Genomic DNA, 222346 nt, shown 5'->3' on the forward strand with positions numbered 1-222346 from the left:
CGCCTTCGGCGATGGTGTCGCACTTCATGATGCCGCCGAAGATGTTGACGAGGATGCCTTTCACCTCGGGGTTCTTCAGCATGATCTTGAAGGCCTCGGTGACCTTCTCGGCGCTCGCGCCGCCGCCGACGTCCAGGAAGTTCGCCGGCTCGCCGCCGAAGAGCTTGATGGTGTCCATCGTCGCCATCGCCAGGCCGGCGCCGTTGACCAGGCAGCCGATGTTGCCGTCCAGGCTGATGTAGCTGAGGTCGAACTTGCTGGCCTCGACCTCGGCCGGGTCCTCTTCGTCCAGATCCCGGTAGGCGACGATCTCCGGATGCCGGAATAGCGCGTTGGCGTCGAAGTTGAACTTGGCGTCCAGCGCCTTGATGCCGCCGTGGCCTTCGAGGATCAGCGGGTTGATCTCGGCGAGGCTGGCGTCGCTGGCCATGTAGCAGGCGTAGAGCTTCTGGAAGACGTCGACCGCTTGCGCCTGGCTGGCCTCGGGCACGCCGATGCCCACCGCCAGTTCACGCGCCTGGGCTTCCGTCAGGCCCACCAGCGGGTCGACGAAGACCTTGAGGATCTTCTCCGGCGTGGCGTGCGCCACTTCCTCGATGTCCATGCCGCCTTCGGAGGACGCCATCAGCGCCACCTTCTGCGTCGCGCGGTCGGTCAGCGCGGCGACGTAGTACTCCTTCCGGATGTCGGCGCCTTCCTCGACCAGCAGCCGGCGCACCTTCTGGCCTGCGGGGCCGGTCTGGTGGGTGACGAGCTGCATGCCCAGGATCTGCGAGGCCAGGGTCTCGACCTCGGCCAGCGAACGCGCGAGCTTGACGCCGCCACCCTTGCCGCGCCCGCCGGCGTGGATCTGGGCCTTGACCACCCACACCGAGCCGCCGAGCTTCTGCGCCGCCTCCAGCGCCTCCTGCGCCGTGAACGCCGCATAACCCCGCGGCACCGGCACCCCGTGCGCGCGCAGCAGTTCCTTGGCCTGGTATTCGTGGATCTTCATGCCTGGTGGTCCTCGTCGTGAAGTCTTGCCAGTGTGGGCCGCGCGTCTGACCCGAGCCTAACGGCGGTCAAGCCGCGGCCGCGAGCCCGTTGTCGAAGTGCGCGTGCATCAGCCGTCGCGCCGCCTCGCCGTCGCGGGCGAGGATCGCGTCGACCAGCGCACGGTGCTCGGCCAGCGACTCCTCGATGCGCCCGTGCTTGAACAGCGAGTGGTGACGGTTGAGTTTCATGACCTTGCGCAGGTCGGTCACCACCTGGGTCGCCCAGCGGTTTCCGGCCGCGTCGAGCAGCGCCATGTGGAACTCCTCGTTGGTCGCGAAGAAGACGTCGCGATCGCCGGTCTCGGTCTCCAGCCGCGCATGCAGGCGGCGCAGGCGCTCGCGGTGGGCCTCGTCGGCGCGGGTGGCCACGGTGGCCGCGGCGTCGCTCTCCAGCAGCGCGAGCAGGTGGTAGACCTGGGCGACGTCGGCGGTGGACATCTCGGTGACGTAGGCGCCGCGGCGCACCTTCATCGTCACCAGGCCTTCGGTGGCCAGCACCTTCAGCGCCTCGCGCAGCGGCGTGCGGCTGATGCCGAACTCGGCGCACAGCTTCAGTTCGTCGATCCAGCTGCCGGGTTCGAGCCGGCGGGAGAAAATCTGCTGGCGCAGCCGTTCCGCGACTTCCTCGTAGAGGGCGCGGGGTGACAGCGGGCGGGCATCGGGGCGGTGCGGGACGTCGGCCACAGGCGAGCGGGGCAGGGTGGTCGGCGGGGCCGAGGGTGGATCTGAATTCATAATTTTGCATCACGCATCGGATGTGCCAGGTGCCTTGGTTCTAGGGAAAACCCCAAAATCGCAGCTCCGGCGTGGTGCAAGTCGTCGCCTCGCCTTCGGGTGCCGGGCCGCGAGCCGGCTCCGTTCGGTTGGCGTCGGCGACGCGAGCGGCGATCGCCTGGGTGTCCCGCCTGCAGCGGGCGAGCGCGGGTGCTCACGAAGCCTGCGAAGGCCCGGGTGGGCGCCGAACCCGGTCTCGGGGGGGGCGCCGTTAACCGACGTGTCAGGATCGTGTCGGACGCAGGAATTTATAATTATTCATGACAGCGGGCCCGGCGGCTTGCACAGCAGGAGACATCTCGATGAGCAACAGCCCCGACCCGCGCGAGAGCGGCGAGTTCGCCCCGTCGTCCCTCGAACAATGGCACAAGGCTGCCGCCAAGTCCGCGCCGGGTGGTGACGTCGAGGCGCTGAACTGGCAGACGCCCGAGGGCCTGACCGTCAAGCCGCTGTACACCGCGGCCGACACCGCCGACCTGCCCTACGCCGACACGCTGCCGGGCTTCGAGCCCTTCATCCGCGGCCCGCAGGCAACGATGTACGCGGTGCGCCCGTGGACCATCCGCCAGTACGCCGGCTTCTCCACCGCCGAGGAGTCGAACGCCTTCTACCGCAAGGCGCTGGCCGCCGGCGGCCAGGGCGTGTCGGTGGCCTTCGACCTGGCCACGCACCGCGGTTACGACAGCGACCATCCGCGCGTCACCGGCGACGTCGGCAAGGCCGGCGTGGCGATCGACTCGGTCGAGGACATGAAGATCCTGTTCGACGGCATCCCGCTGGACAAGGTCAGCGTCTCGATGACGATGAACGGCGCGGTGCTGCCGGTGCTGGCCGGTTACGTCGTCGCCGCCGAGGAGCAGGGCGTCGCCCAGGACCAGCTGTCGGGGACCATCCAGAACGACATCCTCAAGGAGTTCATGGTCCGCAACACGTACATCTATCCGCCCGAGCCTTCGATGCGGATCGTCGCGGACATCATCGAGTACACGGCACGCCAGATGCCGAAGTTCAACTCGATCTCGATCTCCGGCTACCACATGCAGGAGGCGGGTGCGAACCAGGCGCTGGAGCTCGCCTTCACGCTGGCCGACGGCAAGGAGTACGTGAAGACCGCCATCGCGCGTGGCCTGGACGTCGACGAGTTCGCCGGCCGCCTGAGCTTCTTCTGGGCGATCGGGATGAACTTCTATCTCGAGATCGCCAAGATGCGCGCCGCGCGCCTGCTGTGGTGCCGGATCATGAAGGGCTTCAACGCGAAGAAGCCCAAGAGCCTGATGCTGCGCACGCACTGCCAGACCTCGGGCTGGAGCCTCACCGAGCAGGACCCGTACAACAACATCGTGCGCACGACGGTCGAGGCGATGGCCGCGGTCTTCGGCGGCACGCAGAGCCTGCACACCAACAGCTTCGACGAGGCGATCGCGCTGCCCACCGAGTTCAGCTCGCGCATCGCCCGCAACACCCAGCTGATCATCCAGGAAGAGACCCAGATCACGAAGGTCGTCGACCCGTGGGCCGGCAGCTACCTGATGGAGAAGCTGACCCAGGACATGGCCGACAAGGCCTGGGCGATCATCGAGGAAGTCGAGGCCATGGGCGGCATGACCCGCGCCGTCGACTCGGGCTGGGCCAAGCTGAAGATCGAGGCCAGCGCCGCCGAGAAGCAGGCGCGCATCGACTCCGGCCAGGACGTCATCGTCGGCGTCAACAAGTACCGCAACACCAAGCAGGACAAGGTCGAGATCCTCGAGGTCGACAACGTCAAGGTGCGCGACGCGCAGATCGCCCGCCTGGCGCAGGTGCGCGCCGCGCGCGACGGCGCCAAGGTGCAGGCCGCGCTGGAGGCGCTGACCGCCGCCGCGCACAGCGGCGAAGGCAACCTGCTCGGCCTCGCCATCGACGCGATGCGCGTGCGCGCCACCGTCGGCGAGGTCAGCGACGCGCTGGAGAAGGTCTACGGGCGCCACCGCGCCGACATCCAGAAGGTGACCGGGGTGTACGCAGCCGCCTACGACAGCGCCGAGGGCTGGGACAAGCTCAAGGCCGAGATCGACGAGTTCGCCGAACAGCAGGGCCGCCGCCCGCGCGTGATGATCGCCAAGCTGGGCCAGGACGGCCACGACCGCGGCGCCAAGGTCGTGGCCACGGCCTTCGCCGACCTGGGCTTCGACGTCGACATCGGCGCGCTGTTCCAGACGCCCGAGGAATGCGCGCGCCAGGCGATAGAGAACGACGTGCACGCGGTCGGCGTCAGCACGCTGGCCGCCGGCCACAAGACGCTGGTGCCGGCGATCATCAACGCGCTGAAGGCCCAGGGCGGCGACGACATCGTCGTCTTCGCCGGCGGCGTGATCCCGCAGCAGGACTACGACTTCCTCTTCGAGGCCGGCGTCAAGGGCATCTACGGCCCCGGCACGCCGATCCCGGCCAGCGCCAAGGACGTGCTCGAGCAGATCAAGAAGGCGCTGGGCTGAGCCCGTCGCCGCCGTCTCGAGAAGTCCATGCCTGACCCCGACCAGGCGCTGCTCGCGTCCTTGCTCGGCCCCGCGGGGCCGATGCAGCGGCGCGCGCTGGCCAAGACCATCACGCTGCTGGAGTCCACGCGCGCCGACCACCGCCTGCGCGCCGACGAACTCCTCAACGCTGTGCTGCCGCACACCGGGCGCGCCTTGCGCCTGGGCATCAGCGGCGTGCCGGGCGTGGGCAAGAGCACCTTCATCGAGGCGCTGGGCCTGCACCTGATCGGCCGCGGCCACCGCGTCGCGGTGCTCGCCGTCGACCCCTCGTCCAGCGTCTCCGGCGGCTCGATCCTCGGCGACAAGACGCGCATGGAGCGGCTGTCCTCCGACGAGCGCGCCTTCATCCGCCCCAGCCCGGCCGGCCGCACGCTGGGCGGCGTGGCCGAGAAGACGCGCGAGGCGATGCTGGTCTGCGAGGCCGCCGGCCACGACGTCGTCATCGTCGAGACCGTCGGCGTCGGCCAGAGCGAGACCGCGGTCGCCAACATGACCGACATGTTCGTGCTGCTGCAGCTGCCCAACGCCGGCGACGACCTGCAGGCGATCAAGAAGGGCGTGATGGAGCTGGCCGACCTGGTGGTCATCAACAAGGCCGACCTCGACCCCGACGCCGCGACGCGCGCCCGGGCCCAGATCACCAGCGCGCTGCGTTTCCTGGGGCCGCACGCCGCCGCCCCGGCGCAGGTGCTGCAGCTGAGCGCGCTGAAGGGCAGCGGGCTCGACGAATTCTGGGCCGCGGTCTCGGGCTTCAACGAGCGCCAGCTCGACAGCGGCCGGCTCGCCGCACGTCGCCGCGCCCAGGACGAAGCCTGGATGTGGGACCGCATCGAAGCCGGCCTGCGCCAGCGCTTCAAGCAACACCCGGCGGTGCGCGACGCGCTGCCGACGATCACCGACGACGTGCTCTCCGGGCGGCTGGCCGCCTCGGTGGCGGCGCGCCGTCTGCTCGACCTGATGGACTGAACGAGGAGACAGACTTCATGCACGACATCATCGAACAACTCGAGAAGAAGCGCGCCGCCGCCCGCCTGGGCGGGGGCCAGAAGCGCATCGACTCGCAGCATGCCAAGGGCAAGCTGACGGCACGCGAGCGCATCGAGCTGCTGCTCGACGAAGGCACGTTCGAGGAATGGGACATGTTCGTCGAACACCGCTGCACGGAGTTCGGCATGGCCGGCAAGACGATCCCGGGCGATGGCGTCGTCACCGGCTACGGCATGATCAACGGCCGCCTGGTGTTCGTCTTCAGCCAGGACTTCACCGTCTTCGGCGGCGCGCTGTCGGAAGCGCACGCCGAGAAGATCTGCAAGATCATGGACCAGGCGATGAAGGTCGGTGCCCCGGTCATCGGCCTGAACGACTCGGGCGGCGCACGCATCCAGGAAGGCGTGGCCTCGCTGGGCGGTTATGCCGAGGTCTTCCAGCGCAACGTGATGGCCTCCGGCGTCGTGCCGCAGATCAGCCTGATCATGGGCCCCTGCGCCGGCGGCGCCGTGTACTCGCCGGCGATGACCGACTTCATCTTCATGGTGAAGGACAGCTCGTACATGTTCGTCACCGGCCCGGACGTCGTGAAGACCGTGACGCACGAGGAAGTCACCGCCGAGGAGCTGGGCGGCGCGATCACCCACACGACCAAGAGCGGCGTCGCCGACCTCGCCTTCGACAACGACGTCGAGGCGATCCTGATGCTGCGCCGCTTCTTCAACTACATCCCGCTGAACAACCGCGAGCGCGCCCCGGTGCGCCCCAGCGGCGACCCGGCGGAGCGCATCGACGAGTCGCTGGACACGCTGGTTCCGGACAACCCGAACAAGCCCTACGACATGAAGGAGCTGATCACGAAGGTGGTCGACGACCGCGAGTTCTTCGAGATCCAGCCCGACAACGCCAAGAACATCGTCGTCGGCTTCGGCCGCATGAACGGCGAGGCCGTCGGCATCGTCGCCAACAACCCGATGGTCCTGGCCGGCTGCCTGGACATCAAGAGCAGCATCAAGGCGGCGCGCTTCGTGCGCTTCTGCGACGCCTTCAACATCCCGGTCGTGACCTTCGTCGACGTGCCCGGCTTCATGCCCGGCACCTCGCAGGAGTACGGCGGCATCATCAAGCACGGCGCCAAGCTGCTCTACGCGTATGCCGAGTGCACGGTGCCCAAAATCACCGTCATCACGCGCAAGGCCTACGGCGGCGCCTACGACGTGATGAGCTCCAAGCACCTGCGCGGCGACGTCAACTTCGCCTGGCCCAACGCCGAGATCGCGGTGATGGGCGCCAAGGGCGCGGTCGAGATCATCTTCCGCGAGGACAAGGCCGACCCGGCCAAGCTCGCCGCGCGCGAAGCCGAATACAAGGCGCGCTTCGCCAACCCCTTCGTGGCCGGCGCCCGCGGCTACATCGACGACGTCATCCAGCCGCACGAGACGCGCAAGCGCATCTGCCGCTCGCTGGCGATGCTCAAGGACAAGAAGCTGGAAAACCCGTGGCGCAAGCACGGGAACATCCCTCTTTGATGCATTCCTCCCTCTCCCGCGGCTGCGGGAGAGGGCAGGGGTGAGGGTGACCGCGTACCACGTCCCTCACCCCAACCCTCTCCCGCGAACGGGAGAGGGAGCCGAACCGAATTCCGGAGAGAACTTCATGTTCAAGAAGATCCTGATCGCCAACCGCGGCGAGATTGCCTGCCGCGTCATCAAGACGGCGAAGAAGCTGGGCATCGCGACGGTGGCCGTCTATTCCGACGCCGACCGCGACGCGCGTCACGTCGAGCTGGCCGACGAGGCCGTGCACATCGGCCCGGCGCCCAGCCGCGAGAGCTACCTGGTCGCCGACAAGATCATCGCCGCCGCCAAGCAGACCGGCGCCGAGGCCATCCACCCCGGTTACGGCTTCCTGTCCGAGAACGAGGACTTCGCCCGCCGTATCGAGGAGGAAGGCATCGTCTTCATCGGCCCGAAGCATTACAGCATCGCGGCGATGGGCGACAAGATCGCCTCCAAGAAGCTGGCCAACGAGGCCGGCGTCAGCACCATCCCGGGCTGGAACGAGGCCATCGAGTCGCCCGAGCAGGCCGTCGAGATCGCGCGCGGCATCGGCTACCCGGTGATGATCAAGGCCAGCGCCGGCGGCGGCGGCAAGGGCCTGCGCGTGGCCTTCAACGACAAGGAGGCGCACGAGGGCTTCGCCTCGTGCCGCAACGAGGCCAAGAACAGCTTCGGCGACGACCGCGTCTTCATCGAGAAGTTCGTCGAGGAGCCGCGCCACATCGAGATCCAGGTGCTCGGCGACGCCCACGGCAACGTCGTCTACCTGCACGAGCGCGAGTGCTCGATCCAGCGCCGCCACCAGAAGGTCATCGAGGAGGCGCCGTCGCCGTTCATCAGCGACGCCACGCGCAAGGCCATGGGCGAGCAGGCCGTCGCGTTGGCCAAGGCGGTGAAGTACCAGTCGGCCGGCACCGTCGAGTTCGTCGTCGGCAAGGACCAGAGCTTCTATTTCCTGGAGATGAACACGCGGCTGCAGGTGGAGCACCCGGTCACCGAGTGCATCACCGGCATCGACCTCGTCGAGCAGATGCTGCGTGTGGCCGCCGGCGAGCCGCTGCCGTTCAAGCAGGCCGACATCCCGCGCCGCGGCTGGGCCATCGAGTGCCGCATCAACGCCGAGGACCCGTTCCGCAACTTCCTGCCGTCCACCGGCCGCCTGGTGCGCTACATGCCGCCGGCGCAGACGATGGAAGCGGCGATGCCGGTGCCCGCCGGCGGCGGCGTGCGCGTGGACACCGGCGTCTACGAAGGCGGCGAGATCCCGATGCAGTACGACTCGATGATCGCCAAGCTCATCGTGCACGGGCTGGACCGCGACGACGCCATCGCCCGCATGCGCGAGGCGCTCAACGGCTTCGTCATCCGCGGCGTGTCGAGCAACATCCCGTTCCAGTCGGCGCTGCTGGCGCACCCGAAGTTCGTCGCCGGCCAGTTCAACACCGGCTTCATCGCCGAGCACTACGGCCGCGGCTTCCGCGCCGAGGACGTGCCGCACGACGACCCCGACTTCCTCGTCGCGCTGGTGGCCACCGTCTACCGCCGCTACCTCGGCCGCGCCGCCGGCATCAGCGGCCAGCTCGCGGGCCACAACCTGCGCATCGGCACCGACTTCGTCGTCGTCGTGCGCGGCGAGGCCGGCGAGCACACCCACGTGCCGGTGAAGATCGAGGTCGCGGGCAACACGACGACGGTCAGCGTCAACGGCCGCAGCTACGGCATCGTCAAGGAATGGCGCTTCGGCTCGATCCGCGCCACCGGCACCTGCAACGGCCGCCCGTTCACCGCCCAGGCCGAGCGCCACGGCGTCTGGTACAGCGTGGCGCACAACGGCCGCCGCATCGACGCGATGGTGATGCGCGCCCGCGCCGCCGAGCTGCTGCGCGTGATGCCGTTCAAGCCGCCGGCGGACATGAGCAAGTTCCTGCTGTCGCCGATGCCGGGCCTGCTGGTGCAGGTCGCGGTGAAGCCGGGGCAGACGGTCGTGGCCGGCGAACGTCTGGCGGTCATCGAAGCGATGAAAATGGAGAACATCCTCACGGCGTCCCAGGACGGGACCGTCGCCGAGGTGCTGGCCGAGCAGGGCGAGAGCCTGGCGGTCGACCAGCCCATCATCCGCTTCGCCTGAGTTCATGACCCTGATCGACGAGACCCTCCCGAAGACCCTTGCCCCCTGGACGCGCGAGCGGGTGCTCGCGCTGCTGGAGCTGCCGTTCATGGACCTCGTGCGGCGCGCCGCCGAGGTCCACGCACGGCACTGGCCCCAGGGCGACATCGAGCTGGCCTCGCTGCTGTCGATCAAGACCGGCGGCTGCCCCGAGGACTGCGGCTACTGCCCGCAGTCCTCGCGCCACGACACCGGCGTCGGCGCGGCGAAGATGCTCGACGTCGACGAGGTGCTGGCCAAGGCGCGTGCCGCCAAGGCCGCCGGCGCGACGCGTTTCTGCATGGGCGCCGCCTGGCGCTCGCCCAAGGACCGCGACGTCGAGAAGGTCGCGGCGCTGGTGCGCGAGGTGCACGCGCTCGGGCTGGAGACCTGCGCGACGCTGGGCATGCTCGAGCCCGAGCAGGCGCGCACGCTGCGCGAGGCCGGTCTCGACTACTACAACCACAACCTCGACACCGCGCCCGAGTTCTACGGCGAGGTCATCGGCACGCGCGTCTACGAGGACCGGCTGCAGACGCTGCGCCACGTGCGCGAGGCCGGGCTCAAGGTCTGCTGCGGCGGCATCGTCGGCATGGGCGAGACGCGCGCCCACCGTGCCGGGCTGATCGCCGAACTCGCGGCGCTGGACCCGGCGCCCGACTCGGTGCCGATCAACAGCCTGGTGCGGGTGCCCGGCACGCCGCTGGCCGACGCGCCGCCGGTCGACCCGTTCGAGCTGGTGCGTGTCGTCGCCGCGGCGCGCATCGTCATGCCGCACTCGCGCGTGCGGCTGTCGGCCGGGAGGCGCGAGCTCGGCGACGGCATCCAGGCGCTGTGTTTCCTGGCCGGCGCCAACTCGATCTTCTATTGCGACCAGCTGCTCGTCACCGGCAACGCCGACGCCGAGGACGACCGCCGGCTGCTGTCGCGCCTGAACCTGTCCCCGACGAAGAAGGAGGTGTCCGCATGACCCGTCCGTTCCGTGTGCTGGGCATCCAGCAGATCGCCATCGGCGGCCCCGACAAGCAGCGGCTGAAGTCGCTGTGGGTCGACATGTTCGGCCTGACCGTGAAGAGCACGTTCGTCAGCGAACGCGAGAACGTCGACGAGGACATCTGCGCGCTGGGCAGCGGCCCGCACGCCGTCGAGGTCGACCTGATGCAGCCGGTCGACCCGGAGAAGAAGCCGGCCGTGCACGCCACGCCGCTGAACCACGTCGGCCTGTGGATCGACGACCTGCCGACAGCCGTGCAGTGGCTGACGGCGCAGGGCGTGCGTTTCGCGCCCGGCGGCATCCGCAAGGGCGCGGCCGGCCACGACATCTGCTTCGTGCACCCGAAGTCCAACGACGAGTTCCCGTTCTCGGGCGAGGGTGTGCTGATCGAGCTGGTGCAGGCGCCGCCCGAGGTGATCTCGGCGCTGTCCTGAACCCGGCGCCGCCATCGGGGTCACAGGGGCTGCCCGCCGGGCGAGCGCCCCGCCCCCACTCCTGGACGACGACGTGACGATGCCTGCCTTGCGCCCGATGTTCTCCTTGCTGGCCGCCGCGCTGGCATTGGCCGCCGGCACCGGCGCCCAGGCCCAGCTCGCGGTGCCGATCGTCGTCGCGCCCGAGCACGGGGCTTCGCCGGCCGACGGCCGCTGGCGCGGCTCGGGCGGTGCCGCGGCGACGCTGAGCTCGGGCAACACCGACGGCGCCGCCGTCTCGCTGAACATCGACGCGGTGCGCGCGACACGGCGCGACCGCGTCACGCTCGGCGGCACGCTGAACTACGGCCGCAGCGAGGTCGACGGCGAGCGCGAGACCACCGCCGACCGCTGGAGCGCCAGCGGCCGCTACGACTACAACCTCGGCCCCCATGCCTTCGTCTACGGCCGGGCGCTGATCGAGAGCGACCGGGTCGTCGAGCTCGACCGCCGCGACAGCGTCGACGCCGGCCTGGGCTGGAAACTCGTCGACGACGAGGACACCAGCTTCAGCGTCTTCTCCGGCCTCGGCCGTGTCGTCGACCGCTACACCGAAGAGCAGAGCTTCGACGGCCGCCGTGGCTCGCGTTTCGCGCGCACCACGCTGGCGCTGGGCGAGGAGTCCAGCCACCGCCTGACGCCGACCGTCGAGCTGCGCCAGCGCCTGGACGTCGCGCCGTCGATCTCGGGCGACCGCACGACGCTGCTGCGCTTCTCCGGCACGCTGGCGGTGGCGCTGAACTCGACGCTGAGCCTGACGGTCACGCTGTCGGACCAGTTCAACAGCGAGCCGCCCGACGGCGTGCGCCGCAACGACCTGACGCTGTTCACCGGCCTGAACCTGAAGTTCGGCCCGTCGCCGGCTCCCTGAGCGGCGGCCGCGGCGCCGCCATCGCAGCCTGATGGCTTCGCTCGGCGCGAAGGCTTGCTTCGTATCATCGGCATGGTTTTGTGGTTTGCGAAGGGATAGACTGCGCAGCGGCCCATGCGCTTCGACCTCGTCACCCTCAACCTCGTGCTTGCGATCGCCGACACCCGCAGCATCACCGCCGGCGCCAAGCGTGAGCATCTCGCGCTGGCGGCGGCGAGCCGGCGGCTGTCGGACCTGGAGGCACGTTTCGGCGTCGCGCTGTTCGAGCGCCGGGCGCGCGGTGTCGAGCCCACCGAAGCCGGCCGTGCGCTGGTGCGCCACATCCGCGGCCTGCATGCCTCGCTGCATGCGCTGGAGAGCGAGGTCGCCGAGTTCTCCCGCGGCATCAAGGGTCACCTGCTGGTCGTCGCCAACGCCGGCGCGATCGCCGAGTGCCTGCCGCCGGACCTGGCGGCGTTCTCGCAGGCCCATCCGCAGATCCGCATCAGCCTCGAGGACCAGACCAGCTCCGAGGTCCAGGCCTCGGTGGCCGAAGGCCGCGCCGACGTCGGCATCTTCGTGCCGCCGCAACTGGACAACCGCCTCACCACCTGGCGCTATCGCGGCGGCTCGCTGGCCGCGATGGTGCCGCGCGGCCACGTGCTGGCCGCCGGCACGCGCGTGCGTTTCGAGGCCCTGCTGGATCACGACATCGTCGGCCTGCACGCCGGTGCCGCAGCGCAGGAGACGATGCGCGCCGAGGCCGAGGCGCGCGGCCGCACGCTGAAGGCGCGGCTGCAGGTGCGCGGCTTCGACGCCATCGCCCAGCTCGTCGAAGCCGGGCTCGGCGTCGCCGTGCTGCCGGCGGCCGTGGCCGAGCGCCTGGCGCAGGTGTTCGCGGTGCACGTGCTCGCGCTTGACGAGCCCTGGGCCGCACGCGAATACCGTCTGGCGGTGCGCACGCAGGACGTCCTGCCCGCCGTCGTGCAGCGTTTCGTCCAGACGCTGCGCACTTCAGAATCCTGACCGAGGAACTCCGATGACCGCTCGCACGCTCTACGACAAGCTCTGGGACGAGCACGTCGTGCACACCGAGGAAGACGGCACTGCCGTGCTCTACATCGACCGCCACCTCGTGCACGAGGTGACGAGCCCGCAGGCCTTCGAAGGGCTGCGGCTGGCCGGCCGCAAGGTCTGGCGCGTCAGCTCCATCGTCGCCACCGCCGACCACAACACGCCGACCACCGGCTGGGCCGAGGGCTACGACGGCATCCGCGACCCGATCTCCAAGCAGCAGATCACGACGCTGGACGCCAACATCCGCGCCTTCGGCGCCGCCGCCTACTTCCCGTTCCTGGACCAGCGCCAGGGCATCGTGCACGTCATCGGCCCGGAGAACGGCGCCACGCTGCCGGGCATGACGGTGGTCTGCGGCGACAGCCACACCAGCACCCACGGCGCCTTCGGCGCGCTGGCGCACGGCATCGGCACCAGCGAGGTCGAGCACGTGCTGGCGACGCAGACGCTGCTGGCCAAGAAGGCCAAGAACATGCTGGTGAAGGTCGAAGGCCGTCTGGGCCGCGGCGTCACCGCCAAGGACGTCGTGCTGGCGATCATCGGCCGCATCGGCACCGCCGGCGGCACCGGCTACACGATCGAGTTCGGCGGCTCGGCGATCCGTTCGCTGAGCATGGAAGGCCGGATGACGGTCTGCAACATGGCGATCGAGGCCGGCGCGCGCGCCGGGCTGGTGGCCGTCGACGACACGACGATCGAGTACGTGAAGGGCCGGCCGTTCGCACCGAGCGGGGTCGCCTGGGACCACGCCGTCGCCCACTGGCGCACGCTGCACAGCGACCCGGGTGCGCACTTCGACGCCGTCGTCGAGCTCGACGCGGCGCAGATCCTGCCGCAGGTCACCTGGGGCACCAGCCCGGAGATGGTGCTGCCGGTGGACGGCCGCGTGCCCGACCCGGACAAGGAGAAGGACGCCGTCAAGCGCGCCGCGATCGAGCGCGCGCTGGTCTACATGGGCCTGGAGCCGAACAAGGCGCTGACCGACATCGCGGTCGACCGCGTGTTCATCGGCTCGTGCACCAACAGCCGCATCGAGGACCTGCGCGCCGCCGCCGAGGTCGTGCGCCGCGTCGGCGGGCGCGTCGCGGCCAACGTCAAGCAGGCGCTGGTCGTGCCGGGCTCGGGCCGCGTCAAGGCCCAGGCCGAGGCCGAAGGCCTGCACGAGGTCTTCCGCGGCGCCGGTTTCGAGTGGCGCGAGCCGGGCTGCAGCATGTGCCTGGCGATGAACGCCGACCGCATCGAGCCGGGCGAGCGCTGTGCCTCGACCAGCAACCGCAACTTCGAAGGCCGCCAGGGCGCCGGCGGCCGCACCCACCTCGTGAGCCCGGCAATGGCCGCCGCGGCCGCGCTGGCGGGCCATTTCGTCGACGTGCGCCGCGTCGCCTGATCTCCCGAGGAGAAACGTCATGAAGCGTTCGTTCGCCGCACTGCTGGCCTGCCTCGCCGTCGTCGCGCTGGCCGGCTGCAACACCGTCAAGGGCGTCGGCCAGGACATTCAAAAAGCCGGCCAGGCCATCGAAGGCGCAGCCAAGAAGTGACCGCCATGCAAGCCTTCACCGTGCACCAGGGGCTCGTGGCCCCGATGGACCGCGCCAACGTCGACACCGACGCGATCATCCCGAAGCAGTTCCTGAAGTCGATCGCGCGCACCGGCTTCGGCCCCAACCTGTTCGACGAATGGCGCTACCTGGACCGCGGCGAGCCCGGCCAGGACCCGGCCGCCCGCAAGCCGAACCCGGACTTCGTGCTCAACCAGCCGCGCTACGCCGGCGCCTCCGTGCTGCTGGCGCGCGAGAACTTCGGCTGCGGCTCCAGCCGCGAGCACGCGCCCTGGGCGCTGCAGCAGTACGGCTTTCGCGCCATCCTCGCGCCGAGCTTCGCCGACATCTTCTTCAACAACTGCTTCAAGAACGGCCTGCTGCCGATCGTGCTGCCGGAGTCGCAGGTCGCGCGCCTGTTCGACGAGGTCGCGGCCTTCCCGGGCTACACGCTGACGGTGGACCTGCCGCGTCAGGTGATCGTCAAGCCCGACGGCAGCGAACTGCCCTTCGAGGTGCAGCCCTTCCGCAAGTACTGCCTCGTCAACGGCTTCGACGACATCGGCCTGACGCTGCGCCACGCCGACAAGATCCGCGCCTACGAGGCCGAGCGCCTGGCCAGGATGCCCTGGCTCGACCAGCGCCTCGTCGGCTGACAAGCCGCCAACACCCAAGGACAACCATGAAGATCGCCATCCTCCCGGGTGACGGCATCGGCACCGAGATCGTCGCCGAAGCCGTCAAGGTGCTGAACGTGCTGGAGCTGCCGTTCGAGACCGAGACCGCGCTCGTCGGCGGCGCCGCCTACGCCGCGCACGGCCATCCGCTGCCGGAATCGACGCTGGCGCTGGCCAAGGCCGCCGACGCGGTGCTGTTCGGCGCCGTCGGCGACTGGAAGTACGACACGCTGGAGCGTTCGCTGCGCCCCGAGCAGGCGATCCTCGGCCTGCGCAAGCACCTCGGCCTGTTCGCCAACCTGCGCCCGGCGCTGTGCTACGAGCAGCTGACGCATGCCTCGAGCCTGAAGCCCGAGCTGGTGGCGGGCCTGGACATCCTGATCATCCGCGAGCTGACCGGCGACATCTATTTCGGCCAGCCGCGCGGCCGCCGCATCGCCGTCGACGGCCACTTCCCGGGTGCGGAAGAAGCCTTCGACACGATGCGCTACAGCCGGCCGGAGATCGAGCGCATCGCCCACGTCGCGTTCCAGGCGGCGCGCAAGCGTCGCGGCAAGGTCACCAGCGTCGACAAGGCCAACGTGCTCGAGACCTTCCAGTTCTGGAAGGACGTCGTCACCGAGGTCCACGCCCAGTACCCGGACGTCGAGCTCGAGCACATGTACGTCGACAACGCCGCGATGCAGCTGGTCAAGGCGCCGAAGAAGTTCGACGTCGTCTTCACCGGCAACATGTTCGGCGACATCCTGTCCGACGAGGCGGCGATGCTCACCGGCTCGATCGGCATGCTGCCCAGCGCCTCGCTCGACCAGAACAACAAGGGCCTGTACGAGCCCAGCCACGGCAGCGCGCCGGACATCGCGGGGCAGGGCATCGCCAACCCGCTGGCTACAATCCTGTCGGCCGCCATGATGCTCCGCTACACCCTCGCCCAGCCCGAAGCCGCCGACCGCATCGAGTCGGCCGTGCGCGCCGTGCTGGCCGCCGGTCTGCGCACGGCCGACATCTGGTCCGAAGGCACGCAGCGCGTCGGCACCGCCCAGATGGGCGACGCCGTCGTCGCGGCGATCACCGGCAAAACGATTACCAAGAGCTGAAGCTCTCGGATCGTCTCGCCCCCACTCCAGGACCCCGGCGAAGCGAGCCGGGGCAGGGCAGAAGGGGTCCGGGACACGTCGAAAAGGTGGATACATGGCACTCGTAGGATTGGTCGGCTGGCGCGGGATGGTCGGTTCCGTGCTGATGGATCGCATGCGCGCCGAAGGTGACTTCGCGCTCATCGAACCGCTGTTCTTCAGCACCAGCAATGCCGGCGGCAACGCCCCGGCCGAGCTCGTGAAGAACGAGACGCGGCTGCAGAACGCGTACGACATCGACGCGCTCAAGCGCTGCGACATCGTGCTGACCTGCCAGGGCGGCGACTACACGACCGAGGTCTTCCCGAAGCTGCGCGCAGCGGGCTGGAACGGCCACTGGATCGACGCGGCGTCGACGCTGCGCATGAACCCCGACGCCGTCATCGTGCTCGACCCGGTCAACATGCCGGTGATCCGCGACGCGCTGGCCAACGGCGGGCGCAACTGGATCGGCGGCAACTGCACCGTCAGCTGCATGCTGATGGGCGTCGGCGCGCTGTACAAGGCCGGGCTCGTCGAGTGGATGAGCACCCAGACCTACCAGGCGGCCTCGGGCGGTGGCGCGCAGCACATGCGCGAGCTGCTGACGCAGTACGGCACGCTCAACGCCGAGGTCCGCAGCCTGCTCGACGACCCGAAGAGCGCGATCCTGGAGATCGACCGCAAGGTCATCGCCAAGCAGCGCGCGCTGACGCCCGAGGAAACGGCCAACTTCGGCGTGCCGCTGGGCGGCTCTCTGATCCCGTGGATCGACAAGGATCTCGGCAACGGCCAGTCCAAGGAAGAGTGGAAGGGCATGGCCGAGACGAACAAGATCCTCGGCCAGGGCGAAGGCTTCGGTTCGCCGGCGGTGCCGGTCGACGGCTTCTGCGTGCGTGTCGGCGCGATGCGCTGCCACTCGCAGGCGCTGACCTTCAAGCTGAAGCGCGAAGTGCCGGTGGCCGACATCGAGGCGATGATCGCTGCCGACAACGAGTGGGTGAAGGTCGTGCCCAACACCCGCGAAGCGACGCTGCGCGACCTGACGCCGGTGGCCGTCACCGGCACGATGTCGATCCCCGTCGGCCGCATCCGCCGCCTGGCGATGGGCCCGGAGTACATCGGCGCCTTCACGATCGGCGACCAGCTGCTTTGGGGCGCTGCCGAGCCGCTGCGCCGCATGCTGCGCATCCTGCTCGAACAGTGATCGGTGCCGCCGGCTGGCTCGTTGCCGGCCGGCAACAAGACGCGCCCGGCGCGGAATTGGGCGCACTTCGGTCCCGAATGTCAGGCTTTGGGTGAGCTTGCTTGCCTATATGCTTGACATCGTTGTGATTTCTGTCGCGAGCGCCGGACATAATCGGCCTTTTCCCGGTGACAGATATTGCGGCCACCCGCTCGGGTGCGCCGTCCGGGACGTGTTGTGGGAGACGCCTTGAATCACCGTTCGACGAACGCCGCGCGTTTCGCGCTGACCGGGGTGGCATTCGCTGCCGCCTGCCTGTGGGGCACGTCCGCCTGGGCGCTCGGTCTCGGCCGGCTCAACGTGCAGTCGGCACTGGGCGAGCCGCTTCGTGCCGAGATCGACGTCACCAGCCTGACGGCCGAGGAGGCCGGCACGCTGAAGCTGCGCATCGCGCCGCCCGACGCCTACCGCGCCGCCGGAGTCGAATACAACGCCGTGCTCGGCGATGCCCAGGTGACGCTGCTGCGCCGTCCCGACGGCCGCCAGGTGCTGCGCCTGAGCAGCGACCGCAGCATCGTCGAGCCCTTCGTCGACGTCATCCTCGAGGCCAGCTGGGCCACCGGCCGGCTGGTGCGCGAGTACACGATGCTGTTCGACCCGCCGACGACGCGGGCCGCGCAGGCGACGCCCGCACCGGTGGCCGCACCGTCGATCTCGCCGGCCCCGGCGCCCAGCCGTGCCCCGGCTGTCACCGCGCCGGTCCCGGCGCCTGCCCCGGCCGTCGCTCCGCCGGCGCCGGCCGTCGCCGCCCAGCCGCCGGCCCCGGCGCTGAAGCCGGCTGCACGGCCCGCGCCCGCCAAGCCGGCCGAGGCACCGCGTGCCGCGCGGGCCGCCGATGCCGATGACCAGGTCCGCGTGCGCCGCGGCGACACGCTGTTCGGCATCGCCTCGCGCACCCAGGCCGCCGGCGTCTCGCTGGACCAGATGCTCGTGGCGCTGTTCCGCGGCAACCCGCAGGCCTTCGTCGGCGACAACATGAACCGGCTGAAGTCCGGCGCCGTGCTGACCGTGCCGTCGTCCGACGACGCGGCCAAGCTCGCGCCGGCCGAGGCCCGCGAGATCATCGTCGCGCAGGCCGCCGACTTCGCCGCCTACCGCCAGCGTCTGGCCGGCAGCACCACGGCCGCCGCCGACGAGCCGGCGCGCCAGGCCAAGGGCAAGGTGCAGGCCAGCGTCGAAGACCGCCGCCAGGCCGCCGCGCCGACGCCCGACAAGCTCAAGCTGTCGCAGGGCGCCGTCACCGCCGCGCCGGAGGCCAAGCTGTCCAAGGAGGCCGAGCGCCGCGCCGCCGACCAGCGTCTGGCCGAGCTGGCGCGCAACGTCGACGAGCTGAAGAAGCTGCAGGGTGCGGCCTCCGCGCCGGCCCAGCCCGCCGCGCCCGCGGCGACGGCCTCGGCCGAGGCGCCCTCGACGCCGGCCCCGACGATCACCGCGGCAACGGTGCCGCCGGCGGCGTCCGCGCCCGAAGCCGCGTCGGCGGCCGAGCCCGCGTCGGCCGCCTCGGCGCCGGCCAAGAAGCCGCGCAAGGCGCCTCCGCCGCCGATGCCGGTGCAGGAGGAGCAGAGCTTCGTCGACTCGCTGCTCGAGAACCCGATGCTGATGCCCGCCGCCGGCCTGCTGGTCGCGATGCTCGGCGGCCTGCTGTTCTGGCGTCGCCGCCAGGGCGCGCAGAAGGGCGGCGGCGAGACCTCCTTCCTCGAGAGCCGCCTGCAGCCCGACTCGTTCTTCGGTGGCACCGGTGGCCAGCGTGTCGACACGCGCGAGGCCACGCCGTCGGGCGCGCCGTCGTCGATGAGCTACTCGCTGTCGCAGCTCGACGCGATCGGCGACGTCGACCCGGTCGCCGAGGCCGACGTCTACCTCGCCTACGGCCGCGACCTGCAGGCCGAGGAGATCCTCAAGGAGGCGATGCGCGCCAACCCGGACCGCATGGCGATCCGCGTCAAGCTGCTCGAGGTCTACGTCAAGCGCCGCGACATCAAGGGCTTCGAGCTGCTCGCCACCCAGGTCTACACGATGACCCAGGGCAGCGGCGAAGACTGGGAGAAGGCCCAGGAACTCGGCCGCCAGATCGACCCGGAGAATCCGCTGTACCAGCCGGGTGGCGCTCCGGCGCTGGAAGTGGGCCCCGGCGGCAAGGTCATCGAGCCGCTGGCCGCGACGACGCTGCCGCACGCCGCCAAGCCGGCGCCGTTCGCGCCCGAGGAGTCGTCGCTGCCGCCCGAGCCGGTGCCCGCGCCCGCCGACCTGGACCTGGATCTCGATCTCGACGCCCCGACGCCGGCTGCACCGTCGCCGCTGGCGATGGAGGCGACCCAGCCGATCCCGCGCGACGAAGGCCCGGTCTCGGACAACGCGCCGCTGGACTTCGAGCTGCCGCTGGTCGACACCCACCCGGCGCCGCTGGACGAGCCGATCCCGACGCCCGAGATGTCCTTCGGCGAACGTGCCGACGCCACGCCGCCGGCACCGATGGACGCACTGGACTTCGACCTCGGCGACCTGGCGCCGCCGGCCCCGGCCGCCGCGCCGTCGCGGCCGGCCGCGCTGGACACCAGCGAGCCGGCACTTGACTTCAGCGACTTCGGCCTGGGCCCGGATTCGCTGCCGCCGATCGGCGACGGCGACCCGCTGGCGCGCAAGCTGGAGCTGGCCGAGGAGTTCCGCCAGATCGGCGACCTCGAAGGCGCGCGCGACCTGCTCGACGAGGTCATCGCCAAGGCCGACGGCTCCTTGAAGGCCAAGGCCCAGGCCATGCTGTCCTCGCTTGGCTGAACACGACACCGGCGGCCCGGCCGTCGCGCCGGGCGGCCGCATCGCGCTGGGCATCGCCTACCGCGGCGCGCGTTATCACGGCTGGCAGTCGCAGCCCGACGGCCGCACCGTGCAGGACGTGCTCGAGCGCGCGCTGGGCCAGTTCGCCGCCACGCCCGTCTCGACGCTTTGCGCCGGCCGCACCGACGCCGGCGTGCACGCCTTCAACCAGGTCGTGCACTTCGACGCGCCGGTCGAGCGCGACGAGTTCTCCTGGGTGCGCGGCACCAACCGCTACCTGCCCGACGACGTCGCGGTGCAGTGGTGCCGGCGTGTCGACGCCCGTTTCCACGCCCGCAACAGCGCGCACGGGCGGCGCTACCGCTTCGTCATCCTCGAAGCGCCGGTGCGCCCGGCGATCGAGGCCGGCGCCTGCGGCTGGGTCTTCCGGCCGCTGGACGGCGACGCGATGCGTGCCGCCGCGGCGCACCTGATCGGCGAACACGACTTCAGTTCCTTCCGCGCCGCCGGCTGCCAGGCGCTGACGCCGGTGAAGACCATGCGTTCGATCGGCGTCGAGCGCCGCGGCGCCTACTGGCGCATCGAGTTCGACGCCAGCGCCTTCCTGCACCACATGGTGCGCAACATCGTCGGCTGCCTGGTCACCGTCGGCAGCGGCCGCCAGCGGCCGGAGTGGATGGCCGAGGTGCTGGCCGCACGCAGCCGCGACGCCGCCGCGCCGACCTTCCCGCCGGACGGGCTGTACTTCGTCGGCCCGTACTACGATCCGGCCTTCGCCATCCCCGAGCACACGCCGGCGATGCAATGGGGTCCGTGACTCCCCCCGAAGCGCCTTCGGCGCTCCCCCCAGGGGGCCCCTCCGGTGCCCCGGCCAAGCCGGGCCACGGCGGCCGCTTGGCGAGCCCGCGTCGTGCACCTGTCTTGGCATCACCATGAAGGAAAGGCCTTGAGCCGCACCCGGATCAAGATCTGCGGCCTGACGCGCGAGGCCGACGTCGACGACGCCGTCGAGGCCGGCGCCGACGCGCTGGGCTTCGTGCTCTACCCGAAGAGCCCGCGCGCGGTGACGCCCGAACGTGCCGCCGAACTGGCACGCCGGCTGCCGCCGTTCGTCACGCCGGTGCTGCTGTTCGTCAACGCCGCGCCGCAGGCCATCGCCCACGCCGTGCGCCTCGTGCCGCAGGCGCTGGTGCAGTTCCACGGCGACGAGACGCCCGAGCAGTGCGCCGCCGTCGGCCGCCCCTGGCTGCGGGCCGCGCGGATGGCGCCGGGAGTCGATTTGTTAGACTTCGCCCGGCGCCATCCCGGCGCGACGGGCCTGCTGCTCGACACGCATGTCGAGGCTTACGGCGGGAGCGGAAAGGTCTTCGATTGGTCACTGATACCACCAAGCGTGCCCGTTCCGGTCGTTTTGTCTGGTGGGTTGAATCCTGCCAACGTGACCGATGGGGTGCTTCGAGTCCGGCCCTGGGCCGTTGACGTCAGCTCCGGCGTCGAGCGCGACAAAGGCATCAAGGATGCCGCGCTGATGCGCCGGTTCTGCCAAGCGGTGCGCGAGGCCGATGCCCGCACCGCCTGAATCGAAGGACACCTCACCATGCTGAATTACGACCAGCCCGATGCCCGCGGGCACTTCGGGCCTTACGGCGGCAGTTTCGTCGCCGAGACGCTGACCCACGCGCTGCACGAGCTGCAGGACGCCTACGCGCGCTACCGCGACGACCCCGAGTTCGTCGCCGAGTACCGCGACGAACTCAAGCACTTCGTCGGCCGCCCGAGCCCGATCTACCACGCCGCGCGCACCAGCCGCGAACTCGGCGGCGCGCAGATCTACCTGAAGCGCGAAGACCTCAACCACACCGGCGCGCACAAGATCAACAACGTCATCGGCCAGGCCCTGCTCGCCAGGCGCATGGGCAAGCCGCGCGTCATCGCCGAGACCGGCGCCGGCCAGCACGGCGTCGCCACGGCGACGATCTGCGCGCGCTACGGCCTGGAGTGCGTGGTCTACATGGGCGCCGAGGACGTCAAGCGCCAGAGCCCGAACGTCTACCGCATGCATCTGCTGGGCGCCAAGGTGGTGCCGGTGGAGAGCGGCAGCAAGACGCTGAAGGACGCGCTCAACGAGGCGCTGCGCGACTGGGTCACCAACGTCGAGAACACCTTCTACATCATCGGCACCGTGGCCGGCCCGGCGCCGTACCCGGCGATGGTGCGCGACTTCCAGCGGGTCATCGGCGACGAGTGCCTGCAGCAGATGCCCGAACTCGCCGGCCGCCAGCCCGACGCCGTGATCGCCTGCGTCGGCGGCGGCAGCAACGCGATGGGCATCTTCTACCCGTACATCCGCCACGAAGGCACGCGGCTGATCGGCGTCGAGGCCGCGGGGCAGGGCCTGGACAGCGGCAAACACGCGGCGTCGCTGTCGGCCGGCTCGCCCGGCGTGCTGCACGGCAACCGCACCTACCTGCTGCAGGACGACAACGGCCAGATCATCGAGACGCACTCGGTCTCCGCCGGCCTGGACTACCCCGGCGTCGGCCCGGAGCACGCCTATCTGAAGGACATCGGCCGTGCCGAGTACGTCGGCATCACCGACGACGAGGCGCTGGAGGCCTTCCACCACCTCTGCCGCACCGAGGGCATCATCCCGGCGCTCGAGTCCAGCCACGCGCTGGCCCACGCGATGAAGATCGCGCCGACGATGCGCCCCGACCAGATCCTGCTGGTCAACCTGTCCGGCCGCGGCGACAAGGACATCGGCACCGTCGCCGACCTGTCGGGTGCCGACTTCTATTGCCGCCCCTCGTGCCGCGGGCGGAGCGTGAAGGGAGGTGCGCAATGAGCCGCATCGCCGCCACCTTCGAGGCCCTGGCCCGTGACGGCCGCCAGGCGCTGATTCCGTACATCACCACTGGCGACCCGTACGCCGACGCGACGCCCGAGATCATGGCCGCGCTGGCCGACGGCGGCGCCGACGTCATCGAGCTCGGCGTGCCGTTCTCCGACCCGATGGCCGACGGCCCGGTGATCCAGCAGGCCGGCGAACGCGCGCTGGCGCGCGGCATCGGCCTGGCCCAGGTCTTCGCCGCGGTGCGTGCCTTCCGCGAGCGCAACCAGCACACGCCGGTCGTGCTGATGGGCTACGCCAACCCGGTCGAGCGCTACGACGGCCGCCACGGCGACGGCGCCTTCATCCGCGACGCGGCGGCCGCCGGTGTCGACGGCGTGCTGATCGTCGACTACCCGCCCGAGGAGTGCGAGGACTTCGCCGCGCGCCTGAAGGCCGCCGGGCTGGACCTGATCTTCCTGCTGGCGCCGACCTCGACCGACGCGCGCATGCGCCTGGTCGGCCGGCTGGCCAGCGGGTATGTGTACTATGTCTCGCTGAAAGGCGTCACCGGCGCGGGTCACCTCGACACCGCGGCGGTGGCGGCGATGTTGCCGCGCATCCGCGCGCACGTGCAGACGCCGGTCGGCGTCGGCTTCGGCATCCGCGACGCCGCCACGGCGCGTGCGGTCGCCGAGGTCGCCGACGCGGTCGTCATCGGCTCGCGGCTGGTGCAGCTGCTCGCCGAGCAGCCGCGCGAGGCCGTGGCCGCCGCGGCGCGCGACTTCATCGCCGGCATCCGTGCCGCGCTGGACGCATAACTAGGAGTGAACCGATGAGCTGGTTGGAAAAGCTGCTGCCGCCGAAGATCCAACCCACCGACCCGAGCGAGCGCCGCACGGTGCCCGAAGGGTTGTGGATCAAGTGCCCGTCCTGCGAGACGGTGCTCTACAAGACGGACCTCGAGCAGAACGTCAACGTCTGCCCGAAGTGCGGCCACCACCACCGCATCGGTGCGCGCGAGCGCCTGGACCACTTCCTCGACGCCGAAGGGCGCTGGGAGATCGGCCAGGAGGTGCTGCCGGTCGACGCGCTGAAGTTCAAGGACAGCAAGAAGTACCCCGAGCGCCTGAAGTCGGCGCTCGAGACCACCGGCGAGACCGACGCGCTGATCGTCATGGGCGGCGCGGTGATGAGCGTGCCGCTCGTCGCCGCCTGCTTCGAGTTCGACTTCATGGGCGGCTCGATGGGCTCGGTGGTCGGCGAGCGTTTCGTGCGCGGCGTCGAGGCGGCGATCGAGCAGAAGGTGCCGTTCGTCAGCTTCGCCGGCACCGGCGGCGCGCGCATGCAGGAAGGCCTGCTGAGCCTGATGCAGATGGCCAAGACCAATGCCGCGCTGACGCGGCTGGCGCGCGCGAAGCTGCCGTACATCAGCGTGCTGACCGACCCGACGATGGGCGGCGTGTCGGCCAGCTTCGCCTTCGTCGGCGACGTCGTCATCGCCGAACCGAAGGCGCTGATCGGCTTCGCCGGCCCGCGGGTCATCGAGAACACGGTGCGCGAGAAGCTGCCCGAAGGCTTCCAGCGCAGCGAGTTCCTGCTGCAGAAGGGCGCGCTCGACATGATCTGCGACCGCCGCCAGATGCGCGCCACCGTCGCCCGCCTGCTCGCCAAGCTGCAGCGCCAGAGCGCCGACGCGGTCGCCTGACGCCGCTCCATCCGTCTCAACGGACACCGGGCCCTTCGTGGCCCGGTTTTGCTTCCATGACCGCCTTGCCCGCCACGCTCGACGACTGGCTCGCCCACTGCGAGCGCATGCACCCGATCTCGATGGACCTGTCGCTGGAGCGCACCGTCGAGGTCCGCCGCCGCCTGGGCCTCGCGTTCACGATGCCGCTGATCGTCGTCGCCGGCACCAACGGCAAGGGCTCGACCTGCGCGATGCTGGAATCGATCGCGATGCAGGCCGGCTATCGCGTGGGCCTGTACCAGAAGCCCGAGCTGGTGCATTTCACCGAACGCTGCCGCGTCGACGGCCGCCCGGTCGACGCCGACGCGCTGCTGCCGCACTTCGACGCCGTCGAGCAGGCGCGCGGCGACATCACGCTGACCAAGTTCGAGTTCACGACGCTGGCCATCGCCCGGCTGCTGTCGTTGGCGCCGCTGGACCTGGTGATCCTCGAGGTCGGCCTCGGCGGGCGCTACGACGCCGTCAACGCCTTCGACGCCGACTGCACGGTCATCACCAGCATCGACCTCGACCACACCGAGTTCCTCGGCCCCGACCGCGAGAGCATCGGCTTCGAGAAGGCCCACGTGATGCGCACCGGGCGCCCGGCGATCGTCGGCGACCCGCTGCCGCCGGCCAGCGTCGTCGACCACGCGCGCGAGATCGGCGCCGACCTCTGGCTGGCCGGGCGCGACTTCCGCCACGACGGCGACCGCCAGCAGTGGAACTGGGCCGGCCGCGGCCGGCGCTACAACGGCCTGGGCTACCCGGCGCTGCGCGGCGCCAACCAGCTGCTCAATGCCTCGGCGGCGCTGGCGGCCTTCGAGAGCCTGCGCGAGCGCCTGCCGATCACCGCCCAGGCGGTGCGCACCGGGCTGGCGCTGGTCGACCTGCCGGGCCGCTTCCAGGTCGTGCCGGGGCAGCCGGCGCTGGTGCTGGACGTCGCCCACAACCCGCAGTCGGTGGCCGCGCTGGCGCTGAACCTCGACGCGATGGGCTTCTACCCGCGCACCCGGGCGGTCTTCGGCGCGATGCGCGACAAGGACATCGCCGGCGCGCTGGCGAAGATCCGGCCGCTGATCGACGAATGGCACGTCTGCGCGCTGCCGACGGCGCGTGCCGCGACGGCCGACGAACTGGCCGCAGTCCTCGGCGACACGACGCCGGTGCATCGCCACGCCACGCCGAGCGAGGCCTTGCGCGCCGCGCTGGCCGCCTCCGACCCTGCCGATAGAATCGTCGTCTTCGGATCGTTCTACACCGTGGGCGGCGTTCTGCGCGACGGCCTGCCGCGGCTGTCGGCGCCGCATGCCGGCTGACACCCGATGCCTCTGCCTTCGTTCCTGAAGCGAAAACCCTCTCCCGCGCCTGAACGCCGTGGCGCGCCGCCCGCCGACGGCGCCGATGTCCAGGTCGCGCGCACGCGCGCCCGTCGCCGCCTGATCGGCGCCGCGGTGCTGCTGGTCGCCGGCGTCATCGGTTTCCCGGTCGTCTTCGACACCCAGCCGCGGCCGGTCTCGGTCGACGTGCCGATCGAGCTGCGCGGCAGCGCGGCGTCGGCGCCCGGCGTGTCGCTGCCGCCGCGCAGCGCACGATCCAGCGGTGTCGTGATCGCCGACAGCCCGGTCGACGAGGAGCCGGCGTCCGCGCCCGCGGCGCCAGCACCTGCACCGGCGGTCGAGCCCAAGGTCGAGCCTGCGCCGGCCGCAGCCGTTCCGGCCAAGCCGGCCTCGGCGCCGGCGGTCAAGCCCGACGCCGCCGCGACGATCGCCAAGCCGGCCTCGGCGGTCGCGCCCAAGCCGACGGCCGCGGCGCGCGCCGATGCCGAACGTGCCAAGGCGCTGCTCGACGGCGCCTCGGCGCCCAAGGAAGTGCGTTTCGTCGTCCAGATCGGCGCTTTCGCCGACACCGCGGCGCTGAACCAGGCGCGTTCGCGCGCCGACAAGAGCGGGCTCAAGACCTACACCCAGGTCGTCGACACCAGCGCCGGCAAGCGCACGCGGCTGCGTGTCGGCCCGTTCGACAGCCGCGAGGCCGCCGACCGCGCCGCCGCCAAGCTCAAGGCCGCGGGCCTGCCGGCGGCGGTGCTGACGCTGTGATGGCCGAGCTCGGCTGGGTCGACTGGACGCTGCTGGCCGTGCTCGCGGTGTCCACCGTCGTCGGCCTGGTGCGCGGTTTCGTCTTCGAGGCGATGTCGCTGGCCGGCTGGATCGTCGCCTGGTTCGCCGCGCAGTGGTTCGCCGCCGATCTGGCGCGCCACCTGCCGGTCGGCACGCCGGGCGGGCCGCTGAACCACGGCGCCGCCTTCGTGCTGACCTTTGTCGCCGCGCTCGTCGTGTGGTCGCTGCTGTCGCGCCTGGTGCGCCTGCTCGTGCACGCGACCCCGCTGTCACCGGCCGACCGCGCGCTCGGCGCCGGTTTCGGCCTGCTGCGCGGCGGCGTCCTGCTGCTGGCGCTGGCGACCGTCGTCGCGTTGACGCCGGCTTCTCAATCCGTCGCCTGGCGCCAGTCGCAGGGCGCGCTGTGGCTCAATACCGCCATGCAGGGGCTCAAGCCCGTGCTGCCGGTCGATCTGGCGCGGCATCTGCCGGCCTGAAAGGAACTCCCATGTGCGGCATCGTCGGCGTCATCGCGAAGACGCCCGTCAACCAGCTGATCTACGACGCGCTGCTGCTGCTGCAGCACCGCGGCCAGGACGCCGCCGGCATCGTCACGATGCAGGGCACGAAGTGCTTCATGCACAAGGCGCGCGGCATGGTGCGCGACGTCTTCCGCACCCGCAACATGCGCGCGCTGCCGGGCAACGTCGGCCTGGGTCAGGTGCGCTACCCGACCGCCGGCAACGCCTACAGCGAGGAAGAGGCGCAGCCCTTCTACGTCAACGCGCCGTTCGGCGTCGTGCTGGTGCACAACGGCAACCTGACCAACGCCCACGCGCTGAAGCAGGAGCTGTTCGACGTCGACCGCCGCCACATCAACACCGAGAGCGACACCGAGGTGCTGATCAACGTGCTGGCGCACGAGCTCGACAAGGCCGCCACCGGGCTGCCGCTGACGCCGCAGGAGATCTTCACCGCCGTCGCCGCGGTGCACAAGCGTGTGCGCGGCTCCTACGCCGTCATCGCGCTGGTCGCCGGCTACGGCCTGCTGGCCTTCCGCGACCCGCACGGCATCCGCCCGCTGTGCCTGGGTGTCGGCCCCGAAGGCGAGACGATGCTCGCCAGCGAGTCGGTGGCCATCGAAGGCAGCGGCTTCCGCTTCGTGCGCGACATCGCGCCGGGCGAGGCGGTGTTCATCGACCAGGACGGCGTCACCCACACCCGCCAGTGCGCCGAGGCGCCGCGGCTGAATCCCTGCATCTTCGAGTACGTCTACCTCGCGCGGCCCGACTCCGTGATGGACGGCATCTCGGTCTACCAGGCGCGGCTGAACCTCGGCGAGACGCTGGCCCAGCGCCTGATCTCGACGATGCCGCCCAGCGAGATCGACGTCGTGATCCCGATCCCCGAGTCGAGCCGCCCGAGCGCGATGCAGCTGGCGCACAAGATCGGCAAGCCGTACCGCGAAGGCTTCGTCAAGAACCGCTACGTCGGCCGCACCTTCATCATGCCGGGCCAGTCGGTGCGCAAGAAGAGCGTGCGCCAGAAGCTCAACGCGATCGGCGTCGAGTTCAAGGGCCGCAACGTGCTGCTGGTCGACGACTCCATCGTGCGCGGCACGACGAGCAAGGAGATCGTGCAGATGGCGCGCGAGGCCGGTGCCCGCCGCGTCTACATGGCCAGCGCCGCGCCGCCGGTGCGCTTCCCCAACGTCTACGGCATCGACATGCCGACGAAGGAAGAGCTGATCGCGCACGGCCGCAGCATCGAGCAGATCCGCGAGTTCATCGGCGCCGACGCGCTGATCTACCAGGACGTCGACGCGATGAAACGTGTCGTCGGCGCGCTCAACCCGAACGTGCAGGGCTTCGAGGCGAGTTGCTTCGACGGCGTCTACGTCACCGGCGACGTCAGTGCTGCCGACTTCCTGGCCATCGAGACGCAGCGCAAGCTGCAGTTCGACGAGGAGGACGGCCCGGCCCGCTCCCGTCTGGCCCTGCAGAGCGCCGAGGAATGATCCGATGATCCGCAAGACCGATCTGCCTGCCGACGCGCGCCGCGACACGCTGGCCGTGCGCGAGGGCCTGCCCTGCACCGAGTGGGGCGAGAACTCCGAGGCGCTGTTCATCACCAGCAGCTTCGTGCACCCCGACGCCGAGACCGCCGCGCGCCGTTTCGCGAACGAGGAGGAGGCCTTCGTCTACAGCCGCTTCTCCAACCCGACGGTGACGATGATGGAGCGCCGTCTGGCGGCGCTCGAAGGCACGACCGGCTGCATCGGCACCGCCAGCGGCATGTCGGCGATCCTGCTGCTGGTGCTGGGTCTGCTGAAGGGCGGCGACCACGTCGTCTGCTCGCGCAGCGTCTTCGGCTCGACGATCAAGCTGTTCCAGGACTTCGCCAAGTTCGGCATCGAGACGACGTTCGTCTCGCAGACCGACGTCGCCCAGTGGCGCGACGCGATGCGCCCGAACACCAAGCTGCTGTTCGCCGAGACGCCGAGCAACCCGCTGACCGAGACCTGCGACATCCGCGCGCTGGCCGAGATCGCGCACGCCGGCGGCGCCAGGCTGGCCGTCGACAACTGCTTCTGCACGCCGGCGCTGCAGCGCCCGGTGGAGTTCGGCGCCGACTTCGTCGTGCACTCGGGCACCAAGTTCCTCGACGGCCAGGGGCGTGTCGTCGCCGGCGCCGTCTGCGGCCCGGCCGAGCTGATCGACACCCAGCTGGTGCCGGTGATGCGCAGCGCCGGCATGGCGCTGTCGCCGTTCAACGCCTGGGTGGTGCTGAAGGGCCTGGAGACGCTGTCGATCCGGCTGAAGGCGCAGAGCGAACGGGCGCTGGCGCTGGCGCGCTGGCTCGAGGCGCACCCGGCCGTCGAACGGGTCTACCACCCGGGGCTCGAATCGCACCCGCAGCACGCGCTGGCGATGGCCCAGCAGGGCGGCTGCGGCGGCGCCGTCGTCTCCTTCATCGCACGCGGCGAACGTGCCGGCGCCTTCGCCGTCATCGACGCGACGCGCATCTGCTCGATCACCTCCAACCTCGGCGACACCAAGACGACGATCACGCACCCGGCGAGCACCTCGCACGGGCGGCTCAGCGAGGCCCAGCGTCTGTCCGCCGGCATCACCCAGGGCATGATCCGCGTGGCGGTCGGCCTCGAAGACATCGAAGACCTGAAGGCCGACCTCGCTCGCGGCCTCGACTCACTGGCTTGAGACTGGCATGAACGTCCGCACCCGCATTGCCCCGTCGCCGACGGGTTTCCTGCACCTGGGCACCGCGCGCACCGCGCTGTATTCCTGGGCCTATGCCCGCCACTTCGGCGGCCAGTTCGTGCTGCGCATCGAGGACACCGACGTCCAGCGCTCGACGCAGGAATCGGTCGACCAGATCCTCGACGCGATGAAGTGGCTGGGCCTGGAGTACGACGAAGGTCCGTTCTACCAGACGCAGCGCCTGGAGCGTTACCACGCCGTCATCGCGCAGATGCTCGCCGAAGGCACGGCCTACCAGTGCTATTGCACGCCCGAGGAACTGGACACGATGCGCGAGGAGCAGCGCGCCCGTGGCGAGAAGACGCGCTACGACGGCCGCTGGCGCCCCGAGCCGGGCAAGGTGCTGCCGCCGGTGCCCGAGGGCGTGAAGCCGGTGGTGCGCTTCCGCAATCCGCAGCAGGGCATGGTCGCCTGGGACGACCTGGTCAAGGGCCCGATCATGATCTCCAACACCGAGATCGACGACCTGATCATCCTGCGCCCGGACGGCATGCCGACCTACAACTTCGCCGTGGTCATCGACGACTGGGACATGAAGATCACCCACGTCTTCCGCGGCGACGAGCACATCAACAACACGCCCTGGCAGATCAACATCTTCCGCGCGCTGGGTGCGCCGCTGCCGCGTTTCGGCCACTGCCCGATCATCCTCGGCGACGACGGCCTGAAGCTGTCCAAGCGCCGCGGCGCGGTCAGCGTCACCGCCTACCAGGAAATGGGCTACCTGCCCGAGGCGATGCTGAACTACCTCGCGCGCCTGGGCTGGAGCCACGGTGACGAGGAGCTGTTCTCCAGCGAGCAGATGGTGCGCTGGTTCGACGGCAGCCACCTCGCCAAGAGCCCGGCGCAATGGGACCCGGCCAAGCTCGCCTGGGTCAACGCGCACTACATGAAGCAGGCCGACGACGCGCGCCTGGCGGGCCTGGTGCAGCAGCAACTGGCGACGCGCGGCGTGACGGCCGGCGACCTGGACCGGCTGACGCGTGCCGCGGCGCTGTTCAAGGACCGCTGCACGACGGTCGTCGAGCTCGCCGACTGGACGGAGATGCTCTACGTGCCGGTCACGCCGCGCGACGAGGACCTGCAGACCTACGTCACCGACGCCGTGAAACCGGCGATCCGCGCGCTGCGCGAGCGGCTCGCCGAGATCGATCTCGACAAGGCGACCATCGCCCAGGCGATGAAGCAGGTGCTGGCCGATCACCAGCTGAAGATGCCGCAGCTGGCCCCGGCGCTGCGTGTGCTGGTCTGCGGCCGGCCGCAGACGCCGTCGATCGACGCGGTGCTTGCGCTGTTCGAGCGAAAAATTTTGCTCGAGCGCTTGCAATCCATCTGAAACACGTTCTATACTCTTGGTCTCGCTTGAACGGCACCGCTAGTTCCAAGTCGAAGCAATTCGATGGGGGTATAGCTCAGCTGGGAGAGCGCTTGCATGGCATGCAAGAGGTCAGCGGTTCGATCCCGCTTACCTCCACCAAATCTCCCGCGAGGGAGTGACGGAATCAAGCCAGCGGCGCCGTTCAGGGCGCGAAGGTTTCAGTCCCCTTCGTCTAGAGGCCTAGGACACGACCCTTTCACGGTTGTAACAGGGGTTCGAATCCCCTAGGGGACGCCAAACAGCAGACGGCACCGCAAGGTGTCGTTTGTCTTTTCAAGGCCGGTTTTCCGCGTCGGGAGAATCGGGCTTTCGCACACGAGACGACGCAGATTCAAGGTCCCCTTCGTCTAGAGGCCTAGGACACGACCCTTTCACGGTTGTAACAGGGGTTCGAATCCCCTAGGGGACGCCATCAAGGCAGCACACGGCACCGCAAGGTGCCGTTTGTCTTTGTGCGCTGCGTCGGCGTGACGTTGCCGCCCGTTGCCGGCCGCGCGCGGGTTCAGGCGCCGTGCCGTCCGCGGTGCGCGAAGTTCAAAGCTGCGCCGCCGTCAGCGGGTCGGGGTGGCCGTCGTAGAAGCGTTCGAGCAGCAGTCGGAACACCGGCTCTTCCGGCGCGACCGCGGCGAACAGCGTCAGCGAAGAACGCAGCTTCAGATCGTCGGGGCTGCCGAGAACCTGCAGCGCCGACGCGTGGCCCGGCACGGCCAGCAGCTTCTCGCAGCACAGGCGCAGGCGCGGCCCGAGCACCGGGTGGCGCCAGTAGGCCAGGGCTTCGTCGCGCCCGTGCAGGCCGTACAGCCGCGCCATCGAGCTGCGCCCGAGGCTGGCGAGCTGCGGGAAGATGAACCACATCCAGTGCGTCGTCTTGCGGCCGGCGCCGATCTCGGCGAGCACCCGGTCGATGACCGGCTCCTGCGCGTCGACGAAACGTTGCAGGTCGTGGCGGTCTTCCATCGTCAGCCCCAAGCCAAGCGTTGAACCCGTCGTGGCGGCCGTCGGCCACCCCGCTTCCTGTCCACGAGGATGCCGCCTGCGGAGCTTGTCGAGTTGACTGCCGTCAAGTGGCGGCGGTGGTCGCCCATGGGGCCGTCGGCGGCCACGACCGCCGGCGGCCCGGCTTATGGGCGCTGGGCGGTGTTCGTCGCGGCGGCCTCGGCGCCCGGGCAGCCCTGGGCGCTGCGCCAGCCCTTGAGGAAGGCGCGCCGGGCGCCGCCGGCGATCACCGCCGCCGTCACCTCGCGCGAGTGGCGCTCGGCGCCGGTCAGCTTGCGGATCCAGCCGCGGAACGGGATCACGTCCTCGGCGGTGCGGCGCACGGCGCCAATGGCGGCGTCGCCGGCCGCGTCGGTGCCGCGTTCGAGCAGGCCGGCCTCGGCGCCGCGCGGCGCGTCGAGGTCGGGGCCGAGCGCGTCGTCCAGCGCGGCGACCTCCGTCGCGGTGCTCGCGCAACTGGTGTCGGCGTCCAGCCGGTACGGCGCCTTGCGTGCGGCGCGCAGCACCTCGGGGATGGCTTCACGCACGACGTTGAGATCCTTCAGCGGCGTGACCGCGGCGTCGCCGGCGCGGCCGACCTCCTTGGACGCGCAGGCGCCCAGCAGCAGCGTGGCGGCCAGCAGGGAGAGGGTGATGCGGGGGGAGAGGGTCATCGCCGGAGTATCCCCGCGACCGCGGGCGAACAGAACAATGGACGACTGACACGATCCGCGTCGGCGTCCGGCCCGCCTTCTGCGCCGACCCGGCTAACCGCCGCCTGGCCAACGTTCAGCGCGAGCATCCGGCCTCGACCCAGGCGGCGTAGTCGGCCCCGGCCAACACGACCGGCGTCGCCCAGATCGCCGGCAGCGCATAGGGGTGCAGCTCGCGGATCGCCGCCTCGACCTCGGGCCAGCGAGCCGCCAGCGTCTTCGCGAGCAGCCGCCACTCGCTGTCGTGCTGCAGCGCGCCCTGCCAGACGTAGGTGCTGCGCACCGCCTCGACCTGAACGCAGGCGGCGAGCCGGCGCGTGACCAGCGCATCGGCGATGTGCTGCGCGTCGGCCTCGGTGGCCACCGTCGTGCGGACCTCGATCAGCGGGCCGGTCATGACGGTCGGTGGATCACCGCCTCGACGTTGTGGCCGTCGGGGCCGATGACGAAGGCGGCGTAGTAGTTCGGGTGGTAGTGCGGCCGCAGCCCGGGGCCGCCGTTGTCGCGGGCCCCGGCGGCCAGCGCCGCGGCGTGGAAGGCGTCGACCTGGGCCCGGCTTTCGGCGACGAAGGCGATGTGCAGCGGCGCCGGGGCCGTGCCGCTTTCGTACAACCACAGCGAGGGTTTGCCGTCGCGGCCGAGGCCGACGCTGCCGTCCGGGCCGCGCATCACGAGCCCGACACGCAGCGGCGCCAGCGCCGCGAGAAAGAAGTCGGTGCTGGCCTGCAGGTCGCGCACGCCGAAGCCGAGGTGGTCGAACATGGTCTCTCCTGGTCGCGGCGAAGGCCGCTTTCGGCGTCGATGCTAGGCCCGCCGCGGTGCGATGCCGGCGCGGCCCTTCGGCTTCAGGCGGCGGGCGCCACGTCGGCCGGCGCGACCTCGTCCCCGGCCGCGCCCGACGGCGGCACCCAGTCGTGCCAGTCGGGGCCGAAGAACTCGACCGGATGCTGGGTGCGCTCGGAGCCGTTGCCGCAGACCAGCTGGTCGGCGGCGCAGTAGCGGTCGCAGCCCCAGCAGGTGCGCTCGGGATGCGGCGGGTTGATCGGGAAACGTTTCGGGGCCATGCGCGGGGGCGCCGGGCAGCAGCGCGGCGCCGGGCCAGTGTCGCCGCGCATTTCGCAGCGTGGTTTTGAGGTCCGTCAAGTGGAAGGGGCGCCGTCGCCCAGCGCCAGCCGCATCACCGGCCGCTGCGGCCGGCGCCGCGCCACCTCGGTGAAGCCGGCCTTGGTGTACATCGACACGGCGCCGTTCCACATCCAGTCGTCGGCCGACGGTTCCGCCTTGTCGATCGGGTAGGCCTCGAGCAGCGTCGCGCCGCGTGCCCGGGCGAAGTCGATCGCACCACGCAGCATCGCGCTGGCGACACCCCGGTGGCGTTCCGGCCCCGGCACGACGAAACAGACGACCGACCAGACCGGCTGATCGTCCACCGGACGCGCCACCGGCGAACGGCGCAGCCGCGGGTACTGCTCACGCGGTGCCAGCGCCACCCAGCCCACCGGCCGGCCGTCCTCGTAGCCGATCAGCCCCGGCGGCGGATCGGCCTCGGCCAGCGCCCGCAGCGCGTCGCGACGGTGCGTGCGGCGGCTGGCCTCGTCGCCGCTGCCGCTGCCCGACTCGCGGTAGTACATGCACCAGCAGCCGCGGGCCACCGAGCAGCCCTTGGCCGCGAACAGCGTCTCCAAGTCGTCCCAGCGTTCGGGCGACAGCGGGTGGATCTCGATCGGCATCGTGACGCTCTCCTCGGTCCAGGCGGCCAGCCTAGGCGTGGCACGCCGGCGCCCACAAGCCCCGTGTGGCGCAGGGGGCACGTTCAGGCCACGCCCAGCCAGCGCGGCAGCAGGTCTTCGGCCGGGCCGAGCCGCTCTTCGGCGAACGCCGGGTGGCGCGGGCGCATCGGCTCCAGGTTCAGGTAGACGGTGTGGGCGCCGGCCTGGCGTGCGCCGCGCACGAACTCGGCCGCCGGCGTCACCGTGCCCGAGGTGCCGACGGCGACGAAGAGGTCGCAGTCCCGCAGCGCCTGCTGCACCTGGTGCAACGCCGGCATCGGCAACATCTCGCCGAAGAGCACGATGTCCGGCCGCAGCGCTGCGCCGCACCGCGGGCAGCGCGGCACGGTGCCGGCGTGCGTCGTCGTGTCGGGGTAGGGCGCGAGCGTGCAGCCGTCGTGGCTGCAGCGTGTCGTGCTGACGTTGCCGTGCAACTCGACGACACGCCGGCTGCCGGCGCGCTGGTGCAGGCCGTCGATGTTCTGCGTGATCAGCAGGAACTCCTGATCGGGCCCGAGCGCGGCCTCGAAACGCGCCAGCGCGAGATGTGCGGCGTTGGGCCGGGCCGCCGCCACGGGTTCGCGCATGCCGCCGAACAGCGCCCAGGTGCGTTGCGGCTGGCTGTGCAGCGTGTACACATGGCTGCACTCGGCGACCTCGGCGTCGTCCCAGATGCCGCCCGGCCCGCGGTAGGTGCGCAGCCCCGATGCGGCCGAGATGCCGGCGCCGGTCAGGAAGACGATGCGGCGGTAGCGCGTCAGCCCGGGGTTCATCGTGCCGGCGTGTCTGCCACTTCGCGGCAGTCGATCGGCACGCGCCGTCCGATCTCCAACTGCAGCTCGCGGCCCTTGCCGCGCAGCCCGACGCGGCCGTTGGAATAGGCATAGCCCGAGCCGGTGCGCTGCTGCGGCAGCTCCAGCGTGCCGCCCTCCCAGGCCAGGCGTGCGACGTCACGCTCCGGCACGAAGACGACGTCCAGCGTGCGCCCGTCATCGCAGGCGAAGCGGGCGTGGATCTCCCCGGCCGTCGGCGCGGCGCAGGCGGTGGTGGCGACGGCAGCGAGCAGGGCCAGGCGTTTCATCACGGCTCCCGGGGTGGCGATGCCGCGATGGTGCCGCCGTCCGCCGCCTGGAGCCAGCGATCTGCCGCGGCGACTTCGGTCTCGACGAAGACGGCCAGACCGGCGGCCGCCAGCCGCTCGGCAGTGACGCCGCGCCCCGGCACCGTGGCGCCGGCGAAACGCCCGTCGTGCACGCAGGTGCTGCCGCACGACGGGCTGCCGTCCTTCAGCAGCGCGACGCTGGCGCCGGCCTCGTGCGCGGCGCGCAGCGCGGCTTCTGCACCGGCGACGAAGGCGGCGCTCACATCCCGGCCATCGCGTGCCAGCACACGCGCGCGCCCGGCCAGCACCGCTGCCGCGTCGGCACCCGGCTCGATCTCGGCCGGCGGCCGCGGTACCGGCAGGCCGCCGGCGCATTCGGGGCAGAAGCCGACGACCCGGCCTTCGGCCTGCCAGCGCCGCAGCACGGCGGTGTCCAGGCGTTGGTGGCCGCCGTCCCAGCGCACCGCGTCGCCGAGCAGGCAGGCGCTGACGAGAACGCGCGCCGGCGCCATCGCCTCAGTCGGCCGGGCGGGTGTAGACCAGCGTCGCGATGCCGTCGTCCTCGTCGCGACGCTCGACACACTGCATGCCGGCCTTCTCGATGACGCGCCGCGACGCCAGGTTGGGCTCGGCGACGGTGGCGATGACCGGCCCGATGCCGCGTGCGTCGGCCCAGGCCAGCAGGCCTTGCAGCGCCTCGCTGGCCAGGCCCTGGCCCCAGTGTTCGCGCGCGAAGGCGTACTTGGCCTCGGGCTCGACCTGGCCGCCCGGATGCACCAGGCCGCAGAAGCCGACGATGGGGCCGTCGCCGCGCCGCTCCAGCGTCGCCATGCCGTAGCCGCGGGTCGCGTCGTTGATCGCCGTGACACGCCGCCAGGCCTCGCATTCGGCCGGCGTGATGCCGCGGCCGTCGCCGGCCCAGCGCATCGCGTCGGCGTCGCCGTACACGCGCTGCAGCGCTTCGTGGTCTTCGGGACGCCAGCGCCGGCAGTGCAGGCGCTCGGTGTCGAACAGCGGCGCCGGGGCGACGGGCGCCAGCTCTCGCGTCATGTACAGCACCTCGAACGGCAGGTGCTCGAATCTCCGCGTGGCCCCGGCGACGAAACCCAGGCGCTCGTACCACTGCACCAGTTCGCCGTGCGCGGCGATGACGCCGATGCTGACGCGCTGGGCGCCCCAGCCGGCGGCGGCGGCCAGCACGGCCTCGCTCAGCGCGCGGCCGACACCGCGGCGGCGCCACGGCGGCAGCACCGACAGGCGGTTCAGGTAGACGGTGCCGGGCTCGGCCGGGAAATCCAGCGCAACGCAGCCGGCGGCCTCGCCGTCGACACGCGCCAGGATGTAGCGCTGGCCGCGGGCGTTCTCCTCGGCGATCCACGCCGGCGTGCAGAACGACGGGTGTTTCGGGCAGTTGGCCTCGGTGAGGCCGAACCGTGCGGCGACGTCGGCGTTGGCATGGGCGACGAGCGCCGCGATCAGCTCGCGGTCGTCGGCGGTGGCGGGCAGCAACTGCATCGGGGCTTTCAGTGGGGCGAGCGCATGCGCTCGCGGCGTTCGGCCGGGTCGATGACGACGCGGTCCAGCCAGATCAGGAAACGCCGCGTGCGCAGCGCCTGGGCCTGCGTCAGCTCGCGGCGCAGCGTGCGCGCCTCGATGCGTTCGACACCGCCGGCCTCGTCGCGGCGCAGCCCGCGCGGGTGGCGGTGGCGCAGCGACGCGAAGACCGGCAGCTCGGGCACGACGCGGCGCACGTGGTCCAGGCGCAGCCAGCGTTCGGCGCCGTCGCCTTCGACGATGTCGATCGGGATGTGGCGGAACTCGTGGTGCCGGCCTTCGAGGTCGCGCCAGGCCAGGGCCCGGATGCGGTCGAAGATCCACAGCAGCACCTCGAGGACGGCGCCGCCGAGGCGCTCGAACGGCGTGCGGATCACGGCAGCGTCGAGCCGGGCTGGTCGCGCGGCACCCGTTCGAGGTACTCGGCGACGGCGGCCTCGCCCAGGCACTTGAGCATCACCGTCGTCGTGCGTGTGCTGCCGTCGGCGGCTTCGATCGGCCGCGTGCGCAGCGCCTCGTAGCCGCAACGGCGCCAGAACCGTTCGGCGCGTTCGTTGCCGACGACGACCCCCAGCCGCAGCCAGCGTGCGCCCTGCGCCAGGGCCCAGGCTTCGAGCGCGGCGTGCAGCTCGGCGGCGGCGCCGGTGCCGCGCTGGCGCGGGTGCAGCAGGAACAGCGCCGTGTGCCAGCAGCCCGGCGTGCCGAGGTCGGCGATGACGAGCAGCACGCCGGCCAGCGTGCCGTCGGGCTCGTAGGCGCCGGCGCACCAGTGGCGCGTCCAGCTCAGGTGTTCGGGCGGGCGTTCGGCGAGCATCTCCGCTGCTTCGTCGGGCGCCGGCGGCAGGCCGCCGACCAGGACGTAGAAGTCGCTGCAGGCTTCCAGCAGTGCCTGCAGCTGCGGCAAGTCGCCGGCGGCGAGCTCGTGCACCGCCAGCCGCGGCGTCGTGAACAGCGCGGGCGTGTCCCTCATCGTGCCGCGGTCTCGAAACCTTCGAGCACGTTGACGACGTTGACGCCCATCGCCGCGACGGCGTAGCCGCCTTCGAGCGTGAAAACCGTCGGCAGCCCGGCGCCGGCGATGGCCGCGCCGACCGTCAGGTAGTCGGCGCTGGCCAGGCGGAAACGCGAGATCGGGTCGCCTTCGTAGGTGTCGACGCCGAGTGCCACGACCAGCGCGTCGGGCGCGAAGGCGGCGATGCGTGCCAGCGCCGCGTCGAGCGCCTGGCGCCAGCCGGCGAAGTCGGTGCCGGCCGGCAGCGGCAGGTTCAGGTTGCAGCCCAGGCCGTGCCCGGCCCCGGTCTCGTCGGCGTGGCCGAGGTAGAACGGGTACTCGGTGCGCGGGTCGCCGTGGATCGACACCGTCAGCACGTCGGAACGTTCGTAGAACAGGCTCTGCGTGCCGTTGCCGTGGTGGTAGTCGACATCGAGCACCGCGACGCGGCGCGCGCCGCCGTCACGCAGGGCCTGGGCGGCGACCGCGGCGTTGTTGACGAAGCAGTAGCCGCCGAAGAAGTCGTGGCCCGCGTGGTGGCCCGGCGGCCGCGTCAGCGCCAGCGCGGCGCGCGCGCCGCCCGTCACCGATGTGGCCGCCGCCGCGGCACAGGCCGCGCCGGCTTCGGCCGCGGCCCAGGTGCCGGCGGTCAGCGGCGTGCCGGCGTCGAAGGAGTACAGGCCCAGGCGGGCGGCGAAGTTGTCGGGCTCGACGTCGGCGCGGAAGCCGCGCACCGGCCAGACCGAGGGCAGCGCGTCGAGCGCAGCGTGGGCCGGGTCGAGCGCGACCCACTCGTCCCACGCGGTCTCGAGGAAACGCAGGTAACGCGGCGCGTGCACCGCTTCGAGCAGCGCGCGCGCCACCGGCGGCGGCGCCTGGATCTCGCCCAGCGGGCGGCGGCCGAGTTCGGCCAGCACGTGCTCCAGCCGCGCCGGCACCTCGTGGCAGGGCACGAGCTTGCCGCGGAACATCTCCTGGCGCCCGTCGTGGGCGGCGTGGCGGGGGTTGGCGTAGATCTGCATCGGGAGGCGGGTGGAGCGAAGCCTTCGATGCTACGCCGCGTCAGACGCCCGGCGGCCGCCAGCCCGAGGCGTGCACGCTGGCCGCCGGCGCGAACAGCGGTTGCGGCAGCGCGTCCCACGAGAACCAGCGCCATTCGGCGCAGCGCTCGGGCTCCATCGCCTGCGGTTCGCCGTCGGCTGCGGGCACGACGGTGATCAGCGTCACGTAGTGCCGGCCGACGTCGGGAAAGACGTTGTTCACCCAGGTCGCGGCCAGCACCTCGCGGGCGACGAGGCCGGTCTCTTCGTGCAGCTCGCGGCGCGCGCAGTCTTCCGGCGTCTCGCCGAACTCCAGGTGGCCGCCGGGCGGCGCCCAGGTGTCCCGGCCATGCGCGCCCAGGCGCCGGCCCAGCAGCACCCGGCCGTCGCGCACGACGATGACACCGACGCCGACCCGCGGCGTCTCGGCCTGCGGCGTGTTCAACGCGGCGCGAACGCCTGCTCGAAACGCTGGCGGTCGAGATGGCGCATGTAGCCCTGCAGCGACTTGGCCACCGCGGGGTTGGTCGTCAGCTCCATGAACGCGACCCGGCCCAGCACCTCGAAGGCCTTGCCCAGCGACTCGCCACCTTCGGCCTTCATCAGCGCACGCACCTCGTCGACGCAGCGTTCGGTGACGAGCTGGGTGACGATCTCGGCGACCCGGCGCTGCGACTCGTCGGCCGCCGCCATGCTGACCTGGCTCAGGTCCTCCAGGCTCGGATGCGAGGCCATCGCGATGAAGATCCAGCGCGTCAGGTCCTTGCGGTCCTTGCCGGAGGTGTTGTCGGTCATGCAGGTCGACACGGCGTCGACGGCGGGGCTGGCCAGCGCGGGGGCGCAGAGCGTGCCGGCCAGGGCCAGCGCAGCGGCCGCGCGGGCGGCGTTACGGAGCTTCATCGCGGTATGGGGTGTTGGCGGAGCGCCCGGCGCCGACCGTCGGCTCCGGCGGCGCGGGCCGCGGCGTGCAGGATAGCCCGTCGGCGGCGCCGCCCCGCCCGCGGCGCGGCCCTCAGCGCGGCACGTACTGCACGATCTCGCCGCCGTCGCGCTGCATGTAGAGCGCGTCGCCGACCATGCGCACCTCGTTGCAGGCCGGGGCGCGGCCCTGCAGCCCGCCGCAGAGCTTGCCGTCCTCGGCGCGCCAGGTGCCCGAGCTGCGGAAACCGCGGCTGGTGTCGATGAAGAAATAGCCGTTGGCCTTGTACTCCAGCCGCCACGACGTGCCGTCGGCCAGCGCGACCTGGAAGACGCGGCCTTCGAGGTGCCGGCTGAGCGCCGCGGCATCGGGGGCGCTGGCGTGCTCGGGGAAGGCCGACACGGCGGACGCGGCGGCCAGCAGCGCGCCGGCCAGAAGGGGGCGGATGGAGGGCATCGCGGGCTCCTCGGAAGTCGAACCGCGACTGTCGCGAGGGGCCCCGCCGGCCGTCCATCACGCGAAACGAGCTAGGGAGGCGCCATGCCGCCGGCAGGGGATTGGCCGTCGCCGTGCCAGCCGAACTCCGAATACGTCTCGCCGGCGGCGATGCAGGCCAGCGCGTGGCGCACGTAGGGCACCATCGCTGCGGGCAGCGCGTCCAGCGGGTACCAGTCGAGCTCGCTGCACTTGTGCGGCTCGCGGTTCTCGGGTTCGCCTTGCCAGCGCTCGGCAGCGAAGAACATCGACATCCGTTCGCTGTCGCTGCGGCGGTGGATCAGGTGCACGAGGCGCAGGTCCTCGGGGGCGATGACGAGGCCGGCTTCCTCCAGCGCCTCGCGCGCCATCGCGGCGCGCGCCGCTTCGCCGCCGTCGACGTGGCCGGCGACCAGGCTGTACAGCCCGTCGGCATAACCGGTGTTGGCGCGCTGCAGCAGCAGCACGCGGCCATCGTGCACGAGCACGAGGTGGACTTCGGGGATCAGGGAGAAGCGTGCCATGCGGCGACGCTAACCGATGCGCGGCGCCGCGGCGCGACGCCTTGCGCCATCGTGTCAGGTGAGGGCCAGCGAGATCCGCCAGCGCAGCCCCGGCGTGCTGCCGAACTGCGCCGGTTTCGTGAACCGCTCGAGCAGCACGCCCCCGTTGGCGACGATGACGCGTTGCGACGCCAGGTTGTCGGGGTCGGTCGTGAGGTCCACCCAGGGCAGGCCGACGGCGCGCGCCTCGGGCAGCATCTGCCGCAGCGCCGCGCTGGCGTGGCCGCGGCGGCGTTTCCAGGGCACGACCGAGTAGCCGATGTGGCCCAGGCAGTACGGCGGCAGCTCGGGCGTGCCGCGCTGCCAGCGCAGGCCGATGACGCCGGCAAACCCTTCTTCGTCCCAGATCCAGCGGCGCAAGCCCGGCAGCCGCGCGACCTGGCTGCCGTCGGGCAGTGTCACCGGCGCACCGCGGCCCTGGCGGTCTTCGAGCAGGTCGATGAAGACCGCCGGCGCACGCGCGATCGCGTCGAGCTCCTCGCGCGCCGCGTCGGCGCCGCGCACCGTGTCGGCCGACCAGCCGGTCTGCAGTGCGGCGACGTAGGCGGGCAGGTGTTCGAGCGTGGGGCGGACGAGGTGCATCGGCCGGATCAGCGCTCCGTCGTCGCCAGCCGCAGGCCCAGGCCGGCGAAGGTGGCGGCGAAACCGCGCCGCAGCCAGGCCTGCACTCGCGCCGAACCGATGACCCGGGCGCGCAAGGCATGTGCCAGCGCGCCGTAGAGCGCGAAGACGGCGAAGGTCATCACCATGAAGACGCCGGCCAGCGCCAGCAGCTGCAGCATCGGCCGCGCCGCCTGCGCGTCGACGAACTGCGGCAGGAAGGCGAGGAAGAAGATCGTCAGCTTGGGGTTCAGGATGTTGAGCAGGAAGGCCTTCAGCACCAGCCCCGAGGGCGGCGTGCGCGCCAGGCTGCCGTCGACCGCGAAGGCCGAGCTGTCGCGCCAGGTCGCCCAGGCGATGTAGAGCAGGTAGAGCACGCCGGCGAACTTCAGCGCCTGGAAGGCGAGCGCGCTGGCGTGCATCAGCGCCGCCAGCCCCAGCACCGTGGCTGCCAGGTGCGGCACGATGCCCAGCGTGCAGCCCAGCGCCGCGAACAAGGCCGCGCGCCGGCCCTGGGCCAGGCCCGTCGAGACCGTGTAGACGACACCGGTGCCGGGCACCAGCACGACGACGAGCGAGGTGAGCAGGAATTCGGGGCTGATCATCGATGGTCCTCCCGTGGGCGGGCGCAGCATACGCCGGTGGCGTGACGCCCGTCGGCCCCGGAATCGGCGGAGCCGCTACGTCGCCGCCTCGTCATCGTGCGGCGCGACGATCTCGACCTTGAGGCGGTCCGGGTCCTCGCAGTACATCGCGTAGTACCCGGGACCGCCGGCGAACGGGTAGCGGTCTTCGTAGAGCGGCGTGTGGCCGGCGTCGCGCACCCAGTCGCGCAGCGCATCGACCTGCGCGCGCGACGCCGCCTGGAACGCCAGGTGGTTCAGGCCGATGCGCTGGCGGTGATAACCGGCGGCGAGGTGTCTGGTCGGCGCCTGCAGGAAACACAGGTAGTGGTCGCGGTGCCGATAGTTCACGCCGCCGGACCAGGGCTGGACCTGCCAGCCCAGCGCCTGCAGCAGCGGTGTCCAGAAGGCGGTGGAGCGTTGCAGGTCGCCGACGTAGAGCTCGACGTGGTGCAGCATGCCGGTCCTCCTTCAGCGTTGTTCGCCCAGCCGCGCCAGCATCAGGCAGTAGCCGCGGCGTTCGCCGACGTCAACGAAGCCGCAACGTGTGTAGAGCCGGCGTGCCGGGTTCTCGGGGTGCACGGTGAGCGCCACCTGCGCGACGCCGGCGGCGCGTGCGGCGGCGAGCGCGCCGCGCATCAGCGCTTCGCCGAAGCCACGATGCTGGAACGCCGGCTCCAGCGCGATGCCGAGTTGCGGCGTGCGTTCGTCGACCCAGGCCAGACCCTGGCCGTCGGCCACCTGGCGCATCCAGCAGGCGCCGGCGTCGGCGCCGTCGACCCGCAGCACGACGCCGACGTCGCCCGGGCGACCCCAGTCTTCGGCGTAGAGGCGCACCGCCGGCAACTGCAGCACCTCGACCGGGCGCAGCGCGGCCGGCGGCGGGTCCCAGAGCGCGAGGTGCAGCCAGTGCCACAGGCGGGGCTGGTCGGCGGCGACCAGCGGGCGCAGGTCGATCTGCGGCGGGCGGTCATCGCTCATCGTGGGGTGGCTCGTTGTGGGGCTCGCAGCCAGGTGCGCGCCTCGCGCGGCGTGCGCAGCTCGTGCCAGCGCAGCCCGGCCCGGCGAGGGTCGGCGCGCATCTCGGCGTAGCGGGTGCGGTTCGTCGCGAAGGTCGACTTGCCGGCGCCGCTGGTGCCGACGACGAGGCAGCGCATCGCTTCAGTCTCCGTGCCGCGTCGTGGTGGCGATCGACAGCAGCGCCAGTTCGACCCGATCGACGGCCTGCTGGCGGCGCCAGAAGGCCAGCCCTTCGGCGTTGTCGGCGAAGACCATCAGATGGCATTTGTCGATGCCCTGGGCCTGCAGCGCCGCCAGCGCGGCGTCCAGCAGCGCACGCCCCAGGCCGCGGCGGCGCCTCGCCGGCGCGACCGCCAGGTGGTGGATCAGCCCGCGCCGGCCGTCGTGGCCGCAGAGGAGGGTGCCGACGAGTTCGCCGCCATCCAGCGCGACGAAGCTCAGCCCCGGGTTGCGGCGCAGGAAAGCGGCCAGCGCGGCCGGCTCGTCGGCCTTGCTGAGGCCGATGCCGGGGATCGAGCGCCACAGCGCCAGCGCGGCCGGCAAGTGGCGGCGCTCGAACGCGACGACGGTCGGTGTCGTGGCACCGAGCCCCGGCCGCACGGCGCGGCAGACCGCTTCGAGCCGGTGGCCTTCGGGGTCGACGACGAAAGCGGCGTAGTAGTCCTCGCCGTAGTCCGGCCGCCAGCCCGGCGTGCCGTTGTCGCGGCCGCCATGCGCCAGTGCCGCGGCGTGGAAGGCCTCGACCGCGGCATGCGTCGTGGCGCCGAAGGCAATGTGCTGCCCGGGGATGTCGCCGGCGGGCTGCGCGACCTGCTTCAGCGCCAGCACGTCGCCGCCGCCCGGCGGCCCGTAGCCGACGGCCTGGCCGGTCTCGCCGGGGCGCAGGTCGGTCCAGACGCGGGCGTGGCCCAGCGTGCCGAGCACGGCGTCGTAGAAGCGTGCGGCGCCTTCGATGTCGTGCACGCCGAGCGACAGGTGATGGATCACGCCGTGCCTCCGGCTGCACCGGGCAGGCCGGCCCGGTGGAACACCAGGTCGCCGGCGTCGTAGCTCTGCAGCACCGGGGCGACGGCCGCCGGCACCTCGACATAGCCTGCACGCCGCAGCAGTGCCTGGCAGCGCCGGTTGGCCGGCAGCGTGGTGGCCCAGAAGTCGACGTCGCCGGCTTCGCGCCGCAGCTCCTCGTGCAGCCAGGCCAGGCCTTCGCTGGCGTAGCCGTTGCCCCAGATGCCGGGCGCGAACAGGAAGGCGACTTCGGCGACGCGGCCGACGACGGTGGCCTCCAGCCGGCCGAGCACGGTGCGCGAGTCGGCGTGGCGCACGAGGTAGTTGAACCAGCGCTGGCCGCCGCCGGGCGGCGGGCCGACCAGCGCCCGTTCCAGCGCGAGGTGGAACTCGGCGGCCGACGGGACTTCGCCGCCGATGTGCTCGTAGACCGCCGGGTGGCGCAGCGCGGCGGCCAGTTCGTCCAGGTGCTGCGGTCGCAGCGGGGTGATGCGCAGACGCGAAGGCATCGGGCGATTCTGCCGCCCGGGCGTGTCAGCGCCTGGCCAGCCCCTTCAGGAACGGGACCACGGCCTCGGCCAGGCCGGGTGCCAGCGGCAGCGTCGGGTCGGCGTAGGAGGCGATCTGCCGTGCGCGGTCGGCCGGCACCGCCTTCAGCACGTGGTTCATGCCGGCGACGCGCGCCAGCCGGCAGGCCGGTTGCGCACTCTGCAGCGCCTGCGCGTCGGCCAGCGAGACCTGCAGGTCGGTGTCGCCCTGCACGATCAGGCAGGGCACACGCAGCGCCGCGACCGCGTCGGCCGGACGCTGGCGGAACCAGGACACCAGGTAGGGCTGCACGCTCGGCCGGTACAGGGCCGCCAGCGCCGGCGGCACCTCGTCGACGCGGCGGCCGGCTTCGAGTGCCGCCAGCAGCGCTTCGTTGCGTTCGGCCAAGTCGGGCGGCAACTTGCCGGCGAGCTGGCGCCGCAGCGTCGCCGCGGCCGGTTCGCCGGGGCCGGCGATCGCGACGACGCCGGCCGCCGGCGCCTTGGCCACGGCCAGTGCGGCGATCGTCGCGCCTTCGCTGTGGCCGACGATCGCCACCGCGGCGAAACGGCCGTCACGCGCGAGCTGTGCGGCCCAGGCCGCGGCGTCGTCGACGTAGTCGTCGAAACGCAGTCTCGACTCGTCGGCGCCGGCCGCGGCGCTGGCGGCGATGCCGCGTTTGTCGTAGCGCAGCGAGGCGATGCCGGCGTCGGCCAGCGCCTGGGCGACGAGCTTCAGCGCGTCGTTGTGGCCGGCCATCGGGTTGTTGCCGTCGCGGTCGGTCGGCCCGGAGCCGGCGACGATCAGTGCGACCAGCGGCTGCGGTGCGTCGTCGGGGCGCAGCAGCGTGCCGTGCAGGGCGCCGGTGGCGGTCTGGAGCTGCAGCATTTCCTCGGCGGCGAAACCGGGGTTGGCGAGCAGCGACAAGGCGGTGGCAACGGCGGCGAGGGCAGGGCGCATCGGTGTCGTTTCGGGCAGCGGGAAACCAGCCAGCCTACGCGAGCGGCCCGCGGCGGTCTTCGCCCTGCCGGCGGATGCCAGCTTCAGCCGCGCTGCCAGCCCCAGGCGATGACCGCCATGCCGGCCAGCGCGATCGCCGAGCCGGCGAGGTCGTAGGGCGAGGGCCGCACGCCGTCGACCAGCCAGAGCCAGACGACCGCGGTGGCGACGTAGACGCCGCCGTAGGCCGCGTAGACCCGGCCCGACGCGGCCGGATGCAGCGTCAGCAGCCAGACGAAGGCCGCCAGCGCCGCGGCCGCCGGCAGCAGCACCCAGGCGCCGGCGCGGCCCTGCAGCCACAGCGCGGGCAGGAAGCAGCCGGTGATCTCCATCAGCGCGGTGGCGACGAACAGGGCGGCGGTGGTGGCGAGGTTCACGGCGTGGGGCGGGGCGGCGGACGCCGCATGCTAGGGCCGGCCCGCCGCCGGCGCCGGCCTCAGGTCTCGGCGCCGCCGCGGGCCTCGAACTCCAGCCCGCCGACGACACGCGCCAGCCCGTTGTAGAGCAGGCAGGCGAGGGCCGTCATCGCGTAGTTCAGCAGCACGTAGAGCACGCCGGCGACGAGCAGCAGCGTCGGGTCGAGTGCCAGCGGCGCGCCGTAGGCGAGCGCGATCGCACCCGCCGGCAGCAGCGCGACCAGCGCCACGGCGGACACCAGCACGGCCAGCACCTTGGCGTTCTGGTGCGGGGACAGACGGGCAACCTGTTGTTTCATGAGGCCTCCGGGAGCGGCCGCGGGACATCCGCGATCGATGCCCTGCAGCCTAGGGCGGCGGCGGCGGTGCCGCGTCGCCCGGGTGCGGGAGCACACGGCCTGCCGGCGGGTGCCCCCACCGGGACGCCTCAGCGCGGGCGGGGGGCGGCGCGGCGCAGCCAGCCGAAGCCGATGGCCAGCCCCAGCAGCGCCGACCACGGGCCGGCCGGGATCAGCCAGGCCGATGGCGGCACGTAGGCACCGAGCTGGCGCGCCATCGAGGCGCCGAAGCCGCCGCCCGGTGCGTCCAGCGCCGTCGAGACGGCCGGGATCAGCAGCGGCAGCAGCACGCCCAGCACCAGGCCCGGCGCGTGGCGCCTGCCGTCGACGGCGAACAGCCGCGTCGCCGCCCAGCCCAGCACGACGGCCAGCAGCAGCTGCGGCAGCGCGAACGCGACGCTGCTCAGCAGCCCGGCCGCCATGTCCTGCCGCCCCGGGCCGAAGAAGGCGAACCAGCCGTCGGGCGCCGGCACACGCGCCAGCCAGCCGGCACTGAAGATCAGCAGCTGCATCGAGAGATAGCCGGCGACAACGGCGGCGAGGGCGGCGGGAATGCGCATGGCAGACGGGCGGGCGGTTGCGGTGGGCTCGACACTAGACGGTTCCGGCGGCGCATGCCCTCGACGGCGTCAGGCATGGCCAGGCCGCGCAGCGGGCCTGGGCGTCGAACCGCGTGTTGGCGGTGCAGTGGGCGCCCGTGGCGGCGAACCTAGCCCGCCTGACCCACCGTGCCGTCGCCGTGCGGCGCGGCGCGGAACTCGGGCAGCGCCTCGGCGGCCGCCGACAGCGCGGCGAGCTGCGGGTAGCGCTCGGCCGACAGCAGTTCGGCCACCGTCTGCTGCATGAAGTGCCAGCCGACGGCGGCGGTCACCGCCGCCTGGCGCAGCGCGTCGCGCGCGGCCGGCAGCGGCGCGCGTTCGAGTTCACGCTCCAGTTCGTCGCAGGCCGCCTGCATCTGGCCGGTGACACGTTCGATCCACGGCGCGTGCTGCTTCTCCGGCGGGCGCAGGCCGCGCTCGTAGACGATCTGCACGCTTTTCTCCATCGCCGCCAGCGCCAGGCCCAGCAGGCGCAGGTCGCGTGCGCGTGCCGCCGGGTCCGCGGGCATCAGGCTGCGCGGGCGGGCCAGCGTCTCGGCGTAGTCGAGGATCAGCGTCGAGTCCATCAGCACCGTGCCGTCGTCGGCGATCAGCGTCGGCGCCTTGACGACCGGGTTCAGCGCGCTGAACTCGTCGAACTGGCGGAACACCGACAACGAGCGGTGTTCGAACGGCAGCCCGAGCAGCTGCAGCGAGACGGCGACGCGGCGCACGTAGGGTGAGTCGAGCATGCCGATCAGCTTCATCGTGGTTCTCTCCGGTTGGGGCCTGCGACTCTACGGGGCCGGTGGCCGGCCGGCCATCGAAGAGCCTGCCAGCCGCGCCAGCATCAGCAGGTCGTGCGGCCGGCCGCTGTGGAGATGCCTCGCGTATGCATATTCCGAAATGAAATAAAGATGGTCTTGTATACGGTTTTACGATTATTAGGAGCCTCTCGTCTAGACAAGCCGTTGCGGGAGGTGCATCGCATCTGAGGAGAAGAACACATGAAATCGATCCGTCCGCAGGCCTTCGTGCTGGCCGCGCTCGCGCTGGCCGCCAGCGGTGCCTGGGCCGACCGCCTGGCCGACATCCAGAAGGCCGGCGTGCTGCGTGTCGCCGCCTTCGACGCCAACCCGCCGTTCGGTTATGTCGACGCGAAGACGAAGAAGATCGTCGGCCTGGACGTCGACTACGCCGAGGCCTTCGCCAGGAAGCTCGGCGTCAAGCTGCAGATCGTGCCGACCAACCCGGCCAACCGCGTGCCGCTGCTGGCCTCGAACAAGGTCGACCTGGTCTTCGCCAACTTCACGATCACCGAGGAACGCGCCAAGGTCGTCGGCTTCAGCATCCCGTACTTCGCCTCGGGCACGCAGTTCATCGCCAGGAAGGGCACGCTGAAGTCGCCCGAGCAGCTGAGCGGCCTGCGCATCGGCGTCGACAAGGGCACGACCAACGAGATCCAGCTGCGCGAGAAGTACCCGCAGGCGACGCTGGTGGCCTACGACGACACGCCGTTCGCCTTCACCGCGCTGCGCAACGGCAACGTGCAGGCGATCTCGCAGGACGGCCCCAAGCTGATCGGCCTGCTGGCCAACGTGCCCGACCGCGACAAGTACGAGATCCCGCCGTTCGCGATCTCGCAGGACTACATCGGTGTCGGCATCCCGAAGGGCGAGACGGCGCTGACCGAGTTCGTCAACAAGACGCTGCTCGAGCTGGAAGCCGACGGCCGGGCGCAGAAGATCTACGACGCCTGGTTCGGCCCGACGACGAAGACGCCGCTCAAGCGCATCTTCAAGATCGGCGACAAGACCTGATCCCGGGCGGCCGCGCCGCCCTTGAACACCGCCGGGCCCGCGTCGATCGCGCGCCCGGCTTCGGCATTTCCGGATGGACTGGATTCCCCCCGTGCTGCGCCAGGACCTGCTGGCGCCCAAATACCTCGGCTGGCTGCTCGACGGCTGGGTCATGACGCTGTGGACGACGGCGATCGTCGTCGCCGCGGCGACGCTGCTCGGCGCGCTGCTGGCCGCGGCGCGCGAGAGCGGCCGGCCGGCGCTGACACGCGCCACCGGCGTCTACCTCTCGCTGTTTCGCAACACGCCGCTGCTGGTGCAGCTCTTCTTCTGGTACTTCGGCCTGCCGGCGCTGCTGCCCGAGGACCTGCTGCCCTGGCTGAACACGCCGCACGAGCTCGCGGTAGGCGGGCTGGTGCTGCGCTGGCCCTCGTTCGAGTTCCTGGCCGCGGTCACCGGGCTGGTGTTCTATTCGGCCGCCTATGTCGGCGAGGACATCCGCTCCGGCCTGCGCGGCGTGCCGGCCGGCCAGCGCGAAGCGGCGATCGCGCTCGGCCTGACGCCCTGGCAGGCGCTGCGCCACGTCGTGCTGCCGCAGGCGCTGCGCATCGCGCTGCCGCCGCTGCTGGGCCAGTACATGAACATCCTGAAGAACACCTCGCTGGGCATGGCGATCGGGCTGCTGGAGCTGTCCTACCGCACGCGCCAGGCCGAGGCCGAGACCTGGAAGACCTTCCAGGTCTACGGCGTCGCGACGCTGCTCTACGTCGTCGCCATCGTCGCGCTGCAGCTGCTGGGCCAGGTGCTGCAGAGCCGGCGCCAGCGCCGCGTTTCGGCGGCAGGGGGCTGAGGCGATGGACTTCTCGTTCCTGCTGGACGACCTGGGCTATCTGCTGTGGGGCACCTTCCCCGACGGCCCGCCCGGCGGCGCGCTGCTGACGCTGCTGCTGTCGGCCGGTTCGGGCATCGCCTCGGCGCTGCTCGGCCTGGGGCTGGGCGTGGCGCTGGTGATGCTCGACGGCGCGGCGCTGGCGCTGCTCAGCGCCGTGCTCGGCCTGCTGCGCGCGATCCCGGTGCTGATGCTGATCTTCTGGACCTACTTCCTGCTGCCCATCGTCTTCGGCGTCGACGTGCCCGGCGTGCTGTCGGTGATGGCGGCGCTGTCGCTGGTCGGCGGCGCCTACCTCGCGCACGCGGTGGCCGCCGGCATCCGCGGCGTCGGCGCGGGGCAGTGGGCGGCGGGCCTGGCGCTGGGCTTCACGCGCTGGGGCGCGCTGCGCCACGTCGTGCTGCCGCAGGCGCTGCGCATGATGCTGCCGTCCTTCGTCAACCAGTGGGTCACGCTGATCAAGGACAGCTCGCTGGCCTACATCGTCGGCGTCGGCGAGCTGTCGTTCCTGGCGACCCAGGTCAACGCCCGGGTGATGGTGCACCCGACCGAGGTCTTCCTCTTCGTCGGCGCCGTCTACTGGCTGCTGTGCAGCGCGCTCGACTGGGCGGCCGGCGCCGCGGCGCGTGCCGCCGGCGGCAGGGTGGCCGCCGCCGGCTGATCAAGCGCCGCCAGAGCGCGAAACCCGCGCAAGGGGCTGAGCGCGAGCCTCAGTGCGGCCGCTTCAGCGTGATGCGCACCGTCTGCGTCGCCAGGTGCACCTCGCGCAGGAAGTAGGCCAGGCCGACCAGCAGCGCCAGCGTCGCCGCGGTGAACAGCAGGCCGACGACGCCGCGCAGGCTGACCTGCAGGTAGACCTCGACGAACAGCGCGGCGATGACGGTGCAGACCAGCAGCGCGGCGCCGGCGCAGGCGGTGATCGCGGCGCCGGCGAAGCGCCGGCGGCGTTCCAGCGTCTGCAGTTCCAGCGACAGGTAGGGCTCGGCCACCGGCGGCGGCTGGCTCTCGGTCAGCTTGCGCCCGCGGTCGATGATGCGCGCCAGCCGCGAGGCCATCACGTTGAGCATGCCGGCGATGCCGGTCAGCAGGAACACCGGCGCCAGCGCCAGCTGGATCGCACGCGGCACGTCGCCGAGGGCGGAGGAGGGGTCGATCATGGCGGCGAGTATCGGCCAGCCATGCGAGCGGCGGGGTGCTCGCGATGCTGTATAAAAGAACAGCATCACTCCGCACGGTGCCCGCGTGCCCACCGCCCTCCCGCCCTACGCCGAGCTGCACTGCCGCAGCAATTTCAGCTTCCTCGTCGGGGCCTCGCACCCGGAGGAGCTGGTGGCGCGTGCACACGTGCTGGGCTATGCGGCACTCGCCATCACCGACGAAGGTTCGCTGGCCGGCGTCGTGCGCGCGCATGCCGAGGCCGAACGCCTGGGCTTGAAGCTGATCGTCGGCGCCGAGATGCGGCTGGCGCCGCCGCCCGAGACGCCTGACGCCGACGAGCCGCGCCTCGTGCTGCTGGCGCAGACGCGCCGCGGCTACGGCAACCTGGCGCACTGGATCACCGTCGCGCGCCGGCGCGCGGCCAAGGGCGAGTACCTGGCCTGGCGCAGCGACCTCGAAGGCGCCGTGCCGACTGCGCCTTTTCTCGCCGGGCTGCCCGGCTGCATCGCGCTGCTGCTGCCCGATGCGGCGCAGCCGCTGGAGACGGTGTTCGCGCATGCGTCGTGGCTGAAGACCTGGTTCGGCCCGGAGCGCGCCGCCGTCGCGCTGGAGCTGCTGCACCACGCCGGCGATGCCGACCTCGTGGACACCGTCACGCGCGTGGCGGCGCAGGCCGGGCTGCCGGTGGTCGCCGCCGGCGGCGTGTTGATGCACGCGCGCTCGCGCAAGCCGCTGCTCGACGTGCTGGCCGCCACCCGGCTCAAACGCCCGGTGGCCGAATGCGGCTTTGATCTGGAACCCAACGCCGAGGCCCATCTGCGCCCGCGCGCGCGGCTGGCGGCGCTGTACCGGCCCGAGTGGCTGGCGGCGACGCTGGCCGTCGCCGAGCGCTGCAGCTTCACGCTCGCCGAGCTGAAGTACGAGTACCCGCGCGAGATCGTGCCCGCGGGCCACACGCCGACCTCCTGGCTGCGCGAGCTGACCGAGTCGGGCGCGCGCCGGCGTTTCCCGGCCGGTGTGCCCGCCGCGGTGCGTGCGCAGATCGAGCACGAGCTGGCGCTGATCGCGCGCCTGGGCTACGAGCCGTACTTCCTCACCGTCGCCGACATCGTGCACTGGGCACGCGACCAGAAGATCCTGTGCCAGGGCCGCGGCAGCGCCGCCAACTCGGCGGTCTGCTACTGCCTGGAGGTCACCGCGGTCGACCCGTCGAAGTCGACGCTGCTGTTCGAGCGTTTCATCAGCGAGGAGCGCAACGAGCCGCCGGACATCGACATCGACTTCGAGCACCAGCGCCGCGAGGAGGTCATCCAGTACGTCTACCAGAAGTACGGCCGCCACCGCGCCGCGCTGACGGCGGTGGTCATCAGCTACCGGCCGCGTTCGGCGCTGCGCGACGTCGGCCGTGCGCTCGGGCTGGACCTGGACCGCATCGAGTCGGTCGCGCGCGGCCAGCAGTGGTTCGACGGCCGCCGCATCGACCCCGAGCGCTTGCGCGAGCAGGGTCTGGACCCGGCGGCGCCGCTGTGCCGGCTGTGGGTCGAGCTGACCGAGCAGTTGATCGGTTTCCCGCGCCACCTGAGCCAGCACCCCGGCGGCTTCGTCATCGCACGCGACGAGCTGTCGCAGCTGGTGCCGGTGGAGAACGCGGCGATGGAAGACCGCAGCGTCGTGCAGTGGGACAAGGACGACCTCGACGCGCTCGGCCTGATGAAGGTCGACCTGCTGGCGCTCGGCATGCTGAGCGCGATCCGGCGTGCGCTGGACTTCGTCGGCGCCAAATGCGGCGCGCCGCTGGCGCTGCACCAGATCCCGCAGGACGAGAAGCCGGTCTACGACATGCTCTCGGCCGGCGACAGCATCGGCGTCTTCCAGGTCGAGAGCCGGGCGCAGATGAGCATGCTGCCAAGGCTCAGACCCGAGAAGTTCTACGACCTCGTCATCGAGGTTGCGATCGTGCGCCCGGGGCCGATCCAGGGCGGCATGGTGCACCCCTACCTGAAGCGGCGCTGCGGCGAGGAGCCGGTCGACTACCCCAGCGCCGAGGTCAAGCAGGCGCTGGAGCGCACGCTGGGCGTGCCGATCTTCCAGGAGCAGGTGATGCAGCTGGCGATCCTGGCGGCCGACTTCACGCCCGGCGAGGCCGACCGGCTGCGCCGCGCGATGGCGGCCTGGAAGCGCAAGGGCGGGCTGGGGCCGTTCCACGAGCGCCTCGTCGGGCGCATGGTCGCCAAGGGCTACACGGCCGAGTTCGCCGAACGCATCTTCAAGCAGATCGAGGGCTTCGGCGAATACGGCTTCCCGGAGAGCCACGCAGCGAGCTTCGCGCAGCTGGTCTATGCCAGCGCCTGGCTCAAGCGCCACCACCCCGACGCCTTTCTGGCCGCGCTGCTGAACAGCCAGCCGATGGGCTTCTACGCCCCGGCGCAGCTGGTGCGCGACGCACGCGAGCACGGTGTCGTCGTGCGCCCGGTCGACGTCTTCCGCAGCGACTGGGAGACGACGCTGGAAGACGAGGCCGCGGCGCCCGGCGCGCCGCCGGGGCTGCGTGCGGTGCGGCTGGGTTTCAGCCGTGTCACCGGTTTCCCGCAGGACGCGGCCGGGCGGCTGGTCGCCGCGCGCGCGGCCGGCGGCGCCTTCGCCTCGGCCGAAGACCTGGCGCGGCGCGCCCGGCTGGACCGGCGTGAACTGGCGCTGCTGGCCGACGCCGGTGCGCTGGCCGCGCTGGCCGGCCACCGCCACCAGGCGGCCTGGGCCGTGGCCGGCATCGACGCGCGTGCGACGCCGCTGCTGCGCGCCACGCGCACCGAGGAGGCCGCCATCGCGTTGCCGGCGCCCGGCGCCGCCGAATCGGTGCTGGCCGACTACCGCGCCACCGGGCTGAGCCTGGAGCGCCACCCGCTGGCGCTGCTGCGCGAGCAGCTCGCCGCCTGCCGCGTGCAGCCGGCGGCGGTGCTGCGCGACTACCCCTCGGGCCGGCTGGCGCGCGCCAGCGGCCTGGTCACGCACCGCCAGCGGCCCGGCACGGCCAAGGGCGTGGTCTTCGTCACGCTGGAAGACGAGACCGGCAGCGTCAACGTCATCGTCTGGCCGGCGGTCGCCGAGGCCCAGCGCAAGGCGCTGCTGGGCAGCACGCTGCTGACGGTCTACGGCATCTGGCAGCGAGAAGGCGAGGTGCGCCACCTCGTCGCGCGCCGGCTCGTCGACCACAGCGCGTTGCTGCAGGGCCTGCAGGCGCGCAGCCGCGACTTCCACTGACGGGTTTGCGCCCGGCGGCCGGCGGGGCCCGCCTCGAACGCGGACAATCGCCTCATGCATCTCGCGATCGAATCCCTGCCGGCCCAGGGCGAGCCTGAACAGCTGGTGCTGCTGCTGCACGGCGTGGGCTCCAGCGGCGCATCGATGGCCGCGCTGGTGCAGGCGCTGCGCACCGAGTTCCCGCAAGCCGCGCTGCTGGCGCCCGACGCGCCCGAGGCCTTCGACGGCGGCGGCGCCGGCCGCCAGTGGTTCTCGGTCGCCGGCATCGACGAGACCAACCGCCCCGAACGTGTCGCCGAGGCGCTGCCGGCGCTGTGGAGCTGGGTGCGCGCCGAGCAGCGCCGCCTGGGCGTGCCGGCGCCGGCCACGGCGATCGCCGGCTTCTCGCAAGGCGCGATCCTGGCGCTGGAGACGGCCGCGCAGTGCGACGGCCTGGCCGGGCGCGTGCTCGCGTTCTCGGGCCGTTTCGCCCGCCTGCCGGCGCAGGCGCCGCGGCTGACGACGCTGCACCTGTTCCACGGCGCCACCGACGCGGTGATCGACGCCGCGCACGCGCGCCGCGCCTTCGAGACGCTGGCCGGCCTGAACGGCGACGCGACGCTGGACATCGCCGAAGGCCTGGGCCACGTGCTGCACCCGGCGCTGGTGGACCGCGCGATCTTCCGCCTGCGCCATCACATCCCGGCGCGCACCTGGGCCGAGGCCCTGGGCTCGGCGCCGCCGGGCGCGCGCGCCGACGACGAACCGCTGCACTGACACCGCCCCGATGCTCTACCTGCTGTCTCCGGCCAAGCGCCTGGATTACGAAACCCCCGTGCCCGCCGCCGTCGCGCGCAAGGCGAGCGACCCGCTGTTCGTCGAACGCGCCGCCGAGCTGATCGAGGTGATGCGCACCAAGACGCCGGCCGAGGTGGCATCGCTGATGTCGCTGTCGGACCCGCTCGCCCAGCTCAACGTCGCGCGCTACGGTGCCTGGGAGCCGGAGGCGACGGCGGCCAACAGCAAGCCGGCGGTGCTGGCCTTCGCCGGCGACGTCTACGAAGGCCTGGACGCCGGCTCGCTGGCCACCGCCGATCTCACCTGGGCGCAGCAGCACCTCGTCATCCTCTCCGGCCTGTACGGCGTGCTGCGCCCGCTGGACCGGCTGCAGCCCTACCGCCTGGAGATGGGCACGGCCGTGGCCACCGCGCGCGGCAAGGACCTCTACGCCTTCTGGGGCGACACGCTGGCCGAACACCTGAACGAGCGCCAGGCCGACGAGGCTTCGCCGGTGATCGTCAACCTCGCGTCGCAGGAGTACTCGCGCGCCGCGCTGCGCCCGGCGCTGAAGGCGCGCATCGTCGACTGCGTGTTCGAGGAATGGAAGCAGGACCGCTGGCGCATCGTCAGCTTCCACGCCAAGCGGGCGCGCGGGCTGATGGCACGCTGGGCGATCCAGCAGCGCATCGGCACGCCATCGCGGCTGAAGGGCTTCGCCGCCGAGGGTTACGCCTTCGACGCCGACGCGTCGGCGCCCGACCGGCTGGTGTTCCGCCGCCGCCAGGGCGGCTGAGCGCGCCGCGGCGCGGGTTCCGCCGGCACGGCGGCGCCGGCAGAATCGCGCCATGAGCCCCCAGACCGTGACCGCCGAACTGCGCCGCTGGATCCTGTCCCAGGCCGCCGCGGGCTGCCGCGCCGAGGACCTGCTGGCGTCGATGAAACGCAGCGGCTGGGCCGAGGACGTGGCGCGGGCCGCGCTGGCGGCCACGCTGGCCGACGCCGCCGTCGCCCCGGCGCCCGCGGGCGCCGCGTCCGTGCCCGAGCCGGCGCTGGCCGGCGCCCCCGGCGTGCTGCGTGCCGGCGACCGCGAGGTGCACGTGCTGGCGACGATGGCGCTGCCGCGCGTCGTCGTCTTCGGCGGCCTGCTGTCGGAGCAGGAGTGCGACGAACTCGTCGCGCTGGCGCAACCGCGGCTGCTGCGTTCGGAGACGGTGGACAACTCGACCGGCGGCAGCGAGGTCAACGCCGCGCGCACCAGCGACGGCATGTTCTTCGAGCGCGGCGAGACGCCGCTGATCGAGCGCATCGAGCGCCGCATCGCCGAGCTGGTGCACTGGCCGGTGGAGCGCGGCGAGGGCCTGCAGGTGCTGCATTACCGCCCCGGCGCGCAGTACAAACCGCACCACGACTTCTTCGACCCGGCGCACCCGGGCACGGCGAACATCCTGCGCCGCGGCGGCCAGCGTGTCGGCACCGTCGTGATCTACCTGAACACGCCGGCCGGCGGCGGCGCCACGACCTTCCCCGAGGTCGGGCTGGAGGTCCAGCCGATCAAGGGCAACGCCGTCTTCTTCAGCTACGAGCGCCCGCTGGCCTCCACCCGCACGCTGCACGGCGGTGCACCGGTGCTCGACGGCGAGAAGTGGGTGGCGACGAAGTGGCTGCGCGAAGGCGTGTTCGTCTGATCAGGCGCCGGCCAGCCGGCTGACGCCCCACCACGCCGCCCAGGCCGCGCCGGTCGACGCCGCCAGCGAGCCGGCGATCGTGACGCCGAACTTCGGCCCGCCGGCGACGAAGGCGGTGATCGAGCGCGTCACCGAGTTCGTCGTGATCGCCACCAGCACGCCGTAAGCCGCGGCCTGCAGTTCCAGCCGGCCCTCGCCGGCCAGCGCGCCGAGCGCGGCGCAGGCGGCGTGTGCGTCGGCCACCGCGGTCAGTGCCGCGCCGGCCAGCACACCGGCATCGCCGAAGTGCCGCTGCGCCCAGCCGACGCCTAGCGACGCACCGGCCAGCAGCACGGCCACCAGCAGCGCCTCGCGCGGGCGCAGCGGCCCGGCCTTGGACGACTCGGGCGCCGTGCCGCGCGCGCCACGTGCGCGCCACAGCCCGCCGGCCCCGGCGACGGCGATGCCGACGACGGCCGGCACCACGAGCATCGCCGCCAGCGGCGGCGAGGTCGCCGTCAGGATGACCAGCCCCAGCACCCAGGTGGCGGCGGTGGACAGCACGGCGCCGGCTTCGCAGGCCCGCGCCAGCGCCGGCTCGGCGCGCACGCGTGTGCCCATCGACGCGATCGTCGCGGTGCTGGAGACGAAGCCCGACAGCAGCCCCGACAAGGCCATGCCGGCGGTGGCGCCGAACAGCCGCAGCGCGACGTGGCCGCCGGCCTGCAGCACCAGGATCAGCGTCGCCAGCAGCCCCAGCGTGCGCGGCTGCAGCCCGCCGAGCCAGGCCACCGGCGTGGCCGGCAGCAGCGGCAGCACGACCAGCACCAGCGCCGCCAGCAGCAGCGCGTCGTGCAGCTCGGCCTCGCTGAGCGCCCGCGTCGCGAAGCGGTGCAGCCGCGCCTGCGCCGCCAGCAGCACGGCGATGACGACCGCCGCGCCGCCGCCCACCGGCGGCTGCTGCATCGACAGCACGCCGACGAGGTAGGTCACGAACAGCGCCAGCTCGGTCGTCATGCCCGGGTCGGCGCTGCGCTGCACGATCTGGCTGCGCCAGTAGGCCACCGCCGCCAGCGCCAGCACCGCCAGGCCGCCGCAGGCCACCAGCAGCGGCTCGTCCAGCGCCTGGGCGATGGCGCCGGCCAGCGCGGCCAGCGTGAAGCTGCGGATGCCGGCGGGCTCGCGGTCGGGGCCGCTGCCCTTGCGGCGCTCGCGCTCCAGGCCGATCAGCAGCCCGCCGCCGAGCGCCGACAGCAGGCCCAGCGCGAGCGGCGCGGAGGCGGTGTCGAGGCCCATCGCCTAGACGCTGACCTGCTCGCCGTGCTGCGGCACACGCGCCGCCCAGCCCAGCTCGTCGCGGATGCGCACGCGCAGCGCGTCGGCGGCGTCGGGTTCGCCGTGCACGACGAAGGTCTGGCGCGGCGCCTTGGGTGTCGTGCGCAGCCAGTCCATCAGCTCGTCGCTGTCGGCGTGGCCGGAGAAGCCTTCGAGGTGGCTGACCTCGCAGCGCACCGGCACGTACTCGCCGTGGATCTTGACCTCGGTGGCGCCGGCCACGAGCCGCGCGCCGCGGCTGCCGCCGACCTGGAAGCCGGGGAACACGACGTGGTGCTGCGGCGACGGCGCCATCGCCTTCAGGTGGTGCAGCACGCGCCCGCCGGTGGCCATGCCGCTGGCTGACAGGATGACGCAGGGGAAGCGGTGCGAGGTGAGGCGCATCGACTGCTGCGGCGTCTCGACCATGCGCACGCCTTCGCAGGCGGCCTTCAGCTCGGCGGGTTTCACGCGCAGCACCTTGGCGAAACGGCGGTACAGCTCGGTGGCCTGCACCGCCATCGGGCTGTCGAGGAAGATCGGCAGGTCCTTGGGGATCTGGCCGGCGCGCTTGAGGCGGTGCAGCACGACCATCAGCGCCTGCGCGCGGCCGACGGCGAAGGTCGGCATCAGCACCGAGCCGCCGCGGCGCACCGTCTCGCGCACGATCTCGCCGAGCCGTGCGGCGACGTCTTCGCTCTCGTGGGCGCGGTTGCCGTAGGTCGACTCGACGAGCAGCACGTCGGCCTCGGGCAGCGGCTGCGGCGGCGGCATCAGCAGGTCGACGCTGCGGCCGACGTCGCCGGAGAAGACGAGGCGCTCGCCGCGGCAGTCCAGCGTCACCGCGCAGGCGCCGAGCAGGTGGCCGACCGGGGTCAGCGTCACCGCGACGCTGCCGACCTTGAACGCCGAGCCGGTGTCCACCGGCGTCAGGCGCTGGATGGCGCGCGCGGCGTCGGCACGCGTGTACAGCGGCAGCGCCTTCTCGTGGCGCGAGTAGCCGAACTTGTTGGCGCGCCGCGCGTCCTCCTCCTGCAGCTTGGCGCTGTCGAGCAGCAGCACCTCGGCCAGCGCGCAGGTCGCGGGCGAGGCGTAGATGCGGCCCTTCCAGCCGTGTTTGACGAGCGCCGGCAGGTAGCCGCTGTGGTCCATGTGGGCGTGGCTCAGCACCACGGCCTCGGCGTCGAGCAGGGCCTGCGGCGGCGTCTGCCAGTTGCGCTCGCGCAGCACCTTGAAGCCCTGGAACAGGCCGCAGTCGAGCAGCAGGCGCTGGCCGCCGAGGTCCACGCGGTGGCGCGAGCCGGTCACGCTGTCGGCGGCGCCGAGGAAGTGCAGGTCCATGTCGTCGTTCTTTCTCTTCAGCGGGGGACGGGACGGCCGGGCTGCAGCGCGGCCGATTCGAGACGATGCAGGCCCGGTGCCGGGGCCGCCATCGTGTGCAGCAGCGCCGCGGCGACGTCGGCCGCGGCCACCGGGCGCCAGCGCGCCGGGATCCACCCGGCCAGCGGCCGCGACAGGTGCTGCGCCAGCGCTTCGCCGGGGCGCGGCGGCTGGCCGAGCGTGCCGCGGTCGCCGAGCAGCAGCGAAGGGCGGGCGACGACCAGCGTCTCGAAGCCCAGCGCCTCGATCGCGGCCTCGGCTTCGCCCTTGGTGCGCAGGTACAGGTTGGACGAGGCGGCATCGGCGCCCAGCGCCGAGACGAGCGCGAAGCGGCGCACGCCGGCGACACGCGCGGCGCGCGCGAAGGCGAGCACGGCGTCGAGGTCGACGGCGCGGAAGGCGGTGTCGGAGCCGGCCGCGGCGCGCGTCGTGCCCAGCGCACAGAACGCGGCTTCGGCCGGCGGCAGCGCGGCGAAGGCGCCAGCGGCGAGGAAGTCGGGGACCAGGACGTCGATGCGCCCGGCACGCGCCGGCAGCGGCCGCCGTGTCAGGCGGACCAGCGGCCCGGGGCCGGCCCAGCGCCGGTCGATCTCGCGGCCGACGAGCCCGGTGGCGCCGGCCAGCCACGCGGCGGGCGCCGCGCTGCCGTGGGGGATGGTCACGAGCCCATGCTAGCCGCGAGGTCTGCCGCGTGGCGGCAAGACCTTTCGTCGCACGTCAAAACGGCGCCATTTCGGCGCCGTCGGATCAGCGGGCAGGGCGGCGGATCAAATCGCCTCGGTGCGCGCCTTCAGCCAGGCCAGCGCGGCACCCGAGAGCTTGGGCGCCAGGCGCTCGCGCACCGTCGCGTGGTAGCGGTTGAGCCAGTCGATCTCGTCGGCGCGCAGCAGGCTGCGCTCGATGCAGCGTGTGTCGATCGGGCACAGCGTCAGCGTCTCGAACTCGAGGAACTCGCCGAAGCGGCCGTCCTCGGCGGTGGCCGCGGGCACCGCGAGCACCAGGTTCTCGATGCGCACGCCCCACTGGCCGGGGCGGTAGATGCCGGGTTCGATCGAGGTGATCATGCCCGGCTCGATCGCCATCTGCGGCTCGACGACGGCCTTGCTGATGGTCTGCGGGCCTTCGTGCACCGCCAGGCAGTAGCCGACGCCGTGGCCGGTGCCGTGGCCGTATTCGATGCCCTCGGCCCACAGCGGCGCACGCGCCAGCGCGTCGAGCATCGGGCCCGGCGTGCCACGCGGGAAACGCACGCGCGACAGCGCGATCGTGCCCTTGAGCACCAGCGTGTAGTCGCGTTTCATCGCCGGCGTCAGCGTGCCGATCGGCCAGACGCGCGTGATGTCGGTCGTGCCGCCGAAGTACTGGCCGCCGCTGTCGATCAGCAGCAGCGTGCCTTCGCCGGGCTTGACCTCGACGACGGCGTGCGACTCCTCGGTGGCTCGGTAGTGCGGCATCGCGCCGTTGGGGCCGAAGCCGGCGATCGTGCCGAAGCTCGGGCCCATCGAGCCCGGCCGGCGCGAACGTGCGGCGGCCAGCTTCTCGTCGATCGTCAGCTCGGTGATGCGCTCGTCGCCCAGCGCGCCTTCGAACCAGGCGTAGAACTCGCACATCGCGGCGCCGTCCTCGGCCATCGCCTCGCGCGTGAACTGGGCTTCCTCGGCGGTCTTGCGGCTCTTGGCCAGCGTGCTCGGGTTGATCTTCTCGACGACCGCGCAGCGCGCGCGCTCGCGCAGGCCCAGCGTCACGCGCTTGGGGTCCAGCAGCAGCGTCTCGGTCTCGGCGAGCGCGGCCAGCGCGTCGCCGGCGCCGGCGTAGGGCGCCAGCGTGAAGCCGTCGGCGGCCAGACGCTCGGCCAGGTCCGGCGCGATCTTGGCGTCGCCGATGAACAGCGTCGCGCGCTCGGCCGAGACCAGCAGGTGCGCCAGGAACACCGGGTTGTAGGGCACGTCCTGGCCGCGCAGGTTGGTGATCCAGGCGATGTCGTCGACGGTGGAGACGAAGTGCTGCGTCGCGCCGGCGGCCGCCATCGCCTCGCGCAGCGTCGCCAGCTTGGCGCTGCGCGGCACGGCGGCATAGGGCTGCGGATGCTCGCCGACCGGCGCGGCCGGCAGCGCCGGGCGATCGGGCCAGATCTGCTCGAGCAGGTCGAGGTCGGTGCGCAGCGTCACGCCTTTGGGCTCGAGCGCGGCGCGCAGCGCCTTGGCCGCGGCCAGGCCCAGCACCTGGCCGTCGACGACGACGCTGGCGCCGGCCGGCACCTGCGCCGCCAGCCAGTCGACGTGCGCCGAGGCGTTGCCGGTGGGGATGCGCTCGAGGGCGATGCCGCTGCCCTGCAGCTCGGCTTCGGCCTGTTCCCAGTAACGGCTGTCGGCGAACAGCGCCGCACGGTCGACGGTGACGACCAGCGTGCCCATCGAGCCGGTGAAGCCGGACAGCCACTGGCGGCCCTGCCAGCGTTCGGGCAGGTACTCGGAGAGATGCGGGTCGGCCGACGGGACGAGCAGCGCGTGGGCGCCGACGTCGGCGAGCGCGTCGCGCGTCCGTTCGATCCGCAGGCGGACCGGGGAGGTGCGGGTGTCCATGGGGGGAGGTACTCCAGGAGGGATCGCGGCATTCTAGGAGCCGCCTCCCGCCGCTGCCGCCGCCCGCACGGACGGCCCTGCGCCGTTCAGCCGATGACCGGCTGGCCGCCGAGGCCGTCGGGGTCGGGCAGGTTCAGGCCGAGCAGGTCGTCGGTCTGCTGCGACTGCCGGACCTTGGTCGCCGCCTCGGCCGTGGCCTGCTGCTGCGCGGCCGCGGCCTCGGCATCGCGGCGCTCGTCGCGGGCCGGATCGTCGGTCTGGGTCTCGGCGCTGCTGCGGGGCTGCTGCACCTGGGCGGGTGACGGCGCGGCGGTCACCGCGTACTGCAGGTCGCCACCGGCACCCACCTCGACGAACTTCACCTGCGCGACGGTGGCGTAGTAGTTCAGCGCCTCGCGCACGCGCTGGCGGTCCGACGCGCTGCGCGACTGCTGCTGCTCGACGCTGGCCGACGCCGCCGGCACCTCGTTGAAGCTGTAGGTGACGGTGCGCATCACCGCCTGGCTGCTGGAGGCCAGCGCCTGGTCGACCGTCGCGTCGCCGGTCTGGCGGTGTTCGCGCAGCCGCACACGCACCGAGCCGCTGCCGGTGTCGACTTCCGAGACCGGCGTCACCGAACGCACCGACACGCCGGCGTCTTTCAACGTCGTCGTGCTCCGGTCGATCTGCGAAAGCGGTCCCATGTCGGGCCTATCGGCAGAAAAACGCGGTGCTTTAGGCTCTGTTTCGGCTTTAAGCCTAGGGAAAACCCTGATCCAGGCCGGATTTCGTGTCAGGTCACCGCTTGGCGCCGGTTGAACTCGGGCCGGCGCCACTCGCCACGCTCCAGCACCTCGGCCAGCTGCACCGCGGCGTCGAAGGCGTCGACGTGGCGCAGGTACAGCGGCGTGAAGCCGAAACGCAGGATGTCGGGCGCGCGGAAGTCGCCGATGACGCCGCGCGCGATCAGCGCCTGCACCGTGGCGTAGGCCAGCGCCGGCTCGTCGCGCGCCGCCAGGCAGACCTGGCTGCCGCGTTCGGCGTCGGCCTCGGGCGAGACCTGCACCAGCTGCGGGCAGCGCGCACGCACCTCGTCGGCGAACAGCCGCGTCAGCGCCAGCGACTTGGCACGCAGCGCCGCCATGCCGCCGAGGGGCTCGGCGGCGAGCACGGTGTCGACGCCGCACTCCAGCGCCGCCAGCGCCAGGATCGCCGGCGTGCCGCAGAGGTAGCGTGCGATGCCCGGCGCCGGGCGGTAGCCGGGCGTGAACTCGAACGGCGCCGCGTGTCCCATCCAGCCCGACAGCGGCTGGGCGAAGCGGCCGGCGTGGCGGCGGTGGGCCCAGACGAAGGCCGGCGCGCCGGGGCCGCCGTTGAGGAACTTGTAGCCGCAGCCCACGGCGAAGTCAGGAGACTTCGACGTCCTCCAGTCCACGAAGTCGGCCTCGCCGGCGTTCAGCTCCACCGGCACCGCGCCGGCACTGTGCGCCAGGTCCCAGACGGCCAGCGCGCCGGCGGCATGTGCGGCGCGGGTCAGCGCCGCCATGTCGTGCAAACGCCCGGTGCGGTAGTTCACGTGGGTCAGCATCAGCACGGCGCAGCGCTCGTCCAGCGCCGCCGGGATCGCCTCGGGCGTGTCGACCAGCACCAGCTCGAACCCACGCTCGGCGGCCAGCGACTCGGCGATGTAGAGGTCGGTCGGGAAGTTGCTGCGCTCGCTGACGATGCGCGTGCGCTGCGGCGCGTCGGCGCGCACGATGGCCAGCGCCGCAGCCAGCACCTTGTACAGGTTGACCGAGGTCGAGTCGGCGGCCACCAGCTCGCCCGGCGCGGCGCCTACCAGGCGCGCGATCTTGTCGCCGACACGCTGCGGCAGCGTGATCCAGCCGGCCTGGTTCCAGCTGCCGATGAGCCCGCTGCCCCATTCGCCGGTGACGACCTCGGCGACCCGCGCCGGCGTCGCCTTCGGCAGCACGCCCAGCGAGTTGCCGTCGAGGTAGATCGTGCCGGGCGGCAGCGCGAACAGCTCGCGCAGCGGGGCCAGCGGGTCGTGGGCGTCCAGCGCCAGGGCGTCGTCTCGGGTCATGGCAGTTCTCGGAGGATGGCGCGCACCGGCGAGGCGTCGGCGGCGACCAGTTTGAGGGGCAGGGCGATCAGCTCGTAGTCGCCTTCGGGCACGGCATCGAGCACGAGGTTCTCGAGCACGCGCAGGCCGCGCCGGCGCAGCACCTGGTGCGCGTCCAGCGTCTTGCTGTCGGCCGGGTCGACGCTGGCGCTGTCGATGCCGACCAGGCGCACGCCGAGGTCGGCCAGGCGCTCCAGCGCCTCGGGCTCGAAACCGGCGAGCGCCGGGTCCCAGGCGTCGGGCGCACGCGCGTAGGTGCGCACCAGCACGCGTGGCGGCAGCTTGTCGAGCGCGTGCTGCAGCTGCGCCCAGCGCACCACGGGTGCGGCGCCGATGGCGTGGATCACGCGGCAGCGGCCGAGGTAGGGCTCGAGGTCGAGCAGCCCGACCGGCGTGCCGGCGTCGTCGTAGTGCAGCGGCGCGTCGGCGTGTGCGCCGGTGTGCGGCGACAAGGTGATCGTCTGCAGGTTGACCGGGCAGCCCGGGCCGATGCGTGCCACCCACTCGGCGTGGAAGCGCGCGTCGCCGGGGAAGACGGGGCTGCCGGGTTGCAGCGGTGGCGAGAGGTCCCAGATCCGCGGTGCGTGCATCGTCTTCAGGGGTTCAGCGGCGCCAGCCCGTGGCGGCGGCGCGCGGCGTCGCAGGCGTCGTCACCGATGCCGAGGTTGGCGCGCGCGCCGAACTCGCGGCAGGGCGAGGGCCGCCATTCGTGGATCGCGCAGGAGGCCTGCACGCCGACGCTGCCGACCAGCGCCGCGCAGCGCGGCGGCGTGCGGTCGGTGCCGCGCATGCGGCACAGGCGCGAGGTGATCTCCTCGGCCAGCGTCTCGGGCACCATGCCGCCGGCACCGCCCCATTCGTCGCGGTCGAAGTCGACGCGCCAGCTCGCGCAGCAGGCGCCGCAGGTCAGGCAGGGGTTCAAACGCGCACCACCGTCACGGTGCAGTCGGCCCGCGCGACGACCTGCGAGCTGACGCTGCCCAGGTAGCGCCGCAGCGCGCCGGCGCCGCGCGCGCCCATCACGATGTGGTCGACCTGGTTGCGCTCGGCGAAATCGAGCAGCGCGGCGGCGGCGTCGGGCGCCTCGAGCACGTGGAAGGTCAGGCGGCCGTCGTCGAGCTCGACCTGGCGCGACAGCGGCCGCGCCCAGTGCTTCAGGCCGACGAGCTGCTTGACGTGGCGGCTCTGGCCGTCGGCGTCGACGAGGTCGTCCAGGCCGATGCGCGCGACACGCATCACGCCGACGCAGGCCAGGCGCGCGCCGGGTTCGGTGACGAGGATGCGGCGCACGGCGTCCTGCATCTTCTCCAGCAGCTCGGGCGTGGCGTGGTCGATGTCGACCGCGGCGACGACGATCGGGCTCTTGGCCACCTGGCTGGCCGCGCCGAGGCGCGCCGTCGGCCTGGACTCGGCACCGAGCGCGAAGAACCAGCGTTTGAAGACCTTGACCGCGCCGCTCTGGCGGCTGCGGGCGGCACGTGCGGTCAGCGTCACCTGGCCGGGGTTCTGCAGGTCCAGCGCGAGCTGCGCGGCACTCTGGTAGCGGCGTTCGGGGCGCACCTCCAGGCACTTCAGGATGACCTCCTGCAGCCAGGGCGGGCAGTCGGGGCGCAGCGCACGCGGCGGCACCGGGTCGACGTAGAGCCGCTTGCGCAGCCCGCGCACGCTCTCCGGCGAGCCGAACGGGCGCTGGCCGGTGGTGAAGTGGTAGAGCATGACGCCGAGCGCGAACAGGTCGCTGCGCGGGTCGCTGCGCACGAACTGCACCTGCTCGGGCGACATGTACGGCGCGGTGCCCATCGGCAGCGCGAACTCCTCTTCGAGCAGGTCGGGCAGCTTGTCGTGGCGCGACAGGCCGAAGTCCACGAGCACCGCGGTGCCGTCCGGGCGCAGCAGGATGTTGCTCGGCTTGACGTCCAGGTGCACCAGGTGCTGGCGGTGCAGGTCGTGCAGCGCGGTGGCGACACGCGAGCCGATCTCGATGATCTCGTCGACCGGCAGCGGCGCCTCGTCGAGCCGGGCGCGCAGCGAGGGCCCGTCGATGCGCTCCATCACCAGGTAGGCGGCGTGCGTGAAGTCGCCGCGCGCGACGTACTTCGGCACGTGAGGGCCGGCGAGCGCCGGCAGGATCATCTGCTCGACCTCGAAGCCGACGATCGACGCCGGGTCCTCGCCGCCCTTGATGCGCGGCACCTTCATGATCAGCGGCATCGTCTCGGCCACCGGCTCGCCGTTGGCGTCGACACGCACCACGCGCCACAGGTGCGCCATGCCGCCCTGGTGCAGGCGCTCCTCGAGGCGGAAGCCGTCGATGACCTGGCCGGCCGCGAGCGCCGCCGGTGCAACGCGCGCCGGCCTATTGCCCATCGGCCAGGCGGTCGGCGAGACGCTGCGGCAGCTCGGCGGCGCGGATCTTCGCGCCGGCGGTCTCGGTGTCGTAGGGCACGCGCCAGTAGGTCAGCTCGGCGCTGGCGTCGTCGAAGGTGGCGTAGCAGGCCGCCGGGTCGCCGTCGCGCGGCTGGCCGGCCGAGCCGGGGATGACCAGCCACTGGCGCGGCGGCAGCAGCGGGATCGGCATGCCGGCCGTCGGCGTGAAGTCGCCGGCCTTGCCGACCGTCGACAGGTGGTACAGCTGGGGCTCGTGCATGTGGCCGCAGAAGGTGATGCGTGCGGCCGTCGAGCCCATGCTGCGCACGGCCTCGCTGCGGCCCTGGATGTAGCCCCATTCGGCCGGTGCCCAGGCGTTGGCGTGCACGAACAGCAGCTCGCCTTCGCGGCGCTCCAGCGGCAGCGAGGCCAGGAAGTCGATCTGATCGACGCCCAGCTGCTGGCGGGTCCATTCGACGACATAGCGCGGGTCGGGCCGCATCGTCGGCGACGGGCCGCGCACCACCGCCTGGTCGTGGTTGCCCATCACCGCGACGGCGCCGGCGCGCACCAGCTCGCGCACCCGGTCGACGACCCAGGCCGGGTCGGCACCGTAGCCGACGAAGTCGCCGAGCAGCGCGTAGCGCTCGACGTCCTGGCCGGCGGCGTGCGCGAGCACGGCTTCCACCGCTTCGCGGTTGGCGTGCAGGTCGGTCAGGATCGCGTACTTCATCGGGCGGTGGCGGATCGTGCCCGCGCCGGCTGACAGCCGGCTGGCCGCGCGCGGGGACCGACGATCATCCCCTGCGGCGCGGCTCTTGCGCAACCGGGAAACGCCGCGGGCGGCACCCGCGGCCGAGGGTCAGGCGTCGACCAGCTCGGGGTTCCAGGCGTGCACGCTCTGCTGCTGCTCGCCGAGGCCGGCGACGCCCAGGCGCATCGTGTCGCCGGGCTGCAGGAAACGCGGCGGCTTCATGCCCATGCCGACGCCCGGCGGCGTGCCGGTGCTGATCAGGTCGCCGGGGTACAGCGTCATGATGCGGCTCAGGTAGGCGATCAGCTTCGCGACGCCGAAGACCATCGTGCGCGTGTTGCCGGCCTGCACACGCTGGCCGTTCAGGTCCAGCCAGAGGTCCAGCGCCTGCGGGTCGGCGATCTCGTCGGCGGTGACCAGCCAGGGGCCGACCGGGCCGAAGGTGTCGCAGCCCTTGCCCTTGTCCCAGGTGCCGCCGCGTTCGAGCTGCAGCGCACGTTCGGAGACGTCGTTGACGACGCAGTAGCCGGCGACGTGCGCCAGCGCGTCGGCCTCGTCGACGCAGCGCGCGGTGCTGCCGATGACGACACCGAGCTCGACTTCCCAGTCGCCCTTGGTGGCGTCGATCGGCAGCACGACCGGGTGCTCGGCGCCGACTGCGGCGCTGGTCGGCTTCATGAAGACCACCGGCTCGGCCGGGATCGGCATGCCCGCCTCGGCGGCGTGGTCGGCGTAGTTCAGGCCGATGCAGATGAACTTGCCCATGCCGGCCCAGGGCACGCCCAGGCGCTGCTGCGGCACCTCGGGCAGCGTGGCCAGGTCGATGCCGCGCAGCCGCTGCAGCGAGGCCGGCGTCAGCACGGCCGGCGTGATGTCGACGAGCAGGGAGGAGAGATCTCGCACCCGGCCGTCGGCATCCAGCGCGGCGGGGCGTTCATGGCCCTTGGGGCCGTGTCGCAGCAGTTTCATCGGAGGACGCGGATGCCACCACCGGCGAGGGGTGGCCGCCGGCAGCCGCACCCGATGGGGCGGTGATGCGGACGACTGTAGCGGTTTGGTCGAAAAGCGGGTTACGGCCCGGTTTCAGCCCCGCGCGTGCACTCAGCCTCGGCCGACGAACGGCATCTTGGTCGCCATCACGGTGCTGAACAGCACGTTGGCCGACAGCGGCAGGCGGGCCATCGCGATGAAGGTCTGGACCACCGCGTCCATCGCCATGCGCGGCTCGGCGCGCAGGCTGCCGTCGGCCTGCATCACGCCGCGCGCCATGCGCTCGGTCATGTCGGTCTCGACGTTGCCGATGTCGATCTGGCCGACGGCGATGTCGAAGGCGCGGCCGTCGAGTGCTGCGGCGCGTGTCAGCCCGGTGATGGCGTGTTTGGTCGCGGTGTAGGCGATCGAGCCCGGCCGCGGCGCGTGCGCCGAGATCGAGCCGTTGTTGATGATGCGCCCGCCCATCGGCTGCTGGCTGCGCATCAGCGCGAAGGCCGCGGCCAGGCAGTAGAAGGCGCCGTTGAGGTTGACGTCGACGGCCTGGCGCCAGGCGCCGGCGCCGAGCTCGTCGGGTGTCGCCGTCGGCGGGAACGCGCCGGCGTTGTTGAACAGCAGGTCCAGCCGGCCGTGGCGCGTGCGCACCGTGTCGAACAGCGCCGCGACCGAGGCTTCGTCGGCGACGTCGCAGGCCACGGCCTGGGCGCGTGCGGCGTGTTCGCCGGTCGCGGCGATCGCCGCTTCGAGGCGGTCGAGCCGGCGGCCGGCGTAGACGACCTGCCAGCCGTCGGCCAGCAGCGCCGCCGCGCAGGCCTGGCCGATGCCGCTGCCGGCGCCGGTGACGAGCGCGATGCGGTCCATGGGTAACCTCCTGTCGGGCTGGGGTGCCGGCGATTGTGGCGGCCGCGGGACCACAATGGGGCATGGCCATCTTCACGAAGACCGTTCTCTACACCGACACCGACGGCCGCGCGCGCTTTCGCGACGAGCCCGTCGAGCTGAGCGAAGGCACGCCCGCGGCGCGGCTGTCGCCGCTGCTGCCGGCTGCCGGCGTGCAGCTGCGCGAGAGTCCGGTGGGCTTTGCCAGCACGTTCCACTGCACGACGACGCCGCAATGGCTGGTCGTGCTGCGCGGGGCGATGGAGATCGGCCTGCAGGACGGCACGTCGCGGGTCTTCGGTCCCGGCGAGCACTTCTATTCGGCCGACGTGCTGCCCGAAGGCGCCACGTTCGACCCCGCGCTGCACGGTCACCGCAGCCGCCAGGTCGGCGACGAGCCGCTGGTGACGATGTTCGTGCGCGGCTAGCCGCCGCGCCCGAGACGCCGGCCGCCGCGCCGGCCAGACCCACGAGGAGAAAGACGCATGCAAGTCCAGGTCAACACCGACAACCACGTTCAGAACGACGACACGCTCACCGCCTGGGCCGAGCGCGAGATCAAGGCCAAGCTGGAGCGTTTCGGCGACATCGTCACGCGGGTCGAGGTGCACCTTGCCGACGTCAACGCCTCGCGCGCCGGCGACGCCGACAAGCGCTGCACGCTCGAGGCACGCCTGGCCGGCCGCCAGCCGGTGGCCGCCAGCCACGACGCGCAGCGGGTTGCCGACGCCTTCACCGGCGCGCTGGACAAGCTGCTGCGGGTCGTCGACTCGACGCTCGGCAAGGCGCGCGACCAGCACGCCCGCGACTCGATCCGCGGCGGCTGATTGAAGGGGTCAGGTCTTACGAGACCTGACCCCGGACCGGCGCGACCCCGCGCCCTGAGGCCTGATGGGGTCAGGTCTTGCGAGACCTGACCCCGGACCGGCGGCGTCTCAGCCGATCCGGCCGAGCAGAAGGTACTCCATCAGTGCCTTCTGCACGTGCATTCGATTCTCGGCTTCGTCCCAGACGACGGACTGCGGCCCGTCGATGACCTCGGCGCTGACCTCCTCGCCGCGGTGCGCCGGCAGGCAGTGCATGAACAGCGCGTCGGGCTGGGCGACGGCCATCATGCCGGCGTCGACGCACCAGTCGGCGAAGGCCGTGCGGCGGGCCTCGTTCTCGGCTTCGTAGCCCATGCTCGTCCAGACGTCGGTCGTCACCAGGTGCGCGCCGCGGCAGGCTTCGCGCGGGTCGGCGAAGACCTTGTAGCAGCCGCTGTCGCGGATGCCGGCCAGCGCCGGGTCGACCTCGTAGCCGCCGGGCGTGCTGACGTGCACCGTGAAGCCCAGGATCTCGGCCGCCTGCAGCCAGGTGTTGGCCATGTTGTTGCCGTCGCCGACCCAGGCCACGACCTTGCCTTCGATCGAGCCGCGGTGCTCGATGTAGGTGAAGAGGTCGGCCAGGATCTGGCACGGGTGGAACTCGTTGGTCAGCCCGTTGATGACCGGCACGCGCGAGTGCGCTGCGAAGCGCTCGATCTTGGCCTGCTCGAAGGTGCGGATCATCACGATGTCGACCATGCGGCTGATGACGCGCGCGCTGTCCTCGATCGGCTCGGCGCGGCCGAGCTGGCTGTCGCCGGTTGTCAGGTGCACGACCGAGCCGCCCATCTGGTACATGCCGGCCTCGAAGCTGACGCGGGTGCGCGTGCTGGCCTTCTCGAAGATCATCGCCAGCGTGCGGTCGACCAGCGGCTGGTACTTCTCGTAGTTCTTGAAGCGCGTCTTGATGATGCGCGCGCGCTCGAACAGGTAGGCGTACTCCTCGGCGCGGAGGTCCTTGAACTGGAGGTAGTGCTTCATCAGCGAGTAACCCGGTTTCATGCTTCGGACAGGAAGGCCTGGACCAGCGGGGCGAGGCGGGCGACGATCTCGTGCACCTCGTCGGCGGTGACGATCAGCGGCGGCAGCAGCCGGATCACGCGGTCGGCGGTGACGCTGATCAGCAGTCCGGCCTCCGCCGCGCGGCCGATCAGCACGCCGCACGGACGGTCGAGCTCGATGCCCAGCATCAGGCCCTGGCCGCGGAACTCGACGACGCCGGCGGTGCCCGCCAGCGCACGCTGGAGTTCGGCGCGCAGCAACTCGCCCATCGCGTGGGCGTTCGCCAGCAGGCCGTCCTCTTCCATGATGCGCAGCGTCTCGACGCCGGCGCGCATCGCCAGCGGGTTGCCGCCGAAGGTCGTGCCGTGGTTGCCCGGGCCCAGCACGGTGGCCGCACGCGGGCCGGCGACGACGGCGCCGATCGGCACGCCCGAGCCCAGGCCCTTGGCCAGCGGCATCACGTCGGGGCGGATGCCGGCCCACTGGTGCGCGAACCACCGGCCGGTGCGGCCGATGCCGCACTGCACCTCGTCGAGCATCAGCAGCCAGTCGCGTTCGTCGCAGATCCGGCGCAGGCCCTGCAGGTACTCGCTGCGCGCCGGGTTGATGCCGCCTTCGCCCTGGATGGTCTCGAGGAACACGGCGACGACGTTCGGGTTGGTGCGCGCGACCTCTTCGACGCCGGCCAGATCGTTCAGCGGCACGCGCACGAAACCGTCGACCAGCGGGCCGAAGCCGGCCTGCACCTTCGGGTTGCCGGTGGCTGACAGCGTGGCGATCGAGCGGCCGTGGAAGGCGCGCTCGTAGACGATGATCTCGGGCCGTTCGATGCCCTTGTCGTGGCCGAACTTGCGCGCGATCTTCAGCGCCGCCTCGTTGGCTTCCAGCCCCGAGTTGCAGAAGAACGCGACGTCCAGGCCCGACAGCTCGCACAGCTTCGCGGCCAGCGTCTCCTGCAGCGGCACCTGGTAGTAGTTGGACGTGTGGATCAGCCGGCCGACCTGCTCCTGCAGCGCCGATACCAGCAACGGGTGCGCATGGCCCAGCGTGTTGACGGCGATGCCGGCCAGCGCGTCGAGGTATTCGCGGCCCTCGGTGTCCCAGACTCGGCAGCCTCGCCCGTGCGACAGCGCGACGGGCAGTCGCCCGTAGGTGTTCATCACGTGCGGCATCGGCGCGGAGGGGGCAGGGGCAGCGGTCATCGAGGTTCCTTGTCGCTCCAGAAGGCGAAAACGAAGACCGGCGCCAGGACTTCGACGCAGTTGCGCGAGGTCGGGCGCCGGTCGGGCGTTCGATTCTAAGGGGCGCCCCGGGGTGCCGATTCCGGGGCTGGCGGCGTAAGCCGATCGCAAGAGTCGGCGAGCGAATGCGGGCACAATCTTGCGTTGCCGATGACGCAGATCCAAACGAAGACGCCGCGCAGGCTGTATATCCGGGGGCTCACGACCGCCGGTCGCACCTTCCGCCCGAGCGACTGGGCCGAACGACTGGCCGGCGCGATGTCCAGTTTCCGCCCGCGCGGCAGCGCGATCGGCGCCCACATCGGCTACTCCCCGTACTGCGTTCCGCGCCTCGTCGACGGCGTCAAGTGCGTCTTCGTCAGCGAGGCGCTGAAGGACATCGAGCCGATGGCCTGGGACTTCGTGATGAACTTCGCGCGCGACAACGAGCTGCAGGTCGTCGACTGCGAGCCGGGCGCGGCGGCGGGCTGAAGGCGTCGGCGCTGTTCTCGCCGCGCCAAAACAAAAGGGCCTGCTTGCGCAGGCCCTTCGTTCAACACCCGAGAAACCGTCTTAGGCGGCGAGCGCCAGCGCCTTGACCTTGGCGGCCAGGCGGCTCTTCAGGCGGGCAGCCTTGTTCTTGTGGAAGATGCCCTTGTCGGCGACCGAGTCGATGACGCTCTGCGCGGACTTGAAGGTGTCGGTGGCGACGGTCTTGTCACCGGCGACGACGGCCTTCTGCACGTTCTTCACGACGGTGCGAAAACGCGAACGCAGCGACGAGTTGTGCGCGTTGAGCTTGACGTCCTGACGGGCGCGCTTGCGGCCCGAAGCGAGGCGGACGGTCTTCTTCTTGGCTTTGGACGAGGTGGCCATGCGGTTCTTTGGCGGTTCGGGTGGTGCAAAGACCGTCGAGTATAGCACTCCTTCGGCCTGTCCGCCAGCCCGGTGCTTGCGCTGCCTATAATGCGGGCCGACCCGGCTTCGGGCCTTCGCGCCCCATCGTCGTCCCCCGTGAACCTTCTCCGGGCCGCCTCCACCGTCTCGCTGCTGACGCTCGCCTCGCGCGTCACCGGCCTCGTGCGCGACCAGCTGATCGCCGGCTTCTTCGGCGCCAGCGCCGCGACCGACGCGTTCAACGTCGCCTTCCGCATCCCCAACCTGTTCCGCCGGCTGTTCGCCGAAGGCGCGTTCTCGCAGGCCTTCGTGCCGCTGCTGGCGGCCACGCGGGAGAAGGAGGGCGACGCGGCGACGCACGCGCTGATCGACTCGGTGGCCACCGTGCTCGCCTGGGTGCTGCTGGCGACCTGCGTGCTGGGCGTCGCCGGCGCGCCGATCCTGGTCTGGCTCATGGCTTCGGGGCTCGAGCGCCTGGACCTCGCGGTGCTGATGACACGCTGGATGTTCCCCTACATCGGCTTCATGTCGATGGTGGCGCTGGCCGCCGGCATCCTGAACACCTGGAAGCGTTTCGCGGTGCCGGCGATGACGCCGGTGCTGCTGAACCTGTCGGTCATCGCCGCGGCGGCGCTGCTGGCGCCGCGCATGGCGGGCTGGGGCCTGGAGCCGGTGCTCGCGCTGGCTGGCGGCGTCGCGCTCGGCGGCGTGCTGCAGGCGGCGGTGCAGGTCCCGGCGCTGCGCCGGCTGGGGCTGATGCCGCGCATCGGGCTGACGCCGGCGCGGCTGCGTGCGGCCTGGCGCCACCCCGGCGTGCGCCGCGTGCTGACGCTGATGGGGCCGGCGCTGCTGGGCGTGTCGGTGGCGCAGATCTCGCTGGTCATCAACACCCAGATCGCCTCGCACGTCGGGGTCGGCGCGGTGTCCTGGCTGACCTACGCCGACCGGCTGATGGAGTTCCCGACGGCGCTGCTGGGCGTGGCGCTGGGCGTCGTGCTGCTACCGCAGCTGGCGGCGGCCAAGGGGCGCGAGGACGCCCAGGCCTATTCGGACATGCTCGACTGGGGTTTGCGGCTGGTGGTGATGCTGGCGCTGCCCTGCGCGATCGCGCTGATCGTCTTCCCGAAGGCGCTGGTCGCGGTGCTGTTCCACTACGGCGCCTTCGACGCGCGCGACGTGTCGCAGACCGTGCATGCGCTGATGGGCTACGGCGTCGGCCTGATGGGGCTGGTGGCCATCAAGGTGCTGGCGCCGGGCTTCTACGCCCGCCAGGACACGCGCACGCCGGTGAAGATCGCGGTGCTGGTGCTCGTCTGCACGCAGCTGATGAACGCGCTGTTCGTGCCGCTGATCGGCCACGCCGGGCTGGCGCTGTCGATCGGCCTGGGCGCGCTGCTCAACGCCGGGCTGCTGCTCTTCGGGCTGCTGAGGAAGGGCGTCTACACGCCGCGGCCGGGCTGGGGCGGCTTCGCGCTGCGCGTCGGCCTGGCCTGTGCCGCGCTCGGTGCGGCGCTGGTCTGGGCGGCGCGCACGATCGACTGGATCGGCCTGCAGTCGCACTACGGCCAGCGCGCCGGCTGGATGGCGCTGGTGCTGGCCTCGGTGGCCGCGGGCTACTTCGCGCTGCTGGCCGCTTCCGGGCTGAAGCTGCGGCAGTTCGTGCGCCGTGGCTGACCTACACTGGCGACCGATGGCTGGACCGCTGAATTTCGAGCCGCCGACGGCGCTGCAGTATTTCGCCGCTCTCGTGGCCGAGGATGCGAGCCTCTCGGTCGTCGAGGCGGCTGTCGCCGTGGCGCAGGACCTGGATCCCGAGCAGGACGCCCAGGCCGTGCTGGCGCAGATCGACGAGCTCGCCGATCGCCTGCGCCGCCGCCTGCCGGCCGACGCCGGCCCGGTGCACAAGCTGCGCATGCTCAACCGCTACTTCTTCGACGAGCTCGGCTTCGCCGGCAACGTCAACGACTACTACGACCCGCGCAACAGCTCGCTGGCCGAGGTGCTGCGCACGCGCCGGGGGATCCCGGTGACGCTGGCGCTGCTGTACCTCGAGCTGGCGGCGCAGCTCGGGCTGCCGGCGGCGGGGGTGTCCTTCCCGGGGCATTTCCTCGTCAAGCTGACGCTGCCGCGCGGCGAGGTCGTGCTCGACCCGTTCAGCGGCCGCTCGCTGTCGCGCGAGGAACTGGAGGAGCGGCTGCTGCCGTACCGCCAGCGTCACGGCCTCGTCGGCGACTTCGACGTGCCGCTGGGCCTGTTCCTGCAGACCGCCGCGCCGCGCGAGATCCTCGCCCGGCTGCTGCGCAACCTGAAGGAGATCCACCGCAGCGCCGGCGACCCCCTGCGCCTGCTCGCGGTGCTCGAGCGTCTGGTCATCCTGCTGCCCGAGGACTGGAGCGAGCGCCGCGACCGCGGCCTCGCGCACGCCGAGCTCGGCCACCACGAGCAGGCCGTGCGCGACCTGTCCGACTATCTCATCCACTGTCCCGACGCCGCCGACGCGCCTGCGCTGCGCGCGCGGCTCGCCCAACTGAACGGCCCTCGCCGGCCGACCCTGCACTGACATGACTTCCAGGATGAAGCAGATCCCGCTGGCGATCGGCTTCGACCCGCTCGCCACCTTCGAGAGCTTCCTGCCCGGCAGCGAAGCCAACCTGCGTGCGCTCGAACACCTGCGCCGCCTGCCGATGCCGACCGCGCCGGTCTACCTCTGGGGCCCTTCGGGCAGCGGCAAGACGCATCTGCTGCGCGGCCTGGCCCACGCCTGCCAGCAGGCCGGGCAGCGCGTCGGCTGGTTCGACCCGTCACGCCCCTGCCCGTGGGAACTGGCCGCCGACTGGTCGCTGGTGGTCATCGACCGCTGCGACGAGCTCGACGCCGCCGGCCAGCAGTCGGCCTTCACGCTGTTCGTCGAGGCCGCCACCGAAGGCGTGCAGATGGCCTGCGCCGGCCGCCTGCCGCCGGTGGACCTGCCGCTGCGCGACGACCTGCGCACGCGCCTGGGCTGGGGCCCGGTGTTCGCGATGCAGCCGCTGGGCGAGTCCGAGACCCGCGCCGCGCTGCGCCGCGAGAGCGACCGCCGCGGCATCCGCCTCACCGACGAGGTGATGGACCACCTGTTGACGCGCTTCCCGCGCGACCTGAAACACCTGATGGCCCTGCTCGACCGGCTCGACGAGTTTTCGCTGTCGCGTTCGCGCACGATCACCGTGCCGCTGGTGCGCGCGATGCTGGCCGAAGAAGGCGACCCGCTTTGAACCTGACGCTCTTCGACCTCGACGGCACGCTGCTGCCGACCGACTCCGACCACGCCTTCGGCGAGTTCCTGGTGCGCATCGGCTGGGCCGACGGCGGCGAGTTCAAGCGCCGCAACGACGAGTTCTACGCCCAGTACCTCGAAGGCCGGCTCGACATCGACGCCTACGTTCGTTTCTGCACCTCGCCCTGGCGCGACCGCGACCCGGCGGAGATCGCCGCCGCCCAGGCACGTTTCATCGACGAGTACGCCCGGCCCTCGCTGCATCCGGCGGCGGTGGATCTGGTGCGCCGCCACCTCGATGCCGGCGATCTGGTGGCCGTGGTCACCGCGACCAACGACTTCGTCACCCGGCCGATCGCCTCGCTGTTCGGTGTCGACACGCTGATCGCCACCGAACTCGAGCGCGACGCGGCCGGCCGCGCCACCGGCGCGATCCGCGGCGTGCCGTCGTTCCGCGATGGCAAGATCACGCGGGTGCGGCAGTGGCTGGCCGACGCCGGCCGCACGCTGGCCGACTTCGAGCGCAGCACCTTCTACAGCGATTCGACCAACGACCTGCCGCTGCTCGAACTCGTCAGCCACCCGGTGGCCACCAACCCCGGCGACGGGCTGCGGGCCGTGGCCCTGCAGCGCGGCTGGCCGATCCTGGACCTCTTCGCATGATCAAGAAATTCATCGACCGCCTGCTCGGCAAGTCGCCCGCGCCCGAGGCGCCGCCCGCACTGCCGGCGATCCCGCTCGGCCAGCGTGTCGAGATCCCCGCCGCGGAGCATCGCATCGACCCGCGGCTGCTCGACGACAACGCGGTGCGCGTCGTGCGCACGCTCAAGGATGCCGGCCACGAGGCCTACATCGTCGGCGGCGCGGTGCGCGACCTGCTCGTCGGCCTGCGGCCCAAGGACTTCGACGTCGCCACCGACGCCACGCCCGAGCAGGTGAAGGCGCTGTTCCGCCGCGCCTTCATCATCGGCCGGCGTTTCCGCCTGGTGCACGTGATCTTCGGCCGCGGCCGCGAGCACGAGGTCATCGAGGTCTCGACCTTCCGCGCCTACTTCGACGCTGCCGCGGCCGAGCAGGTCAAGGGCAACGAGAAGACGGCGCGCGGCGAGATCGCCGACCAGCGCGTCGTCGTCGACGCCAGCGGCCGCGTGCTGCGCGACAACGTCTGGGGCCCGCAGATCGAGGACGCGGCGCGCCGCGACTTCACGATCAACGCGATGTACTACGACCCGACGACGCAGGTCGTCGTCGACTACCACGGCGGCCTGGCCGACTCGCGCGCCCGCGTGCTGCGCATGATCGGCGACCCCGAGACGCGCTACCGCGAAGACCCGGTGCGCATCGTGCGCGTCGTGCGCATCGCCGCCAAGCTGGGTTTCGAGGTCGAGCCGGCGACGCGCGCGCCGATGCGCAAGATGGCCGCGCTGCTGAACAACGTGCCGCCGTCGCGCATGTTCGACGAGATGGTCAAGCTGCTGCAGACCGGCCATGCGCTCAAGAGCCTGGCCGAGCTGAAGAAGCAGGGCCTGGACCAGGGCGTGTTCCCGGTGCTCGACGCCGCCTTCCGCGCCGATGCCCGCCACCCCAAGCGCGACGAGTTCATCCGCTACGCGCTCGAGGACACCGACGCCCGCGTCAACGACGGCCGCGCCGTCGTGCCCAGCTTCATGCTCGCGGTGATGCTCTGGCACGACGTGCTCGACCGCTGGGCGGCGATCCAGGCCGGCGGCGAGGCGCCGTTCGCGGCGCTGCAGCAGGCCGTCGACGCGGTCTTCGACGCGCGCATCGGCGACATCTCCGGCCGCGGCAAGCTGGCCGCCGACATGCGCGAGATCTGGCTGATGCAGCCGCGTTTCGAGCGCCGCACGCCGGCCGCCGCGCGTTCGCTGGTCGCCCAGGCGCGTTTCCGCGCCGGCTACGACTTCCTGCGCCTGCGCGCCGATGTCGGCGAGATCGAGCCGGCGCTGGCCGAGTGGTGGGAGGACTTCCACCTCGGCGACGACGACGAGCGCGAGGCGATGCTGGCCGAGCTCAAGCCGGCGTCCAAGCGTGTGCACCGCGTGCCCGCCGGCAGCACCGTGGCCGCCGCCGCGGCGGCGACGCCTGCGCCTTCCGAGGCTGCCGAAGACGATGCCCCGGCCGACGCCGCGCCCGCCAAGAAACGCCGCCGGCGCCGCCGTCGCCCGGCCGGCGGCAGCGCGCCGGCGGCGCCCGCCGCCGGCGAATGAAGGTCTGGGTCGGCCTCGGCGCCAACCTGGGCGACGCCCGCGCCGCGCTGGCCGCCGCCTGCGCGGCGCTGGACGGGCTGCCCGGCACGCGCCTCGTGCGGCGTTCGTCGCTGTGGCGCAGCGCGCCGGTCGACGCCGCCGGCCCCGACTTCCACAACGCGGTGGCCGAACTGGACACCACGCTGGCCCCGGCCGGGCTGCTGGCCGCGCTGCACGCGATCGAGGCCGCGCACGGTCGCGAGCGCCCGTACCGCAACGCGCCGCGCACGCTGGACCTGGACCTGTTGTTCTACGGCGACGAGGTGATCGACACCGCGTCGCTGGTCGTGCCGCATCCACGCGCGCATCTGCGCGCCTTCGTGCTGCGGCCGTTGCTGGAGCTCGAGCCCGGCTTCGAGCACCCGCGCCTGGGGCCGCTGGTGCGCTGGTCGGCCGCCGCGGCCGACCAGGCGATCGAACGCCTCGACTGAAGGAGTACCGACGATGAACTCCCTGCCGGTGCCGGTGCAGACCTTCGCGCTGCTCGCGCTGTCCAACCTGTTCATGACGTTTGCCTGGTACGGGCACCTGAAGTCGCTGTCCGGCAAGCCGTGGATCGTCGCGGCGCTGATCAGCTGGGGCATCGCGCTGTTCGAGTACCTGCTGCAGGTGCCGGCCAACCGCATCGGCTACGCCGGCGGCATGAGCCTGGCGCAGCTGAAGATCGGCCAGGAAGTCATCACGCTGGCGATCTTCGTGCCCTTCGCGGTCTTCTACATGGACCAGCCGCTGAAGCTGGACTACCTCTGGGCCGGGCTGTGCCTGGTCGGAGCCGTCTACTTCATCTTCCGGTCATGAAACCGTCACCGTTCTAGAATCGCGGATTCACGATCCGGCCGGTGATCCCACCGGAGACCGCATGTTTTTTGGCAAGCTCCTTCCACGAGAAGGCAACTTCTTCGAACTGTTCAACCAGCACGGCGCTTTCGTCGTCGAGGGCGCCCGGGCGTTCATGCTGCTGGTCCAGCACTATTCGGACCCCCTCGAGCGCGAGAAGCACAGCGCCGACGTCATCGCCGCCGAACGTGCCGCCGACAAGGTGACCGCCGAGGTCAACCGCGCGCTGCACCGCACCTTCATCACGCCGCTGGACCGCGAGCAGATCCATGCGCTGATCAACTCGATGGACGACATCGTCGACCTGCTGCAGGACTCGTCGGAAGTGATGTCGCTGTACGACCTGCAGCACGTCAGCGAGGACGTGATCCGGCTGACCGAGATCTCGGTGCGCTGCTGCGAGCGTGTGCAGCACGTCGTCTCGCTGCTGCCGAACCTGCGCGACCAGGCCACGTCCGAGTCGGCGCTGAAGACCTGCGAGGAGATCGACCGCCTCGAGTCCGATGCCGACCGCGTGATGCGCTCGGCGATGTCGCGCCTGTTCCGCGAAGAAGTCGACACGCGCGAGCTGATCAAGCTGAAGGCCGTCTACGAGCACCTGGAGTCGATCTCCGACCGCTGCGAAGACGTCGCCAACCTGATCGAAGGCATCGTCCTCGAGAATTCCTGACCGGTCGGACGTCCCTCACATGGATGCACTTCCGGTCGGCTTCTGGGTCGTGGCGATGCTCGTCGTTCTGGCGCTCGTCTTCGACTTCATGAATGGTTTCCACGACGCGGCGAACTCCATCGCCACCGTCGTGTCCACGGGCGTTCTCAAGCCGCAGCAGGCGGTCGCGTTCGCCGCGTTCTTCAACGTGCTCGCCATCGCCGTGTTCCAGCTCAAGGTCGCGGCGACCGTGGGCAAGGGCATCGTCGAGCCCGGCATCGTCGACCAGCACGTCATCTTCGGCGCGCTGGTCGGGGCGATCGCCTGGAACGTGATCACCTGGTGGTACGGCATCCCGTCGTCGAGCTCGCATGCGCTCATCGGCGGCATCGTCGGCGCCACCATCGCCAAGGCCGGCGGCGGCCCGCTGGTGGCCTCGGGCCTGATCAAGACGGTGGCCTTCATCTTCATCTCGCCGGTGCTGGGCTTCCTGTTCGGCTCGCTGATCATGGTGGCCGTGGCCTGGATCTGTCGAAGGTCCTCGCCACTGAAGGTCGACAACACGTTCCGGCGGCTGCAGCTGGTCTCGGCCGGCATGTACTCGCTGGGCCACGGCGGCAACGACGCGCAGAAGACGATCGGCATCATCTGGCTGCTGCTGATCTCCTCGGGCTACGCGAGCGCCACCGACCACATGCCGCCGTCGTGGGTCATCTGGGCCTGCTACATCGCGATCGGCCTGGGCACGCTGTTCGGCGGCTGGCGCATCGTCAAGACCATGGGCCAGCGCATCACCAAGCTCAAGCCGGTCGGCGGCTTCTGCGCCGAGACCGGCGGGGCGGTGACGCTGTTCATGGCCACGGCGCTGGGCGTGCCGGTGTCGACGACGCACACCATCACCGGCGCGATCTACGGCGTCGGCTCGGTGCGCAGCGCGTCGGCGGTGCGCTGGGGTCTGGCCGGCAACATCGTGCTGGCGTGGATCTTCACGATCCCGGCGACGGCCTTCATCGCCGCCGTCTTCTACGCGCTCAGCAACTACCTGTTCTGAGCGGCGGGCACCGGCCGCGCCCGGGGCGCGTGCCGGTGTCGGCAGGCCGCGCCGGCGCGGCCTGCTTCGTCAGCCTCACTCGGGCGCGGTTTCCTCGCCGGCGCCCAGCGTGCGCTGCATCAGCGGCACGTCGAGCCAGCGGCCGTGCTTCCAGCCGGCCGCGCGCAGGATGCCGGCGGGCTCGAAACCCAGCGCCTGGTGCAGGCCGATCGAGCCGACGTTCTCCGAGTCGCCGATGACGGCGAGCATCTGGCGCGCGCCGGCGGCCTCGCAGCGTGCGATCAGCTCGGCCAGCAGCAGCCGGCCGAGGCCGCGACCGGTCGCTTCGTGGTGGACGTAGATCGAGTCCTCGACACAGAAGCGGTAGGCCGGGCGCGGGCGGAAGTGGTTGGCGTAGGCGTAGCCGACGACGCGCCCGCCCTCGTCGGCGACCAGCCAGGGCAGGCCCTTGGCGGTGACGTCGGCGCGGCGACGCGCCATCTCGGTCTCGGCCGGCGGTTCGGTCTCGAAGGTGCCGGTGCCGTGCAGCACGTGGTGGGCGTAGATGGCGGTGATGGCGCCGAGGTCGGCGTCGGTGCTGGGGCGGATGACGATGGTGCCGGTGCTCATTCGGGGGCGGGGATGTGGCGGCGGCGCGTGGCGTGAACGGTGCCCGGAAGATGGTCTGCGCCGCAGCTTGTCGCTTCCGGTGCGGTCGAGTTTATAATGCGCGGTTCCCGGCGCCGGCTTCGGGCAGTGTCATGGTTCATGAGACTGGCGGCGCGTATCTACGGGCCCGAAGACGTACTCGTTTGATTGCCCGCGGCTGGACGTGTCCTCAGCGGTGTGGCGGTCGCCTCACACATCAGGAATTCCGACATGGTCGTGATCCGTCTGGCCCGTGGCGGCGCAAAGAAGCGCCCGTTCTACAACATCGTCGTTGCCGACGCGCGCGAGCGCCGTGACGGCCGCTTCATCGAGCGCGTGGGTTTCTACAACCCGATGGCCTCGGGTGGCGCGGAAGGTCTGCGCGTCTCTCTGGACCGCGTGACCTACTGGGCCGGCGTCGGCGCGCAGCTGTCGCCGACCGTCGCCCGTCTGGTCGCCCAGGCCAAGAAGGCGGCCTGAGTCCGCGCGGCGTGGCCACCTCGACGTCACCGCTGACGGCGCCCGACGCGCCGCCCCGGCCGGCCGACGCCATCGAGGTGGGCCGCGTTCTCGGCGCCTGGGGCGTCAAGGGCGGGATCAAGGTCAAACCTTTCTCGTCCGACCCGCAGGCGCTGTTCTCCTCCAAGCGCTGGTTCCTGGAGCCGTCCGAGGCCAAGCCCGGGCACCAGGTGCCGCCGCTGCTGCGCGTGGCCTCCGCGCGCGAGCAGGGTGACGCCGTCGTCGCGACGATCCACGATCTGACCGACCGCGATCTCGCCCAGGCGCTGGCCGGTGCGCGCATCTTCATCGCGCGCTCCAGCTTCCCGACGCCCGACGAAGACGAGTTCTACTGGGTCGACCTGATCGGCCTGGACGCGCGCAACCGCGCCGATGTCGTGCTCGGCCGCGTCGTCGGCCTGGTCGAGACCGGCCTGCACTGCGTGCTGCGAGTCAAGCCCGCCGACGAGAAGGCCGAGGAGATCCTGATCCCCTTCGTCGCCGCCTACGTCGATCGCGTCGATCTCGCCGGCGCCACCGTCCACGTCGACTGGGAAGCCGACTACTGACGGCGAAGCCGATGCGCTTCGACGTCGTCACGCTGTTCCCCGAACTGTTCGCCCCGCACCTGGCGGTGGGCATCACGCGGCGCGCGTTCACCTCCGGCCTCGTCGACGTGCGGCTGTGGCAGCTGCGCGACTTCGCCGACGACGCCTACCGCCGCATCGACGACCGCCCCTACGGCGGCGGGCCCGGCATGGTGATGCTGGTCGAGCCGCTGTTGCGTGCGCTCGACGCGGTGCGCGCCGAACGCGGCGAGGTGCCGGTCGTGCACTTCACGCCGACCGGCCGCCGGCTCGACCAGGCCGTCGTGCAGGAGTTCGCCGCGGGCCCCGGCGCGGTGCTGCTGTGCGGCCGCTACGAAGGCATCGACCAGCGTTTCATCGACCGCCGCGTGACGCACGAGATCAGCCTCGGCGACTTCGTGCTCTCCGGCGGCGAGCTGCCGGCGCTGACGCTGCTCGACGCCGTCGCGCGGCTGCAGGACGGCGTCATCCCGGCGCCGTCGCACGAGCAGGACAGCTTCGGCGACGGCCTGCTCGAAGGCCCGTCGTACAGCCGCCCCGAACGCCTGGCGCTGGACGGCGACGAACTCGCGGTGCCGGCGGTGCTGCTGTCGGGCCACCACGGCGAGATCGCGCGCTGGCGGCGCGAGCGTTCGCTGGAGCGCACGGCGCAGCGGCGGCCCGACCTGATCGCCGCGGCGCGTGCCGCCGGGCGTCTTTCACGCGCCGACGAGCGTTTCCTCGCGTCCCTCGCGCTATAATCGAGGGCTTTTCGATCCTCTGCCGGGCAACCGGCGGGCCGGCCACGTGGCCCAGGCTTGCCGACATTCCGATCCACAACCCCCGCGCACGATCGCCATCGGAGAAAACCTTGAACCTCATCGAGACCCTCGAGCAGGAAGAGATCGCCCGCCTGGGCAAGACGATCCCGGCCTTCGCCCCCGGCGACACCGTCATCGTCAACGTCAACGTCGTCGAAGGCACCCGCAAGCGCGTGCAGGCCTACGAAGGCGTCGTGATTGCCAAGCGCAACCGCGGCATCAACAGCAGCTTCATCGTCCGCAAGATCTCCAGCGGCGAAGGCGTGGAACGCACGTTCCAGCTGTACAGCCCGCTGATCGCCTCGATCGAAGTCAAGCGCCGCGGCGACGTGCGCCGCGCCAAGCTGTACTACCTGCGCGAGCGCAGCGGCAAGAGCGCCCGCATCAAGGAAAAGCTGGCGTGATGCCTGGTCGTTCCGGCTGCGCCGGACGGCCCGATTGCCAGGAGGCGCCGCGTTGCGGCGCCTTTTTCGTTTCTGGAGCGCCGCGATGACGCCGCCGCGCATCCTGCACCCGCAGGCCATCCCCGTCGCCGGGATCGACGCCCATCTGCCGCCGGTGCCGGCCGCGCGCCTGACGCCGGCTGCGCTGCGCCGGCGTTTCGCCGCGCCGGGCACCTGGACACCCGAGTTCGCCGGCGACGGCCGGCCGACGGACGACCGGCCGTCGGCCGCCGCCGCGGTGCTGGTGGCCATCGTCGAGCGCGAAGCCGGCGCGACGGTGCTGCTGACGCGCCGCGCCGAGCATCTGCGCGACCATGCGGGCCAGATCAGCTTCCCGGGCGGCCGTGTCGAGCCGGGTGATGCCGACGCCGCGGCCACCGCGCTGCGCGAGGCCGAGGAGGAAGTCGGCCTGGCACGGGCCCGCGTCGACGTCATCGGCCACCTGCCGCCCTACACGACGGTGACGCATTTCGTCGTCACGCCGGTGGTGGCCATCGTCACGCCGCCGTTCGAGCTGCAGATCGACGCCTTCGAGGTCGCGGCCGCGTTCGAGGTGCCGCTGGCCTTCCTGATGGACCCGGCGAACCATCGCCGCCACGTCTTCGAGGCCGGCGGCGCGCGCCGCCAGTTCCTGTCGATGCCCTGGGGCGATCACTTCATCTGGGGCGCCACGGCGGCGATGCTGCGCAATCTCTACGGCTTCCTCGCCGAGGACTGAGGCGCACGCCCCTTATCATCGGCAGCCGATGAGTTTTTTCGCTGTCCTGTTCGCGCTGCTGATCGAGCAGCTCAAGCCGCTGCCGAAGGACAACGGCATCCATCACGCGCTGGTCGGATGGGTGCGCTGGGCCAGCCGCAACTTCGACGCCGGCCGGCCGCATCACACGGTCGTCGTCTGGTGTGTCGCGGTGCTCGGGCCGACGCTGGCAGTGGCTGTCGCCTACATGGCGATCTGGCACTTCAGCCTGGTGCTGGCGCTGGTGTTCGACATCGCGCTGCTGTACCTCACGCTGGGCTTCCGCCAGTTCAGCCACTACTTCACCGACATCCGAGACGCGCTGGACCGCGGCGACGAGAACTTCGCGCGCCAGCGCCTGGCCGAGTGGCGCCATCTCGACGCCAGCGAGTTGCCGCGCACCGAGGTGCTGCGCCACGTCATCGAACACGCGCTGCTGGCCGCGCACCGCCACGTCTTCGGCGTCTTCTTCTGGTTCATCCTGCTGTCGGCGCTGGGCCTGGGGCCGACCGGCGCGGTGCTGTACCGGATGGCCGAGTTCGCATCGCGCTACTGGGCCTACCGCCATCGCACGCTGGAGGCGCCGACCAGCGAGAGCCTGATGAACCTGTCGCGGCGCTGGTTCGAGCTGCTCGACCACGTGCCCGCGCGCATGACGGCCTTCGGCTTTGCCGTCGTCGGCAACTTCGAGGAAGCCGTCGGCGGCTGGCGCCGCGACGCGGCACTCTGGCTGCATCCCAACGAGGGCATCATCCTCGCCGCCGCGGCCGGCGCCGTCGGCGTGCAGCTCGGCGGCAGCGCTGCGCCGGGCGTCACGCCCGACCGCTCCAAGACCTTCGCCGCCGGCACCGAACCGGGCACCGTCGCCGCCGAAGGCTCGACGCCGGGCGCGCCGCCGCAGCTGGGGCACCTGCAAAGCGTCGTCGGCCTGGTCTGGCGCTCGGTCGTGCTGTGGATGCTGCTGCTGGCGCTGCTGACGCTGGCCAACGTCGTCGGCTGAGGCCGCGCACGCCACGGCCGAGGCCGTGGCACGAACTCGAGGGCCAAGGCGGCCCGCCGTCACCAGCGTTTGGCCGACAGCTCGTCGAACAGCTCTTCGTAGATGCGGTAGCGCGTCGGCGCGATCTCGCCGCGCGCCAGCGCCGCGCGCACGCCGCAGCCGGGTTCGTGGCGGTGGCTGCAGTTGTGGAAGCGGCACTCGCCCAGCGCGGCGGCGAAGTCGGGCATCAGCGTCGCCAGTTCGGTGGGGGCGATCTGGCGCAGGCCGAACTCCTGGAACCCCGGCGAGTCGATCAGCGCGCCGCGGCGCGTGTCGTCCAGCCAGTACCAGCTGGTCGTCGTCGTCGTGTGGCGGCCGGCCTTCAGCGCCTTGGAGATCTCGCCGACCTGGGCCGCGGCCTGCGGCACCAGCAGGTTGATCAGCGTGCTCTTGCCCATGCCGCTGGGGCCCAGCACCAGCGTCGTGCGGCCGTCCAGGCGCGGCGCCAGCGTCGCGCGCGCCGCGTCGGGCGCGGCCTTCAGTGCCAGCTCGACGACCTCGACGCCCATGCGGCGGTAGGGTTCGAGCCGCGCGCGTGCGTCGGCGGCGGCCGGCAGGTCGGTCTTGTTCAGCCCGATCCAGCACGGGATGCCGGCCTGACCGGCGGCGATCAGCGCGCGCGTGAGCTGCGACTCGCTGAACATCGGTTCGCCGGCGACCAGCACCAGCACCGCGTCGAGGTTGGCGGCGAACGACTTGGTGCGCCACTCGTCCTGGCGGAACAGCAGGTTGCGCCGCGCCTCCAGGTGCTCGACGACACCTTCGTCGCCGGCCGGCAGCCAGCGCACGCGGTCGCCGACGACGAGTTCGCTCTTCTTGCCGCGCGGGTGGCACAGCACGCGTTCGCCGTCGGGGGTCTCGACGACGACGTGACGGCCGTGGGCCGCCACGACCAGCCCCTGGTCCAAGGCCTCGAAGCTCAAGATGCGACCGGCTCCGGCAGGGCCGCCAGGCGTTCGCTGGCCGGCGGGTGCGAGTAATAGAAGCGCGCGTACAGCGGGTCCGGCGTCAGCGTCGACGCGTTGTCCTCGTGCAGCTTCAGCAGCGCGCTGGCGAGCGCGCGGCCATCGGCCTGCTCGCAGGCGTAGGCGTCGGCCTCGAACTCGTGCTTGCGCGACAGCGCCGCGCCCGGCGGCGAGACGAAGAAGGTGAAGGGCGGCAGCGCCAGCATGAACAGCAGGAGCGCCAGCGCGTCGTTCGGCGCGCCCAGGCTGGGGCGCACACCCAGGCCGAGGTAGAAGGCCGGCAACGACGCCAGCCAGCCCAGCAGCGCCAGCCCGGCCAGGCTGAGGCCGAAGACCCCGACCATGCGCTTGACGACGTGGCGGCGCTTGAAGTGGCCCAGTTCGTGCGCCAGCACCGCCTCGACCTCGGCCGGCGCCAGGCGTGACAGCAGCGTGTCGAAGAAGACCACGCGCTTGGACGCGCCCAGCCCGGTGAAATAGGCGTTGGCGTGTGCCGAGCGCCGGCTGCCGTCCATCACGAACAGGCCCTTGGCGGCGAAGCCGCAGCGCTGCATCAGCGCCTGCACGCGGTGCTTCAGCGCCTCGTCGGCCAGCGGCTCGAACTTGTTGAACAGCGGCGCGATCACCGTCGGATACAGCACCAGCAGCGTCAGGTTGAAGCCGACCCAGGCGACCCAGGCCCAGAGCCACCACAGCCCGCCGGTGGCGCCCATGATCCACAGGATCAGCGCCGCCAGCGGCAGGCCGATCAGCGCGCCGACCGCCAGCCCCTTGGCCTGGTCGGCCAGCCACAGCCCGGTGGTCATGCGGTTGAAGCCGAAACGCTGCTCGATGCGGAAGGTCGACCACCACTCGAACGGCGCGTCGAGCAGCGCGCCGATCAGCACGAAGGCCGCCAGCAGCGCCAGCTGGTAGGCCATCGGCCCCCAAGCAACGCCGACCGTGCCGAGCAGCGCGCCGTTGAGCGCGTCCAGGCCGCCCAGCAGCGTCCAGCCCAGCAGCACGGCGGCGGAGAAGGCCGTGCTCAGCAGGCCAAAGCGGCCCTTGGCCAGCGTGTAGTCGGCGGCCTTGCGGTGGGCTTCGGCGGTGACGGTGCCGATGAAGGGCGCCGGCACCGCGTCGCGGTGGCGTGCGACGTGGCGCGCCTGGCGTGTCGCGAGCCAGAACTTCAGGCCCAGCGAGGCCAGCAGCGCGGCCGCGAACGCGGCCGTGACGACGAGGGAATGCATGGGGCGCGAGTTTAGGCTTCGGCGAGAATCGCCGTTTCCCCTGAACACCCCCGACCATGAGCGACACCGTGCTGGCCCCGAGCGATCAGAACCTGATCTGGATCGACCTCGAGATGACGGGCCTGTATCCCGCCACCGACCGCATCATCGAGATTGCCGTCGTCGTCACCGATCCGCAGCTGACGGTGCGGGTCGAAGGCCCGGTGTTCGCGGTGCACCAGAGCGACGCCACGCTCGACGCGATGGACGCCTGGAACAAGGGCACGCACGGCCGCAGCGGCCTGATCGACCGCGTCAAGGCGTCCACGGTGGACGAGGCCGAGGCCGAGGCGCGCACGATCGAGTTCCTGCAGCGCTACGTGCCGCGCGGCAAGAGCCCGATGTGCGGCAACTCGATCTGCCAGGACCGGCGCTTCCTGGCGAACTACATGCCCAAGCTGGAAGCCTTCTTCCACTACCGCAACCTCGACGTCAGCACGCTGAAGGAGCTGGCGCGGCGCTGGAAGCCCGAGGTGCTCGACGGCTTCAAGAAGGCCCAGGCGCACACCGCGCTGGCCGACATCCACGAGTCGATCGACGAACTGCTGCACTACCGCCAGCACTTCCTCCAGGCCTGAACTCAGGCTTCGCGCGCGGTGCCGCCGCGTGCACGCCAGGCCGCCACCAGCGCCCGCGCCTCGGCGTCGGGCCGCGCGGGCAGCTTCCAGTACTCGCTGCAGTCGCTCTTGCGTGCCAGCAGGCGGTGGTTGACGAGTTCGCGGCGCAGCGTGACGTGGTCGCCGAAGGCGTTGGCCGTCATCAGGATCGTGTTGACCTCGCGCTCGGTGTAGCGGCGGCGGCCATCGAACAGCGTCCACAGCACCCACATCGCCAGGCGCTGCACGCTGAACTTGTGCGGCCAGCGCACGAGGCGGCCGCGGCTGTCGAATTGCATCAGTGCCTTGCGCGCGTTGGCCGTCAGCGGCAGCACCGGGCGGTCCTCGGCGGCCAATGGCGCCAGGGGCAGCGGCCGCTCGGTGGCGGCGCGCAAGGCCTGCACGTTGCGGTGGCCGGCAGCGCGTGCGATCAGGTTCAGCAGTTCGACGTGGCCGGGCGGTTCGGCCGCCGGGCGGGTCTTTAGAGCCTGACCGAGTGAACGGGCGAACGCGGACAGGTCGGGTGCCACGAAGGGCAGGGCTTCACGGGACATGAGAACTCCTCGCGAGCGTGGCGCCTTCCCCGAGGACGGGGTGCCGGGGGTCGCCGACTTGCCGGGCGGGCGCAGCTCGCGTGATGAAGCTGTCCTCGTCTGACGGTGATGAAGGGCAGGTTTAGCTCGCGGTGTGGGCCGCGCGGCGACGCCTGGGTGAACTGCCGACCACCCAGCAGTGTAGCGCGGCCGACCGTGAAGGTTCGAAATCCGCTACAATGCGGCTCCACGGCGTCCGTTGTGACGCCGTTCGTTCATCCCCTCTGACCTTTCGTCGAGCCGCGCCCTGCGGCCGCATCTCTCGGGTCGGCGGCGATGCCGTCGCCCCCTTGTTGGATGCGACTTCACCCTGGATGGTGAATCCCCTGGCCGCTGGCCCGGGGCGGCCGTCCTGTCTCTCGAAAGACGACGAATGAGTTTCGATACCCTGGGCTTGCCCGAAGCCCTGGCCCGTGCCGTGGCCGATGCCGGTTACACCACCCCGACCGAGGTGCAGTCGCGCGCCATTCCGCCGGCGCTGGGCGGCGCCGACCTGATGGTCTCCAGCAGCACCGGCAGCGGCAAGACCGCCAGCTTCGTGCTGCCCGCGCTGACGCGCATCCTCGCCGCCCGCGGCGACGGCAAGCGGCGCGAGAAGGGCGTCATCAGCGGCCCGCGCATCCTGGTGCTGGCGCCGACGCGCGAGCTGGCGATGCAGGTCGCCAAGGCCACCAACGACTACGGCCGCCACGTGCAGGGCCTGCGTGTGGCCACCGTCGTCGGCGGCGTACCCTACGGCGCGCAGCTGAAGGCGCTGCGCGGTCCGCTGGACGTGCTGATCGCCACCCCCGGCCGGCTGATGGACCACATGGCCAGCGGCCAGGCGGTGCTGGCCAACGTCGAGATGCTGGTGCTCGACGAAGCCGACCGCATGCTCGACATGGGCTTCATCGACGACATCCACCACATCGCCAGCGCGACGCCCGCCGCGCGCCAGACGGTGATGTACAGCGCCACCTTCGCCGGCCACGTCGGCCGCCTGGCCGAGGAACTGCTGCGCGAGCCGCAGCGCATCGAGATCGCCTCGCACACCGACGTGCACGCCGACATCGAGCAGCGCCTGCACTGGGCCGACAACTTCGCGCACAAGAACGCGCTGCTGGACCACATCCTGACCGAGCGCAGCGTCGAGCAGGCGGTGGTCTTCACCAGCACCCAGCGCGACGCCGACTGGCTGGCCGACCGCCTTGCCGAGATGGGCCACCACGTCGCCTCGCTGCACGGCGGCCATCCGCAGGGCCGGCGCAACCGCGTGCTGCAGGGCCTGCGTTCGCGCGACCTGAAGATCCTCGTCGCCACCGACGTCGCCGCGCGCGGCATCGACGTGCCGACGATCAGCCACGTCATCAACTTCGGCCTGCCGATGAAGGCCGAGGACTACGTGCACCGCATCGGCCGCACCGGCCGCGCCGGCCGCTCGGGCCTGGCGGTGACGCTGGCCGAGCGCGGCGACGCCGGCATGATCCACCGCATCCAGCGCTTCACGACGCAGCGCATCCCGGCGGCGACGATCGAGGGCCTGGAGCCCAAGATGCCCGAGCCGATGCGCGAGGCGCGTCCGCCGCGCGCCGGTTTCGGCGGCCGCCCGCAAGGCGGCAAGCCGTTCCACGGCGGTGGCAAGCCTTTCGGCGGCAAGCCGTTCGCCGGCAAGTCCTTCGGTGGCGGCGCTCCGGCGCGTGAACGCGACGGCGAACGTTCCTTCGCCCCGCGCGCCCCGCACGACGAGCGCTTCGCCCCGGCGCGCCCGCCGCGTGGCCCGTTCGACGGCCCGGCGCGTTCGTTCGGTGACCGCGCCGAGCGCGGCGCAGCGCCCGGCAAGCCTTTCGGCCATGGCGCCGGCAAGCCCTTCGGCAAGCCCTTCGCCAAGCCCGAAGGCAAGTTCGGCGGCAAGCCGGCCGGCAAGTTCGGTCCCAAGCCCGGCCCGCGCCGTCCGCGCGAAGCCTGAGCGTCCTGCTCCCATGAAAAAGGGCCGGCATCCGCCGGCCCTTTTTTTGGCGTGCGCCGAAGGCTCAAACGCCCAGCAGCTCGACCTCGAACACGAGGGTCGCGTTCGGCGGGATCACGCCGCCGGCGCCGCGCGCGCCGTAGCCCATCTCGGGCGGGATCGTCAGCACGCGCGTGCCGCCGACCTTCATGCCGGCCACGCCTTCGTCCCAGCCGCGGATCACGTGGCCGCGGCCCAGCGCGAAGGAGAAGGGCTCGCCGCGGTCCTTGCTGGAGTCGAACTTGCGGCCGCGGCCGTCGGCGGCCGCCGGGTCGTGCAGCCAGCCGGTGTAGTGCACCTTGACGTGCTGGCCGGCGCTGGCTTCGGCGCCGCTGCCGGCGACGGTGTCCTCGATCTTCAGGCTCATGGTCTCTTCCTCAGTCGTTCGTCGAAGGCCGCGATGATGCCAGCCCAGGCGGGCACCGCGGCGGCCAGCCAGTCCTGCACGTCCTCGGCGGCCAGCGGCGGCAGGCCGAGCACGGCGCCAGCGGCGCGCAGCGCGGCCAGCGGGTCGGCCAGGTCCAGCGCCTGGGCGCCGTTCTGCTTGGACAGCTTGTGGCCGTCTTCGCCCAGCACCAGCGGCGTGTGCAGGTAGCGCGGCCGCGGCAGGCCCAGCGCGTGCTGCAGCAGGATCTGGCGCGGCGTGTTGTCGGCCAGGTCCTCGCCGCGCACGACGTCGGTGATGCCTTGCGCGGCGTCGTCGACGACGACCGCGAGCTGATAGGCCCAGAGCCCGTCGGCACGCTTGAGCACGAAGTCGCCGACCTCGGCGCCGACATCCTGCACCGCCTCGCCCAGGCGCCGGTCGACCCAGCGCACGCGGCCGTCGGCGCGCAGCCGGCACGCGCGGGCCGGCTTGCCGTGCAAGCCGTCGCGGCAGGTGCCGGGGTAGACCCGTTCGGCAAAACGTTCGTGCACCACGCCCCGCGCGGCCAGCGCCTCGTCGATGTCGCGCCGTGTGCAGGCGCAGGGGTAGGCGCGGCCGGCGGCGACGAGCTGCTGCAGCGCGTCGGCATAGGCCTCGCCGCGTTCGGACTGGCGCCAGGGCGGCTCGTCGGGCTCCAGGCCGCAGGCGGCGAGCTGCTGCAGGATGATGCGCTCCGCGCCGGGCACGCAGCGCGGTGTGTCGACGTCCTCGATGCGCAGCAGCCAGATGCCGCCGTGCACGCGCGCGTCCAGCCAGCTGGCGAGCGCGGCCACCAGCGAGCCCGCGTGCAGCGGGCCCGTCGGCGACGGGGCGAAGCGGCCGCGGTACACGATCGACTAGCCGATGTGCCGGCCGACCGCCATGGCGGTGCCTGTGCGACGGCGCATCAAGCGGACGCCGTGGCCCGGCTTTGCCGGGTCACTGGCGGCGCCCCCTTGAGGGGGCTTCGGCGGGACGGGGACCGTCCGGCGGACGGTCCGCGCCAGCCGAAGGGCCGGGCCAAGGGCCCGGCGCGGCCTGCAAGGTGCGCCGAAGGCGCTTCGGGGGTGGGCCATCAGTCCAGCGGGCCGGCGTGGCGTTCCAGGAGCGCGCGGCGCGTCGTCGGGCTTTCCAGCTGGCCCAGCCACCACTGCAGCGCGCGGCCCAGGCCGAGCGCGCCGCGTTCGGCGCGCCAGGCGTAGTGCAGGCGTGCGGTGTGGCCGCCGCGCTGCGTCTGGCGCGCGACCAGGTGGCCGGCTTCGAGGTGGGCTCGCGCCATCGGCTCGGGCACGAAGCCGCAGCCCAGGCCACGCAGCAGCGCGTCGAGCTTGGTGCGCATCGTCGACACCGTCAGCACGTCCTGGCCGGGCAGCAGGTTGACGGTGACCGGCGCCATGCGCTGCGCGGTGTCGGCCACCGCGATGGCGCGCTGGTGCACCAGCTCGGCGTCGCTCAGCGGCTCCTCGCCGCGCGCCAGCGCGTGGTGCGGCGCGACGACGAAGACGAACTCCACCTCGCCCAGCGGCCGGATCTCGATGCCGCCCGGGTTGGCGTGGTCGCCGGCGATGCCGATCGCCAGGTCGACCTGTCCCGAGACCAGCGCCTCCCAGGTGCCGGCGAGCACGTCGTGGCGCAGCCGCAGCCGCGTCGCCGGGCCGCCGCGCGTGTTCTCGGGGCAGCCGTCGCGCACCTCGCAGAAGGCCTGCACGAGCTCGAACACCGTCGTCATCGACAGGATGTCCTCGACGCTGATCGCCAGCGTCGTCTCCCAGCCGCTGGCGACGCGGCGCACGCGGTTGGCGACGGCGTCGATCTCCTGCAGCAGGCGGCGGCCTTCGTGCAGCAGCTCGGTGCCGGCGGCGGTGAGCTGCGCCTGGCGCGAGCTGCGGTCGAACAGCAGCACGTCCAGCGAGTCCTCGAGCTGGCGCACGCTGTAGGTCAGGGCCGACGGCACCTTGCCCAGCTCGCGCGCGGCGGCGGCGAAGCTGCCGGTGCGCGCGATCGTGTCCATCATCTGCAGCGCCTCGGGGGTGAGGGCCTGACGTCGTTCTGCCATGGCTTCATCTTATTTGAACGGGACCTTCAAGCGCGCCCGCCCCGCCCCCGGGAGCCGGTGCCTACAGTGCATTCCATGATCACGCACCGCAAATCCTCCGACCGCGGCCACGCGGACCACGGCTGGCTCAAAAGCTGGCACAGCTTCTCCTTCGCCGACTACTACGACCCGGCGCACATGGGCGTCGGCAACCTGCGCGTCATCAACGACGACCGGGTGGCCCCGGGCACCGGTTTCGGCACCCACGGCCATCGCGACATGGAGATCGTCAGCTACGTGCTCGACGGCGAGCTGGCGCACCGCGACAGCCTGGGCGGCGAAGGTGGCGTCATCCGCCCCGGCGAAGTGCAGCGCATGAGCGCCGGCACCGGCGTGCGCCACAGCGAATACAACCACGCCGAGAGCACGACGCACTTCCTGCAGATCTGGCTGCTGCCGCGCACGACCGGCATCACCCCGGGCTACGAGCACAAACGTTTCGACGACGCCGACAAACGTGGCCGGCTGCGCCTGGTGGCCTCGGAAGACGGCCGCGAAGGCTCGGTGACGGTGCATGCCGACGCGGCGATCCGCGCCGGGCTGTTCGACGGCGACGAACGTGCCGAGCTCGAGCTCGACCCGCAGCGCCTGGCCTACGTGCACCTGGCGCGCGGCACGCTGCGTGCCAACGGCGTCGTGCTCGCCGCCGGCGACGCGCTGACGCTGGACGGCGAGACCCGCCTGGTGCTCGACGGCGGCAGCGCCGCCGAGGTGCTGGTCTTCGACCTGGCGCGCTGATCGGGGCGCCGCGGCGCGTGTCGCCGCGGCCCGGTACAGTCGGCCGCCGATGGATGTCCTGAACAAGCTGCTGCGCGAGATGCCGCCCGCCGACTGGGCGGCGCTGGCCTTCTACTTCGTCGCGTGGGTCGGTTATGCCGTCTTCGCCCGCCGCCGCGCCCGCCACCGGCCTTCGGTGCTGGGCGCGACGAACCGCGAACGCGCGCGCTGGATGACGCAGATGGCGCGGCGCGACAACCGCATCGTCGACGCCGGCGTCGTGCAGGCGCTGAGTTCCAGCCCCTCGTTCTTCGCGTCGACGACGATCCTGATCATCGGCGGCCTGTTCGCCGTGCTGTCCAGCGCCGAGCGTGTCAGCGACCTGGTGCACGAGATCCCGTTCGCCACCCACAGCACGGTGCTGATCTTCGACCTGAAGATCCTGCTGCTGCTGGCGACCTTCGTCTACGCCTTCTTCCGCTGCACCTGGAGCCTGCGCCAGTACGGCTTCGGCGCGATCCTGGTCGGCGCCGCGCCGCTGCCCGACCAGTTTGCCGACGACGCCGAACGCGAGGCCTACGCGCAACGCGCCGGCCGCGTGATGGGGCTGGCCGCCGAGTCGTTCAACGACGGCCTGCGCGCCTACTACATGAGCTTCGCGGCCTGCGCCTGGTTCCTGTCGCCGTGGGCGATGATCGTCGGCATGCTCGGTGTCGTGACCATCCTGTTCCGGCGCGAGTTCAAGTCCGAGGTGCTAGCCGAGCTCAACAAGCCGCCGCTGGGCCCTCGTGCCGGCTGAGCCCGTCGAGAAAGGCCTTGCAGCGCGCGAACTGCTCCAGCGTCGCACGCCCGGCGTGCGCAGGGGGCGGCGAGGGTCTCGACCAGCGCCAGGTTGGAGCGCTCGCTGACGGTGTCCAGTCGCACCGGACGCCGGGCCCGTTCGAGGCCTTCATCGGAAGGCGGCCGCAGGGGAGGGCGTCGGGCCACGGTACCCGCGTGCCGGCGCCGGGCGTGCGCCATGGCTAGCATCGGCGGATGCAGATTCCGACCCGAGACGACATCGCCGCCGCTGCGGCCCGCATCGCACCCGACGTGCGTCGTACGCCGCTGTGGCGCCTGCCGGGCGCCGCGCTGGGGCTGGACTGCGCCGAGGTCTGGCTGAAGCTGGAACAGCTGCAGCTGTCGGGCAGCTTCAAGGCACGCGGCATGTTCAACCGCCTGCGGTCGCGGCCGGTGCCCGAGGCCGGCGCGATCGTCGCGTCGGGTGGCAACGCCGGCATCGCGGTGGCCGCCGCGGCGCGGGCGCTGGGCGTGCGCTGCGAGGTCTTCGTGCCCGAGGTGAGCAGCGCCGCCAAACGCGCCGCGCTGACGGCGCTGGGCGCGCGGGTCGTCGTGCACGGCGCGGCCTATGCCGACGCCTACGCGGCCAGCGTCGAGCGCCAGCGCGAGACCGGCGCGCTGGTCATGCACGCCTACGACCAGCCCGAGGTCGTTGCCGGTGCCGGCACGCTGGCCGCCGAGATCGAGGCCGAGGCCGGCGTGCCCGACCGGCTGCTGGTCTCGGTCGGCGGCGGCGGGCTGGTGGCCGGCCTCGCCGCCTGGTTCGAGGGCCGCACGCGCATCGAGGCTTTGGAGCCGGCGCGGGCGCCGACGCTGCATGCGGCGCTGGCCGCCGGCGAGCCGGTGGACGTCGAGGTCGGTGGCGTGGCCGCCGATTCGCTGGGCGCGCGCCGGCTTGGTGCCATCGCCTGGCAGGTCGCCCGGCGCCATCCGGTCGTCTCGACGCTGCTCGACGACGAGGTGATCCACGCCGCGCAGCGGCGCCTGTGGCGCGAGCTGCGCCTGGCGGTCGAGCCGGCGGCCGCGCTGCCGCTGGCGGCGCTGTGGTCCGGCGCGGTGAAGCCGGCGGCGCACGAGCGTGTCGCGGTCGTCGTTTGCGGCGCCAACCTGGACCCGGCGACGCTGGCCTGATCAGCCCAGGCCGAGGAACTCCAGCACCGGCGCCACGGTCTGCGCCGGGTCTTCCTCGTGCGGCACGTGGCCGAGCGCGGGGAAGACGACGAGCCGGCTGCCCGGGATGCGGCGCGCGAAGTCCTCGCCGGCCGACGGCGGGATGATGGTGTCGCGGCCGCCCCAGAGGATCAGCGTCGGCAGGCGCAGCGTCGAGATCCGGTCGGCGTCCTCGCCCGAGCGCGCCGACCGAAGGCGTTCGACCAGCGCGCGGCGGTTGCCTTCGCGCAGCGTCAGCTCGAAGTAGCGGTCGACGAGTTCGGCCGTCACGCGCGACGGGTCGCCGTAGGCGCTGGCGACCCCCTGGCTGACGGCGGTGCGCGGCAGCACCCACTCGAACGCGCGCCCCAGGCCGGGCACGCGGGCGAACTGCCAGGCCAGCGGCATGCCGCCGGACGAGAACACGGTGCCGCTGGCATCGACGAGGATCAGGCGCTCGACGCGCTGTGGCGCCATCGCCGCCAGCCGCCAGGCGACCTCGCCGCCGAGCGAGTTGCCGCCGACCGCGAAACGCTGCACGCCCAGCCGGTCGAGCAGTTCGAGGACGAAGCGCGCCAGCGTCTCGCCGTCGTAGCGCTGGCCCGCGTAGCGCCCGGCCCAGGGGCCGGTGAGGCCGAAGCCGGGCAGGTCCAGCGTGATGACGCGGCGTCCCGGCGCGATCGAGCGCACCCAGCCTTCCCAGGTGTGCAGGCTGGACGAGGTGCCGTGCAGCAGCACCAGCGGCACCTGGCTGCGCGGCCCCTCGTCGCGCAGGTGCACGAGCTGGCCGCCCAGGTCGACGAAGTCCGACGGCGGCGGCGCCCAGTTGGCGACCAGCGACTCGACGCTGCGGTCGGGCGCACGCGACATCGCGAGCAGCGCCGCGGTGGCCATCAGCAGCAGGCCGAGGACACGGAACAGCAGGCGCATGGCAGCAGGGCGGGGACGCGGGAGCCGGGGTGCGCGGCATTGTAGGCAGCGCCCGTGGTCGGCCCGGCCGCGCCGACCCCCTCCCTACAATCCCCGCATGCCCTTCGTTCACCTGCGGACGCACACCGAATATTCCGTCGTTGACGGCACGCTGCGCATCGACGACGCGGCCGGCGCCGCCAAGGCCGACGGCCAGCCGGCGCTGGCCATCACCGACCTGTCCAACCTCTTCGGCGCGATCAAGTTCTACAAGGCCTGCCGCGGCGCGGGCGTCAAACCCATCGTCGGCGTCGACGTCTGGATGGACCCGCTGCCCGAAGCCGCCGAGCGCCAGCCCACGCGCCTGGCGCTGCTGGTGCAGGACCGCGGCGGCTACCTGAACCTGTGCGAGCTGCTGGCGCGCGCCTGGACGAAGAACGTGCAGCGCAACCAGGCCTGGGTGAAGTGGGAGTGGCTGCACGAGCTGTCGGGCGGGCTGATCGCGCTGTCCGGCGCCGACATGGGCGCGGTCGGCCAGGCGCTGCTGGCCGGTGACGAGCAGCGCGCCGCCGCCGCCGCGCGCGAGCTGGCCTCGATCTTCCCGGGCCGCTTCTACCTCGAACTGCAGCGTGCCGGTCTGCCGACCCACGAGGCCCATGTGCGTGCCGCGGTGCCGCTGGCCGCCCGGCTGGGGCTGCCCGTCGTGGCAACGCACCCGATCCAGTTTCTCGAGCCCGACGACTTCGAGGCCCACGAGGCGCGGGTCTGCATCGCCGAAGGCGAGACGCTGGCCAACCCCAAGCGCATCAAGCGATTCACGCGCGAGCAGCACTTCAAGACTGCGGCGCAGATGGAGTCGCTGTTCGCCGACGTGCCCAGCGCGATCGCCAACACCGTCGAGATCGCGCGCCGCTGCAGCCTGACGCTGGTGCTGGGCAAACCTCGCCTGCCCGACTTCCCGACGCCCGACGGCTCGCCGATCGACGTGTACTTCCGCAAGGCCTCGCACGAGGGCCTGGAGAAGCGCCTGGTGGCGCTGTTCCCGAAGGAGGAGGAGCGCGAGAAGCGCCGCCCCGAGTACGTCGAGCGCCTGGAGTTCGAGCTCGACACCATCCTGAAGATGGGTTTCCCGGGCTACTTCCTGATCGTCTCGGACTTCATCGTCTGGGCCAAGGCCAACGGCTGTCCGGTCGGCCCGGGGCGGGGTTCGGGCGCCGGCTCGCTGGTCGCCTACGCGCTGTTCATCACCGACCTCGACCCGCTGCAGTACAAGCTGCTGTTCGAACGCTTCCTGAACCCGGAACGCGTGTCGATGCCCGACTTCGACATCGACTTCTGCCAGGGCAACCGCGACCGCGTGATCCGGTACGTGAAGGAGAAGTACGGCCGCGACGCGGTCGGCCAGATCGCGACCTTCGGCACGATGGCCGCCAAGGCGGCGCTGCGCGACGTCGGCCGCGTGCTCGGCATGGGCTACGGCCACGTCGACAGCATCGCCAAGCTGATCCCGGCGCCGCCGGGCAAGACGGTGACGCTGGCCAAGGTGCCCGAGAAGCCCGACCCCGGCATCATCTACGCGCGCCAGGAAGAGCCCGAGATCGACCGCCGCGAGGCCGCCGAGGAGGAGGTGGCCGAGCTGCTGTCGCTGGCCACGCGTGTCGAAGGCATGGTGCGCAACATCGGCATGCACGCCGGCGGCGTGCTGATCGCGCCGGGCAAGATCACCGACTTCTGTCCGCTGTACCAGCAGCCCGGCAGCGACAGCGCGGTCAGCCAGTACGACAAGGACGACGTCGAGGCCATCGGCCTGGTGAAGTTCGACTTCCTGGGCCTGGCGACGCTGACGATCCTGGAGCTGGCGCGCCAGTTCATCGTCGCGCGGCGGCCGAACATGAAGGACTTCAGCTACGAGACGCTGCCGCTGGACGACCAGCGGGTCTACAAGCTGTTCTCCGACGGCCTGACCGAGGCGGTGTTCCAGTTCGAATCACGCGGCATGCAGGGCATGCTGCGCGAGGCCAAGCCCAGCCGGCTGGAGGACCTGATCGCGCTGAACGCGCTGTACCGCCCGGGCCCGATGGACCTGATCCCGACCTTCGTCGCGCGCAAGCACGGCAAGGAGACGGTGGAGTACCCGCACCCGCTGCTGGAGACCGTGCTCGGCGAGACCTACGGCGTCATGGTCTACCAGGAGCAGGTGATGCAGACGGCGCAGGTGCTGGGCGGTTATTCGCTCGGCGGCGCCGACCTGCTGCGCCGTGCGATGGGCAAGAAGAAGCCCGAGGAGATGGCCCAGCACCGCGTCATCTTCCGCGAGGGTGCGGCCAAGAAGGACATCCCCGAAGCGAAGGCCGACGAGGTCTTCGACTTGATGGAGAAGTTCGCCGGCTACGGCTTCAACAAGTCGCACGCGGCCGCGTACTCGCTGCTGGCCTATCACACGGCCTGGATCAAGGTGCACTGCACGGCCGAGTTCTTCGCGGCCAACATGACGATCGAAGCCGACAACACCGACAAGCTGAAGGCGCTGCTGGCCGACGCCAAACTCTTCGGCATCCGCTTCGATCCGCCCGACGTCAACACCGGCACGCTGCGTTTCGAGCCGATCGAGGACAAGCGCATCCGTTACGGCCTGGGCGCGGTCAAGGGCACCGGCGCCGGCGCGATCGAGGCCATCGTCGCGGCGCGCGAAGGCCGCGCCGGCGACGGCGGCGGCCCGTTCCGCAGCCTGTTCGACTTCTGCGCGCGGGTCGACCGCCAGCGTGTCAACAAGCGTGTCGTCGAGGCGCTGATCAAGGCCGGCGCCTTCGACTCGCTGCACCCCGACCGCGCCTCGACGCTGGCCAGCGTCGGCCTGGCGTTCGAGTGGGCCGACACGCAGGCCGCCAACAAGGACCAGGGCGGGCTGTTCGACTTCGGCGACGCGCACGGATCGAGCACGCAGGAACCGGCGCTGGTCGCGGTGGAACCGTGGTCGGTGCGCGAGCGGCTGATGCAGGAGAAGATCGCCATCGGCTTCTACCTGTCGGGCCATCTGTTCGATGCCTGCCGCGACGAGGTGCGCAAGTTCGTGCGCCGCGACATCGTCGAGCTGGTCGACTCGCGCGAGCCGCAGTCGGTGGCCGGCATCGTCTCCGAGCTGCGCGTCATCAACGGCCAGCGCGGGCGTGTCGCGATCTTCAAGCTCGACGACGGCAGCGAGGCCATCGAGGCGGTGGCCAACGAGGAGCTGCTGGACGCCAGCCGCGAGCTGCTGCGCGAGGACGAGCTGGTCATCGTCGTCGGCAAGCTGCAGCCCGACCGTTTCTCGGGCGGCCTGCGCCTGAACGCGCAGCAGGTCTGGGACCTGGCGACGGCGCGCGCCCGTTACGGCCGCTACCTGTCGGTCGAACTCAACGGCGGCCTGCCGCCGGTGGCCGACGTGCTGAAGCTCTGGCCGGCGCGCCGTGTCGAGACCGAGGAAGGCGAGACCCAGCAGGGCCTGGCGGTGCGGCTGAAGCTCAAGCGTGCGACGGCCGTCGGCGAGCTCGACCTCGGCAGCGACGCCCGCTTCTGGCCCTGCGACGAGGCGCTGGCGCGCTGGAAGACGATCGCCGACCAGGGACGCGCGGCCATCGTCTACGAATGAAAGGGTTTGTTTCGCGCGGCCTTGTCTGACATCCGCCGTGCGGCAGGCAGCGTTAGGTTCTCGTGAAACACTGTCTGGAGACCCGATGAGAAAGACGATCGCGAGCGCCTGCCTGAGCATCCTGGCGCTGGTGGGCGCACCCGCCCAAGCCACCAATGTCGGCGTGTCGGTCGAGATCAGCCAGCCGGGCATCTACGGCCGCGTGGACATCGGCCGCTATCCGCAGCCGGCGGTCATCGTCGCGCAGCCGGTGATCATCGGCCGGCCGGTCGCCGTGGCGCCGCAGCCGGTCTACATGTGGGTCCCGCCGGGCCACCGCAAGAACTGGCGCAAGCACTGCCGGGACTACGGTGCCTGCGGCGTGCCGGTGTACTTCGTTGACCACCGCTGGTATCGCAGCCATGTGATGCCGGCGCGCGAGGTGCGTTACGAGCGGCGCGACGACCGGCGCGATGACCGCTACGAGCGCCGCGACGATCGCCGTGACGACCGCTACGACCGCCGTGACGATCGCCGCGACGACCGCCATGACCGGCGCGACGACCGCCGCGGCCCGCCCGGGCCCCGCGACGGCCATCGCGGCCCGCAGGGCTGACGCGGGCGGCTCCGCCAGCGCGTGCGGGGCGGCACGCGCCGGCACTTCTTCACTTCGCCTTCGCCGGCTTGGTGTCCTTGGCTTCGCCGCCGCTCCAGCCGGCGCCGGCCACCGTCAGCCCGGCCTGCGAGAAGCGTGCGGCGTTGCCCGCGCCGATGCCGGGCACGCGGTCGACCATGTCGGCCCAGCTCTTGAACGCGCCGGCCTTGCGCGCCTCGAGGATCTTGGCCGACAGGCCCGGGCCGATGCCCTTGACGGTTTCGAGCTCGGCCTGACTGGCCTGGTTGGCGTCGACCGCGGCATGGGCGTTGAAGGCGAAGGCCGCGAACAGCAGTGCGGCGGCGGGACGCAGGAATCGCTTCATGGAGGGCTCCCTCGGCACCAGGTGCCGTCGTGGCCCGCCGGCCCCATGCCGACGGTGCACGGGGCGCATTCTTCGGAGCCCGCGGGGGGCGCGCATCCCTCCGCGGGGCGCCTCCGAGCGGTGCCCCGTGCAGGGCGATCGCTTGCGCCGCGGCACCCCGCCAGCCGGGGGTGGCCGGCTATAGTCTCCGCCGCCGCCGCGCACCGCGGCGCGAGACGGTGAACCTCCCGAGATGACTTCCCTTTTTGCCCACAACCTGGCCGAGCACCGGGCGCTGTTCGCTCGGCTCGACACGCTCGACGCCGAGGTCGAACGCGCCGGCGACACGATCGCGCGTGCGCTCGAGGCCGGCGGCAAGCTGCTGATCTGCGGCAACGGTGGCTCCGCCGCCGACAGCCAGCACATCGCCGCCGAGCTGACGGGCCGCTTCATCCACGACCGCCGGCCGCTGGCGGCGATCGCGTTGACGACCGACACCTCGGCGCTGACCAGCATTGCCAACGACTACGCCTTCGACGACGTGTTCGTGCGTCCGGTGCGCGCGCTGGGCCGTGCCGGCGACGTGCTGCTGGGCCTCTCGACCTCGGGCAACTCGGCCAACGTGCTGCGCGCCGTGGACGCCGCGCGTGAACTGGGCCTCACGACGATCGGCCTGCTGGGCCGCGACGGCGGCGCGCTGCGCACGCGCTGCGACCAGGCGATCGTCGTGCCGAGCACGACGACCGCGCGCATCCAGGAAGCGCACATCCTGATCGGCCACACGCTGTGCGGGCTGGTCGAACAGAAGCTGGGGCTGGCATGAGCCCTCAGGACTTGTCCGGGGCTCATTCCCGCTCGGCGGGACCGGCCGCCAGGCCGAAGGGTGCCCCAGTGAGCCCCTCCGTGAGCGTCACCGCCACCTGGCCTCGCCCGGCGCGCGAGGCGCTGGCGGCGTGCCGCGTGCTCGTCGTCGGCGACGTCATGCTCGACCGTTACTGGCACGGTGCCGTCGACCGCATCTCGCCGGAGGCGCCGGTGCCGGTGGTGCGTGTCAACCGCGAGGAGGAGCGCCTGGGCGGCGCGGCCAACGTCGCGCTGAACGTGCGTGCGCTCGGCGCGCAGGCGACGCTGCTGACCGTCGTCGGCGACGACGAGCCCGCGCGCCGGCTGCGCACGCTGCTCGAGGCCCAGGACGTTCGCGCCGTGCTCGGCGCCGACGCCCAACTGCGCACCATCGTCAAGCTGCGTGTCATCGGCCGCCAGCAGCAGCTGGTGCGCATCGACTTCGAGAACCAGCCGACGCACGAGGTGCTGGCGCAGCTGCTCGACGACTTCGAGCGCGAGCTGCCCGGCCACGACGCGGTGCTGTTCTCCGACTACGGCAAGGGCGGGCTGGCCCACGTCGGCCGCATGATCACGATGGCGCGCGAGGCCGGCAAGCCGGTGCTCGTCGACCCCAAGGGCAGCGACTTCTCGCGTTATGCCGGTGCCGACCTGATCACGCCGAACCGCGCCGAGCTGGCGCAGGTCGTCGGCCATTGGGCCAGCGAGGACGAGCTGCGCGAACGCGCCCGTGCGCTGCGCGAGCGCCTGGGGCTGGCGGCGCTGCTTCTGACGCGCTCCGAAGAAGGCATGACGCTGTACGACGCTCAGGGCGAGCGCCACGTCGACGCCGACGCCCGCGAGGTCTTCGACGTCACCGGCGCCGGCGACACCGTCATCGCGACGATGGCCGCGCTGATCGCCGCCGGCCTGCCGGCAAGCGACGCGATGCCCTGGGCCAACCGCGCCGGCGGCATCGTCGTCGGCCGTTTCGGCACGGCCAGCGTCGGTTACGACGAGCTGTTCGCATGAGCCCACAGGACTTGTCCGGGGCTCAGTCCCGCTTGGCGGACCGGCCGCAAGGCCGAAGGGTGCCCCGATGAGCTTCATGGACAAGCTCTGCGCCCGCGCCGACGCCCCGGCGCGGCTGGCGGCGCTGCCGCGGCCGTGGGTGTTCACCAACGGCGTCTTCGACGTGCTGCACCGCGGCCACGTCAGCTACCTGGAGCGTGCGCGCGCGCTCGGCGGCTCGCTGGTCGTCGGCGTCAACAGCGACGTCTCGGCGCGTGGTCTGGGCAAGGGCCCGGACCGGCCGCTGAACGGCGAGCAAGACCGCGCGCTGGTGCTGGCGGCACTGGAATCGGTGTCGCTCGTCACCTGGTTCGACGAACGCACGCCGGTGGCGCTGCTGGCCGAGCTGCGCCCCGACGTCTACGTCAAGGGCGGCGACTACGACATCGAGACGCTGGAAGAGACGCGGCTGGTGCGCGGCTGGGGCGGCACGGCGCTGGCGCTGCCCTTCGTCGACGGCTACTCGACGACGCGGCTCGTCGAACGCATCCGCGCCGGCACATGAGCCCGCAGGACTCGTTCGGGGCCCATTCCCGCCAGGCGGGACCGGCCGCCAGGCCGGACAGTGCCCCACAGCGCGCGCGCGCCGTCTTCCTCGACCGCGACGGCGTGGTCAACGTCGATCACGGCTACGTCGGGCGCTGGGAGGACTTCGAGTTCGTGCCCGGCGCCGTCGACGCGATGCGCCGGCTGCACCAGGCCGGCTGGCAACTCGTCGTCGTGACCAACCAGTCGGGCATCGCGCGGGGCTATTACACCGAGGCCGACTACGAGGCGCTGACGGCGCGGATGAAGGCCGAACTCGCCGCCGCCGGCGCGCCGCTGGCCGGCGTCTACCACTGCCCGCATCACCCGAAGGGCTCGGTCGCGGCCTACGCGCGCGACTGCGACTGCCGCAAGCCGGCGCCGGGGATGATTCTTCGGGCTGCGCAGGAGCTCGGAATCTCGCTCGCCGAGTCGGTGCTGGTCGGCGACAAGGCGAGCGACGCCCAGGCCGCGCGCGCGGCCGGTGTCGGCCGGGTCGTGCTCGTCGCCGAGGCGGGAACGCTGGCCGACGGTGCCGAACTCGCCGATGTTGTGGCCGCTTCGCTGTCGGTCGCGGCAGAGAAGGGCCTGATCGCCGTCGCGCCGGCGGTCAGCTAGCGGGCCGGCGCCGTCGCTGACCGCGATTTGCGCTGCGCCAGCCGGTCGATGATCTCGCCGCGGCGCTGCTGCCAGTCGCGCTCGAAGATCGCCAAGCGGTGCACGTCAACACGGCCGGTGTCGGTGGCGTAGTGCTCGCGGAAGATGCCCTCGACATCGAAGCCAAACTTGCGGTGCAGCCGCAGCACCGGCTGGTTGTACGCCAGGACCTCGCAGCACAGCTTGTGCAGCCTGAGCGGCCCGAAGGCGTGATCCAGTGCCAGCACCTCCATGCGGCTGCCGCTTCCCGGCGGCGCGTCGGGTGCGGAGTAGAACGCCCAGAACGCGTGTCCGTGCACCGGGTCGATGTGGCTGAAGCCGACGACGCCACAGGCTTTGCCATCGAGCATCGCGACGAAGTAACGGTGGGCGGGGCTGGCGCGGGTTCGCTCCCACCACGCGCGGTGCTCCGCCTCGCCGATCTCGTGCTGGGTGTACATGTTGGCCCGCACGCGAGGGTCGTTGCGCCACTGGCGCATCGTCTCCACGTCCTCGTCGGCCGCCGGCCTCAGATGATCGGCAGGGTTCATGTCGGCTCCTTCGGGCTTCGAAATGTCTGCGGCCTTGTCCCAAACGGTGCGATCGGCGTCTGCGCCGGTGTCACGAGATCGAATCGACAACAGGCCTGCCGCCAGCACCGAAGGCGTTCCGGCCCTCTCCGTCAGCCGTCTCCCAGCGCCTGCATCGCGCGGTACAGCCACTCGGCGCGCTCCCAGTCTTCGGGCGTGTCGATGTCCTGCACACGGTGGCGCGGCAGGCGCAGCGCGACCGCGTCGGGTCCGAAGACCGGGCGCCCGTCGCACCACGCCTGGGCGCGTCCCCAGTAGAACTGCCCGGCATCGTGGAAGGCCGGCACGAGATCCTGGGATCGCGTGGCGTAGTCCTGCGGCCGGATCATCGACACCTCGCCGTTCGGTCCCAGGTGCAGGGCTCGCTCGATCGGATAGCCGAAATCGGTGACGCTGAAGACGAAGTCGCAGCCACGCTGCTGCAGCAGCGCCAGGGCCTGCCGGATGTCCTGCGCCCGCAGAAACGGAGCGGTGGCGTACAGGCAGCAGGCGTACTCGATGCGGCCAGCGCCTGGCTGCAACTGTTCGATGGCGTGGCGGATCACGCCGGCCGTGCCTGCATGGTCGCCGGAGAGCTCGGCCGGGCGCCTGAACGGCACCTCGGCACCGCAGGCGCGTGCGATCGAGGCGATCTCGTCGTCGTCGGTGGAGACGACGATGCGATCGAAACAGCCACTGGCCGACGCTGCGGCAATCGAGTGGGCGATGATCGGGCGGCCGGCGAACTCTCGGATGTTCTTGCGCGGGATCCGTTTGCTGCCGCCGCGCGCCGGGATCACCGCGACCTTCATGCGAGCTGCCGCCGAAGCCGCTCGATGACGTAGTCCTGCTCGGCCTCGGCCAGGCGCGGAAACATCGGCAGCGAGATGGCGCCGTCGTAGTAGGCCTCGGCCACCGGGAACTGCCCGCGATCGAAGCCGCGGCGGCGGTAGAACGGCTGCAGGTGCACCGGGATGTAGTGCACGTTGACACCGATGCCGTCGGCGCGCAGCGCTTCGAACACCGCGCGGCGACGGGTCGCGTCGTGCAGCCGGACCGGATACAGATGGAGCGCCGAGCGGTTGTCCGCGCGGCGCTCCGCGATGTCCAGAGGCAAGCCACGCAAGGCGTCGTCGTAACGTCGAGCCAGCGCGTGGCGGCGTTCGACGTACGCCTGCAGCCGCGACATCTGCGAACGGCCGAGCGCCGCCTGAAGGTCGGTCATCCGGTAGTTGAAGCCGAGATCGACCTGCTCGTAGTACCAGGGACCATCGGCCGGGTTCTCCATGCGCGAGGTGTCGCGCGTGATGCCGTGGCTGCGCAGCAGTTCGAGGCGCCGCGCGAGCGCGGCGTCGCGGGTCGTCGCCATGCCGCCCTCGGCGGTGGTGACGATCTTCACCGGGTGGAAGCTGAAGACCGTGATGTCGCTGTAGCGGCAGTTCCCGATCGGCTCGTCCAGATAGCGCCCGCCGATGGCATGCGACGCGTCTTCGACGATGGCGAAACCGTAGCGTTCGCCCAGCGCACGGATCTCGCGCATCGCGCAGCTCTGCCCGGCGAAGTGCACTGCCGTGACGATGCGCGGCAGCTGTCCGCGCGCGGCTGCATCCTCCAGCCGCCTTTGGAGCGCCGAAACCGACAGGTTGAGCGTGCCGGGGTCGATGTCGACGAAGTCGACGTCGGCGCCGCAATAGAGCGCAGCGTTGGCGGTCGCGACGAAGGTGTTGGGGCTGGTCCAGACGATGTCGCCCGGGCCCAGGCCCAGTGCGAGGTAGGCGATATGCAGCGCTGCCGTGGCACTGTGCACGGCGACGGCGTGCGGCACCTGACAGGCCGAGGCGACTGCGGCCTCGAACGCCGGGATCTCGGGGCCTTGCGTCAGGAAGTCCGATCGAAGCACCGCGTCGACGGCGGCGATGTCCTCGGCAGTGACGTCCTGACGGCCGTAGGGAATGGGTTTCACAGCAGACCGATCTTTTCGCGGTTCTGGGCGATCCAGGACTGCAGCGCCTCGGCGCTCATCCAGTCACTGTTGGTGTGGCTGGAGTAGTCGAAGCCCTCGGGGACCTTGGCGCCGTCCTTGATGCGCTCCGCGCTGGCGTCCCAGTTGTGGATGGCCGGCAGGATCTTGTAGTGGTCGGCGTACTCGTAGGTGTAGAACGAGTCCTCCGGGCTGATCATCTGCTCGTGCAGTTTCTCGCCCGGCCGGATGCCCACGAACTCGATGCGTGCCTCCGGCGCCACCGCCCGGGCGAGGTCGACGATGCGCATCGACGGGATCTTGCGCACGTAGATCTCGCCACCGACCATGTCGTCGAAGGCGTGCCAGACCAGTTCGACACCTTGCTCCAGCGTGATCATGAAACGCGTCATGCGTTCGTCGGTGACCGGCAGCACGCCTCGGTCGCGGATCGACATGAAGAACGGGATCACCGAGCCGCGCGAGCCCATCACGTTGCCGTAGCGCACCACCGCGAAGCGGGTGCCGTGGGCGCCGGCGTAGGAGTTCCCGGCGACGAACAGCTTGTCCGAAGCGAGCTTGGTCGCGCCGTAGAGATTGACCGGGCTGCTCGCCTTGTCGGTGGACAGCGCGACGACGCGCTCGACACCCTTGTCGATGCAGGCGTCGATCAGGTTCATCGCGCCGATGACGTTGGTCTTGACGCACTCGAACGGGTTGTACTCCGCGGTCGGCACGATCTTCGTCGCCGCCGCATGCACCACGACGTCGATGCCGTCCAGCGCGCGATACAGGCGCTCGCGGTCGCGCACGTCACCGATGAAGAAACGCACCCGCGGATCGCCCTGGAACTTCTTGGCCATCTCCCACTGCTTCATTTCGTCGCGGGAGTAGATGACCAGCCGCCGCGGGTTGTAGCGGGCGAGTGTCATCGGCACGAAGGTGTTGCCGAAGGAGCCGGTGCCGCCGGTGATGAGGATGGACTTTTGCGTCAGCATGATGTCGAGTGGGGCCCGGCGCGGAAGCCGGAGTGCGATCTTGGCGCGCATTGTCCTGTGTTCGCAGGCCCAATGCGATGAGGAAGTCCAAAGCTCACCGTCTTCGGGTTCGTCGTCTGTCCGGCGGCCGGTCGATGCCGCTTGGTGCCTGCCCCGGCGTCCTCGCGCCGCTGCCGGCAGGCGGACTCGGTCCCGTCTTGAGCGGCACAGCGAGGAAAACGGTCCCGTGTGACCGAGAATGACGTCTTGCGCGTCGTTCTGGTGCGTGACGGGTCAGTCTTCACCTGATTCGTCACCGGATGCCAGTCCGACGCCCGAACGCTGTGGCGTTCTCCTGGTGTTCCTGGTAATCAACATGTTGATCTACAAGAGTGGTTGGCGTGCCGCCGGCTGCGGCGTCCGTCGCATCCCGGGCGTTGCTCCTATTCCCCTGAGTCCGCGGCGACCGACGAAGGGGCGGCCTTGAATCTCTGCGTCATTCCCGCACGAGGCGGCAGCAAGCGCATTCCGCGCAAGAACGCCAAACCGTTCTGCGGCCGGCCGATGATCGCCTGGTCGATCGAGGCGGCGCTGTCCAGCGCTTGCTTCGAACACGTCGTCGTGTCGACCGACGATGCCGAGATCGCGCAGCTGGCCCGCCGGTTCGGCGCCGAGACCCCGTTCACGCGCCCGGCCGAACTGTCGGACGACTTCACGCCGACCCGTCCGGTCGTGAACCACGCGATCCTCGATGCCCAGCAGCGTTGGGGTGCCGTCGACCGCGTCTGCTGCCTCTATGCCACGGCCCCGTTCGTGCGCGCGGCCGACCTTCGTGCCGGCCTCGCGACGCTGGAGTCCAGCGGCGCCGAGTTCGCCTTCACCGTCGCCAGCTTTCCGTACCCGATCCAGCGTGCCTTGCGCCGCACGGCGGATGGGCGGGTGCAGATGATCGACCCGTCGACACGGCTGACGCGTTCGCAGGACCTCGAACCCGCATTCCACGACGCCGGCCAGTTCTACTGGGGGCGCACGTCGGCCTTTCTGGACGGTCTCGAGACCTTTTCCGAGTGCTCGGTGCCCATCGTCCTGCCGCGCGAGCGCGTGCAGGACATCGACACCGAGGAAGACTGGCGCCGTGCCGAACTGCTGATGCGCTTGTTGGACGGCCAAGAGCCGGTGGCGCCGCGATGATCGTCGTCCGTTGCGACGCCGGCCCGGTGGTCGGCATGGGGCATCTCGCGCGTTGCCGGGCCCTCGCGTCGGCGATTCGCCGCCGCGGCTGCGCGGTCGCGCTCTTCGGGCCTGATCCGGCGTACCGGACTCGGGACGACGAAGCGTTGTTCGATGCCTGGCTGCCGGCCGGCGGCTGGCGCGGCGGCGAAGCCGATGCGCAGGCGCTGCTGGCCTTTGCGCGCACGCTGCGGGCGCGTGGCGCCGTGCTCGACGACTACCGCGTCGATCTCGCGTACCAGCAGCAGCTGCGCGCGGCCGGCCTGCCCTGGCTTCAGTTCCAGGCCCAGGCCGACATGCCCTTGCTGGCCGATCTGGTGCTGAACTACAGCCCCGCGACGCCCGAGGAGCCGTATCGCCGTGCGGCCGACCGAACCGACGCGCGCCTGCTGATCGGGCCGGCCTGGGCCATTCTTCGCGACGAGTTTGCTGGCCAGGCGCCGCGGGCGGCGGCCTCCGCGGTGAGCGAGGTGCTGCTGAGCTTCGGCGGCGGCGACGACCGCGGCGCGCTCGGTTTTGCGCTCGATGCACTGCTTCCCGTGGCTCCCGCGGGCCTGCGGTTCGTCGTCGTCAGCGGCCGGCACAACCCGGCCAATGCCGCTTACCTGCAACGCTACGCGGGCGACGCGCGCGTGCGCTGGCTGATCCAGCCCGGGGATGTCGCGGGCCTGATGCGGGCCGCCGGTCTTGCGGTGCTGGCCGCAGGGACGACCACTTTCGAGGCCGCCTGCTGTGGCCTGCCGATGCTGATGCTGGCCATCGCCGACAACCAGATCGAACAGGGCCGCGGCTGGCAGCAGATCGGCGCCGGAACCTACCTGGGCGAGCTGGGCCAGGTGAGGGCGCAGGAACTGGCCGACGCGTTCGTGGCGGCCTTGCCTGCCGCGCCCCGGCAGCGCATGGCCGAGGCCGGCCGCGCCGCCGTCGACGGTCAGGGGGGCGATCGGGTGGCCGCGGCCTTGCTCGAGGTCGTGGCCGCGGTGCGGGGGCAGCCATGAAGGCGGGCTTCGACCTCGTCTGCATCGGCGCCGGTGACGAGCAGGTCGCCGGCATCGCGGCTGCCCAGCGCCTGGGACTGCGCGTGTTCGCGCTCGACGGCAATGCCAGCGCTCCGGGGCTCGCCCTGGCCGACGCAGCCGAGGTCGTCGACCTGCGCGACGCCGATGCCGTCGTCGCCGTCGTGCGGCGGACCGGCGCGCGTGGCGTGGTCCCGGTGCCTCTGGGCGCCGTGCTGGCCACCGTGGGCGCGGTCAACGACGCGCTGTGCTTCCGTGGGATCTCCTCGCGCTCCGCGCGGTTGTGCACCGACAAGGCACTGATGCGAGCGGCTTTCGCCGCTGCCGGCCTGGCGCAGCCGATGTCGCTGCCGGCGGCCACCCGAGACGAGGTGCTGGCGGCGGCCCGGCGTGTCGGTTTCCCTCTGGTCGTCAAGCCCGCCAGCGGCAGTGGCAGCCGCGGTGTCGCGCTGTTGGCCGATGCAGCCGAACTCGACGACTTCCTCGAACGACACGGCGCCGACCTGCTGGAGCGCTTTGCCGGCGGCGCGCTGGTGGAGTCGGTCCTCCGCGGTCAGGAGTACGGCGTCGACGGAGTGGTCGCCGACGGTGTCTGCTCGGTGTTGTCGCTGCGCCGCAAGCTCATGTCGCCGCCGCCTGCGCGAGTGGCCTTGGCCTACACCGGCCCGGTGCGGCTCGCGCCGGACACGATGCAGCGCATCGACGCAGCCATGCGCCGTGCCACGGCCTGTATCGGGCTGCACGACTGCCTGTTCCACGCCGACGTGATGGTGTCCGACGCCGGCGAGGTGACGATCATCGAACTCTCGGGGCGGCCTTCGGGTTTCGGCCTCAGTTCGGTGCTGCTGCCGGCCTGCCTCGGCGTCGACGTCCAGGAACAGGCGATCCGCATGACGCTGGGCCTGTCGTATTCGTTCCAGCCGACGCGGCGGCGCATCGGACGGCTGGCCGGCGTCGTCGACCGGGCGGGCACCGTTCGTTCGCTGGGCTCACCGGAACGGGCCAGGGCCGTGCCGGGCGTTGTCTCGCTGCGGCTTGCGCTGAACGAGGGCGATGTGGTGCCGGACATGGCGTCGGGCGCCGACTGGTGGCATGCCGGCCACGCAATCGTCGTCGCCGACGACGAACCTGCGCTGGATGCCGCGTGGCGTGAGCTCTGCCGTGCGCTGGCGATCACGATCGAGTGAAGGAGATCACCATGGTTGCGACCGACTACCAGACGACGTCCCCGGGCCGGGTCTGGCGCGGGCAACTGGCGGCGAACCGGCTGCGCTATCCCAGCGAGCCCGTCGTGCGCTGGCTGGCGCGCATCCGTCCCTCGTTGCCCGCCGACGCTGCGGCCATAGAGATGGGTTTCGGTTCCGGACGCCACCTCCAGCTGCTGCTGGACCAGGGCCTGCAGGCCTGGGGCACCGAGCTGCTGGAGGATGCCATGGCCCTCGGGGACGAGATCCTGGGCGCCGGCTCGCGAGCGGGCCGGGTCGTGCTCGGCCCGCTCGACCATCCCGACCTGCCGAGATCGGCGTTCGACGTCTTCCTGACCTGGGGCACGCTGTTCCTGATGCCGCCCGACGCGATGAAGCGCACGCTCGGCGACGCCGCCCGCCTGCTCAAACCGGGCGGACACGCGCTCTTCAACCTGCGGACTCAGGACAACTGGTTCGCCGGGCTGGGTGCCGAGGGGCCGGCCGGCCACTGGTTGCTGGACGATCGCGCCGGCCCCTACGCCGGCAGCGCCTACACCTTCCTCGATCACGGCGCGATCGCCCCGCTGCTCGATGGCACCGGTCTTCGCGTGCACGGGGTCGAACGCATGGACTGGTGGCAGGGACCGCAGATGCAGCGACACTCCTGGTGGATCGTTCACGCGATCCGCGACTGAAACCTCTTGCCGCGCTCGCGCGCGGCCCACGGACATGAAGATCCTCGAACGTGACATCGGCCCCGACAGCCGGCCCTACGTGATCGCCGAGATGTCGGGCAACCACAACCGCTCGCTCGAGCGCGCGCTGGCGATCGTGGATGCCGCTGCTGACTGCGGCGCCGACGCGATCAAGTTGCAGACCTACACCGCCGACACGATGACGCTGGACGTCGCGGAAGGCGAGTTCACGATCCACGACCCGAAGTCGCTGTGGGCCGGCCGCGCGCTGCACGACCTCTACAACGAGGCCTACACGCCCTGGGAGTGGCACGCGCCGATCATGCAGCGCGCCCGCGAGCGCGGGCTGGCCTGCTTCAGTTCGCCTTTCGACGAGTCGGCGGTCGACTTCCTCGAGCAGTTGGATGCCCCGGCCTACAAGATCGCGTCGTTCGAGTGCGTGGACCTGCCCCTGATCCGGCGTGCGGCACGCACCGGCAAGCCGCTGATCATCTCCACCGGCATGGCCACCGTCGCCGAGATCGCGGAGGCGGTCGATGCCGCGCGTGCCGCCGGCTGTCGTGATCTCGTGCTCCTCAAGTGCACGAGCACCTATCCGGCCAGCCCCGAGAACACCAACCTCAGGACGATCGCGCACATGCGCGACGTCTTCGGCTGTGAAGTGGGCCTGTCCGACCACACGATGGGCATCGGTGCGGCCATCGCCTCGGTGGCCTGCGGTGCGACGGTCATCGAGAAGCACTTCACGCTGGCGCGCGCCGACGGTGGCGTCGATTCGGCGTTCTCGATCGAGCCCGCCGAGCTGCGCAGCCTGGTCGTCGAGTCGGAGCGTGCGTGGCTGGCGCTCGGCGCGGTCCGTTACGGCCCGACCGCGCCTGAGGAGAAGGCGCGGCTGCGCCGACGCTCGCTGTACGTCGGCGAAGACCTGAAGGCCGGCGACGTGCTGACGGTCCGCAACCTGCGCCGCATCCGTCCCGGCCACGGCCTGGAGCCGAAGTACTACGAGATGCTGCTCGGCCGGCGCGTCAATCGTGACCTGAGCAAAGGCACGCCGATGGCCTGGGAGTTTCTCGCCTGAGCAGCGCGGCCGGCTCAGCGGCGCTCGATGCCCAGCCGGTCCATCATCTCCCGCGACGCCTGGTGCTGCTGCGGGACCTGGGTGCGGATGCGGTCGGTGCCGAACGACACCACCGCGGTACTTGGCGCGCAGATCTGGCGCGCCAGGAACAGTGCCGTCGAGTTGACCCCGAGCACCGCCCGGTACGGGGTCTGCGAGAGATGCACCTCGAGCGGCACGTCGAGTTCGATCTTGCGCGCTCCGGCGGGTCTGAACTCGTCGCGGCCATCGCGCGGGTGGCCCTTGTAGACGATGTCGTCGATGCCGCGCTCGAGGCACCAGCGCGCGATCTCGTCGCGGGTCGCGTCGTGGTCCGCCTGGCTCATCACGCCCAGCGCCTGCAGCGGCTGGCCGATGACGATCGCGCTCGACCCGCTGTCGTCTGACCGGCGCTGCATCAGCGGGGCGAGCTCGACCGTGCGTCCGCGGGGGTAGTCGTGCGGGAATCCCGCCAGCGTGTAGATGCGGTCGACGAACGGCGCCTCGGCTGCGGTGCGATCGCCGCGGAAACACCAGTAGTCGAGTTCCGGCGCCGCCAGCCTGCGCAGCTTGCGCAGCCACTGGGCGGCCTCGCGCACCGGGCCCAGCGGGTGGCGGGCGATGTTCATCAGCCCGTCGGGCAGGATGCGGGCGTGCATCGTGCCGGCGCCGCAGCGCCGCGGCAGCGCACGCAGGTAGTAGTTCACCGCCTCGGTATCGAACACCGGGCTGTGCAGCCGGATCTCGGCGCAGGGCCCGACCGCTGCGGCGACCGTGGCGATGTTCTGCTTCAGGCGGCGCAGTCTCCCGAACGCACCCGGCAGCGGATCGAAGCGCGGCCAGGGTGCGTAGGCGACGGCATCCCAGTCGCTGGCGTCGATGAAGCGCCTCGCGTCCGGCCGGTAGGGCACGATGACACGGCGGCTGTTCGCCTCGTGGTCCAGTGCCACCCGGCGCGCGGCGAGATAGTGCAGCGGCGACGCGACGAAGAAGACCGCGACGACGTCCCGGCCCGCGTTCATCAGGCGATCTCCCGGTAGACCTGCAGGTTGCCGCGCACCATCGCCGCCACCGAGAAACGCGCGACGACGTGCTCGCGCCCGGCCGCGCCGTAGCGCGCGCGCAGCGCGGCGTCGCCCAGCAGCGTGTTCAGGTGGCGCGCCAGCGCGGCGGTGTCGCCCGGCTCGATCAGCTCGCCGTTGACGCCCGGCAGCACGATCTCGGGGATGCCGCCGGCGCGGCCGGCGACGATCGGCAGGCCGCAGGCCGCGGCCTGCAGCAGCGCGACGCCCAGGCCTTCCATCTCGGCCGGGTGCACCAGCAGGTCGAGGTTGGGCAGCACGCGCGGCAGGTCCTGGCGGAAGCCCGGGAACAGCACCCGGTCGACCAAGCCGGCGGCGCGCGCCTCGTTCTCGATCGCCTCGCGCAGCGGCCCTTGGCCGAAGATCAGGAAACGCGTGCGCGGGTGCGCCGCCAGCACCGCCGGCAGCGCCGCCAGCAGCGTGCGGTGGCCCTTGCGGGCGATGAACTGCGCGGCCATGCCGACCGCCAGCTCGTCCGGCGCGAGGCCGAACTCGGCCTCCAGCCAGGCGCGTTCGCCGCGGCCGGGCCGGTACTGCTCGACGTCGACCGAACTCGGCACGCAGCGCAGCTTGGTGCGCGGCACGCCCTCGGCCTCGAGCACGCGGAAGATGCCCTCGGAGATCGTCACGACGCGGTCGTAGAGCCGGTACTTGAGGCCGACCCAGGCGCGCGGCTCGGGGTTGTCGACACGCCGGCTCAGCACCACCGGCACGCCTTCCAGGCGCGCCGCCAGCCCGCCCCAGAGGTCGCTGCCGCGGCGGCTGTGCAGGTGCACGACGTCCGGGCGCTCGGCGCGGATCAGGCGGCGCAGGCGGCCGAGCATGCCGAGGTCGGCGTCGCCGCCCATCTCGATCTGCACGACGCGCGCGTGCGGCGCGGCCGCCTCGGCGACGGCGCTGCCCAGCGGCGCGGCGAGCACGTTGTCGACGCCCTCGGCACCGAGCCCGCGCACCAGGAACACGACCTGCAGCGCACCGCCGTACAGGTGCTTGCCGGCCTCGACGTGGAGAACCTTCATGAGACGGGGAGGATCGGGAGGGTCGGGGTGCCGTCGGCCAGCCGCGTCGCGGTGTCGAACACGCGCTGCACTTCCAGCGCGCGCATGCAGTCGAAGCGGCCGGCGCAGCTCGGGCGGCGGCGGCAGGGCGAACACGGCAGCGCGTCGTAGAGCACGACGGTGCGCGGCGTGGCCGCGTCGAGATAGGGCCGGGTCGAGCCGAACAGCGCGACGGTCGGCACGTCCAGCGCCGTGCCCATGTGCGTCAGGCCGGTGTCGACGCCGACCAGCAGCGCGGCCTCGGCCAGCGCGGCGACGGTCTCGTCGAGCTTGAGCCGGCCGGCGAGGTTGGCCGCCGCCGGCGCCAGGGCGGCGATGCGCGCCGCGGCCTCCACGTCGCCCGGGCCGCCGACGATCACCGGCTGCAGGCCGCGCGCCGCGAAGGCCTGGGCCAGTTCGGCCCAGCGGTCCTCGAACCAGTGCTTCTGCGGCCGCGTCGTGAACGGGCACAGCGCGACCCAGCGGCCGGCGACGCCGGCCTCGGCGAGCGCGGCGCGCGCGCGTTCGCGCGGGGCCGCGCCGACGGCGAGGTCCAGGCGGAAGTCGGACTCGGCAGCGCCGAGCGCGACGCCGAGCGCCCGGTACTCGCTGCCGATGCGGCGGTCGGCGCCGGCGGGTGGCGACACGCGGTGGTGCATCAGGTGCTGGCTGCCTTCGTGCGAACGCAGCCCGACACGCTGCGGCGCGCCGGTCAGCCAGGCGCAGAAGCCGCTCTTGAGCAGGCCCTGGGCGTCGAGCACGAGGTCGTAGCGCTCGGCACGCAGCCGGCGGCGCAGGGCCAGCACCTCGCCGGCCAGCGCGCCCAGGCGGCGCTCGCGCCAGAGCTGCTGCAGCACGGCGCGCGGCATCGTCTTGACGCCGTCCAGGCGCGGGTTGTGCGCCAGCAGCGGCGCCGCCGGCGGCTCGACGAGCCAGTGGATCGTCGCGTCGGGCCAGCGTGCACGCAGCGAACGGATCAGGCCCGAGGCCATGACGACGTCGCCGATCGCGCTCAGGCGCACGATCAGGATGCGCGGCGGGCGGCCGGCGGGCAGCTTCAGCGGAAGAACGGGGCGGGGGTTCACGGCTCGTTCCCGGCGGCGGGGCCGGAGGTGGTGCGCAGCGCCTCGTAGACCTGCAGGGTCTGGCGGGTCATCAGGTCGACGGTCAGCTCCGCGCTGTAGGTCTCCCGGCCTCGCTCGCCCATTCGCCGCGCCATCTCCGGATTGGCGGCCAGCTTGCCGAGGGCCTGCGCGAGCGCTCCGGCGTCGCCCGGTTCGACCAGCAGACCGTTGCGCCCGTCGATGACGATCTCCGGCACGCCTCCGACCCGGGTGGCCACGATCGGCAAGGCGGCGGACATGGCCTCGACGATGGCCAGCGGCAGGGCTTCGCGGCGTGACGACAGCACGTAGGCGTCGAACGCGCGCAGCAGATCGGCGGCGTCACGCCGATAACCGGCGAAGTGCAGCCGCTCCAGTCCGGCAGCGGTCTGGAGCACCTGGCGACCGTAGGCGGTGTCGGGGGCGCCGATCAGCACGACGTGGACCGAGGCCGGCAGATCGTGCATGGCCTGCACCAGCAGATCCTGCCCCTTGTCGGGGATGAACCGCCCCGCGTTGACGGCGACGAACGCGTCCTGCGGGATGCCGAGTTCGCGGCGCAGCGCCGCTCTGTCGGGCGTGCCGACCTCGGGGACGCCGTTGCGAACGACGGTCACGGTGTCGGCGGCGTAGCCGGCGGCGATCAGGTTGTCGCGCACCGCCGCCGAAACCGCGATGACGTGCCGGCAGCCGCCCATGTGCTTGCGCGCCGTCGTCGCGTGCGCCGTGCAGACGGCGACGCAGCCGCGGTGGCCGTGCTGCGCGCGCGCCGCGTAGGCCGCGCCGCGGATCAGGTGGCCGTGCACGATGTCCGGCGCCAGCCGCGCCACCAGCCGCCGCAGCCGCCAGTGAGAGACGAGGTCGTAGAGCCCGTGCATCGCGACGTGGTGCGCGGGGATGCCGGCCTCGGCGCAGGCGAGGCCGATCCAGGAATCCAGCGGCCCGGCGAACTCGACTTCGTGGCCGGCGGCGCGCTGGGCGCGCATCAGCATCAGGCAGTGGTTCTCGGCGCCGCCGTAACCGTGGCTGTGCAGGACGTGCAGGATGCGCATCGGGGCGGTGTTCAGTCGTGCTTGAAGTGCAGCTTCCAGGCGAAACCGAGCAGGTTGTCGCCCCAGGAAATCGCCTTGCGCGGAATGTCGAACGGCGAACGTGCGCCGTTGGCCTTGCCGCGGATACAGGTCAGGCCGGTGCGGTAGCCGGCCTCGCGCACGTAGTCGCGTGCGCGTTCGTCGTAGTCGCCGTAGGGATAGCAGAAGTCGGTGACCGCCTCGCCGAGCAGGTCCTCGAGCGCGGCCTTGCTGTCGAAGATCTCGGCGCGCATCTGCTCGGGGGCCAGGCGCGACAGGCGCGGGTGCGTCAGCGAGTGCGAGCCGAAATGCACGCCTTCGCGGCGCAGGCGGCGCAGCGTCGGCGCGTCCATCAGCGGCGGCTGCTCGGCAAAGCCCTGCAGCCACTCCGACTTGCGCCCGACCAGCGAGGTGACGATGAACACCGTCGCCGGCATGCCCTGCGCCTGCAGCGCCGGCCAGGCGTGGTCGGCGAAGTTCTGGTAGCCGTCGTCGACGGTCAGCACGACGCCGCGCCGCGGCAGCGCGGCGCCCTCGAACAGCGCTTGCCGCGCGGATTCCAGCGACATCACGTCGAAGCCCATGCGGCGCAGATAGGCCAGTTGCGAACCGAAGCGCGCGCTGTCGCAGAACTGCGCGCGATGCGCCTTCGGCCGGTCGAAGTGGCCGAACTGGTGGTACATCAGCACCGACAGCGGCGGCTCGGCCGGCGGCGTCTTCAGCGGGGCCGTGTTCATTCGGAGATCTCGCTCTGGCGGTGCTGCATCAGGTGCAGCTTGTGGTACAGCCCGCCGCGGGCGAGCAGTTCGTCGTGCGTGCCGACTTCGGCGACGCGGCCCTGGTCCATCACGATCACGCGGTCGGCGTTGGCGATCGTCGACAGCCGGTGCGCGATCGTCACCGTCGTGCGGCCGCGCTTGAGGTTGTCGATCGCCTGCTGGACGATGCGTTCGCTCTCGGTGTCCAGCGCCGAGGTGGCTTCGTCGAGCAGCAGGATCGGCGCGTCCTTCAGCAGCGCGCGTGCGATCGACAGGCGCTGGCGCTGGCCGCCAGACAGGCGGGCTCCGTTCTCGCCGATCTGGGTGTCCAGGCCCTGCGGCAACTCGCGGATGAATTCCATCGCATGCGCGGTCTCGGCGGCGCGTTCGATGTCCTCGCGGGTCGGCTCGCCGGGCGCGCCGTAGGCGATGTTGGCAGCGACCGTGTCGTTGAACAGCACGACGTGCTGCGTCACCAGCGCGATGTTGGCGCGCAGGTCTGCCAGCCGCACCTCGCGGGTGTCCACGCCGTCGAGCAGGATGCGGCCGCCGTCGGGCGCATAGAAGCGCGGGATCAGCGACATCAGCGTCGACTTGCCGCTGCCCGACGCGCCGACCAGCGCGACGGACTCCCCGGCGGCGATCTCCATCGTCACGCGGTCGATCGCGTTGCCTTCGGTGTTCGGGTAGCGGAAGACCACGTCCTCGAAGCGCAGGTGCCCGCTGACGCGGCCCAGCGTGCGCGTGCCCTCGTCGCGCTCGGGTTCGGCGTCGAGGACCTCGAACAGCGAAGCTGCCGCCGCGAGGCCGCGCTGCAGCGTCTCGTTGACGTTGGACAGCCGCTTCAGCGGCCCCAGCAGCAGCGCCATCGCGCCGAAGAACGAGACGAAGCCGCCGACCGTCAGGTCGTTGCTCTGCGAGGCCAGCGTCGCGTAGTAGATGATCCCGGCCAGCGCCAGCGAGGCGATCAGCTGCACCAGCGGACTGTTGGCCGCCGAGGTGCGCACCGACTTCATCGTGTAGCGGCGCAGCAGGCCGGCGACCTCCGCGAATCGCCGCTGTTCGTAGGCCTGGCCGCCGAAGACCTTGATCTCGCGCTGGGCGCCCAGCACCTCGTCGGCGACGTGCGACAGCGCCCCCACCGAGTCCTGCTGCGCGTGGCTGTAGCGGCGCAGCCGTCGCCCGACCGAGTGGATCACCCACCCGATCACCGGCAGCACGGTGAAGAACAGCAGCGACAGCTTCCAGTTCAGCCACAGCATGTAGCCGAGCAGGCCGACGACGGTCAGCGAGTCCTTGACGATCGTGATCAGCGAGATCGTGATGATCGGGTTGACCTGCTGCGCGTTGTGCGTCAGGCGCGCCATCAGCACGGCCGAGGGCTGGCGGTCGAAGAAGGCCAGTGGCAGGGTCAGCAGGCGCGCGAAGACCGCGTTGCGCAGATCGAGCACGACATGCGTGGCGACGCTGTTGAGCGCCACCGTGTGGGCATAGTCGGACAGGCCGCGCACCGCGAACAGCGCGACCAGCGCCAGCGGCATCACGTGCGCGAGCTTCGGGTCCTTCTCGACGAAGCTGCCGTCGATCAGCTGCTTCAACAGCGCCGGGACCGAAGCCTCGGCGGCGGCGTTGACGACCATCGCCAGCACGCCGAGCACGAAGACCTTCGTGTAGGGCCGCACGTACTGCAGCAGCCGCCGGTACAGCGCGAACGAGTTGTCTGGTTTCATCGGCTCAGCTCTCGTCGACCCGCCGCGGCGGGTAGCTGTCCCAGCTGAGGCAGCCCGGGCACTGCCAGAAGTACTGGTGGGCCTCGAAACCGCAGGCGGCGCAGCGGTAGCGTTGCAGCGGGCGCGCGGCGCGCGCCAGCGCCTGCTCGACGAGCTCCAGCGCGGCCGGGTCGCCGGCCGCTGGCTGGGGCGGCGTGGCGAGCAGCGCATGCGCCGCGGTCAGGCTCGGCTGCTGGCGCAGGCTGTCGGCCAGGCGGCGCGGCTGGCTCGCCGGGTCGAGCCGGCCCAGCGCCTGCAGCACGTCCAGGCTGGGGCTGCGCTCGAGCGCCTTGGCGAGCTGGTCGCGCACGTGCTCGAGCCGCCCGCAGGCCTCGCCGCTGGCGGCGTAGTCGGCGGCCACCAGCGCGAAGGCACCCGGCTGCACGCCGGCCAGTTCGTCCCAGAGCTCGACGGCCTCGCCGTGGCGGCCGGCGGCGCGCGCGCGCCGGCCGGCGATGACCCGCGGCCGGGCCGCGTGCGGCGCGGCCTCCAGCGCGCGCCTGAGGGCCGTGTCGGCGTCGGCGGCATTGCCGGCGGCGTCGGCTTCCTCGGCCAGCTCGCACCAGTAGTGGGCGATGCGCGGCGCGTACGAGCCGGTGCCGCCCTTGTCCAGGCGGGTGGCGATGTCGATCGCGGCGCGCCAACTGCGCGAACGTTCCTGCAGCGCCAGCAGCGCCAGCCAGGCCTCGGTCTCGAAGGCCGTGCCCTCGAGCGCGCGGTAGGCCTGCTCGGCGCGGTCGAAGAGACCGGCGCGCATGTAGTCCTGGGCCAACTCGTGCTGGGCGCGGTCGCGTTCGCCGGTCTTCAGGTCGGCGCGCGACAGCAGGTGTTCGTGCACGCGCACCGCGCGCTCGAACTCGCCGCGGCGGCGGAACAGGTTGCCCAGCGCGAAGTGCAGCTCGGTCGTGTCGGGGTCGTGCTGCACGGCCTCGATGAAGGCGTCGATGGCCTTGTCCTGCTGTTCGTTGAGCAGCAGGTTCAGGCCCTTGAAGTAGGCGCGCGGCGCGTCGCGGTTGTCGCGGCGCACCTGGCGCAGGTCGAAGCGCGACGCGAGCCAGCCCAGCGCGAAGGCCACCGGCAGGCCGATCAGCAGCCACTGGAAGTCGAAGTCCATCGGGCGTCGGGGTTCTCGGACGGGAAATCGGGCGGCCCGATCAGGCCGCAACGGTGCGCCGGGCGCTCACAGCCCCTCGCGCGGCGGGTGTTCCAGCGGCAGCTCGGAGGCCGGCGCCGGGGCGGGGGCCGGCGCCACCGGGGCGGGGGCCTGCAGCCGCGCCTTGCGGCGTTCGCGCCACCAGCTCGGCAGCATCGCCAGCACGCCGACGGCCGCGCCCGCGGCGAAGGCCGCGAGCACGACGATGACCATCGGGGCCTGCCACTCGGCGCCGAAGAACCAGCGCACGGTCGCGTTCTGCTGGTTGTTCAGCGCGAACGCGAACAGCGTGAAGAAGACGAAGGCCCGGAAGAGCCAGAGGAGAAGGCGCACGGCGCCGATTCTAGGAGCCGCCCGGTCAGGCGGCGTCGGTATCCCGGTCGGCTGGTTGGCGCGCGTCGACGGCTTCGCGCAGCGCCTTGCCGGGCTTGAAGTGCGGGACCAGCTTCTCCGGGATCACGACCTGTTCGCCACTGCGCGGGTTGCGGCCCATGCGCGGCGGACGGCGGTTGATCGAGAAGCTGCCGAACCCGCGGATCTCGATGCGGTGGCCGCGGGCCAGCGCGTCGGTCATCGCGTCGAGGATGGTCTTGACGGCGAACTCGGTGTCGCGCTGCGTCAGCTGCGAGAAGCGCTCGGCAAGACGGGCGACGAGGTCGGATCGGGTCATGGCAGGGACGGATCGCAAGCGGCTGGAAACGCGAAAAGGCCCGCGCGCCTGGAAGGGGCGCGCGGGCCGTGCAACGGCGAATTACTCGCGGTTGTCGAGCTTGGCGCGCAGCAGGGCGCCCAGGCTGGTCGTGCCGGCGTTCTCGCGCTCGTTGGTCTGGCGCAGGGCCTGCATCGACTGCTGCTCGTCGGCGTTGTCCTTGGCCTTGATCGACAGCTGGATCGAACGCAGCTTGCGGTCGACGTTGATGATCATGACCGAGACTTCGTCGCCTTCCTTCAGCACGTTGCGCGCGTCTTCGACGCGGTCGCGGCTGATCTCGGACGCACGCAGGTAGCCGGTGACGTCGTCGTTGAGCTGGATCTCGGCGCCGCGCGGGTCGACCGTCTTCACCTTGCCGGTGACGATGGCGCCGCGGTCGTTGAGCGTCGTGAAGCTGGTGAACGGATCGACGTCCAGCTGCTTGATGCCCAGGCTGATGCGCTCGCGCTCGACGTCGACGGCCAGCACGATGGCCTCGACTTCCTGGCCCTTCTTGTAGTTGCGCACGGCGGCTTCACCCGGCTCGTGCCACGACAGGTCGGAAAGGCGCACCAGGCCGTCGATGCCCGCGGACAGGCCGACGAAGACGCCGAAGTCGGTGATCGACTTGACCGGGCCCTTGACCTTGTCGCCGCGCTTGACGTTGGAAGCGAACTCTTCCCACGGGTTCGGCTTGCACTGCTTCATGCCCAGCGAGATGCGACGCTTGTCTTCGTCGATCTCCAGGACCATGACTTCGACTTCCTCGCCCAGCGAGACCACCTTGGACGGGGCGGCGTTCTTGTTCGTCCAGTCCATTTCGGAGACGTGCACCAGGCCTTCGATGCCCGGCTCGATCTCGACGAACGCGCCGTAGTCGGCGATGTTGGTGATCTTGCCGAACAGGCGCGTGCCGTTCGGGTAGCGGCGCGAGACGCCCAGCCACGGGTCGTCGCCCAGCTGCTTGATGCCCAGGCTGACGCGGTTCTTCTCGGCGTCGAACTTGAGGACCTTGGCCGACAGTTCCTGACCGACCTGCACCACCTCGCTCGGGTGACGCACGCGGCGCCACGCCATGTCGGTGATGTGCAGCAGGCCGTCGATGCCGCCGAGGTCGACGAACGCACCGTATTCGGTGATGTTCTTGACCACGCCGTGCACGATGGCGCCTTCGGTCAGCGTCTCGAGCAGCTTGGCGCGTTCTTCGCCCATCGAAGCCTCGACGACGGCGCGGCGCGACAACACGACGTTGTTGCGCTTGCGGTCGAGCTTGATGACCTTGAACTCCATGGTCTTGCCCTCGAACGGGCTCATGTCCTTGACCGGACGCGTGTCGAGCAGCGAACCCGGCAGGAAGGCGCGGATGCCGTTGACCAGCACCGTCAGGCCGCCCTTGACCTTGCCGCTGACCGTGCCGGTGACGAAGTCGCCCGACTCCAGCGCGTTCTCCAGCGCCATCCACGACGCCAGGCGCTTGGCCTTGTCGCGGCTGAGGATGGTGTCGCCGTAGCCGTTCTCGACGGCGTCGATCGCCACCGCGACGAAGTCGCCGACCTGGACCTCGAGCTCGCCCTGGTCGTTCTTGAACTCGTCGATGGGCACGTAGGACTCGCTCTTGAGCCCGGCGTTGACGACGACGTGGTTGAACTCGATGCGCACGACTTCGGCGGAGATCACCTCGCCGACACGCATGTCGGAGCTCTTCAGCGATTCCTCGAACAGGGCGGCGAAGGCATCAGCGCCGCTCTTGGCGATGACGGTAGTGGATACGGACATGTGGTTCCTGTGCCCGGAGGAGTTGAAGGCAGAGCCGGGCGGTGCTTGCAGCGGGGGCTGCAGGGTTCGTTGGACACACCCGCCGCGCCCGGTGGCCTGACGGCCGGAAGGGGAGCGCAGCGGAACCTGGGGAGAACGCGCGTCAGGCCGTGCGGCCGAACGGGCGGCGCTGTTGCCACCAAGCCAGCACCTGGGCCACCGAGGCTTCGATGGACAGTGCCGAGTTGTCGAGTTCCAGCGCGTCTTCGGCCGGCTTCAACGGCGAGACGCTGCGTGATCGGTCACGCAAGTCCCGCGCCTCGAGGTCCGCGCGAAGGTCGTCGATATTAGCAGAAATTCCCTTGGAAATCAGTTGCTTATGGCGCCGCTCGGCGCGCTGGGCGGCGCTGGCCGTGAGGAAGACCTTCAGCGGCGCGTCGGGGAAGATCACGGTGCCCATGTCGCGGCCGTCGGCCACCAGGCCCGGCGCGCGGCGGAACGACAGCTGCAGCTCGTGCAGCGCCGCGCGCACCGCCGGCCAGACCGAGACGCGCGAGGCCATCAGGCCCGTCGTTTCCAGGCGCAGCTCGTCGGTGATGTCGCGCCCGCGCAGCCAGGTGCGGCCGGCGTCGGCGCCGTCGCCGAAACGCAGGTCCAGACCGGCGGCCAGCGCCGCCAGCGCCGGCTCGTCCTCGGGCGAGACACCGTCCCACAGCGCGGCGATGCCGGTGGCGCGGTACAGCGCGCCCGAGTCCAGCAGCGCGTAGCCCAGCGCCGCGGCGACCTCGGCGGCCAGCGTGCCCTTGCCCGAGGCCGTCGGGCCGTCGATCGTGATCACCGGCACCTCGGCCGGCTCGGCGCGCGCCAGGCCGAACAAGGCCTCGAAGTAGTCGGGGAAGGTCTTGGCGACGCAGTGCGGCTCGAGGATGCGCACCGGCACGCGCGCGCCGACGGTCGGGTTGAACGCCGCCAGCGACAGGCACATCGCCATGCGGTGGTCGTCGTAGGTGCGGATCTCGGCCGGCTGCCAGGCCTGCGGCGCGCGGACCTCGATGAAGTCGGCGCCTTCGACGACCGTCGCGCCGACGCGGCGCAGCTCGGCGGCCATCGCGGCGATGCGGTCGGTCTCCTTGACGCGCCAGCTGGCGATGCCCTCGATGCGGGTCGGGCCTTCGGCGTACAGCGCCATCGCCGCCAGCGTCATCGCGGCGTCGGGGATGTGGTTGGCGTCCAGCGTGATGCCGGCCAGCGGCCAGCGCCCGCGGCGCACCTCCAGCCAGCCGGGGCCGGTGCGCACGTCGGCGCCCATCGCCTGGGCGGCCTCGACGAAGCGGATGTCGCCCTGGATCGAGTCGCTGCCGACACCTTCGATGCGCACCGCGTCGCCACCAGTGGCGGCGATCGCGCCCAGCGCGACGAAGTACGAGGCCGACGAGGCGTCGCCCTCGACGTGGATGTCGCCCGGCGAGCGGTAGCGGCTGCCCTGCGGGATCGTGAAGCGCTGCCAGCGGTCGCGGCGCACGGCGATGCCGAAGCGCGCCAGCAGGTTGACGGTGATCTCGACGTAGGGCTTGGAGATGAGTTCGCCGTCGACCTCGACGACGAGATCGCGTTCGCCGGCGGCCAGCGGCAGGGCCAGCAGCAGCGCGGTCAGGAACTGGCTGGAGACGTCGCCGCGCACGCGGATCGGCCGCTCCAGCGCCAGCCGGCCGCCGGCGCTGCCGCGCAGGCGCAGCGGCGGGTAGCCGGGCGTGCCGAGCTCGTCGATCGTGCAGCCGAGCGGGCGCAGCGCGTCGACCAGGTCGCCGATCGGGCGCTCGTGCATGCGCGGCACGCCGGAGAGCTCGAAGTCGCCTCCCTGCAGCGTCGCCAGCACGGCCAGCGCCGCGGCCAGCGGCCGCATCGCGGTGCCGGCGTTGCCGAGGAACAGCCTGGCCTCGTGCACCGCCAGCCGGCCGCCCAGGCCGGTGACGGCCAGCGTGCCGTCGGCGTCGTGGGTGATGCCGCAGCCCAGTGCACGCAGCGCGTCGAGCATGACGCGTGTGTCGTCGCTGGCCAGCAGGTCGTGCACGCGTGTCGTGCCGTCGGCCAGGCCGGCGAGCAGCAGCACGCGGTTGGAGATGCTCTTGGAGCCGGGCAGCCGGACGGTGCCGGCCGCGCCTGCCATCGGCGGCAGGTCGAGGAAGGGGGTGCGGAACATCGGGTCGGAAAACGTCAGCGCTGGGCCGATCGCGGCGCGCCCATCTGCCAGCCGGCACGGCCTTCGGCGGCGGCGCGGATCATCGTCTCCAGCGCGTCGGTGTTGCCGTTCAGCATCAGCTGCTCGAAGGCGTCGAGCGACTGGCGAAAGCGCTGCGACTGCTTGAGGATCTCTTCGCGGTTGGCGGTCAGCACGTCGCGCCACATCTCGGGGTTGCTGGCGGCGATGCGCGTGAAGTCGCGGAAGCCGGGGCCGGCGAGCGACAGGAAGTCGCGCCCGGCGGGCTGGCCGACCACCGCCGAGAAATAGGCGAAGGCCAGCAAATGCGGCAGGTGGCTGACGGCGGCGAAGGCGGCGTCGTGGTTCTCCGGCGTCATCTTCAGCACCTGCGCGCCGATCGCCGACCAGACGTCGGTGGCCTTCTGCACCAGGTCGGGCGCGGTCTGCGGCAGCGGCGTCAGGATGACCTGGCGGCCGGCGTACAGCGCCGCGTCGGCGTGGCCGATGCCGGCCAGTTCCTTGCCGGCGATCGGGTGCGCCGGCACGAAGGACGGCAGGCGCTCGCGCAGCACGCGGCGCGCGGCGTCGACGACATCGCGCTTGGTGCTGCCGACGTCCATGAACAGCACGCCCGGCTCGACGAGGTGGCGGATGGCCTTGAAGGTCGCCTCGGTGGCGGCCACCGGCACTGACAGCAGCACGATGTCCGAGCCGGCGACGGCCAGCAGCGCCGATTCGGCGACGACGTCGATGACGCCGAGCTTCTTCGCGCGTTCGGTCGTCGACGGGCTCTTGCTGTAGCCGATGACACGCTTGACCAGACCGGCGCGCTTGAGCGCCAGCGCGAAGGAGCCGCCCATCAGGCCGCAGCCGATGACGCCGAGTTGCTGGAACATCAGTGCACGTCCACCGGGTAGGCCCCGAGGATCTTGAAGAAGGCGCAGGCGTCGTGCAGTTCGCGCAGCGCGGCACCGACCTTGGGCTCGTCGGGGTGGCCCTGCACGTCGATGTAGAAGTAGTACTCCCACTGGCCCGAGCGCGCCGGGCGCGACTCGAAGCGCGACATCGAGACGTCGTGGCGCTTCAGCGGCACCAGCATGTCGTGCACCGCGCCGGGCCGGTTCTTCACCGACAGCACGAGGCTCGTGCAGTCGTGGCCCGAAGGCTTGGGCACCGGATGGCGGTCGGGGTGGGTGACGATCGCGAAACGCGTGCGGTTGTGGGCGTCGTCCTGGATCGCCGGTGCCAGCACGTGCAGGCCGAACTCGCTGGCCGCGCGCACGCTGGCGATGGCTGCGACGCTGGTGTCCAGCGAGGCTAGGCGCGCGCCTTCGGCGTTGCTCGACGCCGGGCGGCGCTCGGCGTCGGGCAGATGGTGGCTGAGCCAGCCGTGGCATTGCGCCAGCGCCTGCGGGTGGGCGCAGACGGCGCGGATGCCGTCCAGCGAGTTCTCGCGCCGCAGCAGGTTCTGGCGGATGAACAGGCTGGTCTCGCCGATGATGAACAGCGGCGTGTGCAGGAAGAGATCGAGCGAGCGCGCGACCACGCCTTCGGTCGAGTTCTCGACCGGCACGACGCCGAAGTCGGCCGCGCCCGAGGCGACGGCGTGGAAGACTTCGTCGATGCTCGCGCACTGCACGCGCAGCAGCGAGCTGCCGAAGTAGCCGATCGCCGCCTCTTCGCTGAAGGTGCCGGCAGGGCCCAGGTAGGCCACGCGGGTCGGTGTCTCCAGCGCGCGGCAGGCCGACATGATCTCGCGCCAGATCGGCGCGATGCTCGCGGTCTGCAGCGGCCCCGGGTTCACGGCCTTCATGCCGTCGATGACCTGGGCCTCGCGTTCGGGGCGGAAGACGACCGAGCCCTCGCGTTTCTTCAGCTCGCCCACCGCCAGCGCCAGGCCGGCGCGGCGGTTGAGCAGCTCGAGCAGTTCGCGGTCGACCGCGTCGATCTGCTGGCGCAGGCCGACGAGCTCGTCGGAGGACTCGACCTTGGGCGTCTTCACTTCGGTGCGCTGGCCGCCGCGGCGGGGGTGATGGCCTCGAAGCGCTTGCGCACGGCCTGCTCCAGCGCGCGCACCTTGGGTTCGACCAGCGGCTTGGTCTCGGCGACCAGCTTCTCACCCAGCGCACGCTGCATGTCGCCGTTCATCGACTGGAACTTGCGGTTCACCGGCGATTCGAGGATGGTGACCAGCTGCTTGAGCTCTTCTTCGCTGAAGCGCTGCTCGAGGATGGCGCCGACGGTGCTCGGCGCGAGCTTGACGGCGCGGTCGCGCACGATCGGCGCCGCCTCGTCGGCGTACTTCTTGGCATCGGCCTGAAGGCCCTGGGCCAGCGCCGTGCGCTGTTCGGCGGGCAGCCGCTGCAGCGCCATCGCCGCCTGCTGCATCATCGCCAGCGCAGGCTGCTCGGCGAGCTGGCGCGCCATGTTCTCGATCGCCGGCTGCTGGATCTGCAGGATCTTGGCGACCAGGGCCTTCTTCGCCGGGCTCGACGGGGCGGTGGCCGATGCCGCGGGCGCGGTGGAGGCGGGCGCCGGCGCCTTCTGCGCCATGGCCGGGAGGGCCGCGGCAAGCGCCAGGGCAAGCACGAATCGTTGGGTCATCACGCGTTCTCCGTGCCGGCGTCGCCGGCGCTGTCGTTGGCAGTGTCGTTGGCAGTGTCGTCGCCGGCCGCGGCGTCGGTCTGGGCGTCGTTCTCGACGATGCGCTGGAGGCCGGATAGCTTGGAGCCGTCGTCCAGCGCGATCAGCGTCACACCCTGCGTGGCGCGGCCCATCTCGCGGATCTCGGCGACCCGGGTGCGCACGAGCACGCCGCGGTCGGTGATCAGCATGATCTCGTCGGTCTCGCGCACCAGGGTCGCGGCGACGACCTTGCCGTTGCGCTCGCTCTGCTGGATCGCGATCATGCCCTTGGTGCCGCGGCCGTGGCGGGTGTACTCGCCGATCGGCGTGCGCTTGCCGAAACCGTTCTCGGTGGCGGTCAGCACGCTGACGCGCGTGCTGTCCTCGCCGACGTCGCGGGCCTCGTCGCCGCGGTCGGACACCAGCATCGCGATGACGTTCTGGCCGGGCTCGAGCGCCATGCCGCGCACGCCGCGGGCGTTGCGGCCCATCGGGCGCACGTCGTCCTCGTCGAAGCGCACGGCCTTGCCGCCGTCGGAGAACAGCATCACGTCGTGGCGGCCGTCGGTCAGCGCGGCGCCGATCAGGTAGTCGCCCTCGTCCAGGCCGACGGCGATGATGCCGGCCTTGCGCGGGTTGCTGAACTCGTCCAGCGGCGTCTTCTTCACCGTGCCCAGCGCGGTCGACATGAAGACGTAGTGGTCGGCCGGGAAGCTGCGGAACTCGCCGGTCAGCGGCAGCACGACGGTGATCTTCTCGCCGGGCTGCAGCGGGAACATGTTGACGATCGGCTTGCCGCGCGAGTTGCGCGAGCCCTGCGGCACTTCCCAGACCTTGAGCCAGTAGACGCGGCCGCGATCCGAGAAGCACAGGATCCAGTCGTGCGTGTTGGCGATGAAGAGCTGGTCGATCCAGTCGTCGTCCTTGGTCTGCGTCGCCTGCTTGCCGCGGCCGCCGCGGCGCTGGGCGCGGTACTCGGTCAGCGGCTGGCTCTTGATGTAACCGGTGTGGCTGAGCGTGACGACCATGTCGGTCGGCGTGATCAGGTCCTCGGTGCCGAGCTCGAGGGCGTTGCGCTCGATGACGCTGCGGCGCGCGCCGACCTTGGCCTGGCCGAACTCCTGGCGCAGCGCGTTCAGCTCCTCGACGAGGATCGCGGTCACGCGCTCGGGACGGGCGAGGATGTCCAGCAAGTCGGCGATCTGCGACATGACCTCGCGGTACTCGCCGATGATCTTGTCCTGCTCCAGGCCGGTGAGGCGCTGCAGCCGCATCTGCAGGATTTCCTGCGCCTGGTCCTCGGACAGCCGGTACAGGCCGTCGGCCTGCAGGCCGTAGCCCGCGGGCAGGCCCTCGGGGCGGTAGGCGGCGCGGCCGCCGGCCGTCGACTCCTCGGCACGCGCGAGCATCTCGCGCACCATCGAGCTGTCCCAGGCCTTGGACATCAGCGCGGCCTTCGCCACCGGCGGCGTCGGGCTGGTCTTGATGGTCTCGATGAACTCGTCGATGTTGGCCAGCGCCACCGCCAGGCCTTCGAGCACGTGGCCGCGCTCGCGCGCCTTGCGCAGCTCGTAGACCGTGCGGCGGGTGACGACCTCGCGGCGGTGCTCGAGGAAGATGTCGAGCAGCTGCTTCAGGTTGCACAGGCGCGGCTGGCCGTCGACCAGCGCGACCATGTTGATGCCGAAGCTGTCCTGCAGCTGGGTCTGCTTGTAGAGGTTGTTGAGGACGACCTCGGGGACCTCGCCGCGCTTCAGCTCGATGACCACGCGCATCCCGGACTTGTCGCTCTCGTCCTGGATGTGGCTGATGCCTTCGATCTTCTTTTCGTTGACGAGCTCGGCGATGCGCTCGAGCAGCGTCTTCTTGTTCACCTGGTACGGGATCTCGTCGACGATGATCGCCTGACGCTGCCCGCGGTCGATGTCCTCGAAGTGGCACTTGGCGCGCATCACGACTCGCCCGCGCCCGGTGCGGTAGCCCTCGCGCACGCCTTCGAGGCCGTAGATGATGCCGGCGGTCGGGAAGTCCGGCGCCGGCACGATCTCCATCAGCTCCTCGATCGTCGCCTCGGGCACCTTCAGCAGGTGCAGGCAGGCGTCGACGATCTCGTTGAGGTTGTGCGGCGGGATGTTGGTCGCCATGCCGACCGCGATGCCGGCCGAGCCGTTGACGAGCAGGTTCGGCAGCCGCGCCGGCAGCACCGTCGGCTCCTTTTCGGAGCCGTCGTAGTTCGGGGCGAAATCGACCGTTTCCTTGTCGATGTCCTCGAGCATCTCGTGGGCGATCTTCGCCAGGCGGATCTCGGTGTAGCGCATCGCCGCGGCGCTGTCGCCGTCGACCGAGCCGAAGTTGCCCTGGCCGTCGACGAGCATGTGGCGCAGGCTGAAGTCCTGCGCCATGCGCACGATGGTGTCGTAGACCGCGGTGTCGCCGTGCGGGTGGTACTTACCGATGACGTCGCCGACGATGCGCGCGCTCTTCTTGTACGGCCGGTTCCAGTGGTTGGACAGCTCGTGCATCGCGTACAGGACACGACGGTGCACGGGCTTGAGGCCGTCCCGGGCGTCGGGGAGGGCGCGTCCGACGATCACGCTCATCGCGTAGTCGAGGTACGAACGCCGCATCTCCTCTTCGAGACTGATCGGCAGGGTTTCCTTGGCGAACTGGGACATGCGTAACCGCGCGGCGCGCGAGCAAGAGCGGCCGGGCCGGAGCGGCCTGGCACGGGACGGGAGATTCTACGGTGCGGCGCTTGTCGTGGCAGCGCAACAGCGGGTCGAGCACGCCCAAGCACAGGGGTGAGAATGCAGGCGCGTCCGTGCCCTATGGCACAATCGTTCGCAGGTGGTAAGTACCCGGCGTGTCGGGATTTGCCCGGAGTTCAGGCTTTCGGTTTGGACGTATCGCAGTTCTGCTGCGGCTTTCCTCGAGAGGAGAAACATGAAGAAACTGAACAGGGTGGCGGTGCTTTTTGCAACCGCTGCGCTCGCCGCCCCGATCGCGGTCCTGGCCCAGGACAAGACGATCGACAACTGGCGCGCCTCGGACGGCACCGTCTGGAAGAACGGGACGAACGAGCTCTGCTGGCGTGACAGCAACTGGACCCCGGCCACTGCCGCGGCCGAGTGCGATGGTGCGTTGAAGCCCCCGGCGCCGGCCCCGGCGCCCAAGGTCGTGGCGCCCCCGCCGCCCCCGCCGCCGCCCCCGCCGCCGCCGGCTCCGGTCAGCGAGAAGGTCACCTTCGCCGCTGACGCGTTCTTCGACTTCGACAAGGCTGTCCTGAAGCCCGAAGCGAAGGCGAAGCTTGACGACTTGGCCGCCAAGGCCAAGGCCGTCAACCTGGAAGTCGTCATCGCCGTGGGTCACACCGACGCCACGGGTCCGGATGGCTACAACCAGAAGCTGTCGGTCAAGCGCGCCGACGCCGTGAAGGCCTATCTGGTCGATCAAGGCATCGAGAAGAACCGCGTCTACACCGAAGGCAAGGGCGAGAAGCAGCCGGTCGCCGACAACAAGACCCGCGAAGGTCGCGCGAAGAACCGTCGCGTGGAAATCGAAGTGGTCGGTACGCGTACCAAGAAGTAATCGCCCGGAACCCATCGGGTTCCCCGCATGAAACCCCGCCTCGGCGGGGTTTTCCGTTTGTTGCGCTTAGGATTCGAGCATGACCGTCAACGCCGACGCCCAGGAACTGGCCAAGTTCAGCGATCTCGCCCACCGCTGGTGGGACCCGGAGAGCGAATTCCGGCCGCTGCACGAGATCAACCCCCTGCGCCTGGACTGGATCGACAGCCTGGCCGAGCTGCGCGGCAAGACCGTGCTCGACGTCGGCTGCGGCGGCGGCGTGCTGTCGGAGTCGATGGCCGGCCGTGCCGCGCACGTGACCGGCATCGACCTGTCGACCAAGGCGCTCGGTGTCGCGCGCCTGCATGCGCTCGAGTCCGAGGTGATGAACCTCGAGTACCGCGAGATCGCGACCGAGGCGCTGGCTGCCGAGCGCCCGGGGAGCTTCGACGTCGTCACCTGCATGGAGATGCTCGAGCACGTGCCCGATCCGGCGTCGGTCATCGAGGCCTGCGCCAGGCTCGCCAAGCCCGGCGGCTGGGTGTTCTTCTCGACGCTCAACCGCAACCCCAAGGCCTTCCTGTTCGCGATCGTCGGCGCCGAGTACGTGCTGAAGATGCTGCCGCGCGGCACGCACGAGTACGAACGTTTCATCCGCCCGAGCGAACTCGCGCGCTGGTGCCGCGACGCCGGCCTGACGCCGGCCGGCAGCCGAGGCCTGCAATACAACCCGCTGACCAAGCGCTACTGGCTGTCCGACGACACCAGCGTCAACTACCTCGTCGCGACGCGGAAGCCCGGCTGATGGCGCGTGCCGAGGTGGTGCTGTTCGACCTCGACGGCACCCTGGTCGACAGCGCGCCCGATCTGGCCGGCGCGGCCAACGACCTGCGCATCGCTCGCGGGCTCGCCCCGCTGCCGTACGAGCGCCTGCGGCCGATGGTCGGCACCGGCGCGCGTGGCATGGTCGGCGCCGCCTTCGGCCTGGCGCCTGGTGACGAAGGTTTCGAGCCGCTGCGCGACGCCTTTCTCGCGCGTTACGCCGAGCGTCTGCTGCAGGCCACCTGCGTCTTCGAGCACGTCGAGCCGGTGCTCGCGGCGCTCGACGGCGCCGGCCTGCGCTGGGGCATCGTGACGAACAAGGCGATGCGCTACGCCGAGCCCGTCGTGCGCGGGCTGGCGCTGCAGAGCCGTGCTGCAGCGCTGATCGCCGGCGACACCACGCCTCACGCCAAGCCTCACCCCGAGCCGCTGTGGGAGGCGGCACGCCGCCTGGGCGTCGCGCCAGAGCGTTGCGTCTACGTCGGCGACGACCACCGCGACATCGTCGCCGGCCGCGCCGCCGGCATGCACACGCTGGCCGCCGGCTGGGGCTACCTGGGTTGCGGCGAGCCGATTCACGCCTGGGGCGCCGATGCGGTGCTCGAAGAACCCTTCGCGCTCTTGAACTGGCTGGATCTGGCCTAAACTAGGCACCTCAGGGACCGACCTGGCTTCGACGTGGGTGCGGAGTCGGCGCGGGGCATGCCGAGCACCAGTTCGCTCGTAAATCCACTGGAAACAAAGTAACTGCGAACGACGAACGTTTCGCCCTCGCCGCTTAACACCGGTGAGCCTCGCAACAGTTGGCCGATGGGCTGGGTCTGAGGCGGCAACGCCGAAGACTGCGAGGTCATTCACATTGGCTCGTCCCGCGCCGGGTCACTCGGTGCGGGCCTAAAACCAAGTGACTCGGGGAACGGATAGCGTGCTGCTGCGCGATCCGGGCCCTCAAACTCAAATCAGCCAGCTACGCATGTAGAACCGTCCGGCGATGGCTTGCGGACGGGGGTTCGATTCCCCCCGGTTCCACCATCTAAGGCTCCGCAAGGGGCCGCAAAGCAAGAAGGCGCTAAGTAAATCAACGACTTAGCGCCTTTTTCATGTCCGCATGAGACCGGACGAGCCCGCTTGCAGCCGGGCATCGTGTGTGTAGCTTCTGGTGTAACTGGGCCCGGTGTGTGTAGCTCTCCGGTAGAGTTACACGCATGGCTACCGATACCCTGACCGACAAGGCTATCCGCGCCGCGCTGAAGCGCGCGGCCGAGTCCGGCAAGCTCGAACGACTGCCCGACGGTGCGGGGCTGCGCCTCGACGCGCAACCCACCGGCGCCGGCTGGTGGAGGTTCCGCTACCGCTTCGGCGGCGCTCCGCGGATGCTGTCGCTCGGCGTCTACCCTGAGGTGCCTCTGGCGCTGGCTCGGCAGCGGCGCGACGAAGCGCGCGCGGTGCTGGCCGCCGGCCGCGATCCCAGCGCGCAGCGCAAGGCCGAGAAGGTCGAGCGCGCCGAGCTCGCAGCCGCGCATGCGCTGGAGGACGCCGGCTTGCCGCCGACCGGCAGCTTCGAGGCAGTCGCGCGCGAGTGGCTGGAGCTGGTCCATGCGGTGAAGTGCAGCACAGGGCACGCCGAGCGAACCCGCATCCGGCTTGAGCAAGACGCCTTCCCCTGGATCGGTCGCCGGCCGATCGCAGAGATCGAGGCGCCCGAACTGCTGAAGACCCTGCGCCGTGTCGTCGATCGGGGCGCAGTCGAGACCGCGCACCGGCTGAAGGACGCCTGCGGGCAGGTGTTCCGTTACGGCATCGCGACCGGGGCATGCGGCCGCAACCCGGCGGCGGATCTCCGCGATGCGCTGCCGCCGGTGCTGACGCGCCACCATGCCGCCGTCATCGAGCCCGCGAAGGCCGGCGAGTTGCTGCGCGCGATGGCCGACTACCACGGGCACCCCATCACCCGCGCGGCGCTGGCGCTGTCGGCGCTGCTGATGCTGCGGCCAGGCGAGCTGCGCCAGCTCGAATGGGCCTGGGTCGACTTCGACGCGGCGACGCTGACCGTCCCGCCCGCGCTGATGAAGCGGAAGAAGGCCGACAAGATGAGCGGGGCGCCGCACGTCGTCCCGCTGGCGCCCCAGGCGCTGGCGGTCTTCCGCGGGTTGCATCCTCTGACCGGCGCCGGCCGCTACTGCTTCCCGAGTCTGCAGACGAAGGATCGGCCGATGAGTGAGAACACGGTGAACGTGGCACTTCGCCGGCTCGGCTTCGACCGCGAGACGGCGACCGCGCACGGCTTCCGGGCGATGGCTCGAACGATGGCCGTGGAGCGGCTGGGCGTGGCGCCGGAAGTCGTGGAGGCACAACTGGCGCACGCGGTCGCCGGCCCCCTCGGGCGTGCCTATGACCGGACGCAGTTCGTCGACCAGCGGCGCGAGCTGATGGCTCGATGGGCCGACTACCTGGACCGCCTGCGCGACGGGGCACAGGTGATAGCGCTGCCGGCTCGCTCCACAGGATGACGAACCGCGCCAGCCGGGCACGCTGGCTCCGGCACCGCGGCGGAACCGCGGCAAGGCGGCCACCAGGGCCGCTCCCGACGCCGTCCGCCATTCGGCTTGGCAAGACGCGGGGAGGACGCGAGCCAACTACGCAGCTACTCTCGGAGGAGATACATGAAAGAGCATGGAGTCGGTGACGACTCGGCGCTGGCTTCTGGATGCGAGGCCGGGGTAGATGTCGAGAGCACCTCGTCGCCCGCCGCTGGGCTCAGCACCGCGCCTGAGAATCACGCCGCGGTCTTGCTTGAGGAAGAGCGCCGGCGCCGCGCCGACTTCCGCGAGCAAGTACTGTGGGCGTTCTGCAGGTACGCCGCGCGCAGGGCGGATGTCGAGTCTGGACGTCTCCTGCCAGATGCTCCGATAGAACCCGCGGAGCAGGCGCGAGCGCGAGCAGACGAAGAGCTTGTCCTTGCGAACTATCAGCTCGCGATTGAGGAGGCCAGGCGCCTTCTTTGCACCCGCGCGGAACGCGAGTGGTCGCACGAGTACGTCATGCAGCGCGCGGCTGAATACGAAGCATCGCTCAATGAACTCGCCGAGGTGACTCAACGGAGCTTCGATCAAGCAGTCCCCAATGACCCGCGATTCGGCTTGCAAGCTGCGTCATGGGCCAAGTGGCGAGAACGCACCCATGCATACCTGTGGGAGTGCGTCGCCTTGAGTCTCGACTACGAGCCCCAGACACCGCTGCGCCTGCAGTACTTCGTCGCGAAGCCAGATCACCCGGCCTGCAGCATAGACCGCGTCCAGATTTTTCCCCGCCTTGGCACCCTTCGACGGCTGGTCGACTTCAGCGATCGCTTGAACCACGCGAGCCGCTTCGTCCCGCCGGAGACGCCGCAGGACGCCGCTCTATTGGCCTGTGGCCCGATCGCCGAGGAGCGTTGGCGGACCTTGGTCGTACTGCGCGACTTTGCGCGGTTGGCGGTGTCGCAGGGATGGTCGATACCCCAGGGACTGAAGGAGCTCGCCGATCCGGCGGCGCCTGTGGAGGGCCGCTTCCAGAAGGGCGCGCCAGCGAACGATCCCCAGTCGACGACCTCGCCGACCTGCCCGTCACCGGCGACCGTCGCGCCAAGCGAGGCGGTCGAGACGGCAGTGCAGCGGGTACCCACGTCTGTGACGAGGCACAAGATAAAGCGCCGAGCCGCCCCGCTGGACCTCGCGTTCGAGAAGGCGCGGGCCAAAGCCGGACCGGGCGCCGCCTGGTCGGTGGTTTGGGATGAACTGGTGAAGGACGCGCAGTCGGAGAGCCCAACGCCCCCCCTGGTCGACGTAAAGGACGGGGTGGTCTTTTACGGCGTGGACCCGGCGCGAAAGCTGACGCGCGAGGCGTTTCGCAAGCGTATGGGACGGACGGCGCCCGGCCCGTAGCCGGACGAGTTCGGACGCCCGAGGACGCCCGAGGATGCCGCCGGACAGAAGACTTCGCGTCGCGCCGCCCCGCCGGTCCACTGGCCGGCATGACGCAACCGCACCATATCGGGCCACAAACGACCGGGAGCGCCCGCCCGACTCTTCCGACTCACTCAGCGCACGCGCTGGACGCGGTGCCCGCCCCGCTGGTCGACGTGGCGCTGATCGATGCCAAGGGGATCGTCGCCGCTGCCTGCGTGAGCGTGTCCACCTGGCATGAGCTGGTCCGCACCGGCAAGGCGCCGCAGCCGGTCATGCGCGCGCCGCGATGCACTCGATGGCGCGTGGCCGACATCCGCGACTGGCTGTTGGCGCGCTCCGTTGACGCGAGCGCCGCCGAGAAGGTCGATCGCGCTGCTCGAGCTGGCGCCGAGGGGGCCCGCCGCCGTCGTCAGCAGGCAGCACCGTCCACGTCGTGAGGTGCGCCGCCATGACGACGCACAAGGAAAAAGGCCCCCAGCGTGGCGAAGCGCTGGGGGCGAAGAGCCCCCCTTCCAAGGGCCCGAGGACACGAACGAACGAGGGGAATGGTGCAGGACCGCGGAGTGCAGTGCGCACCCGCCTTTCCGTCTCACCCAGGCCGATTTCGTGGCTGAGTGAAGCTCGCCCGCTGGCCACCAGCGTCCCAACTCTCGCCGAGCTGCAGACGCGCGCCGCGCGGATCGGCGCCACGGTGCGCGAGCTCCCGGGCGATGGCTTCGTCGCCGGTCGCAGGGGATTTACTCGCGAGCTGCCCGACCTTGCGTCGGCCGATGCGTTCCTGCGGCTGTTGGGTGCACCGGGAGGTGCCTGATGCGCGAGTACGCGAAGCTGTCCCCGACGTTCTGGACCGGCAAGACTGGCCGGGCGCTGAAGAGCAGGGGTATCGAAGGTGTCGTGGTGGCCGTGTACCTAGTGTCATCGCCCCACTCGAACATGCTCGGCCTCTTCTATCAGCCCGTCCTATTCATAGCCCATGAGACCGGGCTTGACTTCGAAGGGGCTTCGAAGGGGCTTCGGGACTGCATCGAATGCGGCTTCTGCAGCTACGACGAGGCCACGGAGGTGGTCTGGGTCCACGGGATGGCCGCCTGGCAGATCGCCCCTGCGCTCTCCTCGGGAGACAAGCGCTGCAAGGGGATTCAGAAGGACTACGACGACCTACCGGATAACCCGTTTCTGCGCGCCTGGTTCGACCGCTACCGCGATGCCTTCCACCTTGCCGATCGGCGTGGCCCTTCGCGCGAGCACGAGGCAGAGGCCGAAGGCCCATCGAAGCCCCATGCCATGCCCCATCGAAGCCAGGAGCAGGAGCAGGAGCAGGAGCAGGAGCAGGAGCAGGAGCAGGCCTCCCTGTCGGGGGGGCGCGCCAAAGCCCATTCGCCGCCGACCGCCGCTCCCGCCGCTGACGCGGCGCCACGAGCGAAAGTGGCGACGGCCAAGGGTACACGGCTCCCGACCGACTGGCAGCTCCCGAAGGCCTGGGGCGCCTGGGCGCTCGAGGAGTTCCCTCAGTGGACCGAGGAGAAGGTGCGCCGCGAGGGCGAGGCCTTCCGCGACCACTGGTGCGCGAAGCCGGGGAGGGACGCGACGAAGCTGGACTGGAATGCGACTTGGCGGAACTGGTGCCGTAGCCCGCTCGCGCATCGGGACGACCCGAAGCAGCCACCGGCGACGGCGCCCGGCGCACCTCCGGATGCGGCGTTCATGAACCGAGCTCGACTCGCGGCCGGCCTGGCGCCGGTTGCGGCTGACGACAACACGATCGAGATGCCTGCCTGACGATGACGAACGCCGATTTCGAGGAGTTCACGACCCGGCTTCGCGCGATGTTCGCGCTGCTGAGCCATGGCCGCTATACGCCTGACGCCGACGCCTGCGGGTTGTGGTTCAAGGTGTTGGAGCCGTACCCGATGGCCGCTGTGGTCGCCGGTCTGGATGCGCACGTCCGCGCGCCGGAGACCGGCCGCACGCTGCCGATTCCCGGGGACATCGTCACCAAGATCGACGGCATCGTCGCTCGCAACGACAGCCGGCCCAGTCCCGAGGAGGCGTGGGCGATTGCGCTGCAGGCGCGAGACGAGGCGTCGACGGTGGTGTGGACGGACGAGATCGCGCAGGCCTGGGACGTGGCGCGCCGGGTGCTGGAGCTGGGCGACGAGGTCGGTGCCCGCATGGCGTTCCGCGAGGTCTACGCCAGGCAGCTTGAAGTTGTGCGCCGCGACCGGGTGCCGGCCAAGTGGCAGGCGTCGATCGGAACCGACAAGGCCCAGGCCGCCGAAGCGCTGCGACTTGCTGCGGCGCAAGGGCGGACGCTGCTCGCTGGCACGGCGGCCGAGGACGTGCTGTCGCTGCCGGCACCGAACGCCTCGATCCCGCTCCTGTCCGCAGCGCCGGACGACGCCGGCCCGGTGCCGGCCGCGAAGCTGGCGGCGCTGCAGGCCATCCGCGAGCGCCTACTGGCCCGCATGACCGCGCCGGCCGTGGCCAGCGACGACGCCAGGGCGAAGCGTGTAACGGCAGAACTTCGAGGTCGCGCCCGTCGTGCGGCGGACGCGTATGCGGTACCGGTCAGGGAGGAGACCAGATGACGCCCATCGCTGTTGAGACCATGCAGCTGGACTTCGTGCAGAACCAGCCCACGCCGGCGGAGGCCGAGCTGGCGCCGCGGCCGCCGCATCGCAAGCGCCGCAGGGGCAAGACCGCCTACGACACGCCGACCGACGAGAAGCGCGCGTGGGGCCGCCGCCTGGCCGAGGCCCGCGAGGATGCCGGGCTGTCGCAGACCGAGGCCGCGCACCGTCTGGGGTACAGCCAGCCGGTGCAGCTCTTGCTGATGGAGTCGGGGCAGCGCATGCCTCCTCTGGACGTGCTGATCGCGTGCACGCAGCTCTACGGCACCACGATGGATTTCCTGTGCGGGCTCGCGCCGGACTCCGACCGCGACCCGGCTCTCGGCATTCAACGGCAACTCGCTGCCGGGCTGTCGGCGGAGCTGCGCCGGGTCGTGGAAGCGATGTCGTCAGCGTCCGTCAACGTGGCGCGAGCGATAGGGCCCAACGCGGCGAGGCTGCGCCGGCTAGCGAGCCTCGTGCTTCAGGCGCAAGGCCAACTGGAACGCGTTCGGTCGGTTGCTCCCACCTTCGACGAGGAGGTTCGCGGCGGGTCGCTGCTGGTGCAGGCACTGAGAGAGGCCGCGGATGCAGCGAAGGCTGAGATGGCGGCTCTGGAGCGTCGCGAGCGCCAGGTGCGTCGGCGGGGCCTTGGCTCCGTGCTGGCTGCCGTCGGCGGCTTGAACCTCGACTGGTACCTGCACTGGCTGCCTCCAGAGCCTGGCAGCTTGGACGACGTCGGCGAAGAAGATGATGACGAAGAACCGAGCGTTGGAGACGGCGCGGCCAGGCAGATGCCCGACGGCTGAGGCCGCGATAGTGGCGCGGCAGACACGCACCCCGGGACGCCGATTTCCTTCTGTATGAGCGGCCCGTTTCGGCCTGCTCTAGGCGCGCGCTCACGCGCGCGACAGGTGCAGCAGGGGAAAGTTACGGCGGGCAGCCGCGTAAGTTTCTCCCGACGGAACCGGTCTCCTTCGACGTCAGGCGGAAAGGCCAAGGCGTGGGGCCGGCGTGAACAGGCGATGCTTCCGCACGACACGAACGCGGCGCCCGCCGCAGAGAGCAGTGAATGAGGAACACCGCGCGCAAGGCCACCACGGACGTCGTGCTGCCTGCTCAAGAGCCCCCAGGCAGCCCGCCAGCCCCGACCGCTGGCGGACGCGACGACGTACCGACCGCTGCGCTGCTGCCGCCGCGTGAAGAGGCGTTCGCGACGCTGCTCGCAAAGGGTCGAAACCAGACCGACGCCTACCTCGAGGTGTTCCCCCGCTCGCGCACCTGGAAGCGCAAGACGGTCTGGACGCGCGCTCACGAGTTGGCCAGCTCCGCCCAGATCCGTGAGCGGGTGCACTACCTCATGGCCGCCGCGGCCAAGGCCAACGAGGTCGACGTCGCGCTGGTCCTGAAGGAGTATCTGACCCGGCTGCGCGCCGACCCGCGCGAGCTGACCGAGATTCGGGTGTCGGCGTGCCGGTACTGCTGGGGCGCTGGCCACCGACGGCAGTTCACCGACGGCGAACTCGAAGACGCCCGGGCCCGGCATGCTGATCTGCGCACGGCGTGCATCGCGACCGGCAAGGACGATCCGGGCCCGTTCGACGAGCGCGGTGGCGGCGGCTACTCGCGCGCGCTGAAGCCGAACGTGGACTGCCCGACCTGCGGCGGTGACGGCGAATCGCGGGTGCGGCTGCGCGACTCCAGCACCTACAGCGCCGGCGCGCTGGCGCTCTTCAACGGCGTGAAGGAGACGAAGGACGGCATCGAGGTGAAGCTGTCCGACCGCGACCACGCGCTGATGCAGCTCGCCCGGCACGTCAACTTCTTCGAGCAGGACAACGCACGCGACCTGAACCTCACGGTCGACGTCGCCGAGCTCGACGCCTTCTACGACGAGGCCATGCGCAAGTCTCGCGAGGCCGGCGAACGTGCTCGGGCGCGCGGCAGGGCGATCGCGGCAGAGGCGGCAGGTCTCCGGGAACCGGCCGCGGACGGCTGACAGAGCCCGACAGCGTGACGTCGGAGTTCCAGCCGGGCCCGTTCCGGCCCAGCGCCAGGCCGCCTCGGCGGTGAGCTCCATGCGCGGCGGCATGCCGAGAGCGACGCTTGCCCGGGCCCAGCACGTCGCCAACGATGTCGAGCCCGGCCGCCAGCAGCTCATCCCGCTGGCCCAGCACGAGATCGCCGGGGCCACCGTGCAGACCGTCGACGCCCGCGCGCTGCATGCGTTCCTCGAGGTCGGGAAGGACTTCTCGACCTGGGTGAAGGACCGCATCGCGCAGTACGGGTTCGCCGAGGGTCAGGACTACGTCGTCGTTGATTCCCCGAATCTGGGGAACCAAACCGGCCGCGGCGGCGACCGCCGGAGCAGGGACTACCACCTGACCCTCGACATGGCGAAGGAGTTGGCCATGGTCGAGCGCAACGCGAAGGGCCGGGAGGCGCGGCGCTACTTCATCGAGTGCGAGAAGCGCCTGAAGGAGCGCGAGGCCGCCGGCGGGCGCCAGGTCGCCGCGCTGCCGGACTTCAGCAACCCCGCCGCCGCGGCGCGCGCGTGGGCGGAACAGTTCGAGGAGCGCCAGCGCCTGGCGCTGGAGAACAAGGCCCAGGCCGAGGCGCTGGACGAGGCTGCGCCGAAGGTCGACTTCCACGACGCCGTCGCCGACACCAGCAACTGCGTGACGATCGAGGAGGTGGCGAGTGCCTCGAGAGCATGTCTACGGCCTGCAGCACGCACGCGCCGACGCTTGAAAAAGAAGAGAGGCACCCGGTGGTGCAGGGAATGAGCCCGCGTCGGATGCCTCTCCAGCCGCCAGCAAGCTGGACGACGTCAGTAGTCTCGCACAGGACGGCGGCGACCGCACCGTCTCGCGCATCACGAGCGTGAGGCATCGGGAAGTTCGGCGCGCGGGTGGTGGTGAGTGCTGGCCTGACGTCGTCGGGCAGCACTCACGATGCGCTAGCGCCCGGTGCGCGCCGTGCTGAAGCCTGAGCTGGCGCTGGAGAGCGGCGCGCCGGCGGTGTCGGCGCAATGGCTGGCGTTGATCTCCGGCCACGACGCTCCGAGCGCTTCGTGCTGCGCGGCGAATGCCCGGCCGACCCCGCGGGCGGTGCCGTGGCGATGCTGCTCTGCCCTGTGGCTGCGCTGCTGCCGAACGCCTGCAAGCCTGGCCGAGGATGCTCGGTGGCCAATGCACGCGGCACACCGTGTGTATAACTTTGGGTGTAACTCGTTGCTATTTTGAGACGGCTTACCTCATGAATTCGAGTGACCCCGGTCCAAACCGAAACCCCGGCCGCGCAAGCGACCGGGGTTTTTCTTCGTCTGCGCGCGGCGAGTGTCAGCGCCGGTTCGACGCCACGATGCCGCCGACGATCAGCGCGAAGGCCAGCGCGTGGTACGGGTGCGGCGGCTCGCCCAGCAGCGCTGCCGACAACAGCGCGGTGAACAGCGGCGTCAGGTTGGCGAAGAAGCCGGCTATCGCCGGGCCGACCTCGGCGACGCCGCGGCCCCAGAGGCGGAAGGCCAGCACCGACGGCCCGACGGCGATGAAGACCAGCGCCGCGACGGCCATCGGCGACCACTGCACCGGCTGTGGCATCCAGATCGCCTCGCCGACGGCCGACAAGGTCGCCCAGCCGACGCCGAAGATCACCTGGACGAGCAGGAACTCGGCCCAGTTCCAGTCGGGCCGCTGCTCGCCGCGCATCGACGCCGCCGGCCGCGCCAGCTGCCAGCTGTAGCCGGCCCAGGCGAGGGCCGCGACCAGGATCCACAGGTCGCCGGCGACGAGCCGGATCGTGCCCAGGCTGGACAGGTCGCCGCGCAGCAGCACCACCATCACGCCGGCCAGCGACAGCACCGCGCCGGCCAGTTGCCCGCCCCGCGGGCGCTCGCGATAGAAGAGGGCGCCGACGAGCATCATCCACAGCGGGATGCTGGAGGCGATCAGCGTGACGTTGATCGGCGTCGAGGTGTGCAGCGCCAGGTACTGCAGCGCGTTGTAGGCGCCCACGCCGAGCAGCCCCAGGCCGGCCAGCGGCCGCCAGCGGGCGCGGATCTCGGCGCGGCGCTCGGGTGTGCCGATCGCGCGCCAGCCCAGCGGCAGCAGGATGGCCAGTGCCAGCCACCAGCGCAGGCAGTTCAGCAGCAGCGGCGGCATCACCGGCGCCAGCAGGCGGCCGAGCAACGTGTTGCCCGCCCACAGCATGGGCGGCACGGTCAGCAGTGCCGCGATCCGGGGTGTGAGCGTCATGCCGCGGGCCTCTCGGCGCCGCAGTTCCAGCATTGCTCGAACGGCCCCTCGACGATCTCGTGGCAGCGGGCGCAGGCCCAGGTGTGGTGCGGCGGGTGCCGCCACTCGTCGAGCAGCGTCTGCGCGCGGGCGTGCTCGTCGTCGGGCACCCAGACCTCCGGCAGGCTCTGGTCGGGCGGGATCTCGCCGGCGATGCCGCTGGCGAAGGCGCGCTGCACGCTGGCGGCGATGCCGGCGGCGCCGAGCTGGTCGGCCCAGAGGGTGGCCAGCACGAGGTTGGGGGCTTGGATCAGTCTTCTCATCGGGCGGGCGATCATGCCACCGCCGGTGTGGCGGTTCGGCATCGCTTAACCTGCGCGCTCGTCACGAGGAGAACACGATGCCGCGCGCGATCCAGATCTCCGCCTTCGGCGGCCCCGAGGTGCTGCGGTCCGTCGACCTGCCGGTCGGCGAACCCGGTCCCGGCCAGGTGCGCATCCGCCACCACGCCTGCGGGCTCAACTTCATCGACGTCTACCAGCGCACGGGCCTCTACCAGAACCCGCTACCGCTGGTGCTGGGCATGGAAGGCGCCGGCATCGTCGAGGCCGTCGGCGACGGCGTGTCGCACCTGCAGCCGGGCGACCGCGCGGCCTACGCCGCCGCGACGCCGGGCGCCTACAGCGAGCTGCGCGTGATGCCGGCCACGCAGGTCGTGCAGCTGCCCGACGGCATCGACTTCGAGACCGGCGCGGCGATGATGCTCAAGGGCCTGACCGCGCAGTACCTGCTGAAGAAGACGCTGCCGGTCGAGGGCCTGCAGCCGGGCGACTGGGTGCTGTTCCATGCCGCCGCCGGCGGTGTCGGCCTGATCGCCTGCCAGTGGGCGCGTGCGCTGGGGTTGCGCCTGATCGGCACCGCCGGCGGCGCGGCCAAGTGCCAGCTGGCGCTCGAACACGGCGCGGCGGCGATGATCGATTACACGCGCGAGGACTTCGTCGCCCGCGTCAAGGACATCACCGGCGGGCGCGGCGTCAAGGTCGTCTACGACTCGGTCGGCCGCGACACCTTCGACGGCAGCCTGGCCTGCCTGCGGCCGTTCGGCCTGCTGGCCAGCTTCGGCAACTCGTCGGGGCCGGTGCCGCCGTTCGCGATCGGCACGCTGGGCCCCAAGGGCTCGCTGTACGTCACCCGCGCGACGCTTTTCACCCACATCGCGACGCGCGAGCGAACGCAGGAGATGGCCGACGAGCTCTTCGATGTCGTCGCCAGCGGCGAGGTCCGGATCCGCATCGACCAGCGCTGGGCGCTCGCCGACGTGGCCGAGGCGCACCGCGCGCTGGAAGCCCGGCGCACGACCGGCTCGACGGTGCTGCTTCCCTGAGCCTGCGCCGGCCGGCGCGGGGCGATTCGCCGTGCCCGGGTGGCGGTGCGGGTGCCTTACTTGCCGCCGCGGCGCACGCGCAGGATCTCGTCGAGCACGAGGCACACGGCGCCCAGCGTGATCGCCGCGTCGGCAACGTTGAAGCTGGGGAAGTAGCCGCCGCGGAACATCGGCTCGAGGAAGCCGAAGCGGAACTGCAGGAAGTCGATGACGTGGCCGTGCAGCAGCCGGTCGATGACGTTGCCGACCGCGCCGCCGAGGATCATCGTCACCGCGAAGCTGAACAGCCGCTGCGACGCATGGTTGGCGAGCATCCAGACGATGACCGCCGAGGCGGCGACGCCGACCCCGACGAAGAACCAGCGCTGCCAGCCGGCCGCGTCGGCCAGGAACGAGAACGCCGCACCGCTGTTGTGCACGCGCACGATGTTGAAGAAGCTCGTGACGACGCGGGCTTCGCCGTCCTGGAAGTAACCGAGGATCAGCGTCTTCGTGAACTGGTCCAGGACGACGACGATGAAGGCGAGGCCGAGCCAGAAGGGCAGGCGGTTGGACGTGCGCGAAGACGTGGCCATGAAGTCGTGATGCGGGTGGACCGCCGGGGCCGGCGGGCGGGCCGCTACTGTAGCGCGAGGCCGTCGCCGGCCCCCGCGCGGCGGCCTCAGTCGAGCAGGGCTTCCAGCTGGGCTGCCATTGCCCTCACGCGTTCGTGCAGCTCGCGCGCCCGCTCGGCCAGAGGCCCGGCCTGCGTCGCGCTGGCGGTGTCGTGCTCCAGCTCGCGCGCATGGGCCTGCAGCGCGCGCGCGCCGATTGCGCCGCAGGCGCCGTGCAGCGAGTGCGCCGCGCATTTCCAGGCCGCGAGCCGCTCGTCGCCGCCGGGGGCCACCAGCGCCGGCACGCCGAGCGCGTAGACCTCGGCGAAACGTCGCATCAGCCGCTGCAGCACGTTGGGCCGCCCGCCGACCAGCCGCAGCGCGGCGTCGACGTCGATCTCGCCGAGCGCGCCCAGGCGTTCGGCGAACCCGGCGCCGGACGGCGGCCCCACCGGCGCACTGGCGCCGTCCGGCGTCGCGGGCGGCAGCCAGCGCAGCAGCGTGGCGTACAGCGTCTGCGGGTCCACCGGCTTGGCGATGTGGTCGTTCATGCCCGCGGCCAGGCAGGCGGCGCGGTCTTCGCCGAAGGCGTTGGCCGTCATCGCCAGGATCGGCACGGCCAGCCCGGTGCGCCGCAGCTCGCGCGTGGCTTCCAGTCCGTCCATCTCCGGCATCTGCATGTCCATCAGCACCGCGGCGTAGTCGCGCGCCTGTCCCATGCGCAGCGCCTCGCGGCCGTCGACGGCCAGATCGACCTCCAGCCCCACCGCGCGCAGCAGTTCCAGCGCCACTTCCTGGTTGATCGGGTTGTCCTCGACCAGCAGCAGCGGCCGGCGACAACCGCGCGCGCGCAGCGCGGCCTCGGCCTGGCCGCTGCCGTGCGGCGGCGGCATCACGGCCTCGGAGGCCGCCCCGGAGTGCCGCAGCACACGCTGCAGCGTGTCGTGCAGCGTCGAGGCCGCCACCGGCTTGAGCAGCACCGACGCGAAGCCGGCGGCCTCGGCCCGCTGGCGCATGCCGTCGTCGTCAAAGGCCGTGACCAGCAGCGCCGGGGCCTTGGCCGCGGCTGGCAGGGCGCGCAGGCGTGCGAGGGTCTCGATGCCGTCGAGCGCCTCCATGCGCCAGTCCAGCAGCAGCAGGTCGTAGGCCTGGTCGGCGGCGCCGGCCGCCGCCGCCTGCTCGAGTGCGGCCTCGCCCGACACCACGGCATCGACCTGCATGCCCAGGTGCCGCAGCCGGTCGGCCAGCGCCTCGCGGGCCTCGGGCAGGTCGTCGGCCAGCAGCACGCGCAGGCCCGCCATCTTCGGCACCGGCGCGGGCTGCTCCCCTTCGAGCGCCAGCCAGGCGCTGAACCAGAAGCAGCTGCCGGCCCCGGGCGTGCTGTCGGCGCCGACCTCGCCGCCCATCATCGACGCCATGTGGCGCGTCAGCGCCAGGCCCAGGCCGGTGCCGCCGTGGCGCCGGCTCGTCGAGCTGTCGACCTGCTCGAACGCCTGGAACAGGGCGCCGAGGCGGTCGGGCGGGATGCCGACGCCAGTGTCGGTGACGGTGAAGCGCAGCAGCACGCGGCCCTCGGCGTGATCGGCCTGTCGAGCCTGCAGCCGTACCCAGCCCTTCTCGGTGAACTTCACCGCGTTGGACAGCAGGTTCAGCAGCGCCTGCAGCAGCCGCGTCGGGTCGCCGACCAGACGGTCGGGCACCGCGTCGGTGTCCAGCACCAGCTCCAGCCCCTTGCGCTGGGCCTCGGTCGCGACGGTCTGGAAGGCCCGCGCCAGCAGCGTGTCCAGCGAGAACGGGATCGCCTCGAGCTCCAGCCGCCCGGCCTCGATCTTGGACAGGTCCAGCACGTCGTTGAGGATCTGCAGCAGGTGCTGGGCCTGGCCGCGGATCTTCAGGAGCCGTTCGCGTTCGGTGTCCGCGTGCGCGTCGCGCAGCATCAGGTGCGCCAGGCCGATGATGGCGTTCATCGGCGTGCGGATCTCGTGGCTGATGTTGGCCAGGAAGGCGCTCTTGGAACGGCTGGCGGCTTCGGCGCGGTCGCGTTCGACGACGAGTTCGGCGTTGGCGCGCTGCAGCCCGGCCTCGGCGCGCTTTTGCGCCGAGATGTCGATCGCCATCACGTAGAAGCCGTCGACCTGGCCGTCGGCGCGCCGGTCGGGCACGTAGTGCACCAGCAGGTCCTGCGGCTCGCCGCCGCGGCTCGGCGCACTGCGTTCGTATTGCTGCAGCTCGCCGCCGAATGCGGCGCGGATCAGGTCGGCCTGCGTCCGCACGAACTCGGGGCCCAGCAGCTCCGTCATCGACAGGCCGATGATCTGCTCCTGGCTCATGCCGAACCAGTCGCAGTAGCCGCGATTGGCGAAGCGGCAGCGCATCTGGCGGTCCCAGTAGGCGACGAGGCCGGGCAGGCTGTCGGCGATCATGCGCGCCGAACGTTCGGCTTCGGCCAGCCCGGCGATCGCGTGCTTGAGCTCGAGCGTGCGTTCCTCGACCAGCTGCTGCAGGTGCAGCCGGTGGCGACGCAGCTCCTCGGTGGTCTCGCGGCGCTCGGTGACGTCGTCCCAGGACGCGACGACGGCGATCAGGCGGCCGTCGTCGGGGTCGCGCACCGGCTCGGCGTTGACACGCAGCCATCGCTGCCGGCCGTCGGGGGCGCGCACGCGCACCTCGGCATCGCGGCAGTCCCCGCTGGCGGTGATGACCTCGGTGAGGCGCTGCAGGCCCTCGGGCGACGGTTCGCCGCTCTCGTTCACCGGCTCCCAGCCCAGCTCGTCGAGCCGGCGCCCGCGCAGGGCCTGAACCGGCTGCAGCAGCAGCCGTTCGGCTGCCGGGTTGGCGTCGACGATGCTGCCGTCGGGGGCGCGCACGACGATGCCCTCGTTGAGCACCTCGAAGACCGAGCGGAAGCGGGCCTCGCTCTCGCGCAGGGCCTGTTCGCCGCGGCGCAGTGCCGTGAGGTCGCTGGCCACGCCGACCAGGCCGACGATGCGCCCGTCGCCGTCGCGCAGCGGCGCCTTCGTCACCGCCAGATGGAGCACGCCGTTCGGCGTCGGCATCGTCTGCTCGAAGGTCATGGCGTTGCCGTCGCGCAGCGTGAGCCGATCGTCGGCGGCGTAGGCGGCGGCGGTGTCGGGCGGAAAGACGTCGACGTCACGCTGTCCGATCAACTGCTCGCGGCTGAGCCCGCTGCGCTCGCAGGCGATGCGGTTGACGAACAGATAGCGGCCGTCGAGGTCCTTGGCGAAGATCGCCTCGCCCGCGTGCTCGGCGACGGTATCGAGCAGCTGCAGCGCGCGCATGCGCTCGCGTTCCTCGGCGCGTTCGCGTTCCGCATCGGCGAGCGCGCGGCGGTTGGACAGGCTGCGTCCGATGGCGTGGAGCGCCAGCAGCGTCACCGCCAGCAGCGCCAGACCGGCCAGCGCCGACTGCCGCGCCGGCGCGTCGATCGCCTGCTGGTCGATCTGCAGCGACAGCCACCAGTCGCCCGCGCCCAGCGGCAGCACGATGCCGGTCACGGCCTCGCCGCGGAAGTCGGTGGCGCGCTGCGGCTGCAGCGCCGAGGGGTCGCCGCGCAGCGCAGCCAGCGGCAGCGTCCCGGCTTCGGTGACGGCGACGGTCGCCGGCAGCCGCCCCTGCAACTCGGGCGTGAACCCGGCCCAGGGATGCATGACATCGCCCTGGCGCTGCCACAGCAGTGCCAGCGCCCCGTCGCGCGGCAGCGGCCAGCCTGTCAGGCCCGGCAGCAGCGTCTGCTGCGGGTCCTGGCGCAGCGCGACGGCGGCGCGCGCCGGCGTGCCGCTCAGCTTCAGCGGGAAGACGATGTCCAGCCGCAGCGCCTGTGCATCGGCGCCGCTGCGGTACATCGGGGTGTGCTGTGCCTGGCCGGTCGTGATGGCGCGCCGCACGGTGTCGCGCAGGGCGGCTGTCGGGGCTTCGTCGGGTGTCGCCGAGACGAGCAACTGGCCATCGGCGTCCAGCAGCAGGACGTTGACGCTGCGTGTGCTGTCGCGCAGATGCTGCAGGCGTTGCTCGAGCTCACGGCGTTCCGCGGCATCGGGCCCGGCGAGCGCGCGGCGGTGGAACTGGGCCAGCGAGGGGCTGGGCTCGAGCAGGCGGCCCAGGGCCAGCCGTTCGTTCAGCCAGTCGTCGATCTGTTCCGATCGAAGCCGGGCGACGGCCTTCAGCTCCGCCGCGGCGAGTTCCCGCCCGATGCGGAACTCGCGCAGGACCAATACCGCGGTGGCGGCGGCCAGCACCAGGAACGCCAGCGCCGTCCGCCAGACGATGCCGCGGGCGCCGGGATGTCGGGACGAGCCGGTGGGCCGGCCGCTGCTGGTTTCCGCCATTCGACACCGCCTCCCTTGTGCGCTGATGCGCTTGGCGGCGACGCGTTTCTAGCACAGGGCCGGCGCGCCGGCACGGAGGCCCCCCGGAGACATCCCCCGGGGATCGGGCGTCAGGCCACGCGCCTGGCCTCGCCGTCGCCGTACAGGTTGCTCGTGCAGCGCCCGCACAGGCCCGGGTGCGCCGGGTCGTGGCCGACGTCGTCGCGCCAGTGCCAGCAGCGCTCGCACTTCGTGTCGGTCGACGGCGTCACCGTCACCTGCAGCTCGTCGGCGGCGGCCAGCAGCGCCTTGGAGGTGATGAGCACGAAACGCAGGTCCTCGCCGAGCGAGGCCAGCAGCTCGTGTTCCTCGGCCGGCGCGCCGATCGTCACGTTGGCCTGCAACGACGAGCCCACGGCGCCGGTGGTGCGCACGGCCTCGATCTCCTTGTTGACGCGTTCGCGCACGGCGCGGATGCGCGCCCACTTCGCCAGCAGCGCGGCGTCGGGCTCGGGGAAGTCGAGGTAGGTCTCGGTGAAGATCGACTCGGTCGTGCCGACGATCTTCCACGCTTCCTCGGCAGTGAAGCTGAGGAAGGGCGCCATCCAGCGCAGCATCGCCTGGGTGATCGTCACCAGCGCGGTCTGGGCGCTGCGGCGCGCCAGCGACTTGGGCGCCGTCGTGTACAGCCGGTCCTTCAGCGCGTCGAGGTAGAAGGCGCCCAGGTCCTCGCTGCAGAAGACCTGCAGCTTGGCGACCACCGGGTGGAACTCGTAGACCTCGTAGTGCTTCAGGATCTCGGCCTGCAGCTCGGCGGTGCGCGCCAGCGCCCAGCGGTCGATCTCCAGCAGCTCCTCGGGCGCGACGGCGTCGGCCTTCGCGTCGAAGTCCGAGGTGTTGGCGAGCAGGAAACGCAGCGTGTTGCGGATGCGGCGGTAGGCGTCGACGACGCGGGCGAGGATCTTGTCGTCGCCGGCGATGTCGCCCGAGTAGTCCGAGGCCGCGACCCACAGGCGGATGATCTCGGCGCCCAGCGTCGACGAGACCTTCTGCGGCTCGATGCCGTTGCCCAGGCTCTTGCTCATCTTGCGGCCCTGGCTGTCGACGGTGAACCCGTGCGTCAGCAGGCCGCGGTAGGGCGCGCGGCCGTACAAGGCGCAGGCCAGCAGCAGCGAGCTGTGGAACCAGCCGCGGTGCTGGTCGTGGCCTTCGAGGTAGAGGTCGGCCTCCGGGCCTTCCTTGTGATAACCCTCGGGGTGCTGGCCGCGCAACACGTGCCAGAAGGTCGAACCGGAGTCGAACCAGACCTCCAGGATGTCGCTGCTCTTGGTGTAGAGCGCGGCGTCCTCGGCGCCCAGGATCTGCTCGGCCGTCGTGCGGCTCCAGGCCTCGATGCCGCCGGCTTCGACGATGTCGGCCGCCTGGTCGAGGATCTCCATCGTGCGCGGGTGCAGGTCGCCGGTCTCCTTGTGCAGGAAGAAGGGCAGCGGCACGCCCCAGCTGCGCTGGCGGCTGATGCACCAGTCGGGGCGGTTGGCGATCATGTCGCGCAGCCGCGCCTTGCCGTTCTCGGGGTAGAAGCCGGTGGCCTCGATCGCGTCCAGCGCCATCTGGCGCAGCGTGCGCGGCGCCTTGTCCTTCGTGAAGACGCCTTCACCCTCGTCCATGCGGATGAACCACTGCGCCGCGGCGCGGTAGATCACCGGGCTCTTGTGGCGCCAGCAGTGCGGGTAGCTGTGGGTGATGGTCTCGGTGGCCAGCAGCCGGCCGGCGTTCTTCAGCGTCTCCAGGATGACCGGCACGGCCTTCCAGATGTTCTGGCCGCCGAAGAGCGGGAAGTCGGCGGCGTAGCAGCCGTTGCCCTGCACCGGGTTCAGGATCTCGTCGGTCTTCATCCCGTGCGCGACGCAGGAGTTGAAGTCGTCCAGACCGTAGGCCGGGCTGCTGTGCACGATGCCGGTGCCGTCGTCGGCGGTGGCGTAGTCGGCCAGATACACCGGGCTCAGGCGGTCGTAGCCCGGGTCGGTGTCGGCCAGCGGGTGGCGGAAGTTGAGGCCACCGAGCGTTTCGCCCTTGGTCGTCGCCAGCACCGTGCCTTGCAGGCCGTAGCGCGCCAGGCACTTCTCGACCAGCGATTCGGCCAGCACCAGCAGGCCACGTTCGGTGTCGACCAGCGCGTAGTCCAGCGCCGGGTTCAGGTTCAGCGCCTGGTTGGCGGGGATCGTCCAGGCGGTGGTCGTCCAGATGACGACGAAGGCCGGCTTGGCGATAGCCGGCAGGCCGAAGGCGGCGGCCAGCTTGTCGGGCTCGGCCGCCGGGAAGGCGACGTCCAGCGTCTGGCTCTTCTTGTCGGCGTACTCGATCTCGAACTCGGCCAGCGAGCTGCCGCAGTCGAAGCACCAGTAGACCGGCTTCAGGCCGCGGTAGACGAAACCGCGTTCGATGACACGCTTGAAGGCGCGGATCTCTCCGGCCTCGTTGGCCGGGTCCATCGTCGCGTAGCGGTGCTCCCAGTCGCCGAGCACGCCCAGGCGCTTGAAGTCGGCCATCTGCAGCGCGATCTGCTCGGTGGCATAGGCGCGGCTCCTGGCCTGCATGTCGTCGCGGCTCAGGTGGCGGCCGTGTTTCTTCTCGATCGCGTTCTCGATCGGCAGGCCGTGGCAGTCCCAGCCGGGCACGTACTGGGCGTCGAAGCCCGAGAGCTGGCGCGCCTTGACGATCATGTCCTTCAGGACCTTGTTGACCGCGTGGCCCATGTGGATGGCGCCGTTGGCGTACGGCGGGCCGTCGTGCAGCACGAACAGCGGCTTGCCGCAGCGCGCGTCGCGCAGGCGCTTGTAGAGGCCTTCGTCCTGCCACTGCTTGATCCACGCCGGTTCGCGCTTGGCGAGGTCGCCGCGCATCGGGAACGGGGTGTCGGGCAGGTTCAGCGTCGCGCGGTAGTCGGGCGCGGCGGCGTTCGTGGAGTCGGTCATGTCGGTCGGCACCGGGCGGTGCGGAGGCGGTGCATAAGCGGTCGTCGAGGCGCGCGTGCGGGCACGGCGCGAGACGGCGGGGGCGGTCAGGCGCGAAGGCGCTGCGTCCGCGTAATTCGGTCGCGCGTCGTCTGCCGCCGCGTGGAGGTGTTCCGCCACGACGGGTCGAGCCGAACGATGGACAATCGCATCAGCCGATTCTACCGAGGCGCTGCTTTGAAGCTCCGCTCCCGTCCGCCGGCGCTGGCCCTGACACTGCTCGTCGCCGCCTCCGCTCGGGGCGAAGAGGCGCCGGTGCCCCCGGTGACGCCCCGCGCCCCGGCGGCCGAAGCGGACGACGACGGCCCGCCGCCGCGGCGGTTTGAAGGTGTCGTCGGCGTGCTTGCCTCCTGGGGGAGTTCGCACCATGGCCGCGGCGGCCCCGACGCTTCGCTCGAACCCGGCTTCTACCTGCGCTGGGGGCGGCTCACCGTCAGCAACGCCGGCGCCTTCGCCACCCGCCGCGCCGACGACGTGACACGCGGCCTGGGGCTCGACCTGACGAGCGGCAGCCGGCTGCGCACCCATCTCTCGCTGCGCTACGACCGCGGCCGCGACGACGACGAACCGGCGCTCGAAGGCCTGGGCGACGTGCGGGCGACCGTGCGGGCCCGGCTGGGCGCGAGCTGGCGGCTCGACGACGGCTGGCGCCTGTCCGGCGGCTGGAGCCTCGACCTGCTGGGCCGCGGCGGCGGCTCCTTCGTCGACCTGGGCCTGTCGCGCGAGCGCCCGCTGGCGCCGCGCACACGCTGGAACGCGTCGCTGCGGCTGACGGCGGCCGACCGCCGCTACATGCAGAGCTACTACGGCATCGACGAGCAGCAGGCCGCCACCAGCGGCTACCCGGTCTACTCGCCCGGCGCCGGGCTGCGCGACCTGCAGGGGGTGCTCGGGCTGCGCCACCAACTGTCCGAGGACTGGGTGGCACTGGCCGGTGTGTCGCTTCGGCGCCTGCTCGGGCCGGCGGCCGACGGGCCCTCGGTCACCGGCAAGACCGGCTGGAGCCTGGGTTTCGGCCTCGGCCGGCGCTTCTGAGTCAGCGCGGCTGGGCGGCGAACCAGGCGCGGGCGTCGGCCTCGTCCTGGGCGATGCCCTCGCGCAGCGCCTCCAGCGACGGGTAGCGGCGCTCGTCGTGCAGCTTGTGCAGCAGCTCGACCCGCAGCACGCGGCCGTAGCCGGCCTCCGGGCCCAGCGGCCATTCGAGGCAGTGCGTCTCCAGCAGCACACGCCCGGCGTTCTCGACCGTCGGCCGCGTGCCCAGGCTGGCGACACCCGGCAGCGCGCGTTCGGCCAGGCCGTACACGCGCACGACGAAGATGCCGCCGGCCGCCGGCCGGGGGTGCGGGAAACGCAGGTTCAGGGTGCGGAACCCCAGCTCGCGGCCGAGCTTGCGGCCGTGGATCGCGTGGCCGCTGATCGAATACGGCCGCCCCAGCAGCACCGCGGCGCGCTTCATGTCGCCGGCAGCGAGCGCGTCGCGCACCGCCGAACTCGACACACGCAGCCCGTGCACCTCGTAGCTCAGCATGCGCGCGACGTCGAAGCCCAGCCGCGTGCCGGCCTCGTCGAGCATCGTGTACGTGCCTTCGCGGCGCGCGCCGAAACGGAAGTCGTCGCCGACCAGCACGTAGCGTGCGTTCAGGTTCTTCTGCAGCACCTGCTCGACGAAGGCCTCGGGCGCCAGAGACGCCAGGCGCTCGTCGAACCGCGCGACGACGACGTGGTCGACGCCGCAGCGCTCCAGTTCGGCCAGCTTGTCGCGCAGCGTCGCGATGCGCGCCGGCGCGCGCGACGCGTCGCCGGCGCGGCGGGCGAAGAAGTCGCGTGGATGCGGCTCGAAGGTCATCACGCACGAGGCCAGGCCGCGATGGCGGGCCTCGTTGACCAGCATCGCGAGCATCGCCTGGTGGCCGCGGTGCACGCCGTCGAAATTGCCGATCGTCAGCGCGCAGCCGGCCTCGCGCAGGCCGGGGTGGTCGAATCCTCTGAAAACGCGCATGGCCGCGGATTCTCGTTCAAGCGCCGGCGAAGATCGCCTCGGGCTCGACCCAGCACCAGCGCCCCGGCGCCAGGTCGGCCGGCAGCGTCAGCGCACCGAAGGCGCTGCGGTGCAGCGCCTCGACGCGGTTGCCGGCGGCGGCGACCATGCGCTTGACCTGGTGGTACTTGCCTTCGGCGAGCACCAGGCGCAGCGCGTTCGGGCCGGTGCATTCGGCCTGCAGCGCGCGCACCGGCTGCGGGTCGTCGTCGAGCACGACGCCGGCCAGCAGGCGCTGCACGGTGGCCTCGTCGACGGGGTGCTTGGTCGTCGCCTCGTAGACCTTGGGCACGTGGTGCTTGGGGCTGGTGAGGCGGTGGATCAGCTTGCCGTCGTCGGTGAACAGCAGCAGCCCGGTCGTGTCTTCGTCGAGCCGGCCCACCGGCTGCACGCCGCGCGTGCGCAGCGGCGGCGGCAGCAGGCTCATCACGCTGGGGTGGTGGCGGGGCTTCTGCGAGCACTCGTAGCCGGCGGGCTTGTGCAGCATCACCAGCGCCGGCTGGCGGAAGGGCCACTCGCGGCCGTCGACCTCGAAGACGAGGCCGGCGGTGTCGAAGTCGGCCGCCGGGTCGTCGACGACCTGGCCGCCGACGCGCACCGCGCCGCAGTCGACCAGCCCGGCGCAGACGCGGCGCGTGCCGAAGCCCTGGGTGAAGAGGATTTGTTCGAGTTTCATCAGGGGGCGAATTCTCGCGCCGAAGGCAGGCCAGGCAGGCCGATGGCCGAACGCAGCGCGTCGAGCACGGCGGCGGCCACCGCTTCGGCGGCCAGCACGTGCAGCAGCGTGGCCGGCGCCGCCGGGCCGCGGCCGGTGGACAGGCCGAACAAGGTGTCGCCGTCGCTGGCGGTGTGCACCGGGCGGATCGTGCGCGCCAGGCCGTCGTGGCCGGCGGTGGCCAGGCGCTGCGCCTGGGCCTTGGAGAGCGGCGCGTCGGTGGCGACGACGCCGATCGTCGTCGCCCCGGCCAGCGGCGCGGCGGCGTGTTCGCCGGCGAGATAGCAGGCGACGGTGTCGCGCAGGCTGCGGCCGTCGGCGCTGCGCGCGCCGGCGACGAGGCGGCCGCTGGCCGGGTCGACGACGTCGCCGACGGCGTTGACGGCGACGAGCGCCGCCACCGTCACGCCACCGGCGCGGCGCGAGGCGGTGCCGATGCCGCCCTTCATCGCGTGCTGCGGCCCGAAGAGCTTGCCGACGCTGGCGCCGGCTCCGGCGCCGACGCTGCCACGTTCGAAGGCGCCTGCCATCGCCGCGTCGCAGGCGGCGTAACCCGCCGCCGCGTCGGGGCGCGCGGCCGGGCGCAGCCAGAGGTCGAACAGCACCGCCGCCGGCACGATGGGCACGATGGCCGGGCCGACGGCGACGCCGCGGCCGCGTTCTTCCAGCCAGCGCATCACGCCGCCGGCGGCGTCCAGCCCGTAGGCGCTGCCGCCGGCCAGCAGCAGCGCGTGCACGGCCTCGACGGTGTTCTCCGGGCGCAGCAGATCGGTCTCGCGTGTGCCCGGCGCGGCGCCGCGCACGTCGGCGCCGGCCACCGAACCTTCGGGGCAGAGCACGACGCTGCAGCCGCTCAGGCCGTCGGCCAGCGTGTGGTGGCCGACGGCGAGGCCGGCGACGTCGGTCAGGGCGTCGAGCGTGTCGTGGGGGGCGGACATGCCGCGACTGTAGCGGCGGGCCCGCCTTCGCCGCGCTGCGTCAGACGAAGACGCCGGCCGTGTCTTCCATGCGTGCGGAGACTTCGCCCAGGTGGTGCAGCGTGTCGCCGAAGGCCAGTTCCAGCACCGTCAGGCGCTTGAAGTAGTGGCTGCCGGCGTACTCGTCGGTGACGCCGATGCCGCCGTGCATCTGGATGCACTGCTGGCCGACGAAACGCATCGCCTGGCCGAGCTGCACCCGCGCCTGGGCGACGGCGCGGCGGCGTTCGGTGGCCGGCGCGCCGAGCTTGAGCGTCGCGTAATAGCTCATCGAACGGGCGAGTTCCAGCTGCATCTTGGCGTCGGCGACGCGGTGGCGCAGCGCCTGGAAGCTGGCGATCGGCACGCCGAACTGGCGGCGTGTGTTCAGGTACTCGACGGTCATCGCCAGCAGCCGGTCCATCAGCCCGACACCTTCGGCGGCGATGCCGGCCAGCGCGATGTCCACCGCGTGTTCCAGGCGCTCGAGGCCGTCTTCGGCGATCAGTGCGGCCGGCGCGGCGTCGAACACCAGGTCGGCGGCACGCGCGCCGTCCTGCGTCGGGTAGGGCGTGATCGCCGTGGCACCGGCTTCGACGACGAACAGGCCAATGCCGGCACGCTCGCCATCGGCGCCGGCGCTTCGCGCCGGCACGACGAAGGCATCGGCCTCATCGCCGGCCGGCACGGCGATCTTGGCGCCGGTGACGACCCAGCCGTCGCCGCGGCGTTCGGCGCGGGTCGCCGGCCGATCCAGCGCCCAGCGTGCGGCGCGCTCCTGCTGCGCCAGCACGACGAGCGCCGAGCCGTCGGCGATGCGCGGCAGCCACTCGCCCTGCAGTGCCTCGGGCGCGGCGGCCAGCAGCGCCGGCACCGCGAGCGCGGCGTTGGTCCACGGCGCGTGCACCAGGCCGCGGCCGAGTTCCTCGTTGACGAGCATGGCCTCGACCGGGCCGAAGCCCAGGCCGCCCTGCGACTCGGGCACCGCCAGGCCGGCGAGCCCGAGTTCGGCCAGTTCGCCCCAGACGGCGCGCGAATGCCCGCCGGCCTTGGCCAGCGTGTGGCGGCGCTCGAAGGCGAAGCCCTTGTCCACCCAGCGCCGCACGGCTTCGCGCAGCGCCTGCTGGTCGTCGGTGAAATCGAAGTCCATCGCGTCAGCTCCCAAGGACCGTCTGGGCGACGATGTTGCGCTGCACCTCGTTGGAGCCGCCGTAGATCGTCGTCTTGCGAAGGTTGAAGTAGCTGCCCATCAGCGGCGCCAGCGCGTCGTGCTGCCAGCCGGCCGCCGCGGTGTCGGCGGCCTCGTCGCGGCGCGCCACGGTGCCGGGGCCGCCGGCGAGCATCAGCAGCTCGGCCGAGCGCTGCTGGATCTCGCTGCCGCGGATCTTCAGGAGGCCCGCGATGTCCAGGCTCTGCTTGCCGCTCTTCTCGGCCGACAGCACGCGCAGCACCAGCATCTCCAGCGCGACGATGTCGACCTCCAGCAGCGCGATCTGGTCTCGCAGCCGGGCGTCGTGCCAGACGCCTTCGGCCTGGGCCAGCGCCTTCAGCCGTTCGAGCTCGCGCTTGGAGCGGTTGACCTCGGCGATGTTGGTGCGCTCGTGCGCCAGCAGCAGCTTGGCGTAGGACCAGCCCTTGTTCTCCTCGCCGATCAGGTTGGCCGCCGGCACCTCGACGTTGTCGAAGAAGACCTCGTTGACCTCGGGCTCGCCGTCGAGCATGACGATGGGCCGCACGCTGACGCCGGGGCTCTTCATGTCGATCAGCAGGAAGCTGATGCCGGCCTGCGGCTTGCCTTCGGTGGCGGTGCGCACCAGGCAGAAGATCCAGTCGCCGTGCTGGGCCAGCGTGGTCCAGGTCTTCTGGCCGTTGACGACGTAGGTGTCGCCGCGGCGCTCGGCGCGGGTCTTCAGCGAAGCCAGGTCCGAGCCGGCGCCGGGTTCGCTGTAGCCCTGGCTCCACCAGACCTCGCCGCTGGCGATGGCCGGCAGGAAACGCCGCTGCTGCTCGGGCGTGCCGAAGGCCATGATGACCGGCGCCACCATCACCGGGCCGAAGGGGATCAGGCGCGGCGCACCGGCGAGCGCGCATTCCTCCTCGAACAGGTGCTTCTGCACCGCGGTCCAGCCCGGGCCGCCGAAGGCGCGCGGCCAGCCGGCGACCAGCCAGCCTTTCTGGCCCAGGATGCGGGCCCAGCGCTGGTGCTCCTCGCGGGTCAGCGGCCTCGCGGCGCGCACCTTGTCGCGGATGTCGGCCGGCAGGTGGGCGCCGACCCAGGCGCGAACCTCCTGGCGGAACGCCTGTTCTTCCTCGGTGAACTCGAGGTCCATCGTCGTCTCCTCGCGGCCGTCGGCGGCCGGCTCCTGGTGGCCGGCTCGTTGTAGCACGCGGGTTTCGGGCCGCCTTGTCCCTGCCGGGACAGCGGCTTCAGCGGGCCTCGAGGCGCAGCACGTCGCTGTCGCGCTGCATCTTGAAGCGCGTCAGGAAGCTGTTGCCCAGCAGGAGCATCGGCATGGCCTGGGGCACGACGACGGCCTGCACGTGGCTGACCTCGACTTCGCCGACGCGCACCCGCGACAGCGTCACGCGGTACGCGGTGGCCGTGCCGTTGGCCGTCTGCACGAGGCCGGGCTCGCCGTTGCGCCAGGCGATGCCCAGGCGTTCGGCGTCGGCCTGGCCGAGCGCGATCAGCGTCGCGCCGGTGTCGACCATGAAGGTCACCGGGCGTCCGTTGATCGCGCCCTGGGTGACGAAATGCCCGCCGGGGCCGACGGGAATGACGATCTCGCGCGCGCCGGAGACGACACCGCCGCTGCCAGCCACACGCGCCGTGCCGCCGCCGGGGCGCAGCACCAGGCGCTGGCCGCCGACCTCGACGACCGCAGCGTCGGCGTCGAGCTGCAGCAGCTTGACGCCGCGCGCGCTCTCGCCGACGGCCAGCGTCACCGGCTGGCCGCCGACGACGAGCAGCGCCTTGCGCCCCATCTGGCCGGCCAGCGAGACGTCCTGCGCGGCGGCGGGCAGCACCGCCGCGGCCAGGGCCGTCGCCGCGATTCTGAGCGCTTCGCGGCGGCCGGGGGTACCCATCTCAGTCGCGGAAGTTGTTGAAGGTCAGCGGCAGGTCGGCGATCTCCTTCTTCAGCAGCGCGATCGCCGCCTGGAGGTCGTCCCGCTTCGCGCCCGAGACGCGCACCGCGTCGCCCTGGATCGCGCCCTGCACCTTCAGCTTGCTCGCCTTCAGCGCCTGCTGGATCTTTTTCGCGTGTTCGGCGTCGATACCGGCCTTGACCTTGACGGCGAGCTTGAGCTTGTCGCCGCCGAGCTTCTGCGGCTTGGCCGTGAGGTCGAGGAAACGCACGTCGACGTCGCGCTTGGCCAGGCGCGCGATCAGCACGTCGCGCACCTGTTCGATCTGGAAGTCGCTGTCGGCGTAGAGCACGAGTTCGCGCTCCTTGGCCGACTTCTCGGTGAGTTCGACCTTCGCGCTCGACCCCTTGAAGTCGAAGCGGTTGCCGATTTCCTTGTTCGCCTGGTCGACCGCGTTGCGCAGTTCCACCAGATTGGGCTCGAGGACGGTATCAAAGCTGGGCATGGGAAAATTCTGCCATGTCCCCCGTCGCCTCCCCGCTGCAGATCGAGTCGCGCGTGTCGCTGCGCGAGCACAACAGCTTCGGTCTGCCCGCCGTCGCCCGCACCCTGGTGCGCGTGCGCAGCGAGGCCGACGTGCGCCGTGTCGTCGACCACCCCGAGTTCGGCCGTGCCCCCAAGCTGATCCTGGGCGGCGGCAGCAACCTCGTGCTGACACGCGACGTCGACGCCGTCGTGCTGAAGATCGAGATCGAGGGCCGGCGCCTGGTGGCCGAGACCGACGACGCCTGGATCGTCGAGGCCGGTGCCGGCGAACGCTGGCACGACCTCGTCGCCTGGACGCTGGAGCAGGGCCTGCCCGGACTGGAGAACCTGGCGCTGATCCCGGGCACGGTGGGCGCGGCGCCGGTGCAGAACATCGGCGCCTACGGCATCGAGCTGAAGGACCGCTTCCACTCGCTGGACGCCGTCGACCTCGTCACCGGCCGCAGCGTCACGCTGGACGCGGCGATGTGCCGCTTCGGCTACCGCGACAGCGTCTTCAAGCAGGCCCTGGCGGGCAAGAGCGTCGTCACCCGCGTGCGCCTGCGCCTGCCCAAGCCCTGGGTGCCGGCGTTGGGTTACCTGGACCTGGAACGCAAGATCGCCGAGACCGGGAACACGCACCCGGATGCACGCACGATCTTCGACTGGGTCTGCGCCATCCGCCGCGCCAAGCTGCCCGACCCGGCGGCCATCGGCAACGCCGGCAGCTTCTTCAAGAACCCGGTGGTCAGCGCCGAGCAGTGCCGCGACATCATCGACCGCGACCCGGAGATCGTGCACTACCCGCTGCCCGACGGCAGCGTCAAGCTGGCCGCCGGCTGGCTGATCGACGCCTGCGGCTGGAAGGGCAAATCGGTGGGCCGGGCCGGGGTCTACGAGCGCCAGGCGCTGGTGCTCGTCAACCGCGGCGGCGCCAGCGGCGCCGAGGTCGTGACGCTGGCGCGCGCGATCCAGGAGAGCGTCTACGGCCGCTTCGGCATCCGCCTGGAGCCCGAGCCGGTCATCGTCTGAACGCCCGGCGCTCTACGCGAGCGCCGTGTCCAGCCCCATCATCAGCACGAAGCCGAGCATCAGCCCGGCGGTCGCCCAGCGCTCGTGGCCCTGGCGGTGCGACTCGGGGATGACCTCGTGGCTGACGACGAACAGCATCGCCCCGGCGGCGAACGCCAGCGCCCAGGGCAGCAGCACGGTGGCGCCGGCCACCGCCGCGGCGCCCGCCACGGCGGCCACCGGCTCGACGAGGCCGGAGGCCGCACCCAGCAGCGCGGCGCGGCCGCGGCTCATGCCGGCGGCGTGCAGCGCCAGCGCGACGACCAGGCCTTCAGCCACGTCCTGGAGCGCGATGCCGCCGGCCAGCGCGGTGGCGCGCGCCGCCTCGGCGCCAACCGCGGCGACGCCGATCGCCAGGCCTTCGGGGATGTTGTGCAGCACGATCGCCAGCACGAACAGCAGCACCCGGCGCGGGCGGGCGTCGCGGCCCAGCGCGTGGGCGTGCGGCAGCAGGTGTTCCAGCAGCATCAGCACGGCGGCGCCGCCCAGCAGCGCCAGGCCGATGCCCGCGGCCCGCGGCCCGGGGGCGAGGCCGGCGGCCTGCGCCGCGTCCAGCGCCGGGTTCAGCAGCGAGAAGCAGGTGGCGGCCAGCATCACGCCGGCGCCGAAGCCGAGCAGCGTGTCCTGGGTGCGCTGGGCCGGCGCGCGGGCCAGCAGCAGCGGCATCGCGCCGAGCGCGGTGGCCAGCGCCGCGGCGGCACCCAGCGCACCGGCGTGGGCGACCGCCGGCACCGTGGCCAACGCGTGCCAGACGTCGGCCAGCACGATGGCCGCGCCCGCGGCGCAGAGCACGACGCCCAGCCACTGCGCCGGCCGCAGCAGCCTGCGCGTGCCGGCCCTGTTCACGGCTCGGCCCGGTCCAGGGGCCGCAGCGTGAAGCGCGCCAGCCGTGCGGCAAGCGCCTGCAGCCGCACGGCCTGCTCGTCGTCGGCCACCAGCGGCCCCAGGCGCGCCAGCGGGCGGCTCGCGGCGTCCAGGCAGGTCAGGCGCCAGCACACCGGCAGCAGCGTGTCCTCGGCGCTGTCCAGCAGCAGCCGCAGCATGCGCTCGTGCACCGTGAAGGCGCGCTGGCCGTAGGCCGCCACCAGGCGCTCGCCCTGGTGGTGGAAGGCGCACAGCAGACGCGGCTCGTCGGGCTCGAGGCCGAGGCGGATGTGCATCGCGATGCGCTGCCAATGCCGCAGCGCGGCCTGGGTTTCGGCCGGGCACATCTCAGCGGCTCCGGCGTGGGATGGTGGGGAAAGCGGATGCGCTCATCGCGGGCTCCTCGGCGGGTGGGCACCGGGCCGGCCTGGACGCCGGCGGGCAGGGTTCTGGTTGGCGGCTTCGGTGACGCCATGAACCATGCTACATGAGAATAAGTCGCATTTGCAAAACAAGAGGCGGACGAATCCGTCGCCCGCGCGGCGTCGGCGGCCTGTCAGGCGCTGGCGTCGGCGTCCGCGGGCTGCGCCAGGCCGGCGGCGATGACCGCCTCGCGCGTGGCCGGCAGCAGCTCCTCGAAGCGCTGCACGTGGCGCGCGATCTCGTGCGCCGGCAGGTGGGTCGCACCTTCGTGCAGCGACTCGGCGGTCGAGGCCAGCGCGGCCAGCCCCAGGTTCAGCGCCGCGCCGCGGGCCGCATGCGCGCTGACCCGCAGCTCCAGCGGCTGGGCGTCGCGGATCGCCGCGCGCAGCCGCTGCACGAGCAGCGGCCCCTGGTCGAGGAAGCCGTGCACCATCGCCGCGAAACGTTCGCGCGGCATCGCCTGCAGCGCCAGCGCCATCGCCGCGGCGTCGAGCAGCGGCGGGCTGCCGTCGGCCTTTGGCTCGGCCTCGCCGGGCGACGGCTCGGGCCCGAGGTCGGCGGTGCCCGCGTTGCCGAACAGCCGGCGCAGCGAGGCCGCGAGCTTGGGCGGGCTCACCGGCTTGGTCAGGAAGTCGTTCATGCCGGCGACCAGGCAGCGGTCGCGGGTCTCGGTGAAGGCGTCGGCGGTCAGCGCGACGATGGGCACGGTGGCCGCGGCCGGATCGGGCAGCGCACGGATCGCGCGCGTGGCCGCGATGCCGTCCATCTCGGGCATGTGCAGGTCCATCAGCACGACGTCGAAGGGTTTGGCGCCGGCGGCGCGCATCGCGTCGACGGCTTCGTGGCCGTTGGTGGCGAACACCGCGCCATGCCCCAGGCGCTCGAGCAGCGCCGCCATGTACTGCCGGTTGACGAAGTGGTCCTCGGCGACGAGCACGTGCAGCGGACGCGGCGGCGGCGGCGCGTCGCCGGGCAGCGGGCGCGGCGACGCCCCGGCCGGCACGGCCTTCAGCGGCATGCGCAGGCGGAAGCTGCTGCCCTGGCCGGGCTGGCTGGTGACGGTGATGTCGCCGCCCATCAGCCGCGCCAGGTTGCGCGAGATCTCCAGCCCCAGCCCGGCGCCGCCGTGGCGCCGCGAGCGCGAGCTGTCGGCCTGCACGAAGCGGTGGAACAGCGTCGCCAGCGTCGCCTCGTCGATGCCCACGCCCTGGTCGCTGACGGTGAACACCAGCTCGGCCGCGCCGTCGCCGCCCTCGGCCTGCACGTCGAGCACGACGGCGCCCTGGTCGGAGAACTTGATCGCGTTGGACAGCAGGTTGAACAGCACCTGCTTGACGCGTGTGGCGTCGCACAGCACACGTTCGGGCAGCGCCGGGTCGGCGGCAATGTGCAGCGCCAGCGACTTGGCGTGGGCCTGCGGCCGCATCAGCGCCTCGACGTCGCGCAGCAGCGCGCGCAGCTCCACCGGCGCGGGCATCAGCACCATGCGCCCGGACTCGAGCTGCGACATGTCCAGGATGTCGTTGAGGATGGCCAGCAGATGGTCGGCCGACTCGGTGGCGGTGCGCAGATAGCTCACCTGCTGCTGGTTCAGCCCGGTCTCGCGCAGCAGCGACAGCATGCCCAGCAGGCCGTGGAACGGCGTGCGGATCTCGTGGCTCATGTTGGCGAGGAAGGCGCTCTTGGCCTCGCTCGCCGCCTCGGCGTCGCGCCGGGCCTGGCGCAGGTGCTCGGCGAGCTCCTCCAGCGCGGCGCGGCGGCGGTCGAGCTGGCGCATCTGGCGCAGCGCCAGCAGCGCGAAGGCCAGCGTCAGCGCCGACAGCGACACGGTCAGCCCGATGCCGACCATGTTGTGCTTCTGCACCGTGGCGTTGCGTGCCGCCACCTGTTCGCCGACGTGGTGCGCGGCGCGCAGCGACAGGCCGTGGATCTCGGGGCCCATCGCGACCAGTTCGGACTCCAGCTCGCGCAGCGCCTCGCGAATCGGGCCGCCGGCGGTGCCGGCGCCGAAGGCCGCGTCGGCGCGGCGGATGAAGCCGTCCATGCGGGCCAGCGTGGCGGCGAACTCGGTCTCGTCGGCCAGGATGCGGCCGATGCGCTCGTTGTGCAGCAGGCCGACGCGGCTGATCCAGATGTCGTAGCGCAGCTGCAGCGCCGCCGGGTCGAGCACGCGGCGCGGGTCGACCGAGCGGCCCCATTCGTCGCGCAGGCGCAGGTACTCGGTCTCGGCCTGGTAGACGAGCAGCACGGCATCGTCGTCGGCGACCTCGACCGCCTGGCGCAGCAGCGCGGCCTGGCGCACCTGCAGCCAGGCCACGGCCAGCAGAGCCAGGATCAGCCCGACGCCGAGCACGCCCAGCCACGTCGCGCGGCCGCGCCGCGCATGCGGCACGGTGGGTTCTAGCGAACCTCGATCGTGCGCAGCTGCCATGCCGAACGGCTGTAGTAGACGGGCGTGCGGAGCTCCTCGTCCGAGTCGAACGGGTAGATCACGAACAGCGGACCCTTGTCGCGCACCGCCATCGGGCGGTCGTCGAGCAGCCGGGCGACGATCAGGTCATGGCGCGCGGCGTCGTCGAACGGGATGTCGACCCAGTAGTCGTTCAGCGCGATCGCGCGCAGCCGGCTGCCGCGCGCCGCGGCGGCGGCGAGAACGTCGCGCAGCAGCGGGCCGGTGAAGCGGCGCGCCGTCGAGTACCAGGGCGTGCGGGTCACGAAGCTCGTCTGCGGCAGACGCTCGAGCATCGGCATGTCGAAGTCGGCGCGGGTGCCGGTGTTCGGCGACAGCACGCGCCCGGTGAGCGTCAGCACCACCTCGCCGGCGGGCGCCTCGAGGGCCGCCGCGACGCCGCACCACGAGCCCAGCGCCAGCGCCGCACCGGCGGCAAGCACGCGGCGGCGCCCTCGGTCGTGCGAGGTCGCGGCAGACGAGGCGGCGACGGCGGAGCGTTCGGGCACGTCCGGATTCTAGGGGGATCGTCCGCCCGGAACCCCCTCTTCGAAGGATCAGCGGCGCACTTCGTTGCGCTCGCCCGGCGCCGGCGTCAGGCCGTAGGGCTGCACCAGCTCCCAGACGTGCGGCGGCACCATGTTCTTCATCTTCGCCGGCTGCTCGCGGCGCAGGTGCAGCACGGTCTCGACGGCCTTCATCTCCAGCCGCGCGCGTGCGAATTCCAGCCCGCGCGGGCCGACCTTGGGCATCAGCCAGCCGACGATGGGCCGCAGCCAGGCCGGCATGCGGCGCAGCGGCAGGCCGCCGGCGGCGCGTTCGGTGTTGGCGAGGAAACCCTTGACCGGGCCTTCGCGCTTGCCGGCGCTGCCGGGTTCGGCCAGCGTCACCTCGTCGCCGAGCAGGCCGAGGATCTTCTCGCCGCGTTCGTTGCGCACCAGCAGCCACTGCTCGCCTTCGCCGCCCATGTAGCCGACGGTGATGTCGGCCAGCACGTTGCTGTAGTCGACGCAGGTGCGGCAGGTCAGCGGGAAGAAGTCGGTCGGCAGCTGCGACAGCGGCAGCTGCAGGAAGGGCACGCGGCGCTGGCGGCCGTCGTCGAAGCGGATCTCGACGTGGTAGTCGGCGCGGAACTCGAGGTAGGTGATCGACTCCGGCTTCGGCGTCAGCAGGCCGAGGAAACGGTGGAAGTTCTCGGTCGTGGTGTTGTCCGAACACGGCGTGCCGATGACGTAGAGCTGCTCCAGCCCCAGCTCCTGCTCCAGCGCCCGCAAGGCGTAGACCTGGCACGGGATGCCGATCACCGCCAGCCGCTTGTGGCCGGCGGCCACCGCCGGCTCCAGCAGCGACAGCAGCGGCGCGTAGCCCATGCGCATGCCGCGGCAGCGCGCCAGCTCGCCGGGTTTCGTCACCAGGGTGGGCACCGGGCGCCAGCGGTCCTCGGGGTCGGGGGCCATCGTCAGCACGGCGTCGACGGCGCCGGTCTCCAGCAGGCGCTCGGCCAGCCGCGTCGTGATGCCGGTCCATTGCGCGCCCTCGGACGGGCGCTTCAGCGCCGCGCGCCACATGCGGCGGAACGGGCCGAAGTACCGCTCGTCGGCCCGCGCCGGGTCGCGCGGACGGCCGTGCACGCGGGTCTCCATCGCGGCGTAGTCGGGCTGGATGAACTGGCAGGCGCGGCCGCAGCGGCGCGGGTCGGCGCTGCGCGAGACGCCGCAGTCGGTGCACAGCGTGCGGGTGGGGGCGGCGTCGTGGGGAATGGGGGACTTCAAGGCAGGGGCGCTCGTTCGCGGGACCGCCCGATCATCGCCCAAGCCGGGCCCGGCCGACCCGACCTGACGCAGACCCCCCGCAGCGGCGGGCACCGTCACCGGGAGCGCTCGGCCCGCAGGTGCTCGATCTTGGCCGCGTACAGCGCCTGCGCCTGCGGCGTCGGACTGGTCTCGCGCGCGACCTCGAGGTGCCGCAGCGCCTGGCGCTGGCGGCCCAGCAGCAACTCGGTGCGCGCGAGCCAGTAGTGGAACTCGTGGTAGCCGGCGTCGCGCGCCACCTCGCGTGCGAACAGCTCTCGGGCGCCTTCGAGGTCGCCGCGGCGCAGGGCCTCGATGCCGGCGTCGAACCAGCGGAACGGCGGCGCTTCCTCGAGCGCCTGCAGCCGCGCCTGCAGCGCGCCGGCCTCGGTTTTGCGGCCCTGCTGCCCGAGCAGCTGCGCGAGGTTGGCCAGCGCGCTGCGGTTGGCCGGTTCGCGCTCGAGCAGCGTGCGCCAGACCGACTCCGCGGCGTCGGCCAGGCCGCGGCGGCGGTAGACCACGGCCAGCGTGTTGTGGCCGGCCGAGAAGTGCGGGTCCTGGTTCAGCGCCTCGCGGGCGTGCCAGTAGGCGTCGTCGAGCCGGCCTTCGGCCAGCGCCTCGGCGGCGCGGTTGTTCATGAACATCGCCAGCACGGTGGCCTGGGAGATGCTGCGCCAGCGCAGGCCCGCGACCTGCTCGCCGGGCAGGAAGTCGACGACGAGCGCACCGTCGGTGCTGCGCAGCACCTGGCCCGCGGCGGCGGTCGGCCAGCCCAGCGACACGTTGACGTGGCCGTTGAGGGTCAGCAGGTCGCCGCTGCGGTTCCAGCTCTCGTCGACGGCGACGCTGCGGAACTGCACCGGCAGGCCGGCCTCGCGCGCGAAGGCCGCGGTCATCGCCACCAGCGACAGGCAGTTGCCCGAGCGCGCCGCGAAGGTCTCGGCGGCGGTGCGTGTCACCCCTTCGTAGTCCAGCGCCAGCGAGCGGCGGCTGTACAGCAGCTCGACCAGCGCCCGGCGCGGGTCCTCGCTGTGGCGCAGCCCGGCGCCGTCGAGGTGGGCCCGCATCGCGTCGTCGACGGCCAGCACCGCGGCCGCGTCGGGCAGGCGCGCCGGCGGCGCGAAGGCGGCGTCGCGGGTCGGCAGCGGCGTGCGCGCCGGCAGCGCATCGACCGTCGTGCAGCCGACGACGGCGGTGCAGGCCAGGAGGAGCAGGGCGAGGGTAGGGCGCATCGTGACGCTCCCGCCGCGGCAGCGCGGCCGCGGTGATCCTACGCCGCCGTCGGCCGGCGCGTGTTCACGCGGCCGCGGGGTCGCCGGCCTCGATCTGGCCGTTCAGGCGGGCCGCGGCGGCCCGCAGCTCGGGGTTGGCGGAGGCTGCCGCGCGGTCGAGCAGGCCGCGCGCGTAGTCGGCGTCGTGCTGCAGGCGTTCGACGTGCAGGAACACGCCTTCGTTGGCGAACAGCCATTTGAGGTCGATGACGTCGACCAGCTCCAGCGAGCTCCCGGAGCCTTGGGTTTCGGCATTCATCGCACACTCCCGCCTCGTGGGCTGTTCGTTCGACGCACGGCACCGGTCGGGCGCCGCCTGCACGATAGCGCCGCGGCCTGCCCGCCGGGCCGGCAATCGCTGGAGTCGGCTCTCCAATTCCGTCTGGTGAACTTTCCGCGGTTTCCGTGGGCCTGGACGTTGTCCGGACTCCACAGCGTCGCCGCCGGACGGCGCGTTAAGCTGCGGCCGCCGCCGGCCAGCCGCCGCGGCATCCGCCGAGAACGATCACGAATCCCATGGCCGACACCCCGACTCCTCCCGACCCCGACAAGACCTCCGACCGCCGCCACCGCGAGCGTGTCGAACAGCTGCTCGCCCGCCCGCCGGTGCGTGCGGCCGGCACGCTGGCGCTGACCGACCGGCGCCTGGACTACGCCGTCAGCGCCGAGTTCATCCCGGTGGCCGGCGAAGGTTTCGACGGCGCGCTGGCCGAACCGCAGGCCGCGGTGATGACCACCGCCTACCAGCTGCAGGGCGCCGCCGCCGGCTCCCGCCCGGTGTGTTTCGCCTTCAACGGCGGGCCGGGTTCGGCGTCGATCTGGCTGCACCTGGGCGCGCTGGGGCCGAAGCGGCTGGTCGTGCCGTCCGACGGCAGCATGCCGGCGGCGCCCTACACCGTCAGCGACAACCCGCTGAGCTGGTTCGAGCACTTCGACCTGGTCTTCGTCGACCCGCCGCACACCGGCTGGTCGACGACCGCCAGCGAAGCCGCACGCAAGAAGCTGCTGTCGGTCGACGGCGACGTGAAGGCCCTGGCCGAGGTCGTGCGCACCTGGCTGACGCGGCACCGCCGCTGGGGTTCGCCGGTCTACCTCGCCGGCGAGAGCTACGGCACGACACGCGGTGCGGCGCTGGCCGACAAGCTGCTTGACGGCGGCGTCGCACTCGCCGGGCTGGTGCTGGTGTCCTGCGCGATGGACCTGCAGAGCCTGTCCTTCGACCCGGGCAACGACCTGCCGTACACGCTGTTCCTGCCGGCCTATGCCGTCGTCTCGCAGTACCACGGCCTGCTGAAGGGGCCGCTGGGCGCGTCGCGCGAAGCGGCGCAGGCCGCGGCCGAAACCTTCGTCGACGAGGACTATGCCGCCGCGCTGCTGGCCGGCGCGCGGCTGTCGGACAAGCGCCGCGCCGCCGTCGCCCGCCGCGTCGCCGAACTCACCGGCCTGCCGCGCGCGCTGGTCGAGGAGAAGAACCTGCGCATCGCCGACCAGGACTACTTCTTCGAGGCGATGCGCGCCCAGGGCCGCCAGGTCGGCCGGCTCGACGCCCGCGTGACCGGCCCGATGGCCGCGCGCCGCACGCGCGACTGGGAGTTCGACCCCGGCATCGAGGCCATCGCCGCGCCGTACACGATGGCCGCGATGGCCTATTTCGGCGAGCTCGGCCTGACGACCGAGCAGCGTTACGAGACCCTGTCGCACGAGGCCCACCTGGCCTGGAACTGGAACCGCGGCGAGGCCCAGGGCAACGCCTACGCCAGCACCAGCCGCGACCTCGCGCGTGCGCTGCGCCGCAACCCGCAGCTCAAGGTCTTCGTCGCCAGCGGCCGCTACGACCTGGGCACGCCGTACAGCGCCAGCGACTGGTCGCTGGCCCAGCTCGACGCCCCGTCCGAGGTGCTGGCACGCATCGAGCATCACTACTACGATGCCGGACACATGATGTATACCCGGGAAGAGGACTTGACCAAACTCAAGGCCGACATCGCCCACTGGCTTGGATGATCGACTCATGCACATCGGAATCCTGACCGGCGGGGGTGACTGCCCCGGCCTCAACGCCGTCATCCGCGCGGTGACGCTGTCGCTGATCAACGAGTGCGGTGCCCGGGTCACCGGCATCGAACGCGGTTTCCTCGGCCTGCTGACACGTTCGTCGCGGCCGCTGGACACCGCCGCCGTCGCCGGCATCCTGGCCGAAGGCGGCACGATCCTCGGCACGCACAACAAGTGCGACCCGTTCCACTACTTCGGCGCCGGCGGGGCCGACTGCTCCGCCCAGGCGATGGACTACGTGCGCGAGCTCGGCCTGGACGCGCTGGTGGCCATCGGCGGCGACGGCACGATGGCCATCGCGCACAAGTTCGAGGCGCTGGGGCTGCCGGTCGTCGGCGTGCCCAAGACCATCGACAACGACCTGTTCTGCACCGAACGCACCTTCGGCTTCGACAGCGCGGTGGCCGTCGTCGCCGAGGCGCTGGACCGCCTGGCGACCACCGGCCGCAGCCACGGCCGGGTGATGATCGCCGAGACGATGGGCCGCTACGCCGGCTGGATCGCGCTCGAAGGCGGCATGGCCGGCGGCGCCGAGGTCATCCTGATCCCCGAGATCCCGTTCAGCGTCGAGGCCGTGGCCCAGCGCTGCCGCGAGCGTGCCGCACACGGGCTGTCGACGATCATCTCGATCGCCGAAGGCGCCGCGCCCGAAGGCGGCGGGCTGACCGTGCTGCGCACGATCGCCGACAGCCCCGACCCGCTGCGCCTGGGCGGCGTCGGCAACTGGCTGCAGCAGCAGCTGGAGCCGCGGGTCGACTGCGAGGTGCGCACGACGCTGCTGGGCCACATCCAGCGCGGCGGTTCGCCGACGCCGTTCGACCGCGTGCTGGCCACGCGCTTCGGCTACCACGCGGCGCAGCTCGTCGAGGCCGGCCAGTACGGCCGCATGGTCGCGCTGCAGGGCGACGCCGTCGTCAGCGTGCCGATCTCCGAGGTGGCCGGCAAGAACCGCCTCGTGCCGCGCGACCACGAGCTCGTGCGCGCCGCACGCGGCATCGGCGTCTCGCTCGGCGAGCAGTAACTACAGCAGCCGGTGCAGGTCGGGCGCCAGGCGCCCGACCGCCGAACGCAGCGCCGCGTCGTCGCGGCCGAAGTCGAAGTCCTGGAACTCGAAACCCGGGCCGACCGTCGCGCCGCAATAGGCGTAGTCGCCCACCGGCTCGGCGGTCTGCCACCAGTCGGCCGGCACGACGTGGCGCCGGCGGTTGGTGTCGAGCACGACGTGTTCGAGCGTCTGCAGGTCCGGCGACAGCAGCCACAGCGTCAGCGGCCCGCCTTCCAGCAGGTGCCAGACCTCGCAGGAGCGCACGCGGTGCCAGGCCGAGTGTTCGCCGTGCACGAGCAGGAAATCGATCGTCGTGATGCCGCGGCGCTCGCCGCGCGCCGTGGCGACGGTCTGCTGCGAGCGGTAGAGCTCGGCGTAGTGGCCGCCCTCGGGGTGCGGCTGCAGCTTCAGCTGGTCGATCAGCGCCTGGGCGCGTTCCGGCAGATCGCTCACTGGAGCACCCTTCGGCCTGCGGCCGGTCCCGCCACGCGGGACTGAGCGACGGACAAGTCCTGAGCGCTCATGCATCCCTCACGTCGGCCACCGGCTGGCTGCCGAAATCGGGGCGTTCCAGGTAGCGCAGCAGCTTGGCGGCGGCGGTCTCCGGGCTGTCGAGCATGCCGCCTTCGTGCAGGCCGACGAAACGTCCGCGGTCGGTGAAACGTGCCGGGTCGGCGCTGCGCAGCTGCACCTGCATGTCGGTGTCGATGACACCCGGCGCCAGCGACACGACCCGCGCGCCGTTGGGCCGTGCCGCCTCTTCGAGCGCGATCGCGCGCGCCAGGTGGTCCATGCCGGCCTTGGCGGCGCAGTACGAGGCGCTGCCGGCCATTGCGCGGCGGCCCAGGCCCGAGGACACGAACAGCAGCTTGCGTGGCACGTTCCAGGCCGCGGTGCTGCGCAGGAAGGCCGAGGCCAGCAGCATCGGCGCCTCCAGGCCGACACGCAGCGCGTTGGACAGGTCGGCCGCGCCGACCTCGCCCAGCGCCGCCAGCTCGGAGATCACGCCGGCGTTGTTGACCAGCGTCACCGAGGCGAGCACGCCCGGGTCCTGCGCGTCGAGCCAGGCCGACAGCCGGCGTGCGGCCGGTGCCGGGTCGGCGAGGTCGACGGTCCAGGCGATCAGCGCCGGGTGTTCGAGCGGCGGCGCCCGCCGGGCCAGCGTCAGCACGCGGTCGCCGCGTTCGAGCAGCTGCTGCACCAGCGCCAGGCCCAGCCCGCGCGAGCCACCGGTGACGAGGGTGAGGGAGGTCTTCATCGCTTCGAGCATACTGGCGCCGCCCATGAATCGTGTCCTGAAAAGCCCGTTCCTCGTCGCGCTGCTGGCCGGCGTCGTCGTTCTCGTCATCGCCTTCGTGCCCGCGTTCTGGCAGGTGCTGCGCGGCAGCAGCACGGCGCCGGTGTCCGCGCCCGAGGCGCCGTGGAGCATCGCCGCCCGCGGCGACAGCGTTTCCGCTTTCGGCCTGCAGCTGCCCGGCAGCACGCTGGCCGACGCCGAGCGCCGCTGGGGCGAAGGCCTGCAGCTCGCGGTGATGGCCGAAACCGGCCAGCCCGGGGCGCTGGAAGGTTATGTCGAGCGTTTCGACAGCGGCGGTGTCGGCGGCCGGCTGCTGCTGGCCACGGCGCTGGACGACGCCGAGCTGCTGCGCCTGCAGCAGACCGCCGCCGAGCGCGAACCCGCCGGCGGCACGCTGTGGCGCTACCCGCTGCGCGCCAGCGAGCGCCTGGCGCTGGGCGCCACCCCGCTGGTCGGCCTGAGCTTCATCCCGGCGGCCAACCTCGATGCGCAGACGCTGCGCCAGCGTTTCGGCGAGCCCGACGAGATCATCGCCCCGGGCGGCCGGCTCGAGCACTGGCTGTACCCGGCGCGGGGCCTGGCGATCGCCGTCGACGCCGAAGGCCGCGAGCTGCTGCAGGTCGTCGCGCCGGCCGACTTCGAGCGCCGGCTGCGGGCGCCGCTCAAGGCAGCGGCTTCGCCTGCAGCATCGGCCCCACGCTGAAGAACGCGCCGCCGGCGACGTGGTGGATCGTGCGCAGGGCCTCGTGCTCGGGCGTGAACTCCCAGCGCCCGGCGCGGAACACGCGCGCATCGGCCTGCGCCGCGACGACCTCGGCGAGGAACAGGTCGTAGGTCTGCTCGACGTGCGGCTCGCGCAGCAGCCGGCATTCGAGCCAGCCGACGCAGCCTTCGACCAGCGGCGCGCCGGTCGCGCGGCCGGCGAAGGCGCCGAGGCCATGACGCTCGAACTTGTCGACACCGTCGTGGCCGCTGGTGTTGCCCACCGTCAGCGTGGTGTCGGCCAGCGCGACGCAGGGGATGCTGAGCGCGAACTCGCCGGCGGCGTCGAGCAGCGTGCGCGTGAACGTGCTCTTGTCGAGCACGACGGCGACCTTGGGCGGGTCGAAGTCCAGCGGCATCGCCCAGGCCGCGGCCATCACGTTGCGCCGTCCGCCGTGGGTCGCGCTGACGAGCACCGTCGGGCCGTGGTTCAGCAAGCGGTAGGCGTGTTTCAGATCGACGTCTTGTCTCATCGTCTCGGGCTTCAGAAGTCGGCCGCGCGCTCGAAGGCGAGGCGTTCGCCGGTGACGGGATGCGGGAAGGCCAGGCGCTCGGCGTGCAGCAGCAACCGCGGCGCCGCGGCCGCGAGTTCGGGCGGCGCGTAGAGGTCGTCGCCGAGCATCGGGTGGCCGATCGTCGCCAGGTGCAGGCGCAGCTGGTGCGAGCGCCCGGTGACGGGCTCGAGTTCGACCCGCGTGCGCCCGGCCGCGCGGTCGCGCGCCAGCACGCGCCAGCGGGTCAGCGAAGGTTTGCCGTGCTCGTGGCAGACCTTCTGCCGTGGCCGGTTGGGCCAGTCGCAGATCAGCGGCGCGTCGACCTCGCCGGCGTCCCCGGCGATCAGCCCGGCGACGACGGCGACGTAACGTTTGTCGACGCGGCGCTCGGCGAACGCGATCGACAGCGAGCGCTGCGCCGCCGCGCCGCGGCCGTAGACCATCAGCCCCGAGGTCGCCATGTCCAGCCGGTGCACGGTCAGCGCGTCGGGCCAGCAGGCCTGGGCGCGTGCGACCAGGCAGTCCTGCTTGTCGGGGCCGCGCCCGGGCACGGCCAGCAGCCCGGCGGGTTTGGCCAGCACCAGGCAATGCTCGTCGGCGTACAGGCAGTCGGGTGGCAACATCGGCCGCGAGCATAACGAGCGCCGTGGCGTGCACGCCGCAGCCGGGGGCGCCTGGGTTGACGCCTCCAGATCGCGCGGCGCACAGTGCGCGGCTGCTATCCACTCGCCACACAGGAGGCCGCCATGGAACATCGGGACCTTGCCGTTCACGGCCTTCGCCGCGCCGCGCGCTGACGCGCGAGTTCCGGATCTCCCGCCCGGCCACGCCGGGCTGCTGAAGTCCTCCGCCCGCCGGCCCCCGGCGCGCCGACAGGCCCTCCCCATCGAGCCCCGCCCGGCCTCATGCGCCGGCGGACCGGTCACGCGCGGCCGCCGGCCGCGCCACGGGACTTCAGTTCATCATGTCTCTTGTTTCCCCGCACGAGCGGCTGCAGGCCATCGGCCTGACGCCGCAGCTTCTTTCCTCCCTGACGTTTCCGCTGCCCGAAGGCGATGCCGCGCTGATGCGGGTCGCCGAGGTGCACCGCGACGGCCTCGTGCTGCACGACGGCGAGGCCACCGCGCCGGCACGCGCCCGCCCGGCGCTGCTGCAGGCGCTGGCCGCCGACGCCGACGCGCTGGCCGTCGGCGACTGGGTGCGTGCCGAACGCAACACCTTCGGCGAATGGTGGGTCGACGCACGCGTGCCGCCGCGCACGCAGCTCGCACGCCGCCTGCACGACGGCCGCGAGAAGGTCGAACGTGTGGTGCTGGCGAGCAACGTCGACACCGCGCTGCTGGTCATGGGCCTGGACCACGACTTCAACCTGCGTCGGCTGGAGCGTTACCTGGCGCTGGTGCGCCTGGCCGGCGTCGGCGCCGTGGTCGTGCTCAGCAAGGCCGACCTCTGCGTCGACCTGGCCCGGCGGCTGCGCGACGCGCGCACGCTGGTGCCGGCCGGCGTCGAGGTGCTGGCGCTGGACTCGCTGCACGACGACGTCGCCTCGCCGCTCGCGCCCTGGCTCGCGCCGGGGCAGACGCTGGTGCTGCTGGGCTCCAGCGGCGCCGGCGAGAGCACGCTGGCCAACGCCTTGTGCGGCGAGACGGTGGCGGCCACCGGCGGCACGCGCCGCGGCGACGGCCGCGGCCGCCACACGACGACGGTGCGCACGCTGCACCCGCTGCCCGGCGGCGCCTGCATCGTCGACACGCCGGGGCTGCGTTCGCTGCGCCTGGACGGCGGCGCGGGCGACGTCGCCGGCGCCTTCGACGACATCACGGCACTGGCCGCGCAGTGCCGCTTCCGCGACTGCCGCCACGAGGGCGAACCCGGCTGCGCGGTGCGCGGCACGGTCGCACCCGAGCGGCTGAAGAGCTTCGGCAAGCTGGTGCGCGAGGCGCAGCGCGACTCGATGGGCGCGCTGCAGCGGCGCGAGCAGGTCGCGCAGTGGAAGGCGCGCAGCCGCATCGGCCGGGCGAACATCCGTGCCAAACGCGGCTGATCGCCTTGCACCGGGGCGGCACCGGGCGCACAGTGGGCCGTCACCACCGCCCGGAGCCGCCCATGTCCGAAGCCGGCAGCATCGCCGTGCTGCACACGCCGCGTCGCCCGGCGCTGACGCTCGCCGACCTGCGCGGGCTGGTGCAGCTGGGTGTCGATGCCGGCATCGGCGTCGCCGGGATCGCCGAGCAGCTGCACGGCACGATCCTGGCGCGGCGCGCGCCGCTGGGCGTGCCGCACGAGGACGGCACACGCGGGCTCACCGGCTTCGTCTACCGCAACGTGCGCGGCGGCATGCGCCTCGTCGGCCGCGGCGTCGACGGCGTGCTCAAGCGCCTGGAGGCCGAGCCGCCGGAGGCCACCGCGGCCTCGCGCGAAGCGGTGCTGGCGGCGGTCAACGGCTTGTGGGGCGACCACCTCGCCGCCTCCGGCAACCCGCTGGCGATCCCGATGAGCCTGCGCCATGCCGGCCACCGCCTGGCGCCGGGCCGCGACGCGCTGGCGGCGGCCTTCCCCGACGCCGGCGACCGCGTCGTCGTGCTGGTGCACGGGCTGTGCATGAACGACCTGCAGTGGCAGCGCCAGGGCCATCACCACGGCTGGGCGCTGGCGCGGGCGCTGGGCTGCCCGGTGCTGAGCCTGCACTACAACACCGGCCTGCACGTGTCGCACAACGGCGCACGTTTCGCGGCGCTGCTGGAGCGCCTGGTGCGCGACTGGCCGGTGCCGCTGTCGCGGCTGGTGATCGTCGGCCACAGCATGGGCGGGCTGGTCGCACGCAGCGCGATCGTGCACGCCGAACAGCACGGCCTGGCCTGGCGCTCGCGGCTGCAGGCGCTGGCCTGCCTGGGCACGCCGCACCACGGCGCGCTGCTCGAACGCGCCGGGCATCTGATCGACTCGGTGCTCGGCGCCAGCCCGTATCTGGCGCCGTTCGCGCGCCTGCTGGGCGTGCGCAGCGCCGGCATCAACGACCTGCGCTGGGGCCACGTGCGCGACGAGGACTGGTGCGGCCACGGCCCCGACGGCCCGGCCCACGACCACCGCGTGCCGACGCCGCTGCCCGCCGGTGTGCCGGTCTACCTGGTGGCGGCGACGACGGTCGCCGAGCCGCGCGGTCTGCGCCACGCGCTGGTCGGCGACGGGCTGGTGACGGTGGCCAGCGCCTGGGGCGAGCACCGCGACCCGGCGCTGGCGCTGGCTGTGCCGGCGGGGCGCAAGCGCCTGGTCACCCAGGCCGGCCACTGGGACCTGCTGAGCCGCGCCGAGGTCGCCGAGGCGCTGTGCGGCTGGCTGGCCTGAGCTTCAGCGGGCCGGCGCGGCGACGAGCTCGTCGCGTTCGGCCAGCGCCGGGAACAGCCTGAACCAGGCTGCGGCGACGAGCAGCGTGCCGACACCGCCCAGCACCACCGAGCCCACCGGCCCGAGCAGCGCCGCCGTCGCGCCCGACTCGAACTCGCCCAACTGGTTGGACGCGCCGATGAAGATCGAGTTGACCGCGCTGACGCGGCCGCGCATCTCGTCGGGCGTCTCCAGCTGCACCAGGGTCTGGCGGATGACGACGCTGATCATGTCGGCGGCGCCGCTGATGCCGAGCGCTCCCAGCGACAGCCAGAACGAGGTCGACAGCCCGAACACGAGCTGCGCGACGCCGTAGACCGCCACCGCGCCGAGCAGCACGCGCCCGGTGCGCCGGCGCACCGGCCAGCGTGTCAGCAGGATGGACATCGCCAGCGCGCCGACCGCCGGCGCGCTGCGCAGCAGCCCCAGCCCCCAGGGGCCGACGTGCAGGATGTCCTTGGCGAACATCGGCAGCAGCGCCGTCGCCCCGCCCAGCAGCACCGCGAACAGGTCCAGCGAGATCGCGCCCAGCACCGGCTTCTTCTGCCAGACGAAACGCACGCCGGCGAGCAGCGTCTCGCGCGTCACCGGCGCGGCCGGCGGCGGCGCGTGTTCGTAGCGCACCGCCAGCGCCAGCGCCGTGCCCAGGCCGAACAGCGCGGCGCAGGCGGCGTAGACCGCGGCCGCCCCGGCGACGTAGACCACGCCGCCGATCGCCGGCCCGGCGATGATCGCCGCCTGCATGCCGGCCGACGAGAAGGCCAGCGCGCGCGGCAGCATCGCCTGCGGCACCAGCGACGGCGTCAGCGCCTGCTGTGCCGGCATCTGGAAGGCGCGCACTGCGCCGAGCGCGACCGAGATCGCCAGCAGCAGCTCGCGGTTCGCCCAGCCCCCGGCGCTGGCCGCCCACAGCAGCACCGCGACGGCGGCCGAGGTGCCCAGGCAGGCGGCGACGATGCGCGCGCGGTGCCAGCGGTCGATCAGCTGGCCGGCCGGCAGCGCCAGCAGCATCGCCGGGGCGAACTGCAGCAGGCCGACGAGCCCCAGGTCCCAGGCCGAGCCGGTCAGGTCGTACATCTGCCAGCCGACCGCGACCATGGCCATCTGCGCGGCGGCGGTGCCGGCCAGGCGTGCGAACCAGAACAGGATGAAGCCGCGGTGGGCGAGCAGCGATTCGGAGGCGGGGCTCAAGACAGTCAGACGGCAGGGGAAGGGCGGCGCGGCGCAGGACCATAGCACCGGCGGCCCGCCGTCAGTCCGCCATCAGTCCGCCGGCACGGCGCCCAGGCGCCCGAGCGCGAGCTGCAGCGCGCGCGCGTCGCTGCTTGCCCGGTGCCGCTGCAGGCCGAGCTCGCCGACGACGCCGCGTCGCGTGTCGCCGAGGCGGGCCAGCGTGGCCTCGTCGAGCAGCCGGGCCACGGTTTCCAGCCGGAACGACGGCGGCACGCCGGCCTCCTCGTACAGCGCGCCCAGCCAGGCGTAGTCGTGCGCCCAGCCGTCGCAGTAGACGGTGCGGCCGGCGAGGTCGACGTTGAGCATCGCCGCAACCTCGGCCGCCGGGCGGCCGCAGCGCTCCAGCGTCTCGCGCGCGATGCCGTGCACGCCGGCGGCGCGTTCGTCCCAGTGCGTCCAGCCGGCGGCCGGGCGGATCAGCGTGCAGCGCGCGCGGCCGTCGGGCAGCACGTAGCCGACCTCGATCGGGTAGCTGGCGCGGCCGAAGCCCGAGGCCTCGACGTCGAGCACGCAGGGCAGCGTGGCGACGGCAGGCGGGGCGGGGGCGGGCGTCATGCGCGGGCACAGGCAAGGATCGGGCCGGCCTGAGGTTAGGATCGCGTCATGCCCAAGATCCTCGTCCTCAACGGCCCGAACCTGAACCTGCTCGGCCAGCGCGAGCCGGAGGTCTACGGCCGCACGACGCTGGCCGACGTCGAGGCGCTGTGCCGCGACGCCGGCGCGCGGCTGGGTGTCGAGGTCGAGTGCCGCCAGAGCAACCACGAGGGCGTGCTGATCGACGCGCTGCACGAGGCCGGCCGCGCGGTGAAGGCCGGCGCGCTGCTCGGCGTGGTGTTCAACCCGGGCGCCTACACCCACACCTCGGTGGCGCTGTTCGACGCGATCAAGGGCGCGGAGCTGCCGGTGATCGAGGTCCACATCTCGAACGTGCACGCCCGCGAGGCCTTCCGCCACCACAGCTACGTCTCGCCGGCGGCCGCCGGCATCGTCGTCGGCTTCGGCGTCGACGGCTACCGCCTCGCGATCGAAGGCCTGGTGCGCCAGCGCCGCGGCTGACGCCCCGCGCCGCCATTTCCGCCGTCGCCCGCCCGCCGTCCCCGGCGGCCATGGGCGCCCCCGGCCAGCAGGGATGATGCCCTTGGCCGACAATCCGTTTCCGCAAGAAGACCGGCCCGCCCATGTCCCGACCGATTTCCCTGACGCCCGAGCGCCTGCGTGGCATGCGCCGCGGCATCGAGAAGGAAAGCCTGCGCGCCGACCGCCACGGCGCGCTGGCGATGACGCCGCACCCGCAAGCGCTGGGTTCGGCGCTGACGCATCCGCACATCACCACCGACTTCAGCGAGTCGCAGCTGGAGCTGATCACCGGCGTGCACGCCGGCGTCGAGGACTGCCTCGACGAACTGCGCCGCGTGCACCAGTTCGTCTACCGCGAGATCGGCGACGACGTGCTCTGGGTCGCCAGCATGCCGTGCCGGCTGCCGGCCGACGAGAACATCCCGATCGGCCGCTACGGCTCGTCCAACGTCGGCCGTGCCAAGAGCGTCTACCGCATGGGCCTGGGCCACCGCTACGGCCGGCGCATGCAGACCATCTCCGGCATCCACTACAACTGGTCGCTGCCCGGGCTGGACGACGACGACTACTTCGCGCTGATCCGCAACTTCCGCCGCCACTCCTTCCTGCTGCTGCTGCTGTTCGGCGCCTCGCCGGCGCTGGGCGCGTGTTTCGTCGAGGGCCGCGAGCACGGCCTCGAGCCGCTGGGACCGGGCTCGCTGCACCTGCCGCACGCGACCTCGCTGCGCATGGGGCGGCTGGGCTACCAGAGCGACGCCCAGGCCTCGATCTCGGCCAGCTACAACAGCCTGGAGAGTTACGCCGCGTCGCTGCACGAGGCGCTGACGCGGCCGTACCCGGCCTACGAGGCGGTCGGCGTGCGCAACCCCGGCGGCGAGTACAACCAGCTGTCGACGACGCTGCTGCAGATCGAGAACGAGTTCTACGGCACGATCCGCCCCAAGCGCACGATCCAGGCGGGCGAGCGCCCGCTGCACGCGCTGCGCGCGCGCGGCGTCGAGTACGTCGAGGTGCGCTGCATGGACCTCGACCCGTTCGAGCCGCTGGGCATCGGCGCGCCGACGATGCGCTTCATCGACGTCTTCCTGCTGCACTGCCTGACCAGCGCCAGCCCCGAGGACACGCCGGCCGAGATCGCCGAGCTCAAGCGCAACCAGAACCTGGTGGCCACCGCCGGCCGCCAGCCCGGGCTGCGGCTGGAGCGCGGCGGCCGCTCGGTGGCGCTGGCCGACTGGGCCGCCGAGATCGTCGCCGGCTGCCTGCCGCTGGCGCAGCAGGTCGACGCGGTGCTCGGCGGCGACGCCTACGCGCGCGCCGTCGCCCAGGCCGACGAGCGCCTGCGCTGGCTGCAGACGACGCCGTCGGCGCGGGTGCTCGCCGCCGCGCGTTCGGACTTCGGCGGTTCGTTCTGCGACTTCGTGCTCGCCCAGTCCGAGCAGGCCAAGGGCGCGCTGCGGGCGCTGCCGTTCGCCGCCGAGACCGAGGCCGCGTTCCGCGCCGAGGCCCTGGCGTCGCTGGAGGAGCAGCGCCGCATCGAGGCCGCCGACACGCTGTCCTTCGAGGACTACCGCGTCGACTACCTGTCGCCCGGGCGGCTGACCGTCGGCGGCTGAAGCGCCGGCCGCGCGCTCAGGCGCGGCGCAGCGCCTCGTAGGTGGCGAAGCCGCCCAGCGTCATCAGCACCGAGCCGATGACGTGCACCGCCACCGTCGCGCCGGCCCAGGCCAGCCGGCCCTGCTGCAGCAGCACGACGACCTCGGCCGAGAAGGTCGAGAAGGTCGTCAGCCCGCCGAGGAAGCCGGTGATCGCGAACAGCCGCCACTCCGGCGGCAGCGTGACGTGGTGCGCGAACAGCGCCAGCGCCACGCCGATCAGGTAGCCGCCCAGCAGGTTGGCCGCCAGCGTGCCCGGCGGCAGCGTCGGGAACAGGCCGTTGAGCGCCAGCCCCAGCCACCAGCGCAGCAGCGCGCCGAGCGCGGCGCCGAGCGCGATCGAGAGCATCGAGCCGATCATCGGCGAGGCAGGGCGGGCGCGGACATGGCGGCGCATTATCGGCGTGCCCGGGGGCGTCAAGCTGCCGCCGCAGGCGCTTCGGTACCATCGCCGCCGAATCAACTCTTATCGTTCCCGAGAGGAATCCACCATGGCAATGGACGTCGTCGACTTCGAGATCAAGGGCTCGGAGATGCAGTTCGTCGAGATCGAGCTCGATCCCGGCGAAGCGGCGGTCGGCGAAGCGGGCAGCATGATGTTCATGGATGCCGGCATCACGATGGACACGGTGTTCGGCGACGGCCGCCAGAACGGCGGCGGCGGGCTGTTCGGCAAGCTGCTGTCGGCGGGCAAGCGCCTGGTCACCGGCGAGTCGCTGTTCACCACCGTCTACACCAACCAGGGCGCCGGCAAGCAGCGGGTGGCGTTCGCCGCGCCGTACCCGGGCAAGATCCTGCCGATGGACCTGTCCAGGATGGGCGGCACGCTGATCTGCCAGAAGGACGCCTTCCTCTGCGCCGCGCGCGGCGTGTCGCTGGGCATCGCGCTGCAGCAGAAGCTGTCGACCGGCTTCTTCGGCGGCGAAGGTTTCATCATGCAGCGCCTGGACGGTGACGGCCTGGCCTTCGTGCACGCCGGCGGCACCGTGGTTCGCCGCGAGCTGCAGGCCGGCCAGACGCTGCTCGTCGACACCGGCTGCGTCGTCGCCTACACGCCGGGCGTGGACTTCGAGATCCAGTACGTCGGCAAGATCAAGACCGCGCTGTTCGGTGGCGAAGGCCTGTTCCTGGCCAAGATGACCGGCCCGGGCACGGTCTGGCTGCAGAGCCTGCCGTTCTCGCGCCTGGCCTCGCGCATCTTCGCCGCGGCGCCGCAGCGCGGCGGCTCGCGCGAGGAAGGCTCGGTGCTGCCGTTCGCCGCCGCCGGCGGCGTGCTCGGCGGCATCTTCGGCGGCGACGAGGAGTAAACGCCGTGCCGCCGCGCCCGTCCACCGACTCCCGGGCCGCCCGATGACGCGGCTGCTCGACGCCTTCTGGCGGGCGGCAGCCTACTGCCTGCATCCGCGCGTCATCCTCTGGTCGCTGCTGCCGCTGCTGATCGCCGGCGGCGCCGCCGGGTTCGCCGGCTGGGCGTTCTGGGAGCCGGCGGTCGACGCGGTGCGTGCGACGCTGGAGCAGTGGGCACTGGTGTCGGCGGCGCTGAGCTGGCTGGACTCGATGGGCGGCCAGGGCCTGCATGCGCTGGTGGCGCCGCTGGTCGTCGTCGCGCTGGCGGTGCCGGCGCTGATCGTCGTCACGCTGCTGCTGGTGGCGCTGCTGGTGACGCCGGCGATCGTCGACCTGGTCGCGGCGCGGCGTTTCCCGGCGCTGGAGCGCCGCCGCGGCGGGCGCTGGTGGCAGGGGCTGGGCTGGTCGCTGTGGGCGACGCTGGTCGCCGTCGTCGCGCTGCTGGCGAGCCTGCCGCTGTGGCTGCTGCCGCCGCTGGCGCTGGTGCTGCCGCCGCTGATCTGGGGCTGGCTGACCTACCGCGTCTACACCTTCGACGTGCTGGCCGCGCACGCCGACGCCGACGAGCGCCGCCGCATCATGGCCGGGCAGCGCTGGCCGCTGCTGGCCATCGGCGTCGTCTGCGGCTACCTCGGCGCGGCGCCGACGCTGCTGTGGGCGGTCAGCGCCGCGACGCTGATCCTGGCGCCGGTGCTGATCGTCGCCTCGGTCTGGCTGTACACGCTGGTGTTCGCGTTCGCGTCGGCCTGGTTCGCGCACTTCGCGCTCGACGCGCTGGACCGGCTGCGGCGCGAGTCCGCCGCCCTCGACCTGCCGGTGGCCGAGCCGCCGGTGCCCGTCAACCCCGCCCCGCTGCCACCGCCATGAACATCGGCACCGTCATCATCGGCGACGAGATCCTCTCGGGAAAACGCCGCGACCAGCACCTGGCCAGGCTGATCGAGATGCTGGCCGCACGCGGCCTGGCGCTCGCCTGGGCGCGCTACGTCGGCGACGACCGCGCGCGCATCAGCGAGACGCTGGCCCAGGCTTTCGCCAGCGGCGACCTGGTGTTCTCGTTCGGCGGCATCGGCGCGACGCCCGACGACCACACGCGCCAGGCCGCCGCCGACGCGCTCGGCGTGCCGCTGTCGCTGCACCCCGACGCGCGCGACCTGATCCTCGCGCGCATCCGCGAGATGGCCGCCGAGCAGGGCGAGCCCTACGAGCCCGACCGCCCCGACAACGCCCGCCGGCTGAACATGGGCGTGTTCCCGGCCGGTGCGGCGATCATTCCCAATCCGTACAACAAGATTCCCGGCTTCTCGGTCGGCCACGTGCACTTCGTGCCCGGCTTCCCGGTGATGGCCTGGCCGATGGTCGAGTCGGTGCTCGACGGGCGTTATGCCCATCTGCACCAGGATGTGGCGCTGCGCGAGCGTTCGGTGCTCGTCTTCGGGTCGATGGAGTCGACGCTGACGCCGCTGATGGAAGAGATCGAGACCCGCTTCGCGCCGGTCAAGGTCTTCAGCCTGCCGAGCGTCGACCACCCTCTGCACGGGCGCCACATCGAGCTGGGCGTCAAGGGCCGCGGCGAGATCGTCGACGCCGCCTTCGAGGCCCTGCGCGCCGGCGCCGTGGCCCATGGTGCACGCCTTGGCGACGAAATGGTGCGTTGATGCACCAAGGTGCGCACCTTGTTGGTGCGCTCAGCGATTCCGTGGCGGTGCACCGTCGGTGACCCCGTCGTGGCGCGCCCCTCGGCCTGCTTCAGGCCTGCGCCGGCCCCCTGGTGGCTGGCACACCTTCTGCTACATTGGTGCGCGCCTTTCGGGGTAAGTACCGAGAGGTCGCCCCGATCAGACCAAACCCTTTCCACGAGCCCCCGCTAGGAGATCTGAATGGCAAAGACCGTTGCCGACGTGATGAAGCTGGTGAAGGAGAACGAAGTCAAGTTCGTCGACTTCCGCTTCACCGACACCCGCGGCAAGGAACAGCACGTCTCGGTGCCCGTTTCCGCTTTCGACGAAGACAAGTTCACCGCCGGTCATGCCTTCGACGGCTCCTCGATCGCCGGCTGGAAGGGCATCGAAGCGTCCGACATGCTGCTGATGCCCGATCCCAGCAGCGCCAACATCGACCCGTTCTACGAAGAGCCGACGCTGATCCTGACCTGCGACGTGCTCGAGCCGGGTGACGGCAAGCCCTACGACCGCGACCCGCGTTCGCTGGCCAAGCGTGCCGAGGCCTACCTGAAGAGCAGCGGCCTGGGCGACACCGCCTTCTTCGGTCCGGAACCCGAGTTCTTCATCTTCGACCAGGTCCACTGGCACGTCGGCATGGACGGCAGCCACGTGAAGATCACGTCGGAAGAAGCCCCGTGGTCGACGAGCAAGGAGCTCGACGGCGGCAACATGGGCCACCGTCCGGCGGTCAAGGGCGGCTACTTCCCGGTGCCCCCGGTCGACAGCTTCCAGGACATGCGCTCGGAGATGTGCCTGATCCTCGAGTCGCTGGGCATCCCGGTCGAAGTCCACCACCACGAAGTGGCGGCCCCGGGCCAGAACGAGATCGGCACCAAGTTCAGCACGCTCGTCGAGAGCGCCGACTGGCTGCAGCTGCAGAAGTACGTGATCCACAACGTCGCGCACGCCTACGGCAAGACCGCGACCTTCATGCCCAAGCCCGTCGTCGGCGACAACGGCTCCGGCATGCACGTGCACCAGTCGGTCTGGAAGGACGGCAAGAACCTGTTCGCCGGCGACGGCTACGGCGGCCTGTCCGAGTTCGCGCTGTACTACATCGGCGGCATCATCAAGCATGCCCGTGCGCTGAACGCGATCACGAACCCGGGCACCAACAGCTACAAGCGTCTGGTGCCGGGCTTCGAAGCGCCGGTCAAGCTGGCCTACTCGGCCCGCAACCGCTCGGCCTCGATCCGCATCCCGTTCGTCAGCAACCCGAAGGGCCGCCGCATCGAAGCGCGTTTCCCGGATCCGCTGATGAACCCGTACCTGGGCTTCGCCGCGCTGCTGATGGCCGGCCTGGACGGCGTCGAGAACAAGATCCACCCGGGCGAAGCCGCCACCAAGGATCTGTACCACCTGCCGCCGGAAGAGGACGCGAAGATCCCGACCGTCTGCCACAGCCTCGACCAGGCCCTCGAGTACCTCGACAAGGACCGCGCCTTCCTGACCAAGGGCGGCGTGTTCACCGATTCGTACATCGACGCCTACATCGACCTGAAGATGCAGGAAGTCACGCGCTTCCGCATGACGACCCATCCGGTCGAGTTCGACATGTACTACAGCATCTAAAGTCCGGCGGCGCTCGCGCGTCACGGTCTGCGGAAGGGACGGCTTGCCGTCCCTTCTTCGTTTGGGCGCGCCACAATCCATCGCACGGAGGTAATGCCCATGTTCCGTCGGCCAGGTGCCGGCCTCGCGCTGCTGCTGACGTCGGCGGCCGCGTTCGCGCAAGGCGACAGCGGCCCCGTCTACCGCTGCCCCGGCAATCCCGAGAGCTACACCAACATGCTGACGCCGCAGCAGGCCAAGGACCGTGGCTGCCGCACGATCGACGGCTCGCCGATCACGATCGTGCAGACCCGCCGGCCCGCGCCTGCGGCGGCGGCGTCCACCGCCCGGCCGGCCGACAGCCGCGTCGACCCCGCCGAGCAGCGTGCCCGCGACAGCGACGCGCGCCGCATCCTGCAGGAGGAACTGCAGCGCGAGGAGCAGCGCCTGGCCGAGCTGCGCAAGGAATACAACGACGGCCAGCCCGAGCGCCGCGGCGACGAGCGCAACTACCAGAAGTACCTGGACCGCACCGCTTCGCTGAAGGCCCAGATCGAGCGCAAGGAAGAAGACCTCGCGGCGATCCGGCGCGAGCTCAACAAGGTCTCGCTGCCGTGAGCGGCGAGCACGAGGCGCTCGAAGGCTTCGATGCCTTCGACTACCTGGCGACGATGGTCGGCATCGGCGCGGCCGACGGCCGCTGCCTGTTCGTCAACTCGACGCTGGAGAACCTGATCGGCCAGTCGCGGCGCACGCTGCGCCGCGGCAGCGTCTTCGACTGGCTCGTCGACCCGACGCGGCTGCGCGAGACGCTGGAGTCGGTGGTGCGCGGCGAGGTCTCCTGCGGCCGCTTCGACGCCGTGCTCAAGCGTCCGGCCTCGCTGGGGCCGGCGGCCGAGCTGCCGGTGCACGTCATCGTCGGCCAGATGGACCATGCCGAGCGCGTGCTGATCGAGCTGATCGAGGTCGAGCAGCAGACCCGGCTGGACCGCGAGGAGCGTGCCCACGGGCTGGCGCAGGCCAACAAGGAACTGGTGCGCAACCTGGCGCACGAGATCAAGAACCCGCTGGGCGGCATCCGCGGCGCGGCGCAGCTGCTGGCGATGGACGTGCAGTCCAGGGAGCTGACCGAGTACACCCAGGTCATCATCCACGAGGCCGACCGGCTGCAGGCGCTCGTCGACCGGCTGCTCGCGCCGCACCGCCGGCCGCACGTCGTCGGCGACGTCAACATCCACGAGATCTGCGAGCGCGTGCGCTCGCTGGTGATGGCCGAGTACCCGCGCGGGCTGACCGTCGAGCGCGACTACGACACCTCGATCCCCGAGTTCCGCGGTGACCGCGAGCAACTGATCCAGGCGGTGCTGAACATCGCCCACAACGCGACGCAGGCGCTGGCCGAGCGCATCGCCGCCGGCGACGCCGAGATCGTGCTGCGCACCCGCGTCGCGCGCCAGGTCACCTTCGGGCGCAAGCGCTTCCGGCTGGCACTCGAATTGCATATCCAGGACAACGGGCCGGGCGTGCCCGAGGACATCCGCGATCGCATCTTCCACCCGCTGGTGTCGGGACGCGAGAACGGCTCCGGCCTCGGGCTGACGCTGGCGCAGACCTTCGTGCAGCAGCATCAGGGCACGATCGAATGCGACAGCGTTCCGGGCCGGACCGTGTTCAAGCTGCTGATTCCTCTGCCCTGAATCCGACCGAATGATCCTCGCCCGTCTGACGCATGTAACGTGGCCAAGCTGCCGCCGCGGATCCGGCTTTGCCGGTTCGAAGACGCTACGGGGGGGCCGATGAAACCGATCTGGATCGTGGACGACGACCAGTCGATCCGCTTCGTGCTGGAGAAGGCGCTGGTGCGCGAGCAGTTCGCCGTGCGCAGCTTCTGCGGCGCACGCGACGTGCTCGCCGCGCTCGACGACGACGAGCCGCAGGTCCTGGTCAGCGACATCCGCATGCCCGGCGGCTCGGGCATCGACCTGCTGTCCAAGGTGAAGGCGCGGCTGCCCGGGCTGCCGGTCATCATCATGACCGCCTACTCCGACCTGGACAGCGCCGTCTCGGCCTTCCAGGGCGGCGCCTTCGAGTACCTGCCCAAGCCCTTCGACCTGACCAAGGCCGTCGAGCTGATCCGCCGCGCCGTCGACGAGAGCCTGCGCGACGAGGTCCGCGAGACGGTGGACAAGGCCGTGCCCGAGATGCTGGGCCAGGCGCCGGCGATGCAGGACGTGTTCCGCGCCATCGGCCGGCTCAGCCAGAGCAACGTCACGGTGCTGATCACCGGCGAGAGCGGCTCGGGCAAGGAGCTGGTGGCGCGTGCGCTGCACAAGCACAGCCCGCGCGGCCAGGGCCCGTTCGTCGCGATCAACACCGCGGCCATCCCCAAGGACCTGCTGGAAAGCGAGCTCTTCGGCCACGAACGCGGCGCCTTCACCGGCGCTCAGACCATGCGCCGCGGCCGCTTCGAGCAGGCCGACGGCGGCACGCTGTTCCTCGACGAGATCGGCGACATGCCGTTCGACCTGCAGACGCGGCTGCTGCGCGTGCTCTCGGACGGCCAGTTCTACCGCGTCGGCGGCCACCAGCCGCTGAAGACCAACGTGCGCGTGATCGCCGCGACGCACCAGAACCTCGAGCAGCGCGTCAAGGACGGCGTCTTCCGCGAAGACCTCTACCACCGCCTGAACGTCATCCGGCTGCGCCTGCCGGCGCTGCGCGAGCGCCGCGAGGACATCCCGATGCTCACCCGCTTCTTCCTGCAGAAGAGCGCGCGTGAACTCGGCGTCGAGGCCAAGCGCATCACCGACTCGGCGGTGGCGCGGCTGCAGGGGTTCGACTTCCCCGGCAACGTGCGCCAGCTCGAGAACGTCTGCCACTGGCTGACGGTGATGGCGCCGGCGCAGGTCGTCGAGGCCAAGGACCTGCCGCCGGAGCTGCTGGCCGGCCCCGATCTGCGGTCCGCGGTGGTGGCGGCGGTGGCTCCGGACGGGGCCGTGCCGGCGGCACCGGTGCCCACGGCCGCGCCGCCGGTCGTCGAGGCCACGACGCCGGGCTGGCTGGCCGACCTGGAGCGCGAGGCGCGCCGCCGGCTCGAGTCCGGCGAACCCGAGGTCTGGGACGTGCTGACGCGCCAGTTCGAGGGCCGGCTGATCCAGACCGCGCTGGACCTCACGCGCGGCCGCCGCATCGAGGCGGCGCAGAAGCTGGGCATCGGCCGCAACACGATCACCCGCAAGATCCAGGAACTCGGCCTGGAGGACTGAATGAGGACGTAGCAGGCCGGAAGGCCTGCTACGCCTCATTCAGGCCCGAGCGCGATTTCACGCGCGAGGGCTGAATGCTAACGGCCGGAAGGCCTGCTACGCCTCATTCAGGCCCGAGCGCGATTTCACGCGCGAGGGCTGAATGCTAACGGCCGGAAGGCCTGCTACGCCTCATTCAGGCCCGAGCGCGATTTCACGCGCGAGGTCAGCGGCGGGGTCCGTCCGGCGGTGGATGCCGTCGCCACCCCGCGATCGGCAGGACCGTTCGGGAGGCGATCATGCCGGCCTCCTCGGCATCTCACTCGTCACGCCGCCATGCGTCGCTCGCTGCAACTGCTTGCCTGCTGGGCTCTCGTCTCGCTTCTTTCCGGCTGCGCCGCACTCGGCGGCAAGCGCCCCGTCTCCGGAGAGGACCTGACCCAGACTCGGCGCATCGGTGTCGTCTCGCTGCTGGGCGACGAGTTCCATGGCCTGCGCATCGGCACGACGGTGTTCCAGAACGCGCGCTACAGCGTCAAGGTTCCCGAGTGGCAGGTCGATGCGTACGCCACCGACAAGGCCATCGAGCTGCTGCGTCAGCGGTCGAGATTCGAAGCCACGGCGCTGGACCGTCGCGACCTCGTCATCGAGCGCCTGCGGGTCGACGGCCCGCAGCAACTGCTGGCGATCGCCGCGCGCCAGGGTGTCGATCGCCTGCTGGTCATCCGTCCGGGCACCGCCACGTCGCAGGAGCGTGTCCTCTTCGCGCCCGGCTACGGGATGATGGAGCGCTCGTTCCTCAACCTGATGCGGCGCTGCGTCTACGCGGCCTATCGCATCGACGTCCTGGACGTGAAGACCGGCCAGGAGATCGCCTGGGAGTGGGGCGGCGACTTCCCGTGCGAGTACGGCGAGACGCCGCAGTTGCCCTTCCTCCCGGGGCTGGAGTACTACAGCGCCGAGCAACGCGAGGGGATCCGGCTGGGGCTGCTGCGTCGGATCGACAAGTCGATGGCCGACGCGCTCGGCGCGCTCGCGCTGATTCCCGAGCCTCGCTGACGCCCCGGCCTGCGGCAGGTCAGGGCGCCGCGCCGGCCGGGTGCGAAGAATCCGGCCATGCGCCCGCGCCTGGCCTTGCTGCTGACCCTGCTGAGCTGCGGTGCTGCCGCCTCCGCCGCACCCACCGGCCCCGTCGTCGACCTCGAGCGCAGCTGGCGCCTGGAGCTCGCGCCGCGGCTGGACGAGGGCAGCTGGGCGACGGTGCGCCTGGACCTGAACGCGCGCGTCTGGACGCTGATGGGCGAACCGGTGGTCTTCTGCACGGCCACCTGGAAGCTCGGCACCGTGCAGCTGAAGACGCCGCGCAGCGGTGACCGCGTCTTCGACCACATCCGCTCCAACACGCCGGCGGCCGCCTGGAAGCGTGTCGCGCTCACCGAGGCACGCTTCGTCGTGCCGCTGGACCGACGGCTGGGCGGTGGCCGCGTCGACACGGCCTGGATCGTCTGCGACATCGGCGCCGCCTACCCCGAGGGTGACCCGCGGCCGTCGTTCAACGTGCCCGGCAGTCCGCCGTGGGGCCGCCTGCTGCTGAACCGCGTGCCGGGGCTCGACGGCGACAAGGCGCTGCAAGGCGCCGACCACTGGCTGCCGGCCGACGAAGCGCGCCGTTTCCTGGCCGACCCTGGCACGACCTTGCGCGCCAGCGCCCATCAGCTCGACACCCTGCGGCTGACGCTGGACGTCGATGCGTTGCGGGCCTTCGATGAACGCGTGCTGGCCGACGAGGAGGCGCGCGAGCTGGAGCGCCGCCGCCAGGGGCGCCGCGGTGCGGCTGCCGACCCGATGAGCGCGATGTTCGACGAGGTCGATGCCGAGGTGCTGCCGCGCCGCCAGGCGGCGGCGAGCGAGCGCGACGCCGCCGCCGACCGCCAGCAGGCCGAACGCGCCGAGGCCCGTCGGCAGCAGGTCGAGCGCCTGCGCTGCGCGGGCGCGCGTGACCTCGACTCCGGTGGCGCCAGCTTCGCTGCCGCCGCGGCGGCGGCGCTGGCGACCGCGCAGCGCTGCGTCGGCCGCCTGGAGGCTTTCCGCGATGCCGCGAGCGGCCGCTGGGGCTACCGCGCTCCGTCGGGCGAGACCCGGGTCGAGCCGCGCTGGCAGGCCGTGCTGCCCTTCGCCGACGGCCGCGGCGGCGTGCACGACGGCAAGGTCTGGCGGCTCGTCGACCGCGACGGGCAGATCGTCGGCGAAGGCCGCTGGAAGGCGCTGCGCCGCTTTGCCGAGGGCCTGGCGCCGGCCAGCGACGGCGAGCGCTGGGGCCTGGTCGACGCCGACGGCCGCTGGGTGCTCGCGCCGCGCTACGACGACCTGGCGGAGTTCTCCGACGGTCTGGCCGCGTTCGCGGAACGTGGTGCCTGGGGGTATGTCGATGCCCAGGGCCGGGTCGTGGTGCCGGCACGCTACCGGCGTGCCGAGCCGTTCGCCGCCGGCGTCGCACGCGTGACGCGGCTGGCCGGCCGCAGCGGGCGCTGCGACAGCTACCGCGAGGACTGGGAGCAGCTCGAGATCGACCGCCAGGGCCGCGAGCTGCGCACCGTTCGGACCTGGACCGAACGCGGCGAGCTCTGCCTGAGCCGGTGAAGACGATGCGTCGCCTGCTGTCGCTGCTGATCCTGCTGGCCGCCGCCGCACCGGCGGTGGCCGCCGACTACCTGCCGATGTGGGTGCCCAAGGGCACCGAGAGCCGCTGGGAGGCCGTGAACGGCCCGTATCCGCTGGCGCTGGACCGGCGTCACCTGGACGGCGACACGGTGTCGGCCATCGTCGTCGAGAGGCGGCTGGAGCAGGAGTCCGAGCGCACGCGCTACCGCTTCGAATGGACCTGCAACGCGCCGGACGGCGGCTGCAGCGGCGACCGCCCGCGGATCCCCGACCTGGGCCGCACGCGCTACGAGGAGGAGCCGACCGGGCGCACGCGCTGGCAGTCGGTGGCGAGCTCCGAGAGCTTCGATGCGCCGGCTTCGCTGCAGGCGCTGGACGCGGCCGGCGCGACGATCGCCAGCGTCGCCACCGTCGTGCCGGTGCGCGGCGGCACGGTCTCGGTGGCGCTGCTGCCGCTGCTGGAGCGCCTGCCCGAGGGCACGCCGCAGCCGGCCACCGTGCGTCTGGTGCTGACCCTGCCGCGCGCCGACGGGCCGGCCGGCATCAAGCCGAGCCCGGAGCAGTTCGCGGCGCTGGCCGCGCGCACGCCGCGCTGGATGGCCCCGGCCGCGCGCCTCGCCGTCTATCGCGACGAACTGAAGGCCCGGCTGCTGGCCGAGGACCATGCCGGCGCGCTGCCGCTGTTCGAGAAGATCGCCGCCGTCGGCGAGCCGCTGCCCGCGGTCTTCACCTACCGCTGGGGCCTGAGCCTGATGAAGGCCGGCCGCACCGCGGACGGCCGCGCCAGGCTGCAGGCCTACCTGAAGCAGGCCGGCGCGCAGGGGCCCGACGCCGAGGCGGCGCGGCGCTGGCTGAAGGCCTCGGCACCGGCACGCTGACGTCGCTGCGCGGACGCGCGTGGCGCGGACTCGCTACGATCGCCCGCATGAAGATCGCCACGTTCAACGTCAACGGCATCACCGCGCGCCTGCCGCGGCTGCTCGAATGGCTGGCCGAGTCCGCCCCCGACGTCGCCTGTCTGCAGGAACTGAAGACCTCCGACGAGACCTTTCCGCTGCAGGCGATCGAGGCCGCCGGCTATGGCGCGATCTGGCATGGGCAGAAGGGCTTCAACGGCGTCGCCGTCCTGGCGCGCGGGCAGCAGCCGGTCGAGCGCCTTCGCGGCCTGCCGGGCGACCCTGACGACACGCACAGCCGCTACCTCGAGGCCCAGGTCGGCGAGTTGATCGTCGGTGCGCTCTACCTGCCCAACGGCAACCCGCAGCCGGGGCCGAAGTTCGACTACAAGCTGAAGTGGATGCAGCGCCTGCTCGAGCACGCGGCGACGCTCGTGGGCCTGGACGCGCCGGTGGTGCTGGCCGGCGACTACAACGTCGTGCCGACCGACGCGGTGCGCGACATCTATTCGCCCAAGGGCTGGCAGAACGACGCGCTGCTGCAGCCCGAGTCGCGCCAGGCGTACCAGCGCCTGCTGGAACTGGGTTTCACCGACGCCCTGGCCACGCTGCACGGCGACGCGGCGATGTACACCTACTGGGACTACTTCCGCCAGCGCTGGGAGCGCAACGCCGGGCTGCGCATCGACCACCTGCTGCTCAACGCGCCGGCCGCCGCGCGGCTCAAGGCCGCCGAGGTCGACCGCTTCATCCGCGGCCGCGAAAAGCCCAGCGACCACGCGCCTGTCTGGGTCGAGCTCGGCTGACGGCGCGAAGGCGGGGGCAGCGAAGGCGGGGTCAGGTCTCGAGAGACCTGACCCCAGCTTTCTCGGCTTTCGAGAGGTCTCAGCTTTCCTCCGCCGCCGTAAAGACGGGGTCAGGTCTTGCGAGACCTGACCCCAGCATTCCTTGCGAGACCTGACCCCAGCATTCCCCGCATGCCTCAGCCGCGGCGGTAGGTGACGAAGGCGTAGCCGAAGTCGTTCGGTGCCGCCGCCTGGTGCGCCTCGCGCGCGACCTCGGTGAAGCCGTCGCGCAGCGTCGCGGGCAGCCGGGTGTCGCCGTCGAAGTCGGCGTCGATCTCGGTCAGCACCAGCTCGTCGACGCGCGGCAGCAGCGCCGCGTACAGCTCGCCGCCGCCGATGACACAGGCCCGCGGCGCGTCGGCCATCAGCGCCAGCGCTGCCTCGGGCGACGCCGCCACTTCAGCACCCGGCGCCACCCAGCCGGCCTGGCGCGTGACGACGATGTTGCGCCGCCCCGGCAGCGGGCGGAACCGCTCCGGCAGCGACTCCCAGGTGCGCCGGCCCATCAGCACCGGCAGCCCCTGCGTCGTGCGCCGGAAGTGCGCCAGATCCTCGGGCAGATGCCAGGGCATCACGCCGTCGCGGCCGATGATGCCGTTGCGCGCGACGGCGGCGACCAGAACCAGCGTCGTCATCGTCAGACCGCGACCGGTGCCTTGATGGCGGGATGGTGCTGGTAGTCGTGCAGCACGAAGTCCTCGTACTCGTAGTCGAAGATCGACGCCGGGCGGCGGCGGATCTCCATCGTCGGGTAGGGGAAGGGCGTGCGCGCGAGCTGGGTCCGCACCTGCTCGGCGTGGTTGCTGTAGAGATGGCAGTCGCCGCCGGTCCAGATGAAGTCGCCGAGCTCGAGGTCGCACTGCTGGGCCATCATCATCGTCAGCAGCGCGTAGCTGGCGATGTTGAACGGCACGCCGAGGAAGATGTCGGCGCTGCGCTGGTAGAGCTGGCAGCTGAGCCGGCCGTCGGCGACGTAGAACTGGAAGAAGGCGTGGCAGGGCATCAGCGCCATCTTCGGCAGCTCGGCGACGTTCCAGGCGCTGACGACGATGCGGCGCGAGTCCGGGTCGGTCTTCAGCAGCCGCACGGCCTCGGCGATCTGGTCGATGGTGCCGCCGTCGGCCGTCGGCCAGCTGCGCCACTGCACGCCGTAGACCGGCCCCAGGTCGCCGTCCTCGCGCGCCCACTCGTCCCAGATCGTCACACCGCGCTCCTGCAGCCAGCGCGCGTTGCCGTCGCCGCGCAGGAACCACAGCAGCTCGAGGATGATGCTCTTCAGGTGGACCTTCTTGGTCGTCACCAGCGGGAAGCCTTCGGACAGGTCGAAACGCATCTGGTGGCCGAAGACGCTCTTCGTGCCGGTGCCGGTGCGGTCGCTCTTGTGCACGCCCGTCGTGTCGACGTGGCGCATGAAATCCTCGTACTGGGAGCGCACCGGGCGCTGGGTCTTGACGGTCATGGCGCCGATTATCCGCGCCGCGGCCGCGGCGCCTGGCTCAGTTCGCCCGCTGGGCCAGCAGCGTCGCCGCCTCGTCGAAGCGGAAGGTCTCGACGAGGTCGGCCAGGCGGTCGAACTCGGCGCCCAGCGACTGGCGCAGCTCGGCTTCGTGCTCGGCCATGTAGCCGGCGCAGGCCGTGTCGCCCGAGGCCAGCAGCAGCGCCAGCCCGGACACGGCGATCGCCGAGTCGAACGTCGGCGGCGGCGGTGGCGGCGCGGCGGCCGCGTCGGGCACGGCGTGCACGCCGGCGACCAGCGTCCGCAGCGCGTCGGCGAGCCCGCGGGTCGCGTCGCCCCGCGCCGCCACCGGGGCGCGTTCGTCGAGCAGGCTCTCCAGCCGGGTCGCGCTCAGGTGGACGTCGCGTGCGCCGACGTTGCCCGCCGCGCCGCGCAGCGCGTGCGACAGCTGGCGCAGCTCGGACCAGCGGCCGGCCTCGCACAGGGCCTGCAGCCGCTCGGCGTCGTCGGCGTGCGTGCGCACGAACAGCCGCAGCAGCGACAGCGCGCGCCCGACGTTGCCGCCGCAGCGCTCCAGTGCGTCGGGGCCGTCGACACCCGGCAGCAGCGGCCAGGAGTCCGGCGGTGTCGCCGCCGCGTCGCCGTCGCCTGCCGCAGCGCTCGCCGCCGCCGCCGCGGCCACCGGCCCGCCGCTGCCCAGCCAGTGCAGCAGGGTGGCGTACAGCGTCCGCGGCTCGACCGGCTTGTGCACGTGGTGATCCATGCCGGCGGCCAGGCACTCGGCCAGCGTGTCCTCGACGTCGGAGGCGGTCAGCGCCAGGATCGGCATCGTCGCGCCGCGGCGGCGGATCTCGCGCGCCGCGCTGAGGCCGTCGACCTCGGGCATCTGCAGGTCCAGCAGCACCAGCGCCGGCCTGTCGGCCAGCGTGCGTTCCACCGCCTCGCGGCCGTTCTCGGCCAGCAGCACCTGCAGGCCGACGGCGCCGAGCAGCGCCGAGGCGCTCTCGCGGTTGACCGGGTCGTCGTCGACCACCAGCACCTTCGCGCCGGCGTGGCGGGCGCGCAGCATGGCCTCGACCGACAGCTGCCCGACCGGCCGTGCGCTGGCGTCGCGGCCACGCGGCAGGTGCAGGCGCAGCCAGAAGCGGCTGCCCTTGCCGGGCCGGCTGTTGACGCCGACCTGGCCCTTCATCAACTCGGCCAGGCGCCGCGTCAGCGCCAGCCCCAGGCCGGCGCCGCCGTGGCGGCGCGTCATCGAGACGTCGCCGGGCTCGAAGGCCCCGAACAGCCGCGGCTGCAGCGCCGCGTCGATGCCCGGGCCGGTGTCGCGCACCTCCAGCAGCAGCGTCACGCCCTCGGCGTCCTCGGCGACACGGCGCGCGACGACCTGCACGCTGCCCTCGGCGGTGAACTTGACCGCGTTCTTGACGTAGTTGCCCAGCGCCCGGCCGAGCATCGCCGGGTCGCCGCGCAGCCACAGCGGCGCGCTGCCGGCGTCCACCGTCAGCGCCAGGCCCTTGCGCCGCGCCTCGGCCTCGACCTGCTCGCGTGTCTGGTGCAGCAGCGCGCCGAGCTCGAAGTCCTGCACGCGCGGCACGACGCCGCCGGCCTCCAGCTCCGACAGCGTCAGCACGTCCTCCAGGATCTCGGCCAGGCGGTCGGCGGCCTCGACGAAGGGCTCCTCGGGGCTGCCGTCGCCACGGTGCAGGTGCGGCGCCAGGTTCAGGATCTGGTGCAGCGGCGTGCGCAGCTCGTGGCTGATGATGCGGATGAAGGCGTCGCGCGCGCGCATGCCGGCCTCGGCGCGGGCGCGTGCGATCTCCAGGTCGGCGGTGCGCTCGTGCACCTGGCGTTCGAGCTCGGCACGGTGGCGGTCCAGCTCCAGCCGCAGTGTCTTGGCCTCGGTGATGTCCTGCACGAAGCCCTGTGCCGCCAGCACGCGCCGGCCGTCGAACTCGGGCTGGCCGACGATGCGCACCCAGCGCTCGCGGCCGCGCGCGGTGCGCACCGGCAGCTCGACGTCGAAGGGCGTGCCGCGGTCGCGGTTGGCCGTCAGCGCGGCCTCGAGCTGCTCGCGCGCCTCGGTGCCCAGGAACTGCATCGTGAACGCGAGGTCGGGCGGGATGTCGCCGTCGACCTCGGCGATGTGCCGGATCTCGTCGGTCCAGGCGATGGACCGGCTGTCGCCGTCGTAGCTCCAGCCGCCGATGCGCGCGATGCGGCTGCTCTCGGCCAGCAGCGCGCGGTCCTTCTTCAGCTCGGTGATGTCGCGCGTGATCCCGAACACGCCGATCAGCTCGCCGCCGCGGTTGCGCAGCGGGCCCTTGGTGACGGTCATCTCGCGCGGCCCCTGCACCGTCGGCAGGACCTCGTCGAACTCGATGGGCCCCTGGTGGGCGCGCCGGTCGTCGGCCTGCAGGCGGTCGACGACCTCGGGCGGGAACACGACCGAGTCGTCGCGCCCCAGCACCTGCTCGCGGGCGTGGCCGGTCAGGCGCTCGGCGGCGCGGTTGAACAGCAGGTAACGCCCCTGCAGGTCCTTGGCGAAGATCATGTCGGGCGAGCTGTCGGTGATCGCCTCGACGACGGCCAGCGCCTCCATGCGTTCGGCCTGGCGGCGGCGTTCGGACTCGTGGCGTTCGAGGGCCTCGCGCTGGCGCCGCAGCGCCAGCAGTGCCGCGGCGCCGAAGCCGGCCAGCAGCGCGGCCAGCAGGACGCCCGAGGCCGCCTGCCAGCGCTGGCGCTCGAGCGTCGTGCGGTCCAGCCGCGTCAGCAGGCTCCACGGGGTTCCGGCGATCGGCGCGAGCAGTCCCAGCGCGGGCGAGCCGCGTTCGTCGCTGCCCTCCAGCACGGTCCCGGCGGGCACCGGGGCCGCCGCGATCGCGCCGGCCTCGGCCGGGCGCCGCCAGACGGAGAAGCCCTTGCGCGACGGCGAGCCGAAATAGACCAGGTCGGCGCCGTCGCGGCGCACCAGCACCGTCGAGATGCCGTCCGCCGACGTGCTGCCGGTGCCCAGGGCCAGCGGCGGCAGGTCGGCTGCGGCCAGCTGCAGCATCGCGAAGCCGCCCGGCGGGGCCTGGCCGGGCGCCAGCGGCACCAGCAGCGTCAGGTGCGGCCCGCCCTCGGCGTCCAGCTGAGGACCCAGCAGCCGTGGGCGGTCTTGTGTTGCGGCCGGCGTGTCCTGCGGCGCGTCCGGCGTCGCGCCGGAGCTCCAGACGACACGCCACTGCGGGTCCAGCAGCGCGGCGGCCACGTAGCCGCGTTCCTCCTGCAGCAGCTTCAGCCGTTCCTTCAGCCGGGACGGCTGCATCTCGCGCACCCGGTCGCCGTCGGCCAGACGCGCCGCGGCCCAGGTCGCGGCCTGGGCGCTGCGCAGTTCGGCGACCGAGTGCAGGGCCTGCACGGCGGCGTGCTGCTGCTGCCGCAGCGACAGCGCCAGGCCGGCCGCGGCGAGCACCGCGACGGTCGCCCCGACGATCAGCGCGAGCCGGCGATCGCCCCGGCTGCCGGGCGGGCGCCGGGTGTCTCCGGCCGGCGCGAGCCGCCGCACCAGCACGTACAGCAGCAGCGAGGTGACGGCGACGAAGACCCAGCCCTTGGTGATGCTGGCCAGCGTGCGGGCCTCGGGGTCGGACATCAGGCGCTCGACCCAGCGGTCCGACAGCAGGATCCACAGCGAGGCCAGCCCGGCGTAGACGAGCGCGGTGCGCAGCGCCGTCAGGCGCGAGCGGCGCCGCGCGCCGGCGATCCCGGAACCTTCAGGGGGCACGATCCGCGGCTTCGTCCTGAGCGTCCTTCGGGTCGGCGAAGGTCGTCGCGATGCGGCAGAACTCGTCGTAGCAGCGCTCGAAAGCCTCGACGACCGCCGGGTCGAAGTGCGTGCCGCGGCCTTCGAGGATCACCGCGCGCGCCTGGCCGTAGTCCCAAGCGTCCTTGTAGCAGCGCTTGGAGATCAGCGCGTCGAAGACGTCGGCCAGCGCCATCAGCCGCGCCGAACGCGGGATCTGCTCGCCGGCCAGGCCGTCGGGGTAGCCGCTGCCGTCCCAGCGCTCGTGGTGGCGGTGGGCGATCTCCTTGGCGATGCGCAGGCAGTCGAGCAGGTTGCGTGTCTTGTCGTCGATCTCGCCGTCCTGCCAGCGCTGGCGCACCTCCTGCTGCACGTCTTCCTCGGCGCGCGTGATCGCGTCGGCGCCGATGGCGGCATGCCGCTTCATCGTCACCCACTCGTCCGGCGTCAGCTTGCCCTTCTTCAGCAGCACCTCGTCGGGGATGCCGACCTTGCCGATGTCGTGCAGCGGTGCCGAGCGCTCCAGCAGCGAGATCGTCGAGTCCGACAGGTCCCAGCCGTGGCTGCGCAGGTCCTCGGCGAGCACGCGCACGTACTTCTGGGTGCGCAGGATGTGGTTGCCGGTCTCCAGGTCGCGGGTCTCGGCCAGGTGGGCCAGCGCGCGGATGACGACCGTCTGCATCAGGTCGCCTTCGAGGTCGCGCAGCTGCTTCTCGCGCTGCAGCTCGTCGCGCAGCAGGCCGCGCAGGCGCGCCGCGTCGAGCTGCGAGCGCACGCGCGCCAGCAGGATCAGCGGGCTGAAGGGCTTCTTGATGTAGTCGGAGGCGCCGGCCTTCAGGCCGGTTTCCTCGTCGCGCTCCTTGCCCAGCGCGGTGACCATCACGACCGGAATGGCGCGTGTGGCCGGGTTCTCGCGCAGCTTCTCGAGCACGACCATGCCGCTCATGTCCGGCATCATCACGTCGAGCAGGATCAGCGACGGCAGCGGCGGGCGCTCGGCCAGGCGCAGCGCGGTCTCGCCGTTGGACGCCGCGATGACGCGGTAACCCTTGTCGCCGAGGATCGTGGCCAGGATCTTCAGGTTGGCCGGCTCGTCGTCGACGATGAGGATCGTCTCCGGGCCGGACGGCGGGGACAGGGCGGCAGGCAAGTCGGATTCCTCTCGGGCAGGGCGCTCGGTGCGGGCACTGCCGGCAGCTTAGGGGCTAACGGTCGCTGCCGGTCGGGGCAAAAGACCTGCGTTTCGGGAGCTCGCCGCATTCTTGCCCTGGCGGCGTCCGTCCGCAACCGGCGTTCCCCCTCCATCAGACCGAGGCCGGCGCCAGTTCGAACTGCATCGCCGCCAGCCGCGCGTACAGCCCGCCGCGCGCCACCAGCTCGGCGTGCGTGCCGACGTCGACGATGCGCCCGCCGTCCATCACCACGATGCGGTCGGCGCGCAGCACGGTGGCCAGGCGGTGGGCGATGACGATCGTCGTGCGCCCGGCCATCGCCGTCTCCAGCGCCGCCTGCACCATGCGCTCGCTCTCGGCGTCCAGCGCGCTGGTCGCCTCGTCGAGCAGCAGCAGCGGCGGGTTCTTCAGCATCGCGCGTGCGATCGCCACGCGCTGGCGCTGGCCGCCGGACAGGCGCACGCCGCGTTCGCCGAGGAAGCTGGCGTAGCCCTCAGGCAGGCGCTCGATGAACTCGTGGGCGTGCGCGGCGCGCGCCGCGGCGATGACCTCGGCGTCGCTGGCGTCGGGGCGGCCATAGCGGATGTTCTCCAGCGCCGACGCCGAGAACACCGTGCTGTCCTGCGGCACGATGCCGATGCGCCCGCGCAGATCGGCCAGCGCCGCCTCGCGCACGTCGACGCCGTCGACCGACACGCGCCCGGCCTGGGCGTCGTAGAAACGCAGCAGCAGCTGCAGCACCGTGCTCTTGCCGGCGCCGCTGGGGCCGACCAGGGCCACCGTCTCGCCGGGCCGCACGTCCAGCGAGAACTCCGCCAGCGAGGGCTGGCCGGGCCGCGACGGGTAGCAGAAGGTGACGCCGTCCAGCCGCACCGCCGAGCCGCCCGAGGTCGGCGGAAGCGCACGCGGCCGCGGCGGGTCGGCCACCGGCGAACGCGCCGCCAGCAGCTCCATCAGCCGCTCGGTCGCGCCAGCGGCGCGCAGCAGCTCGCCCCAGACCTCGGACAGCACCGCCACCGCGCCGACGAAGATGATCACGAAAACCACCGTCTGGCCGAGGTGGCCGGCGCTGATGCGGCCTTCGATGACCGCCTGCGTGCCCTGGTACAGGCCCCAGACCAGCGCGCCGAAGGTCGCGGTGATCATGAAGCCGACGAGCAGCGAGCGCACGACGGTGCGCCGGCGCGCGGTGTCGAAGGCGCTCTCGGTGGCGGCGTCGAAACGCGCCGACTCGCGCCGCTCCTGCACGTAGCCCTGCACGACGGGGATCGCGTTCAGCACCTCGGCGGCGATGGCGCTGGAGTCGGCGACGCGGTCCTGGCTGGCGCGGCTCAACTTGCGCACGCGGCGGCCGAAGTAGATCGACGGCAGCACGACCAGCACCAGGATGCCCAGCACCTGGGTCATGACCCAGGGGTTGGTGACCACCAGCGCCGTCAGCGCGCCCAGCCCCATGACCGTGTTGCGCAGCCCGAGGCTGAGGCTGGAGCCGACGACGGTCTGCACCAGCGTCGTGTCGGTCGTCAGCCGGCTGAGCACCTCGCCGGTCTGGGTGGTCTCGAAGAATTCCGGGCTCTGGCGCACGACGTGGGCGTAGACGGCGTTGCGCAGGTCGGCGGTGATGCGTTCGCCCAGCCAGGTGACCATGTAGAAACGCAGCGCCGAGAACAGCCCCAGCGCGCCGCCGACGGCGAACAGCGCCAGGAAGTGCCCGCGCAGCGCCATCACGCGTTCACCGGGGTCCGCGGCGACCAGCCCCTGGTCGATCAGCGACTTCAGCGCCACCGGGAAGGCCAGCGTGCTGGCCGCGGCGAGCACCAGGAACAGCCCGGCGAGCGCGACGCGGCCGCGGTACGGCCGCACGAAGGGCAGCAGCCCGGAGAGCGAACGCACGCGGCGCGCCGGCGCCGCGTCGTCGGCGGCACGCGCCGCCGGGGAGGTGGGGGTGGAAGCCATCGCCGCGCAGTGTAGGCAGCGCCGCCGAACGGCGCTCGCGGCGGGGCGGCGCTACAGGTTGTTGGCCAGCAGCCGGCGCACCAGCAGGTCGCGCAGGCCGTGTGCGTCGGCCAGGCCCAGGCGTTCGAGGTAGGGGCGCGGTGCCTCGCGGCCTTCCCAGAGGCTCTTGAGCGTCATCTGCAGCAGCTCGGCCGGGTGTTCGCTGGCGTGCTTGAGCTTCTTCAGCGCACGCACGATGCGGATCTCGTCGTCGGTGAGGTCGGTGCCGAACGGGAACTCGGGCAGCAGCCCGGCCGCAGCCCAGGGCTGCAGCTGGTCTTCCAGCGTCTGCGGCAGGTTGCGGCGGTGGCGTTCGGGCACGACGTAGCCGGCCTCGAGCTTGCCGTGGGCCTGCGCCTGGTGCACCAGCTCGTCCTGGAAACGCGAGTCGGCCACCGCGATCAGTCGCTTGACGACCTCGCCGTCGGACTGCCCGCGCAGGTCGGCGACGCCGTACTCGGTGACGACGATGTCGCGCAGATGGCGCGGGATCGTCACGTTGCCGTAGCTCCAGACGATGCTGCTGGTCAGGCCCTGCTTCGTGGCGTGTGTCGAGCGCAGCATCATCACCAGGCGCGCGTCGGGCAGGGCGTGCGACATCGCGACGAAGTTGTACTGGCCGCCGACGCCGCTGACCACCTGGCCGTTCTCCAGCGCGTCGCTGGCCGCCGCACCGAGCAGCGTGACGACCATCGTCGTGTTCATGAAACGCGCGCGGCGGCGCTGCTGGCGCTTCAACTCGTCGTCGCCGTAGAGCTGGTTGATGAAGTCGATGCGCGTCATGTCGATCTTCGCCAGCTCCTGCGGCGGCATCGTGCGCAGGCGCTCGTAGAAGTCGCGCGGGCCGATGAAGAAGCCGCCGTGCATGAACACGCCGCCGAGCAGCCGCGGCCCGAGCATCGCCGTGCAGACGGTGTCGAGGGCGGCGGCGTCGCGCAGGTCGGCGCTGCAGCGGCGCTCGCCGCAGACGAGGTCGCTGCCGTCCAGCCGCACCTCGGCGCGCAGCACGCCGAACCTCTGCAGGAAGGCCAGGTCACGCGCGTCCAGCGGCGCGCGCACGCGGCCGGCCTCCAGCAGCGCGGCCAGGGTCTGCGGGCGCACCGTCGCGTCGGCGATGCGGCCCTCGTTGAGCAGGCGCTGCAGCACCGCGTCGGCGTAGACCTCGCGGCGCACGATGCCGGCCTCGATGAGCTTCAGGAAGCCGTTGACGAACATCTCCGAGCAGCCGTAGAGCCCGGTGTCGAAGCGTCCGGTCTCGCGCCCGGACAGGTCGCCGCCGGTCAGCGACTCGAGGATGCGGCGGTACTCGCTGCCGTGGCGGTCGCGCACGATCAGCGCCTGCGCGATCGCGTCGCCCAGCGAGCCGATGCCGATCTGCAGCGTGCCGCCGTCGACGACGAAGCTCGACGCGTGCAGGCCGATCGCGTAGTCGGCGAACGAGACCTTGTTGTTCGGCGGCGCGAACACGGCGTGCGTGCCGCGCGGGTCGGTGACGACGAGGTCGAACAGCCCCGGGTCGACCTCGGCGCCGTTGGGCATGAACGGCATCTTCTGGTTGACCACGCCGACGGTCATCACCTTGCGGCCGCTGGCGTGCACACGCTCGATGATCTCGGCGCTGACGTCGGGGTTGGACGACAGCGACAGCCGCATCGTGTCGCCGGTGCCGCGTGCGGCCACCGCCTGGGCGATGACGTTCATGCCCTGCACCGCCATGTCGCGTGCGACGAAGGTGTAGTTGGTCGAGATGTAGTTCTGCTGCGCCGTGGCGTTGCCGAGGTAGTCGCCGGTCTTCATGAAGAACTCGCGCACCTCGACGTTGCTCGGCAGCCGGCCGGCGCGCAGGTCGACGACGTAGTCCAGGTCGGGGTAGTCCTCGAAGACACGCGCCACTAGCGGCTCGAGGAAGTGGCGCTCGATGTCGGACTTGCCGACCGGCTTCTGCAGCGACAGCGCGGTGACGATGCGCAGCCGCCGCGACGGGTCGTCGCGCAGCCGGCGGTACAGCGCGTTGACGAAGGGGTTGGGCTTGCCGACGCCCAGCGGGATGCCGAGCACGATGTCGCCCGGGACCGTCTCCAGCACCTCGTCGACCGCGGCCTCGATCGAGTCGACGAACTTTGGCGCACCCATGTCTGTCTCCATCGTGTGGTCTGTCTTGTGCTGCCCAGCATCGACCGTGGTTCGGGCTGGTCGCTTGACGCAGAGCAAGCGCCAAGGGCCCGCTGTCTAGGGGGTCACGAGCCCCTGCTTCAGTCGTCCCCGGTTGTGGTCGAATACCGGCGGCGGTGCGCCGATGCTGAACGTTCCGACGATCCCCATTCCCGACGAGACGCTGCCCCCGCGTCGCCGGCTGGCGACCGGGGTGGCGCTCGGCGTGCTGCTGGTCGTGTCGATGGCCGCCGCCGGCTGGGGGCTGGCGCGGCTGTTCGGCGGCCTCGGGCCGCTGGCCGCGCCGGCGGCTGCGGCGCTGGCCGCCGCCGGCGTCGGCGTGCCGCTGGTGCTGTGGCTGCTGCACCTGCTGCGGGCGCTGGACGGCACGCGCGCCGCGCTGGCGCGGCTGGAGACCGTCGACCCGGCCACCGGCATCACCAACCGCCCCAACTTCCTGGCCTCGGCCGAACGCGAATGGTCGCGGGCGCGGCGCTACGGCACTGGCGCGGCGCTGCTGGTCGTCGAGGTCGACCAGGTCGCGCGCCTGGTCGAGGGCCGCGGCATCGCCGCCGCCGAGACCGTGCTGCGCGCGCTGGCGCGCGACACCGAGCAGACGCTGCGCGGCGGCGACCTGATCGCCCGTTTCGGCGACACCCAGTTCGCCGTCTGGCTGGTGCATGCCGACCCGACCGGCGCGCTCGACGTCGCCGAGCGCATCCGCGAGCGCTCCGAGCAGATGGAGATCCCCTGCGGCGCGCACCCGCTGCGCGTCACGGTGAGTGTCGGCGTCGCCGCGCTGCGGCTGGCGCACCAGAACCTGTCGGCGCTGATCGACGACGTCGACGCCGCGCTGGCCGCCGCGCAGCAGGCCGGCGGCAACTGCGTGCGCGCCGCGCCGGTGGACCTGCGCCGCCGCCGCGCCGACGCGCCGCCGCCCTGATCAGCCCAACCGCAGCCGGCTGGCGTAGCCCGTCATCTCCAGGTAACCCAGGCCGACGCGGCGCCCGCGTTCGTCGAGCAGCTCGCTCAGGCCTTCCCAGTAGACCGCGCCGGTGCCGCCGCGGCTGTCGAGTTCCTGGCCGTCGAGCAGCGCGCGCACGCGCCAGCGCCCGGCCGGCGTGTCGACCTGCCATTCGACCGGGTACTCGGCGCGGGTCGCCGGGCTCGCCCAGCGCCGGCCGGGCGTGAAGACCACGTCGGCGGGCGCGAAGGCCGCGGCCGTGCCGCCGGACGCACGCCAGCTGCCGCCGGCCCACAGTGCGCTGCCGTCGGCGCGGCGCAGACGGAAGGCGGTCAGCGCGCCGCCGTCGAACAGGTTGATGCCGATCCAGTCCCAGCCGACGGCCTCGGGGTGCAGGATCTCGTCGCTCCACTCGTGGTCCATCCAGGCGACGCCGCGCGCCTCGACCGGGCGGCCGTCGGCGTTGAACCGGCACGTTGCCGCGAGTTGGGGCTCGCTCACGTAGTGGCTGGCCTGACGTTCCTCCGGGCCTTTGCGCGAGAAACCGGCGTCGCCCTGCAGCAGCAGCGGCTGCGTCGGCGCCAGCGTCAGGTCGAGGCCGAAGCCGGCTGCCGGCAGCCGGGCGCGGTAGCCGGGGCCGGAACGTTCCAGCCACCAGTCGCCCAGGCGCACGCCGACGTCGTCGGTCCTGGCCCAGGCCGGGCCTTCGGCCGTGTCGCCCGACCAGCGCGCGATGCGCTGCGCGTGGTGGTGGCGGCGGGCTTCCAGGTCGGTCAGCGCGGCGTGCGCGAACAGGATCTGGCGCGGCGCGAAGCGGCTCTGCAGGTCCTCGGCCAGCCCGGTGCGGCTGCGGAAGAAGGTCAGCTGGTAACCCCAGCGCGGCGCCTCCGGCGTGCCGGCCCAGCCGGTGGCGTACCACCACTCGGTGCGCGTGTCCGGGTGCGCGCCGTGGTCGCGCGGGAAGACCAGCGGCCGGCGGCGGATCTGGGCGTGAGCGGGCAGCGCGGCGGCGCCGGCGAGTGCGAGCAGATGGCGGCGCCTCACCAGTCCCTCTGAACACTACTAACGATAGTTAGCAGGTAAGTCATTGATTCACTTCATCTTCCATCGGCTAACAGTTTTCTTGGCGCGCGGACAGCGTAGCCTGAGCCGGCGAGGGTTGTCTGTGGGCGCAGTCTCGCTTAGTTGAACAGCTCGCGCTCAATCAGCGCCAAGTATCGGCCTGGTGGCGCCAAGCACGGTGCGCTCGCCGGCCGCAAGCACGGTGGAGGCGGCGCCGACAGCGCCGCTGCAGTTCCTGCCACTCGAGCTGTCGACGCCAAGCGCGGCCGCTGCGGTCGATGATCCGCATCGACGCGCTGTGGCTGTGCGCGCAGCCGGTGGACATGCGCGCCGGTGCCGACCGGCTGCTGGCGAGCGTCCTCGCCGCGCTGGGCGAGGCGCACGCGCACCACGGCTACCTCTTCGCCAACGCGCGCACCACGCGCATCAAGCTGCTCGTGCACGACGGCTTCGGCATCTGGTGCTCCGCGCGGCGGCTGCACGCCGGGCGCTTTGTCTGGACGAGTCCGTCGGGCACGCCGGCGCTGGCGCTCACGCGCGAGCAGTTCGACGCGCTGGTCGTCGGGCTGCCGTGGCGGCGGCTGCCCGGCCAGAGGATCACGGACCACCAAGTGCACCAGGACAAGCAAGACCGCAACCGCTTTACGCAGGTGGCGGCCGCCGACAGAGCCGGAGCCAGCGAGTGCAGCGCGCGCCGAATCGAGCAGGGCCAGACACTGCCGCGGTTACCGAAGACGTTCATCCCGGTGCCCAGAGCGGATCCTCTCGCGAGGCGAGAATGCGAATGCGTCGCATTCGCGCTTTGGATACCATGACTTGGACGCACCTCAGAGGTGTCAGTCTTTGTATTCTCAAAACGCCAGCATTACGCAACTTGGAGGGTGATTGTGACGATTCTGATCCGTATGCTTATCGCGATCTTCGCTGTGCTGTTGGCGCCTGCCGCGGCGCATGCGCAGGCGTACGACTCCGGCACCGTTCCTGACGAGCAAGGCCGCCAAGCGTTGCTAAATAGAGCGCCAGATATTGGTCGCGACAATATATCGATTCATTCGAACTTCCCTCAGATTATCGAGCAGAACTTCGCGGCGATGAGGCCCGTCAAAGCGGCTGCCGTAATAGATAACTTGACGGATATAGAGCTGAGCAATCTAAAGCAGTTCTATGCCGCGGCCAATTTTGACGCTAATCGAGAATCCAGGCTGCTTCCGATTCTCGCGTATCGCCTGAACGCGAAGCGACTGGCCCGGATAGCGCGGCATTTTGGGTATGCTGAAACTTACGCCGCAGTTTCCGGTTATTCCCCCGAGAAACTGGTATCTTTCTCTGTCGCCTACGCAAACGAGCCGGCTCCTGCGGCGGTCGCGCAAGGAGGCGGAATCGGCAGGTTCCTGGGCTTCACGCCACACGAGATCTACTTGGACTTTCGTACTGCGCCGGTGGGCTCTCTAGGCGTTACCGGCGCGCTGTACGAGACAGCAGCAGTTCTTGGTAGCGCCATAAGCGTCTCCTACGGGGCTGGCTACACCGCTGGCTCAGCCGCGGCCTACCTTATTGAGACGTATAGCCCCTCCACCTGGGACGCGATTGGCGGAACGGTCGCAGGCATGGTCGACAACATGACCCAGGCGTACGACCTAGCAACGCTTGGGTAAATGCAGGAAAGTCTTGGCGCAGTGTTTGGACTCAGTTCGTATGTTAGAGATCAGCAGATAAATAATGGCGGAGACTACGGGTGCTCTACTGCTTGGCAGAGAAATTACCTTTATGGGACGCCAGAGGAATGCGCTGACGATTATAGTCCGCTTTGCCCCGGTAGGTGATAAATGGACTCAATGAGGAATGGCTCCATCATCGACCGAGCATTGGTAGGTCTGCTTCTGGTTGGTGCGACTGCCGCACTAACGGTGCCGGATGTCGGATTTCTTCATTCAATTCTTTGGCTACTATTTTCGGTCTACTCGGTCCGCTTCGTATTCCGCCTTCGCCGCGCTGGCTACCTTGGAAAGACGCCCGGCGAAATATATGCCGCCAGCAGTCAGGGGGGGGGCATGTCAATCGGGATCATGGAGATCTTCGCGGTGATATTGTCAAATTTCGCGTTGTATCTATAGGCGGGCTCGGCTTTTCTGGCAACGAGGCGGCTGCGGGCCAGCAGATCAATGCCTTGATCGCCGCGTTCAACGCCGAGCAGACGATCAAGCTCGAGCAGGAACTGTTCAAGCAGCGGAAGCGACTTGCCGATGCCCAGAGGAGCCTGGAAACCAAGGTGACCAAGGCCGCCTCTGATAGCGAGCGCATCGCAGGCGACAAGGCCAGCTTGATATAGAGCTGAACAGCTCGCAGTCGATCGTCGTATGAGTACATGAACTACCTCTCACGGTAGTCCAAGAAATCGTCCGCACCCCCCATCCGCTACTCGTCTCTACGAGACTGTGTGCAAATACAGTATTTCTTGTCCGTCAACAACGTTCTAACTAACGAAAGAATGTGTTCCTACCAGTCCTCCTTCACCGACATCACGGCGGAACGCCCGGCGGCGCTGCGCGCGCTGAACGCCGCGGTGGCGATGCCGGCGGCGAACACCGCCGCGGCCAGCGCCGCCAGCCGCGCCGTCGGCACGACGAGTTCCATCGTCCAGTGAAAGCTCTGCGGGTTGACGACGAAGACCAGCACCGCGCTGACCGCCAGCCCCAGCGCCAGCCCGACGACGACACCGGCGGCCAGCCAGGCGGCGCCTTCACCGGCGACGATGGCGATCACCTGGCCGCGTGTCAGCCCCAGGTGCGCCAGCAGGCCGAACTCCTTGCGCCGCGCCAGCACCTGCGCCGACAGGCTGGCGGCGATGCCGACCAGGCCGATGCCGATCGCCACCGCCTGCAGGTAGTAGGTGACGGCGAAGCTGCGGTCGAAGATGCGCAGCGACATCACGCGCAGCTCGCCGGTGGCGGCGAACTCCAGCATCGCCGGGTCGGGCAGCAGCGCGCGCAGCCGCGTCTGCACCGCGGCGATCTCGGCGCCGGGCGCCAGCCACAGCGCCAGGTCGTTGACGCGTTCGTCGCCGGTCAGGCGGCGGTAGTCGGCGGCGTCCATCACGAGGCTGCCGAATTGGCGCGAGTAGTCGCGCCAGACGCCGAGCACGTGCACCGTCGTGCCGCCGGCCAGCGGCAGCTCCAGCGTGCCGCCGACCCGGGCGCCGTAGAGGTCGACCATCGCCTCGCTGACCCAGACGCCGGTCTCGCCCGGCCGCGGCGGCAGCGCCGGGCCGACCAGCGGCAGCTCGCCGGCCGCGTCGGCCACCGGCCGCGCCATCAGCGTCACCGCCGGCCGGCCCTCGGCCATCTGCAGCGCGCGGTGGCGGGTCGCCGACACTCGCGCGACACCGGGCGCCGAGGCCGCGGCAGCGAGGAAGTCCGGCGGCAGCCAGGCCTGGTCGGTGGTGCCGCCGGTGGCGGCGCTGCGCGCGTACAGGTCGGCCGGCAGCATCGAGTCCAGCCACTGCGAGACGCCGTCGCGGAAGCTGGCGACCATCACCGTCAGCGCCACCGACAGCGCCAGGCTGGCGACGACGCCCGACACCGCCGCCGTCGCGGTGGCACGCTGGAACCGCGCCCGCTGCAAGGCCAGCAGCGCCAGCGCCGAACGCGGTGTGGCGATCCCCCCGAGCAGCGCGTGCACGACCGCCGGCACCAGCGCGACACCGCCGAACAGCAGCGCCGCGACGGCGACGTAGGCCGCCAGCGGCAGCCCGGCGATCGGCGGCGCGAAAGCCAGTGCCACGCCGGCGGCCAGCAGCAGCAGGCCGGGCAGGGCGGGCGGCGCCGGCTGGTGCGGCGCGCCCAGGCCCTTGAGCGCCATCGCCGGCGCCAGGCGTTCGGCCTGTTTCGCCGGCCACCAGCCGCCGATCAGTGCCGACACCGTGCCCAGCGCCAGGAAGGCCAGCGCGCCGCCGATGCCGAAACGCACCGTCGGCGCGATGCCGGGGAAGTAACCGCCGCCCAGGTCGCCCGACATCCAGCGCAGCGCCAGCACCGCCATGCCGGCGCCCATCACCAGCCCGGCCGCGCTGCCGGCGGCACCCAGCACTGCGCATTCGGCCAGCACCAGGCCGCGGCGCTCGCCGGCGGTGAGCCCGAGCACGCCCAACAGCGCGAAGCTCGGCGTGCGCTGCGCCACCGACAGCGAGACGACCGAGAACACGAGGAAGGCGCCGACGAACAGCGCCACCAGCGCCAGCACCGTCAGGTTGACGCGGTAGGCGCGCGACAGGTTGGAGATGCGCTGCTCGGCTTCGCCCGGCGCGACGGCCTCGACACCGGCCGGCAGCGCCAGCCGCGCGACCAGCGCCGCGCGGTCCGTGCCCGGTGCCAGCCGCAGGTCGATGCGCGTCAGCCGGCCGTCGTAGCCGAAACGCGTCTGCGCCGCGGCGACGTCCATCACCGCCATCGCCAGGCCGCCGGCGGCGACGCTGCCGGCGACCTCGAAGCGCTGCCACGCGGTGCCCGACTGCAGCGCCAGCACCGCGCCGTCGGCGGCGCCGGTCTGCTGGCGCGCCGCGCTGTTGAGGAAGACCAGCGACGGGTCGAGCCCGGCCATCGGGCGGCTGTCGTCGGCCGGGCGCGGCAGCAGCGTCGCGGCCACCGGCGCGATGCGCAGCACGTCCAGGCCGACGATGCGCAGCGCGACACGCCGGCCGTCGGCGGCGGTGGCGTAGGTCTCGAACTCGACCACCGGGCTGGCGAGCTCGACCGCGGCGTCGGTCGCGACACGGTCGAACAGCGCATCGTCGAAGCCTTCGCGCTGGCCACGGATCGTCAGGTCGGGCTCGCCGTTGGCGGCGCGCACCGCGGCCGAGAACTCCGACAGCGCGGAGGTGTTGATCAGATGCACCGAGTACGCCAGCGCGACACCCAGCGCCACCGCCAGCAGCGCGACGCCGTGGCGCCAGGGGTGGTGGCGCCACTCGCGCCACAGCAGGCTGGCCAGCAGGTGGCGGTTCATCGCGCCACGATGCCGTGCGCGGTGAGGCGCAGCACGCGGTCGGCGCGCGCCGCGGCGGCTTCGGAGTGCGTCACCAGCAGGCAGGCAGCGCCGGCTTCGTGCACCTGGGCGAGCAGCACGCCGAGCACCCGTTCGGCGGTCTCGGGGTCGAGGTTGCCGGTCGGCTCGTCGGCCAGGATCAGCCCGGGCGCATGCACCACGGCGCGTGCGATCGCCACCCGCTGCAGTTGCCCGCCCGAAAGCTGTGCCGGGTAGCGCGCGCCCAGGCCGCCGAGGCCGACGGCGTCGAGCAGCGCGGCGACGCGGCGCTCGTCGGGGCGGTTCAGCAGCAGCAGCGGCAGCGCGACGTTCTCGGCCACCGTCAGGTGCGGCAGCACGTGGAAGGCCTGGAAGACGAACCCGAGGCGGGCGCGGCGCAGCCGGGCGCGGCCGGCTTCGTCCAGCGTCGCCAGATCCTGGCCGGCGACGGTGATGCGGCCGGCGTCGGCGCCGTCCAGCCCGGCGATGCAGTTCAGCAGCGTCGACTTGCCGACGCCCGACTCGCCGAGCAGCGCGACGAACTCGCCGGCGCCCAGTTCGAGCGTGACATCGTGGAAGACACGGGTCTCCCCGTAGGACTTGGACAGACCCTCGAGCATCAGCATGGGCGGCGATGATGCCCGAGGGCCGCCGCGCCGCGCGCGCCTGGGGTCAGCCGGCGGCCGTCTCCAGTGCGGCGAGTGCCTGCGCCGACGCGTCGGGCGCGTCGCAGGGCACGACGATGCGTTCGGGCATCGAACGCAGCCAGGTGATCTGGCGCTTGGCGAGCTGGCGTGTCGCGGCGATGCCGCGTTCACGCAGCGGCGCCAGGTCGCCGGCGTCCAGCGCCTCCCAGGCCTGGCGGTAGCCGACGCAGCGCATCGACGGCAGGCCCGGGTGCAGGTCGCCGCGGGCGCGCAAGTGCCGCACCTCGTCGACGAAGCCGGCCGCCAGCATGGCGTCGAAACGCTGCGCGATGCGCTCGTGCAGCCAGGCGCGCGAGGCCGGCTCCAGCGACACCAGCGGCCAGGCCGCGGCGGCGGGCTTCTCGCTGCGGGCGCCTTGCTGCCAGGCCGAGATCGGCCGGCCGCTGCCGAGATAGACCTCGAGCGCGCGCTGGATGCGCTGGGCGTCGTTCGGTGCCAGCCGGGCGGCCGTCACCGGGTCGACACGCGCGAGTTCGGCGTGCAGCGCCGGCCAGCCTTCGGCGGCGGCGCGGGCGTCGAGCTCGGCGCGGATCGCCGGGTCGGTCTCGGGCATCGCGTCCAGGCCGTCGCGCAGGGCCTTGAAGTACAGCATCGTGCCGCCGACCAAAAGCGGCAGCCGGCCGCGCGCGGTGATCTCGTCGACTAGGCGGTTGGCGTCGGCGACGAAACGTGCCGCCGAATAACTGTCGGCCGGGTCGACGATGTCGATCAGGTGGTGCGGCGCGGCGGCGCGTTCGGCGGCGCTGGGTTTGGCGGTGCCGATGTCCAGGCCGCGGTAGACCAGCGCCGAGTCGACGCTGACGATCTCCACCGGCCGGCGCGCGGCCAGCGCCAGCGCCGCGGCGGTCTTGCCGCTGGCGGTGGGGCCGGCGAGGCAGACGGCGTGCACGTTCATCGGTGCGGCACCTCCGGCAGCCGCCGCACCAGCGTCCAGGCGACCAGCGTGGTGGCGGCAGCCCAGAAGGCGACGGTCAGCGCGTACGGCCGCACGTCGGCGCCCAGCACCACGCCCAGCCACTGGCCGATGCAGAAGGCGGTGAACGCGAGCACGAAGCCGGCCAGCGCCGAGGCCGCGCCGGCGCTGCGCGGGAACGGCCCGACGGCGCCGGCCTGGCCGCAGGGCTGGTGGATGCCGTGGCCGAAGCAGAACAGCCACTGCGGCAGCAGGTAGGCCCAGACGCTCTCGACACCGGCCAGCGCCGCGGCCGCGGTGCCCAGGCCACCGGCCAGCGTGAACAGCGCCGCCCGGCGCACCGAGCGCGACAGGCCGTGGTGCAGGATCCAGCGCCGGCAGACCACCGTGCCGCCCAGGTAGGCCAGCGAGCCGGTGGCCATCGCCAGCCCGTAGTGGCCGGCTCCGAGCCCGAAGCGGTCCATGTAGACGAAGGACGAGCCGGCGAGGATCGTGAACAGCCCGCCGTAGGTGCAGGACGTCAGCAGCGCCCAGGCGACGAAGACCCGGTGGCGCGCGATGCCAGCCCAGGCCGCCAGCAGCGGGCCGGGTGCGGTGGCCTGCGGGTTCTTCTGGACGATCGTCTCGGGCAGGCGCAGCACGACGAAGGCCAGCGTCGCCGCACCGGCCAGGCCGACGACGGCCAGCGTCGCGCGCCAGCCGGCCGCACCGGCGACCCAGCCGCCCAGCGTCGGCGAGGCGATCGCGATCAGCCCCAGGCCCGACAGCGCCAGCGCCATCACGCGCGCGCCTTCGTGCGGCTCGTAGAGGTCGCGCAGCATGGCCCGCGCGACGACCACCGCTGCGGCCAGCGCCACGCCCTGCAGCGCGCGCCACGCGACCAGCGTGCCGACGTCGGCGGCGAGTGCCGCGCCGGCGCTGGCCGCGGTGTACAGCGCCAGCCCGGCGAGCAGCACCGGCCGCCGGCCGACGCGGTCGGCCACCGGCCCCCAGACGAGCTGGGCGACACCGAAGGCCAGGATCAGCGCCGCCATCGTCAGCTGCACCGCGCTCATCGGCGCGGCGAGCTCGCGCGCCAGCAGCGGCAGCGCCGGCAGCATGACGTCGGTGGACACCGGCTGCAGCCCCAGCAGCAGCGCCAGCGCGACCGCCGCCAGCGCGTGCGAGACCGGCGCCCGGGCCGCCGGCACGGACGCGGCAGCGTTCATCGCGTGGCGCAGGCCATCAGATGAAGCGCTCGTTCTCGCCGAGGTAGCGCCACTGGCCCGGCGGCAGCTGGCCCAGCGAGACGCTGCCGATGCGCACGCGCTTCAGGCCGACGACCTTCAGCCCGACCAGCTCGCACATGCGGCGGATCTGGCGCTTGCGGCCTTCGCGCAGCACGAAACGCAGCTGGTCCTCGTTCTGCCAGCTCACGCGCGCGGGGCGCAGCGGCCGGCCGTCGAGCTCCAGGCCGTGGCGCAGGCGTTCCAGGTCGGCGTCGGGCAGGCGGCCGGGTTTCGTGTACTGCACCCGCACCAGGTATTCCTTCTCGACCTTGGTCTCGTCGCCGATCAGCGTCTTGGCGATGCGCCCGTCCTGGGTCAGCACGAGCAGGCCGGTGGAATCGATGTCCAGCCGCCCGGCCGGCGCCAGGCCGCGCAGCTGGCCGGGGTGGAAGGCCAGGCGCGTCGGGTCGTCCTTCCAGCGGTTGGCCGGGATGACCAGCGTCGCCGCCGGCTTGTAGCCGTCTTCGGCCTGGCCGCTGACGAAGCCCATCGGCTTGTGCAGCAGCACCGTGACGCGGCGTGCCTGCTCGTTGCGCGCGCGCGGGTCGATCTCGATGCGGCAGTCGGCGGCGGCACGCTGGCCCAGCACGGCCATCTTGCCGTCGACCTTGACCCAGCCGGCCTCGATCCAGGCATCGGCCTCGCGGCGCGAGGCCAGGCCCCGTTCGGTGATCAGCTTGGAGACGCGCACGCCCTCGGCGGCGCCGGAAATCGGCTCGGACATGCCCGGATTGGACCACGGCCGGCCGCCGCCGTGCCCGCCGCGCCCCGGGCAAGCACCGAGGCCCGGCCCCTACGCGGCAGCCGGCGCATGGGCTAGGCTGGGGCACTCACGGCTGTCGGGAGCTCGATGATGAAACCGGTTTCCGAAGTGCTGCACCGCCGCCAGGGCACGCTCTGGCATGTGCATCCCGACGACAGCGTCTTCGCCGCGCTGGAGCTGCTGGCTGCGCACGAGATCGGCGCGCTGCTGGTGATGGACGGCGGGCGCCTGGTCGGCGTCGTCTCCGAGCGCGACTACACGCGCAAGGTGGCGCTGCAGGGCCGCAACTCGCGCGAGACGCGGGTCGCCGAGATCATGACGCGCGACGTGGTGCGCGTGCCGCCCGCGGCGCCGATGCACGAGTGCATGGCGCTGATGAGCGAACACCGCGTCCGCCACCTGCCGGTGGTCGACGGCAGCACGGTGCTGGGCATGATCTCGATGCGTGACCTGCTCGACGAGCTGATCGCCGAGCAGGAGCGCACGATCGCCGAGCTGGAGCACTACATCCAGTCCTGAGCGCAGGCGGCCTGGCGGGGCCCGGCTCGTGCCGCCCCGCCACAGCCGCCGTCCGGCGGTTCGTCGCCCGCGGCGGCGGTTTCGTCGCAACGCGGATGCCCCCTTGACGGCGGCGGTGCATGCTCGCCGGTGTCCCAACCTGAGGAATCGCCTGCATGACCAAGCCTCTTCTCGCCCCGCTGGCCGCGGCCGCGTTCGTGCTGCCCTTCGTCGCCGCGCCCGCCGCGGCGCAGTCCGCCGCCGTGGCGCCGGCCGCCGCGCGTGCCGTGCCGCCCGAGCTGCCGCTGCGCGACTTCTTCCGCAGCCCGGCGCGTTCGGGCTACAACCTGAGCGACGGTGGCCGCTGGGTCTCGTTCCTGCAGCCGGCCGCCGGCGAGGCCGGCGCCGCGCCGCGCCGCAACGTCTTCGTGCAGAAGCTCGTCAACGGCCGCGCCGTCGGCGAGCCGCGCCAGCTCACGCGCGAGACCGCGCGCGACATCCGCATGTACGCGTGGAAGGGCGACGACACCGTGCTCTTCATGAAGGACTTCGGCGGTGACGAGAACTTCCACGTCGTGGCCGCGGACGCCGCCACCGGCAAGGTGCGCGACCTGACGCCCTGGGAGGGCGTGCGCGCCGAACTCGTCGACGGCCTGCCCGAGGACCCGCAGCACATCCTCGTGGCCCACAACCGCCGCGACCGCAAGGTCTTCGACGTCGTGCGCCTGAACGTGCGCAGCGGCGCCGAGGCCGTCGTCGCGACCAACCCCGGCAACATCGTCAACTGGGTCACCGACCACCGCGGCCGCATCCGCGTGGCGATCGCCAGCGACGGCGTCAACAACACCGTGCTCTACCGCGACGGCGACAGCGGCGAGTTCAAGCCGCTGCTGACCACCGACTTCCGCACCGGCGTGCAGCCGCTGTTCTTCGACGGCGACAACCGCCTGTTCTACGCCGTCAGCAACCGCGGCCGCGACAAGAGCGCGCTGGTGCTGATCGACCCGGCCAAACCCGACGCCGAGCAGGTGGTCTACGCCCACCCCGAGGTCGACGTCGAGGGCGCGCACTGGTCGCGCGTGCAGAAGAAGCTGCTGTGGGCCAGCTACGAGACCGACAAACACGGCAAGCACTTCTTCGACCCGGCGATGCAGGCCGCGTTCGAGAAGCTGCAGCAGCGCTTCCCCGGCGAGCAGGTCGACCTGTCGGCCTGGACGCTGGACGAAACGCGCTACATCGTCGTCAACTGGAGCGACCGCACGCTGGGCGCGCGCCACCTGTACGACGTGCGCAGCGGCCAGGTGACCAAGCTCGCCGATGCCGCGCCGTGGATCAAGCCCGAGCAGATGGCCGAGATGAAGCCGGTGCGCTACACGGCGCGCGACGGGCTGTCGATCCCCGGCTACCTGACGCTGCCGGCCGGCCGCGAGCCGAAGAACCTGGCCTGCGTCGTCAACCCGCACGGCGGCCCCTGGGCGCGCGACAGCTGGGGCTTCAACCCCGAGGTGCAGTTCCTCGCCAACCGCGGCTACTGCGTGCTGCAGATGAACTTCCGCGGCTCCACCGGCTACGGCCGCCAGTTCTGGGAGGCGAGCTTCGGCCAGTGGGGGCTGAAGATGCAGGACGACATCAGCGACGGCGTGAAGTGGCTGGTCGAGCAGGGCATCGCCGACCCGAAGCGCATCGGCCTGTACGGCGGCAGCTACGGCGGCTATGCGACGCTGGCCGGCGTGGCCTTCACGCCCGACCTGTACGCCGCGGCGGTCGACTACGTCGGCGTCAGCAACCTGTTCACGTTCATGAAGACCATCCCGCCGTACTGGGAGCCGTGGCGCCAGCAGATGTACGCGATGGTCGGCAACCCGGACGATCCGAAGGACAGGGAGCGCCTGACCGCGACCTCGCCGGTGTTCCACGTCGAGCGCATCAAGACGCCGCTGCTCGTCGCCCAGGGCGCACGCGACCCGCGCGTCAACAAGGCCGAGAGCGACCAGATCGTCGAGGCGCTGAAGAAGCGCGGCGTCGAGGTCGAGTACCTCGTCAAGGACAACGAGGGCCACGGCTTCGCCAACGAGGAGAACAAGTTCGAGTTCTACGGGGCGATGGAGAGGTTCTTCGGCAAGCACCTGAAGTGATCTGAGCGACAGCGCCGCGTGCTGCCGCACGCGGCGCATGCCCTCCTGCGCGAGGGCAGCGGGCGGCCGCGGCCGGGAGGCCGGCGGCTATTTCCGGCCGCGCGGCTTGCGCGCGGCGCCCCTGGCGGGCCGGCTCCCCGCGCCGGCCCTCTGTTCCCGTTCCTGCCTCGGCCATTCGTGCCGTGGCCTCCAGATCCTCGAGCAACCTGTGCCCGCAGCGCGGCCTGCGGCGCGCCAACGGCGTTGTGCTTCGTTTTGTGTCTAGAATGCGAATCATTCGTATTCAAATGCAGAGACGGCGCTGAGTCGGCGTCGTTCGCGGTTTCATTGGTTCCTGCCCTGTCAGGCGTCCCTCGCCTGCAGCCCCATCGCGCTGCGGCTGAGCCGCCTGCCCCGAGCGCCAGCGCCTCGCCGGCGCGTTCGTGTGCGGCAGTCCTGCCATCGCCCTCCGCTGTCGTGTCCGCGCGGCCATGCCGCCGCGGGCCGGCGTGTCGGGGCGGTCCCGCTTGCATGACCGCTGTGCCGGCGGAACCGGCACGTTCCCGTAGACGACTTCAACAACTCGAGGAAATGAGATGAACAGACTCCAGAAGGCCCGTCAGCCGGCCCAGCGGGTGGTGGCGCGCGCGGTCTTCGCCGCGCTGTCGGCGATGACGATGACCGCTGCGGCCAGCGCCAAGGACGGGGCCCCGGCCGCGGTCGACACGGTCCGCCAGTACCGGATCGAACCCGGGCCGCTGGCCGCCGCGCTCGAGCAGTTCAAGGCGCTCAGCGGCATCGTGATCGAAGCGCCGGCAGCGCTGACCGAGGGCCGCCGCTCGCCCGGGCTGAGCGGCGAGTACGGTGCCGAGATGGCGCTGAGCCGTCTGCTGCAGGGCACGGGGCTGTCCGCAGGGCGCGCTGCCGATGGACGGTGGACGCTGCACGCGGGCGCCGCGCCGCGCCAGGCCGGCAGCCTGCCGGCGATCACCGTCGTCGGCACCAGCCTGGAGACCGACGCCAGGATCTACCCGGGTTCGGTTGCGGTGATTGGCCGCGAGGCGCTCGAGCAGCACGGCACGGTCATCTCGGCGATGAGCGAACTGCCGGGCGTCACCACCGGCGGCGACAGCGGCCGCATGACGGGCGAACAGTTCAACATTCGCGGCTTCGGCTACCAGTCCGAGGACCGCGTCATCGTGCTGCAGGACGGGGTCCGGCGTTCGGTGTCGCTGTACTCGAACCACATCTCCAGCTTCCGTTCCGACAACGACCTGCTCAAGCAGGTCGAGGTGGTCAAGGGCGCATCGTCGGTCCAGAACGGCGGCGGCGCGATCGGCGGCGTCGTCGCGATGACGACCAAGGACGCCAAGGACTTCGTGCCGACCGGCGAGCACGCCGGCTTTGCCGTCAAGACACGCTACGAGTCGAACGACTACCGCGAGGGCTACGTGGCGGCGGCCTACGCGCCGGATGACAAGCCGTACGAGCTCCTGGCCTACGCCAAGAAGGGCCGGGCCGGCGACATGAAGATGTCGCGCCAGTTCAGCGTCGACGCCAACGGCAAGGGCATCGACACCGTCGACAACGACGAAGACCTTCGTGTGCTGTACCTGCAAGGGGCGATCCGGCCGGCCGCCGGTCACAGGCTCTCGCTGTCGCACTACGACTACAAGCTGGACAACGAGACCACCTGGCAGACGCTCTACCACACCAACTACTCGACGACGACGGGGCCGGTGATCGGCGAGCTGCAGCAGCGCGACACCGTCGCCAAGTACCGCTACATCGACCCGACGCGGGCCTGGCTGAACGTCACCGGCACCGTCTATCACTCGCGCTCCAGCTACGACCGCGGCTACACCTACGTCGACATCCGTAACGGCGCCACGAACGCCCTGGACTACGAGAACGCCGACAAGCGCTACGGCCTGCGCCTGAGCAACGAGGCCCACTTCGAGACCGGCTCGGTTCTGCACCGTCTTGTCGCCGGCGTGGACTACGAAAAGCGCAAGGAAGACGCGACCTACCTGCTCAACGGCGTCTACAGCGACTTCGGCTCGCTGCCCAACACCTACAAGGACTCCGGCGCCTACGGCCACCTGGAATCGACCTTCTGGGACGGCAGGCTGGTGACCCAGCTCAGTGGCCGCTACGACCGCTTCGACCGCCGTGTCGACGCCAACGAAGGCAGCTATGACGGCGATCACTTCTCGCCGCGCCTGGGTGCCAGCCTGCGTGTCGTGCCGGGCCTGCAGCTCCTGGCCAACTGGTCCGAGGCCTTCCGCGCGCCGACACCGCACGAGACCTCGTCCGAAGGTCCGCTGAACCCGCACTACTGGTACCTGCCCAATCCCAACCTGAAGCCCGAGACCATCCGCGAGTACGAGCTGGGCTTCTCGTACGAGAAGAAGGGCGTGTTCGCCGCGGCCGACAGCTTCGAGACCAAGCTGATGTATTTCGACGGCCGCATCCAGGACATGATCGCGCTGGCGCTGGTGCGCCCGGACGAGACCTCCCCCGAGGGCTCGCCCTATGGCATGTACCGCAACGTCGACCGCGTGAAGCGCCATGGTGTTGAATGGCAGGCCAGCTACGAGCACGCGCTCGGGGGCATTTCGCTGGCCTATTCGACGCTGAGCCAGAAGAACGAGGCCAACGACCAGGACACGCCGCAGGCCTTTGCCGACAAGCTGAACATCGGTGCCTTCTTCAACGCCACCCCGGGCCTGCGTCTGGGCGGCAGCGTCACCCACTGGTTCAAGCCGTCGCCGAACCCCGCCTCCTTGGTCAGCGGCGGCAAGACCTACTGGTACGTGCGTGACGACTACACCGTGGCCAACGTCTACGCGCGCTGGCGCCCCAACGCCCAGGGCAGCGGCTTCTTCGGCCGCGACCTGAGCGTGCGGGTCGGTGTCAACAACGTGTTCGACGCCTCCTACCTGAATGCACGCGACGTCGAGACGACGACCCGCGTGGGCAAGGGCCGCAACGTCTTCGCGACGCTGGAAACGCGCTTCTGACCGAAGGCACGGGACGTCCGGTCGCCGCCGCGCCCGGACGACCCTTTTCCCGGGGGGGCGACGCTCCCCGGGCTTTTTCCTGCCCGAGCGCCCGGATGCCGGGTGCGACGTCGGCGGCCAAGCCCCGGCGTTCGGGTCGGTTCCCGATGGCGCGGACAATCTCCCCGCGGCGCGGTCACGCGCCGCAGGTATGCTCGCCGGCACGGGCACCGGGTGGCATGTGAGAACGCAAGAAGAACTGACGGGAATGAGGACGCGCTGATGGCCACCTGGGGCATGGGCCTGCGCGCCAAGTCGATCCTCGCCCTCGTGGCGGCCTGCCTGCTGGCGCTGCTGCCGGCCGGGCTGCTGGGCTGGCAGCTCGTCGAGGGCGTGCGCGACCACTTCGGCGAGGCGTTCGCACGCAACTACACGCAGTTGAAGCGCGAGCAGATCCTGGGGCTGCTCAACCGGGAGCTGGCGCTGGCGCGCCGCCTGGCGAGCTCTCAGCTCACGCGCCAGTGGCTGCTCGACGAGACCGACCCGGCGAAGAAGACGCTGGCGCTGCGCGAGGCCGAGGCCTTCCGCCTGGACCTGCGCGACCACGCCTACTTCATCGCCAGCGGGCTCAGCGGCCATTTCTACTTCAACGACCCGAGCAAGCCCTTCAGCGCCGAGCCGCGCTACACGCTGGACCCGGCCAAGGAGGACGACTCCTGGTTCTACGCCACGCTGCGCCGGCCCGAGGACTACAACATCAACGTCAACGTCGACGTGCCGCTGCAGGTCACGATGGTCTGGTTCAACGTCGCGATCCGCGACCGCGCGCGCACGCTGGGCGTGGCCGGCGCGGCGCTGGACCTGCGGCAGTTCCTCGCCGAGTTCATCAACACCGCCGAGGCCGGCGTCACGCCGATCATCCTGTCGGGCAGCGGCGCCATCCAGGCGCACCGCGACACGCGGCTGATCTCGACCAACCAGGCCGGCAGCACCGCGCGCGCCGAGCAGACGCTGGCCGGCCAGCTGCCCGAGGGCGAACGTGCCGCGCTGGCCGCCGCGATGGACGCCGCCGTCGCGCGTCCGGGCCAGGTGTCCACGCTGTGGGCGACGCTGGACGGGCGCCGCCAGCTGCTCGCGCTGTCCTACGTGCCCGAGCTCAAGTGGCACGTCGTCACCGCGGTCGACCTGGACGCGGCGCGTGTCATCGACGGCGACTGGCTGAACACCGCCGCGGCGGTGGCCGCCGGCACGCTGGCGCTGCTGCTGGCGGCCTTCGTGCTGGCGGTCAACCGGCTCGTCATCCGGCCGCTGCGCCGGCTGCACAAGTCGGCCACCGCGATCTCGCACGGCAACTTCCAGGTCAGCGTGCCGGCCGACGGCCACGACGAGATCGCCGACCTCGGCCGCGCCTTCGCGACGATGGCCGAGAAGCTGCGCGCCTACACCGGCA

Annotated in this window: 219 protein-coding genes, 3 tRNA genes and 1 other RNA gene (1 of these 223 cut by a window edge); 110 read left to right on the forward strand and 113 right to left on the reverse strand. The window is 71.8% G+C overall.

Features of this window, described 5'->3' with window-relative positions:
* A partial coding sequence (gene sucC / locus LOC65_RS03010) for an ADP-forming succinate--CoA ligase subunit beta (protein ID WP_230246597.1) occupies positions 1–994 on the reverse strand: 994 nt, incomplete at its 3' end.
* Between the two features lie 67 nt (positions 995–1061).
* Positions 1062–1718, reverse strand: a complete 657-nt coding sequence (locus LOC65_RS03015) for a GntR family transcriptional regulator (RefSeq protein ID WP_230246598.1) — start codon at positions 1716–1718, stop codon at positions 1062–1064.
* Between the two features lie 392 nt (positions 1719–2110).
* Between LOC65_RS03015 and scpA the strand changes: the two genes are divergently transcribed.
* The 28 genes from scpA to LOC65_RS03155 all read left to right on the forward strand — a co-directional run bounded on the left by scpA (position 2111) and on the right by LOC65_RS03155 (position 31490).
* Positions 2111–4282, forward strand: coding sequence for a methylmalonyl-CoA mutase (scpA, locus tag LOC65_RS03020; protein ID WP_230246599.1), 2172 nt, complete (start codon positions 2111–2113; stop codon positions 4280–4282).
* A 27-nt stretch (positions 4283–4309) separates the two neighbouring features.
* Complete coding sequence (meaB, locus tag LOC65_RS03025; RefSeq protein WP_230246600.1) at positions 4310–5290, forward strand: methylmalonyl Co-A mutase-associated GTPase MeaB; 981 nt, start codon at positions 4310–4312, stop codon at positions 5288–5290.
* A 17-nt stretch (positions 5291–5307) separates the two neighbouring features.
* On the forward strand, positions 5308–6840 hold the full coding sequence (locus tag LOC65_RS03030) for an acyl-CoA carboxylase subunit beta (protein ID WP_009857185.1): 1533 nt from the start codon (positions 5308–5310) through the stop codon (positions 6838–6840).
* Between the two features lie 127 nt (positions 6841–6967).
* Positions 6968–8998: an acetyl-CoA carboxylase biotin carboxylase subunit gene (accC, locus tag LOC65_RS03035; protein ID WP_230246601.1), complete on the forward strand. Its 2031-nt coding sequence runs from the start codon at positions 6968–6970 to the stop codon at positions 8996–8998.
* Between the two features lie 4 nt (positions 8999–9002).
* Entirely contained in the window at positions 9003–9986 is a 984-nt protein-coding gene (bioB, locus tag LOC65_RS03040; protein ID WP_230246602.1) for a biotin synthase BioB, read from the forward strand.
* Positions 9983–10444: a VOC family protein gene (locus LOC65_RS03045; protein ID WP_009855909.1), complete on the forward strand. Its 462-nt coding sequence runs from the start codon at positions 9983–9985 to the stop codon at positions 10442–10444. Before bioB ends, LOC65_RS03045 begins: the two co-directional genes overlap by 4 nt.
* A 79-nt stretch (positions 10445–10523) precedes the next feature.
* Positions 10524–11354 (forward strand): YdiY family protein, encoded by an 831-nt coding sequence (locus tag LOC65_RS03050; RefSeq protein ID WP_138938772.1) that lies wholly within the window; start codon positions 10524–10526, stop codon positions 11352–11354.
* A 114-nt stretch (positions 11355–11468) separates the two neighbouring features.
* Positions 11469–12359 (forward strand): LysR family transcriptional regulator, encoded by an 891-nt coding sequence (locus tag LOC65_RS03055; protein WP_009855911.1) that lies wholly within the window; start codon positions 11469–11471, stop codon positions 12357–12359.
* A 13-nt stretch (positions 12360–12372) separates the two neighbouring features.
* Positions 12373–13797: a 3-isopropylmalate dehydratase large subunit gene (leuC, locus tag LOC65_RS03060; protein WP_009855912.1), complete on the forward strand. Its 1425-nt coding sequence runs from the start codon at positions 12373–12375 to the stop codon at positions 13795–13797.
* A 19-nt stretch (positions 13798–13816) separates the two neighbouring features.
* Entirely contained in the window at positions 13817–13948 is a 132-nt protein-coding gene (locus tag LOC65_RS03065; protein ID WP_009855913.1) for an entericidin A/B family lipoprotein, read from the forward strand.
* 5 nt (positions 13949–13953) lie between these two features.
* Positions 13954–14604, forward strand: a complete 651-nt coding sequence (gene leuD, locus LOC65_RS03070; RefSeq protein WP_164962877.1) for a 3-isopropylmalate dehydratase small subunit — start codon at positions 13954–13956, stop codon at positions 14602–14604.
* A 26-nt stretch (positions 14605–14630) separates the two neighbouring features.
* The gene (gene leuB / locus LOC65_RS03075; RefSeq protein WP_230246603.1) at positions 14631–15722 is read left to right on the forward strand and encodes a 3-isopropylmalate dehydrogenase; all 1092 of its coding nucleotides are present in this window, start codon (positions 14631–14633) and stop codon (positions 15720–15722) included.
* A 94-nt stretch (positions 15723–15816) separates the two neighbouring features.
* The gene (gene asd, locus LOC65_RS03080) at positions 15817–16947 is read left to right on the forward strand and encodes an aspartate-semialdehyde dehydrogenase (RefSeq protein ID WP_009855916.1); all 1131 of its coding nucleotides are present in this window, start codon (positions 15817–15819) and stop codon (positions 16945–16947) included.
* Positions 16948–17175: 228 nt separating this feature from the next.
* The gene (locus LOC65_RS03085; protein WP_230246605.1) at positions 17176–19761 is read left to right on the forward strand and encodes a FimV/HubP family polar landmark protein; all 2586 of its coding nucleotides are present in this window, start codon (positions 17176–17178) and stop codon (positions 19759–19761) included.
* Positions 19754–20578, forward strand: a complete 825-nt coding sequence (gene truA, locus LOC65_RS03090; RefSeq protein WP_230246607.1) for a tRNA pseudouridine(38-40) synthase TruA — start codon at positions 19754–19756, stop codon at positions 20576–20578. The genes LOC65_RS03085 and truA overlap by 8 nt, the downstream gene beginning before the upstream one ends.
* A 129-nt stretch (positions 20579–20707) precedes the next feature.
* The gene (locus LOC65_RS03095) at positions 20708–21340 is read left to right on the forward strand and encodes a phosphoribosylanthranilate isomerase (protein ID WP_164962873.1); all 633 of its coding nucleotides are present in this window, start codon (positions 20708–20710) and stop codon (positions 21338–21340) included.
* A gap of 18 nt (positions 21341–21358) precedes the next feature.
* Positions 21359–22606: a tryptophan synthase subunit beta gene (trpB, locus tag LOC65_RS03100; RefSeq protein WP_230246608.1), complete on the forward strand. Its 1248-nt coding sequence runs from the start codon at positions 21359–21361 to the stop codon at positions 22604–22606.
* Positions 22603–23412: a tryptophan synthase subunit alpha gene (gene trpA, locus LOC65_RS03105; protein ID WP_230246609.1), complete on the forward strand. Its 810-nt coding sequence runs from the start codon at positions 22603–22605 to the stop codon at positions 23410–23412. The genes trpB and trpA overlap by 4 nt, the downstream gene beginning before the upstream one ends.
* Before the next feature lie 14 nt (positions 23413–23426).
* On the forward strand, positions 23427–24299 hold the full coding sequence (accD, locus tag LOC65_RS03110) for an acetyl-CoA carboxylase, carboxyltransferase subunit beta (protein WP_009855429.1): 873 nt from the start codon (positions 23427–23429) through the stop codon (positions 24297–24299).
* 56 nt (positions 24300–24355) lie between these two features.
* The gene (folC, locus tag LOC65_RS03115) at positions 24356–25639 is read left to right on the forward strand and encodes a bifunctional tetrahydrofolate synthase/dihydrofolate synthase (protein WP_230246610.1); all 1284 of its coding nucleotides are present in this window, start codon (positions 24356–24358) and stop codon (positions 25637–25639) included.
* Between the two features lie 6 nt (positions 25640–25645).
* The gene (locus LOC65_RS03120) at positions 25646–26419 is read left to right on the forward strand and encodes an SPOR domain-containing protein (RefSeq protein ID WP_029719041.1); all 774 of its coding nucleotides are present in this window, start codon (positions 25646–25648) and stop codon (positions 26417–26419) included.
* Positions 26419–26916, forward strand: coding sequence for a CvpA family protein (locus LOC65_RS03125; protein WP_009855426.1), 498 nt, complete (start codon positions 26419–26421; stop codon positions 26914–26916). The genes LOC65_RS03120 and LOC65_RS03125 overlap by 1 nt, the downstream gene beginning before the upstream one ends.
* Positions 26917–26927: 11 nt before the next feature.
* The gene (gene purF / locus LOC65_RS03130) at positions 26928–28436 is read left to right on the forward strand and encodes an amidophosphoribosyltransferase (protein ID WP_230246611.1); all 1509 of its coding nucleotides are present in this window, start codon (positions 26928–26930) and stop codon (positions 28434–28436) included.
* 4 nt (positions 28437–28440) lie between these two features.
* Positions 28441–29640 carry an O-succinylhomoserine sulfhydrylase gene (locus LOC65_RS03135; RefSeq protein ID WP_230246612.1) on the forward strand — a complete coding sequence of 400 codons (1200 nt, stop codon included), beginning with the start codon at positions 28441–28443 and terminating at the stop codon, positions 29638–29640.
* Positions 29641–29647: 7 nt separating this feature from the next.
* Positions 29648–31036, forward strand: coding sequence for a glutamate--tRNA ligase (gene gltX, locus LOC65_RS03140; RefSeq protein ID WP_230246613.1), 1389 nt, complete (start codon positions 29648–29650; stop codon positions 31034–31036).
* A 65-nt stretch (positions 31037–31101) separates the two neighbouring features.
* Positions 31102–31177: transfer RNA gene (locus LOC65_RS03145), tRNA-Ala, on the forward strand.
* 62 nt (positions 31178–31239) lie between these two features.
* A tRNA-Glu gene (locus tag LOC65_RS03150) sits at positions 31240–31315 on the forward strand.
* A gap of 99 nt (positions 31316–31414) precedes the next feature.
* A tRNA-Glu gene (locus tag LOC65_RS03155) sits at positions 31415–31490 on the forward strand.
* 122 nt (positions 31491–31612) lie between these two features.
* On the opposite strand, the gene LOC65_RS03160 is transcribed toward LOC65_RS03155, so the two are convergent.
* The 29 genes from LOC65_RS03160 to LOC65_RS03305 form a co-directional block, all read right to left on the reverse strand.
* On the reverse strand, positions 31613–32035 hold the full coding sequence (locus LOC65_RS03160; protein ID WP_009855422.1) for a DUF1810 domain-containing protein: 423 nt from the start codon (positions 32033–32035) through the stop codon (positions 31613–31615).
* Positions 32036–32199: 164 nt separating this feature from the next.
* Complete coding sequence (locus tag LOC65_RS03165) at positions 32200–32727, reverse strand: hypothetical protein (protein WP_164962867.1); 528 nt, start codon at positions 32725–32727, stop codon at positions 32200–32202.
* A gap of 115 nt (positions 32728–32842) precedes the next feature.
* Complete coding sequence (cutA, locus tag LOC65_RS03170) at positions 32843–33163, reverse strand: divalent-cation tolerance protein CutA (RefSeq protein WP_164962866.1); 321 nt, start codon at positions 33161–33163, stop codon at positions 32843–32845.
* Positions 33160–33528, reverse strand: a complete 369-nt coding sequence (locus LOC65_RS03175) for a VOC family protein (RefSeq protein WP_009855419.1) — start codon at positions 33526–33528, stop codon at positions 33160–33162. The genes cutA and LOC65_RS03175 overlap by 4 nt, the downstream gene beginning before the upstream one ends.
* 83 nt (positions 33529–33611) lie before the next feature.
* Positions 33612–33830 carry a DUF3079 domain-containing protein gene (locus LOC65_RS03180; RefSeq protein ID WP_230246615.1) on the reverse strand — a complete coding sequence of 73 codons (219 nt, stop codon included), beginning with the start codon at positions 33828–33830 and terminating at the stop codon, positions 33612–33614.
* Positions 33831–33905: 75 nt separating this feature from the next.
* Positions 33906–34496 (reverse strand): GNAT family N-acetyltransferase, encoded by a 591-nt coding sequence (locus tag LOC65_RS03185; protein ID WP_230246616.1) that lies wholly within the window; start codon positions 34494–34496, stop codon positions 33906–33908.
* 83 nt (positions 34497–34579) lie between these two features.
* Positions 34580–35308, reverse strand: coding sequence for an NAD-dependent deacylase (locus LOC65_RS03190; RefSeq protein ID WP_230246617.1), 729 nt, complete (start codon positions 35306–35308; stop codon positions 34580–34582).
* Positions 35305–35616 (reverse strand): MliC family protein, encoded by a 312-nt coding sequence (locus tag LOC65_RS03195; RefSeq protein WP_164962862.1) that lies wholly within the window; start codon positions 35614–35616, stop codon positions 35305–35307. Before LOC65_RS03195 ends, LOC65_RS03190 begins: the two co-directional genes overlap by 4 nt.
* Positions 35616–36149, reverse strand: coding sequence for a DUF523 domain-containing protein (locus LOC65_RS03200; protein ID WP_164962861.1), 534 nt, complete (start codon positions 36147–36149; stop codon positions 35616–35618). The genes LOC65_RS03195 and LOC65_RS03200 overlap by 1 nt, the downstream gene beginning before the upstream one ends.
* Before the next feature lie 4 nt (positions 36150–36153).
* Positions 36154–37152 (reverse strand): GNAT family N-acetyltransferase, encoded by a 999-nt coding sequence (locus LOC65_RS03205; RefSeq protein ID WP_230246618.1) that lies wholly within the window; start codon positions 37150–37152, stop codon positions 36154–36156.
* Positions 37153–37160: 8 nt separating this feature from the next.
* The gene (locus LOC65_RS03210) at positions 37161–37568 is read right to left on the reverse strand and encodes a hypothetical protein (protein ID WP_009855412.1); all 408 of its coding nucleotides are present in this window, start codon (positions 37566–37568) and stop codon (positions 37161–37163) included.
* Positions 37565–38161 (reverse strand): GNAT family N-acetyltransferase, encoded by a 597-nt coding sequence (locus LOC65_RS03215; protein WP_230246619.1) that lies wholly within the window; start codon positions 38159–38161, stop codon positions 37565–37567. Before LOC65_RS03215 ends, LOC65_RS03210 begins: the two co-directional genes overlap by 4 nt.
* Positions 38158–39204, reverse strand: coding sequence for a histone deacetylase family protein (locus tag LOC65_RS03220; protein ID WP_230246620.1), 1047 nt, complete (start codon positions 39202–39204; stop codon positions 38158–38160). Before LOC65_RS03220 ends, LOC65_RS03215 begins: the two co-directional genes overlap by 4 nt.
* A gap of 40 nt (positions 39205–39244) precedes the next feature.
* Positions 39245–39667: an NUDIX hydrolase gene (locus LOC65_RS03225; RefSeq protein WP_009855409.1), complete on the reverse strand. Its 423-nt coding sequence runs from the start codon at positions 39665–39667 to the stop codon at positions 39245–39247.
* A complete protein-coding gene (locus tag LOC65_RS03230) occupies positions 39664–40122 on the reverse strand; it encodes a hypothetical protein (RefSeq protein WP_009855408.1) in 459 nt (152 codons plus the stop codon). Before LOC65_RS03230 ends, LOC65_RS03225 begins: the two co-directional genes overlap by 4 nt.
* 112 nt (positions 40123–40234) lie before the next feature.
* Positions 40235–40597 (reverse strand): hypothetical protein, encoded by a 363-nt coding sequence (locus LOC65_RS03235; protein WP_230246621.1) that lies wholly within the window; start codon positions 40595–40597, stop codon positions 40235–40237.
* Positions 40598–40668: 71 nt separating this feature from the next.
* Positions 40669–41139 (reverse strand): NUDIX domain-containing protein, encoded by a 471-nt coding sequence (locus LOC65_RS03240; protein ID WP_009855406.1) that lies wholly within the window; start codon positions 41137–41139, stop codon positions 40669–40671.
* 54 nt (positions 41140–41193) lie between these two features.
* Positions 41194–41760, reverse strand: a complete 567-nt coding sequence (locus LOC65_RS03245; protein ID WP_230246622.1) for a GNAT family N-acetyltransferase — start codon at positions 41758–41760, stop codon at positions 41194–41196.
* Between the two features lie 8 nt (positions 41761–41768).
* Positions 41769–42383, reverse strand: a complete 615-nt coding sequence (locus LOC65_RS03250) for a LysE family translocator (RefSeq protein WP_230246624.1) — start codon at positions 42381–42383, stop codon at positions 41769–41771.
* Positions 42384–42458: 75 nt separating this feature from the next.
* Positions 42459–42860 (reverse strand): VOC family protein, encoded by a 402-nt coding sequence (locus tag LOC65_RS03255; RefSeq protein WP_164962852.1) that lies wholly within the window; start codon positions 42858–42860, stop codon positions 42459–42461.
* Between the two features lie 12 nt (positions 42861–42872).
* Complete coding sequence (locus LOC65_RS03260; protein WP_164962851.1) at positions 42873–43382, reverse strand: GNAT family N-acetyltransferase; 510 nt, start codon at positions 43380–43382, stop codon at positions 42873–42875.
* Positions 43379–43558: a hypothetical protein gene (locus LOC65_RS03265; protein ID WP_206023497.1), complete on the reverse strand. Its 180-nt coding sequence runs from the start codon at positions 43556–43558 to the stop codon at positions 43379–43381. Before LOC65_RS03265 ends, LOC65_RS03260 begins: the two co-directional genes overlap by 4 nt.
* A 4-nt stretch (positions 43559–43562) precedes the next feature.
* Positions 43563–44408: a GNAT family N-acetyltransferase gene (locus LOC65_RS19450; protein ID WP_310736913.1), complete on the reverse strand. Its 846-nt coding sequence runs from the start codon at positions 44406–44408 to the stop codon at positions 43563–43565.
* Complete coding sequence (locus LOC65_RS03280) at positions 44405–44935, reverse strand: GNAT family N-acetyltransferase (protein WP_230246626.1); 531 nt, start codon at positions 44933–44935, stop codon at positions 44405–44407. The genes LOC65_RS19450 and LOC65_RS03280 overlap by 4 nt, the downstream gene beginning before the upstream one ends.
* A 25-nt stretch (positions 44936–44960) precedes the next feature.
* On the reverse strand, positions 44961–45914 hold the full coding sequence (locus tag LOC65_RS03285; RefSeq protein WP_230246627.1) for an alpha/beta hydrolase: 954 nt from the start codon (positions 45912–45914) through the stop codon (positions 44961–44963).
* An 83-nt stretch (positions 45915–45997) separates the two neighbouring features.
* The gene (locus LOC65_RS03290; RefSeq protein WP_310736914.1) at positions 45998–46330 is read right to left on the reverse strand and encodes a YnfA family protein; all 333 of its coding nucleotides are present in this window, start codon (positions 46328–46330) and stop codon (positions 45998–46000) included.
* A 59-nt stretch (positions 46331–46389) separates the two neighbouring features.
* Entirely contained in the window at positions 46390–46668 is a 279-nt protein-coding gene (locus tag LOC65_RS03295) for a hypothetical protein (RefSeq protein ID WP_009855396.1), read from the reverse strand.
* A gap of 128 nt (positions 46669–46796) precedes the next feature.
* Complete coding sequence (locus tag LOC65_RS03300; protein WP_029718785.1) at positions 46797–47267, reverse strand: hypothetical protein; 471 nt, start codon at positions 47265–47267, stop codon at positions 46797–46799.
* A 149-nt stretch (positions 47268–47416) separates the two neighbouring features.
* Positions 47417–48052 carry a glutathione S-transferase gene (locus tag LOC65_RS03305; protein ID WP_230246628.1) on the reverse strand — a complete coding sequence of 212 codons (636 nt, stop codon included), beginning with the start codon at positions 48050–48052 and terminating at the stop codon, positions 47417–47419.
* A gap of 240 nt (positions 48053–48292) precedes the next feature.
* Between LOC65_RS03305 and LOC65_RS03310 the strand changes: the two genes are divergently transcribed.
* From LOC65_RS03310 to LOC65_RS03320, 3 genes are all read left to right on the forward strand, one after another.
* A complete protein-coding gene (locus tag LOC65_RS03310) occupies positions 48293–49105 on the forward strand; it encodes an ABC transporter substrate-binding protein (protein WP_230246629.1) in 813 nt (270 codons plus the stop codon).
* Between the two features lie 73 nt (positions 49106–49178).
* Positions 49179–49934, forward strand: a complete 756-nt coding sequence (locus LOC65_RS03315) for an amino acid ABC transporter permease (RefSeq protein WP_230246630.1) — start codon at positions 49179–49181, stop codon at positions 49932–49934.
* A gap of 4 nt (positions 49935–49938) precedes the next feature.
* The gene (locus LOC65_RS03320; RefSeq protein ID WP_230246631.1) at positions 49939–50634 is read left to right on the forward strand and encodes an amino acid ABC transporter permease; all 696 of its coding nucleotides are present in this window, start codon (positions 49939–49941) and stop codon (positions 50632–50634) included.
* Between the two features lie 49 nt (positions 50635–50683).
* Here LOC65_RS03320 and LOC65_RS03325 read toward each other — a convergent pair whose 3' ends face one another.
* The gene (locus tag LOC65_RS03325) at positions 50684–51130 is read right to left on the reverse strand and encodes a DUF2721 domain-containing protein (protein WP_164962842.1); all 447 of its coding nucleotides are present in this window, start codon (positions 51128–51130) and stop codon (positions 50684–50686) included.
* An 85-nt stretch (positions 51131–51215) separates the two neighbouring features.
* Here LOC65_RS03325 and LOC65_RS03330 point away from each other — a divergent pair, with 85 nt between their 5' ends.
* From LOC65_RS03330 to LOC65_RS03345, 4 genes are read left to right on the forward strand one after another with little or no spacing between them, the layout of a single operon-like run.
* On the forward strand, positions 51216–54389 hold the full coding sequence (locus LOC65_RS03330; protein ID WP_230246632.1) for an error-prone DNA polymerase: 3174 nt from the start codon (positions 51216–51218) through the stop codon (positions 54387–54389).
* Positions 54390–54443: 54 nt separating this feature from the next.
* Entirely contained in the window at positions 54444–55145 is a 702-nt protein-coding gene (gene ypfH, locus LOC65_RS03335) for an esterase (RefSeq protein WP_230246634.1), read from the forward strand.
* A 10-nt stretch (positions 55146–55155) separates the two neighbouring features.
* A complete protein-coding gene (gene yaaA, locus LOC65_RS03340) occupies positions 55156–55941 on the forward strand; it encodes a peroxide stress protein YaaA (protein WP_230246635.1) in 786 nt (261 codons plus the stop codon).
* 52 nt (positions 55942–55993) lie between these two features.
* A complete protein-coding gene (locus LOC65_RS03345; protein ID WP_029718783.1) occupies positions 55994–56833 on the forward strand; it encodes a 2OG-Fe(II) oxygenase in 840 nt (279 codons plus the stop codon).
* On the opposite strand, the gene LOC65_RS03350 is transcribed toward LOC65_RS03345, so the two are convergent.
* The 12 genes from LOC65_RS03350 to LOC65_RS03405 all read right to left on the reverse strand — a co-directional run bounded on the left by LOC65_RS03350 (position 56834) and on the right by LOC65_RS03405 (position 69164).
* On the reverse strand, positions 56834–58108 hold the full coding sequence (locus LOC65_RS03350; RefSeq protein WP_164962838.1) for a DUF4010 domain-containing protein: 1275 nt from the start codon (positions 58106–58108) through the stop codon (positions 56834–56836).
* Between the two features lie 3 nt (positions 58109–58111).
* Entirely contained in the window at positions 58112–59467 is a 1356-nt protein-coding gene (locus LOC65_RS03355) for an MBL fold metallo-hydrolase RNA specificity domain-containing protein (protein WP_230246636.1), read from the reverse strand.
* A 17-nt stretch (positions 59468–59484) separates the two neighbouring features.
* The gene (locus LOC65_RS03360) at positions 59485–60168 is read right to left on the reverse strand and encodes an NAD(P)H-binding protein (protein ID WP_230246637.1); all 684 of its coding nucleotides are present in this window, start codon (positions 60166–60168) and stop codon (positions 59485–59487) included.
* Positions 60169–60273: 105 nt separating this feature from the next.
* Positions 60274–62088 (reverse strand): aminopeptidase P family protein, encoded by a 1815-nt coding sequence (locus LOC65_RS03365; protein ID WP_230246638.1) that lies wholly within the window; start codon positions 62086–62088, stop codon positions 60274–60276.
* Positions 62089–62174: 86 nt separating this feature from the next.
* Positions 62175–62771 (reverse strand): hypothetical protein, encoded by a 597-nt coding sequence (locus tag LOC65_RS03370; protein ID WP_230246639.1) that lies wholly within the window; start codon positions 62769–62771, stop codon positions 62175–62177.
* Between the two features lie 89 nt (positions 62772–62860).
* Positions 62861–64153: a kynureninase gene (gene kynU, locus LOC65_RS03375; RefSeq protein ID WP_230246640.1), complete on the reverse strand. Its 1293-nt coding sequence runs from the start codon at positions 64151–64153 to the stop codon at positions 62861–62863.
* On the reverse strand, positions 64150–64782 hold the full coding sequence (gene kynB / locus LOC65_RS03380) for an arylformamidase (RefSeq protein WP_230246641.1): 633 nt from the start codon (positions 64780–64782) through the stop codon (positions 64150–64152). The genes kynU and kynB overlap by 4 nt, the downstream gene beginning before the upstream one ends.
* Positions 64783–64787: 5 nt before the next feature.
* Positions 64788–65114 (reverse strand): YkgJ family cysteine cluster protein, encoded by a 327-nt coding sequence (locus LOC65_RS03385; RefSeq protein WP_009857375.1) that lies wholly within the window; start codon positions 65112–65114, stop codon positions 64788–64790.
* Positions 65111–66559, reverse strand: a complete 1449-nt coding sequence (locus tag LOC65_RS03390) for a bifunctional serine/threonine-protein kinase/universal stress protein (protein WP_230246642.1) — start codon at positions 66557–66559, stop codon at positions 65111–65113. The genes LOC65_RS03385 and LOC65_RS03390 overlap by 4 nt, the downstream gene beginning before the upstream one ends.
* Positions 66549–67292 carry a metallophosphoesterase gene (locus LOC65_RS03395; RefSeq protein WP_009857373.1) on the reverse strand — a complete coding sequence of 248 codons (744 nt, stop codon included), beginning with the start codon at positions 67290–67292 and terminating at the stop codon, positions 66549–66551. Before LOC65_RS03395 ends, LOC65_RS03390 begins: the two co-directional genes overlap by 11 nt.
* A gap of 129 nt (positions 67293–67421) precedes the next feature.
* Positions 67422–68282, reverse strand: coding sequence for a fumarylacetoacetate hydrolase family protein (locus LOC65_RS03400; protein WP_230246643.1), 861 nt, complete (start codon positions 68280–68282; stop codon positions 67422–67424).
* Between the two features lie 132 nt (positions 68283–68414).
* A complete protein-coding gene (locus LOC65_RS03405; RefSeq protein ID WP_009857371.1) occupies positions 68415–69164 on the reverse strand; it encodes an SDR family oxidoreductase in 750 nt (249 codons plus the stop codon).
* 62 nt (positions 69165–69226) lie between these two features.
* Between LOC65_RS03405 and LOC65_RS03410 the strand changes: the two genes are divergently transcribed.
* Entirely contained in the window at positions 69227–69610 is a 384-nt protein-coding gene (locus LOC65_RS03410; RefSeq protein WP_009857370.1) for a hypothetical protein, read from the forward strand.
* A gap of 57 nt (positions 69611–69667) precedes the next feature.
* Positions 69668–70009: an HPF/RaiA family ribosome-associated protein gene (locus LOC65_RS03415; RefSeq protein WP_009857369.1), complete on the forward strand. Its 342-nt coding sequence runs from the start codon at positions 69668–69670 to the stop codon at positions 70007–70009.
* A gap of 108 nt (positions 70010–70117) precedes the next feature.
* On the opposite strand, the gene argF is transcribed toward LOC65_RS03415, so the two are convergent.
* Both argF and LOC65_RS03425 read right to left on the reverse strand, forming a co-directional pair.
* Complete coding sequence (gene argF, locus LOC65_RS03420; protein WP_230246644.1) at positions 70118–71050, reverse strand: ornithine carbamoyltransferase; 933 nt, start codon at positions 71048–71050, stop codon at positions 70118–70120.
* Complete coding sequence (locus tag LOC65_RS03425) at positions 71047–72252, reverse strand: aspartate aminotransferase family protein (RefSeq protein ID WP_230246645.1); 1206 nt, start codon at positions 72250–72252, stop codon at positions 71047–71049. Before LOC65_RS03425 ends, argF begins: the two co-directional genes overlap by 4 nt.
* Before the next feature lie 189 nt (positions 72253–72441).
* Here LOC65_RS03425 and LOC65_RS03430 point away from each other — a divergent pair, with 189 nt between their 5' ends.
* On the forward strand, positions 72442–72762 hold the full coding sequence (locus LOC65_RS03430; RefSeq protein WP_009857366.1) for a DUF3579 domain-containing protein: 321 nt from the start codon (positions 72442–72444) through the stop codon (positions 72760–72762).
* Between the two features lie 81 nt (positions 72763–72843).
* On the opposite strand, the gene rpsT is transcribed toward LOC65_RS03430, so the two are convergent.
* A complete protein-coding gene (rpsT, locus tag LOC65_RS03435) occupies positions 72844–73146 on the reverse strand; it encodes a 30S ribosomal protein S20 (protein ID WP_009857365.1) in 303 nt (100 codons plus the stop codon).
* Between the two features lie 138 nt (positions 73147–73284).
* Between rpsT and murJ the strand changes: the two genes are divergently transcribed.
* The 9 genes from murJ (at position 73285) to LOC65_RS03480 (ending at position 81227) form a co-directional block, all read left to right on the forward strand.
* Positions 73285–74841: a murein biosynthesis integral membrane protein MurJ gene (gene murJ / locus LOC65_RS03440; protein ID WP_230246646.1), complete on the forward strand. Its 1557-nt coding sequence runs from the start codon at positions 73285–73287 to the stop codon at positions 74839–74841.
* 16 nt (positions 74842–74857) lie between these two features.
* Positions 74858–75727, forward strand: coding sequence for a SirB1 family protein (locus tag LOC65_RS03445; RefSeq protein ID WP_009857363.1), 870 nt, complete (start codon positions 74858–74860; stop codon positions 75725–75727).
* Positions 75728–75740: 13 nt separating this feature from the next.
* A complete protein-coding gene (locus tag LOC65_RS03450) occupies positions 75741–76421 on the forward strand; it encodes an HdaA/DnaA family protein (protein ID WP_009857362.1) in 681 nt (226 codons plus the stop codon).
* Positions 76418–77086 carry an HAD family phosphatase gene (locus tag LOC65_RS03455; protein WP_230246647.1) on the forward strand — a complete coding sequence of 223 codons (669 nt, stop codon included), beginning with the start codon at positions 76418–76420 and terminating at the stop codon, positions 77084–77086. The genes LOC65_RS03450 and LOC65_RS03455 overlap by 4 nt, the downstream gene beginning before the upstream one ends.
* Positions 77083–78651 (forward strand): polynucleotide adenylyltransferase PcnB, encoded by a 1569-nt coding sequence (gene pcnB / locus LOC65_RS03460; protein ID WP_164962829.1) that lies wholly within the window; start codon positions 77083–77085, stop codon positions 78649–78651. Before LOC65_RS03455 ends, pcnB begins: the two co-directional genes overlap by 4 nt.
* Positions 78648–79121 (forward strand): 2-amino-4-hydroxy-6-hydroxymethyldihydropteridine diphosphokinase, encoded by a 474-nt coding sequence (gene folK / locus LOC65_RS03465; RefSeq protein ID WP_230246649.1) that lies wholly within the window; start codon positions 78648–78650, stop codon positions 79119–79121. Before pcnB ends, folK begins: the two co-directional genes overlap by 4 nt.
* Positions 79122–79134: 13 nt before the next feature.
* Entirely contained in the window at positions 79135–79488 is a 354-nt protein-coding gene (locus LOC65_RS03470) for a DMT family protein (RefSeq protein WP_202796728.1), read from the forward strand.
* 61 nt (positions 79489–79549) lie between these two features.
* On the forward strand, positions 79550–80197 hold the full coding sequence (locus tag LOC65_RS03475; protein WP_009856311.1) for a DUF47 domain-containing protein: 648 nt from the start codon (positions 79550–79552) through the stop codon (positions 80195–80197).
* A 19-nt stretch (positions 80198–80216) separates the two neighbouring features.
* Positions 80217–81227, forward strand: a complete 1011-nt coding sequence (locus LOC65_RS03480) for an inorganic phosphate transporter (RefSeq protein ID WP_009856312.1) — start codon at positions 80217–80219, stop codon at positions 81225–81227.
* Between the two features lie 75 nt (positions 81228–81302).
* Here the strand turns inward: LOC65_RS03480 and LOC65_RS03485 are convergent, their stop codons facing one another.
* The gene (locus LOC65_RS03485) at positions 81303–81836 is read right to left on the reverse strand and encodes a GNAT family N-acetyltransferase (protein ID WP_009856313.1); all 534 of its coding nucleotides are present in this window, start codon (positions 81834–81836) and stop codon (positions 81303–81305) included.
* A 249-nt stretch (positions 81837–82085) separates the two neighbouring features.
* Between LOC65_RS03485 and rpsP the strand changes: the two genes are divergently transcribed.
* The 6 genes from rpsP (at position 82086) to LOC65_RS03515 (ending at position 85918) form a co-directional block, all read left to right on the forward strand.
* Positions 82086–82334 carry a 30S ribosomal protein S16 gene (gene rpsP / locus LOC65_RS03490; RefSeq protein WP_009856314.1) on the forward strand — a complete coding sequence of 83 codons (249 nt, stop codon included), beginning with the start codon at positions 82086–82088 and terminating at the stop codon, positions 82332–82334.
* 11 nt (positions 82335–82345) lie between these two features.
* The gene (rimM, locus tag LOC65_RS03495; RefSeq protein WP_230246651.1) at positions 82346–82921 is read left to right on the forward strand and encodes a ribosome maturation factor RimM; all 576 of its coding nucleotides are present in this window, start codon (positions 82346–82348) and stop codon (positions 82919–82921) included.
* A gap of 11 nt (positions 82922–82932) precedes the next feature.
* Positions 82933–83679, forward strand: coding sequence for a tRNA (guanosine(37)-N1)-methyltransferase TrmD (gene trmD, locus LOC65_RS03500; RefSeq protein ID WP_009856316.1), 747 nt, complete (start codon positions 82933–82935; stop codon positions 83677–83679).
* 110 nt (positions 83680–83789) lie between these two features.
* Complete coding sequence (gene rplS / locus LOC65_RS03505) at positions 83790–84143, forward strand: 50S ribosomal protein L19 (protein WP_009856317.1); 354 nt, start codon at positions 83790–83792, stop codon at positions 84141–84143.
* Positions 84144–84228: 85 nt separating this feature from the next.
* A complete protein-coding gene (locus tag LOC65_RS03510; protein ID WP_230246652.1) occupies positions 84229–84900 on the forward strand; it encodes a CoA pyrophosphatase in 672 nt (223 codons plus the stop codon).
* Between the two features lie 28 nt (positions 84901–84928).
* On the forward strand, positions 84929–85918 hold the full coding sequence (locus tag LOC65_RS03515) for a CobD/CbiB family protein (RefSeq protein WP_009856319.1): 990 nt from the start codon (positions 84929–84931) through the stop codon (positions 85916–85918).
* Between the two features lie 59 nt (positions 85919–85977).
* On the opposite strand, the gene rsgA (LOC65_RS03520) is transcribed toward LOC65_RS03515, so the two are convergent.
* Together rsgA (LOC65_RS03520) and LOC65_RS03525 are read right to left on the reverse strand one after the other, a co-directional pair.
* Positions 85978–86880 carry a ribosome small subunit-dependent GTPase A gene (rsgA, locus tag LOC65_RS03520; protein WP_164962826.1) on the reverse strand — a complete coding sequence of 301 codons (903 nt, stop codon included), beginning with the start codon at positions 86878–86880 and terminating at the stop codon, positions 85978–85980.
* The gene (locus LOC65_RS03525) at positions 86877–88151 is read right to left on the reverse strand and encodes a M48 family metallopeptidase (RefSeq protein ID WP_230246653.1); all 1275 of its coding nucleotides are present in this window, start codon (positions 88149–88151) and stop codon (positions 86877–86879) included. Before LOC65_RS03525 ends, rsgA (LOC65_RS03520) begins: the two co-directional genes overlap by 4 nt.
* A 56-nt stretch (positions 88152–88207) precedes the next feature.
* Between LOC65_RS03525 and orn the strand changes: the two genes are divergently transcribed.
* On the forward strand, positions 88208–88768 hold the full coding sequence (orn, locus tag LOC65_RS03530; RefSeq protein WP_009856322.1) for an oligoribonuclease: 561 nt from the start codon (positions 88208–88210) through the stop codon (positions 88766–88768).
* Between the two features lie 2 nt (positions 88769–88770).
* Here the strand turns inward: orn and LOC65_RS03535 are convergent, their stop codons facing one another.
* Positions 88771–89340: a DUF2087 domain-containing protein gene (locus tag LOC65_RS03535; RefSeq protein ID WP_230246654.1), complete on the reverse strand. Its 570-nt coding sequence runs from the start codon at positions 89338–89340 to the stop codon at positions 88771–88773.
* 412 nt (positions 89341–89752) lie between these two features.
* Here LOC65_RS03535 and LOC65_RS03540 point away from each other — a divergent pair, with 412 nt between their 5' ends.
* Entirely contained in the window at positions 89753–91324 is a 1572-nt protein-coding gene (locus LOC65_RS03540; RefSeq protein WP_230246655.1) for a DEAD/DEAH box helicase, read from the forward strand.
* A gap of 64 nt (positions 91325–91388) precedes the next feature.
* On the opposite strand, the gene LOC65_RS03545 is transcribed toward LOC65_RS03540, so the two are convergent.
* The 3 genes from LOC65_RS03545 to LOC65_RS03555 all read right to left on the reverse strand — a co-directional run bounded on the left by LOC65_RS03545 (position 91389) and on the right by LOC65_RS03555 (position 93825).
* A complete protein-coding gene (locus tag LOC65_RS03545; RefSeq protein ID WP_230246656.1) occupies positions 91389–91730 on the reverse strand; it encodes an FKBP-type peptidyl-prolyl cis-trans isomerase in 342 nt (113 codons plus the stop codon).
* Entirely contained in the window at positions 91727–92620 is an 894-nt protein-coding gene (gene gluQRS, locus LOC65_RS03550) for a tRNA glutamyl-Q(34) synthetase GluQRS (RefSeq protein WP_230246658.1), read from the reverse strand. Before gluQRS ends, LOC65_RS03545 begins: the two co-directional genes overlap by 4 nt.
* A gap of 224 nt (positions 92621–92844) precedes the next feature.
* Positions 92845–93825 (reverse strand): LysR family transcriptional regulator, encoded by a 981-nt coding sequence (locus tag LOC65_RS03555; RefSeq protein ID WP_230246659.1) that lies wholly within the window; start codon positions 93823–93825, stop codon positions 92845–92847.
* Positions 93826–93900: 75 nt separating this feature from the next.
* On the opposite strand from LOC65_RS03555, the gene LOC65_RS03560 reads away from it, so the two are divergent.
* From LOC65_RS03560 to LOC65_RS03570, 3 genes are all read left to right on the forward strand, one after another.
* On the forward strand, positions 93901–94602 hold the full coding sequence (locus LOC65_RS03560; protein ID WP_230246660.1) for a pirin family protein: 702 nt from the start codon (positions 93901–93903) through the stop codon (positions 94600–94602).
* A gap of 49 nt (positions 94603–94651) precedes the next feature.
* A complete protein-coding gene (locus tag LOC65_RS03565; RefSeq protein WP_230246661.1) occupies positions 94652–95380 on the forward strand; it encodes a DUF599 domain-containing protein in 729 nt (242 codons plus the stop codon).
* 236 nt (positions 95381–95616) lie between these two features.
* Positions 95617–96552, forward strand: coding sequence for a serine/threonine dehydratase (locus LOC65_RS03570; protein ID WP_230246662.1), 936 nt, complete (start codon positions 95617–95619; stop codon positions 96550–96552).
* On the opposite strand, the gene LOC65_RS03575 is transcribed toward LOC65_RS03570, so the two are convergent.
* Positions 96553–97500, reverse strand: coding sequence for an alpha/beta fold hydrolase (locus tag LOC65_RS03575; RefSeq protein WP_164962820.1), 948 nt, complete (start codon positions 97498–97500; stop codon positions 96553–96555).
* 97 nt (positions 97501–97597) lie between these two features.
* Here LOC65_RS03575 and dnaE point away from each other — a divergent pair, with 97 nt between their 5' ends.
* Positions 97598–101107 carry a DNA polymerase III subunit alpha gene (gene dnaE, locus LOC65_RS03580; RefSeq protein WP_230246663.1) on the forward strand — a complete coding sequence of 1170 codons (3510 nt, stop codon included), beginning with the start codon at positions 97598–97600 and terminating at the stop codon, positions 101105–101107.
* Positions 101108–101192: 85 nt separating this feature from the next.
* Positions 101193–101702, forward strand: coding sequence for a hypothetical protein (locus LOC65_RS03585; RefSeq protein ID WP_009856336.1), 510 nt, complete (start codon positions 101193–101195; stop codon positions 101700–101702).
* 49 nt (positions 101703–101751) lie between these two features.
* On the opposite strand, the gene LOC65_RS03590 is transcribed toward LOC65_RS03585, so the two are convergent.
* Positions 101752–102066: a helix-hairpin-helix domain-containing protein gene (locus LOC65_RS03590; RefSeq protein ID WP_164962818.1), complete on the reverse strand. Its 315-nt coding sequence runs from the start codon at positions 102064–102066 to the stop codon at positions 101752–101754.
* 232 nt (positions 102067–102298) lie between these two features.
* Between LOC65_RS03590 and LOC65_RS03595 the strand changes: the two genes are divergently transcribed.
* The 4 genes from LOC65_RS03595 to gmhB all read left to right on the forward strand — a co-directional run bounded on the left by LOC65_RS03595 (position 102299) and on the right by gmhB (position 105081).
* Positions 102299–102868, forward strand: coding sequence for an SIS domain-containing protein (locus LOC65_RS03595; protein WP_009856338.1), 570 nt, complete (start codon positions 102299–102301; stop codon positions 102866–102868).
* 80 nt (positions 102869–102948) lie between these two features.
* Positions 102949–103899, forward strand: a complete 951-nt coding sequence (gene rfaE1 / locus LOC65_RS03600; RefSeq protein ID WP_009856339.1) for a D-glycero-beta-D-manno-heptose-7-phosphate kinase — start codon at positions 102949–102951, stop codon at positions 103897–103899.
* 67 nt (positions 103900–103966) lie between these two features.
* Positions 103967–104443 carry an adenylyltransferase/cytidyltransferase family protein gene (locus LOC65_RS03605; protein ID WP_009856340.1) on the forward strand — a complete coding sequence of 159 codons (477 nt, stop codon included), beginning with the start codon at positions 103967–103969 and terminating at the stop codon, positions 104441–104443.
* On the forward strand, positions 104440–105081 hold the full coding sequence (gene gmhB, locus LOC65_RS03610) for a D-glycero-beta-D-manno-heptose 1,7-bisphosphate 7-phosphatase (protein ID WP_230246664.1): 642 nt from the start codon (positions 104440–104442) through the stop codon (positions 105079–105081). The genes LOC65_RS03605 and gmhB overlap by 4 nt, the downstream gene beginning before the upstream one ends.
* Here the strand turns inward: gmhB and pseH are convergent.
* The 4 genes from pseH to pseB form a co-directional block, all read right to left on the reverse strand.
* Positions 105078–105650: a UDP-4-amino-4,6-dideoxy-N-acetyl-beta-L-altrosamine N-acetyltransferase gene (gene pseH, locus LOC65_RS03615; protein ID WP_230246666.1), complete on the reverse strand. Its 573-nt coding sequence runs from the start codon at positions 105648–105650 to the stop codon at positions 105078–105080. The two genes, gmhB and pseH, sit on opposite strands and share 4 nt — an antisense overlap.
* A gap of 131 nt (positions 105651–105781) precedes the next feature.
* Positions 105782–106480 (reverse strand): pseudaminic acid cytidylyltransferase, encoded by a 699-nt coding sequence (gene pseF / locus LOC65_RS03620; RefSeq protein ID WP_164962814.1) that lies wholly within the window; start codon positions 106478–106480, stop codon positions 105782–105784.
* Positions 106477–107631 carry a UDP-4-amino-4,6-dideoxy-N-acetyl-beta-L-altrosamine transaminase gene (gene pseC / locus LOC65_RS03625; protein ID WP_206023496.1) on the reverse strand — a complete coding sequence of 385 codons (1155 nt, stop codon included), beginning with the start codon at positions 107629–107631 and terminating at the stop codon, positions 106477–106479. Before pseC ends, pseF (LOC65_RS03620) begins: the two co-directional genes overlap by 4 nt.
* A complete protein-coding gene (gene pseB / locus LOC65_RS03630; protein WP_230246667.1) occupies positions 107628–108626 on the reverse strand; it encodes a UDP-N-acetylglucosamine 4,6-dehydratase (inverting) in 999 nt (332 codons plus the stop codon). Before pseB ends, pseC begins: the two co-directional genes overlap by 4 nt.
* Before the next feature lie 462 nt (positions 108627–109088).
* Between pseB and pseF (LOC65_RS03635) the strand changes: the two genes are divergently transcribed.
* Genes pseF (LOC65_RS03635) through pseI form a run of 5 tightly spaced genes read left to right on the forward strand, consistent with a single transcriptional unit; the run spans position 109089 to position 113811 of the window.
* The gene (gene pseF / locus LOC65_RS03635; protein ID WP_164962812.1) at positions 109089–109796 is read left to right on the forward strand and encodes a pseudaminic acid cytidylyltransferase; all 708 of its coding nucleotides are present in this window, start codon (positions 109089–109091) and stop codon (positions 109794–109796) included.
* Entirely contained in the window at positions 109793–110833 is a 1041-nt protein-coding gene (locus tag LOC65_RS03640) for a PseG/SpsG family protein (RefSeq protein ID WP_230246668.1), read from the forward strand. The genes pseF (LOC65_RS03635) and LOC65_RS03640 overlap by 4 nt, the downstream gene beginning before the upstream one ends.
* Entirely contained in the window at positions 110830–112038 is a 1209-nt protein-coding gene (locus LOC65_RS03645; RefSeq protein WP_230246669.1) for an ATP-grasp domain-containing protein, read from the forward strand. The genes LOC65_RS03640 and LOC65_RS03645 overlap by 4 nt, the downstream gene beginning before the upstream one ends.
* Positions 112035–112733 (forward strand): class I SAM-dependent methyltransferase, encoded by a 699-nt coding sequence (locus LOC65_RS03650; protein WP_230246670.1) that lies wholly within the window; start codon positions 112035–112037, stop codon positions 112731–112733. The genes LOC65_RS03645 and LOC65_RS03650 overlap by 4 nt, the downstream gene beginning before the upstream one ends.
* A gap of 34 nt (positions 112734–112767) precedes the next feature.
* On the forward strand, positions 112768–113811 hold the full coding sequence (gene pseI, locus LOC65_RS03655; RefSeq protein ID WP_164962894.1) for a pseudaminic acid synthase: 1044 nt from the start codon (positions 112768–112770) through the stop codon (positions 113809–113811).
* Positions 113812–113825: 14 nt separating this feature from the next.
* Here pseI and LOC65_RS03660 read toward each other — a convergent pair whose 3' ends face one another.
* From LOC65_RS03660 to gyrA, 15 genes are all read right to left on the reverse strand, one after another.
* On the reverse strand, positions 113826–114851 hold the full coding sequence (locus tag LOC65_RS03660; protein ID WP_164962808.1) for a polysialyltransferase family glycosyltransferase: 1026 nt from the start codon (positions 114849–114851) through the stop codon (positions 113826–113828).
* Positions 114851–115930: a glycosyltransferase gene (locus LOC65_RS03665; RefSeq protein ID WP_230246671.1), complete on the reverse strand. Its 1080-nt coding sequence runs from the start codon at positions 115928–115930 to the stop codon at positions 114851–114853. Before LOC65_RS03665 ends, LOC65_RS03660 begins: the two co-directional genes overlap by 1 nt.
* On the reverse strand, positions 115927–117033 hold the full coding sequence (locus tag LOC65_RS03670) for a glycosyltransferase family 9 protein (RefSeq protein ID WP_230246672.1): 1107 nt from the start codon (positions 117031–117033) through the stop codon (positions 115927–115929). Before LOC65_RS03670 ends, LOC65_RS03665 begins: the two co-directional genes overlap by 4 nt.
* Positions 117030–118103: a glycosyltransferase gene (locus tag LOC65_RS03675; RefSeq protein WP_230246674.1), complete on the reverse strand. Its 1074-nt coding sequence runs from the start codon at positions 118101–118103 to the stop codon at positions 117030–117032. Before LOC65_RS03675 ends, LOC65_RS03670 begins: the two co-directional genes overlap by 4 nt.
* Before the next feature lie 11 nt (positions 118104–118114).
* Complete coding sequence (locus LOC65_RS03680) at positions 118115–118858, reverse strand: polysaccharide deacetylase family protein (RefSeq protein WP_230246676.1); 744 nt, start codon at positions 118856–118858, stop codon at positions 118115–118117.
* Positions 118855–120609: a lipid A export permease/ATP-binding protein MsbA gene (gene msbA, locus LOC65_RS03685; protein WP_230246677.1), complete on the reverse strand. Its 1755-nt coding sequence runs from the start codon at positions 120607–120609 to the stop codon at positions 118855–118857. The genes LOC65_RS03680 and msbA overlap by 4 nt, the downstream gene beginning before the upstream one ends.
* A gap of 4 nt (positions 120610–120613) precedes the next feature.
* Positions 120614–121762, reverse strand: coding sequence for a lipopolysaccharide assembly protein LapB (gene lapB, locus LOC65_RS03690; RefSeq protein WP_164962803.1), 1149 nt, complete (start codon positions 121760–121762; stop codon positions 120614–120616).
* A 66-nt stretch (positions 121763–121828) separates the two neighbouring features.
* Positions 121829–122134, reverse strand: coding sequence for a lipopolysaccharide assembly protein LapA domain-containing protein (locus LOC65_RS03695; RefSeq protein ID WP_009858504.1), 306 nt, complete (start codon positions 122132–122134; stop codon positions 121829–121831).
* Between the two features lie 25 nt (positions 122135–122159).
* Positions 122160–122471 carry an integration host factor subunit beta gene (locus LOC65_RS03700; RefSeq protein WP_009858505.1) on the reverse strand — a complete coding sequence of 104 codons (312 nt, stop codon included), beginning with the start codon at positions 122469–122471 and terminating at the stop codon, positions 122160–122162.
* Positions 122472–122552: 81 nt separating this feature from the next.
* A complete protein-coding gene (rpsA, locus tag LOC65_RS03705) occupies positions 122553–124268 on the reverse strand; it encodes a 30S ribosomal protein S1 (protein WP_230246679.1) in 1716 nt (571 codons plus the stop codon).
* Between the two features lie 142 nt (positions 124269–124410).
* On the reverse strand, positions 124411–126447 hold the full coding sequence (locus tag LOC65_RS03710) for a bifunctional 3-phosphoshikimate 1-carboxyvinyltransferase/cytidylate kinase (RefSeq protein WP_230246680.1): 2037 nt from the start codon (positions 126445–126447) through the stop codon (positions 124411–124413).
* A 14-nt stretch (positions 126448–126461) separates the two neighbouring features.
* Positions 126462–127343 (reverse strand): prephenate dehydrogenase, encoded by an 882-nt coding sequence (locus LOC65_RS03715; protein ID WP_230246681.1) that lies wholly within the window; start codon positions 127341–127343, stop codon positions 126462–126464.
* Positions 127343–128449: a prephenate dehydratase gene (gene pheA / locus LOC65_RS03720; RefSeq protein ID WP_009858509.1), complete on the reverse strand. Its 1107-nt coding sequence runs from the start codon at positions 128447–128449 to the stop codon at positions 127343–127345. The genes LOC65_RS03715 and pheA overlap by 1 nt, the downstream gene beginning before the upstream one ends.
* Positions 128446–129051, reverse strand: a complete 606-nt coding sequence (locus LOC65_RS03725; protein ID WP_009858510.1) for a hypothetical protein — start codon at positions 129049–129051, stop codon at positions 128446–128448. The genes pheA and LOC65_RS03725 overlap by 4 nt, the downstream gene beginning before the upstream one ends.
* Positions 129051–131747 (reverse strand): DNA gyrase subunit A, encoded by a 2697-nt coding sequence (gene gyrA / locus LOC65_RS03730; protein ID WP_230246682.1) that lies wholly within the window; start codon positions 131745–131747, stop codon positions 129051–129053. The genes LOC65_RS03725 and gyrA overlap by 1 nt, the downstream gene beginning before the upstream one ends.
* Positions 131748–132015: 268 nt before the next feature.
* Between gyrA and ompA the strand changes: the two genes are divergently transcribed.
* From ompA to LOC65_RS03790, 12 genes are all read left to right on the forward strand, one after another.
* Positions 132016–132660: an outer membrane protein OmpA gene (gene ompA / locus LOC65_RS03735; RefSeq protein WP_164962799.1), complete on the forward strand. Its 645-nt coding sequence runs from the start codon at positions 132016–132018 to the stop codon at positions 132658–132660.
* Between the two features lie 79 nt (positions 132661–132739).
* Complete coding sequence (gene ubiG / locus LOC65_RS03740) at positions 132740–133444, forward strand: bifunctional 2-polyprenyl-6-hydroxyphenol methylase/3-demethylubiquinol 3-O-methyltransferase UbiG (protein ID WP_230246683.1); 705 nt, start codon at positions 132740–132742, stop codon at positions 133442–133444.
* A complete protein-coding gene (gene gph, locus LOC65_RS03745) occupies positions 133444–134106 on the forward strand; it encodes a phosphoglycolate phosphatase (protein ID WP_230246685.1) in 663 nt (220 codons plus the stop codon). Before ubiG ends, gph begins: the two co-directional genes overlap by 1 nt.
* Positions 134107–134119: 13 nt before the next feature.
* Positions 134120–134493: a transfer-messenger RNA gene (gene ssrA, locus LOC65_RS03750) on the forward strand.
* Between the two features lie 173 nt (positions 134494–134666).
* Positions 134667–135971, forward strand: coding sequence for a phage integrase central domain-containing protein (locus LOC65_RS03755; RefSeq protein ID WP_230246686.1), 1305 nt, complete (start codon positions 134667–134669; stop codon positions 135969–135971).
* Positions 135972–136124: 153 nt separating this feature from the next.
* Positions 136125–137384: a hypothetical protein gene (locus tag LOC65_RS03760; RefSeq protein ID WP_230246687.1), complete on the forward strand. Its 1260-nt coding sequence runs from the start codon at positions 136125–136127 to the stop codon at positions 137382–137384.
* A gap of 176 nt (positions 137385–137560) precedes the next feature.
* Positions 137561–137845, forward strand: a complete 285-nt coding sequence (locus LOC65_RS03765; protein ID WP_138938912.1) for an AlpA family transcriptional regulator — start codon at positions 137561–137563, stop codon at positions 137843–137845.
* Between the two features lie 373 nt (positions 137846–138218).
* Positions 138219–139187, forward strand: coding sequence for a hypothetical protein (locus LOC65_RS03770; RefSeq protein ID WP_230246688.1), 969 nt, complete (start codon positions 138219–138221; stop codon positions 139185–139187).
* 2 nt (positions 139188–139189) lie between these two features.
* Positions 139190–139996: a hypothetical protein gene (locus tag LOC65_RS03775; protein WP_230246689.1), complete on the forward strand. Its 807-nt coding sequence runs from the start codon at positions 139190–139192 to the stop codon at positions 139994–139996.
* Positions 139993–140826: a helix-turn-helix domain-containing protein gene (locus tag LOC65_RS03780; RefSeq protein WP_230246690.1), complete on the forward strand. Its 834-nt coding sequence runs from the start codon at positions 139993–139995 to the stop codon at positions 140824–140826. Before LOC65_RS03775 ends, LOC65_RS03780 begins: the two co-directional genes overlap by 4 nt.
* A gap of 263 nt (positions 140827–141089) precedes the next feature.
* On the forward strand, positions 141090–142016 hold the full coding sequence (locus tag LOC65_RS03785) for a terminase small subunit (RefSeq protein WP_230246691.1): 927 nt from the start codon (positions 141090–141092) through the stop codon (positions 142014–142016).
* A gap of 79 nt (positions 142017–142095) precedes the next feature.
* Complete coding sequence (locus LOC65_RS03790) at positions 142096–142803, forward strand: antA/AntB antirepressor family protein (RefSeq protein WP_230246874.1); 708 nt, start codon at positions 142096–142098, stop codon at positions 142801–142803.
* A 555-nt stretch (positions 142804–143358) separates the two neighbouring features.
* Here LOC65_RS03790 and LOC65_RS03795 read toward each other — a convergent pair.
* Together LOC65_RS03795 and LOC65_RS03800 are read right to left on the reverse strand one after the other, a co-directional pair.
* A complete protein-coding gene (locus tag LOC65_RS03795) occupies positions 143359–144273 on the reverse strand; it encodes a DMT family transporter (protein ID WP_029718761.1) in 915 nt (304 codons plus the stop codon).
* Positions 144270–144575, reverse strand: a complete 306-nt coding sequence (locus tag LOC65_RS03800) for a DUF2007 domain-containing protein (protein WP_164962796.1) — start codon at positions 144573–144575, stop codon at positions 144270–144272. The genes LOC65_RS03795 and LOC65_RS03800 overlap by 4 nt, the downstream gene beginning before the upstream one ends.
* Before the next feature lie 77 nt (positions 144576–144652).
* On the opposite strand from LOC65_RS03800, the gene LOC65_RS03805 reads away from it, so the two are divergent.
* Positions 144653–145636, forward strand: a complete 984-nt coding sequence (locus LOC65_RS03805) for a quinone oxidoreductase (RefSeq protein WP_230246692.1) — start codon at positions 144653–144655, stop codon at positions 145634–145636.
* A gap of 56 nt (positions 145637–145692) precedes the next feature.
* On the opposite strand, the gene lspA is transcribed toward LOC65_RS03805, so the two are convergent.
* From lspA to ileS, 3 genes are all read right to left on the reverse strand, one after another.
* The gene (lspA, locus tag LOC65_RS03810) at positions 145693–146211 is read right to left on the reverse strand and encodes a signal peptidase II (RefSeq protein ID WP_009858539.1); all 519 of its coding nucleotides are present in this window, start codon (positions 146209–146211) and stop codon (positions 145693–145695) included.
* A gap of 86 nt (positions 146212–146297) precedes the next feature.
* The gene (locus tag LOC65_RS03815) at positions 146298–150575 is read right to left on the reverse strand and encodes a PAS domain-containing protein (protein WP_230246694.1); all 4278 of its coding nucleotides are present in this window, start codon (positions 150573–150575) and stop codon (positions 146298–146300) included.
* 110 nt (positions 150576–150685) lie between these two features.
* Positions 150686–153529: an isoleucine--tRNA ligase gene (gene ileS, locus LOC65_RS03820; protein ID WP_230246696.1), complete on the reverse strand. Its 2844-nt coding sequence runs from the start codon at positions 153527–153529 to the stop codon at positions 150686–150688.
* Between the two features lie 216 nt (positions 153530–153745).
* On the opposite strand from ileS, the gene LOC65_RS03825 reads away from it, so the two are divergent.
* A complete protein-coding gene (locus LOC65_RS03825; RefSeq protein WP_230246697.1) occupies positions 153746–154603 on the forward strand; it encodes a MipA/OmpV family protein in 858 nt (285 codons plus the stop codon).
* A gap of 1 nt (position 154604) precedes the next feature.
* On the opposite strand, the gene LOC65_RS03830 is transcribed toward LOC65_RS03825, so the two are convergent.
* From LOC65_RS03830 to LOC65_RS03860, 7 genes are all read right to left on the reverse strand, one after another.
* A complete protein-coding gene (locus LOC65_RS03830; protein ID WP_230246698.1) occupies positions 154605–155567 on the reverse strand; it encodes a bifunctional riboflavin kinase/FAD synthetase in 963 nt (320 codons plus the stop codon).
* 16 nt (positions 155568–155583) lie between these two features.
* On the reverse strand, positions 155584–156282 hold the full coding sequence (locus LOC65_RS03835) for a pseudouridine synthase (RefSeq protein ID WP_230246699.1): 699 nt from the start codon (positions 156280–156282) through the stop codon (positions 155584–155586).
* Positions 156282–157259 (reverse strand): P1 family peptidase, encoded by a 978-nt coding sequence (locus LOC65_RS03840; protein ID WP_230246700.1) that lies wholly within the window; start codon positions 157257–157259, stop codon positions 156282–156284. The genes LOC65_RS03835 and LOC65_RS03840 overlap by 1 nt, the downstream gene beginning before the upstream one ends.
* 40 nt (positions 157260–157299) lie before the next feature.
* The gene (locus tag LOC65_RS03845) at positions 157300–158427 is read right to left on the reverse strand and encodes an acyl-CoA dehydrogenase family protein (RefSeq protein ID WP_230246701.1); all 1128 of its coding nucleotides are present in this window, start codon (positions 158425–158427) and stop codon (positions 157300–157302) included.
* A gap of 4 nt (positions 158428–158431) precedes the next feature.
* Positions 158432–159607, reverse strand: coding sequence for an acyl-CoA dehydrogenase family protein (locus LOC65_RS03850; protein WP_230246875.1), 1176 nt, complete (start codon positions 159605–159607; stop codon positions 158432–158434).
* Positions 159608–159704: 97 nt separating this feature from the next.
* Positions 159705–160364, reverse strand: coding sequence for a TIGR02281 family clan AA aspartic protease (locus LOC65_RS03855; RefSeq protein ID WP_230246702.1), 660 nt, complete (start codon positions 160362–160364; stop codon positions 159705–159707).
* Between the two features lies 1 nt (position 160365).
* On the reverse strand, positions 160366–160869 hold the full coding sequence (locus LOC65_RS03860; protein WP_230246704.1) for a YajQ family cyclic di-GMP-binding protein: 504 nt from the start codon (positions 160867–160869) through the stop codon (positions 160366–160368).
* Positions 160870–160883: 14 nt separating this feature from the next.
* Between LOC65_RS03860 and murB the strand changes: the two genes are divergently transcribed.
* Positions 160884–161921 (forward strand): UDP-N-acetylmuramate dehydrogenase, encoded by a 1038-nt coding sequence (murB, locus tag LOC65_RS03865; RefSeq protein WP_230246705.1) that lies wholly within the window; start codon positions 160884–160886, stop codon positions 161919–161921.
* Positions 161922–161933: 12 nt separating this feature from the next.
* Here the strand turns inward: murB and LOC65_RS03870 are convergent, their stop codons facing one another.
* The 7 genes from LOC65_RS03870 to LOC65_RS03900 form a co-directional block, all read right to left on the reverse strand.
* Positions 161934–162806 (reverse strand): ZIP family metal transporter, encoded by an 873-nt coding sequence (locus LOC65_RS03870; protein WP_230246706.1) that lies wholly within the window; start codon positions 162804–162806, stop codon positions 161934–161936.
* Complete coding sequence (locus tag LOC65_RS03875; protein WP_230246707.1) at positions 162803–163171, reverse strand: hypothetical protein; 369 nt, start codon at positions 163169–163171, stop codon at positions 162803–162805. Before LOC65_RS03875 ends, LOC65_RS03870 begins: the two co-directional genes overlap by 4 nt.
* A gap of 209 nt (positions 163172–163380) precedes the next feature.
* Complete coding sequence (locus LOC65_RS03880; RefSeq protein ID WP_230246708.1) at positions 163381–165678, reverse strand: ATP-binding protein; 2298 nt, start codon at positions 165676–165678, stop codon at positions 163381–163383.
* The gene (locus LOC65_RS03885) at positions 165648–166205 is read right to left on the reverse strand and encodes a hypothetical protein (RefSeq protein WP_230246709.1); all 558 of its coding nucleotides are present in this window, start codon (positions 166203–166205) and stop codon (positions 165648–165650) included. The genes LOC65_RS03880 and LOC65_RS03885 overlap by 31 nt, the downstream gene beginning before the upstream one ends.
* Before the next feature lie 48 nt (positions 166206–166253).
* A complete protein-coding gene (locus tag LOC65_RS03890; protein WP_230246710.1) occupies positions 166254–167468 on the reverse strand; it encodes a Coenzyme F420 hydrogenase/dehydrogenase, beta subunit C-terminal domain in 1215 nt (404 codons plus the stop codon).
* 95 nt (positions 167469–167563) lie between these two features.
* Complete coding sequence (locus LOC65_RS03895) at positions 167564–168718, reverse strand: lipopolysaccharide assembly protein LapB (RefSeq protein ID WP_230246711.1); 1155 nt, start codon at positions 168716–168718, stop codon at positions 167564–167566.
* Positions 168719–168782: 64 nt separating this feature from the next.
* Positions 168783–169016, reverse strand: coding sequence for a hypothetical protein (locus LOC65_RS03900; RefSeq protein ID WP_009858557.1), 234 nt, complete (start codon positions 169014–169016; stop codon positions 168783–168785).
* A gap of 257 nt (positions 169017–169273) precedes the next feature.
* Here LOC65_RS03900 and LOC65_RS03905 point away from each other — a divergent pair, with 257 nt between their 5' ends.
* Both LOC65_RS03905 and LOC65_RS03910 read left to right on the forward strand, forming a co-directional pair.
* Positions 169274–170761 carry a S10 family peptidase gene (locus LOC65_RS03905; RefSeq protein ID WP_230246712.1) on the forward strand — a complete coding sequence of 496 codons (1488 nt, stop codon included), beginning with the start codon at positions 169274–169276 and terminating at the stop codon, positions 170759–170761.
* Positions 170762–170768: 7 nt separating this feature from the next.
* On the forward strand, positions 170769–171833 hold the full coding sequence (locus LOC65_RS03910) for a 6-phosphofructokinase (protein WP_230246713.1): 1065 nt from the start codon (positions 170769–170771) through the stop codon (positions 171831–171833).
* Here the strand turns inward: LOC65_RS03910 and LOC65_RS03915 are convergent, their stop codons facing one another.
* Together LOC65_RS03915 and LOC65_RS03920 are read right to left on the reverse strand one after the other, a co-directional pair.
* On the reverse strand, positions 171834–172310 hold the full coding sequence (locus LOC65_RS03915) for a cupin domain-containing protein (protein WP_230246714.1): 477 nt from the start codon (positions 172308–172310) through the stop codon (positions 171834–171836).
* A gap of 67 nt (positions 172311–172377) precedes the next feature.
* Positions 172378–173127: an SDR family NAD(P)-dependent oxidoreductase gene (locus LOC65_RS03920; RefSeq protein WP_230246876.1), complete on the reverse strand. Its 750-nt coding sequence runs from the start codon at positions 173125–173127 to the stop codon at positions 172378–172380.
* 13 nt (positions 173128–173140) lie between these two features.
* Between LOC65_RS03920 and LOC65_RS03925 the strand changes: the two genes are divergently transcribed.
* Complete coding sequence (locus LOC65_RS03925; protein ID WP_230246715.1) at positions 173141–173857, forward strand: hypothetical protein; 717 nt, start codon at positions 173141–173143, stop codon at positions 173855–173857.
* Here the strand turns inward: LOC65_RS03925 and LOC65_RS03930 are convergent.
* Both LOC65_RS03930 and LOC65_RS03935 read right to left on the reverse strand, forming a co-directional pair.
* Positions 173817–174389: a flavin reductase family protein gene (locus LOC65_RS03930; RefSeq protein ID WP_230246716.1), complete on the reverse strand. Its 573-nt coding sequence runs from the start codon at positions 174387–174389 to the stop codon at positions 173817–173819. The genes LOC65_RS03925 and LOC65_RS03930 overlap by 41 nt on opposite strands.
* An 11-nt stretch (positions 174390–174400) precedes the next feature.
* The gene (locus LOC65_RS03935) at positions 174401–175033 is read right to left on the reverse strand and encodes a pseudouridine synthase (RefSeq protein WP_230246717.1); all 633 of its coding nucleotides are present in this window, start codon (positions 175031–175033) and stop codon (positions 174401–174403) included.
* A gap of 341 nt (positions 175034–175374) precedes the next feature.
* Here LOC65_RS03935 and rsgA (LOC65_RS03940) point away from each other — a divergent pair, with 341 nt between their 5' ends.
* Positions 175375–176454: a ribosome small subunit-dependent GTPase A gene (rsgA, locus tag LOC65_RS03940; RefSeq protein WP_230246718.1), complete on the forward strand. Its 1080-nt coding sequence runs from the start codon at positions 175375–175377 to the stop codon at positions 176452–176454.
* Between the two features lie 62 nt (positions 176455–176516).
* The gene (locus LOC65_RS03945; protein ID WP_230246719.1) at positions 176517–177755 is read left to right on the forward strand and encodes a GPI inositol-deacylase; all 1239 of its coding nucleotides are present in this window, start codon (positions 176517–176519) and stop codon (positions 177753–177755) included.
* Between the two features lie 3 nt (positions 177756–177758).
* Here LOC65_RS03945 and LOC65_RS03950 read toward each other — a convergent pair whose 3' ends face one another.
* On the reverse strand, positions 177759–178985 hold the full coding sequence (locus LOC65_RS03950; RefSeq protein ID WP_230246720.1) for an MFS transporter: 1227 nt from the start codon (positions 178983–178985) through the stop codon (positions 177759–177761).
* Between the two features lie 72 nt (positions 178986–179057).
* Positions 179058–179582, reverse strand: a complete 525-nt coding sequence (locus tag LOC65_RS03955) for a hypothetical protein (protein ID WP_230246721.1) — start codon at positions 179580–179582, stop codon at positions 179058–179060.
* A gap of 48 nt (positions 179583–179630) precedes the next feature.
* On the opposite strand from LOC65_RS03955, the gene aroQ reads away from it, so the two are divergent.
* Both aroQ and gshA read left to right on the forward strand, forming a co-directional pair.
* A complete protein-coding gene (aroQ, locus tag LOC65_RS03960) occupies positions 179631–180083 on the forward strand; it encodes a type II 3-dehydroquinate dehydratase (RefSeq protein ID WP_009858569.1) in 453 nt (150 codons plus the stop codon).
* Positions 180084–180205: 122 nt separating this feature from the next.
* Positions 180206–181717 carry a glutamate--cysteine ligase gene (gshA, locus tag LOC65_RS03965; protein ID WP_029718755.1) on the forward strand — a complete coding sequence of 504 codons (1512 nt, stop codon included), beginning with the start codon at positions 180206–180208 and terminating at the stop codon, positions 181715–181717.
* A 16-nt stretch (positions 181718–181733) separates the two neighbouring features.
* On the opposite strand, the gene crcB is transcribed toward gshA, so the two are convergent.
* On the reverse strand, positions 181734–182105 hold the full coding sequence (gene crcB / locus LOC65_RS03970) for a fluoride efflux transporter CrcB (RefSeq protein WP_009858571.1): 372 nt from the start codon (positions 182103–182105) through the stop codon (positions 181734–181736).
* 142 nt (positions 182106–182247) lie between these two features.
* Between crcB and LOC65_RS03975 the strand changes: the two genes are divergently transcribed.
* The 11 genes from LOC65_RS03975 to xth all read left to right on the forward strand — a co-directional run bounded on the left by LOC65_RS03975 (position 182248) and on the right by xth (position 193986).
* Entirely contained in the window at positions 182248–183063 is an 816-nt protein-coding gene (locus tag LOC65_RS03975; protein WP_230246722.1) for a TIGR00266 family protein, read from the forward strand.
* 43 nt (positions 183064–183106) lie between these two features.
* Complete coding sequence (locus tag LOC65_RS03980) at positions 183107–183970, forward strand: EI24 domain-containing protein (protein WP_009858573.1); 864 nt, start codon at positions 183107–183109, stop codon at positions 183968–183970.
* On the forward strand, positions 183967–184761 hold the full coding sequence (locus LOC65_RS03985; protein ID WP_009858574.1) for a molybdopterin-binding protein: 795 nt from the start codon (positions 183967–183969) through the stop codon (positions 184759–184761). The genes LOC65_RS03980 and LOC65_RS03985 overlap by 4 nt, the downstream gene beginning before the upstream one ends.
* Before the next feature lie 222 nt (positions 184762–184983).
* Positions 184984–186399 carry a type I glutamate--ammonia ligase gene (gene glnA / locus LOC65_RS03990; protein ID WP_230246723.1) on the forward strand — a complete coding sequence of 472 codons (1416 nt, stop codon included), beginning with the start codon at positions 184984–184986 and terminating at the stop codon, positions 186397–186399.
* Positions 186400–186498: 99 nt separating this feature from the next.
* The gene (locus tag LOC65_RS03995) at positions 186499–186996 is read left to right on the forward strand and encodes a hypothetical protein (protein ID WP_009858576.1); all 498 of its coding nucleotides are present in this window, start codon (positions 186499–186501) and stop codon (positions 186994–186996) included.
* A 53-nt stretch (positions 186997–187049) separates the two neighbouring features.
* Complete coding sequence (glnL, locus tag LOC65_RS04000) at positions 187050–188075, forward strand: nitrogen regulation protein NR(II) (RefSeq protein WP_206026560.1); 1026 nt, start codon at positions 187050–187052, stop codon at positions 188073–188075.
* A gap of 99 nt (positions 188076–188174) precedes the next feature.
* Positions 188175–189644: a nitrogen regulation protein NR(I) gene (ntrC, locus tag LOC65_RS04005; RefSeq protein WP_009858578.1), complete on the forward strand. Its 1470-nt coding sequence runs from the start codon at positions 188175–188177 to the stop codon at positions 189642–189644.
* A gap of 315 nt (positions 189645–189959) precedes the next feature.
* Complete coding sequence (locus LOC65_RS04010) at positions 189960–190682, forward strand: hypothetical protein (RefSeq protein WP_230246724.1); 723 nt, start codon at positions 189960–189962, stop codon at positions 190680–190682.
* Positions 190683–190739: 57 nt separating this feature from the next.
* On the forward strand, positions 190740–192263 hold the full coding sequence (locus tag LOC65_RS04015; RefSeq protein WP_230246725.1) for a WG repeat-containing protein: 1524 nt from the start codon (positions 190740–190742) through the stop codon (positions 192261–192263).
* Between the two features lie 5 nt (positions 192264–192268).
* On the forward strand, positions 192269–193162 hold the full coding sequence (locus LOC65_RS04020) for a hypothetical protein (protein WP_230246877.1): 894 nt from the start codon (positions 192269–192271) through the stop codon (positions 193160–193162).
* 47 nt (positions 193163–193209) lie between these two features.
* The gene (xth, locus tag LOC65_RS04025; RefSeq protein WP_230246726.1) at positions 193210–193986 is read left to right on the forward strand and encodes an exodeoxyribonuclease III; all 777 of its coding nucleotides are present in this window, start codon (positions 193210–193212) and stop codon (positions 193984–193986) included.
* Positions 193987–194162: 176 nt separating this feature from the next.
* Here xth and LOC65_RS04030 read toward each other — a convergent pair whose 3' ends face one another.
* From LOC65_RS04030 to LOC65_RS04055, 6 genes are all read right to left on the reverse strand, one after another.
* The gene (locus LOC65_RS04030) at positions 194163–194660 is read right to left on the reverse strand and encodes a dihydrofolate reductase (RefSeq protein ID WP_230246727.1); all 498 of its coding nucleotides are present in this window, start codon (positions 194658–194660) and stop codon (positions 194163–194165) included.
* Positions 194661–194662: 2 nt separating this feature from the next.
* Entirely contained in the window at positions 194663–195484 is an 822-nt protein-coding gene (locus LOC65_RS04035; RefSeq protein WP_230246728.1) for a thymidylate synthase, read from the reverse strand.
* Positions 195485–195521: 37 nt separating this feature from the next.
* A complete protein-coding gene (locus LOC65_RS04040) occupies positions 195522–199250 on the reverse strand; it encodes a PAS domain-containing sensor histidine kinase (RefSeq protein WP_230246729.1) in 3729 nt (1242 codons plus the stop codon).
* Positions 199240–200418 carry an HD-GYP domain-containing protein gene (locus LOC65_RS04045; protein WP_009858125.1) on the reverse strand — a complete coding sequence of 393 codons (1179 nt, stop codon included), beginning with the start codon at positions 200416–200418 and terminating at the stop codon, positions 199240–199242. Before LOC65_RS04045 ends, LOC65_RS04040 begins: the two co-directional genes overlap by 11 nt.
* 154 nt (positions 200419–200572) lie before the next feature.
* A complete protein-coding gene (locus tag LOC65_RS04050) occupies positions 200573–202396 on the reverse strand; it encodes an ABC transporter transmembrane domain-containing protein (protein WP_009858124.1) in 1824 nt (607 codons plus the stop codon).
* 51 nt (positions 202397–202447) lie between these two features.
* Positions 202448–204568: an acetyl-CoA hydrolase/transferase C-terminal domain-containing protein gene (locus LOC65_RS04055; protein ID WP_230246730.1), complete on the reverse strand. Its 2121-nt coding sequence runs from the start codon at positions 204566–204568 to the stop codon at positions 202448–202450.
* A gap of 163 nt (positions 204569–204731) precedes the next feature.
* Here LOC65_RS04055 and LOC65_RS04060 point away from each other — a divergent pair, with 163 nt between their 5' ends.
* Complete coding sequence (locus tag LOC65_RS04060) at positions 204732–205529, forward strand: GGDEF domain-containing protein (protein ID WP_081666903.1); 798 nt, start codon at positions 204732–204734, stop codon at positions 205527–205529.
* On the opposite strand, the gene LOC65_RS04065 is transcribed toward LOC65_RS04060, so the two are convergent.
* On the reverse strand, positions 205530–206594 hold the full coding sequence (locus tag LOC65_RS04065; protein WP_230246731.1) for a carotenoid 1,2-hydratase: 1065 nt from the start codon (positions 206592–206594) through the stop codon (positions 205530–205532).
* 296 nt (positions 206595–206890) lie between these two features.
* On the opposite strand from LOC65_RS04065, the gene tnpB reads away from it, so the two are divergent.
* The 3 genes from tnpB (at position 206891) to LOC65_RS04080 (ending at position 208941) form a co-directional block, all read left to right on the forward strand.
* A complete protein-coding gene (tnpB, locus tag LOC65_RS04070) occupies positions 206891–207427 on the forward strand; it encodes an IS66 family insertion sequence element accessory protein TnpB (protein WP_230246732.1) in 537 nt (178 codons plus the stop codon).
* 72 nt (positions 207428–207499) lie between these two features.
* Positions 207500–208267 carry a hypothetical protein gene (locus LOC65_RS04075; RefSeq protein ID WP_230246733.1) on the forward strand — a complete coding sequence of 256 codons (768 nt, stop codon included), beginning with the start codon at positions 207500–207502 and terminating at the stop codon, positions 208265–208267.
* 512 nt (positions 208268–208779) lie between these two features.
* Positions 208780–208941 carry a hypothetical protein gene (locus LOC65_RS04080; protein ID WP_405048240.1) on the forward strand — a complete coding sequence of 54 codons (162 nt, stop codon included), beginning with the start codon at positions 208780–208782 and terminating at the stop codon, positions 208939–208941.
* Positions 208942–209108: 167 nt separating this feature from the next.
* Here LOC65_RS04080 and LOC65_RS04085 read toward each other — a convergent pair whose 3' ends face one another.
* The 5 genes from LOC65_RS04085 to LOC65_RS04105 are packed head-to-tail and all read right to left on the reverse strand — an operon-like array spanning position 209109 to position 215243.
* Positions 209109–211613 (reverse strand): FtsX-like permease family protein, encoded by a 2505-nt coding sequence (locus LOC65_RS04085; protein ID WP_230246734.1) that lies wholly within the window; start codon positions 211611–211613, stop codon positions 209109–209111.
* A complete protein-coding gene (locus LOC65_RS04090; RefSeq protein WP_230246735.1) occupies positions 211610–212257 on the reverse strand; it encodes an ABC transporter ATP-binding protein in 648 nt (215 codons plus the stop codon). Before LOC65_RS04090 ends, LOC65_RS04085 begins: the two co-directional genes overlap by 4 nt.
* Positions 212258–212303: 46 nt before the next feature.
* Positions 212304–213233 carry a tRNA (adenosine(37)-N6)-dimethylallyltransferase MiaA gene (gene miaA / locus LOC65_RS04095; RefSeq protein WP_230246736.1) on the reverse strand — a complete coding sequence of 310 codons (930 nt, stop codon included), beginning with the start codon at positions 213231–213233 and terminating at the stop codon, positions 212304–212306.
* A complete protein-coding gene (locus LOC65_RS04100; RefSeq protein ID WP_230246737.1) occupies positions 213230–214459 on the reverse strand; it encodes a Bcr/CflA family efflux MFS transporter in 1230 nt (409 codons plus the stop codon). Before LOC65_RS04100 ends, miaA begins: the two co-directional genes overlap by 4 nt.
* A 16-nt stretch (positions 214460–214475) precedes the next feature.
* On the reverse strand, positions 214476–215243 hold the full coding sequence (locus tag LOC65_RS04105; protein ID WP_009858051.1) for a pseudouridine synthase: 768 nt from the start codon (positions 215241–215243) through the stop codon (positions 214476–214478).
* 129 nt (positions 215244–215372) lie between these two features.
* Here LOC65_RS04105 and LOC65_RS04110 point away from each other — a divergent pair, with 129 nt between their 5' ends.
* The 4 genes from LOC65_RS04110 to siaA form a co-directional block, all read left to right on the forward strand.
* Positions 215373–215801, forward strand: coding sequence for a CBS domain-containing protein (locus LOC65_RS04110; RefSeq protein ID WP_230246738.1), 429 nt, complete (start codon positions 215373–215375; stop codon positions 215799–215801).
* Positions 215802–215956: 155 nt separating this feature from the next.
* Positions 215957–217915 (forward strand): S9 family peptidase, encoded by a 1959-nt coding sequence (locus LOC65_RS04115; protein WP_230246739.1) that lies wholly within the window; start codon positions 215957–215959, stop codon positions 217913–217915.
* Between the two features lie 575 nt (positions 217916–218490).
* Positions 218491–220917, forward strand: a complete 2427-nt coding sequence (locus LOC65_RS04120; RefSeq protein ID WP_230246740.1) for a TonB-dependent receptor — start codon at positions 218491–218493, stop codon at positions 220915–220917.
* Positions 220918–221178: 261 nt separating this feature from the next.
* Positions 221179–222346: the 5' portion of a biofilm regulation protein phosphatase SiaA gene (gene siaA, locus LOC65_RS04125; protein ID WP_009858047.1), read on the forward strand. Its footprint extends 824 nt past the window's final position; only the first 1168 of its 1992 coding nucleotides appear in the window; it begins with the start codon at positions 221179–221181; its stop codon lies beyond the right edge, outside the window.

Source organism: Rubrivivax sp. JA1055 (assembly GCF_020966565.1).
Lineage (GTDB): Bacteria > Pseudomonadota > Gammaproteobacteria > Burkholderiales > Burkholderiaceae_C > Rubrivivax > Rubrivivax benzoatilyticus.

Coding starts and splice junctions, on each gene's coding strand:
- scpA (WP_230246599.1), top strand. CDS start 2,111: ATGAGCAACAGCCCCGACCCGCGCGAGAGCGGCGAGTTCGCCCCGTCG.
- meaB (WP_230246600.1), top strand. CDS start 4,310: ATGCCTGACCCCGACCAGGCGCTGCTCGCGTCCTTGCTCGGCCCCGCG.
- LOC65_RS03030 (WP_009857185.1), top strand. CDS start 5,308: ATGCACGACATCATCGAACAACTCGAGAAGAAGCGCGCCGCCGCCCGC.
- accC (WP_230246601.1), top strand. CDS start 6,968: ATGTTCAAGAAGATCCTGATCGCCAACCGCGGCGAGATTGCCTGCCGC.
- bioB (WP_230246602.1), top strand. CDS start 9,003: ATGACCCTGATCGACGAGACCCTCCCGAAGACCCTTGCCCCCTGGACG.
- LOC65_RS03045 (WP_009855909.1), top strand. CDS start 9,983: ATGACCCGTCCGTTCCGTGTGCTGGGCATCCAGCAGATCGCCATCGGC.
- LOC65_RS03050 (WP_138938772.1), top strand. CDS start 10,524: ATGCCTGCCTTGCGCCCGATGTTCTCCTTGCTGGCCGCCGCGCTGGCA.
- LOC65_RS03055 (WP_009855911.1), top strand. CDS start 11,469: ATGCGCTTCGACCTCGTCACCCTCAACCTCGTGCTTGCGATCGCCGAC.
- leuC (WP_009855912.1), top strand. CDS start 12,373: ATGACCGCTCGCACGCTCTACGACAAGCTCTGGGACGAGCACGTCGTG.
- LOC65_RS03065 (WP_009855913.1), top strand. CDS start 13,817: ATGAAGCGTTCGTTCGCCGCACTGCTGGCCTGCCTCGCCGTCGTCGCG.
- leuD (WP_164962877.1), top strand. CDS start 13,954: ATGCAAGCCTTCACCGTGCACCAGGGGCTCGTGGCCCCGATGGACCGC.
- leuB (WP_230246603.1), top strand. CDS start 14,631: ATGAAGATCGCCATCCTCCCGGGTGACGGCATCGGCACCGAGATCGTC.
- asd (WP_009855916.1), top strand. CDS start 15,817: ATGGCACTCGTAGGATTGGTCGGCTGGCGCGGGATGGTCGGTTCCGTG.
- trpB (WP_230246608.1), top strand. CDS start 21,359: ATGCTGAATTACGACCAGCCCGATGCCCGCGGGCACTTCGGGCCTTAC.
- trpA (WP_230246609.1), top strand. CDS start 22,603: ATGAGCCGCATCGCCGCCACCTTCGAGGCCCTGGCCCGTGACGGCCGC.
- accD (WP_009855429.1), top strand. CDS start 23,427: ATGAGCTGGTTGGAAAAGCTGCTGCCGCCGAAGATCCAACCCACCGAC.
- folC (WP_230246610.1), top strand. CDS start 24,356: ATGACCGCCTTGCCCGCCACGCTCGACGACTGGCTCGCCCACTGCGAG.
- LOC65_RS03120 (WP_029719041.1), top strand. CDS start 25,646: ATGCCTCTGCCTTCGTTCCTGAAGCGAAAACCCTCTCCCGCGCCTGAA.
- LOC65_RS03125 (WP_009855426.1), top strand. CDS start 26,419: ATGGCCGAGCTCGGCTGGGTCGACTGGACGCTGCTGGCCGTGCTCGCG.
- purF (WP_230246611.1), top strand. CDS start 26,928: ATGTGCGGCATCGTCGGCGTCATCGCGAAGACGCCCGTCAACCAGCTG.
- LOC65_RS03135 (WP_230246612.1), top strand. CDS start 28,441: ATGATCCGCAAGACCGATCTGCCTGCCGACGCGCGCCGCGACACGCTG.
- gltX (WP_230246613.1), top strand. CDS start 29,648: ATGAACGTCCGCACCCGCATTGCCCCGTCGCCGACGGGTTTCCTGCAC.
- LOC65_RS03160 (WP_009855422.1), bottom strand. CDS start 32,035: ATGGAAGACCGCCACGACCTGCAACGTTTCGTCGACGCGCAGGAGCCG.
- LOC65_RS03165 (WP_164962867.1), bottom strand. CDS start 32,727: ATGACCCTCTCCCCCCGCATCACCCTCTCCCTGCTGGCCGCCACGCTG.
- cutA (WP_164962866.1), bottom strand. CDS start 33,163: ATGACCGGCCCGCTGATCGAGGTCCGCACGACGGTGGCCACCGAGGCC.
- LOC65_RS03175 (WP_009855419.1), bottom strand. CDS start 33,528: ATGTTCGACCACCTCGGCTTCGGCGTGCGCGACCTGCAGGCCAGCACC.
- LOC65_RS03180 (WP_230246615.1), bottom strand. CDS start 33,830: ATGGCCCCGAAACGTTTCCCGATCAACCCGCCGCATCCCGAGCGCACC.
- LOC65_RS03185 (WP_230246616.1), bottom strand. CDS start 34,496: ATGCCGATCGAGATCCACCCGCTGTCGCCCGAACGCTGGGACGACTTG.
- LOC65_RS03190 (WP_230246617.1), bottom strand. CDS start 35,308: ATGAACCCCGGGCTGACGCGCTACCGCCGCATCGTCTTCCTGACCGGC.
- LOC65_RS03195 (WP_164962862.1), bottom strand. CDS start 35,616: ATGAAACGCCTGGCCCTGCTCGCTGCCGTCGCCACCACCGCCTGCGCC.
- LOC65_RS03200 (WP_164962861.1), bottom strand. CDS start 36,149: ATGGCGCCGGCGCGCGTTCTCGTCAGCGCCTGCCTGCTCGGCGACGCG.
- LOC65_RS03205 (WP_230246618.1), bottom strand. CDS start 37,152: ATGCAGTTGCTGCCCGCCACCGCCGACGACCGCGAGCTGATCGCGGCG.
- LOC65_RS03215 (WP_230246619.1), bottom strand. CDS start 38,161: ATGAGGGACACGCCCGCGCTGTTCACGACGCCGCGGCTGGCGGTGCAC.
- LOC65_RS03220 (WP_230246620.1), bottom strand. CDS start 39,204: ATGCAGATCTACGCCAACCCCCGCCACGCCGCCCACGACGGGCGCCAG.
- LOC65_RS03230 (WP_009855408.1), bottom strand. CDS start 40,122: ATGAAGCTCCGTAACGCCGCCCGCGCGGCCGCTGCGCTGGCCCTGGCC.
- LOC65_RS03235 (WP_230246621.1), bottom strand. CDS start 40,597: ATGCCCTCCATCCGCCCCCTTCTGGCCGGCGCGCTGCTGGCCGCCGCG.
- LOC65_RS03240 (WP_009855406.1), bottom strand. CDS start 41,139: ATGGCACGCTTCTCCCTGATCCCCGAAGTCCACCTCGTGCTCGTGCAC.
- LOC65_RS03245 (WP_230246622.1), bottom strand. CDS start 41,760: ATGCACCTCGTCCGCCCCACGCTCGAACACCTGCCCGCCTACGTCGCC.
- LOC65_RS03250 (WP_230246624.1), bottom strand. CDS start 42,383: ATGATCAGCCCCGAATTCCTGCTCACCTCGCTCGTCGTCGTGCTGGTG.
- LOC65_RS03255 (WP_164962852.1), bottom strand. CDS start 42,860: ATGCTGCACCACGTCGAGCTCTACGTCGGCGACCTGCAACGCTCCACC.
- LOC65_RS03260 (WP_164962851.1), bottom strand. CDS start 43,382: ATGAGCGATGACCGCCCGCCGCAGATCGACCTGCGCCCGCTGGTCGCC.
- LOC65_RS03265 (WP_206023497.1), bottom strand. CDS start 43,558: ATGCGCTGCCTCGTCGTCGGCACCAGCGGCGCCGGCAAGTCGACCTTC.
- LOC65_RS03280 (WP_230246626.1), bottom strand. CDS start 44,935: ATGCCTTCGCGTCTGCGCATCACCCCGCTGCGACCGCAGCACCTGGAC.
- LOC65_RS03285 (WP_230246627.1), bottom strand. CDS start 45,914: ATGCGCCCTGCCCTCGCCGCCGTTGCCACCGCCTTGTCGCTGCTCGCC.
- LOC65_RS03295 (WP_009855396.1), bottom strand. CDS start 46,668: ATGAAACAACAGGTTGCCCGTCTGTCCCCGCACCAGAACGCCAAGGTG.
- LOC65_RS03300 (WP_029718785.1), bottom strand. CDS start 47,267: ATGCGCATTCCCGCCGCCCTCGCCGCCGTTGTCGCCGGCTATCTCTCG.
- LOC65_RS03305 (WP_230246628.1), bottom strand. CDS start 48,052: ATGAAGCTGATCGGCATGCTCGACTCACCCTACGTGCGCCGCGTCGCC.
- LOC65_RS03310 (WP_230246629.1), top strand. CDS start 48,293: ATGAAATCGATCCGTCCGCAGGCCTTCGTGCTGGCCGCGCTCGCGCTG.
- LOC65_RS03315 (WP_230246630.1), top strand. CDS start 49,179: ATGGACTGGATTCCCCCCGTGCTGCGCCAGGACCTGCTGGCGCCCAAA.
- LOC65_RS03320 (WP_230246631.1), top strand. CDS start 49,939: ATGGACTTCTCGTTCCTGCTGGACGACCTGGGCTATCTGCTGTGGGGC.
- LOC65_RS03325 (WP_164962842.1), bottom strand. CDS start 51,130: ATGATCGACCCCTCCTCCGCCCTCGGCGACGTGCCGCGTGCGATCCAG.
- ypfH (WP_230246634.1), top strand. CDS start 54,444: ATGCATCTCGCGATCGAATCCCTGCCGGCCCAGGGCGAGCCTGAACAG.
- yaaA (WP_230246635.1), top strand. CDS start 55,156: ATGCTCTACCTGCTGTCTCCGGCCAAGCGCCTGGATTACGAAACCCCC.
- LOC65_RS03345 (WP_029718783.1), top strand. CDS start 55,994: ATGAGCCCCCAGACCGTGACCGCCGAACTGCGCCGCTGGATCCTGTCC.
- LOC65_RS03350 (WP_164962838.1), bottom strand. CDS start 58,108: ATGGGCCTCGACACCGCCTCCGCGCCGCTCGCGCTGGGCCTGCTGTCG.
- LOC65_RS03355 (WP_230246636.1), bottom strand. CDS start 59,467: ATGGACCTGCACTTCCTCGGCGCCGCCGACAGCGTGACCGGCTCGCGC.
- LOC65_RS03365 (WP_230246638.1), bottom strand. CDS start 62,088: ATGGACACCCGCACCTCCCCGGTCCGCCTGCGGATCGAACGGACGCGC.
- LOC65_RS03370 (WP_230246639.1), bottom strand. CDS start 62,771: ATGGGACCGCTTTCGCAGATCGACCGGAGCACGACGACGTTGAAAGAC.
- kynU (WP_230246640.1), bottom strand. CDS start 64,153: ATGACCCGAGACGACGCCCTGGCGCTGGACGCCCACGACCCGCTGGCC.
- kynB (WP_230246641.1), bottom strand. CDS start 64,782: ATGCACGCACCGCGGATCTGGGACCTCTCGCCACCGCTGCAACCCGGC.
- LOC65_RS03390 (WP_230246642.1), bottom strand. CDS start 66,559: ATGGGCAATAGGCCGGCGCGCGTTGCACCGGCGGCGCTCGCGGCCGGC.
- LOC65_RS03395 (WP_009857373.1), bottom strand. CDS start 67,292: ATGAAGTACGCGATCCTGACCGACCTGCACGCCAACCGCGAAGCGGTG.
- LOC65_RS03400 (WP_230246643.1), bottom strand. CDS start 68,282: ATGAAACTGCTGCGACACGGCCCCAAGGGCCATGAACGCCCCGCCGCG.
- LOC65_RS03405 (WP_009857371.1), bottom strand. CDS start 69,164: ATGGACCGCATCGCGCTCGTCACCGGCGCCGGCAGCGGCATCGGCCAG.
- LOC65_RS03410 (WP_009857370.1), top strand. CDS start 69,227: ATGGCCATCTTCACGAAGACCGTTCTCTACACCGACACCGACGGCCGC.
- LOC65_RS03415 (WP_009857369.1), top strand. CDS start 69,668: ATGCAAGTCCAGGTCAACACCGACAACCACGTTCAGAACGACGACACG.
- argF (WP_230246644.1), bottom strand. CDS start 71,050: ATGAAACCGGGTTACTCGCTGATGAAGCACTACCTCCAGTTCAAGGAC.
- LOC65_RS03425 (WP_230246645.1), bottom strand. CDS start 72,252: ATGACCGCTGCCCCTGCCCCCTCCGCGCCGATGCCGCACGTGATGAAC.
- LOC65_RS03430 (WP_009857366.1), top strand. CDS start 72,442: ATGACGCAGATCCAAACGAAGACGCCGCGCAGGCTGTATATCCGGGGG.
- rpsT (WP_009857365.1), bottom strand. CDS start 73,146: ATGGCCACCTCGTCCAAAGCCAAGAAGAAGACCGTCCGCCTCGCTTCG.
- LOC65_RS03445 (WP_009857363.1), top strand. CDS start 74,858: ATGGCTGGACCGCTGAATTTCGAGCCGCCGACGGCGCTGCAGTATTTC.
- LOC65_RS03450 (WP_009857362.1), top strand. CDS start 75,741: ATGAAGCAGATCCCGCTGGCGATCGGCTTCGACCCGCTCGCCACCTTC.
- pcnB (WP_164962829.1), top strand. CDS start 77,083: ATGATCAAGAAATTCATCGACCGCCTGCTCGGCAAGTCGCCCGCGCCC.
- folK (WP_230246649.1), top strand. CDS start 78,648: ATGAAGGTCTGGGTCGGCCTCGGCGCCAACCTGGGCGACGCCCGCGCC.
- LOC65_RS03470 (WP_202796728.1), top strand. CDS start 79,135: ATGAACTCCCTGCCGGTGCCGGTGCAGACCTTCGCGCTGCTCGCGCTG.
- LOC65_RS03475 (WP_009856311.1), top strand. CDS start 79,550: ATGTTTTTTGGCAAGCTCCTTCCACGAGAAGGCAACTTCTTCGAACTG.
- LOC65_RS03480 (WP_009856312.1), top strand. CDS start 80,217: ATGGATGCACTTCCGGTCGGCTTCTGGGTCGTGGCGATGCTCGTCGTT.
- LOC65_RS03485 (WP_009856313.1), bottom strand. CDS start 81,836: ATGAGCACCGGCACCATCGTCATCCGCCCCAGCACCGACGCCGACCTC.
- rpsP (WP_009856314.1), top strand. CDS start 82,086: ATGGTCGTGATCCGTCTGGCCCGTGGCGGCGCAAAGAAGCGCCCGTTC.
- trmD (WP_009856316.1), top strand. CDS start 82,933: ATGCGCTTCGACGTCGTCACGCTGTTCCCCGAACTGTTCGCCCCGCAC.
- LOC65_RS03510 (WP_230246652.1), top strand. CDS start 84,229: ATGACGCCGCCGCGCATCCTGCACCCGCAGGCCATCCCCGTCGCCGGG.
- LOC65_RS03515 (WP_009856319.1), top strand. CDS start 84,929: ATGAGTTTTTTCGCTGTCCTGTTCGCGCTGCTGATCGAGCAGCTCAAG.
- LOC65_RS03525 (WP_230246653.1), bottom strand. CDS start 88,151: ATGCATTCCCTCGTCGTCACGGCCGCGTTCGCGGCCGCGCTGCTGGCC.
- orn (WP_009856322.1), top strand. CDS start 88,208: ATGAGCGACACCGTGCTGGCCCCGAGCGATCAGAACCTGATCTGGATC.
- LOC65_RS03535 (WP_230246654.1), bottom strand. CDS start 89,340: ATGTCCCGTGAAGCCCTGCCCTTCGTGGCACCCGACCTGTCCGCGTTC.
- LOC65_RS03540 (WP_230246655.1), top strand. CDS start 89,753: ATGAGTTTCGATACCCTGGGCTTGCCCGAAGCCCTGGCCCGTGCCGTG.
- LOC65_RS03545 (WP_230246656.1), bottom strand. CDS start 91,730: ATGAGCCTGAAGATCGAGGACACCGTCGCCGGCAGCGGCGCCGAAGCC.
- LOC65_RS03555 (WP_230246659.1), bottom strand. CDS start 93,825: ATGGCAGAACGACGTCAGGCCCTCACCCCCGAGGCGCTGCAGATGATG.
- LOC65_RS03560 (WP_230246660.1), top strand. CDS start 93,901: ATGATCACGCACCGCAAATCCTCCGACCGCGGCCACGCGGACCACGGC.
- LOC65_RS03565 (WP_230246661.1), top strand. CDS start 94,652: ATGGATGTCCTGAACAAGCTGCTGCGCGAGATGCCGCCCGCCGACTGG.
- LOC65_RS03570 (WP_230246662.1), top strand. CDS start 95,617: ATGCAGATTCCGACCCGAGACGACATCGCCGCCGCTGCGGCCCGCATC.
- LOC65_RS03575 (WP_164962820.1), bottom strand. CDS start 97,500: ATGCGCCTGCTGTTCCGTGTCCTCGGCCTGCTGCTGATGGCCACCGCG.
- dnaE (WP_230246663.1), top strand. CDS start 97,598: ATGCCCTTCGTTCACCTGCGGACGCACACCGAATATTCCGTCGTTGAC.
- LOC65_RS03585 (WP_009856336.1), top strand. CDS start 101,193: ATGAGAAAGACGATCGCGAGCGCCTGCCTGAGCATCCTGGCGCTGGTG.
- LOC65_RS03590 (WP_164962818.1), bottom strand. CDS start 102,066: ATGAAGCGATTCCTGCGTCCCGCCGCCGCACTGCTGTTCGCGGCCTTC.
- LOC65_RS03595 (WP_009856338.1), top strand. CDS start 102,299: ATGACTTCCCTTTTTGCCCACAACCTGGCCGAGCACCGGGCGCTGTTC.
- LOC65_RS03605 (WP_009856340.1), top strand. CDS start 103,967: ATGAGCTTCATGGACAAGCTCTGCGCCCGCGCCGACGCCCCGGCGCGG.
- gmhB (WP_230246664.1), top strand. CDS start 104,440: ATGAGCCCGCAGGACTCGTTCGGGGCCCATTCCCGCCAGGCGGGACCG.
- pseH (WP_230246666.1), bottom strand. CDS start 105,650: ATGAACCCTGCCGATCATCTGAGGCCGGCGGCCGACGAGGACGTGGAG.
- pseF (WP_164962814.1), bottom strand. CDS start 106,480: ATGAAGGTCGCGGTGATCCCGGCGCGCGGCGGCAGCAAACGGATCCCG.
- pseB (WP_230246667.1), bottom strand. CDS start 108,626: ATGCTGACGCAAAAGTCCATCCTCATCACCGGCGGCACCGGCTCCTTC.
- LOC65_RS03640 (WP_230246668.1), top strand. CDS start 109,793: ATGATCGTCGTCCGTTGCGACGCCGGCCCGGTGGTCGGCATGGGGCAT.
- LOC65_RS03645 (WP_230246669.1), top strand. CDS start 110,830: ATGAAGGCGGGCTTCGACCTCGTCTGCATCGGCGCCGGTGACGAGCAG.
- pseI (WP_164962894.1), top strand. CDS start 112,768: ATGAAGATCCTCGAACGTGACATCGGCCCCGACAGCCGGCCCTACGTG.
- LOC65_RS03660 (WP_164962808.1), bottom strand. CDS start 114,851: ATGAACGCGGGCCGGGACGTCGTCGCGGTCTTCTTCGTCGCGTCGCCG.
- LOC65_RS03665 (WP_230246671.1), bottom strand. CDS start 115,930: ATGAAGGTTCTCCACGTCGAGGCCGGCAAGCACCTGTACGGCGGTGCG.
- LOC65_RS03675 (WP_230246674.1), bottom strand. CDS start 118,103: ATGCGCATCCTGCACGTCCTGCACAGCCACGGTTACGGCGGCGCCGAG.
- LOC65_RS03680 (WP_230246676.1), bottom strand. CDS start 118,858: ATGAACACGGCCCCGCTGAAGACGCCGCCGGCCGAGCCGCCGCTGTCG.
- msbA (WP_230246677.1), bottom strand. CDS start 120,609: ATGAAACCAGACAACTCGTTCGCGCTGTACCGGCGGCTGCTGCAGTAC.
- lapB (WP_164962803.1), bottom strand. CDS start 121,762: ATGGACTTCGACTTCCAGTGGCTGCTGATCGGCCTGCCGGTGGCCTTC.
- LOC65_RS03700 (WP_009858505.1), bottom strand. CDS start 122,471: ATGACCCGATCCGACCTCGTCGCCCGTCTTGCCGAGCGCTTCTCGCAG.
- rpsA (WP_230246679.1), bottom strand. CDS start 124,268: ATGTCCGTATCCACTACCGTCATCGCCAAGAGCGGCGCTGATGCCTTC.
- LOC65_RS03710 (WP_230246680.1), bottom strand. CDS start 126,447: ATGTTCCGCACCCCCTTCCTCGACCTGCCGCCGATGGCAGGCGCGGCC.
- LOC65_RS03715 (WP_230246681.1), bottom strand. CDS start 127,343: ATGTTCCAGCAACTCGGCGTCATCGGCTGCGGCCTGATGGGCGGCTCC.
- LOC65_RS03725 (WP_009858510.1), bottom strand. CDS start 129,051: ATGACCCAACGATTCGTGCTTGCCCTGGCGCTTGCCGCGGCCCTCCCG.
- gyrA (WP_230246682.1), bottom strand. CDS start 131,747: ATGTCCCAGTTCGCCAAGGAAACCCTGCCGATCAGTCTCGAAGAGGAG.
- ompA (WP_164962799.1), top strand. CDS start 132,016: ATGAAGAAACTGAACAGGGTGGCGGTGCTTTTTGCAACCGCTGCGCTC.
- ubiG (WP_230246683.1), top strand. CDS start 132,740: ATGACCGTCAACGCCGACGCCCAGGAACTGGCCAAGTTCAGCGATCTC.
- gph (WP_230246685.1), top strand. CDS start 133,444: ATGGCGCGTGCCGAGGTGGTGCTGTTCGACCTCGACGGCACCCTGGTC.
- LOC65_RS03755 (WP_230246686.1), top strand. CDS start 134,667: ATGGCTACCGATACCCTGACCGACAAGGCTATCCGCGCCGCGCTGAAG.
- LOC65_RS03760 (WP_230246687.1), top strand. CDS start 136,125: ATGAAAGAGCATGGAGTCGGTGACGACTCGGCGCTGGCTTCTGGATGC.
- LOC65_RS03770 (WP_230246688.1), top strand. CDS start 138,219: ATGCGCGAGTACGCGAAGCTGTCCCCGACGTTCTGGACCGGCAAGACT.
- LOC65_RS03775 (WP_230246689.1), top strand. CDS start 139,190: ATGACGAACGCCGATTTCGAGGAGTTCACGACCCGGCTTCGCGCGATG.
- LOC65_RS03780 (WP_230246690.1), top strand. CDS start 139,993: ATGACGCCCATCGCTGTTGAGACCATGCAGCTGGACTTCGTGCAGAAC.
- LOC65_RS03785 (WP_230246691.1), top strand. CDS start 141,090: ATGAGGAACACCGCGCGCAAGGCCACCACGGACGTCGTGCTGCCTGCT.
- LOC65_RS03790 (WP_230246874.1), top strand. CDS start 142,096: ATGCGCGGCGGCATGCCGAGAGCGACGCTTGCCCGGGCCCAGCACGTC.
- LOC65_RS03795 (WP_029718761.1), bottom strand. CDS start 144,273: ATGACGCTCACACCCCGGATCGCGGCACTGCTGACCGTGCCGCCCATG.
- LOC65_RS03800 (WP_164962796.1), bottom strand. CDS start 144,575: ATGAGAAGACTGATCCAAGCCCCCAACCTCGTGCTGGCCACCCTCTGG.
- LOC65_RS03805 (WP_230246692.1), top strand. CDS start 144,653: ATGCCGCGCGCGATCCAGATCTCCGCCTTCGGCGGCCCCGAGGTGCTG.
- lspA (WP_009858539.1), bottom strand. CDS start 146,211: ATGGCCACGTCTTCGCGCACGTCCAACCGCCTGCCCTTCTGGCTCGGC.
- LOC65_RS03815 (WP_230246694.1), bottom strand. CDS start 150,575: ATGGCGGAAACCAGCAGCGGCCGGCCCACCGGCTCGTCCCGACATCCC.
- ileS (WP_230246696.1), bottom strand. CDS start 153,529: ATGACCGACTCCACGAACGCCGCCGCGCCCGACTACCGCGCGACGCTG.
- LOC65_RS03830 (WP_230246698.1), bottom strand. CDS start 155,567: ATGCGCGTTTTCAGAGGATTCGACCACCCCGGCCTGCGCGAGGCCGGC.
- LOC65_RS03835 (WP_230246699.1), bottom strand. CDS start 156,282: ATGAAACTCGAACAAATCCTCTTCACCCAGGGCTTCGGCACGCGCCGC.
- LOC65_RS03840 (WP_230246700.1), bottom strand. CDS start 157,259: ATGTCCGCCCCCCACGACACGCTCGACGCCCTGACCGACGTCGCCGGC.
- LOC65_RS03845 (WP_230246701.1), bottom strand. CDS start 158,427: ATGGACTTCGATTTCACCGACGACCAGCAGGCGCTGCGCGAAGCCGTG.
- LOC65_RS03850 (WP_230246875.1), bottom strand. CDS start 159,607: ATGGACCTCGAGTTCACCGAGGAAGAACAGGCGTTCCGCCAGGAGGTT.
- LOC65_RS03855 (WP_230246702.1), bottom strand. CDS start 160,364: ATGGGTACCCCCGGCCGCCGCGAAGCGCTCAGAATCGCGGCGACGGCC.
- LOC65_RS03860 (WP_230246704.1), bottom strand. CDS start 160,869: ATGCCCAGCTTTGATACCGTCCTCGAGCCCAATCTGGTGGAACTGCGC.
- murB (WP_230246705.1), top strand. CDS start 160,884: ATGTCCCCCGTCGCCTCCCCGCTGCAGATCGAGTCGCGCGTGTCGCTG.
- LOC65_RS03875 (WP_230246707.1), bottom strand. CDS start 163,171: ATGTGCCCGGCCGAAACCCAGGCCGCGCTGCGGCATTGGCAGCGCATC.
- LOC65_RS03880 (WP_230246708.1), bottom strand. CDS start 165,678: ATGGCAGCTGCGCACGATCGAGGTTCGCTAGAACCCACCGTGCCGCAT.
- LOC65_RS03895 (WP_230246711.1), bottom strand. CDS start 168,718: ATGCGCCCTACCCTCGCCCTGCTCCTCCTGGCCTGCACCGCCGTCGTC.
- LOC65_RS03900 (WP_009858557.1), bottom strand. CDS start 169,016: ATGAATGCCGAAACCCAAGGCTCCGGGAGCTCGCTGGAGCTGGTCGAC.
- LOC65_RS03905 (WP_230246712.1), top strand. CDS start 169,274: ATGGCCGACACCCCGACTCCTCCCGACCCCGACAAGACCTCCGACCGC.
- LOC65_RS03910 (WP_230246713.1), top strand. CDS start 170,769: ATGCACATCGGAATCCTGACCGGCGGGGGTGACTGCCCCGGCCTCAAC.
- LOC65_RS03920 (WP_230246876.1), bottom strand. CDS start 173,127: ATGCTCGAAGCGATGAAGACCTCCCTCACCCTCGTCACCGGTGGCTCG.
- LOC65_RS03925 (WP_230246715.1), top strand. CDS start 173,141: ATGAATCGTGTCCTGAAAAGCCCGTTCCTCGTCGCGCTGCTGGCCGGC.
- LOC65_RS03930 (WP_230246716.1), bottom strand. CDS start 174,389: ATGAGACAAGACGTCGATCTGAAACACGCCTACCGCTTGCTGAACCAC.
- LOC65_RS03935 (WP_230246717.1), bottom strand. CDS start 175,033: ATGTTGCCACCCGACTGCCTGTACGCCGACGAGCATTGCCTGGTGCTG.
- rsgA (WP_230246718.1), top strand. CDS start 175,375: ATGTCTCTTGTTTCCCCGCACGAGCGGCTGCAGGCCATCGGCCTGACG.
- LOC65_RS03945 (WP_230246719.1), top strand. CDS start 176,517: ATGTCCGAAGCCGGCAGCATCGCCGTGCTGCACACGCCGCGTCGCCCG.
- LOC65_RS03955 (WP_230246721.1), bottom strand. CDS start 179,582: ATGACGCCCGCCCCCGCCCCGCCTGCCGTCGCCACGCTGCCCTGCGTG.
- aroQ (WP_009858569.1), top strand. CDS start 179,631: ATGCCCAAGATCCTCGTCCTCAACGGCCCGAACCTGAACCTGCTCGGC.
- gshA (WP_029718755.1), top strand. CDS start 180,206: ATGTCCCGACCGATTTCCCTGACGCCCGAGCGCCTGCGTGGCATGCGC.
- crcB (WP_009858571.1), bottom strand. CDS start 182,105: ATGCTCTCGATCGCGCTCGGCGCCGCGCTCGGCGCGCTGCTGCGCTGG.
- LOC65_RS03975 (WP_230246722.1), top strand. CDS start 182,248: ATGGCAATGGACGTCGTCGACTTCGAGATCAAGGGCTCGGAGATGCAG.
- LOC65_RS03980 (WP_009858573.1), top strand. CDS start 183,107: ATGACGCGGCTGCTCGACGCCTTCTGGCGGGCGGCAGCCTACTGCCTG.
- LOC65_RS03985 (WP_009858574.1), top strand. CDS start 183,967: ATGAACATCGGCACCGTCATCATCGGCGACGAGATCCTCTCGGGAAAA.
- glnA (WP_230246723.1), top strand. CDS start 184,984: ATGGCAAAGACCGTTGCCGACGTGATGAAGCTGGTGAAGGAGAACGAA.
- LOC65_RS03995 (WP_009858576.1), top strand. CDS start 186,499: ATGTTCCGTCGGCCAGGTGCCGGCCTCGCGCTGCTGCTGACGTCGGCG.
- glnL (WP_206026560.1), top strand. CDS start 187,050: ATGGTCGGCATCGGCGCGGCCGACGGCCGCTGCCTGTTCGTCAACTCG.
- ntrC (WP_009858578.1), top strand. CDS start 188,175: ATGAAACCGATCTGGATCGTGGACGACGACCAGTCGATCCGCTTCGTG.
- LOC65_RS04010 (WP_230246724.1), top strand. CDS start 189,960: ATGCGTCGCTCGCTGCAACTGCTTGCCTGCTGGGCTCTCGTCTCGCTT.
- LOC65_RS04015 (WP_230246725.1), top strand. CDS start 190,740: ATGCGCCCGCGCCTGGCCTTGCTGCTGACCCTGCTGAGCTGCGGTGCT.
- LOC65_RS04020 (WP_230246877.1), top strand. CDS start 192,269: ATGCGTCGCCTGCTGTCGCTGCTGATCCTGCTGGCCGCCGCCGCACCG.
- xth (WP_230246726.1), top strand. CDS start 193,210: ATGAAGATCGCCACGTTCAACGTCAACGGCATCACCGCGCGCCTGCCG.
- LOC65_RS04030 (WP_230246727.1), bottom strand. CDS start 194,660: ATGACGACGCTGGTTCTGGTCGCCGCCGTCGCGCGCAACGGCATCATC.
- LOC65_RS04035 (WP_230246728.1), bottom strand. CDS start 195,484: ATGACCGTCAAGACCCAGCGCCCGGTGCGCTCCCAGTACGAGGATTTC.
- LOC65_RS04050 (WP_009858124.1), bottom strand. CDS start 202,396: ATGGCTTCCACCCCCACCTCCCCGGCGGCGCGTGCCGCCGACGACGCG.
- LOC65_RS04055 (WP_230246730.1), bottom strand. CDS start 204,568: ATGGGTGCGCCAAAGTTCGTCGACTCGATCGAGGCCGCGGTCGACGAG.
- LOC65_RS04060 (WP_081666903.1), top strand. CDS start 204,732: ATGCTGAACGTTCCGACGATCCCCATTCCCGACGAGACGCTGCCCCCG.
- tnpB (WP_230246732.1), top strand. CDS start 206,891: ATGATCCGCATCGACGCGCTGTGGCTGTGCGCGCAGCCGGTGGACATG.
- LOC65_RS04085 (WP_230246734.1), bottom strand. CDS start 211,613: ATGAACCGCCACCTGCTGGCCAGCCTGCTGTGGCGCGAGTGGCGCCAC.
- LOC65_RS04090 (WP_230246735.1), bottom strand. CDS start 212,257: ATGCTGATGCTCGAGGGTCTGTCCAAGTCCTACGGGGAGACCCGTGTC.
- miaA (WP_230246736.1), bottom strand. CDS start 213,233: ATGAACGTGCACGCCGTCTGCCTCGCCGGCCCCACCGCCAGCGGCAAG.
- LOC65_RS04100 (WP_230246737.1), bottom strand. CDS start 214,459: ATGAACGCTGCCGCGTCCGTGCCGGCGGCCCGGGCGCCGGTCTCGCAC.
- LOC65_RS04105 (WP_009858051.1), bottom strand. CDS start 215,243: ATGTCCGAGCCGATTTCCGGCGCCGCCGAGGGCGTGCGCGTCTCCAAG.
- LOC65_RS04110 (WP_230246738.1), top strand. CDS start 215,373: ATGAAACCGGTTTCCGAAGTGCTGCACCGCCGCCAGGGCACGCTCTGG.
- LOC65_RS04115 (WP_230246739.1), top strand. CDS start 215,957: ATGACCAAGCCTCTTCTCGCCCCGCTGGCCGCGGCCGCGTTCGTGCTG.
- LOC65_RS04120 (WP_230246740.1), top strand. CDS start 218,491: ATGAACAGACTCCAGAAGGCCCGTCAGCCGGCCCAGCGGGTGGTGGCG.